The 223,255-nt window shown below is 61.3% G+C and carries 232 protein-coding genes and 4 tRNA genes (2 of these 236 only partly in view); 157 read left to right on the top strand and 79 right to left on the bottom strand.

The features are described from left to right. On the top strand, window positions 1–635 hold the 3' portion of the coding sequence (locus AB8A50_RS10700; RefSeq protein WP_439079955.1) for a hypothetical protein. 304 nt of this gene lie to the left of the window's left edge; only the last 635 of its 939 coding nucleotides appear in the window; its start codon lies beyond the left edge, outside the window; it ends in the stop codon at window positions 633–635. Window positions 636–646: 11 nt separating this feature from the next. Here the strand turns inward: AB8A50_RS10700 and AB8A50_RS10695 are convergent, their stop codons facing one another. Continuing rightward, window positions 647–1,111, bottom strand: coding sequence for an iron-sulfur cluster assembly scaffold protein (locus tag AB8A50_RS10695; protein ID WP_439077631.1), 465 nt, complete (start codon window positions 1,109–1,111; stop codon window positions 647–649). A 255-nt stretch (window positions 1,112–1,366) separates the two neighbouring features. Next, complete coding sequence (locus tag AB8A50_RS10690; protein ID WP_439077630.1) at window positions 1,367–1,897, bottom strand: hypothetical protein; 531 nt, start codon at window positions 1,895–1,897, stop codon at window positions 1,367–1,369. 486 nt (window positions 1,898–2,383) lie between these two features. On the opposite strand from AB8A50_RS10690, the gene folE reads away from it, so the two are divergent. Both folE and hisI read left to right on the top strand, forming a co-directional pair. Continuing rightward, complete coding sequence (gene folE / locus AB8A50_RS10685) at window positions 2,384–3,106, top strand: GTP cyclohydrolase I FolE (protein WP_089264896.1); 723 nt, start codon at window positions 2,384–2,386, stop codon at window positions 3,104–3,106. A 103-nt stretch (window positions 3,107–3,209) separates the two neighbouring features. Further along, on the top strand, window positions 3,210–3,650 hold the full coding sequence (gene hisI / locus AB8A50_RS10680) for a phosphoribosyl-AMP cyclohydrolase (protein WP_231080212.1): 441 nt from the start codon (window positions 3,210–3,212) through the stop codon (window positions 3,648–3,650). A gap of 18 nt (window positions 3,651–3,668) precedes the next feature. On the opposite strand, the gene AB8A50_RS10675 is transcribed toward hisI, so the two are convergent. Continuing rightward, window positions 3,669–4,364 carry a hypothetical protein gene (locus AB8A50_RS10675; RefSeq protein WP_439077629.1) on the bottom strand — a complete coding sequence of 232 codons (696 nt, stop codon included), beginning with the start codon at window positions 4,362–4,364 and terminating at the stop codon, window positions 3,669–3,671. 227 nt (window positions 4,365–4,591) lie between these two features. On the opposite strand from AB8A50_RS10675, the gene AB8A50_RS10670 reads away from it, so the two are divergent. Together AB8A50_RS10670 and AB8A50_RS10665 are read left to right on the top strand one after the other, a co-directional pair. Continuing rightward, on the top strand, window positions 4,592–5,581 hold the full coding sequence (locus tag AB8A50_RS10670) for a transglycosylase SLT domain-containing protein (RefSeq protein ID WP_439077628.1): 990 nt from the start codon (window positions 4,592–4,594) through the stop codon (window positions 5,579–5,581). A gap of 296 nt (window positions 5,582–5,877) precedes the next feature. After that, window positions 5,878–7,050, top strand: a complete 1,173-nt coding sequence (locus AB8A50_RS10665; RefSeq protein WP_439077627.1) for a DUF2336 domain-containing protein — start codon at window positions 5,878–5,880, stop codon at window positions 7,048–7,050. 148 nt (window positions 7,051–7,198) lie between these two features. Here AB8A50_RS10665 and AB8A50_RS10660 read toward each other — a convergent pair whose 3' ends face one another. From AB8A50_RS10660 to AB8A50_RS10640, 5 genes are all read right to left on the bottom strand, one after another. Further along, window positions 7,199–7,780, bottom strand: a complete 582-nt coding sequence (locus tag AB8A50_RS10660) for an Hpt domain-containing protein (protein WP_439077626.1) — start codon at window positions 7,778–7,780, stop codon at window positions 7,199–7,201. A 22-nt stretch (window positions 7,781–7,802) separates the two neighbouring features. Then, window positions 7,803–8,348: a response regulator gene (locus AB8A50_RS10655; protein WP_068731951.1), complete on the bottom strand. Its 546-nt coding sequence runs from the start codon at window positions 8,346–8,348 to the stop codon at window positions 7,803–7,805. Between the two features lie 837 nt (window positions 8,349–9,185). Beyond that, window positions 9,186–9,965 carry an NAD kinase gene (locus AB8A50_RS10650; RefSeq protein ID WP_093762060.1) on the bottom strand — a complete coding sequence of 260 codons (780 nt, stop codon included), beginning with the start codon at window positions 9,963–9,965 and terminating at the stop codon, window positions 9,186–9,188. A 122-nt stretch (window positions 9,966–10,087) separates the two neighbouring features. Next, on the bottom strand, window positions 10,088–11,476 hold the full coding sequence (locus AB8A50_RS10645) for a serine hydrolase domain-containing protein (protein ID WP_439077625.1): 1,389 nt from the start codon (window positions 11,474–11,476) through the stop codon (window positions 10,088–10,090). 115 nt (window positions 11,477–11,591) lie between these two features. Beyond that, a complete protein-coding gene (locus AB8A50_RS10640) occupies window positions 11,592–12,152 on the bottom strand; it encodes a tetratricopeptide repeat protein (protein ID WP_439077624.1) in 561 nt (186 codons plus the stop codon). Window positions 12,153–12,444: 292 nt separating this feature from the next. Between AB8A50_RS10640 and AB8A50_RS10635 the strand changes: the two genes are divergently transcribed. From AB8A50_RS10635 to rhuM, 5 genes are all read left to right on the top strand, one after another. Beyond that, complete coding sequence (locus AB8A50_RS10635; RefSeq protein WP_439077623.1) at window positions 12,445–12,729, top strand: His-rich protein BRANT; 285 nt, start codon at window positions 12,445–12,447, stop codon at window positions 12,727–12,729. Window positions 12,730–12,944: 215 nt separating this feature from the next. Continuing rightward, window positions 12,945–13,376, top strand: coding sequence for a hypothetical protein (locus tag AB8A50_RS10630; RefSeq protein WP_244528494.1), 432 nt, complete (start codon window positions 12,945–12,947; stop codon window positions 13,374–13,376). Between the two features lie 321 nt (window positions 13,377–13,697). Beyond that, a complete protein-coding gene (locus AB8A50_RS10625) occupies window positions 13,698–14,417 on the top strand; it encodes an outer membrane protein (protein WP_089264886.1) in 720 nt (239 codons plus the stop codon). Between the two features lie 1,401 nt (window positions 14,418–15,818). Beyond that, window positions 15,819–15,893 (top strand) — tRNA-Thr (locus AB8A50_RS10620). Window positions 15,894–16,202: 309 nt separating this feature from the next. Further along, entirely contained in the window at window positions 16,203–17,246 is a 1,044-nt protein-coding gene (rhuM, locus tag AB8A50_RS10615) for a RhuM family protein (protein WP_439077622.1), read from the top strand. 334 nt (window positions 17,247–17,580) lie between these two features. On the opposite strand, the gene AB8A50_RS10610 is transcribed toward rhuM, so the two are convergent. Next, entirely contained in the window at window positions 17,581–18,060 is a 480-nt protein-coding gene (locus AB8A50_RS10610; RefSeq protein WP_439077621.1) for a tyrosine-type recombinase/integrase, read from the bottom strand. Window positions 18,061–18,216: 156 nt separating this feature from the next. Continuing rightward, a complete protein-coding gene (locus AB8A50_RS10605; protein ID WP_439077620.1) occupies window positions 18,217–19,374 on the bottom strand; it encodes a sensor histidine kinase in 1,158 nt (385 codons plus the stop codon). A 955-nt stretch (window positions 19,375–20,329) separates the two neighbouring features. Between AB8A50_RS10605 and AB8A50_RS10600 the strand changes: the two genes are divergently transcribed. Next, a complete protein-coding gene (locus AB8A50_RS10600) occupies window positions 20,330–20,722 on the top strand; it encodes a hypothetical protein (protein WP_439077619.1) in 393 nt (130 codons plus the stop codon). Between the two features lie 921 nt (window positions 20,723–21,643). On the opposite strand, the gene AB8A50_RS10595 is transcribed toward AB8A50_RS10600, so the two are convergent. After that, window positions 21,644–22,006, bottom strand: coding sequence for a hypothetical protein (locus AB8A50_RS10595; RefSeq protein WP_439077618.1), 363 nt, complete (start codon window positions 22,004–22,006; stop codon window positions 21,644–21,646). Between the two features lie 475 nt (window positions 22,007–22,481). Here AB8A50_RS10595 and AB8A50_RS10590 point away from each other — a divergent pair, with 475 nt between their 5' ends. Then, the gene (locus tag AB8A50_RS10590) at window positions 22,482–22,703 is read left to right on the top strand and encodes a hypothetical protein (RefSeq protein ID WP_141137104.1); all 222 of its coding nucleotides are present in this window, start codon (window positions 22,482–22,484) and stop codon (window positions 22,701–22,703) included. A 9-nt stretch (window positions 22,704–22,712) separates the two neighbouring features. Here AB8A50_RS10590 and AB8A50_RS10585 read toward each other — a convergent pair whose 3' ends face one another. Together AB8A50_RS10585 and AB8A50_RS10580 are read right to left on the bottom strand one after the other, a co-directional pair. Continuing rightward, window positions 22,713–22,916: a hypothetical protein gene (locus AB8A50_RS10585; RefSeq protein WP_439064267.1), complete on the bottom strand. Its 204-nt coding sequence runs from the start codon at window positions 22,914–22,916 to the stop codon at window positions 22,713–22,715. A gap of 93 nt (window positions 22,917–23,009) precedes the next feature. Continuing rightward, window positions 23,010–23,273, bottom strand: a complete 264-nt coding sequence (locus AB8A50_RS10580; RefSeq protein ID WP_093762074.1) for a hypothetical protein — start codon at window positions 23,271–23,273, stop codon at window positions 23,010–23,012. Between the two features lie 290 nt (window positions 23,274–23,563). Here AB8A50_RS10580 and AB8A50_RS10575 point away from each other — a divergent pair, with 290 nt between their 5' ends. Together AB8A50_RS10575 and AB8A50_RS10570 are read left to right on the top strand one after the other, a co-directional pair. Further along, complete coding sequence (locus AB8A50_RS10575) at window positions 23,564–23,989, top strand: hypothetical protein (protein ID WP_184518042.1); 426 nt, start codon at window positions 23,564–23,566, stop codon at window positions 23,987–23,989. A 50-nt stretch (window positions 23,990–24,039) separates the two neighbouring features. Beyond that, window positions 24,040–24,702: a hypothetical protein gene (locus AB8A50_RS10570; RefSeq protein WP_439064266.1), complete on the top strand. Its 663-nt coding sequence runs from the start codon at window positions 24,040–24,042 to the stop codon at window positions 24,700–24,702. Window positions 24,703–24,826: 124 nt separating this feature from the next. Here the strand turns inward: AB8A50_RS10570 and rlmB are convergent, their stop codons facing one another. After that, a complete protein-coding gene (rlmB, locus tag AB8A50_RS10565; protein ID WP_439077617.1) occupies window positions 24,827–25,678 on the bottom strand; it encodes a 23S rRNA (guanosine(2251)-2'-O)-methyltransferase RlmB in 852 nt (283 codons plus the stop codon). Between the two features lie 245 nt (window positions 25,679–25,923). Between rlmB and AB8A50_RS10560 the strand changes: the two genes are divergently transcribed. Next, window positions 25,924–26,009: transfer RNA gene (locus AB8A50_RS10560), tRNA-Tyr, on the top strand. A gap of 124 nt (window positions 26,010–26,133) precedes the next feature. Here the strand turns inward: AB8A50_RS10560 and AB8A50_RS10555 are convergent. Further along, window positions 26,134–26,328: a hypothetical protein gene (locus tag AB8A50_RS10555; protein WP_439077616.1), complete on the bottom strand. Its 195-nt coding sequence runs from the start codon at window positions 26,326–26,328 to the stop codon at window positions 26,134–26,136. Between the two features lie 166 nt (window positions 26,329–26,494). Then, window positions 26,495–26,860 (bottom strand): hypothetical protein, encoded by a 366-nt coding sequence (locus AB8A50_RS10550; RefSeq protein WP_439077615.1) that lies wholly within the window; start codon window positions 26,858–26,860, stop codon window positions 26,495–26,497. A gap of 1,100 nt (window positions 26,861–27,960) precedes the next feature. On the opposite strand from AB8A50_RS10550, the gene AB8A50_RS10545 reads away from it, so the two are divergent. The 3 genes from AB8A50_RS10545 (at window position 27,961) to AB8A50_RS10535 (ending at window position 30,053) form a co-directional block, all read left to right on the top strand. Beyond that, window positions 27,961–29,010: a YeeE/YedE family protein gene (locus AB8A50_RS10545; RefSeq protein WP_439077614.1), complete on the top strand. Its 1,050-nt coding sequence runs from the start codon at window positions 27,961–27,963 to the stop codon at window positions 29,008–29,010. 86 nt (window positions 29,011–29,096) lie between these two features. After that, window positions 29,097–29,570, top strand: a complete 474-nt coding sequence (locus AB8A50_RS10540) for a DsrE family protein (RefSeq protein WP_439077613.1) — start codon at window positions 29,097–29,099, stop codon at window positions 29,568–29,570. Window positions 29,571–29,600: 30 nt separating this feature from the next. Then, on the top strand, window positions 29,601–30,053 hold the full coding sequence (locus AB8A50_RS10535; RefSeq protein WP_439077612.1) for a DsrE family protein: 453 nt from the start codon (window positions 29,601–29,603) through the stop codon (window positions 30,051–30,053). 67 nt (window positions 30,054–30,120) lie between these two features. Here AB8A50_RS10535 and AB8A50_RS10530 read toward each other — a convergent pair whose 3' ends face one another. From AB8A50_RS10530 to AB8A50_RS10520, 3 genes are all read right to left on the bottom strand, one after another. Then, window positions 30,121–31,230 (bottom strand): YeeE/YedE family protein, encoded by a 1,110-nt coding sequence (locus AB8A50_RS10530; protein WP_439077611.1) that lies wholly within the window; start codon window positions 31,228–31,230, stop codon window positions 30,121–30,123. Between the two features lie 69 nt (window positions 31,231–31,299). Beyond that, on the bottom strand, window positions 31,300–31,677 hold the full coding sequence (locus AB8A50_RS10525; RefSeq protein ID WP_068731992.1) for an ArsR/SmtB family transcription factor: 378 nt from the start codon (window positions 31,675–31,677) through the stop codon (window positions 31,300–31,302). A gap of 35 nt (window positions 31,678–31,712) precedes the next feature. After that, window positions 31,713–32,114 carry a thioredoxin fold domain-containing protein gene (locus tag AB8A50_RS10520; RefSeq protein WP_439077610.1) on the bottom strand — a complete coding sequence of 134 codons (402 nt, stop codon included), beginning with the start codon at window positions 32,112–32,114 and terminating at the stop codon, window positions 31,713–31,715. Window positions 32,115–32,163: 49 nt separating this feature from the next. Between AB8A50_RS10520 and AB8A50_RS10515 the strand changes: the two genes are divergently transcribed. After that, on the top strand, window positions 32,164–32,907 hold the full coding sequence (locus tag AB8A50_RS10515) for a cytochrome c biogenesis CcdA family protein (protein WP_439077609.1): 744 nt from the start codon (window positions 32,164–32,166) through the stop codon (window positions 32,905–32,907). 21 nt (window positions 32,908–32,928) lie between these two features. After that, a complete protein-coding gene (locus AB8A50_RS10510; RefSeq protein ID WP_093762088.1) occupies window positions 32,929–33,516 on the top strand; it encodes a SoxW family protein in 588 nt (195 codons plus the stop codon). A gap of 13 nt (window positions 33,517–33,529) precedes the next feature. Here the strand turns inward: AB8A50_RS10510 and AB8A50_RS10505 are convergent, their stop codons facing one another. Genes AB8A50_RS10505 through soxA form a run of 3 tightly spaced genes read right to left on the bottom strand, consistent with a single transcriptional unit; the run spans window position 33,530 to window position 35,514 of the window. Continuing rightward, window positions 33,530–34,030, bottom strand: coding sequence for a GlcG/HbpS family heme-binding protein (locus AB8A50_RS10505; RefSeq protein ID WP_093762090.1), 501 nt, complete (start codon window positions 34,028–34,030; stop codon window positions 33,530–33,532). Between the two features lie 22 nt (window positions 34,031–34,052). Further along, window positions 34,053–34,679, bottom strand: coding sequence for a sulfur oxidation c-type cytochrome SoxX (gene soxX / locus AB8A50_RS10500; RefSeq protein ID WP_439077608.1), 627 nt, complete (start codon window positions 34,677–34,679; stop codon window positions 34,053–34,055). Between the two features lie 10 nt (window positions 34,680–34,689). Then, on the bottom strand, window positions 34,690–35,514 hold the full coding sequence (soxA, locus tag AB8A50_RS10495; protein WP_439077607.1) for a sulfur oxidation c-type cytochrome SoxA: 825 nt from the start codon (window positions 35,512–35,514) through the stop codon (window positions 34,690–34,692). A 165-nt stretch (window positions 35,515–35,679) separates the two neighbouring features. Here soxA and soxY point away from each other — a divergent pair, with 165 nt between their 5' ends. From soxY to AB8A50_RS10460, 7 genes are all read left to right on the top strand, one after another. Then, complete coding sequence (gene soxY, locus AB8A50_RS10490) at window positions 35,680–36,144, top strand: thiosulfate oxidation carrier protein SoxY (protein WP_068732003.1); 465 nt, start codon at window positions 35,680–35,682, stop codon at window positions 36,142–36,144. A gap of 48 nt (window positions 36,145–36,192) precedes the next feature. Then, window positions 36,193–36,522, top strand: coding sequence for a thiosulfate oxidation carrier complex protein SoxZ (soxZ, locus tag AB8A50_RS10485; RefSeq protein ID WP_439077606.1), 330 nt, complete (start codon window positions 36,193–36,195; stop codon window positions 36,520–36,522). 103 nt (window positions 36,523–36,625) lie between these two features. Further along, window positions 36,626–38,323 (top strand): thiosulfohydrolase SoxB, encoded by a 1,698-nt coding sequence (soxB, locus tag AB8A50_RS10480; protein ID WP_439077605.1) that lies wholly within the window; start codon window positions 36,626–36,628, stop codon window positions 38,321–38,323. Between the two features lie 41 nt (window positions 38,324–38,364). Next, the gene (gene soxC / locus AB8A50_RS10475) at window positions 38,365–39,645 is read left to right on the top strand and encodes a sulfite dehydrogenase (RefSeq protein WP_439077604.1); all 1,281 of its coding nucleotides are present in this window, start codon (window positions 38,365–38,367) and stop codon (window positions 39,643–39,645) included. Beyond that, a complete protein-coding gene (locus AB8A50_RS10470) occupies window positions 39,629–40,330 on the top strand; it encodes a c-type cytochrome (RefSeq protein ID WP_439077603.1) in 702 nt (233 codons plus the stop codon). Before soxC ends, AB8A50_RS10470 begins: the two co-directional genes overlap by 17 nt. 70 nt (window positions 40,331–40,400) lie before the next feature. Beyond that, window positions 40,401–40,790 carry a c-type cytochrome gene (locus tag AB8A50_RS10465; protein ID WP_439077602.1) on the top strand — a complete coding sequence of 130 codons (390 nt, stop codon included), beginning with the start codon at window positions 40,401–40,403 and terminating at the stop codon, window positions 40,788–40,790. A 775-nt stretch (window positions 40,791–41,565) separates the two neighbouring features. Next, on the top strand, window positions 41,566–42,021 hold the full coding sequence (locus AB8A50_RS10460; protein ID WP_439077601.1) for a type II 3-dehydroquinate dehydratase: 456 nt from the start codon (window positions 41,566–41,568) through the stop codon (window positions 42,019–42,021). 2 nt (window positions 42,022–42,023) lie between these two features. Here the strand turns inward: AB8A50_RS10460 and AB8A50_RS10455 are convergent, their stop codons facing one another. After that, window positions 42,024–42,338: a hypothetical protein gene (locus AB8A50_RS10455; RefSeq protein ID WP_439077600.1), complete on the bottom strand. Its 315-nt coding sequence runs from the start codon at window positions 42,336–42,338 to the stop codon at window positions 42,024–42,026. Here AB8A50_RS10455 and AB8A50_RS10450 point away from each other — a divergent pair. Then, the gene (locus tag AB8A50_RS10450; protein ID WP_439077599.1) at window positions 42,337–42,933 is read left to right on the top strand and encodes an NAD(P)-dependent oxidoreductase; all 597 of its coding nucleotides are present in this window, start codon (window positions 42,337–42,339) and stop codon (window positions 42,931–42,933) included. The two genes, AB8A50_RS10455 and AB8A50_RS10450, sit on opposite strands and share 2 nt — an antisense overlap. On the opposite strand, the gene AB8A50_RS10445 is transcribed toward AB8A50_RS10450, so the two are convergent. Further along, on the bottom strand, window positions 42,901–43,848 hold the full coding sequence (locus AB8A50_RS10445) for a LysR family transcriptional regulator (RefSeq protein WP_068732018.1): 948 nt from the start codon (window positions 43,846–43,848) through the stop codon (window positions 42,901–42,903). The genes AB8A50_RS10450 and AB8A50_RS10445 overlap by 33 nt on opposite strands. A 91-nt stretch (window positions 43,849–43,939) precedes the next feature. Between AB8A50_RS10445 and AB8A50_RS10440 the strand changes: the two genes are divergently transcribed. The 7 genes from AB8A50_RS10440 to AB8A50_RS10410 all read left to right on the top strand — a co-directional run bounded on the left by AB8A50_RS10440 (window position 43,940) and on the right by AB8A50_RS10410 (window position 50,412). Then, window positions 43,940–45,400 (top strand): 4-hydroxyphenylacetate 3-hydroxylase family protein, encoded by a 1,461-nt coding sequence (locus AB8A50_RS10440; RefSeq protein WP_089264772.1) that lies wholly within the window; start codon window positions 43,940–43,942, stop codon window positions 45,398–45,400. Then, entirely contained in the window at window positions 45,397–45,900 is a 504-nt protein-coding gene (locus AB8A50_RS10435; RefSeq protein ID WP_093762112.1) for a flavin reductase family protein, read from the top strand. Before AB8A50_RS10440 ends, AB8A50_RS10435 begins: the two co-directional genes overlap by 4 nt. An 11-nt stretch (window positions 45,901–45,911) precedes the next feature. Continuing rightward, complete coding sequence (locus tag AB8A50_RS10430) at window positions 45,912–46,322, top strand: RidA family protein (RefSeq protein ID WP_089264770.1); 411 nt, start codon at window positions 45,912–45,914, stop codon at window positions 46,320–46,322. Between the two features lie 175 nt (window positions 46,323–46,497). After that, window positions 46,498–47,535: an ABC transporter substrate-binding protein gene (locus AB8A50_RS10425; protein WP_116661736.1), complete on the top strand. Its 1,038-nt coding sequence runs from the start codon at window positions 46,498–46,500 to the stop codon at window positions 47,533–47,535. Between the two features lie 78 nt (window positions 47,536–47,613). Beyond that, window positions 47,614–48,468, top strand: coding sequence for an ABC transporter permease (locus tag AB8A50_RS10420; RefSeq protein WP_093762116.1), 855 nt, complete (start codon window positions 47,614–47,616; stop codon window positions 48,466–48,468). Further along, window positions 48,465–49,280: an ABC transporter permease gene (locus tag AB8A50_RS10415; RefSeq protein ID WP_089264767.1), complete on the top strand. Its 816-nt coding sequence runs from the start codon at window positions 48,465–48,467 to the stop codon at window positions 49,278–49,280. Before AB8A50_RS10420 ends, AB8A50_RS10415 begins: the two co-directional genes overlap by 4 nt. Further along, a complete protein-coding gene (locus AB8A50_RS10410) occupies window positions 49,264–50,412 on the top strand; it encodes an ABC transporter ATP-binding protein (protein ID WP_439077598.1) in 1,149 nt (382 codons plus the stop codon). Before AB8A50_RS10415 ends, AB8A50_RS10410 begins: the two co-directional genes overlap by 17 nt. An 11-nt stretch (window positions 50,413–50,423) precedes the next feature. Here the strand turns inward: AB8A50_RS10410 and AB8A50_RS10405 are convergent, their stop codons facing one another. Next, the gene (locus AB8A50_RS10405) at window positions 50,424–51,077 is read right to left on the bottom strand and encodes a DUF1028 domain-containing protein (protein WP_439077597.1); all 654 of its coding nucleotides are present in this window, start codon (window positions 51,075–51,077) and stop codon (window positions 50,424–50,426) included. 39 nt (window positions 51,078–51,116) lie between these two features. Here AB8A50_RS10405 and argE point away from each other — a divergent pair, with 39 nt between their 5' ends. From argE to AB8A50_RS10385, 4 genes are read left to right on the top strand one after another with little or no spacing between them, the layout of a single operon-like run. Next, a complete protein-coding gene (argE, locus tag AB8A50_RS10400; RefSeq protein ID WP_439077596.1) occupies window positions 51,117–52,295 on the top strand; it encodes an acetylornithine deacetylase in 1,179 nt (392 codons plus the stop codon). Next, complete coding sequence (locus AB8A50_RS10395; protein ID WP_439077595.1) at window positions 52,292–53,302, top strand: NAD(P)H-quinone oxidoreductase; 1,011 nt, start codon at window positions 52,292–52,294, stop codon at window positions 53,300–53,302. Before argE ends, AB8A50_RS10395 begins: the two co-directional genes overlap by 4 nt. A gap of 48 nt (window positions 53,303–53,350) precedes the next feature. Next, window positions 53,351–53,776 carry a GlcG/HbpS family heme-binding protein gene (locus AB8A50_RS10390; RefSeq protein ID WP_439077594.1) on the top strand — a complete coding sequence of 142 codons (426 nt, stop codon included), beginning with the start codon at window positions 53,351–53,353 and terminating at the stop codon, window positions 53,774–53,776. Between the two features lie 8 nt (window positions 53,777–53,784). Continuing rightward, window positions 53,785–54,393, top strand: coding sequence for a glutathione S-transferase (locus tag AB8A50_RS10385; RefSeq protein WP_439079954.1), 609 nt, complete (start codon window positions 53,785–53,787; stop codon window positions 54,391–54,393). Between the two features lie 8 nt (window positions 54,394–54,401). On the opposite strand, the gene AB8A50_RS10380 is transcribed toward AB8A50_RS10385, so the two are convergent. Both AB8A50_RS10380 and AB8A50_RS10375 read right to left on the bottom strand, forming a co-directional pair. Beyond that, a complete protein-coding gene (locus tag AB8A50_RS10380) occupies window positions 54,402–54,674 on the bottom strand; it encodes a hypothetical protein (protein ID WP_439077593.1) in 273 nt (90 codons plus the stop codon). A 73-nt stretch (window positions 54,675–54,747) separates the two neighbouring features. Continuing rightward, window positions 54,748–55,893, bottom strand: a complete 1,146-nt coding sequence (locus AB8A50_RS10375; protein WP_309945020.1) for a GGDEF domain-containing protein — start codon at window positions 55,891–55,893, stop codon at window positions 54,748–54,750. A 220-nt stretch (window positions 55,894–56,113) separates the two neighbouring features. Here AB8A50_RS10375 and AB8A50_RS10370 point away from each other — a divergent pair, with 220 nt between their 5' ends. After that, window positions 56,114–56,362: a hypothetical protein gene (locus AB8A50_RS10370; RefSeq protein ID WP_184517958.1), complete on the top strand. Its 249-nt coding sequence runs from the start codon at window positions 56,114–56,116 to the stop codon at window positions 56,360–56,362. Window positions 56,363–56,533: 171 nt separating this feature from the next. Further along, a complete protein-coding gene (locus AB8A50_RS10365) occupies window positions 56,534–56,803 on the top strand; it encodes a hypothetical protein (protein WP_439077592.1) in 270 nt (89 codons plus the stop codon). Between the two features lie 9 nt (window positions 56,804–56,812). On the opposite strand, the gene AB8A50_RS10360 is transcribed toward AB8A50_RS10365, so the two are convergent. Beyond that, window positions 56,813–57,226, bottom strand: a complete 414-nt coding sequence (locus tag AB8A50_RS10360; RefSeq protein WP_439077591.1) for a hypothetical protein — start codon at window positions 57,224–57,226, stop codon at window positions 56,813–56,815. A gap of 210 nt (window positions 57,227–57,436) precedes the next feature. Between AB8A50_RS10360 and AB8A50_RS10355 the strand changes: the two genes are divergently transcribed. The 5 genes from AB8A50_RS10355 to AB8A50_RS10335 are packed head-to-tail and all read left to right on the top strand — an operon-like array spanning window position 57,437 to window position 61,995. Then, window positions 57,437–58,444: an ABC transporter substrate-binding protein gene (locus tag AB8A50_RS10355; protein ID WP_439077590.1), complete on the top strand. Its 1,008-nt coding sequence runs from the start codon at window positions 57,437–57,439 to the stop codon at window positions 58,442–58,444. Window positions 58,445–58,486: 42 nt separating this feature from the next. Next, window positions 58,487–59,302, top strand: a complete 816-nt coding sequence (locus tag AB8A50_RS10350) for an ABC transporter permease (protein WP_439077589.1) — start codon at window positions 58,487–58,489, stop codon at window positions 59,300–59,302. 4 nt (window positions 59,303–59,306) lie between these two features. Continuing rightward, window positions 59,307–60,092 carry an ABC transporter permease gene (locus AB8A50_RS10345; RefSeq protein WP_309945025.1) on the top strand — a complete coding sequence of 262 codons (786 nt, stop codon included), beginning with the start codon at window positions 59,307–59,309 and terminating at the stop codon, window positions 60,090–60,092. After that, entirely contained in the window at window positions 60,089–61,150 is a 1,062-nt protein-coding gene (locus AB8A50_RS10340) for an ABC transporter ATP-binding protein (RefSeq protein ID WP_439077588.1), read from the top strand. The genes AB8A50_RS10345 and AB8A50_RS10340 overlap by 4 nt, the downstream gene beginning before the upstream one ends. Continuing rightward, window positions 61,150–61,995, top strand: a complete 846-nt coding sequence (locus AB8A50_RS10335) for a phosphodiesterase (RefSeq protein ID WP_439077587.1) — start codon at window positions 61,150–61,152, stop codon at window positions 61,993–61,995. Before AB8A50_RS10340 ends, AB8A50_RS10335 begins: the two co-directional genes overlap by 1 nt. A 1-nt stretch (window position 61,996) precedes the next feature. Here AB8A50_RS10335 and AB8A50_RS10330 read toward each other — a convergent pair whose 3' ends face one another. After that, a complete protein-coding gene (locus AB8A50_RS10330) occupies window positions 61,997–63,487 on the bottom strand; it encodes a GH1 family beta-glucosidase (RefSeq protein WP_439077586.1) in 1,491 nt (496 codons plus the stop codon). A gap of 31 nt (window positions 63,488–63,518) precedes the next feature. Further along, the gene (locus AB8A50_RS10325; RefSeq protein ID WP_439077585.1) at window positions 63,519–64,355 is read right to left on the bottom strand and encodes a siderophore-interacting protein; all 837 of its coding nucleotides are present in this window, start codon (window positions 64,353–64,355) and stop codon (window positions 63,519–63,521) included. 314 nt (window positions 64,356–64,669) lie between these two features. On the opposite strand from AB8A50_RS10325, the gene AB8A50_RS10320 reads away from it, so the two are divergent. Continuing rightward, the gene (locus AB8A50_RS10320) at window positions 64,670–65,491 is read left to right on the top strand and encodes an aspartate dehydrogenase (RefSeq protein ID WP_439077584.1); all 822 of its coding nucleotides are present in this window, start codon (window positions 64,670–64,672) and stop codon (window positions 65,489–65,491) included. A 3-nt stretch (window positions 65,492–65,494) separates the two neighbouring features. On the opposite strand, the gene AB8A50_RS10315 is transcribed toward AB8A50_RS10320, so the two are convergent. From AB8A50_RS10315 to AB8A50_RS10305, 3 genes are all read right to left on the bottom strand, one after another. Then, window positions 65,495–66,169 (bottom strand): peptidoglycan recognition protein family protein, encoded by a 675-nt coding sequence (locus AB8A50_RS10315; RefSeq protein WP_439077583.1) that lies wholly within the window; start codon window positions 66,167–66,169, stop codon window positions 65,495–65,497. Between the two features lie 122 nt (window positions 66,170–66,291). Next, complete coding sequence (locus AB8A50_RS10310; protein ID WP_439077582.1) at window positions 66,292–67,107, bottom strand: MetQ/NlpA family ABC transporter substrate-binding protein; 816 nt, start codon at window positions 67,105–67,107, stop codon at window positions 66,292–66,294. Between the two features lie 33 nt (window positions 67,108–67,140). Beyond that, window positions 67,141–68,049 carry an aliphatic sulfonate ABC transporter substrate-binding protein gene (locus AB8A50_RS10305; RefSeq protein WP_089265635.1) on the bottom strand — a complete coding sequence of 303 codons (909 nt, stop codon included), beginning with the start codon at window positions 68,047–68,049 and terminating at the stop codon, window positions 67,141–67,143. Between the two features lie 423 nt (window positions 68,050–68,472). On the opposite strand from AB8A50_RS10305, the gene AB8A50_RS10300 reads away from it, so the two are divergent. The 6 genes from AB8A50_RS10300 (at window position 68,473) to AB8A50_RS10275 (ending at window position 74,602) form a co-directional block, all read left to right on the top strand. After that, window positions 68,473–69,435 carry an aliphatic sulfonate ABC transporter substrate-binding protein gene (locus tag AB8A50_RS10300; protein ID WP_439077581.1) on the top strand — a complete coding sequence of 321 codons (963 nt, stop codon included), beginning with the start codon at window positions 68,473–68,475 and terminating at the stop codon, window positions 69,433–69,435. 207 nt (window positions 69,436–69,642) lie between these two features. After that, the gene (locus tag AB8A50_RS10295) at window positions 69,643–70,764 is read left to right on the top strand and encodes a methionine ABC transporter ATP-binding protein (protein ID WP_439077580.1); all 1,122 of its coding nucleotides are present in this window, start codon (window positions 69,643–69,645) and stop codon (window positions 70,762–70,764) included. Further along, a complete protein-coding gene (locus AB8A50_RS10290; protein WP_068732062.1) occupies window positions 70,754–71,419 on the top strand; it encodes a methionine ABC transporter permease in 666 nt (221 codons plus the stop codon). The genes AB8A50_RS10295 and AB8A50_RS10290 overlap by 11 nt, the downstream gene beginning before the upstream one ends. A 45-nt stretch (window positions 71,420–71,464) precedes the next feature. Then, entirely contained in the window at window positions 71,465–72,259 is a 795-nt protein-coding gene (locus tag AB8A50_RS10285) for a MetQ/NlpA family ABC transporter substrate-binding protein (RefSeq protein WP_439077579.1), read from the top strand. A gap of 1,107 nt (window positions 72,260–73,366) precedes the next feature. Continuing rightward, window positions 73,367–73,440, top strand: a tRNA-Gly gene (locus AB8A50_RS10280). Window positions 73,441–73,780: 340 nt separating this feature from the next. Then, a complete protein-coding gene (locus tag AB8A50_RS10275; protein ID WP_439077578.1) occupies window positions 73,781–74,602 on the top strand; it encodes a three-Cys-motif partner protein TcmP in 822 nt (273 codons plus the stop codon). Here the strand turns inward: AB8A50_RS10275 and AB8A50_RS10270 are convergent. Together AB8A50_RS10270 and AB8A50_RS10265 are read right to left on the bottom strand one after the other, a co-directional pair. Further along, window positions 74,599–75,351: a DUF5131 family protein gene (locus AB8A50_RS10270; RefSeq protein ID WP_439077577.1), complete on the bottom strand. Its 753-nt coding sequence runs from the start codon at window positions 75,349–75,351 to the stop codon at window positions 74,599–74,601. The genes AB8A50_RS10275 and AB8A50_RS10270 overlap by 4 nt on opposite strands. 26 nt (window positions 75,352–75,377) lie before the next feature. Then, the gene (locus AB8A50_RS10265; RefSeq protein ID WP_439077576.1) at window positions 75,378–75,884 is read right to left on the bottom strand and encodes a hypothetical protein; all 507 of its coding nucleotides are present in this window, start codon (window positions 75,882–75,884) and stop codon (window positions 75,378–75,380) included. Between AB8A50_RS10265 and AB8A50_RS10260 the strand changes: the two genes are divergently transcribed. Further along, the gene (locus tag AB8A50_RS10260; protein ID WP_439077575.1) at window positions 75,883–76,047 is read left to right on the top strand and encodes a hypothetical protein; all 165 of its coding nucleotides are present in this window, start codon (window positions 75,883–75,885) and stop codon (window positions 76,045–76,047) included. The genes AB8A50_RS10265 and AB8A50_RS10260 overlap by 2 nt on opposite strands. A 542-nt stretch (window positions 76,048–76,589) precedes the next feature. Here AB8A50_RS10260 and AB8A50_RS10255 read toward each other — a convergent pair. The 4 genes from AB8A50_RS10255 to AB8A50_RS10240 form a co-directional block, all read right to left on the bottom strand. After that, complete coding sequence (locus AB8A50_RS10255; protein WP_439077574.1) at window positions 76,590–77,006, bottom strand: ester cyclase; 417 nt, start codon at window positions 77,004–77,006, stop codon at window positions 76,590–76,592. Between the two features lie 71 nt (window positions 77,007–77,077). Further along, the gene (locus AB8A50_RS10250) at window positions 77,078–77,914 is read right to left on the bottom strand and encodes an SDR family oxidoreductase (protein WP_439077573.1); all 837 of its coding nucleotides are present in this window, start codon (window positions 77,912–77,914) and stop codon (window positions 77,078–77,080) included. Between the two features lies 1 nt (window position 77,915). Next, complete coding sequence (locus tag AB8A50_RS10245; protein WP_439077572.1) at window positions 77,916–80,165, bottom strand: molybdopterin cofactor-binding domain-containing protein; 2,250 nt, start codon at window positions 80,163–80,165, stop codon at window positions 77,916–77,918. Window positions 80,166–80,175: 10 nt separating this feature from the next. Then, entirely contained in the window at window positions 80,176–80,646 is a 471-nt protein-coding gene (locus tag AB8A50_RS10240; RefSeq protein WP_231080266.1) for a (2Fe-2S)-binding protein, read from the bottom strand. Window positions 80,647–80,856: 210 nt separating this feature from the next. Here AB8A50_RS10240 and AB8A50_RS10235 point away from each other — a divergent pair, with 210 nt between their 5' ends. The 3 genes from AB8A50_RS10235 to AB8A50_RS10225 all read left to right on the top strand — a co-directional run bounded on the left by AB8A50_RS10235 (window position 80,857) and on the right by AB8A50_RS10225 (window position 83,824). After that, window positions 80,857–81,759 (top strand): LysR substrate-binding domain-containing protein, encoded by a 903-nt coding sequence (locus AB8A50_RS10235; protein WP_439077571.1) that lies wholly within the window; start codon window positions 80,857–80,859, stop codon window positions 81,757–81,759. A 263-nt stretch (window positions 81,760–82,022) separates the two neighbouring features. Then, window positions 82,023–83,150 (top strand): serine hydrolase domain-containing protein, encoded by a 1,128-nt coding sequence (locus AB8A50_RS10230; RefSeq protein ID WP_439077570.1) that lies wholly within the window; start codon window positions 82,023–82,025, stop codon window positions 83,148–83,150. A gap of 506 nt (window positions 83,151–83,656) precedes the next feature. Then, on the top strand, window positions 83,657–83,824 hold the full coding sequence (locus tag AB8A50_RS10225; protein WP_170849847.1) for a hypothetical protein: 168 nt from the start codon (window positions 83,657–83,659) through the stop codon (window positions 83,822–83,824). 28 nt (window positions 83,825–83,852) lie between these two features. Here the strand turns inward: AB8A50_RS10225 and AB8A50_RS10220 are convergent, their stop codons facing one another. Next, complete coding sequence (locus tag AB8A50_RS10220; RefSeq protein WP_439079953.1) at window positions 83,853–84,467, bottom strand: hypothetical protein; 615 nt, start codon at window positions 84,465–84,467, stop codon at window positions 83,853–83,855. A gap of 196 nt (window positions 84,468–84,663) precedes the next feature. Between AB8A50_RS10220 and AB8A50_RS10215 the strand changes: the two genes are divergently transcribed. Further along, a complete protein-coding gene (locus AB8A50_RS10215) occupies window positions 84,664–84,897 on the top strand; it encodes a hypothetical protein (RefSeq protein WP_439077569.1) in 234 nt (77 codons plus the stop codon). A gap of 68 nt (window positions 84,898–84,965) precedes the next feature. Here the strand turns inward: AB8A50_RS10215 and AB8A50_RS10210 are convergent, their stop codons facing one another. Beyond that, window positions 84,966–85,742, bottom strand: coding sequence for a YkgJ family cysteine cluster protein (locus tag AB8A50_RS10210; protein ID WP_439077568.1), 777 nt, complete (start codon window positions 85,740–85,742; stop codon window positions 84,966–84,968). Between the two features lie 85 nt (window positions 85,743–85,827). Continuing rightward, window positions 85,828–86,499, bottom strand: coding sequence for a TetR/AcrR family transcriptional regulator (locus AB8A50_RS10205; RefSeq protein ID WP_439077567.1), 672 nt, complete (start codon window positions 86,497–86,499; stop codon window positions 85,828–85,830). Window positions 86,500–86,768: 269 nt separating this feature from the next. Here AB8A50_RS10205 and AB8A50_RS10200 point away from each other — a divergent pair, with 269 nt between their 5' ends. The 5 genes from AB8A50_RS10200 to AB8A50_RS10180 all read left to right on the top strand — a co-directional run bounded on the left by AB8A50_RS10200 (window position 86,769) and on the right by AB8A50_RS10180 (window position 92,554). Beyond that, window positions 86,769–88,004, top strand: coding sequence for an acyl-CoA dehydrogenase family protein (locus tag AB8A50_RS10200; RefSeq protein ID WP_439077566.1), 1,236 nt, complete (start codon window positions 86,769–86,771; stop codon window positions 88,002–88,004). A 22-nt stretch (window positions 88,005–88,026) separates the two neighbouring features. Further along, window positions 88,027–89,088, top strand: a complete 1,062-nt coding sequence (locus AB8A50_RS10195) for a phosphotransferase family protein (protein ID WP_439077565.1) — start codon at window positions 88,027–88,029, stop codon at window positions 89,086–89,088. 119 nt (window positions 89,089–89,207) lie between these two features. Continuing rightward, window positions 89,208–90,119 (top strand): DMT family transporter, encoded by a 912-nt coding sequence (locus AB8A50_RS10190; RefSeq protein ID WP_439077564.1) that lies wholly within the window; start codon window positions 89,208–89,210, stop codon window positions 90,117–90,119. Window positions 90,120–90,230: 111 nt separating this feature from the next. Next, entirely contained in the window at window positions 90,231–91,193 is a 963-nt protein-coding gene (locus AB8A50_RS10185) for a DMT family transporter (RefSeq protein WP_439077563.1), read from the top strand. A 104-nt stretch (window positions 91,194–91,297) separates the two neighbouring features. Beyond that, a complete protein-coding gene (locus AB8A50_RS10180; RefSeq protein ID WP_439077562.1) occupies window positions 91,298–92,554 on the top strand; it encodes an MFS transporter in 1,257 nt (418 codons plus the stop codon). Window positions 92,555–92,583: 29 nt separating this feature from the next. Here the strand turns inward: AB8A50_RS10180 and AB8A50_RS10175 are convergent, their stop codons facing one another. Next, complete coding sequence (locus tag AB8A50_RS10175) at window positions 92,584–93,369, bottom strand: SDR family NAD(P)-dependent oxidoreductase (RefSeq protein ID WP_093762160.1); 786 nt, start codon at window positions 93,367–93,369, stop codon at window positions 92,584–92,586. A 135-nt stretch (window positions 93,370–93,504) separates the two neighbouring features. Between AB8A50_RS10175 and AB8A50_RS10170 the strand changes: the two genes are divergently transcribed. Further along, on the top strand, window positions 93,505–94,242 hold the full coding sequence (locus tag AB8A50_RS10170; RefSeq protein ID WP_120293136.1) for a histidine phosphatase family protein: 738 nt from the start codon (window positions 93,505–93,507) through the stop codon (window positions 94,240–94,242). A gap of 143 nt (window positions 94,243–94,385) precedes the next feature. Continuing rightward, window positions 94,386–95,153, top strand: a complete 768-nt coding sequence (locus tag AB8A50_RS10165) for an SDR family NAD(P)-dependent oxidoreductase (protein ID WP_439077561.1) — start codon at window positions 94,386–94,388, stop codon at window positions 95,151–95,153. A 157-nt stretch (window positions 95,154–95,310) separates the two neighbouring features. Here AB8A50_RS10165 and AB8A50_RS10160 read toward each other — a convergent pair whose 3' ends face one another. Beyond that, entirely contained in the window at window positions 95,311–96,534 is a 1,224-nt protein-coding gene (locus AB8A50_RS10160) for a serine hydrolase domain-containing protein (RefSeq protein ID WP_439077560.1), read from the bottom strand. A 175-nt stretch (window positions 96,535–96,709) separates the two neighbouring features. On the opposite strand from AB8A50_RS10160, the gene tuf (AB8A50_RS10155) reads away from it, so the two are divergent. Beyond that, on the top strand, window positions 96,710–97,900 hold the full coding sequence (gene tuf / locus AB8A50_RS10155) for an elongation factor Tu (protein ID WP_184517871.1): 1,191 nt from the start codon (window positions 96,710–96,712) through the stop codon (window positions 97,898–97,900). 254 nt (window positions 97,901–98,154) lie between these two features. Continuing rightward, window positions 98,155–98,230: transfer RNA gene (locus AB8A50_RS10150), tRNA-Trp, on the top strand. Window positions 98,231–98,300: 70 nt separating this feature from the next. Here AB8A50_RS10150 and AB8A50_RS10145 read toward each other — a convergent pair. After that, window positions 98,301–99,452, bottom strand: a complete 1,152-nt coding sequence (locus AB8A50_RS10145; protein ID WP_439077559.1) for a GGDEF domain-containing protein — start codon at window positions 99,450–99,452, stop codon at window positions 98,301–98,303. Window positions 99,453–99,776: 324 nt separating this feature from the next. Here AB8A50_RS10145 and AB8A50_RS10140 point away from each other — a divergent pair, with 324 nt between their 5' ends. The 6 genes from AB8A50_RS10140 (at window position 99,777) to AB8A50_RS10115 (ending at window position 105,219) form a co-directional block, all read left to right on the top strand. After that, complete coding sequence (locus tag AB8A50_RS10140) at window positions 99,777–101,933, top strand: hypothetical protein (protein ID WP_439077558.1); 2,157 nt, start codon at window positions 99,777–99,779, stop codon at window positions 101,931–101,933. 247 nt (window positions 101,934–102,180) lie between these two features. After that, a complete protein-coding gene (gene secE, locus AB8A50_RS10135; RefSeq protein ID WP_068731532.1) occupies window positions 102,181–102,372 on the top strand; it encodes a preprotein translocase subunit SecE in 192 nt (63 codons plus the stop codon). 12 nt (window positions 102,373–102,384) lie between these two features. Beyond that, window positions 102,385–102,915 (top strand): transcription termination/antitermination protein NusG, encoded by a 531-nt coding sequence (gene nusG, locus AB8A50_RS10130; RefSeq protein ID WP_068731530.1) that lies wholly within the window; start codon window positions 102,385–102,387, stop codon window positions 102,913–102,915. 129 nt (window positions 102,916–103,044) lie between these two features. Further along, complete coding sequence (rplK, locus tag AB8A50_RS10125) at window positions 103,045–103,473, top strand: 50S ribosomal protein L11 (protein WP_068731528.1); 429 nt, start codon at window positions 103,045–103,047, stop codon at window positions 103,471–103,473. A gap of 6 nt (window positions 103,474–103,479) precedes the next feature. Continuing rightward, the gene (rplA, locus tag AB8A50_RS10120; RefSeq protein ID WP_089268281.1) at window positions 103,480–104,172 is read left to right on the top strand and encodes a 50S ribosomal protein L1; all 693 of its coding nucleotides are present in this window, start codon (window positions 103,480–103,482) and stop codon (window positions 104,170–104,172) included. Window positions 104,173–104,268: 96 nt separating this feature from the next. Then, window positions 104,269–105,219: a 2-hydroxyacid dehydrogenase gene (locus AB8A50_RS10115; RefSeq protein ID WP_309945085.1), complete on the top strand. Its 951-nt coding sequence runs from the start codon at window positions 104,269–104,271 to the stop codon at window positions 105,217–105,219. Window positions 105,220–105,224: 5 nt separating this feature from the next. On the opposite strand, the gene AB8A50_RS10110 is transcribed toward AB8A50_RS10115, so the two are convergent. Then, on the bottom strand, window positions 105,225–106,361 hold the full coding sequence (locus tag AB8A50_RS10110) for an FAD-dependent oxidoreductase (protein WP_439077557.1): 1,137 nt from the start codon (window positions 106,359–106,361) through the stop codon (window positions 105,225–105,227). A gap of 108 nt (window positions 106,362–106,469) precedes the next feature. Between AB8A50_RS10110 and AB8A50_RS10105 the strand changes: the two genes are divergently transcribed. The 11 genes from AB8A50_RS10105 to AB8A50_RS10055 all read left to right on the top strand — a co-directional run bounded on the left by AB8A50_RS10105 (window position 106,470) and on the right by AB8A50_RS10055 (window position 126,097). Continuing rightward, window positions 106,470–107,150, top strand: a complete 681-nt coding sequence (locus AB8A50_RS10105; protein WP_439077556.1) for a TetR/AcrR family transcriptional regulator — start codon at window positions 106,470–106,472, stop codon at window positions 107,148–107,150. Window positions 107,151–107,311: 161 nt separating this feature from the next. Further along, a complete protein-coding gene (locus AB8A50_RS10100; RefSeq protein WP_068731522.1) occupies window positions 107,312–107,776 on the top strand; it encodes a (2Fe-2S)-binding protein in 465 nt (154 codons plus the stop codon). Between the two features lie 3 nt (window positions 107,777–107,779). After that, window positions 107,780–109,945: a xanthine dehydrogenase family protein molybdopterin-binding subunit gene (locus AB8A50_RS10095; protein ID WP_089268277.1), complete on the top strand. Its 2,166-nt coding sequence runs from the start codon at window positions 107,780–107,782 to the stop codon at window positions 109,943–109,945. Next, on the top strand, window positions 109,942–110,583 hold the full coding sequence (locus tag AB8A50_RS10090; RefSeq protein ID WP_068731517.1) for an Isoquinoline 1-oxidoreductase subunit: 642 nt from the start codon (window positions 109,942–109,944) through the stop codon (window positions 110,581–110,583). The genes AB8A50_RS10095 and AB8A50_RS10090 overlap by 4 nt, the downstream gene beginning before the upstream one ends. Before the next feature lie 656 nt (window positions 110,584–111,239). After that, window positions 111,240–111,758, top strand: a complete 519-nt coding sequence (rplJ, locus tag AB8A50_RS10085) for a 50S ribosomal protein L10 (RefSeq protein ID WP_089268275.1) — start codon at window positions 111,240–111,242, stop codon at window positions 111,756–111,758. A gap of 54 nt (window positions 111,759–111,812) precedes the next feature. Then, complete coding sequence (gene rplL, locus AB8A50_RS10080; RefSeq protein ID WP_089268274.1) at window positions 111,813–112,190, top strand: 50S ribosomal protein L7/L12; 378 nt, start codon at window positions 111,813–111,815, stop codon at window positions 112,188–112,190. Between the two features lie 431 nt (window positions 112,191–112,621). After that, window positions 112,622–116,737 (top strand): DNA-directed RNA polymerase subunit beta, encoded by a 4,116-nt coding sequence (gene rpoB, locus AB8A50_RS10075; RefSeq protein WP_120286934.1) that lies wholly within the window; start codon window positions 112,622–112,624, stop codon window positions 116,735–116,737. A 125-nt stretch (window positions 116,738–116,862) separates the two neighbouring features. Then, a complete protein-coding gene (gene rpoC, locus AB8A50_RS10070; RefSeq protein WP_093762211.1) occupies window positions 116,863–121,062 on the top strand; it encodes a DNA-directed RNA polymerase subunit beta' in 4,200 nt (1,399 codons plus the stop codon). Between the two features lie 95 nt (window positions 121,063–121,157). Continuing rightward, the gene (locus tag AB8A50_RS10065) at window positions 121,158–121,619 is read left to right on the top strand and encodes a GNAT family N-acetyltransferase (RefSeq protein WP_439077555.1); all 462 of its coding nucleotides are present in this window, start codon (window positions 121,158–121,160) and stop codon (window positions 121,617–121,619) included. 267 nt (window positions 121,620–121,886) lie between these two features. Then, window positions 121,887–123,941 carry an FAD-dependent oxidoreductase gene (locus AB8A50_RS10060; protein WP_439077554.1) on the top strand — a complete coding sequence of 685 codons (2,055 nt, stop codon included), beginning with the start codon at window positions 121,887–121,889 and terminating at the stop codon, window positions 123,939–123,941. Between the two features lie 125 nt (window positions 123,942–124,066). Continuing rightward, a complete protein-coding gene (locus tag AB8A50_RS10055) occupies window positions 124,067–126,097 on the top strand; it encodes an ABC transporter ATP-binding protein (RefSeq protein WP_184517876.1) in 2,031 nt (676 codons plus the stop codon). A gap of 25 nt (window positions 126,098–126,122) precedes the next feature. Here the strand turns inward: AB8A50_RS10055 and AB8A50_RS10050 are convergent, their stop codons facing one another. Next, window positions 126,123–126,695: a TetR/AcrR family transcriptional regulator gene (locus AB8A50_RS10050; protein ID WP_081421804.1), complete on the bottom strand. Its 573-nt coding sequence runs from the start codon at window positions 126,693–126,695 to the stop codon at window positions 126,123–126,125. A 134-nt stretch (window positions 126,696–126,829) separates the two neighbouring features. Between AB8A50_RS10050 and AB8A50_RS10045 the strand changes: the two genes are divergently transcribed. The 34 genes from AB8A50_RS10045 to AB8A50_RS09880 all read left to right on the top strand — a co-directional run bounded on the left by AB8A50_RS10045 (window position 126,830) and on the right by AB8A50_RS09880 (window position 149,201). Beyond that, window positions 126,830–127,228 (top strand): RidA family protein, encoded by a 399-nt coding sequence (locus AB8A50_RS10045; RefSeq protein ID WP_175365590.1) that lies wholly within the window; start codon window positions 126,830–126,832, stop codon window positions 127,226–127,228. A 737-nt stretch (window positions 127,229–127,965) separates the two neighbouring features. Beyond that, a complete protein-coding gene (rpsL, locus tag AB8A50_RS10040; protein ID WP_068731626.1) occupies window positions 127,966–128,337 on the top strand; it encodes a 30S ribosomal protein S12 in 372 nt (123 codons plus the stop codon). A gap of 15 nt (window positions 128,338–128,352) precedes the next feature. Then, a complete protein-coding gene (rpsG, locus tag AB8A50_RS10035) occupies window positions 128,353–128,823 on the top strand; it encodes a 30S ribosomal protein S7 (protein ID WP_068731502.1) in 471 nt (156 codons plus the stop codon). Window positions 128,824–128,854: 31 nt separating this feature from the next. Next, a complete protein-coding gene (fusA, locus tag AB8A50_RS10030) occupies window positions 128,855–130,927 on the top strand; it encodes an elongation factor G (RefSeq protein ID WP_089268268.1) in 2,073 nt (690 codons plus the stop codon). Between the two features lie 39 nt (window positions 130,928–130,966). Next, complete coding sequence (gene tuf, locus AB8A50_RS10025) at window positions 130,967–132,157, top strand: elongation factor Tu (protein ID WP_184517871.1); 1,191 nt, start codon at window positions 130,967–130,969, stop codon at window positions 132,155–132,157. Between the two features lie 83 nt (window positions 132,158–132,240). After that, window positions 132,241–132,549 carry a 30S ribosomal protein S10 gene (gene rpsJ / locus AB8A50_RS10020; RefSeq protein WP_013166261.1) on the top strand — a complete coding sequence of 103 codons (309 nt, stop codon included), beginning with the start codon at window positions 132,241–132,243 and terminating at the stop codon, window positions 132,547–132,549. Window positions 132,550–132,600: 51 nt separating this feature from the next. After that, window positions 132,601–133,326, top strand: coding sequence for a 50S ribosomal protein L3 (gene rplC, locus AB8A50_RS10015; protein WP_068731496.1), 726 nt, complete (start codon window positions 132,601–132,603; stop codon window positions 133,324–133,326). 1 nt (window position 133,327) lies between these two features. Beyond that, window positions 133,328–133,948: a 50S ribosomal protein L4 gene (rplD, locus tag AB8A50_RS10010; protein WP_089268169.1), complete on the top strand. Its 621-nt coding sequence runs from the start codon at window positions 133,328–133,330 to the stop codon at window positions 133,946–133,948. After that, window positions 133,945–134,244: a 50S ribosomal protein L23 gene (locus tag AB8A50_RS10005; RefSeq protein WP_068731492.1), complete on the top strand. Its 300-nt coding sequence runs from the start codon at window positions 133,945–133,947 to the stop codon at window positions 134,242–134,244. The genes rplD and AB8A50_RS10005 overlap by 4 nt, the downstream gene beginning before the upstream one ends. A gap of 12 nt (window positions 134,245–134,256) precedes the next feature. Next, window positions 134,257–135,090 carry a 50S ribosomal protein L2 gene (rplB, locus tag AB8A50_RS10000; protein ID WP_068731490.1) on the top strand — a complete coding sequence of 278 codons (834 nt, stop codon included), beginning with the start codon at window positions 134,257–134,259 and terminating at the stop codon, window positions 135,088–135,090. A gap of 12 nt (window positions 135,091–135,102) precedes the next feature. Next, window positions 135,103–135,381 (top strand): 30S ribosomal protein S19, encoded by a 279-nt coding sequence (gene rpsS, locus AB8A50_RS09995; RefSeq protein ID WP_089268170.1) that lies wholly within the window; start codon window positions 135,103–135,105, stop codon window positions 135,379–135,381. A 10-nt stretch (window positions 135,382–135,391) separates the two neighbouring features. Then, on the top strand, window positions 135,392–135,778 hold the full coding sequence (gene rplV, locus AB8A50_RS09990) for a 50S ribosomal protein L22 (RefSeq protein WP_068731486.1): 387 nt from the start codon (window positions 135,392–135,394) through the stop codon (window positions 135,776–135,778). A gap of 19 nt (window positions 135,779–135,797) precedes the next feature. Then, the gene (rpsC, locus tag AB8A50_RS09985) at window positions 135,798–136,496 is read left to right on the top strand and encodes a 30S ribosomal protein S3 (protein ID WP_068731624.1); all 699 of its coding nucleotides are present in this window, start codon (window positions 135,798–135,800) and stop codon (window positions 136,494–136,496) included. A gap of 32 nt (window positions 136,497–136,528) precedes the next feature. Continuing rightward, complete coding sequence (rplP, locus tag AB8A50_RS09980; protein WP_089268171.1) at window positions 136,529–136,942, top strand: 50S ribosomal protein L16; 414 nt, start codon at window positions 136,529–136,531, stop codon at window positions 136,940–136,942. Between the two features lie 4 nt (window positions 136,943–136,946). Then, window positions 136,947–137,156, top strand: a complete 210-nt coding sequence (gene rpmC, locus AB8A50_RS09975) for a 50S ribosomal protein L29 (protein WP_089268172.1) — start codon at window positions 136,947–136,949, stop codon at window positions 137,154–137,156. A 10-nt stretch (window positions 137,157–137,166) separates the two neighbouring features. Beyond that, complete coding sequence (gene rpsQ / locus AB8A50_RS09970) at window positions 137,167–137,415, top strand: 30S ribosomal protein S17 (RefSeq protein ID WP_089268173.1); 249 nt, start codon at window positions 137,167–137,169, stop codon at window positions 137,413–137,415. A 41-nt stretch (window positions 137,416–137,456) separates the two neighbouring features. Continuing rightward, window positions 137,457–137,825, top strand: a complete 369-nt coding sequence (gene rplN, locus AB8A50_RS09965) for a 50S ribosomal protein L14 (protein WP_068731479.1) — start codon at window positions 137,457–137,459, stop codon at window positions 137,823–137,825. Beyond that, the gene (gene rplX / locus AB8A50_RS09960; protein ID WP_068731477.1) at window positions 137,825–138,139 is read left to right on the top strand and encodes a 50S ribosomal protein L24; all 315 of its coding nucleotides are present in this window, start codon (window positions 137,825–137,827) and stop codon (window positions 138,137–138,139) included. The genes rplN and rplX overlap by 1 nt, the downstream gene beginning before the upstream one ends. Continuing rightward, a complete protein-coding gene (gene rplE / locus AB8A50_RS09955; protein WP_120291946.1) occupies window positions 138,132–138,692 on the top strand; it encodes a 50S ribosomal protein L5 in 561 nt (186 codons plus the stop codon). Before rplX ends, rplE begins: the two co-directional genes overlap by 8 nt. 43 nt (window positions 138,693–138,735) lie before the next feature. After that, the gene (rpsN, locus tag AB8A50_RS09950; RefSeq protein WP_089268175.1) at window positions 138,736–139,041 is read left to right on the top strand and encodes a 30S ribosomal protein S14; all 306 of its coding nucleotides are present in this window, start codon (window positions 138,736–138,738) and stop codon (window positions 139,039–139,041) included. Window positions 139,042–139,053: 12 nt separating this feature from the next. Beyond that, the gene (rpsH, locus tag AB8A50_RS09945; RefSeq protein WP_089268176.1) at window positions 139,054–139,452 is read left to right on the top strand and encodes a 30S ribosomal protein S8; all 399 of its coding nucleotides are present in this window, start codon (window positions 139,054–139,056) and stop codon (window positions 139,450–139,452) included. A gap of 13 nt (window positions 139,453–139,465) precedes the next feature. Continuing rightward, window positions 139,466–139,999 carry a 50S ribosomal protein L6 gene (gene rplF / locus AB8A50_RS09940; protein WP_089268177.1) on the top strand — a complete coding sequence of 178 codons (534 nt, stop codon included), beginning with the start codon at window positions 139,466–139,468 and terminating at the stop codon, window positions 139,997–139,999. 11 nt (window positions 140,000–140,010) lie between these two features. Next, window positions 140,011–140,373 carry a 50S ribosomal protein L18 gene (gene rplR, locus AB8A50_RS09935; protein WP_068731467.1) on the top strand — a complete coding sequence of 121 codons (363 nt, stop codon included), beginning with the start codon at window positions 140,011–140,013 and terminating at the stop codon, window positions 140,371–140,373. An 87-nt stretch (window positions 140,374–140,460) separates the two neighbouring features. After that, the gene (rpsE, locus tag AB8A50_RS09930; protein WP_068731465.1) at window positions 140,461–141,033 is read left to right on the top strand and encodes a 30S ribosomal protein S5; all 573 of its coding nucleotides are present in this window, start codon (window positions 140,461–140,463) and stop codon (window positions 141,031–141,033) included. An 80-nt stretch (window positions 141,034–141,113) separates the two neighbouring features. Continuing rightward, window positions 141,114–141,308 carry a 50S ribosomal protein L30 gene (rpmD, locus tag AB8A50_RS09925; protein ID WP_068731463.1) on the top strand — a complete coding sequence of 65 codons (195 nt, stop codon included), beginning with the start codon at window positions 141,114–141,116 and terminating at the stop codon, window positions 141,306–141,308. A 115-nt stretch (window positions 141,309–141,423) separates the two neighbouring features. Beyond that, a complete protein-coding gene (rplO, locus tag AB8A50_RS09920; protein WP_068731461.1) occupies window positions 141,424–141,909 on the top strand; it encodes a 50S ribosomal protein L15 in 486 nt (161 codons plus the stop codon). Window positions 141,910–142,059: 150 nt separating this feature from the next. Then, window positions 142,060–143,391: a preprotein translocase subunit SecY gene (gene secY / locus AB8A50_RS09915; RefSeq protein WP_089268179.1), complete on the top strand. Its 1,332-nt coding sequence runs from the start codon at window positions 142,060–142,062 to the stop codon at window positions 143,389–143,391. Next, the gene (locus tag AB8A50_RS09910) at window positions 143,388–144,317 is read left to right on the top strand and encodes an adenylate kinase (RefSeq protein WP_439077553.1); all 930 of its coding nucleotides are present in this window, start codon (window positions 143,388–143,390) and stop codon (window positions 144,315–144,317) included. The genes secY and AB8A50_RS09910 overlap by 4 nt, the downstream gene beginning before the upstream one ends. A 179-nt stretch (window positions 144,318–144,496) precedes the next feature. Continuing rightward, entirely contained in the window at window positions 144,497–144,865 is a 369-nt protein-coding gene (rpsM, locus tag AB8A50_RS09905) for a 30S ribosomal protein S13 (RefSeq protein WP_068731455.1), read from the top strand. 108 nt (window positions 144,866–144,973) lie between these two features. Beyond that, a complete protein-coding gene (gene rpsK / locus AB8A50_RS09900) occupies window positions 144,974–145,363 on the top strand; it encodes a 30S ribosomal protein S11 (protein ID WP_068731453.1) in 390 nt (129 codons plus the stop codon). Between the two features lie 99 nt (window positions 145,364–145,462). Continuing rightward, a complete protein-coding gene (locus AB8A50_RS09895) occupies window positions 145,463–146,494 on the top strand; it encodes a DNA-directed RNA polymerase subunit alpha (protein WP_089268181.1) in 1,032 nt (343 codons plus the stop codon). Between the two features lie 124 nt (window positions 146,495–146,618). Then, on the top strand, window positions 146,619–147,032 hold the full coding sequence (gene rplQ, locus AB8A50_RS09890) for a 50S ribosomal protein L17 (protein ID WP_089268182.1): 414 nt from the start codon (window positions 146,619–146,621) through the stop codon (window positions 147,030–147,032). Window positions 147,033–147,593: 561 nt separating this feature from the next. After that, entirely contained in the window at window positions 147,594–148,052 is a 459-nt protein-coding gene (locus AB8A50_RS09885; protein ID WP_439077552.1) for a toll/interleukin-1 receptor domain-containing protein, read from the top strand. Between the two features lie 354 nt (window positions 148,053–148,406). Beyond that, window positions 148,407–149,201, top strand: a complete 795-nt coding sequence (locus AB8A50_RS09880; RefSeq protein WP_439077551.1) for an SDR family NAD(P)-dependent oxidoreductase — start codon at window positions 148,407–148,409, stop codon at window positions 149,199–149,201. 109 nt (window positions 149,202–149,310) lie between these two features. Here AB8A50_RS09880 and AB8A50_RS09875 read toward each other — a convergent pair whose 3' ends face one another. Next, complete coding sequence (locus tag AB8A50_RS09875) at window positions 149,311–150,756, bottom strand: porin (RefSeq protein ID WP_439077550.1); 1,446 nt, start codon at window positions 150,754–150,756, stop codon at window positions 149,311–149,313. A 365-nt stretch (window positions 150,757–151,121) separates the two neighbouring features. Next, window positions 151,122–152,135 carry a zinc-binding alcohol dehydrogenase family protein gene (locus AB8A50_RS09870; protein ID WP_439064212.1) on the bottom strand — a complete coding sequence of 338 codons (1,014 nt, stop codon included), beginning with the start codon at window positions 152,133–152,135 and terminating at the stop codon, window positions 151,122–151,124. A gap of 119 nt (window positions 152,136–152,254) precedes the next feature. Here AB8A50_RS09870 and AB8A50_RS09865 point away from each other — a divergent pair, with 119 nt between their 5' ends. From AB8A50_RS09865 to AB8A50_RS09810, 12 genes are all read left to right on the top strand, one after another. Further along, window positions 152,255–152,662 carry a winged helix-turn-helix transcriptional regulator gene (locus tag AB8A50_RS09865; RefSeq protein WP_175368423.1) on the top strand — a complete coding sequence of 136 codons (408 nt, stop codon included), beginning with the start codon at window positions 152,255–152,257 and terminating at the stop codon, window positions 152,660–152,662. A gap of 65 nt (window positions 152,663–152,727) precedes the next feature. Continuing rightward, window positions 152,728–154,140 (top strand): DegQ family serine endoprotease, encoded by a 1,413-nt coding sequence (locus tag AB8A50_RS09860; RefSeq protein ID WP_175368424.1) that lies wholly within the window; start codon window positions 152,728–152,730, stop codon window positions 154,138–154,140. Then, on the top strand, window positions 154,137–155,468 hold the full coding sequence (locus AB8A50_RS09855) for a replication-associated recombination protein A (protein WP_175368425.1): 1,332 nt from the start codon (window positions 154,137–154,139) through the stop codon (window positions 155,466–155,468). Before AB8A50_RS09860 ends, AB8A50_RS09855 begins: the two co-directional genes overlap by 4 nt. Next, window positions 155,465–156,925: an RluA family pseudouridine synthase gene (locus tag AB8A50_RS09850; RefSeq protein ID WP_093761230.1), complete on the top strand. Its 1,461-nt coding sequence runs from the start codon at window positions 155,465–155,467 to the stop codon at window positions 156,923–156,925. Before AB8A50_RS09855 ends, AB8A50_RS09850 begins: the two co-directional genes overlap by 4 nt. 52 nt (window positions 156,926–156,977) lie before the next feature. Then, window positions 156,978–157,610: a 5,6-dimethylbenzimidazole synthase gene (gene bluB, locus AB8A50_RS09845; protein ID WP_439079952.1), complete on the top strand. Its 633-nt coding sequence runs from the start codon at window positions 156,978–156,980 to the stop codon at window positions 157,608–157,610. Between the two features lie 29 nt (window positions 157,611–157,639). Further along, entirely contained in the window at window positions 157,640–157,960 is a 321-nt protein-coding gene (locus AB8A50_RS09840) for a hypothetical protein (protein WP_439077549.1), read from the top strand. A gap of 76 nt (window positions 157,961–158,036) precedes the next feature. Next, window positions 158,037–158,828 (top strand): ATP12 family chaperone protein, encoded by a 792-nt coding sequence (locus AB8A50_RS09835; protein ID WP_439058833.1) that lies wholly within the window; start codon window positions 158,037–158,039, stop codon window positions 158,826–158,828. A gap of 57 nt (window positions 158,829–158,885) precedes the next feature. After that, entirely contained in the window at window positions 158,886–160,610 is a 1,725-nt protein-coding gene (gene fliK / locus AB8A50_RS09830; protein ID WP_439077548.1) for a flagellar hook-length control protein FliK, read from the top strand. Beyond that, window positions 160,607–160,873 (top strand): EscU/YscU/HrcU family type III secretion system export apparatus switch protein, encoded by a 267-nt coding sequence (locus AB8A50_RS09825; RefSeq protein WP_093761235.1) that lies wholly within the window; start codon window positions 160,607–160,609, stop codon window positions 160,871–160,873. The genes fliK and AB8A50_RS09825 overlap by 4 nt, the downstream gene beginning before the upstream one ends. A 238-nt stretch (window positions 160,874–161,111) precedes the next feature. Further along, on the top strand, window positions 161,112–161,561 hold the full coding sequence (locus AB8A50_RS09820; RefSeq protein WP_309945188.1) for a hypothetical protein: 450 nt from the start codon (window positions 161,112–161,114) through the stop codon (window positions 161,559–161,561). Continuing rightward, entirely contained in the window at window positions 161,554–162,783 is a 1,230-nt protein-coding gene (locus tag AB8A50_RS09815) for an HlyD family secretion protein (RefSeq protein WP_439077547.1), read from the top strand. The genes AB8A50_RS09820 and AB8A50_RS09815 overlap by 8 nt, the downstream gene beginning before the upstream one ends. A gap of 112 nt (window positions 162,784–162,895) precedes the next feature. After that, window positions 162,896–163,567 (top strand): carboxymuconolactone decarboxylase family protein, encoded by a 672-nt coding sequence (locus tag AB8A50_RS09810; protein WP_439077546.1) that lies wholly within the window; start codon window positions 162,896–162,898, stop codon window positions 163,565–163,567. A 9-nt stretch (window positions 163,568–163,576) separates the two neighbouring features. Here the strand turns inward: AB8A50_RS09810 and AB8A50_RS09805 are convergent, their stop codons facing one another. After that, complete coding sequence (locus tag AB8A50_RS09805) at window positions 163,577–164,035, bottom strand: DUF4260 domain-containing protein (RefSeq protein WP_175368431.1); 459 nt, start codon at window positions 164,033–164,035, stop codon at window positions 163,577–163,579. A 179-nt stretch (window positions 164,036–164,214) separates the two neighbouring features. Here AB8A50_RS09805 and AB8A50_RS09800 point away from each other — a divergent pair, with 179 nt between their 5' ends. Then, entirely contained in the window at window positions 164,215–165,747 is a 1,533-nt protein-coding gene (locus AB8A50_RS09800) for an acyl-CoA carboxylase subunit beta (protein WP_089268193.1), read from the top strand. Window positions 165,748–165,756: 9 nt separating this feature from the next. On the opposite strand, the gene AB8A50_RS09795 is transcribed toward AB8A50_RS09800, so the two are convergent. Beyond that, on the bottom strand, window positions 165,757–167,166 hold the full coding sequence (locus AB8A50_RS09795) for an SIR2 family protein (RefSeq protein WP_439077545.1): 1,410 nt from the start codon (window positions 167,164–167,166) through the stop codon (window positions 165,757–165,759). Window positions 167,167–167,307: 141 nt separating this feature from the next. Here AB8A50_RS09795 and AB8A50_RS09790 point away from each other — a divergent pair, with 141 nt between their 5' ends. Together AB8A50_RS09790 and AB8A50_RS09785 are read left to right on the top strand one after the other, a co-directional pair. Further along, entirely contained in the window at window positions 167,308–168,021 is a 714-nt protein-coding gene (locus tag AB8A50_RS09790) for an alpha/beta hydrolase (protein WP_439077544.1), read from the top strand. 99 nt (window positions 168,022–168,120) lie between these two features. Next, the gene (locus AB8A50_RS09785; RefSeq protein WP_439077543.1) at window positions 168,121–168,435 is read left to right on the top strand and encodes a hypothetical protein; all 315 of its coding nucleotides are present in this window, start codon (window positions 168,121–168,123) and stop codon (window positions 168,433–168,435) included. Window positions 168,436–168,458: 23 nt separating this feature from the next. Here the strand turns inward: AB8A50_RS09785 and AB8A50_RS09780 are convergent, their stop codons facing one another. After that, entirely contained in the window at window positions 168,459–168,728 is a 270-nt protein-coding gene (locus AB8A50_RS09780; protein WP_139212566.1) for a hypothetical protein, read from the bottom strand. 122 nt (window positions 168,729–168,850) lie between these two features. Here AB8A50_RS09780 and AB8A50_RS09775 point away from each other — a divergent pair, with 122 nt between their 5' ends. Beyond that, window positions 168,851–169,483: a trimeric intracellular cation channel family protein gene (locus AB8A50_RS09775; RefSeq protein ID WP_439077542.1), complete on the top strand. Its 633-nt coding sequence runs from the start codon at window positions 168,851–168,853 to the stop codon at window positions 169,481–169,483. 9 nt (window positions 169,484–169,492) lie between these two features. Here the strand turns inward: AB8A50_RS09775 and AB8A50_RS09770 are convergent, their stop codons facing one another. The 4 genes from AB8A50_RS09770 to AB8A50_RS09755 form a co-directional block, all read right to left on the bottom strand. After that, window positions 169,493–170,737, bottom strand: a complete 1,245-nt coding sequence (locus AB8A50_RS09770) for a glycerophosphodiester phosphodiesterase family protein (RefSeq protein ID WP_439077541.1) — start codon at window positions 170,735–170,737, stop codon at window positions 169,493–169,495. Between the two features lie 120 nt (window positions 170,738–170,857). Then, window positions 170,858–171,118: a GCG_CRPN prefix-to-repeats domain-containing protein gene (locus AB8A50_RS09765; protein ID WP_089268198.1), complete on the bottom strand. Its 261-nt coding sequence runs from the start codon at window positions 171,116–171,118 to the stop codon at window positions 170,858–170,860. Between the two features lie 187 nt (window positions 171,119–171,305). Beyond that, complete coding sequence (locus AB8A50_RS09760) at window positions 171,306–172,313, bottom strand: alpha/beta fold hydrolase (RefSeq protein ID WP_439077540.1); 1,008 nt, start codon at window positions 172,311–172,313, stop codon at window positions 171,306–171,308. A gap of 72 nt (window positions 172,314–172,385) precedes the next feature. Continuing rightward, a complete protein-coding gene (locus AB8A50_RS09755) occupies window positions 172,386–173,099 on the bottom strand; it encodes an ArsR/SmtB family transcription factor (RefSeq protein WP_439077539.1) in 714 nt (237 codons plus the stop codon). Window positions 173,100–173,169: 70 nt separating this feature from the next. Here AB8A50_RS09755 and AB8A50_RS09750 point away from each other — a divergent pair, with 70 nt between their 5' ends. Then, a complete protein-coding gene (locus tag AB8A50_RS09750) occupies window positions 173,170–173,478 on the top strand; it encodes an NIPSNAP family protein (RefSeq protein WP_184517814.1) in 309 nt (102 codons plus the stop codon). A gap of 59 nt (window positions 173,479–173,537) precedes the next feature. Here AB8A50_RS09750 and AB8A50_RS09745 read toward each other — a convergent pair whose 3' ends face one another. Then, window positions 173,538–173,999, bottom strand: a complete 462-nt coding sequence (locus AB8A50_RS09745) for a hypothetical protein (protein WP_439077538.1) — start codon at window positions 173,997–173,999, stop codon at window positions 173,538–173,540. Window positions 174,000–174,179: 180 nt separating this feature from the next. Between AB8A50_RS09745 and AB8A50_RS09740 the strand changes: the two genes are divergently transcribed. Next, window positions 174,180–174,884, top strand: a complete 705-nt coding sequence (locus AB8A50_RS09740; protein ID WP_439077537.1) for a formyltransferase family protein — start codon at window positions 174,180–174,182, stop codon at window positions 174,882–174,884. On the opposite strand, the gene AB8A50_RS09735 is transcribed toward AB8A50_RS09740, so the two are convergent. Further along, window positions 174,881–175,132 (bottom strand): hypothetical protein, encoded by a 252-nt coding sequence (locus AB8A50_RS09735; RefSeq protein ID WP_068731407.1) that lies wholly within the window; start codon window positions 175,130–175,132, stop codon window positions 174,881–174,883. The two genes, AB8A50_RS09740 and AB8A50_RS09735, sit on opposite strands and share 4 nt — an antisense overlap. Before the next feature lie 210 nt (window positions 175,133–175,342). Here AB8A50_RS09735 and AB8A50_RS09730 point away from each other — a divergent pair, with 210 nt between their 5' ends. The 3 genes from AB8A50_RS09730 to AB8A50_RS09720 all read left to right on the top strand — a co-directional run bounded on the left by AB8A50_RS09730 (window position 175,343) and on the right by AB8A50_RS09720 (window position 180,959). Further along, on the top strand, window positions 175,343–176,830 hold the full coding sequence (locus tag AB8A50_RS09730) for an RAD55 family ATPase (RefSeq protein WP_439077536.1): 1,488 nt from the start codon (window positions 175,343–175,345) through the stop codon (window positions 176,828–176,830). A 2-nt stretch (window positions 176,831–176,832) separates the two neighbouring features. Continuing rightward, entirely contained in the window at window positions 176,833–177,198 is a 366-nt protein-coding gene (locus AB8A50_RS09725; protein ID WP_068731403.1) for a response regulator, read from the top strand. Window positions 177,199–177,470: 272 nt separating this feature from the next. Continuing rightward, entirely contained in the window at window positions 177,471–180,959 is a 3,489-nt protein-coding gene (locus AB8A50_RS09720; RefSeq protein ID WP_439077535.1) for an indolepyruvate ferredoxin oxidoreductase family protein, read from the top strand. A gap of 1,074 nt (window positions 180,960–182,033) precedes the next feature. Here AB8A50_RS09720 and panC read toward each other — a convergent pair. Next, window positions 182,034–182,885, bottom strand: coding sequence for a pantoate--beta-alanine ligase (gene panC, locus AB8A50_RS09715; RefSeq protein ID WP_439077534.1), 852 nt, complete (start codon window positions 182,883–182,885; stop codon window positions 182,034–182,036). Between the two features lie 234 nt (window positions 182,886–183,119). Here panC and AB8A50_RS09710 point away from each other — a divergent pair, with 234 nt between their 5' ends. From AB8A50_RS09710 to AB8A50_RS09695, 4 genes are all read left to right on the top strand, one after another. Next, the gene (locus AB8A50_RS09710; RefSeq protein ID WP_439077533.1) at window positions 183,120–184,043 is read left to right on the top strand and encodes a division plane positioning ATPase MipZ; all 924 of its coding nucleotides are present in this window, start codon (window positions 183,120–183,122) and stop codon (window positions 184,041–184,043) included. Between the two features lie 396 nt (window positions 184,044–184,439). Further along, window positions 184,440–185,315 carry an alpha/beta fold hydrolase gene (locus tag AB8A50_RS09705; protein WP_093761275.1) on the top strand — a complete coding sequence of 292 codons (876 nt, stop codon included), beginning with the start codon at window positions 184,440–184,442 and terminating at the stop codon, window positions 185,313–185,315. A 70-nt stretch (window positions 185,316–185,385) separates the two neighbouring features. Beyond that, window positions 185,386–186,108, top strand: a complete 723-nt coding sequence (locus tag AB8A50_RS09700; protein ID WP_439077532.1) for a VWA domain-containing protein — start codon at window positions 185,386–185,388, stop codon at window positions 186,106–186,108. A 51-nt stretch (window positions 186,109–186,159) separates the two neighbouring features. Further along, window positions 186,160–186,885, top strand: coding sequence for a DnaJ domain-containing protein (locus AB8A50_RS09695; protein WP_439077531.1), 726 nt, complete (start codon window positions 186,160–186,162; stop codon window positions 186,883–186,885). A 217-nt stretch (window positions 186,886–187,102) separates the two neighbouring features. Here the strand turns inward: AB8A50_RS09695 and AB8A50_RS09690 are convergent, their stop codons facing one another. Next, window positions 187,103–188,926, bottom strand: coding sequence for a serine hydrolase (locus AB8A50_RS09690; RefSeq protein ID WP_439077530.1), 1,824 nt, complete (start codon window positions 188,924–188,926; stop codon window positions 187,103–187,105). A gap of 398 nt (window positions 188,927–189,324) precedes the next feature. Between AB8A50_RS09690 and AB8A50_RS09685 the strand changes: the two genes are divergently transcribed. Beyond that, complete coding sequence (locus tag AB8A50_RS09685) at window positions 189,325–189,660, top strand: phasin family protein (protein WP_068734393.1); 336 nt, start codon at window positions 189,325–189,327, stop codon at window positions 189,658–189,660. A 72-nt stretch (window positions 189,661–189,732) separates the two neighbouring features. Here the strand turns inward: AB8A50_RS09685 and AB8A50_RS09680 are convergent, their stop codons facing one another. Further along, window positions 189,733–191,100: a TadE/TadG family type IV pilus assembly protein gene (locus AB8A50_RS09680; protein WP_439077529.1), complete on the bottom strand. Its 1,368-nt coding sequence runs from the start codon at window positions 191,098–191,100 to the stop codon at window positions 189,733–189,735. Window positions 191,101–191,621: 521 nt separating this feature from the next. Here AB8A50_RS09680 and clpS point away from each other — a divergent pair. Beyond that, window positions 191,622–191,954: an ATP-dependent Clp protease adapter ClpS gene (clpS, locus tag AB8A50_RS09675; RefSeq protein WP_068734422.1), complete on the top strand. Its 333-nt coding sequence runs from the start codon at window positions 191,622–191,624 to the stop codon at window positions 191,952–191,954. A 252-nt stretch (window positions 191,955–192,206) separates the two neighbouring features. Further along, window positions 192,207–194,606 carry an ATP-dependent Clp protease ATP-binding subunit ClpA gene (gene clpA / locus AB8A50_RS09670; RefSeq protein WP_089263729.1) on the top strand — a complete coding sequence of 800 codons (2,400 nt, stop codon included), beginning with the start codon at window positions 192,207–192,209 and terminating at the stop codon, window positions 194,604–194,606. A gap of 213 nt (window positions 194,607–194,819) precedes the next feature. On the opposite strand, the gene AB8A50_RS09665 is transcribed toward clpA, so the two are convergent. Both AB8A50_RS09665 and AB8A50_RS09660 read right to left on the bottom strand, forming a co-directional pair. Continuing rightward, on the bottom strand, window positions 194,820–195,170 hold the full coding sequence (locus AB8A50_RS09665) for a PilZ domain-containing protein (RefSeq protein ID WP_068734400.1): 351 nt from the start codon (window positions 195,168–195,170) through the stop codon (window positions 194,820–194,822). A 145-nt stretch (window positions 195,171–195,315) separates the two neighbouring features. Then, on the bottom strand, window positions 195,316–196,251 hold the full coding sequence (locus tag AB8A50_RS09660) for a glycine/sarcosine/betaine reductase selenoprotein B family protein (protein ID WP_439077528.1): 936 nt from the start codon (window positions 196,249–196,251) through the stop codon (window positions 195,316–195,318). Between the two features lie 90 nt (window positions 196,252–196,341). Here AB8A50_RS09660 and AB8A50_RS09655 point away from each other — a divergent pair, with 90 nt between their 5' ends. The 5 genes from AB8A50_RS09655 to tsaA all read left to right on the top strand — a co-directional run bounded on the left by AB8A50_RS09655 (window position 196,342) and on the right by tsaA (window position 200,075). After that, complete coding sequence (locus tag AB8A50_RS09655) at window positions 196,342–197,313, top strand: transglycosylase SLT domain-containing protein (protein ID WP_439077527.1); 972 nt, start codon at window positions 196,342–196,344, stop codon at window positions 197,311–197,313. Between the two features lie 91 nt (window positions 197,314–197,404). Then, entirely contained in the window at window positions 197,405–198,139 is a 735-nt protein-coding gene (locus tag AB8A50_RS09650) for an AzlC family ABC transporter permease (RefSeq protein ID WP_439077526.1), read from the top strand. Beyond that, window positions 198,136–198,480: an AzlD domain-containing protein gene (locus tag AB8A50_RS09645; RefSeq protein ID WP_439077525.1), complete on the top strand. Its 345-nt coding sequence runs from the start codon at window positions 198,136–198,138 to the stop codon at window positions 198,478–198,480. Before AB8A50_RS09650 ends, AB8A50_RS09645 begins: the two co-directional genes overlap by 4 nt. Window positions 198,481–198,570: 90 nt before the next feature. After that, a complete protein-coding gene (locus AB8A50_RS09640) occupies window positions 198,571–199,557 on the top strand; it encodes a Bug family tripartite tricarboxylate transporter substrate binding protein (RefSeq protein ID WP_439077524.1) in 987 nt (328 codons plus the stop codon). A gap of 26 nt (window positions 199,558–199,583) precedes the next feature. Next, window positions 199,584–200,075, top strand: a complete 492-nt coding sequence (gene tsaA, locus AB8A50_RS09635; protein ID WP_439077523.1) for a tRNA (N6-threonylcarbamoyladenosine(37)-N6)-methyltransferase TrmO — start codon at window positions 199,584–199,586, stop codon at window positions 200,073–200,075. Between the two features lie 122 nt (window positions 200,076–200,197). Here the strand turns inward: tsaA and AB8A50_RS09630 are convergent, their stop codons facing one another. The 4 genes from AB8A50_RS09630 to AB8A50_RS09615 form a co-directional block, all read right to left on the bottom strand. Then, complete coding sequence (locus AB8A50_RS09630; protein ID WP_184517779.1) at window positions 200,198–200,629, bottom strand: HIT family protein; 432 nt, start codon at window positions 200,627–200,629, stop codon at window positions 200,198–200,200. A gap of 71 nt (window positions 200,630–200,700) precedes the next feature. Then, window positions 200,701–201,936: a GNAT family N-acetyltransferase gene (locus AB8A50_RS09625; RefSeq protein WP_176454523.1), complete on the bottom strand. Its 1,236-nt coding sequence runs from the start codon at window positions 201,934–201,936 to the stop codon at window positions 200,701–200,703. A gap of 200 nt (window positions 201,937–202,136) precedes the next feature. Continuing rightward, window positions 202,137–202,883 carry a glycerophosphodiester phosphodiesterase gene (locus AB8A50_RS09620; RefSeq protein WP_439077522.1) on the bottom strand — a complete coding sequence of 249 codons (747 nt, stop codon included), beginning with the start codon at window positions 202,881–202,883 and terminating at the stop codon, window positions 202,137–202,139. A 78-nt stretch (window positions 202,884–202,961) separates the two neighbouring features. Next, window positions 202,962–203,429 (bottom strand): RidA family protein, encoded by a 468-nt coding sequence (locus tag AB8A50_RS09615; protein WP_089263740.1) that lies wholly within the window; start codon window positions 203,427–203,429, stop codon window positions 202,962–202,964. A gap of 252 nt (window positions 203,430–203,681) precedes the next feature. Here AB8A50_RS09615 and AB8A50_RS09610 point away from each other — a divergent pair, with 252 nt between their 5' ends. Then, on the top strand, window positions 203,682–204,557 hold the full coding sequence (locus tag AB8A50_RS09610) for a cell envelope integrity EipB family protein (RefSeq protein ID WP_439077521.1): 876 nt from the start codon (window positions 203,682–203,684) through the stop codon (window positions 204,555–204,557). Window positions 204,558–204,745: 188 nt separating this feature from the next. Here AB8A50_RS09610 and AB8A50_RS09605 read toward each other — a convergent pair whose 3' ends face one another. Next, window positions 204,746–206,125, bottom strand: coding sequence for a malonyl-CoA decarboxylase (locus AB8A50_RS09605; RefSeq protein ID WP_439077520.1), 1,380 nt, complete (start codon window positions 206,123–206,125; stop codon window positions 204,746–204,748). 174 nt (window positions 206,126–206,299) lie between these two features. Here AB8A50_RS09605 and AB8A50_RS09600 point away from each other — a divergent pair, with 174 nt between their 5' ends. Beyond that, entirely contained in the window at window positions 206,300–207,286 is a 987-nt protein-coding gene (locus tag AB8A50_RS09600) for an ABC transporter substrate-binding protein (protein ID WP_120292027.1), read from the top strand. 199 nt (window positions 207,287–207,485) lie between these two features. On the opposite strand, the gene AB8A50_RS09595 is transcribed toward AB8A50_RS09600, so the two are convergent. Further along, a complete protein-coding gene (locus AB8A50_RS09595; RefSeq protein WP_439077519.1) occupies window positions 207,486–208,487 on the bottom strand; it encodes a flavin reductase in 1,002 nt (333 codons plus the stop codon). A gap of 140 nt (window positions 208,488–208,627) precedes the next feature. Here AB8A50_RS09595 and AB8A50_RS09590 point away from each other — a divergent pair, with 140 nt between their 5' ends. Next, window positions 208,628–209,674 (top strand): peptidase M29, encoded by a 1,047-nt coding sequence (locus AB8A50_RS09590; protein ID WP_439077518.1) that lies wholly within the window; start codon window positions 208,628–208,630, stop codon window positions 209,672–209,674. A 28-nt stretch (window positions 209,675–209,702) separates the two neighbouring features. Here AB8A50_RS09590 and AB8A50_RS09585 read toward each other — a convergent pair whose 3' ends face one another. From AB8A50_RS09585 to AB8A50_RS09560, 6 genes are all read right to left on the bottom strand, one after another. Further along, a complete protein-coding gene (locus AB8A50_RS09585; RefSeq protein ID WP_439077517.1) occupies window positions 209,703–212,858 on the bottom strand; it encodes an efflux RND transporter permease subunit in 3,156 nt (1,051 codons plus the stop codon). Next, window positions 212,855–214,261 carry an efflux RND transporter periplasmic adaptor subunit gene (locus AB8A50_RS09580; protein ID WP_439077516.1) on the bottom strand — a complete coding sequence of 469 codons (1,407 nt, stop codon included), beginning with the start codon at window positions 214,259–214,261 and terminating at the stop codon, window positions 212,855–212,857. Before AB8A50_RS09580 ends, AB8A50_RS09585 begins: the two co-directional genes overlap by 4 nt. Continuing rightward, on the bottom strand, window positions 214,258–214,665 hold the full coding sequence (locus AB8A50_RS09575; protein ID WP_089263747.1) for a FixH family protein: 408 nt from the start codon (window positions 214,663–214,665) through the stop codon (window positions 214,258–214,260). The genes AB8A50_RS09580 and AB8A50_RS09575 overlap by 4 nt, the downstream gene beginning before the upstream one ends. A 94-nt stretch (window positions 214,666–214,759) precedes the next feature. Further along, on the bottom strand, window positions 214,760–215,113 hold the full coding sequence (locus tag AB8A50_RS09570) for a hypothetical protein (RefSeq protein ID WP_439077515.1): 354 nt from the start codon (window positions 215,111–215,113) through the stop codon (window positions 214,760–214,762). A 71-nt stretch (window positions 215,114–215,184) separates the two neighbouring features. Beyond that, a complete protein-coding gene (locus tag AB8A50_RS09565; protein WP_439077514.1) occupies window positions 215,185–216,480 on the bottom strand; it encodes a DNA polymerase IV in 1,296 nt (431 codons plus the stop codon). Further along, a complete protein-coding gene (locus tag AB8A50_RS09560; RefSeq protein WP_439077513.1) occupies window positions 216,477–216,770 on the bottom strand; it encodes a DUF3572 domain-containing protein in 294 nt (97 codons plus the stop codon). The genes AB8A50_RS09565 and AB8A50_RS09560 overlap by 4 nt, the downstream gene beginning before the upstream one ends. A gap of 221 nt (window positions 216,771–216,991) precedes the next feature. Between AB8A50_RS09560 and AB8A50_RS09555 the strand changes: the two genes are divergently transcribed. Beyond that, a complete protein-coding gene (locus AB8A50_RS09555) occupies window positions 216,992–217,357 on the top strand; it encodes a response regulator (protein ID WP_068732379.1) in 366 nt (121 codons plus the stop codon). A gap of 10 nt (window positions 217,358–217,367) precedes the next feature. After that, entirely contained in the window at window positions 217,368–218,741 is a 1,374-nt protein-coding gene (locus AB8A50_RS09550) for a PleD family two-component system response regulator (RefSeq protein ID WP_089263751.1), read from the top strand. Window positions 218,742–218,748: 7 nt separating this feature from the next. Here the strand turns inward: AB8A50_RS09550 and AB8A50_RS09545 are convergent, their stop codons facing one another. The 4 genes from AB8A50_RS09545 to AB8A50_RS09530 form a co-directional block, all read right to left on the bottom strand. Then, the gene (locus AB8A50_RS09545; RefSeq protein WP_439064175.1) at window positions 218,749–219,522 is read right to left on the bottom strand and encodes a hypothetical protein; all 774 of its coding nucleotides are present in this window, start codon (window positions 219,520–219,522) and stop codon (window positions 218,749–218,751) included. A gap of 262 nt (window positions 219,523–219,784) precedes the next feature. Then, window positions 219,785–219,952 (bottom strand): 50S ribosomal protein L33, encoded by a 168-nt coding sequence (gene rpmG / locus AB8A50_RS09540; RefSeq protein WP_068732385.1) that lies wholly within the window; start codon window positions 219,950–219,952, stop codon window positions 219,785–219,787. Window positions 219,953–220,078: 126 nt separating this feature from the next. Then, window positions 220,079–221,404: an LLM class flavin-dependent oxidoreductase gene (locus AB8A50_RS09535; protein WP_439079951.1), complete on the bottom strand. Its 1,326-nt coding sequence runs from the start codon at window positions 221,402–221,404 to the stop codon at window positions 220,079–220,081. A gap of 211 nt (window positions 221,405–221,615) precedes the next feature. Beyond that, window positions 221,616–222,530: a LysR substrate-binding domain-containing protein gene (locus AB8A50_RS09530; RefSeq protein ID WP_439077512.1), complete on the bottom strand. Its 915-nt coding sequence runs from the start codon at window positions 222,528–222,530 to the stop codon at window positions 221,616–221,618. A gap of 115 nt (window positions 222,531–222,645) precedes the next feature. Here AB8A50_RS09530 and AB8A50_RS09525 point away from each other — a divergent pair, with 115 nt between their 5' ends. Then, window positions 222,646–223,255, top strand: partial view of an SDR family oxidoreductase gene (locus AB8A50_RS09525; protein WP_439077511.1) — the 5' portion only. Its footprint extends 128 nt past the window's final position; 610 of the gene's 738 nt are visible here — the first part of the coding sequence; its start codon is at window positions 222,646–222,648; its stop codon lies off the right edge, out of view.

The following is a 223,255-nucleotide window of genomic DNA, read 5'->3' as shown; positions in this document are numbered from 1 at the left end:
ATGACGCCATCACCATGGGCCGGCGCTGGCGCAAGCTTGGTCTGCGCACCACAGTCGGTATCACGGTCGACCTGCAATCAACCTCGGGCGTCATGAAGCCGGCGGTCGTGCCGCAGGCCTATTGCGAATCCATGTGCGTGTTCCTGCTGCTGGCGGGCAAGACCCGCTATGTGGCCGAAGAATCCCTTGTGCGCGTCCATCAAATCTGGATGGGCGACCGCGCCGACGACCCGAAGGCTGCGAGCTATACGGCAAACGATCTGATGATCGTCGAGCGGGATATCGGCCGTCTCGCCAAATACACCTTCGACATGGGAGGCACGGGTGATCTCTTGTCATTGTCGCTCAGCGTGCCGCCGTGGGACGATCTACATCGGCTTACGGAAGCCGAATTGAAGCTGACCAATCTGGTCACCAGCCATAGTGTCGGTGATGTGTTGCCCGAGCCTCGCGAGCAGGAGGCGCCGGTCGCATCACTGGTGCCGAAGTCGGTACAGGATCGTTTCGTGAGCGGGCCGGAGAATGAAAACACCCCGGTCGCTTCGGCGCCGGTCGTGTCTTCGACGAAGTCGACCAAGACGGCCGAGGCCTCGGTGCCGACTGGCGGCGTCGCATCGGCACCGTCAGGGAAATAGCCGCACTGGCGTTACGCAGGCGTCGGCTGACTGGCTCCGGCGTTTGACTTGGCTTCAATCTGCCCGATGGCGTCCACGACCGCATCGAATGTGAGAAGCGTCGAGGCGTGGCGCGCCTTGTAGTCGCGCACCGGTTCGAGCAGGGCGATATCTGCCCACTTTCCGTCCGATGGCGGTGCGCCGTTTTCCTTCAGCATCTTGCGCACGGTCTCGCGCAGCGCACGCAATTCTTCGGCGGTCGAGCCCACCACATGACGCGCCATGATCGACGACGAGGCTTGGCCAAGCGCGCAGGCCTTCACGTCATGGGCGAAGTCGGTGACCACATCGGCATCCATCATGAGGTCGATCTTGACGGTCGATCCGCAAAGCTTGGAATGGGCGGTGGCTGACGCATCGGGGGCAGGGAGGCGGCCCAGCCGGGGAATGTTACCGGCGAGCTCGATGATGCGCTTGTTATAGATGTCGTTCAGCATCTGGTTCGGACCTTAACTGTGCCATCGGTCACCGGGATCACGTCTTTGGCGCGCGAGGAATTGGACTCTATATAGCGTCCATTCCATGAAATAAAAGATCAGGAGTTTCAATGGTCTGTGAGCAGTTATGTTTTTGGCGGCGCACGGATTTTGCAGGTCGCAGCCGTCTCCCTCATGTAGGGACACTCTAACGGCCGCCCAACATCTTCAGAAAGAAGGCACGCCGATAGAGAATTCCGGATCCCTCTGCGCCGCTCAATCGCTTCCGCGACTGACGTCTCGCCGAGCCTGCGCACGCTTGGTCGCCTGCGACACACTTCCAATCCGCGAAGGAGGGATCTTGATATTCCGGCGCCGGCTCGGGATGGAGCGCATTCCTTCACTGGGACGAAGATCATTCTGCGGTCGAGAGAACTGTTGTGCCCGTCGCTGTGCCAATGCGCGCCTGGCGGCCTCTCCGAGTTCCTTTTTCGCTTCGAAGTTCTGCAGGCGCTTTAGCTCCTTGCTAACGCGTTTTATAGCAGCGACGAAGACTTGCTTGCGCTGAGTTGCATGCTCGGCTGTTCCGGAAAAGCTGCTGCCCCGCGGGTCGGCTTTTCCTCTTGCTTCGCGCTGTCGATGCCGCGCTAGGGTGTGCTCCTTGCCATGAAAATCCCGTAGCCTCGAACGAAGGCTCTCCAGCTTGTCGCGCGTTAATTCGCCGATGGCGGGATGATGAGTAGCAAGAACGATTTCTTGCTCGTCGTGTTTCAGAATGCTGATTTCATACTTGCAGGATGCCGCCATCGCCTTTTCCTCCAACCGATGCCTAGGTTACGGATCGTTCGCGCTGTTTCTCGCACTCCCTCCGAACCAGCGTCCTCCATAAGAGTCGCGCGGGGAGCTGTTTGACGCGATGCACGCTGCCAAGATTGTTCCTCCGTGCCGTTCTGAAGTATCGGGTCATCACCCTAGGCTCACATGGGAACTGCCCGCATTGCCCTTGAATGGCGTGCTGGGAATAATAGGAAAAAGACCAACGATTTAAATGTGATGAGTGGGTAGCCTGATGGCTGGCAACAGTCGTAATGGTCCACTATATAGGGCGGAGCCCGGCCAACAGAGCGCCGGGCGTTCTCCAGATCGCCGGAATTTGAGAATTCAGTTCGGCGGCCTCGGTGTTATTGTCGCAAGACGATGTTTTATTGACGGACTCAGGCGTCCGGCGGCCTTGCCGCCCCGTCTGCCCGGTGACACTCCGGCCTCCCGTGGGGCCGGTCGAACGGAGTAAAGATGGACGCTGTGATCAAGCCGCTTCGCGGCAAATCCCCGGATGGCAAATCTTCTGAAGTCAGATCTGCCGAGAGCAAAGTGCAGGAATTCCGGCCGGCGGAGCTCGATCCCGCCGAATTTCTGGCTGCGGCGGTAAATCCCGACCAGCTGCGGCCCTCGCGCGCCGAGGCAGAGCAGGCCGTGCAGACACTGCTCGCCTATATCGGCGAGAATCCGCAGCGCGAAGGCCTCATGGACACCCCGCGACGCGTGGTCGAGGCCTATGACGAGCTGTTCCAGGGCTATCATCAGTGCCCGGCCGAGGTCCTGAACCGGACCTTCGGCGAGACCGCGGGCTATGACGATTTCGTGCTGATCCGCGACATGGCCTTCGTCTCCCATTGCGAGCATCACATGATGCCGTTCTACGGCAAGGCGCATATTGCCTATACACCGGTGGAGCGCGTCGTCGGTCTCTCCAAGCTAGCGCGTCTCGTGGATATCTTTGGCCATCGGCTGCAGACCCAGGAGCATCTGACCGCGCAGCTTGCTGCCGCGGTCGATGAAGTGCTGAAGCCGCGCGGCGTTGCCGTGATGGTTGAAGCCGAGCACACCTGCATGTCGGCCCGCGGCATCCGCAAGGAAGGCTCGCGCACCTTCACCACGCGTTTCACCGGCAACTTCCGCGACAATCCTGCCGAGCAGGCGCGGTTCATGTCGATGATCCAGTCCATGTCTCGTTAAACGATTGTCGCGCTGATCGCGCGACGATCGAGATTTGTTGCTAGAGTGTCGGGCGCATCAGGCGCCCGATTTTCGTTTGACGACCACAGCGAGAGATTTTCCCGTGTCCAATACATCGCACGCGCACAGCCATGATCTCGAAGAAGGTCTCGTGCTCACGCCGAAATTCGACGCTGCCGGTCTCGTTACCGTCGTGACGACCGACGTGGCGAATGGCGACGTGTTGATGGTGGCGCATATGAATGAAGAGGCGCTGCGCAACACTATCGAAACCGGCGATGCCTGGTATTACAGCCGTTCGCGCAAGGCGCTATGGCGCAAGGGCGAGAGCTCAGGCAAGACCCAGCGCGTGGTCGAGATGCGGATGGATTGCGACCAGGATGCGATCTGGATCAAGGTCGAGCAGATCGGCGGAGCCGCCTGCCACACCGGCCGTCGCTCATGCTTCTATCGCGCGATCACCAAGGGCGAGGGTGGGGCAGCGAAGGTGTCGTTCATCGATGCGGACAAGGTGTTCGATCCGGCGTCGGTCTACGGAAGCTGAACTGGCTCTGATCTCAGGTCACGCCAGCCGGCTGGCGAAATCCTGCCGGGATTTGGCGGCGCTGATGCCGGTTGGATCGGCGATCATGTCCATGTAATCGACGGCCGCCGACCGCAGTTTGCCGTCCTTCATGGTCATGACGCCAGACAGGGTCTGGATGTTCATCGAACGGATATTGTAGTTCTTCCAGGCTTCCGCCTGTTTCGCTTCGCTATTGGTCGATTTTTTCTGCTCGTTATAGAGATCGAGCGAAGCTTGCGCCGCCTTCAGCGCATTCAGGCCCGAGACTTCCTTCATCTCCTTGGCGAGCGCCGGATCGTCGCTGAACATCTTCTCTATCTTGGCCTTCCAGGGGCCTTCGGCAGTCACGTTGCCGAATTTGTCGACCTTCATATGCGTCGCATACTCCGGCGGGATGTTCATTTTCTCGAACGCTTTGGAGAGGCGGTCGGCCAGGGCGTCGGTCCGCTTCGTCAGCATTTCGTCGAATGTATCGGTGAGTCCCTCGGTCGCGGCCTGATCGGCCTTGGCCTTTTCGATAATCGCCTTGGCGCGGTCTGACAGCGATACGAAGGCGGCAGGGGCTGTCGGCGCAGATGCAGGCTTGTCGGATGAGACGGATGGCTTGGCGGGCGCAACGGCGGCAGGGGCCGCTTTGTCCCACGGTTGTGTCGACGTCGAATGCGCGTTTGCGCCATTTGCGACCGCAACCATCGTGATCTCCATTCCCGCTGCCGACGGGAGCGAATCTCCGTCAGACACATACGGAAACACCCTCGCGTTAATGCTCTGTAAAATATGCAACCACGGATGGAGGTGTTGGGCGCCAAAACCGCCTTAGCGTTTCGTTAACCATGAATGTCCCACTGTGTCCGCGGCTTCCGCACGGCTGGCAGGGCACGATTCCCGGTAGTCATGTCGCGGCAGCGGGGCACCTCACTATGGCGGTCGACGCGACCAACCTCGCATCAGCACTCTCGTCAACGCGCAGTCAGGTGACCGGCGCGATCAAGAATGCTGCCGGCACCACGGGTACGAGCTTCGAATATCTGCTCGCCACCGCCAAGATGGAATCCAATTTCAATCCCTCGGCCACGGCGTCGACGTCCTCGGCCAAGGGCCTGTTCCAGTTCATCGAGCAGACCTGGCTCGGCACCGTGAAGGAAGCCGGCACGCAGCTCGGCTACGGCAAATATGCCGACGCCATCACCAAGTCGCCGTCGGGAAGTTATTCGGTGAGCGATCCGGCTGCGAAGGCTGAGATCCTGAAGTTGCGTGACGATCCCGTCGCGAGTTCATCGATGGCCGGCGTGCTGACGCAGTCCAACAGTTTCAAGCTCACTGGCGAGATCGGGCGCCGTCCCAGCGACTCCGAACTATACATGGCGCATTTCATGGGCGTCAGCGGCGCCTCCAAGCTGATCAACAATGCGGCGAACAATCCGAGCGCATCGGGCGCAGCACTGTTTCCGAATGCCGCCGCAGCGAACCGGCCAATCTTCTACGATCAGAGCGGTAGCGCGCGCAGCGTGTCTCAGGTCTATTCGGTGCTGTCGGCGCGCTATGACAGTGCTGCGAATTCCACGGCGACACGGACGGCGATGGCATCCGCGGGTGTGGTGACGGCGCAGGCAGTCTCGCCACTGACGCCGTCCAGCAATGCGACGTTCCTGTCGCGCTTCCCGGATCTGAGCACGGCGCAGGTCGCAAGCTTTGCATCCGATCAGTCATCGGCGGCCGTGCAGGAACAGCCGATTTTCCGGTCGCTGTTCCAGGGCGGCGATCGTGCGCAACCTGTGTCGCCGGCCGTGCAGGAATTGTGGGGCAACCGCACGTCACTGACGTCCACGTCGCTGCCGAAGGCACCTGAAGTCGGCGTGCCCAAGCCGCTCGATCTGTTCAGCGATCGCGCCGGGACTTTTAGTAGTTAGCTCCGTCCCCTCATGGTGAGGAGGCGCGCAGCGCCGTCTCGAACCATGAGCTGTTGGCAGGCATCGCCGCTAGCGGCCATCCTTCGAGACGCGCGCAAGGGCGCGCTCCTCAGGATGAGGGCGGAGTGTGTGATATTCACCGGGAGCCACAGATTTCCCCGCGTGTCCGATCCCTTAATAAAACCTCAACAAACCCATAAGCTTATGGTGAACCGTTTGTTAAGCGGGATGGTTTATTTTCTCTGACAGTGGCATCGCGTTTCGGTGTTGATCTTGTTGCGTAGGCTGGCAGAACCATGATTGTTCGGCAGTTCATCAGTTGGGTACGGACCGCTCCAGCCAGCGAGCGGGCGGAGGCAACGCGCTCTTTGGCGCGGGCCTGGATTTTTTCTGATCTTTCAGACGACGACCGCGCCGCCGCCGAAGGCGCGCTGCTGATGCTGCTCGATGACGCATCGCCGCTGGTGCGCCAGGCCATGGCGCAGGTTTTTGCCCGCGCGCCGTCGGCGCCCCCGGCCATCGTGCAGGCGCTGTCGGTGGATCAGCCCTGTGTGTCGCTTCCAGTGCTCGAACATTCGCCGCTGCTGATCGATGCCGATCTGGTCGACATCGTCGCGACGGGGAACAGCGAACTGCAATGCGCGGTCGCGCGCCGCATCAATCTGCCGATTTCGATCTGCGCCGCCATTGCCGAAGTCGGCTCTGCCGCGGCTGCGCTCGAACTCATTGAAAATCCGTATGCCGAACTGGCGCAATTCTCCTGGGACCGTATCGTCGAGCGTCACGGTCATCTCGCCGCCATCCGCGAAGCGATGCTGGCCCTTGGCGACCTGCCGGCCACGACGCGTCTCGCGCTGGTGGCCAAGCTCTCCGAAACACTGACCCGCTTCGTCGTTGCGCGCAACTGGCTGTCGCCGGATCGTGCCGAGCGCATTGCCGACGAGGCGATGGCGCGCTCCACGGTCAATATTGCGTCGCGTTCGCGCGGCGACGAGATGCGCGATCTCGTCCATCACCTGCGCGAAGCCGGGCAGTTGACCGTTGGCCTGATCCTCCGCGCCCTGCTGTCGGGCAATCTCGACCTGTTCGACCAGGCGCTGGTGGAGCTGTCCGGCCTGCCGCAGAGCCGCGTGGCCGCGCTGGTCTATGACGGCGTCGGTGCCGCGCTGAACGCGTTGCTTGCCCGCGCAGACCTGCCGGAGTCGACATTCCCTGCCTTCCGCGCCGCGCTGGCTGCGCGCAACGAAATCGGTTTCATCGGCTCTGTCGGCGGCGCGGTGCGGCTGCGTCGTCGCATGGTCGAGCGCGTGTTGACGGTGTGCGAGACCGATGAAGCCACGTCCGAGCCGCTGTTGATCCTGCTGCGGCGCTTCGCAACGGAATCGGCCCGCGAGGAAGCGCGGGTGTTCTGCGATGAGCTGGCAGAGCAGGCGAATGCGCGCGACGAGTATCAGCTGATCGCGGCGTAAGCGTCGAATATCTCAGTCGTCATGCCCGGCCTTGAGCCGGGCATCCATCGTTCGACATCAGCGCATTTCAACAGATGGATGGCCGGGTCAAGCCCGGCCATGACGTGGAGAGTGTTTCGATCGCGTCAGACGAAATTGCGGAGCGACGCTATTCTTTCGGTACGATGCTTGGCGCCGAGATCATCTCGAGATGGTCCGGCCGATCGCGATTGACCACCATCAGATAATCATCAGCGACGGCGCGCAGGCGGGCGCTGAGTTCGTTGGCCACGCCGGCCTTCTCGATGGTGTTGTGCTCGCGCACGATGGCCTGGATCGCATCGATATGGTGCTGGATCAGATCCGGCGGCACCGCATCGAGATCGGGGGCGTGTTCGAGAATCCGGCACAGGCTTTCGGCGGCGACGCCAGCGGCAGGAAAGCCGAAGGTCGAGGCGTCGCCCTTGATGTCGTGTGCCGCACGAAACAGCTCGCCGCGGGTGTGCGTATCGAAGCCCTTTTTCAGGATCGCGGCATGTGCTGCGGCAAGGCGGTCGCATTCGCTGCGCATCCAGGTCTTGAACTCGCCGGAGAGATTGGCCAGCGCCTGTTCGGCGCGCGCCACGGGATCGTCGAGCTCGCGATCGATGACACGGCGGATCGCGTGCTTCAGCGTGTTCGGCGGCGTGATGACCTGGTGATCGGCGAAAGCCTGCACCTTCGGCGGCGCCGGCGCTTTGTTCTTGGCCATGGTCGTTTCTCCGAACATTGCGCTAGCCAGTGACACGGGCTTTATCCAGCAGCGACGGCTGCTGCAGAACCTCGGCTTCACCGCCATTGCGGCGTTCCGGTCCGATATAGGCGACGGTGGTGTTGCGGCGGCGGTCGGGCCCGAAATAGTTCTTCGTCTTGATGAAGGGGCGGGGATGCGCGACCACGCTCATGATGCGCAGATAGAGGCCCTTGGCCGAAATCGGCTTGGCCAGAAATTCGGTGACGCCGGCATCGCGCGCCATGGTGATGCGACGCTTCTCGGAGTGGCCGGTCAGCATGATGATCGGCGCGTAGGGATTGCCCTTGGAATCCGGCTGCCGGATCATCTGCGCCAGTTCCAGCCCGTCGAAAATCGGCATCGCCCAGTCGGCGATCACGATGTCCGGCACATAGTGGCTGTACATTTCCAGCGCCGTGGCGCCGTCCTCGGCTTCATAGACTTCGCGGGCGCCGAACGAATGCAGCAGCGTGCGCAGGATGCGCCGCATGTGCGGATTGTCGTCGCAGACCAGAAAACGCAGCTTGTTGAAGTCGATACGGAACATGATGCGGCTCGAACCGGGCTGGGACCGTTACCCGATGTTAACCATACCGCGTCGCGTCTTAACGAATGGTTGAGGCACTGCAGGAGCCCAATCCGCTATGGGGACGTCCCAAGTCGACGCGATATTCCAAGAATCGCGTCCGCGGTCTCTGCGGGGCGGAGCATGGGATGCAAATGCGTGCCATTTAGCCTCGTAACTGGCCAGGCGCGTCGCTGAGCTTCTGCGGCTGCATGATCGTAAATTGTTGAAGTCTGGATGAAGCCGGCAGGCACATGATCCCAGCGCGGGAGTTCGATCGTGTCATCGAACCAATCGACGTGCATTTTGGGAAGTTCACTTTCGAATTGCGCGAAGGCTACGGGATCTCTGGCCAAGATATCAATGCCAACCAGAGATGCGCGACGGGCATCCCCAAAAAACCATTGTGACCAAATCGGAAGCGTCCCGTCGGCACCGGCGAGGTTTTTCACGTGGTCGTGCAAGGCGGGTCTGACGGGTGAGGCTGCGCCATGCGATGGGGGCACATCGCCATCGACAATGATGACACCACGCATGGGCAGCCTGGTCGCCAGATCGACAGCAAGATGACTTGCAGAACTATGTCCCACCACAATCAGTTGGCTGCTCGGCACGATATGATCGAGAAGACTTTGGGTCCATGCGCTCCATGCAGGTGGCGAGGCATGGTAAGCCAATATGTCCGGTACTTGGACATGGCATCCTGCCCCCCGCAGATGTTCGGCCGTCGACTCCCAACTTGATCCTCGGACCAAGGGGCCTGCCACAAGGACGAAATCGAACGGCATAAGTCCCTCGGCGGTATCAGTTGGATGAATTCTAGTATCCGAACTGTTCGCTCAGGATGCGTTCTTCCAGGCTGTGGCCGGGGTCGAACATCATGCGCATCGAGATCGACTTGTCGGAGATGATTTCGACCCGCCGGACGTCGCGGGCTTCCTCGTTGTCGGCGACGGCGGCCACCGGGCGCTTTTCGCCTTCCAGCACCTCGATTGCGACGATCGCCGTATTGGGAAGCAGCGCGCCGCGCCAGCGCCGGGGGCGGAACGCGCTGATCGGTGTCAGCGCCAGCAGCGCGGCATTGATCGGCAGGATCGGACCCTGCGCCGACAGGTTATAGGCGGTCGAGCCGGCCGGCGTCGCCACGAGGATGCCATCGGCGGCAAGTTCGGCCATCCGTTCGCGTTCATCGATGAGGATGCGCAGGCGCGCCAGTTGATGCGTCTGGCGAAACAGCGAGACCTCGTTGATGGCGTGATGGATGTGTACGCCGCCATGGACGTCCGTGGCGCGCATCAGCAGCGGGTTGATCAGCGTCTCGCGCGCCGCGGTGAGGCGCGCATGCAGATCAAGCGTCGAGAACTCGTTCATCAGGAAACCGACGGTGCCGCGATGCATGCCGTAGATCGGTTTGCCCGTGCGCATGAAGTCATGCAGCGTCTTCAGCATCAATCCGTCGCCACCCAGCGCGACGATGATATCGGCGGTTTCCGGATCGGCATTGCCATAGAGCTGCGTCAGCTGGTCGAGCGCTGCCTGCGCTTCACCGCTGGTACTGGCCACGAAGGCGATCCGGTCATAGCGCTTGGACGGGTTCATCAGGGGATCGCCGGCTCATGCTGCGTGATTGCGCGGGGTCGTCTAGCCGACCTCGCTGGGGCTTGTCGAGCGAAAGGATAGCAGGTCTTTGAGACGGCCGGGCTGCAGGGAGCGCCGCATCGTTAACGGGGCGAGCGGGGCCCGGTTGCTCCATATTTGCGGGTCAGCTCCTCCGCGACCGCCTTTTCGGGCCTTAATTTGCTGCCGGCGAGCCAAACCTCGGTCACTTTCCCGGTCTTGCCACGAACTCTCCGGACTGCTTCCCCATAACTGGAATAACCCGCGGCCGCGGCGATCGTGCCCTTGTCCTTGCCGGTCACCTCGATCTCGGCGAGGTCCATGAAGGGATTGATCGCCTGAGGCGTGGCGACCAGCACCCGGTCTCCGATGGGCACCAGATCAAACGCGCTCCCTGAGGTCCACATGCGTCCCGTCCAGTCGCGGACGCGCTTCTGCGGTGCACCGCGCTGGGCGAATGCGCGCAGGATATGCATGGCGCCATCAACCCAGATGGGCGCCCAGCCGTCGGTGGCATTGGTGAAAACCGAGATCGTCAGCTCGCAGGCCGGGATCACGGCGGTGCGCGAGATATAGCCATGAAATCCGCCATTGTGGCCGAACCAGTCCCAGCCGGCGGTGGTGCCGTTCATGGTGCCGAGGCCGTAATAGCTCTCGATAGTTGCGTGCGGATTGCGCCAGTGCCGCCGCGTCATCTCACGCCGGCCCGCCGCAGACAGCACGCTGTGCTTTGCATTGGGTGCAAGCTGCGCGAAAAACCGCGCGACGTCGGCTGCGGTGCTGACGAAGCCCGCAGCAGGCGTGATGGCGTGGCACGGCGTGTCGCCGGGAATGACCAGACGGCGGTCGAGCGGAAGCCGCGGCGTATGACCTTGTGCGAGGGGCGCGCCCTTTGTCAGCGGCATGTCGGGCTGAGTCTCGCGCAGGCCGACCGCATCAATGATCTCGCGCCTGATCCAGTCGCGATAGGGCTCGCCGGTGACAGCTTCGATGACGAGGCCGAGCAGGCCAAAGCCATGGTTGGAATATTTCAGCCGCGTGCCGGGCGCAATCGCGGGCGGTTGCTGCAGCTCGGACAATAGCTCCTTCTTGTCGAGATAGGGGCGGCTGTCGATGAACTGTCCGGCATCGACGCCGTCGCGCGTGAGGCCGGCGCTATGCGACATTAATTGTCCGATAGTCGTTGCAGCGACCTGCGGATGCAGGCCTTTCACATGGTCGCCAACGGGATCGTCGAGGCGCAATTTGCGTTGCTCGCGGAGCTTCATCAGTCCGGCAGATGTGAAGCTTTTCGAATGCGAGGCGATCCGGAAGCGATGCCGCGGCGTCAGCTTCTCGCCGGTCGCGAGATCGGCGTGACCGAAGGCATATTCAGCGACGATCTTGCCGCGATGCGCGATGGCCACGAGGCAGCCGGGTTGCTGCGTCGTTGCCATCTGGAATGAGAGCCAGTCGTGGATGTAGTCGAGCGCGGGCTTCAGCCAGGGATCCATTAGAGGTCTCAATGTGAGGAGAGCGTCGCAGCCGCGAATATGAGCTGATCTCTCAGCCATAACAAAGCCGGCACAATCCGAAGGATTGCACCGGCTGACTGATCCGCGAATGGGATCAGTAGGTGGGACCGGAGCCGGGCGCCTTTTCCAGCGCAGCAGCGAGCGATTTATATTCGGCGGAGTCCTTGCCGCTCAGCGAAGCAATCTTGTTGAGATGATACTGCGCCTGATCGCGGTTGCCCTGTTCGACCTGCCACAATCCGTAATACTGCCAGGTGCGGACATGGGCGGGGTCGGCCTTCAGCGCGCGCTCGTACCAGATCTGCGAGACCTTGTAGTCGCCGAGCTTGCGATAGGAGTAACCGATCAGGTTGGCGACATCGGCGCGGTCGTCCTGGCCGAGCGCCTTGAGCTGCGCGATGGCGGCCGTGTAGTCCTGCTTGTCATAGACCGTGGCATAGGCGGCGCGATAGTCGGCGAGGAACGCGGCATTCTCGGTGTTCGGATTCCTGGTCTCGGTTTTCTTCTTCTTGTCCTTGGTGCCCTTGGTGTCGGACGCCGGCGGTGCGGAAGGCGTATCGCCGCCTGCGGCATAGGCCGAGGTCATGAAGGGCGTGGCGGCAACGGCCACGGAAAACATTGCCAGCGTCGTCAGCCTGATCGCGAGGTGGGTCATGCAGCGCTCCTGTTTGCAACAGCAATAATCTGACACGGAAGTCTCAGGTTGTGAACACCGGGCGTGGGTGTTCATTCCCGCCTTTGCCGGCATGGGAGCAGACTTGTGGCAGCAGACTTGGGGCAGGACGCCTGACCCAGCCGATCATGACGAGGATGTCACCGAGATGAACGAAGCCTGTCCGGCTTCCTCAGAGTGGGTTCAGCGCGGCGTCGCTAGTCTGACTGCATTGATCGACAAGCCCGGCCAACCGACCGGTCAACTTCGTGATCGAGACCGACAGGAGACGACCATGTTGAAGAAAATTTCCACCGCGTTGATCGTAGTTTCCATGCTTGCCGCTCCCGCGATGGCTGCCGGTATCGCCAAGACCGCGCCGGCGCCGATCACCAAGCCGGTGACGTCGGTCGATAACAAGGTGCAGGCCAAGCCCGGCGTGCTGAACGCAAATGCGAAAATGGTCCGCCATCATCACCGCCATGCCCGTCCTCATCATCGCTTCCACAAGAAGATGAGCGTTCACAAAGTTCACAAGCACACCGCCATCCAGACCACAGTCGTGCACAAACGCGGCTGAGGGGGCTCCGCGGTCGCGGTCTCATATTGCCCAGCCGCGATCGCGGAGTTTCAACGGCCGGCCTGCTGTACCTATCCCCTGGGATGCATAACATCCCTGAGGTGCAGCAGGCCGCTTCGTTTGCGCGGGTCCGTCACCGAGATGCGAATTCCAATTCGGGAGCGAACCGTCTAGGAGAGGCATGACGGGGATAAGCCTGCGAGACGGCACGACGGATGAGACGACATTTGGGGATATCGGCGAAACAGGCAGCAGCGGTACTGTTGCCGCTGTGGCTTGCAGCATGCGGAGGAGGCGGCGCCGGTGGCATCAGCTTCACGGATGACCAGGGCGTTGCGGCCCAGCCATTTCCGACCAATTATCGCGTCGATCTGCTGGCCTTCTTCAAAACCTATCTGAACAATCCGGTCGGCGTTCGTGACGCCATGATGGCGGAGCCGGTGCAGCGCACCGTCGGCGGACGGCTGCGCTATGTCAGCTGCGTGCGCTACACGGCGAAGGATTTCGACGGCAAATACACCGCGCCGCAGGAGCGGGCGGTATCCTATGTCGACAAGCGCCTCGATCGCATTGTCGAGAATGTCACCGAAGCCTGCGCCGGCGCCACCTACGCGCCGTTCCCCGAAATGGAAAAGATGACGCGGTAGCGTTGTTGGCAGCTCTTTAGATCTGCTGTCGGTGCTCGATGCGAGCACGCACGATGCCGGCGTTGGCGCCCTCAACTGACCGCAACGTCGCCACAACATTGCCGCAGCCCGACGTGGGTATCTGGACACTGAAAAACCCGATCAAGTTCGCGTGAGCGCTGAACCAAAAGCCATTTCGCACCGCCTGAAAATGAATAAATCCAAAAGTGTTGCTGCTTTGTCGCAGTCGGCAAACATCGATGTGGCAACGCCTGCCGTGAAGCAACCAAACTGCCGCCACGTTGTTTTTCGATGGTCATTACGCAACACAGGGGAACAACCATGAAGAAGCTTTTGCTCAGCGCGTCGGCCATCGTTGCCGTGGCCGCGATCTCGTCTTCAGCCTTCGCTGCCGACCTTCCGGCGCGGACCTATACCAAGGCCCCGGCCTATACGGCGCCGGCTTTGGTCTACAATTGGACCGGTTTCTACATCGGCGGCCATCTCGGCGGCGCCTTCGGTGACGGCAACAGCCTCGTCGGCGATAGCGGCCGGTTCATGGGCGGTGTGCAGGGCGGCTTCGACTATCAGTTCGCCACCAACTGGGTGGTCGGTGTCGAAGCCCAGTACAGCTGGCTGGCGAGCAGCAATACCAGCCTCGTCTTCCCGAATGGCACGACCATCACGGGCGGCGGTAACGATCAGCTCGGCTCGGTCACCGGTCGTCTCGGTTACACCTGGGGTCCGGCACTGCTCTACGCCAAGGGCGGTTACGCCTGGAAGGATAACAACAACCTGACCATCGCCGCTGTGGCTCCCGCGGTTGCTGTAATCGATGGCAACAAGAAGGACGGCTACACGGTCGGTGGCGGTCTCGAATACATGTTCTCGCCGAACTGGTCGGGCAAGGTCGAATATCAGTACTACAACTTCGGCAACACCACGATCACCTCGACGGCCATTCCCGGCGGCTCGACGAGCTTCAACAACGACGAGCACACCATCAAGGCCGGTCTGAACTATCGCTTCGGCTGGGGTGGCCCGGTGGTCGCCAAGTACTGAGCAAGTACGAAACCGCTTCAATCTTCGACGGAAAGGCCGGCATCACGCCGGCCTTTTTGTTTGTGGGGATTCGTCATGTGCCGCTGCGCGTCGCTGATCATCGCATCAATGCGATCGTCCTCCTCTCCACGTCATGGCCGGGCTTGACCCGGCCATCCACCTTGTCTTGTGCGACGGTGTGCGGGCCAAGCTGGATCCCCGGGTCAAGCCCGGGGGTGACACCTGTGGTGCGGCGCCTTCATCGCGCCATCGTAGATTCAACTGTCAAACAGCCACTGCTCTAGACAACACGTGCTCTTCAGACATGCGTCATCGCCCCCATTGTTTGCGGCGCGGGGGCGCCGTCGTCGCTTGCATTCCCACCCTCTTGCGAGAGGGCGTGCGGAACGCCGGGTGCCCGTTGCACCCTTGGGCCTGATGCGAATGCGGTCTTCCGCAATTGTGAGTGTATCAGGACTTTCGGAGGCGCCGAGCAAGTGCCCGACGTTCCGCATACGGTGTTTTTTCGGTTGCCTGCACATCTGCCATGGCGAACGGTCCCATCACCAAAATTAATGTCCCAGGGCGGAGGGACAGGGTAGCCGCAAAGCACTTGGCCGAACGCGTTTCGATTTGGTCGTCCGTCACACTGTCCAGGGGGTTGTCCATCTCAAGGTCGGCCGTCTCCTTGCCAGTGGCAGTGCTGGCGCAGATCCGTCCTGCCCGAAGACAGACGTCCCCCATGAACCGCGTGACGCCGCATCTCCGGCGTCCACCGCATCCTGCCCCGCGAACGTGACGATCGCGATCGCCCCTCTTGGTGGGGCAAGACGAAGGAGAATATAATCCATGTCGGGATATTGTCAACGCTAGATAGGAAAAAATGTTTAGCGCGTCCCTGGCCACAAATTGTCATTCCGGGGCGCGGCCGGCACTTGCCGGACGCGAACCCGGAATCTCAGCGTGGGAGACTACGATCGCGCCAAACACAGCGGGATTCCGGGTTCGCGCTCTGCCGGCTTCGGCGACGCGCGCCCCGGAATGACGAGTGCGGGGCAGTAGACAGTCGAGCTCTCCGCTGCCCCCGCACCAGGAATCGAAAGTAAACGAGTCCTGAATCCCGGGAAAAATAAGGTTCGAGACTCCCTTGCCAGAATCGCTTGATGGTTGTCGGGCGATGAGAATGATCGACAATATCCGCAGCGACGGGGTGCAGGTGGCACTCACGGTCGCCCTGATGGCCGCCTGTGCGGTCAATCTGCTGCTGCTTTACGCGTGGCTGTAAGCGCATGCGCCGGTTTGGCGCGCGCGGGAGTAGCCCTTGCCGGGCAACTCTGATATCTGACTGCGCGACGCGGGCAGGCGACTGGTCCGGACGTCCTGTTTCGATCTCGGGTAATCAATTAACCCATTGATCTTGTTGCCGGTTTAGCTCAGCGGTAGAGCAGCGGTTTTGTAAACCGAAGGTCGGGAGTTCAATCCTCTCAACCGGCACCACCATTTCATTGAAAATGCTGGTGTTTTCGCCGCATATCGGCCTGGCAATCCCGGCACAGACGGCGAACCGATACGGTTTTTCCAGCCCCAAGAACAGGACCATCTGATCTTGGTCCGTTCTCATATCCCGGACCGCGCGAAGTTATGGGGCCGGGTTGAGCTTCAAACGTTGCTCAGCGTTGAGGACGCCACCTGACACGCAGCGTAGTCGCTGGTGCACGTTATTCAGGGCGGGAAAGGCGCGAATGTGCGCGTCAGAAGCAGTAGGACTCATGGTAGGGTTTCGCCGCCATTTGGGACATTTCTGCCATGACGCCGATACCAACCGAACCAGTTCATCTGGTCGAAGATTCCGTGACCGGTGACCGACTGCTGATCTATGGAACCGATAAGGGAATTAAGATCGAGCTTCGGTACGACGGCGATACCCTGTGGATGACTCAGGCTCAGATCGCCGAGCTTTTCGGTCGAGATGTGTCCACAATATCTAGGCATATCAATAACATAATCGACGAAGGGGAACTTACCGAAGAAAGTTCTTTGCAAAAAACGCAAATATCCACAGGCAGGCCCGCAGCTCTTTACAGCTTGGACATGGTTATTTCGGTTGGCTATCGGGTGTCATCTGCCCAAGCGACTTTGTTTCGACGCTGGGCAACCGACAAGCTCGTGCAGTTCGCTACCAAGGGCTTTGTTATCGACGCCGAGCAACTGAAATCGCCAGATGCACGCGACAGGGTGGCCGAACTTAAAGAAATCATCCGTGACATTCGGTCGGACGAAGCCAATGTCTATCGCGAGCTTCGTGCTATTTGTGCGATGTGCAGCGACTACGACGGTAAATCGCCGGTGTGGCATGAGTTCTACGCTCACACCCAAGCGAAACTGATGTATGCGGTCACGACGCACACACCATCAGAAATGGTGATCAGCCGGGCCAACGCAGGTCATGAGAACATGGGCCTACGGGCTTGGAAAGGTGATCACGTTACCCAAGCGGATGTAGACGTATCGAAAAACTATCTCGTTGAAAGCGAACTTCGGGAGTTCAACCGCCTCACGGTGATCCTTCTCGATATTTTCGAAGACCAACTGGATATCGGCAAGCTTCGTACGATGGCTGAGGTAACGGCACTGCTAGACAATCAGTTGCGGTCCCTTAGCCGCGTGGTGTTCCGCGGGGGCGGCTCGGTAAAGACATCTCAGGCCAAAGCACATGCCTTTGAGCAGTATCGAGAGTTCAATGAAAAGCGGAAGGCTATCAGGCACGCCGAAGCGGATGCGGCTATCGCGTTGCTGAAAGAGCAAAACAAACTGCTTCCTAAAACTCCAAGGAAACGCAACACCACCTAGTCTGCTGTCGCCGACTAAGTGGCCATTTTCAGATTGCGAGTGAGTTATTTCGGCGAGTACCTACTTCCGAGATTGCTGCCGATATCGCGCCAGGCGCCGTTCGGCCTCTCGACCTTCATCTCGGGTCTCTGCATCTCGGAGAAGCCGGGATAGCCGCCAGCCCTCCAGGTCGCATTTCGATGTGATGGTGTGTTGGCGAAGCTGATCGCCGATGACAGTAAGTCGCTGCTTGTCAGCAGGTAAAATGCTTTCAGACATATGCATGACTGCCGCTCCGATGTCGGCAGTATGATAATATGGCACCCAAGAAAAAGTTCCTTGGCAACTGCGACACCTACGCCGTCCGCCCCAGCATGACCTTCTGTTGCTCCTCCGGAGTCAGGTATTCAAGGTACATCTCGGTGGTGTTGATGCTGGTGTGACCCATGCGCTTCTGCAGGACATAGATCGACTGGCCGCTTTTCAGCCAATCCACGGCGTGGCGGTGCCTCAGATGGTGGAAGGTGAAAGGTCTGAAATCAACGCCGGCTCGGCCCGCCTGGATCACGACGGATTCGACGATCCGGCCGAAGTTGGTCGAGGCCTGCTTGTAGGGAGACGCGCTCGGGGAGCGGCGGCCGAGCTTTGCTTTGGCCTTGTGCCAGAACATCGCCCGGGTCTCGAGACTGACGGGCAGGCGGGACAGCAGCTGCAACCCGTAATCGTCCCCGGCATCAACCAGGTCGATCACCCGCACTCGATTGCTGCCCGCGCATTGCAAAAGGCAATCGACGAGATGGCCGGCGCTATCACCGGTGACGCGCAATATTTCCACGCAAAGCCTCATAGTCTTTGCGTCGGATGCCGTGAGCCGCGGAAGGATTGAAGTCTTCCGAGCCATACAGCGTCTCGCGTGACTTGGTGCCGATCGGTCAAATGTACGTAATAAACGGGCTACAGCGAAGTAGAGTCCGCCCAGGATTTCCAGGCTCTATTTGTTCATCGAAGCAACGGGCACTTCCAGAGTGTAAGTGAAGCCCGATGGTGGGTAGGCCAGATGAACTGTGCCGCTCAATTGTTGCCCAAGTGACTCCATCATGCGTGTGCCGAAGCTTCGGCGCGTAGGCGAATAGACATGCGGGCCGCCGGTTTCGATCCATTTTAAGGAGAGATGCTGCGATGGATGGTCAACCGTCCATTCTATCTTCACGCGACCCGCGGGGGCTGACAGAGCTCCGAATTTCGTGGCATTTGTGCAAAGTTCGTTGATCGTCATCGCAAGTGCGATCACCGCAGCCGAAGCGATGTCAAGTTCCGGCCCTGATAAGACGAAACGGCCAGCAATCTTCGTGTCAAAAGGCTCTATAGCTTTGTGGAGTGTCATTCCAAGCTCAGCACCGGCCCAGCTCACCTGCATCAGCAGGTCATGCGCTCGACCGAGAGCGAGAAGCCGCCCCTCGATGGCGTGCTGCGCATGCTGCATACTTGTAGCGGTTCGCAGGCTTTGCGACGCGATAGCGCTGACCGTCGCGAGCGTGTTTTTGATCCGATGATGCAATTCCCCAAGGACAAGTTGTTGCAGCTTATCGGCAGCTTCGCGCTCCTTCGCGTCTATGCCCGCTTGGGCGAGCAGTAACTCGGCGTCTATTCCGGCCTGTTCCAACAATAGTCGCAAGCTGTCGTTTTCGGCCGCCAGGGTTTCCTCGACGGCAGAATGTGCGCTCGATGTCGGATTGGCAATCGAAGCCGCCTGTCCCGAGACAACTTCGAGCGCGCCTTTGCCGATCATGTGCTGCAGTTCAGCGATCATCTGCTTACTGTCGATGGGCTTACCGAAGAAGCGGCTATTCTCAGGCTTCTCTTCATCTGATGGATTGATCTGACCGGACACGAGGATAATCTTGATGTTGGGCCATCGTTCGTGAACGGCGTGTGCGAGCTTCAGTCCGTCGATGCTCCCAGGCATCTGGATGTCTGAAAATAGAAGCGAGATGTCGGATCTCGATTCGAGCACACTAATGGCCTGGTCAGCGTTGGTCGCTTCGACGGCCGTAAATCCCGCATCCTCGACAATGTCGACGGCGCGCATGCGCAGGACCATTTCGTCTTCGACGACGAGCACGTTAGTTTGTCCGGATGAAATCACCATAGTCGCTCCTGTTGCGGCGGGAGCATTTACGAGGCCCTCAGTCACCGAGTGCCTGTTGATTTGGAGGTGATGCCTGAATCGTACTCGCTCTACCCTTTGGTGTCGATGTATTTATTCCCACGGATTAGGCGTCAGAGATGGAACTTAATATCATTGAGAGCATTGGCACGAGGTCGCCGCGAAACGCCGGGAGACAAGGTAAATCATAACGATCCAGTATCCCCACGAGCCGCTGAACGAAGTGCAGCGGCTAACGAAGCTCGCGCGCGCAACTGACGACGGGGTCTTGCGGGCCGACTATTACAGGAGGGCGCAGCTGTCCCGAGAGTATCAGGCCAAATCTGCCGACGCTCCAGAACGGTACGGTCCATAAGCGTCCCCACAGCACAGGGAATATGACGTGAAAGACTATGAAGCACGCTGCCGAAAGGTTCTCGCACTACATCGAACGGGGGTTCTTTCGTCCCTGATTGCAGAACGGTTTGGAGTTAAGAGCCCCTGCCGTAAACCGAATGATCAGAGACGCCATCGCCAATGAGAATGAAACGCCCCCCGAGGCTCAGGGTTAAAAGGCGGGGAGGGCGTCATCCTGATTGTCCAGAAGCGAAGCCGGTCGCGTTACTTGACGTTCGTCACTGCTCGGATTTTGGCTTTAATCAGTGATGAGATCACAGCTCCCGCCCGATGGGAGCGCAATATGTGTAGCAAGTGCATCGGGCTGGAAGATCAGATTACTCGATATCTTGGTTTTGCCAGGGGCGTAGACGCTTTAACGAGGGGGCGCATCTACGATCTGGTTTTACATCTCCAGAATCAAAAAGAAGCGATTGTGCACGGCGAGGATACGGTCCGGCCGGCGGCGCTTATGTAGATTGCCACCTGCACTCAGGTGACCCACTCGATTCCGTATGCTACTTATTACGCGGGGAGACCTTACCGGGGCCGGTAAGATGGCATGCCAACCTATCTCGTTCGAATAATCGAGACCCACGACATCGTCGGTGTGTTCTCAGCCGACAACATCCATCAGCTGATCATCATCGTCGACGAATGCACGGAGCCAGACGAGTGCGAATATACGCGCATGGGCCCTGGGGGCATCATGTGGACGAGCCCGGCGATACCGATCCCGATTGCGACCCTTGAGGATGACGATGGCGGGGAGCCAGATCCTATGCCGGGGGGTGACGCCAGCGTTACAGAATCCTGGTGGGACTACTTCTACGGATACGCTGTCTATCGCTGGAAGCGGTTCTTTCCTGACGATCCGCCGAAACCTAAACAGCCAGTACTGCTGCAGCGGCCGGGACCGGGTCATGTGGTGCCGTTTAAGAAGAAGCGCGAATGATATTCACTGAAAGGCCGTGTCGATGACTGGCGACGAATCGAGAAAGCTGAGAGTTGGTGATCGCGTCCATTGGAAGAACGACCGAGCCGACGCCGGCACGGTTACTGAGAACACCTGGAGCGGTGTCATCATCAAGTGGGACAATCGCGGGCCTCAGACGATTATGCATAACGATATGGTAGATGTCTCGCTGGGTTGAGCCCGGACTAGCGAACCAGTCGGCGCCCGCCCGGAAAGCACTTGTAGTTGGGTCCATGTTCGTGCCTGCATGACGTGTACTCATCAGCCACGAAAAAGCCGGCCATCAGTACAATCAAGATCAGACAAGCTACGGCTATTCGAGGATTCATCGTAGGGCTGGACCTAGCTGCGTTTTGCTGAAGATTTTCCGCCAGCTGTTGCTGCGCGCTGCGGTTCAATGGGGTGGGCTCGCGAGGATCCAACCACAACCATCCACATCCTTCCAGGATAGCAGCCAGAACGGCGGTCGCGGCGGCGCCCAGTAGAACAACGCTTAAGCTCAGGCCGACCAGCACGACGCAGATGATCGCCGCCGCGGTTGTAGGGCTACCCCATCGACCTTCTTGCCGGATCAACCATGCAATCATCGAGGTTCCTGAGTGTTGCTGCTACTCCAACTAGGCAGGACGATCTTTAAAAAAAAACCAAATCACTAGGGGTATATCAATCCCTATACCCGCTTTAATTGCATCACGTTCATGCACTCGGGCGGGAGGCGGAAGTCTCAAAACAGGAGCAGGGGCAGGATCAGCTTGCGCGAGGGAAAGTGGTGATAACTCAATAAGTTCGGGTCGGAGCAGAGCCGCCGCCGGAGTCACACCGACGTCCTCACATTGCGTGGGAGAGGGCGCAACAAGGATCAAAAACAGGGGCCCAGCCTTCGGTCAGTATCAGGCTAAGCTATTGTGAATATTTGTTGATTTTAACGTTTGCGGCGCCCGTGTGGACTGATTTTGAACGTTGTTCCAAGGTAGCCCGGACTTTTGCGATGACCTCCTGATAATCGGCCTCCCGCTTGTCCTGCATTTCCTGTTGCCGTGCCTTGAATGATGCAACGCGATTGCGGATGTCTTCCCGGAGATCAGTCAGCTTCATCGGCTGCGCAGGTTCCGGGACGATCTGCTTCGGATTTTCAGCGGCTTTCATCTCGGCGTCTACCGCAACGGTCAACTTCGCGGCCAGCTCGGGCTGGTTGCCCGAGACCTCTTTTACAAACGCCAATGTCTCCGCGATTAAACGATCGCGCTCTTCGACCCAACTCATGGCGTCATCATTTAGATTGAGCGACGTTAGTGCAAGCGCGTCAGCGGGTTAAGCCTAACGGGGCACAGTGCAGAATTGGCTCCGTCGTCGTGTCAGCGCCAATGCGTCTCCAAGCGGCCTGCTGACGCCTTTGGGCGGCTGGCTGTGGGAGGTTCGCCGAAGGCGAACGGGCGTCAAATAATCAAATAAACAGACAGGCTGCGAACGAGGCCGTCAGGCCGAAGAGTAGGGCGCCTGCGCAGAGGGCGCGCTCCAAAACCTCGCGTGCGTGATGTCGCTCGAAGCACTGCCGGCTGAAATACTGGTGAGTGAAGTGGTCTTCCATCTCCGCCTCCCTGAACGGGGATAGAGAATCCTTCATGTGATTCGCCGTCAAGCGGCGTGTGTGCTAAACTGTTAAATAAGCCCCGCGGCGAGTTGAACCAATTTGCCGTTCGCGCGACCAAAGCGCGTCTCAATGAGTAAGGGGAATCGCATGACTTTTCGCGAATCCATCACCCGGCTTTTCGGCAGCACCTCAACGCCCGAATCTGAAGAGCGCGCCAGGCGACTGAACGCGTCCATGGATGAGTTTGTGCGGCTACTGCATACCAATGGCTACGACAGCAAAAGCCCCACCACCCCTGGAGAGGTGGCAGGACTTTCGGAACGTCCATCCTGCGCTCAGGACGCTCAGTCTTCCAACCAAGGATTGTGAGAGTCGTTCCTAGGTCACTGCCGACGGTACCGCGATCGGCTTGCCCGTGTCCTCTTCGGTGCTGCACGGTTGAATAGTGTAGCCGTCCTCCAGCACCGTCTTGCCGTCCACAACATCAACGAGCCCGGCTTCGTCGGCATGTTGCCAGACGTCCTCCTCGGTCGGGAATTCCTGGCTGAGCTTCTGGTCGTCTTCGAATAGCGCGTAGGGCATGTGCCACCTCCGGCGCGGCAATGCGGCAGAGGTTGAGTAGTTCGATCGCAGTGGCCAATCTGCCCACCCGTCAACCGGTCTGTGGAACCTTAATCAGAAGCAGGGATACGCCCGGCCGTCCTGGCCGCGATAGGCCGCGGCCGATTGCTTGCAGCGGGCGGCGAGGGGACCGTCGTAATAGGCGAAGGTGCCCGGCTGCAGACCCGGACCGTAATTGTGCCCGAACTGGATCCGGTAGGGCTGGCCGGGTGCGGCAAAGACGAAGGTTTCGGCGCTGTGATGATGTTTCCAGTGGCGCGCGAAAGCAGGGGTCGCGACCAGCGTCGACAGGATGATGGCTGCACTGAGGAACTTCATCGGGGCTCTCCGGACATGACGACTGCAGATGTCTGCGACAACGACGGCTGAAGGGATCAGACCACGTTGCCAAGGCAACGCGCAAGATGTGTGCGGCGCGCGCTTGACGTCTTTCGACCGGGATCAGATCGCCGTGCGAGCGCGTTGCGTTAACGAATCCACGCTGCGATCCCGCGCATTTGAACTTCGCCTGATGCTTGCGCGTTAGGCTTACCGGCAGTTTAGACCGCGCCCTTAACCCATCCTGCCAGGCGTTCGAATATCGTACCGCCGAGATGCAGGACATGGCCATGCGAACCCTTTCAGCAGTGCTTTTCGTGATCGCGACCACGCTTCCGGCTGCAGCCGCCGATGGTTTCAACATCGTCGTGCCCGGTCGTCCCGGCGTGCCGATCATCATCAACGGCGTCGATGCGTCCTATCGCGTGATCGAAGGCGATTGGGGCTTGCAGCGCGGCATTCATATTCAACCGACAGTCTATGGCGGTCGTTACGTCGATCCGGTGCCGAATGTCGGCCACTACTATCCGAGCCTCGGCCACAAGCCCGGCTACGGGCGTTTGGAAATCGAGCCGCCGGCCAATCGCAAATTGCCGCAGCCGGCCGAGAGCTTCCACGAGCACTGGTCGGCGAAATCCGCGCCGATGGAGCGGCAAAATGAAGTGCCGTTCAATCCACCTGAGGTCATCGTCGCACCGCCGGAATTCCGACGCTGACCGATCAATCACCAACACCAAAAAAAGACACCCGACAGGAGAGAGTATTCATGCGTAACGCGATTTCAAAATGGGTTGCGGCATTCGCCGTTGTCACCGCCACTGCCGGCGCAGCGCCTGCAATGGCCTGCGGCGGCGGCCTGTTCACCTCAAACGGCTGTTCGCCTTGCGGTCAGGCCTATGTCAGCCCCTGCGGACAGGGCTATAGCGCCGGTTACGGTTACGCCGGTGTGGCCGCCTATGAGCGGCTGCCCGATCCGACGCCGGTGACGCGTCAGTATTATTACGCCAACCAGGGCCCGACCTTCAGCGGCCCGGGCATGTTCGCTCCGGTCCCGACCTATCAGGAGACTGCGATCGGCTGGCGCGGCTATGGCCAGGGTTACGGTCAAGGTTACGGTTACGGCTATCGTCGCGGCTATTACGGCGGCCCCTATGCCAATCCGGTGAACTACTCCTATGGTCCGGCCTATCGCGCGCCGGCGATCTACAGCTATCCGTCGCGCAGCCAGTATCGTGCGCGCCCGAGCTATCGCTACGGCTACAGCATGCAGCCGCGCACGCGTTACGGCACTACGCAGCGCAGCTATGTGGCGCGCACCGGTTATCATCAGGCACATCGCTACGGCGCGCCGAAGGTGATGTATGCGCCGCGCGCCGCAGGACCGCAGCGTGGTTATCACCAGTCGCAGCAGCATCGCCGCGCGTACTGATCTGATCGAACGACGAACGCCCGCTCGCAGCAATGCGGGCGGGCGTTTTCGTTTTGGATAGAGGGATTCTTGTTTTGACGCGTTTTCTTGACGCGAACCGGGACCCACTTCGCTCGAAAACGCTCTAGCCCATCAGTCCGAGCTTGCTGGCGCCGACATAGAGCGCGAGCACGGCGGCATTCGACACGTTGAGGCTCTTGATCTCGCCGGGCATGTCGAGCCGCGCGACGACGCTGCAGGTCTCTCGCGTCAGCCGTCGCAAGCCGCTGCCTTCGGCACCGAGCACCAGCGCCAGCGGCTGTTGCAGCTGGATCGCGCTGATGTTCTCGCTGCCCTCGCTGTCGAGACCGACGGTCATGAAACCGAGATCGTTCAATTCATTCAGCGCCCGCGCCAGATTGGGCACCGTGATCATCGGCACCAGTTCCAACGCACCGGAGGCGGATTTCGCCAGCACGCCGGTGGCCTCCGGGCTGTGCCGGGCCGTGGTGATGATCGCCTTGACCGCGAAGGCGGCGGCGGAGCGCAGGATGGCGCCGACATTGTGCGGATCGGTGATCTGGTCGAGCACCAGCACGATGCCGTCCTGGGACAGGCTGTCCAGATCCGGCGATTCCAGCGGTTCGACCTCGGCCAAGAGGCCCTGATGCACGGCATCGGGCCCCAACCGGCGATCGATCTCGTCCGGACGGACCAGGACCGGTGCCACGCGGGTGTCGATCTTCTCCTCGGCGAGGCGCCGGGCGGCGTTCTCGGTCAGAATCAGCTTGCGAATGATCCGCTGCGGATTGGCCAGCGCCATGGTGACGGTATGCCATCCATAGAGGATGGCCGGGCCATCGCCGCCGGATTCCCGGCCCCGCCGGGGCGGCCGCCGGCCCTGATCGCGCGGTTTATCCCGGTTTTGACTGCTTTGGCCGTCGCGTCCCTTGTCAGGTCCACGCTGGAATCGCTGTTTTCGTTCTCGATCGCTCATGGCTGGCTTGTCTCACGCATGCCGAATAATGGCAATTTGGGGCCCCCGGAAAGAGGTCGGGAAGGGCGGATATTCCTGCCAGGGTCGGTTGACTTTGCCCCATGGCTTCCGTCATAAACGCGCCAACCGGGAGCCCGTTTACGGGCGCGCGTTTTAACGTCATCCATGGCCGTCCAGCCACTTATTCGGTGGGACTGCCGTGTTGGGCCAAGGTCTTGTTGGGCTTGGGTCCGATGGCGTCAGGCGGGGGAGTGTCCCGAGTGGCAAAGGGAGCTGACTGTAAATCAGCCGTCTTATGACTTCGAAGGTTCGAGTCCTTCTTCCCCCACCATTTTCAAATCGCTGACGAATTGGCCCTGCGGGGCGGCGGCTTGTCAGCAATCCTGTAAGCAATTCCATTTTCGGTGTTGTTCGCTTCAAGCAGCGCATATTTGCCTGGTTCCGAACGCGCCTGCCTAATTCGATTTGGGGTCCGCCGGCGGCTTCCGCAGGTTGGCGGTCTCGGGATCGAAGCCAATAGCGTAGACGTCCAAGACGCCAGCTTCACGCAGCTTCCGTAGCTCGCTCGCCGTCTGATCGAGGGTCTGTACGGTTCCGTAGCAGACCTTCTCCGGCTGCCCGTGAGGGGTCCCGTAGATACTGTAGGCCACGACTGAAGCACACCCCGTGATTGCTGCGAAAGGTTTGCAAACGCTACCGCAGTCATTGGCGTGTTGTCTATAAAAATAGACAACTTGGCGGTGGACGGCTGCGTCAGCGCTTGTGGCGGCCAAGACTTGCGCAGATGGGTCATGACCGTGGTGGTGCTAAGCTTGCTCACGCATGCACGCTTCTCATTGGTTTATCTGACAGCCACGAACACACCGCGGCTGGAACTGCTCCCGCTATCGCAACGGACACATCGAAATATGGCTGGCCCATGTAGCGTGCGACAAGCTCGGCCAGGACAGCAGCCACCGGCATCGTCGCGATGAGCCGCACGTAAAGCGGCTGGGCAGAAAGCGCCCAGTCCACTCCTGCCGTCAACCAAGCAGGAATGACGGCGAGCACATACGCAATTCCCACCAGCCACGCCAGGAACCCGATGCCGGGGAAACCATCGCGCAACAACTGATCGGCGGCGATGTAGACGAACAGCACGAGTGGCGGAAACAGCAACGTGAAAATGAGTATTCGCTTCATAAACCATCTCCAAGATTCATTGGTCAGATTTGGAGGTGTTTCTGTTCAAACGACCCAGTCGCCAAAATTGGTTTCCCTTTCCCGAAACATTGCGGAATGCGCAGTGATCATGCCTCTCATTGGCGCTCGCATTCCTGGTCAGGAGCGCGGAGGCGGCTTGGCCTCTTTCCGAGTCCAGTAGATGCTCACCAGTGTGGCCAGAAGAATTGGTGGAGCAAACAGCGCAATGTTGCGAGTGTGAATATCTGTCGTCGCGGCCTCCGCTGGAACGACGACCAACGATATTACGTACCCCGAGAGCGCTGCCAAACATGCGGATAGGAGCACTTGCCATCCAAATCCTAAAGGCAGTTTCACGAGCAAGTACCCGAAGATGCTGCTGGGCACGAGCCCAACAATGAAGAATATGACCCAAATGCCTAGAAGCATGTCCATGTTAGAAGCGTTCCTTATTCGTGAGCGGGGAGGGCATCCGCATTGCGAATATTGTGGCAATGCCTATCCTGGCTGCACGCACGCCGCGACAGGACCCCGACGGCCGAATGGATCAAATCGTAGGAATTTTAATCCACATTGTTCTCGACGTCATCGTTAAGGCAACAGGACGAAATATACTTGGGTTCGTTGGTCTGCGTGATCGTTCGGAACGAGCTGAGCGGATTGTCGGGAGCATATTCTGGGCAGTAGCAGCGGTCGCAGCCTTCATTGGCATTCGGCAGTTGACGTAATCTCTCCTATTCCAGGACTGCTGAATCCCGTACGTCCTTACTGCGCGTCAGCCACCACCCAAGAAATGGTTGGCAACAGGAGCGTAAAGCTCGCCCCAGTGATCCAGATCGCTTGCTGCTCGAATGGTCCCGGAGCCGGGCAAGATGGAAAATGTCGTTTCCAGAATTGGGTGCGTAACATCAGTGTGCGATCTCTATCGCTCATAGAGCGATAGTCATTCTGCATCGTATTCCGGGATCTAATGGAATTATGTTTCCTGTTTTTCGGCGCCCGTAGAACTTCCTCCTTAAATCATGCGTCAACTGGACCGCTTCTGAAACTGCCAGTAGTAATCCAGCGTCATCACCTCAAAATCACGTTCGGATCATTCGATGTTTGCGCTCCCGGTTATCGCGGGTTTTGCGATTGGCGCCGTTTTCGGCGTGGTCGGTCTGCTGAGCGGGTTCTGCCTCATGAGCAGCCTGCGCGACTGGTGGACGCATGATGACGGGCGGAAGATCCGCAGCTACGCGCTGGCGGTTGCCGTTGCCGTGTTCGGCACGCAGTTCATCGCCGGCACCGGCGTGGTCGAGATCGCGAAGTCGCTTTATCTGCAACCATCATTCTCGGCGCCGTTGATCTTCGTCGGCGGGCTGTTGTTCGGCTTGGGTATGGTGTTGTCGAATGGCTGCGCGTCGCGTGCGCTGGTGCTGCTGGGCAAAGGCAATCTACGATCGCTGGTCGTGATCGCGATCATTGGCGTTACCGCGCAGATGACATTGAAGGGCCTGCTCGCGCCGATGCGGCTGTCGATCCTGCAATGGACGCAGACGACGCCTGGGGTGAATTCTCTCCCGTCGCTGTTCGGAACGCTCGGCCTGTCTGACGCGACGGCGCGCGTCGTAGCAACTTTGATTGTCAGCGTTGCGCTGTTGGTCTTCGCACTGTCGCATCGTGCGTTCCGACGTTCGCCGGGGCAGCTCGTGGCGGGGTTGGTAATGGGCCTGCTGGTGATCGCCGGCTGGCTGACGACCGGTTGGCTTGGTGCCGATGAGTTCGATCCGATTCCGGTGGCGTCGCTGACATTCGTGTCGCCGGCCGCCGATACGCTGCAATTCATCATGCTGTCGACGGGCATGACGCTGAATTTCGGAATTGCGCTGGTGGCGGGTGTGTTCATCGGCAGCCTGCTGACAGCCCTGCTGACCGGACGCTTTGAGTTCGAGGGCTATACGTCGGCACGCCATACGGGCCGTTCGATGGCAGGTGCCGCGCTGATGGGGATCGGTGGTGCGATGGCTTATGGCTGTTCGATCGGGCAGGGGCTGACGGGTGTGTCAACGCTCGCATTGCCATCCTTCGTTGCGGCTGCGGGTATCTTTGCGGGCGCTGCAGTTGCGATCCGCGGCCTGGCACTGCGTCCTGTGTTTGCGACGCAATAAATCCTCTAGTCTGCTTCGTTAGTTTGATTGCGCTGGCGCAGGGCGATTGCTAATCAATCCCCTGATCGTCAGAGGTTTTGTGCGCAATGAAGAGGCGAGGGCTGTTTTTCTTTTTGTCGGTCCTTGCGCTGGTGTCATTTGCAACGGGCTCGGTCACTGCACAGACGCGGCCCGCCAAACAGGATGCCGCGCCGGACAAGCCCTTCGCCGAGCATTTCATCGCCTTGCAGCTGTCCGACTCCGATCCGAAGAAAGAACGCCTCGTTCTCAGCGTCGCCAGCAATCTCCTGAAAGCCTATGGACCGGACAAGGTGGCGGTTGAAGTCGTCACCTTCGGCCCCGGCATCGATCTGCTGCGCGACACCAACGAACACCGCGCGCTGGTCGATAGTCTGGTGACCCAGGGCGTGCGCTTCAGCGTCTGCGGCAACACGCTGGACACGATCGAACGCGACACCGGCAAGCGCCCGGCGATCAATCCGCATGCGGTGGAAGTGCAGGTCGGCGTCGGCCATCTGCTGGATCTGACTGAGCGCGGTTTCACGATCGTGCGTCCCTGAAATTGTACGTCCCTGAAAAGGAATTTTGAGATGCGATCATTGTTGAGATCGATTGCCGGTGCCGGCCTGTTTGCGCTGATCGTGTCGTCCGCTTATGCAGCGGGCGCGAAGGAGCATCGTGTCGCCATTCAGGTCAATCAGAACGATCCGGCCCTGATGAATCTGGCTTTGAACAACGCGACAAACGTCATGGAGTTCTACAAGGCAAAGGGCGAGGACGTTCAGATCGAGATCGTTACCTATGGGCCAGGTCTGCACATGCTGCGCGACGACACGTCGCCGGTGAAGGACCGCATCAAGCAGATCGTCGATGCGAGCTTCCCGTCCAGCGTCAAATTTATTGCCTGCGGTAATACCAAAGAGGGAATGGAGAAGCGCGAGGGCAAGGCGATCAGTGTCGTATCCGAGGCGACGGTGGTGCCATCGGGCGCCGTCAGGCTGATCGAGCTGCAGGAAGCCGGCTGGAGCTATCTCAAGCCCTGAAGATTCGCTTTTTTTGACGCGTTTTCTTGACGCGAACCGGTCTCCACTTCGCTCGAAAACGCTATGACTACTTGGACGGCGGCGCCTTCCGCGCCAGCAGCATCCAGTTGCGCTGGATGAGGTCGCGCGGCGAGCCGTCGACCAGGATTGCAATGCCGATGCGCGCGCCGAGTATCATGCCGCCAACGGCAATGGGCCAGGACAGTGCCAGCATAGATCCCGCGGTGATGCCCTGACCGATGGTGCAACCACCTGCCAGAATGCCGCCGATACCCATCAGGCAGGCGCCGATGAGATGACGGCGCATTTCGTGATCGTCGTCGAAGGCTTCCCAGCGCAGTTCGGCCGCGAACCATGCTGCAGCCCATGCACCGGCAATGACGCCGAACACGGTGCCGACGCCGAAATCGGCGAAGTTCGCGACATTCAGAACCCCGGCATACAGTGCTTTTCCGATGGTGGACACAAATGTCAGGCTTTGCGGGCGGGGCGGGCCAGCGAAGTCGTCATTGAGTCCGACCGTGACGATCCAGGCGGCAATCGTGAGCAATCCGAGTGCGACACCGGCAGTGAGCAGGCGCGGCGCGCGGCGCAGGCGTTTGTCGCTGAGTGCCAGCCAACAGAGGCCACTGCCGACAATGATGGCGAGCGGCAGGCGCAGATCGCGGCCGGTCGCTTGCGTCAGCAGCGATGCAAAGTCGGAGCGTATGCCGTCCGGCATCCGGATCGCTAGCTGCTCAAGCACGCCAATGCGGAGATCGGCGAACAATCCGCGCAGAGTGGCATAGGCCGTCGCGCCCAGCACGAGGATCACGATCAAGCTCCTGAGATCGCCGGTGCCGAGCCGGACCAGCGAGCCGAAGCCGCACGTGCCGACCATCGCCATGCCGGTGCCGAACATGATGCTGCCGATGACGATCGTAATGAGGGGCAATGCAATGGGAACGTAAGTGGTGTGTTCGGGTGCGAGAAAGCCGGAGAGCACCAAGGCCTGAGTGCCGAGCACGGCGATACCCAGCGCCAGACCGAAAATCTTGAGGCGACGGTTGTCACCGCCCATCAACGCATCTTCAATCGCGCCAAATGTGCAAAGGCGCGCGCGTCGCACGGCAAATCCCGCAGCAGCGCCGATGGCAAAGCCAGCCAGCGCCGATAACCAGGCAGACATGTTCTGCATGGGTTTCCTCCTGATGTGAGGTGCGCTGGCCTTACGGGCCGCGCGCCTCCGCCTGCCAGATCGGCGGCGTTATTTTTTCTTGGTCGGCGCCGGTGTGGCGCAGAAGATATCGTAGATGACCGAGATGACGCTTCGCACGTCGTCATTGGCCAGGCTGTAATAGATCGTCTTGCCGTCGCGGCGGGTCTCCACCATGCCGTCGTAGCGCAGACGCGCGAGTTGCTGGGACACGGCAGACTGCCGCAGCGACAGGATGTTTTCCAGTTCGGACACCGATCGTTCACGTTCCGCAAGCAGGCACAGCAAAAGCAGACGATTTTCGTGCGAGATCGCTTTCAGGAAATTGCTGGCCTTGCGGGCCTTGCGCATCAACTGGTCGAGTTCGGGGGAATATTCCGCACCGTCGCGCAGTTCGTCTTCGAGTTCGGATGGGATGATAGAAGCCATGGCAGCGTGCGTGTCCCGCGAATGTTTGAAGAGGATCAGGAACGATTGGCGTTGGGCTGTGAGTTGGTCAGTCTGGCAGCATACTTCCCGAGCAGGCTCCAGAAAGATTCGTCGTTCATGTAACCGGTGATGCGGCCGATCTCGCGGCCGTTGTTGTCCACGATCAGAAAGGTCGGCGTGAAACGCACCGGCGACGCCAGTGCGACGCCGGGCGACTTGTCGCGATCCATATCGATGCGGCGCAGCGGAAGAAGCTTGGCTTCGTCGGTCCTGTCATAGAGCGGCGCGATCTCGCGATTCCAGCGCGCGCACCAGACGCAGCCATCGCGCTCGAACATCAGTAGTTCGGACGCATCAGCGATGCGCGGCGACAGCGCCGCAGTCATCACCAACAAAGTCGCGATCAACGAGGTTTTCAGAGGCAATTTCCACGTCATGTGTTACACATACACGAATTCGAATATTTATGCCAGAACCGGATCCGCCGTGGTGTCCTCAATCTCGTTCCTTGGTGCGCTGGGCGCAGGGCTGTTGTCGTTCCTGTCGCCATGCGTTCTGCCGCTGGTGCCGCCGTATCTCTGCTTTCTGGCAGGCGTCAGCCTGGACGAACTCGATGATCGCGGTGGTCAGGCCGGCTGGCGCCCGAACGGACGCGTGGTCGCATTGTCCTTCGCGTTCGTATTGGGGTTTGCGACGGTCTTCGTCGCCTTGGGCGCATCGGCGTCGCTGATCGGCAAGGCGATCACGGCGCATTTCGAGACACTGGGCATCATCGCCGGAGTGTTAATCGTCATTCTCGGACTTCACTTTCTCGGCGTCTTCCGGATCGGGCTGTTATTTCGCGAAGCGCGCTTTCAGGCGGTCCGCAAGCCGGCGGGGTTTCTTGGCGCCTATCTTGTCGGGCTTGCCTTCGCTTTCGGATGGACGCCCTGCGTCGGGCCGGTGCTGGCCGCCATTTTGATGGTCGCAGGCGCGGAAGGTGCGCCGGCGCAGGGTGCACTTCTGCTTGCGGCCTATGCGATGGGGATCGGCATTCCCTTCATGCTGGCTTCGCTGTTTTCGGGGCCTTTCATGCGGCTGATGGCGCGGCTGCGTCAGCATATGCTGGCTATCGAGAAGGTGATCGGCGCCGGCCTTGTCCTGACAGGTGTTCTGTTTTTGACTGGTGGCATGCCGCGGATTTCAGGTTGGATGCTGGAGACCTTTCCGGCCTTCGGCACGATCGGATGATGTGTGGCTCGGGAGGATCGAATGTCTGAGGTAACTGGCGTGATCACCAGACGGCATGCGCTCGCGGCCATCGGTTTCGGCGTGGTCGGGTTACGCGCTGCACCGGCGTCGGCAAAGGCGACGCTCGGTGATGACGGGCTCTATCAGATGGACTGGTATCTTGAGAGCTTTCTCGATCTCTCCGAAGATCTGGCGGGCGCGAGTGCCAAGGGCAAGCGCTTCGCCATCATGTGGGGGCTCAAGGGCTGTCCGGCCTGCAAGCGCATGCATGAGAGCTACATGACCGATCCGAAGATCGAGAGCTACATCCGCGACAATTTCGAGATCCTGCATCTCAATCATATCGGTTCACGTGAGGTCACGGATTTCGACGGCCGTAAGCGCGGCGAGAAGGCCTTTGGCGAAGCCTATGGCATTCGCTTCACGCCGACGATCCAGTTCTTTCCGGAGACCGTCGCGGGACTGGCGTCGAAAAGCGGACAGGCGCGGGAAGTCGCGCGCATGCCCGGACTTTTGGAACCGACAGAATTTCTGGCGATGTTCCGCTATGTGCGTCAGAAGGGCTACGAGACGGCGACGTTCCCGGAGTGGCTGAAGAAGCAGGCGTAGGCGCGCGGTCGAATTAGAAATCCAGTTTGTCCTGGATCGCGGCAATGCCCGCCTTGGCACAGGCCTCGTCTGCATCGCCGCCCGGTGCGCCGGAGACGCCGATGGCGCCCAGCATCGCGCCGCCGCCTTCGATCATCATGCCACCGCCGATAATCACGACACCAGGCAGATTGCGCAGCCCGGCCTGCATCATGCCGGGCTGGCTGATCGCATTGAGTTCGGTCGTGCTGTTGCGGAAGGTCGCGGAGGTCCATGCCTTGCCGGTCGCCGTTGGCGGCGTGTGCGGCCCGGCAAAGCGATCGCGCAGCAGGACTTGCGGCGTGCCGAAGCGGTCGACCACGGCAACGGCGACTTGATAGCCGCGCTTCTGGCACTCCTTCAACGCCGCACGCGCGGCGTCGAGCGCCAGCTCAAGTCCGAGGGACTTGTAGCTGACGACGGCTTCTTCCGCCTTTACTGCAGATGACGCGAGCATCGACAGGACGATGGCAATCCATGCGTTTCGCATCGTCATGGCAATCCACTCTCAGCTTCGGTTACTTGTTGATCGGCGATTCCGGATCGAACAGGAAGGCCACGATATCCTTGATCTGCTGCTCGCTCAGCACCTTGTTGACGCCGAAGCGTGGCATGTTGGAGCAGGCGAACATGGCTTGCGAGTCGTAAACCTTGGTGAAGGCGTTCTTGATTTCCTGCGGATCGTATTTGCGGTCCTTGCCGTAATTGGTCAGGCTCGGTCCGAGCGTGCCGTAGCTGACTTCCTTCTGCTCCATCTGGTGACAGGCATAGCAGTTGCCGCCGGCAACGGTGTCAGGCGGATCCGAGAACTGGCCGCCGCGCCCGTTATTGGCGATCTTGGCGCCTTCCTTCCAGTTGCCGAGGAATTTGCCGTCGGCGGGATACACCACCCGCGCCATTTCGCGCGCGGTGATCTTCTCGGCCTCGGCGCTGGGCACCTCGTTGTGATAGGCATTGCAAGTCTTCAGCGTCTCGTCCGGCTCGATGCGCGCCTGCCACTCCGGCGGTGCCTTGCCGAAGGTGGATTTCATATAGGCATCGACGAGCGCTGGATCCGGCGCCTTGGCGGCGGTCTGCGCGTATGTGGTCGTGGTGAGCGAGCCTGCTGCGAGAACGAGCGCGGCGAGTGTCAAAACGCGTTTCATCCCGGGCTCCTTATCGCTTGATCGACGGAACGTTGAGTTCGCCGGCCACCGCTTGTTTCTGCAGGAAAGAGGTGAGGGCGGTTATGACGTCCGAGCCGTATTCCGGCACGGGCCAGCGCTGCTGGCGGAAGCAATCCCACAGACGGTGCTGCATGGTGCGCAGCGCGCCCTGCGAGACGCGGTAGGTCGGCCAGCCGCCCATGGTCTCCTGCGCCGGCTTGCCGGGCTTGGAGAAGTTCGGCAATCCCTGCAGCCGGATGCGCTTGCCTTCGTCGGCGTGGCAGGTGGCGCAGGAGAAATCGTTGACGCCGCCGCGGCGATAAAACAGCGCTTCACCAACCGCCACCATCTCCTGCTCCTTGGGATGGCTCAGCGGAATGTCGATCTTCATGCCGTTCGATTTGTTGGCGATGTAAGCGACGAGATCTTCCATGTCCGACGCGCGGCCGGGGCCGGAAAAGCGCCGCGCGACGACATCCTTGGTGTCGAGACCCTGAATGTTCTGCATGCACCACAACAGACGCTGCTCGAGATCCATGACCTTGTCGGCATCTGCGAAGTAGCGCGGCAATTGCGCGAAGGCGCCTTCGAGCTTGCCGGCGCCGAGACCGAGATTGCAGGTTTCCAGCGAGACGTTCTTGCTGCCGCGGGCTTCGCCCCACAGCGCTTCGCCGCGATCGACGGCGAGATAACCGGGATTGGACATCGGGTCCGAGATCATCTCGCGATAGCGTTCGATCTCCTTCTCGCTGGCGTCTTGCGCATGACTGCCGAAGCTCCCCGCGCAGAGTACCAGAATGGCCGCTGCCGCTGACCGAATGACGGTCTTCCTCATCTGTCCCCTCCCACATCGCCGTCTGTGCGGCACTTGTGCATTTCAGATCTTTACATTCAAGAAAAAGAATATAATGATATGTCCCAGATAAGATAGATCAGACTTGGAATCGTCAAGCGATACTATTGTAAAGGGATTGCTCAAATCCCGCAGGAGGAAGCACTCATGATTTTGAAGTCGGTCGAGAAGACCCGCCGCGAAACGCTGGCCATGGCCGCGATCGCCGGTCTCGCAGCAATCCTTGCTCCCAGACTATCGTTGGCCGATGAACAGGCCGTCGCCGCCGAAATCAAGAAGCTGTATGGCGACAAGAAATTCGAAAGCGGCAAGATCAAGCTCGACGTGCCCGAGATCGCCGAGAACGGCCTCGTGGTCCCGGTCAATGTCGATATCGAAAGCCCGATGACCGATGCCGACTACGTCAAGTCGGTGCATGTGTTCGCCGAAGGCAATCCGTTGCCGGCCGTCGTCAGCTACCGGTTCACGCCTGCCTGTGGCAAGGCCTCGGCCTCGACGCGCATGCGCCTTGCGGAAACCCAGAACATCGTCTGCATCGCCGAAATGTCCAACGGCAAGCTGCACATGGCGAAGGCCAATGTGAAAGTCACGATCGGCGGCTGCGGCGGCTAGTCGCGCGGCTTCGTTCACAGAACAGATTTATCAGGCGAGGACTTTTCCATGGCAACCAAACCAACCCCGCGCGTTCGCGTTCCGACCCAGGCCAAGCCGGGCGAACTGATCGAGATCAAGACGCTGATCTCTCACGAAATGGAATCCGGCCAGCGCAAGGATGCGGCCGGCAAGGTCGTGCCGCGCAAGATCATCAACAAGTTCACCGCCGCCTTCAACGGCAAGACGGTGTTCGAGGCCGACTGGAATCCCGCCATCTCGGCCAATCCCTATCAGTCGTTTTTCTACAAGGCGACGGAGTCCGGCGAGTTCACCTTCACCTGGAAGGATGACGACGGCTCCGACTATGTCACGACCAACAAGCTGACTGTGGCCTGACGGATTGCAGGCTTTGAATCGCAGATCCTGGAATTGCAGACCCTGGATCTGACGTTCTTCTGAACATTCACCCTTCCATAGCGGAAGGGATCATAGGTGGATCATGATATCGAGGCGGGATTTCCTGCAAGCGACGGCGGCTGCGTCTGCGCTGACGATAGGTGGCGGCCTTGGCCCGCTGGGTCGGGCTGCGGCACAGCAGCGCCTGACACAGGCCGATATCCTGCGGTTCGATCCGCTGGGCACGGTGACGATCCTTTATGTCGCCGATACCCATGCGCAACTGATGCCGCTGCACTTCCGCGAACCGTCGGTCAATCTCGGCGTCGGCGAAGTGAAGGGCATGCCGCCGCATCTTACGGATGCCGAGTTTTGCAACTACTTCAAGATCGCCGCTGGCTCGGCCGATGCCTTCGCGCTGACGGCCGATGACTTCGTTGCGCTTGCGAAGAACTATGGCCGCATGGGCGGCATGGATCGCATCGCCACGCTGATCGGCGCCGTGCGCGCCGAGCGCGGCGATGACAAGGTGCTGCTGCTGGACGGCGGCGATAGCTGGCAAGGCAGCTGGACGTCGTTGCAGACCAAGGCGCAGGACATGGTCGATGTGATGTCGGCCCTGAAGCTTGATGCCATGGTCGGCCATTGGGAATTCACCTATGGCGCCGAACGCGTCAAGCAGATCGCCGACTCCGCGCCCTTCGCATTCCTGGCGCAGAATATTCGCGACAACGAATGGCAGGAGCCGGTGTTCGAGGCGCGCAAGATGTTCGAGCGCGGCGGCGCCACCATCGCCGTAATCGGTCAGGCGCTGCCGCGGACGGCCGTCGCCAATCCGCGCTGGATGTTCCCGAACTGGGAGTTCGGCATTCGCGAAGAGGACATCCAGAAGCAGGTGGATGAAGCCCGCGCTGCCGGTGCCTCCATCGTCGTGCTGCTGTCGCATAACGGCTTCGATGTCGACCGCAAGCTGGCCGGCCGCGTGAAGGGGCTCGACGTCATCCTGACGGCGCACACCCATGACGCGATGCCAGGCCTGATCAAGGTCGGCAATACGGTGCTCGTCGCCACCGGCTCGCACGGCAAGTTCGTGTCGCGCCTCGATATCGAGGTGAAGGACAAGAAGGTCTCGGATGTCCGCTTCAAGCTGATGCCGGTCTTCGCCGATGCCATCAACCCCGATCCGGCGATGACCGCGCTGGTGGAGAAGGTGAGAGCGCCTTTCGCGGGGGATCTGGCGCGCGAGATCGGCAAGACGGATTCGCTGCTGTATCGCCGCGGCAATTTCAACGGCACCTTCGACGATCTGATCTGCAATGCGATGATGTCCGAGCGCGATGCGGAGATCGTGCTGTCCCCCGGCTTCCGCTGGGGCGGCACGCTGATCCCAGGCGATGCGATCACCTGGGAGCAGATCACCAACGCCACCGCGATCACCTATCCGAACTGCTATCGCAACCAGATGACCGGCACCCAGATCAAGGAAGTGTTGGAAGACGTCGCCGACAACATCTTCCACCCCGACCCGTATTTTCAGGGCGGCGGCGACATGGTCCGCATGGGCGGCATGGGCTACGCGATCGATATTTCCAAGCCGATGGGTTCGCGCATTTCCGCGATGACCCACCTGAAGTCCGGCAAGCCCATCGAAGCCACCAAGACCTACACGGTCTCGGGCTGGGCCAGCATCAACGAGAACACGCAGGGCCCGCCGATCTGGGACGTGGTGGCGGCGCATGTGGCGAAGGTATCGACCGTCAGGATCGAGCCCAGCACCGCCGTCAAGGTGACCGGTTCCTGATTCAGGCGTCGTCGAATTGCAGAGACAGGAAAGCTTGTCGCATGACTGATCGAACATCAGCGGAAACGCTCAATCGCCGTCGCTTTCTGGGCGCGGCCGGTCTGGCCGGTGCCGGTGCAGCACTTTCGGCGATTCCGGCGCTCGCGGGTGAGACGGCAAAATCCGAAGCGCTCATTACGGATGTGCAGGACTGGCAGCGCTATCTCGGCGATGGCGTCGACAAGCATCCCTACGGCACTCCCTCGAAATTCGAGAAGAATGTGATCCGCCGCGACGTACCCTGGCTGACGGCTTCTGCTGAATCGTCGGTCAACTTCACGCCGCTGCACGAACTCGACGGCATTATCACGCCGTCCGGCCTGTGCTTCGAGCGTCATCACGGCGGCGTCGCCGAGATCAATCCTGCCGATCATCGCCTGATGATCAACGGGCTGGTGGACAAGCCGCTGGTGTTCACCATGGACGACATCAAGCGCATGCCGCGTGTCAACAAGGTGTACTTCCTCGAATGCGCGGCCAATTCCGGCATGGAATGGCGCGGCAGCCAGCTCAATGGCTGCCAGTTCACCCACGGCATGATCCACAACGTGATGTATACTGGCGTGCCGCTGAAAGTGTTGCTGGATGAGGCCGGGCTGAAGCCGAATGCCAAGTGGCTGATGCTGGAAGGCGCCGACTCCGCCGGCATGAACCGCTCGCTGCCGATCGAGAAGGCGCTGAGCGATGTCATGATCGCTTTCGCGATGAACGGCGAGGCGCTGCGTCCGGAACAGGGCTATCCGCTACGCGCGGTCATTCCCGGCTGGGAAGGCAATCTGTGGGTCAAGTGGTTGCGTCGTATCGAGGCCGGCGACCAGCCGTGGCAGACTCGCGAGGAGACGTCGAAATATACGGATCTGCTGGCCGATGGAAATTCCCGCAAGCATACATTCGTGATGGACGCAAAGTCGGTAGTGACCAATCCGTCGCCGCAGGCGCCATTGAAGCACAAGGGCCGCAACGTGCTGAGCGGGCTCGCGTGGTCCGGGCGCGGCACCGTGAAGCGCGTTGATGTTTCGATGGATGGCGGCCGCAACTGGCAGACCGCGCGCATCGATGGCCCGGTCTTCGACAAGTCCGTGGCGCGCTTCTATGTGGATTTCGACTGGAACGGACAGGAGCTGATGATCCAGTCCCGCGCCATCGACTCCACCGGCTACGTGCAGCCGTCGAAGGACGATCTGCGCAAGGTGCGCGGCGTCAATTCGATCTACCACAATAACGGCATTCAGACCTGGCTAGTGCGTTCGGGCGGGGAGACTGAAAATGTTGAAATCGGCTAACGCCCTGACACTGGTGCTGGCGGCATGTCTGCTCGGCGGCACGAGTGCGCCAAGCGCTGCCCAGCAGATGGCGGGCCGCGACGTGGTCAAGCCCTCTGCGAAGCTCGGGCTGGGCCGGGCGGCCACCGCTGAGGAAATCGCGGCCTGGGACACCGACGTGCGGCCGGACGGGCGAGGTCTTCCGGTCGGCAAGGGCACCGTGAAGCAGGGCGACGATCTGTTTCAGGAGAAGTGCGCGTCCTGTCACGGCGAATTCGGACAGGGTGTCGGTCGATGGCCGGTGCTTGCCGGCGGTGCGGGGACATTGAAGGCGGACCGGCCGGACAAGACCGTCGGTTCGTTCTGGCCTGATCTGTCCACCGTGTTCGACTACATCAAGCGCGCGATGCCTTACGGCAATGCGCAGTCGCTGACCAATGACGAGGTCTATGCGCTGACGGCCTACATTCTCAGCATGAACGATATCGTCAAGGACGAGACATTCGAACTCAACGAGAAGAATTTTACGTCGATCAAGATGCCTAATGCAGCGGCGTTCTTTGAGGACGATCGCGAGACGTCCGAGAAACATTTCTGGAACAAGACCCCATGCATGAAGGATTGCCGGCCGGCGCCGAAGGTCACCGGGCGGGCTATGGCCATCGACGTCACGCCTGACGGCAAGTCCGGCCCCAAGGTCGAATAGTGCGACGGCGACGCGCGTTGTTGCCACGCTTGCCCGCCACGACAATCACCATAATCGAGGTTTGACCAGGATGACGTTCCGCTTTTCGCTGCTCGCTCTGTCGCTCGCACTGATGACAACCGATGCCATGGCGCAGGATGTTGCAGCCGGGGAGAAGTCCTTCAACAAGTGCCGCGCCTGCCATCAGGTCGGTGAGACCGCGAAGAACACCGTGGGGCCGATCCTGAACGGTCTATTCGGGCGCAAGTCCGGCACTGTCGCGGGCTATAATTATTCCGACGCCAACAAGAATTCCGGCCTGACCTGGGATGATCAGGTATTCACCGACTATATCAAGGACCCGAAGGGCAAGATCCCCGGCACCAAGATGAGCTTTGCCGGCATCAAGAACGAGCAGGAGATCAAGGATCTCACCGCGTTCCTGAAGCAGTTCGCGGCGGACGGCAAGAAGGGCGGCTAAAGCGCTGTCGTTTTTTTAAGAGAGCAGCTCGCCTGATATGATCCGGACAAAATCGTTGCAGTTTTCGCCAGATGCCGCTGATCGGCAGACTGGAGATTGCATCGAAGGTGGTGTCCTGGTCACCCGATAACCATGCTCAGAATGTTGGATGATTGGCCCACGGTACGCCGGCATCCGATGAGTGGATGATCCAGCATTTCAATTGTTGGCACGACTCTTGCTGATCGTAGAAGGAGATAGGGCGTCAGCGAGAGTGAATCTTGAGAAACGTGTTGACCCAAAGAGCGAGAAATTGGTGTGTGAACATCTGGCGCGAAATCAGGGATTCCTTGAAACACGCGCCAATGCACTAGAGCCTTTTCGGTTCTGATCGAAGCAGAACCGAGTTCGCTCGAAAACGCTCTAGCATGCCGACCGTGCACCGCATGTCGTCCGGGCCGACTTTTTCGGCCGGTTTCGATTGGTCGCCTCGCACATTTTTACCCAGCAACGGACGACGCCGCCTTCGGGCTTTTCACCTACGGCAAGAGCAACCTCTGAACCATACTGAAATCCGTCGAACCGCATAGGTTCTTTCGATTTCTGCAACGAAGCGGCTCTCTCTAAGGTTCAAATTGCGAATGCGCTGCGTCGATGCGTAGCTGCAGGCGTCCTGTTGGCGGCGGGATGAGCATCTGGGATCATCCGACGTCACTCGTTCGTTGGTATTTTCTCACGGTTCGGTCTTGCCTCTCAAGAATACCCGATTGCCCTCCAGACAGATGAAAGCGCGGCCATGACGTCTCCAGTTATCTATTTCCTCAATGGTCCCAATGCCAATCTTTATGGGCTGGACAAAAGCGGTACCTATGGCCGTGAAAGTTTCGTCTCGATCAAGAAGCGCTGTGAAGATCACGCGGCGTCACTCGGCCTGACGATCGACTTCCGTCAGTCTAATCATGAAGGCATTTTGGTCGACTGGATCCAGGAGGCGAGGGAGAAGGCCGAGGGGATCGTCATCAATGCCGCCGGTCTCACCTACTCGTCGGTCCCCATTCTCGATGCGTTGCTCGCTTTCGAGGGACCGATCATCGAGGCGCATATGAGCAATATCTGGAAGCGCGAGCCGTTTCGCCATCACTCCTATGTGTCGCGTGCTGCAACGGGCGTCATCGCCGGGCTCGGCGCACTCGGCTATGAGTTGGCGCTGACAGCGGTGTCGCGTCTGATCGCCGAAAAGGCCGCGCAATGACGTCAGAGGTGATGGCATTCTACAGCGTCCTCGATGACTTCAAAACGTGGCGTGCGGTGCTGGCCGCGGAGGGGATCGATCTTCGTCAGGCTGACGATATCGCTGACCCCGCCAGCGTGCGGCAGGCACTTGTCTGGAAGCCGCCACATGGCTTCTTTGCGCGCTATCCCAATCTCGGGCTCGTGGTCAATCTCGGCGCCGGCGTCGACGCGCTGGTCGGGCGTGACGACCTGCCGGAGGTTCCGATCACGCGCCTGTCGGATCCGAAGATGGCGCGGATGATGGCTGGCTATGTGTTGTTCGCGGTGATGCGTCATGCGCGCGATATTCCAACCTTCGAGCGCGCCCAGCGCCAGCATCGCTGGCACTATATTCATCCACATCACTGTCGGCGTACTCGGCCTCGGCGAACTCGGCTTGACCGCGGCGCTGGAATGCGTGCGACAGGGCTATCGCGTGCGCGGCTGGTCCAACACCTTGAAGTCGGTGGAGGGCATCGAGACATCGGCCGGCCTGTCCGCGTTGCCGGATATCCTGGGCGATAGCGACATTCTCGTCTGCATGCTGCCGCAGACGCCACAGACGCGCGGGCTGCTGAATGCCGAGCGCCTGGCACAGATGAAGCGTGGCGCGGTCTTCATCAATGTCTCGCGCGGTAGCATCGTCGATGAGCCGGCGCTGATCGAAGCGCTCCGTTCGGGCCATATCGCGGAGGCCACGCTGGATGTGTTTGCTTCCGAGCCACTGTCGCCGGACAGCGCGCTCTGGGCGATGGACAATGTGCTGATCACGCCGCATCTCGCATCGGTGGCGCTGCCGGGTTCCGCGGCACAGCAGATCGGCGAGAATGTACGCCGGCTGCGGTCCGGGCAGGAGCTGCTAAGCCGCGTCGATCCGCGCCGGGGCTATTGAGCCCGGCGCGAACTGGCCGCCAACGGCAAAGGCGTCGCGCGCGTAGTCGGCGAAGGTCTGCACCGCCGGTCGCAGCGCGTGGCGTTTCAGACGCAGCGCCATCACATGCGTGGCCGGAAGCTTTTCGGTGATGGGCACCACGGCAACGCGGCTGCCGTCATAGCCGATGGTGGTGCGCGGCACGGCATTGTGGATCGAATATCCCTGGCCATTCCCGATCAGTCCGCGGATCAGCTCGAATGACCGGGTCCGGAAGGAAATACGCGGCTCGATACCGGATGCCGTAAACAGGCTGGCGAAGTAATCGCGCGAATGCGGCAGGTCCAGCAGGATGAACGGCTCGTCGCGCATTTCGGTCAGGCTGATCGACGACCGGTTCGCCAGAGGGTGATCCGCCGACAGCACGATATAGGGTGGCAGCTCGCAGAATTTCTCACCGACGATCTCGTCGGGGACGGCAAAGGAATAAGACAGCGCGAGTTCGGTCCGTCCAGAGACCAGCCCGTCGATGATCTCCTGCTGGTCGCCTTCCTCAAGTTTTACCGAGATGCCCGGCTGCCGTTCGCGAAAGCCGGACAGCAGCCCCGGCATGAAGCGTGTGGCGAGGGTCGAGAAGCTGCCGACCACGATTTCGCCGTGCAGCGTGCTGCCAAGCGACTGGGCGCTCTGGGCAAAATCGCGCGCATGCGCGAGCAGCAATCTCGCGTCGTTGACCAGCCGCTGGCCGGCGGGGGAGAGGGTCACGCCCTTGGCGAGATGGCGAATGAAGATCTGGACGCCGAGTTCAGCCTCCAGCTGGCTGAGTGCGGCCGAGATCGAGGGCTGCGACACGTTCAGGCGCTTGGCGGCTTCCGTCACGCTGCCCGCATCGGCCGTCTCAACCACATAACGCAGGGCCCGGAGCGAAAACCTCATCGCGTTTTCCTATGCAACTCCAAAGATAAAAATATTTTCCTTATGATAGGCCCTTCGGCACCCTGTCGTCCAGTCGAACAGGAGCCGATCAATGATCCGCACGGGTGAAGAATATAAGCAGGGCATTCGCGATGGCCGCGAGGTCTGGATCGATGGCGAGCGCGTCAAGGACGTAACCACGCACCCGGCGCTGAAGCCGATCATCGACGTCAAGGCCCGCATGTATGACATGGCGCGTGAAGAGCGTTACGCCGCCGACCTCACTTACGTTGAAGACAACGAGACACATTCGGTCTTCTACAAGCCGCCGACGGAGCAGAAGGACTGGCACGACAAGATCAAGGCCGTCGATCACGTCATGAAGGACATCGGCGGCGTCGTGACCCGCGTCGGCGACGAGACCATCGGCGAGATGTGGTCGCTGACCGATGGGCGCGATGTGCTGGCCGAGATTGATCCGCGCTTCGCCGCCAATATCGATCATCACATCCGTGCCGTGATCGAGAAGGACATCTTCCACGTCTCGGCCAACACCGATCCGAAGGGCGACCGTTCGCTGCCGCCGCAGCAGCAGGATCCGGACCTGATGGTTCACGTCACCCGTGAAACCGATGCCGGCATCATCATTCGCGGCGCGAAATACGAGACCGCGGCGGCTTATGCCGATCAGGCCTATCTGAAGCCGACCGTCGGCGCCTGGGCCAATGAGAAGCTGTCCGACTATGCGGTGGGCTGCATCGTCAAGATGGGTGCGCCGGGCGTAAAACATATCTGCCGCGGCGGCTTCGCCAATCGCAGCAGCGCTAATGCCAAGGACTATCCGCTTGCAAATCGCTTCGATGAGGTCGAGGCGCTGGTGGTGTTCGACGACGTGCTGATCCCGTGGGAAGACGTGTTCTTCTACCGCCATACCCGCGCTGCGCAGTTCGTGCGTTCGACGCTGCATCGCTACTCGGCATTCCCTTATGTACTGCGTCTGCTCTACACCGCCGACATGATGATCGGCGCAGCGATGTGGAACGCCAAGCAGACCGGTCTCGACAAGCTGCAGTCGGTGCGCGAGAAGCTCGCCGATCTGGTCTGCTATCGCGAAGGCATCAACGCGCATCTCACCGCCTCGATCGCCATGGCGGAGAAGAGCCCGGGCGGCCTTCTGATGCCGCAGCAGTCGATGCTCTATGCCGGCCGCGTGTTTGCTTGTTCGCAGCTTCCGGCGATGATGCATATCGCCCGCGAGCTGTGCGGCGGCCAGATCTGCATCACCCCGAATGCCGATGCGTTCGAGGCCGAGGGATCAGGCAAGTGGCTCAACAAGTTCTATTCCCTGAACGACCAGTGGCAGGCCGACGATCGCCGCAAGCTGCTCGCCTTCGCGCGCGATCTCTTGAACTCCGACTATGCCGGTCATCGCCTGACCTTCGTGCAATTCGCACAGGCGCCGCACTTCAATCATCTGGCGGCGGTCTATAACAGCTTCGACTTTGCCGGGCCGCTGGATTTCGTGAAGAAGTCGGCCGGGCTGTCCGACCGTATCGACGGGGTGAAATCATGAGCGCTGCGGCGCATCCGCTGGTCGAGGTCGATATCTTCCGCGACGCCATGCGGATGACGGCCTCGGGCGTGGCGGTGGTGACAACGGATGGCGAAGCGGGCCGCGCGGGCGTCACGGTGTCGTCGCTGTGTTCACTGTCAATGGAGCCGCCATCGGTTGTATTCAGCGTTCACCGCGACAATCGCCATCTCGAAAAGTTGCTGGCCAATGGCGTGTTCGTCGCCAACATTCTGTCTGATACGCAGGAGCGTGTTGCCAACAGCTTCGCCGGGTTGATCCCTGAACTGCGCGACAACCGTTTTCTTGCCGGTGACTGGTCGGAACTGCTGACCGGCGCGCCTGCGCTCGATGGCGCGTTGTGCAATTTCGATTGCCGCGTCGCCAGCGTGTTCGATTTCGGCTCGCATCGCATCGTCGCGGGCGAGGTGCTGAACGTTCGCAACCAAGCTGCGCTGCCCCTGATCTTCTCCGATCGCACATTCCGTCGTCTCGCCGCCTGAGGATCTGCTCCATGACCACCCATCAGCGTTTTCGCAAGTTCAACACCAAGGAAGCCTATCCCGAGCAGTCGCTCGACAACGATGTCTGCATGGTCGTGCGCGCCAACAACACCGTTTATGTGCGCGGCCAGACGGCCATGGATCTCGACGGCAAGATCGTCGGTATCGGCGATGCCGCTGCGCAGACCGAGAATGCCATGACATGCGCCAAGGTGCTGCTTGAAGAGGCAGGCTCCAAGCTCGAGGACGTGGTGAAGATCGTCATCTACATCACCGATCGCGCCTATCGCGAGCCGGTCTATCGCGTCGTCGGCAAATGGCTGAAGGGCGTCTATCCGGTTTCGACGGGGATTATCGTTCAGGGCCTCGCCAAGCCTGAATACCTGATGGAAATCGACATCATCGCGGAAATTCCGGCGTAACGACCCGTTTTTCGCCGGCACTACAGAGATCAATCGGACGTTTGCGGCTTCATCCTTCGCATGATCGATGAGTGCGGATGCGCGCGCCCGTCCGGCGGAAATTCTTGAGGTAAATCAATCGTCTGGCACGATGCTTGCTTTTCTTTCTGGGTCATAATCCTTGTGAGGTTTCGAGATGAAGCGCGCCTTGAAGTTTACTGCATTGATGTTGCTGTCGACGCTCGCGATCGGCGGGCAGGCATCCGCCCAGGAGAAGCTGGTGGTCAGCACCTGGGGTGGAAGTTTCCGCGATCTGATCGATGAAGCGATCGCCAAGAAATTCACCGCCGACACCGGCGTGAAGGTCGAATACATCACCGGCGGCACCATCGACCGCCTCAATCAGGCCAAGCTCGCTGCTGCCAAGCCCGAGAGCGACGTTACCTTCACGACGGCCCATGTCGGCTGGCTCTATGCCAACGACAATCTGTTCGAGAAGCTCGACATGGCGAAGATCCCGAACGCCAGCCATCTGGTCGAGCAGGCCAAGATCAGCCCGTATCACATCGGTTCCTGGGCCTATGTCTACACGATCGGCTATCTGCCCGATCAGTTGCCCAAGGGTGTCAGCTTCGAAAGCTGGGAAGGTCTGTGGAATCCAGCGCTCAAGGGCATGATCTCGTCGCCTGATTTCGATCCGAGCCATGTGATGGTGGTTGCGGCCAAGCTCTCTGGCGGCGACGCATCGAATTGGGAAGTCGGCGAAGCCAAGATGAAAGCGCTGAAGCCGAACTACAAGGCATTCTACACCAATGACGCCAACAGCCAGCAACTGTTCGCGACGGGTGAAACTCCGGTGCAGGTCGTGCTGTCGATGAACGCCTATTACATGCAGGCCCAGGGCGTGCCGATCAAGCTGGCAATTCCGAAGGAAGGCGCAGTTCTCGGCGTCGATACGATGGGCATCACCAAGGGCTCGACCAAGGCGGAGCTGGCCTACAAGTTCATCAACACTGCGCTCGATCCAGAAGTGCAGGCGAAGATCGCCGAACTGAAGAAGGGCAGTCCGGTGGTGGACAACGCCAAGGTCAAGCCCGAGATCGCAGCACTGCCGGGCGTGTTCACGACCGCGGATCAGTGGGCGAAGCAGACGCTGGTGATCGACGCCAAGCTGCGTGCCGAGAAGACCGGCACCTGGCGCAAGTGGTTCACCGAGAACATCATGGCTCCGTAAAAGAGTTCTAGTCGCGATCCGGCTGCTACCGCCGGATCGCGGTCCATGACGTCACGTTCGCCCACTTCGAGTTTGTCCATGAACACACGTCCATTTCTGGGATGGTTTGTCTCGCCGGCCGGCCTCGTTGCTGTGGGGCTGATCGCGGCGATGCTGGCTGTGTTTCAGTACAGCGTGCGGGCCTATATTCCAGGCACGCTCGAAGTCGGTGGCTTCACCTGGGCCAATTTCGAAGCCATGCTGCGGCCGCTTTACGCACTGGCATTCTGGAATACGGTGCTGATCTGTTTCGAGACGGCGGTGTTCACGCTGCTGCTTGCCTATCCGCTAGCCTATGCGTTGACGCGCACCAACAGCTCCGCGCTGCGCTCCTTCATCCTGATCGTGTCGGTCACGCCGCTGTTTCTCGGCGAGGTGGTGCGGACCTATTCCTGGATGATCGTGCTCGGCAATAACGGATTTCTGAACACGCTGCTGCTCAAGCTCGGCCTGGTGGATCGCCCGTTGCGGATGATGTTTACCTCGGGCGGCGTGATTGCGGCCTTGGTGCATGTGACCATGCCGATCATGGTCATCATGCTGGCCGCGGCGCTGTCGCATATCGATCGCAATTACGAGAAGGCGGCCGAAAGTCTCGGCGCGGGTCCGATCCGCATCTTCATGACCATCACGCTGCCGCTGTCGATGCCCGGCATCGTTGCCGGATTCTCAACCGCCTTTGCCTGGACCTTCAGCGCCTTTGCAACGCCGCAACTGATCGGCGGCGGTCGTGTCGCCACCGTATCGACGCTGATCTATCAGCTCGGCTTCTCGTCGTTCAATTTCCCTTTCGCCGCCAGCCTGTCCATCATTGGCCTCGCGCTGTCGCTGGCTGTGATCGCGCTGCTGAAGAAGGCTGCGAGCCCGCTCGAACGCATGGCGGGCACCACATGAAACGTTCACCTGCAACCCTTGCGCTGCGCTGGTCGGGCCGCGTCCTCGTCGCCGCCATTCTCCTATTCGTGCTGTTGCCCGGCGTTGTCGTAGCGATCTCGGCATTCAACGATCGTGCGATCCTGCAATTTCCGCCGCAGTCATGGTCGCTGCGCTGGTTCTATCGTGCGTTTTCCTATGCCGATTTCGCGAAGGGGTTCTGGAATGGCCTGACGGTGACGGTCTGGGCATCCAGCATCGCGGTGGTCGTGGGATCGGCCTTTGCCTTTGCCATTCATCGCTACAAATTCGCGCTCAGGGATTTTCTCGAAGGCATTCTGCTGTCGCCGCTGATCATCCCGCATTACACCGTCGGTCTTGGCATTCTCATCCTCGCCTCGCAGACGGGGATCGGCCGCGGCTTTCCGCTCGTCATCTTCGCCCATGTGGTGATGGTGCTGCCTTTCGTGATGCGCAGCACTTACATCTCGCTGGAAAATCTTGATACGCGCCTGGAGCTGGCGGCGTCCAGTCTCGGTGCCACGCCGCTGCGGATCCTGTTCACGGTGACGATCCCCCTGTTGATTCCGGGCTTGCTCAGCGGCTGGCTGTTCGCGGCGATCCTGTCCTTCAACGAATTCACGGCTACTTTGTTCGTCAGCAGCCAGGCCACGCAGACGCTACCGGTCGCCATGTACAATTATGTCCGCGAATTCGCGGACCCCACGCTGGCCGCGCTGTCGGTCATCTACATCGTCGTGACCGCAACCTTGCTCACGATCGCCAATTCCTTCCTGGGCCTCGGGAAAATCCTGAATGTTGATGCGCACTGATCCAATGACGGCACACACGCCAGCCGCGGCGAGCGACAAGATTCGTCCGGCGGTGCAGCTCGACGGCGTCACCAAGCGCTTCGGCGATTCCATGGCGCTGCATGAGGCCTGGCTGAAGATCCGGCCGAGCGAGTTCATGACTCTGCTGGGCCCATCCGGCTGCGGAAAGACGACGCTGCTCAATCTGGTTGCCGGCTTCCTCGAAGCCGATAATGGCGAGATCTTCATCGACGGCGATCTGGTCACGGAGACGCCCGCGCATATGCGTGAGATCGGCATCGTGTTCCAGAACTATGCGCTGTTCCCGCATATGAGCGTCGCCAAGAACGTGGCTTACGGATTGAAGACCCGCGGCGTCGAGAAGAGGGAGATCGCGCGCCGCGTCGACGAGGCGCTGGCGCTGGTCAAGCTGTCGGGCTTCGCCGACCGCAAGCCCAAACAGCTGTCAGGCGGTCAGCAGCAGCGCGTCGCGCTTGCGCGGGCCCTGGTGATCAAGCCGAAGGTGCTGTTGCTCGACGAGCCGTTCTCGGCGCTCGACAAGAATCTGCGCGGCTCGATGCAGGTCGAGCTCAAGCAGATCCAGCGCGAGCTCGGCGTCACCACGATCTTCGTGACGCATGATCAGGGTGAGGCGCTGTCGATGTCGGATCGTATCGCGGTGATGTCGGCCGGGCGCATCCGCCAGATCGCGGCACCCGACGATATCTATCGCCGTCCGGCCGATCGCTTCGTCGCGTCCTTTGTCGGCGATGCCAATATCCTCAACGGGCGCCTTGTCGAGAAGCGCGGCGATGTCGCGGTCGTTTCGGTCGGCGACATCAGCGCCGACGTTCCTGCGGCGCCGATTGCCGCGCTTTCGATCGGCGATGCCGTGGATGTCTTCGTGCGGCCGGAGCATCTCGCCGTCACGTCGCGCGGCGCTTCGGGATCGCTGCCCGGCACCGTGACGACGCAGGTGTTTCAAGGCGGTCATGTCGATCTCTATATCGACGCGCCCGGCAGTGCGGGCGAGCGCATCCTGCTGCGTTCGCCGGGCATTGCGGCGCTGTCGTCCTGTCCGGTCGGAGCCGAGATCGGATTGACCATCGGCTCCGACGATATCGTGGCGTTTCCGCCAGGCGAGGCGGCGTGAGGCGGTCGCGTCTAGAACGACGGCGCGGCGCCGGGATTCATCGCGCGTGCGACATAGTCCTTCTGCTGCGGTCGATAGCGCTCCCACAGTGCGCGGAGTTCACCAATCGGAGCGTCGTGCCAGTCGACACGCAGGTCGACCACCGGCCAGTCAAACATGTGGGCGACATGCAGGCCCGCCGCATGTTCGTCGTCGGTCTCGCCGCCGGCATCGAGGCCGGCTTCCAGCGCCGACAGCAATCGCTCCGCCAGCGGCTGTCCGGCCGTAGCTTCGAACTTTGCGATCATCACGCTCGGGACTTTTTCATCGACCAGCAGATTGCCCATCGCGAGACAACCATTGCCCTGCGCAATGCCAACGATCGGCAGCGCCTGCGCGCCGGAATGCCACGCCACCTGGCCGTAGCGATCGATCACACCGACCTGCCGCCATGCGGGCTGCGGCGTGCCGAGCGTGAGATTGTTAAGGACGGCACCCGCGCCGAGGCCCTGACGCAGCAGTGCAAGGCCGGTCGGGCCGAGCGACGGATCAGTGACATTCTGCGACACCACGAGGCCGAGCGGTCCCACCCAGGCGCAGCGCGCCGGCACGGCAATGCTCGACGACGTAATGGCAATGCCGAACGCGCCGGTCTCCGGACAGCGTGCCGAGATGGAATAGGTCATCGTGATGCTCCTGCAATCGTAAAAGTATTGGTAGTATAGATGATCGAGAAGATAGCTCAAATACTTTGCGAACTAATCAGTATCGAAAGTATAAGTGCGAATTCGAATCTCGATATCATCGCGTATATCGAGCGGATACTTGCGTCGTCGGGCGTGTCTTCGCGCCGCGTGCCGTCGCCTGATGGCTGCAAGGCGTCGTTGCTCGCGACTATCGGTCCCGTGGATCGTCCCGGTGTGGTCCTGTCGGCGCATACGGATGTGGTGCCGGTGGAGGGGCAGGCCTGGACCGTGCCGCCATTCGCCGGCGTAATCCGCGATGAGCGCGTCTATGGTCGCGGCGCGACCGACATGAAGGGCTTTCTCGCCGTCGTTCTCGCAAGCGTGCCGCGGTTGAAGGACGCGGCAACTGCCGCGCCCGTGCATCTTGCGTTTTCCTATGACGAGGAAGTCGGATGCCGCGGTGCCCCCGATCTCGTGCGTGCGCTGATGCAGTCCCTCGTGCCACCGGCGCTCGCCATCGTGGGTGAGCCAACCACGATGCGCGTCGTGCGCGCGCACAAGGGCAAGGTCGCGCGTCGCCTGACAGTAACAGGCCGTACCGGTCATTCGGCGATGCCGCATCGTGCGGCCAATGCGGTCGATGCGGGCGTTGCGATCGCGCATACGCTGCGTGCCTTCGCTGATGAGGAAGTCGCGCGCGGCGGCGATGCGGCGTTCGATCCGCCATACACGACCATTCACGTTGGCTCGCTGCATGGCGGCAGCATGGTCAATCTGGTGCCGGAACGGGCCGCGCTGGAATACGAGATCCGCACGATGCCCGGCCGTGACGCGGGCGAAATTCTCGCACGGATCGATGAGGTGGTTGCACGCGAGCGCGATCGGCTCCGCGCCAATGCGCCGGAAGCTGACATCGTCTCCGAGGAACTGTCGGCCTATCCCGGGCTCGATACTGCCGCCGACGCAGCTGTGACGCGTCTGGTCGCAAGAATGGCAGGCGATACGCAACCCGCAACCACAGTCGCCTTCGGTACCGAGGCCGGCCTCTACGCAGAGGCGGGGATTCCGACGCTGGTCTGCGGACCCGGCGATATGGCGCGGGGGCACAAAGCCGACGAGTGGATCGGCTTCGACGAACTCGCAGCCGCAAACGCGATGATGGACAGGCTGGCGGATTTGCTGCGTCGGCCGAGTGAAGAGTGGATACGCGTATCATGAAGAACGAAGTGTCGACGATCATGTCGACCATGCAGGCGATCATCGCAACGCAAGCAGGCGGTCCTGACGTTCTGGCGCAAGTCGAACGACCGGTGCCGGTGCCCGGTCCTGGCGAAGTGCTGATCGAAGTCGCCGCAGCCGGCGTCAATCGTCCGGACCTGATGCAGCGAAGCGGTGCCGTGCCGCTGCCGCCGGGTGTCACTGACGTGCTCGGTCTCGAAGTCGCCGGCCGCGTGATCGGTGGCGACGCTGCTTTGCAGGGGCAGGTGGTGATGGCGCTGGTCAAGGGTGGCGGCTATGCGCGCTATTGCATCGCCAAGGCGTCGCATTGTCTTGCGGTGCCCGAGGGGCTGACGATGGAGCAGGCGGCGGCATTGCCCGAAGCGCTGTTCACTGTCTGGCACAATCTGTTCGAACGCGGCCGGTTGTCGAAGGGCGAGACCGTGTTGGTGCATGGCGGTGCCAGTGGCGTCGGCACCATCGCGATCCGCATGGCCATCGCTCGCGGTGCGACGGCGATCGCGACCGTGGGCAGCGATGCCAAGAAGAAGGCGGTGGAAGCGCTCGGCGCCGTCGCCATCAACTATCGTACCGACGACTTCGTTGTCGCAGCGCGCGACGCCACAAGCGGGCGCGGCGTCGATGTCGTGCTCGACATCGTCGGTGGCTCCTATGTGGCGCGCAATCTCGATGTGCTGGCATCCGGCGGACGGCACGTCAGCCTGTCCTTCATGGAAGGCGGCGTGGTGCCGATCGATCTCGGACTGGTGATGCGGAAGGGATTGTATCTGACGTCGTCGACGCTGCGGCCGAAGTCCGACGAGGAGAAGACCGCAATCGCTGCCGCGCTCCGCGCCGAGGTGCTGCCGCTGGTGGCATCCGGCGTAGTGAGGCCGCTGATCTGGCGCCAGTTGCCTCTCGGAGATGCAGCGCAAGCTCACCGCATTCTGGAAGCCAATGAAAACATCGGCAAAGTGCTGCTGCTGCCGGCCGGCGCTGCCTCATGAGCGGCGCTGTCGAACGCAAATGCTACATGTCGATACTGGAGCTATCTAATGGCGACGACTAAGCCCTCTCTCAAGCTGACACATGAAGGCGCGCTCAAAGCTTTGGCGGGTGCCGTTGCCAAGGCGGACGAGCTCGGTGTCGCGCAGAACATCACCATCGTCGACGACGGCGGCAATCTTCTGGCGTTTGTTCGGATGGACGGCGCCAAATTGCTGTCGCGGGAAACATCGATGTCCAAGGCCATTACGGCCGCATCGCATCGGCAGCCGACATCGCGGCTCAATCCCGCCGACGAGATCAAGCTGGCCATCGCAGGCGGCGGCCGCCTGACCAATCTCGAAGGCGGGCTGCCCATCGTGATTGCTGGCCAATGTGTCGGGGCGGTCGGCGTCGGGTCGGGCACCGGCGCGCAGGATGTCGAAGTCGCGCGTGCCGCGCTGGCGGCCATCGACGCGGAGGATCAGAAGCCATGAGCGACAGGATCGAACTGTTCTACGCGCCGACATCGCCCTATGTGCGCAAGGTGATGGCTTGCGCGATCGAACTGGGATTGGCCGGTCGCGTCACGCGGCTGCCGAGTGCAGCGCATCCGTTGAAGCGCGACGCGCGGATCGCAAGTTTCAACCCGCTCGCCAAGGTGCCGGCGGCGAAGCTGGCGGATGGTACGCTGCTGTTCGACAGCCGGGTGATTTGCGAATATCTCGATGACCTCGGACACGGTTCGCTGTTTCCGCGCGGGCCTGAGCGTTGGAAGGTGCTCACCGAGCAAGCGCTCGGTGATGGCCTGCTCGATGCGGCGCTACTCACGCGCTACGAGAATACCTGCCGGAGCGACGAGATCAGATCAGCGGAGTGGATCGATGGTCAGATGGTCAAGATCGCTGCGGCGCTCGATGAGATGGAAAACTCTGTCGCATCGTTCGGCGCCCGCGTCAGCATCGGCAGCCTCACCATCGCCTGCGCGCTCGGCTATCTGGATTTTCGTTTCGCATCATTCGACTGGCGCAGCTCGCGGCCGGCCCTGACCGACTGGTTCGCAGCCGTGTCGGAGCGGCCGTCATTGCAAGATACGGTTCCGGCCGAGGGATAATTTTGTCGTCAGCTTTCAGCCTCGACCCAGTTCAGCGTCATCCGCATCGCATGGGTGTGCCGGGCTTCGATCAACCACTGTTCTTCGCGATAGCAGATCGAGCGCAGTAGGCTCTCGATGGCGAAGGAGGCGAAGAACCGTGGCGTGATTTGCTCGACCTCGATGGGGCCGAGCGGAAAAGCGACGATCGACGCCGCCTTGAGGTGGCTGTCGTTCGGGAGCGGTTCTGAGGCGCGCAGCAGATTGAGCGTCTCTATGGCAATGGTTTTCTGACCGGGCATCGGGGCATTCTGCCGAAAAACCTTACGCTGCCAGCCAGTGCTTAATTTTTCGTGGAACCGGGCGTCGCGCGACTCAGGCGGCCAGATGAAAATCAGAAATCTGCACGCGATTTCGGCCCGCCGCCTTGGCTTGGTAGAGCGCCGCATCGGCCCGGCTAAGCAATGCCTGCAGTGTTTCAGGCTCGGCTGACCGGATCGCGATTCCCACGCTGACCGTGGCGTGGATAACACCGGCGGAAGTCGGGAACGTCTTTGTCTCCAGCGTTGATCGGATGCGCTCGGCGACAGCGGCCGCTGCTTTTGGGCTCGACGCGGATAGGACAATGCAGAATTCCTCGCCGCCCAGACGCGCGGCAACGTCTTCGGCGCGAATGTTCGAGAAGATCACTTCAGCAAAGGCCCGCAGCACGCGGTCGCCGGCGGCGTGGCCGAACCGATCGTTGATCGTTTTGAAGTGATCGAGATCCATCACCAGAATTGCGGTGTTGGATGCTGTCTCCGTTACCTTTTCGCCAAACAGCGCGCGCCGATTGAGCAGGCCGGTCAAAGGATCGGTCATGGCATCGGATTTATGCCGGTTCGACGTCCGGATCTGGTTGATCGTCAGTGACAGCGCACCGATCCCGGTCAGACCGACGATCACCATCAGTGAATTGAACTGTTCTGCCCAATTCATCGGTCGATCGGTCAGCACGAATTGCCCGGTACGCAAGAGTTCGGCACCGCAAGCCACGAACGATGCGGCCGTGACGAGATAAAGCAACGCATTTGCGACCATCAGCAGCGGTGCTTCGGCGCGCGCGTGCCAATATTGCGCAGCCGAGAGCGCAACGAGAAGGCCCGTGCCAAAATTCGCGGCCATCGTGCCGGTGCCGGTGTAACCAAGCGCAAAGCCTATGATCATCGGAACGAGCCCTGCAGTGGTGACGAGGGCGGCGCGGATCCAATGGGCCTGGTTCGAGCAAAATTGCGTGGTGCCCGCATAGATCACCCCGAAGCCGACAAGCAGCAATATGAATGCAGCGAGCTGTAGCCTCGAATCATATTGTTCGAAGCCTGCATAGATGATGACGGCAACGACCGTGGTCGCGAGACCGATCGACCAAGTCAGCAGATAGGTCTCGGATCGCGCGACGAGCCAGGTGGCGAGCAATGTGAGCGCGAGCGCCGCGCTCGAGAGTCCGATCGCTGCGAAGATGGAGGACTGATCTAGCAACATGATGTCCGAACGCGGTGTAATTTATTTGATGCGCAATAAGCAGCACCCACTTACCACCGATCGCGGTCGGGGCCACCCATTTTGTATGGTGAGCAAAGCGTTACCAGGCCTGTGGACGGGATGTCCGGAGATCGTCGTAAGCCGTTTTTTTGCGACGATTTGTGCCGGAACGAGACGCAGCCGTCGGCGTTTTCTTGCAGGGTGTCACAGAGGGTTGAACATGAAAAAGATTCTGGCGACGGCGGCAGCTGCACTGATGATCGCGAGTTTCACGGCGACGGCGGCGTCTGCGAAGAAAGTCCATCGTGGCTACAAGGCGCACCACGGATATTACGGGACCTATGGCCAGATGCGAGGGCCGGCGATCTTTCGTGGCAATGCCGCGATGAGCGGCAATCACGGCAATTCTGCCTATGGCAGCAACTCGCTCGGCCATATCAAGGGCGGCAATATCGGAGGCGGCAAGTAGCGCGGCATTACATTGGGGAAGGCGAGGTCGATCGTTTCAATGCGACCGATCTGGTTAACGTCTTTCTGATGGGTTGGTGGTAATTGGCTATACCGCAACTTACAGTTCAGGTTTGTCATGCTCCCGGATGGTCGTTATTCGGCGTGGTTTCGTATTCCCGAGAAGGAAGGCATGGGGATTATCACACTCGCTGATGGTCGATTGTCGGGCGGCGATACCGTGATCGCCTATAGCGGTTCCTATATCCAGAACGGCGATGCTTTCACGGCGACGATTGCGACCCGCCGGCATGCGGACGGCCAGCCCGCGATCTTCGGCATTGACGAGGTTGAGATTGATCTGGTCGGGACATCCAAGACCACGACGGCGTCCTGCAGAGGTGTCGTCAAGCAACGCCCCGACGTGCCGTTTCAGGTCGTGCTGGTGCGCATGGAAGGCTAGGCCTCCGGTCTATTCGCGCAACTCGTATTGATGTCGCAACAGCTGAACCATGTCCTGGACCCGCTGGCGCCAGGCACGCGCGTCAGACACCGCGCCGGCGGCCGGCGTGATGCGCAACATGGCGTTCCATGGGCGCGTGCCATAGACGACCACCTCGAAGCCGACTGTCGGACAGCCATCGATACCCTTTAGCGCGCGCAGGATCACATCCGCGATTTCCGAGCGGTCAAGCGTGCGGGTGCTCTCGACCGCAAGTTGCGGCTCCAGCGATGCCGCTGGATTCTCCTCTGCGACGACCGGATCGAAACCGTCTCTGGTGTCCGCGTCTGGCTCAGGCCTGATCGGTTCGGGATCGCCTGGCCTCCTCATGAGTCGTTCGACCAGACCGAGCAGGCCTCGATCGCGTTCGGGCGTCTCTTTCACATCAACGGTCCAATATCAGCGGCGACAGGTGATTTCACATCCTCCGCGGGGTGTTGTCGATGGGCTTCGCGGTCATTGCGGTGCACAAATGCGCTGCGGGTTGGCTTTGTCGCAAAAGTTTCATCCGCGGCCTATAGTGGGGCGTCACGCATTCCCCTCAGACTTCTATGCGCCGGCCTTAAAGCCTGCGTCAGGATGGAGACGATCGCCGTGAAACCGTTCCGCTTGGTATTTGCTCTGTCCGCGCTGGCGCTCGCCGCCCTATCGCAGCCCGCTCGTGCTGCGGATGTCATCTGCTACAACTGTCCGCCGGAATGGGCCGACTGGGCGTCGATGATCAAGGCGGTGAAGACCGACCTCAGCATCGAGATGCCGCATGACAACAAGAACTCCGGTCAGGCACTGGCGCAGATCCTCGCCGAGAAGGCCAATCCGGTTGGCGACATCGGCTATTTCGGCGTCACCTTCGGCATGAAGGCCAAGGCGCAGGATGCGCTCGAGCCTTACAAGCCCGCTGGCTGGGATCAGGTGGATGCCGGCCTGAAGGATTCCGAAGGCTACTGGACCACGATCCATTCCGGCACGCTCGGCTTCTTCGTCAACAAGGATGCCCTCGCTGGCAAGCCGGTGCCGAAGTGCTGGAAGGATCTCGCCAAGCCCGACTACAAGGGCATGGTCGGCTATCTCGATCCGACGTCGGCCGCCGTCGGCTATGTCGGCGCGGTTGCCGTCAATCTCGCGCTCGGCGGCACGGACCAGAATTTCGATCCGGCCATCGCCTTCTTCAAGGAGCTGAAGAAGAACGACGCGATCGTGCCGAAGCAGACGTCCTATGCCCGCGTCGTCTCCGGCGAGATGCCAATCCTGTTGGACTATGATTTCAATGCCTATCGCGCCAAGTATTCCGAGAAGGGCAATTTCGAATTCGTCATTCCCTGCGAAGGCTCGGTCGTGTTTCCCTATGTGGTTGGTCTTGTGAAGAACGCGCCGCATAAGGACAAGGCCAAGAAGGTCATGGACTATCTGCTGTCCGACAAGGGCCAGGCGATCTGGACCAATGCTTACCTGCGTCCAGCCCGCAAGATCGAACTACCGGAAGCCGTGAAGGCCAAGTTCCTGCCGGACAGCGAATATGCCCGCGCCAAGAGCGTGGACTGGGGCAAGATGGAGCTGGCGCAGAAAGGCTTCAGCGACCGCTATCTCGCCGAAGTCCGTTGATGCACAATGGTGCCCCGGCGGGGGCAGGGGCACCATAGTTTCATGTCGCATCGTAATTTCATCTGGATCTGCCTGCTGCCGCTCGTGGTGGTGACAGCAGCCTTCTTCCTCTTGCCGATGGCGCAATTGCTCGCCGTCGGTGCCGGTGGATCGCGCGGCGCGTCCGCCTATCTGGCGATCATTACAGAACCGCGCTATCGCGCCACGCTGATTAATACGGTCGTACTCGCTGCGGCGACGACCGTCGCCACGTTGGTGATTGCCACCATCGCCGGCCTGTTCCTGCAGCGTCATCGCTTCCCCGGCCGCGCCGTGCTGATCGCGATGCTGACGTTCCCGCTGGCATTTCCCGGAGTCGTGGTCGGCTTTCTGATCATTCTGCTGGCAGGACGTCAGGGTCTGATCGGCGCCATCACCGCTGCGGTGACGGGCGAGAAAGTCGTGTTCGCCTATTCGATCTTCGGTCTGTTTCTCGGCTATCTCTATTTCTCGATTCCGCGCGTGATCCTCACGGTGATGGCCGCGGTGCAGAAGCTCGATATCGGACTGGAGGAGGCAGCGCGTTCGCTCGGTGCAAGCCCGTGGGCTGTCCAGCGCGATGTGGTGCTGCCGGCCCTCGGGCCGGCTTTCGTCGCCTCGGGCGCGATTGCGTTTGCGACGGCGATGGGGGCTTTCGGCACAGCCTTCACGCTCGCGACCAACATCGATGTGCTGCCGATGCTGATCTACACAGAGTTCACGCTGGCCGCGAATTTTGCGATCTCGGCGGCGCTGTCGATCGGACTTGGTGCGATCGCCTGGGCAATCCTCGCGCTGGCCCGCTCAATGAGCGGCGGCGCTGTTGCGGCGGCAGGGTGAGCCGATGCGTGACCGCCTGATCTTCGCTGGCCAGCTCGGATTCACACTGCTCGTCGCGGCGTTTCTCGTCGTGCCGGTGGTGCTGTCGATTTCCGCCGGCGTCACCGTCAATTACTTCCGCGGCATCCAGTCGGGCGTCACACTGCAATGGGTGGTGCAGGTCTGGAACCTCTATGCCGGCGAAATCGGGTTGTCGTTTCTGATCGCCTTCGCGACCCTGGCGGTGACGCTGGTTGTCGGCGTGCCCGCAGCTTATGGGTTACACGTGAAGGGCGGGAGGTTGTCGCGCGTGATCGAGGAGATCATCACGCTGCCGCTGGCGATTCCCGGCCTCGCCATCGCGCTGGCGCTGCTGCTGACTTATGGCGGCTTCGGTGGTTTCAGACAGTCGTGGCTGTTCATCCTCACGGGCCATGTGGTCTTCACCATGCCCTTCATGGTGCGCTCGGTGATGGCGGTGTTCGCTTCGGTGGATATCAAGACGCTGGACGAGGGGGCTGCCTCGCTCGGCGCCTCGCCATGGAGGCGGTTTTGCAACGTCATCGTTCCGAACGCCATGCCCGGCATTCTCGCCGGATCGCTGATGGTGGTGACGCTGTCGCTCGGCGAGTTCAATCTGACCTGGATGCTGCACACACCGCTGACCAAGACGCTGCCGGTCGGCCTCGCCGATAGTTACGCGTCGATGCGGCTCGAAGTGGCATCGGCCTACACACTGATCTTTTTCATCATGATTGTGCCTCTTCTGGTGGCGATGCAGATGTTTGCCGAGAAGGGCGAAAAGAAATGAGCGGGATCGCAGGCCACGGTGCGGCCGTCCATATCGAGAACTGCGGCAAGACCTTTCCGGACGGCACCCAGGCGTTGGCGCCGGCCTCGCTGGATATCGTGTCAGGCGAGACGCTGGTTCTGCTCGGCCCCTCTGGCTGCGGCAAGACCACCATGCTGCGGATCATCGCCGGGCTGGAGACGCCCGATGCGGGCGGCCGTGTGTTGTTCGACAAGACCGACATGACCGCGGTGCCAATCGAGCAGCGCCATGTCGGCATGGTGTTCCAGTCCTATGCACTGTTTCCCAACATGACGGTGGCCGAGAACATCAGCTACGGGCTGAAGATCCGCGGCGTCGACAAGGCGGCGCGGGCGGCGCGTGTCGCCGAAATGGTGGCGCTGACCAATATCGGCGGGCTCGAGAACCGCCGGATCGATCAATTGTCTGGCGGCCAGCGTCAGCGCGTCGCGCTGGCGCGCGCGGTGGCCGTGCGCCCACGGGTGCTGCTGCTGGATGAGCCGTTGACCGCGCTCGATGCGTCGCTGCGCGACCGGCTGCGCAGTGAACTCAACAGCCTGCTACGCTCGCTCGGGATCACCGCGATCTATGTGACTCACGACCAAGCCGAAGCGATGGAACTCGGCGATCGCATCGTGGTCATGCGCAAGGGCGCCATCGCGCAGATCGGCACGCCGCGCGAGATCTACTTTGCTCCCCAGAACCGTTTTGTCGCCGAATTCGTCGGCGCGGCCAATATCGTCGAAGGGCCGGTGAGCGGCGGTCGGCTGACGCTGCCCGGCGGCTGGCTGGCGCTCAATGATGCCGCCGACAACGCTGCGGCAGCGGCGATGATCCGGCCGGAGACCATCGGAATTGTCGCCGAGGCGGACGCCTTCCTGCGCGGCACAGTCGAAAGCGTCGCCTTTATCGGCGATCGCCAGCGTCTCGTGGTGACGGGTGCGGCGAACAAGCCGTTGACGGTGGACGCGCCGAACACCATCAATGTGCGTGCAGGGGAGCACGTCGGCCTGTCGGTCACGCCTCAAGCGGTTCGCGTGTTGCCGAAAGAAGGTTGATGTCGAAGCCCAAGCCCACCATCATCGCGCAGATCTCCGATCTGCATATCAAGGTGCCGGGCGAGCTGGCCTATGGCAAGGTCGACACGGCCAAGGCGCTGGAGCGCTGTGTGGCCGAGCTGAACGCACTCGATCCGCGGCCCGATCTCGTTGTCATCTCCGGCGATCTCGTTGATACGCCGACGCCCGGCGAATACGAGCATCTGTGGCGGCTGCTCGCTCCGCTCAAGATCCCGTTCATCGGCGTACCCGGCAATCACGACGCCCGCGACATGATGCGCGCGGCATTCCCTGATTGGGCTTATGCGAAGTCGTCGGGCCCGCTCGATCAGGCGCGGACGGTTGGTCCGCTCGATATCATCCTGCTGGACTCGCATGTTCCGGGAAAGCCGCACGGCACGCTGGAAGCGGCAACGCTGGAGTGGCTGGATGCCACGCTGGCATCGTCGCGTGGGCGGCCGGCATTGTTATTCCTGCATCATCCGCCGTTCCGCACCGGCATCACGCACATGGACGTGCAGGACCTGTTCAACGCGGATGACCTCGCAACCATCGTCCGCAAGCATCCGCGTGTGCGGATCGTCGCTGCCGGCCACGTGCATCGTGCGACGCTGACGACATTCGGCGGGACGGTTGCGACCATTTGCCCGGCGCCGAACCATGCGGTCGATCTCGACATCGCCGAATTGCGTCCGCCGTCCTTCCGTGTCGAGCCGCCGGCTTTCCACCTGCATGTCTGGTTTCCGGATGGCGAGGAGGGCGGCCATCTGGTCACGCATCAGGTGCCGATCGGCGACTTCGACGGCCCGCATCCGTTCTTCGGCGCGGATGGGAAGTTGCTCTGAGCTAGACCAGCGCGTTGGCCGCGATCAGGCTGCGATAGAATTCGGCTGACAGCTTCGGCGTTCGTTTCTGCGTCGCGAAGTCGACGTGATACAGCCCGAAGCGTTTTTCATAGCCATCCGACCACTCGAAATTATCCATCAGGCTCCAGTGGAAATACCCCCTTACGGGGATGCCTTCCGACGTCGCGCGCTGCAGATGCGTGAGATAGTTCCTGAGATACATGACGCGGTCGAGGTCGTGGATCTTGCCGTCACCGGCCGGCCGGTCGGCGGCCGATGTACCGTTCTCGCTGATATAGATCTGCTTGACGTTCCAGACCTTGGCGACATTGCGGGGCGCCCAATACAGCGCCTCCGGCCCGATCCGCAGCCAGTCCGAATCCATGCGCGGGAACGAGGTCGGGAACGGCACCAGCGCGAAGCCGTGCTGATCGCCACTCGCTACCACATAATATTGCGGCATGTAGACGTTGAGACCGACGAAATCGACGGGGGAAGAAATGATCTTCAGTTCTTCGGCGGTGAAGCTCGGCGCATTCTTGCCGGCATAGGCCAGGAATGCATCGGTGTATCTGCCTTCGAGGATGACGGTCATGTAGCCACCATTCATCTCGCGCGTTGCGATTTCGGCTGCGCGGATATTGGCAGGCGTCTCGATGGCCGGAACGCAGGATGCGACATTCTCGGCAACGCCGACCTTCGTGTCGGCGCGTCCATTGGCGCGGATCGCCTGCACAGCCATGCCGTGGCCCAGTGCGACGTGATGGCGAACCTGGTTGAGCTGCGGCTGTGGCAGCTTCAGGCCGGGCGCGAGCTCGACCGGGCCGTGACCATAGCCGAAATCCACGAAGGTCCCGCATTCATTGATGGTGAAGATGTTTTTGACGCGGTCGGTGATGCGCTGTGCGACATGGCCAGCATAGTCGCCGAACGCCTTCGGCGTATCTGATGACGCCCAGCCGCCAACGCGATCCTGCAGCGCCTGTGGCAGATCCCAGTGATACAGAGTGGCGAATGGCTCGATGCCATTGGCCAATAACTCGTCGATGAGGCGGTTGTAGAAATCGAGCCCTTGCGGATTGGGCGTGCCCACGCCGGTCGGAAATACGCGCGACCATGAGATGGAGAAGCGATAGGCCTTCGCGCCCAGCGCCTTCATCAGTTGGACGTCTTCCTTGTAGCGTTGGAAATGATCCACCGCGTGGTCGCCGTTGCCGCCGCCGCGAATCTTGTTCGGCGTGTGCGAATAGCTGTCCCAGATCGAGGGGCCGCGGCCTTTGGCCGAGACGGCGCCCTCGATCTGATAGGCCGACGTTGCGGTGCCCCAGACGAAATCCGCCGGAAAACGCCGGTCGTTGGCAAGCGCCGCCGGTGTGGCCGAGGGTGTGGCCGAGACTGTTTGTGCCTCAGCCTGCGCAGTCGGGACGGCGAGGCCGGCGGCGAGCGCGCCGGCCGCTCCGGCAAAATCGCGGCGCGTGAAACGATGGGACACCGGTACTTCCTGCTATCTGCAGATGTGACGATCAATCGTCATGCGGTTCATGATAGTTCTCTGCGCCGCCTTTCCAATAGCCTGACGCCTTGACCCACGCTTTGGGATGCTGGCGCTCGTCGACGAGAATCCTGCGGAGGCGCTTGGCAGCCTCGGATTCTCCGGCGATGAAGGCATAGCCGTCTCCAAGGGGAAGTTTGAGGCTGCGCAGAGCATCCTCCATCAGGGTGGTCGATCCGGCGCTCTGCTGGCCACGATGCAGCCAGTTGATGGTGACGGACGCCTTGGATGCGAAGATCTGCTCCTCGGCGGCGTCGGCGACTTCTGCGATCACGATGGCCCGTGTGGCAGGGCGTAGTTCTTCAAGTCGGCGGCCGATGGCGGGCAGGGCAGTCTCGTCGCCGATCAGCAGGTACCAGTCGAAGTCGTCCGGCACGACGAACGAGCCGCGCGGGCCACCGATGCCGAGCTTGTCGCCTGGCTTCGCATTCGCAGCCCATGTCGTGGCCGGCCCGGCATCATGAATGGCGAAATCGATGTCGAGCTCTTGCGCGGCTGCGTCATAGCGCCGGGGCGTGTAGTCCCGCGCGATTGGCCGCGCGCTCTCATCGACCAGCACGCGGCCTTCGCTGAAGACGGGCATCAGTGGCTCGGCTTCGCCGGGGCGCGGGAAGAACACCTTGACGTGGTTGTCATAGGACGCGCTGACGAAGCCATCGAGGTCGTCACCGGTGAGGGTGATGCGCTTCATATGCGGCGTCACGGACGTCACGCGTTTGACGGTCAGCAGACGGCGCTTCAGCTCGTGACGAACGCGCGTGATGTGATGAAGATCATTTGAAATGGTGTCTGAAGATGTGTCGGTCATGTGGATTCCCGGGGAATCCAGATCGGCCTGTTTGACGCGATGTCGCGCAGGTCGAGCCTGGATCAGGTTCGATCGGCGCGTTGGTTCACGTTAACGCTTACGTGCGGCCTCGCCGAGACAGCAATCACGGCAGAGGTAGCGAAACGTCCTTTTACGTGCAAGCCCGGGATTGTCGCACGTGCTGCACGATGGCGTGAGGCCGGAAGCCTTCTAAACTGGCTGACGTCACCGCATGGACATTGCGGCCTTTCCGGGGGAGAACCGTTTCCGGATATGGCGGCGTGCCCCCGAAATCGTTGGACGAGATAGACCTGATGAGCACTGAAGCAAAGTCTGCCACGCGCGTGGCCATTGTTGGCCTCGGCCCGATCGGCCGCAAGGTGGCCGAAGCACTGGACCGCGGCATCGACGGCCTGGTTCTGGCGGCAGTCGCCGTGCAGAATCCGGAGAAGCATCAGGCGTTCCTGTCAGGTCTCGGCAAGGCGCCGCCGGTGCTGCCGATCGCGGATCTCGTGGATGTCGCCGATATCGTGATCGAATGTGCGCCGGCCAAGCTGCTGCCCGAGATCGTCAAGCCGTTCGTCAGCAAGGGCAAGACCGCGATTGTGCTGAGCGCTGGAGCGCTGTTGTTCAATGAGGATCTCGTCGCGCTGGCCAAGCAGAACGGCGGTCAGATCGTGGTGCCAACCGGGGCGCTGATCGGCCTCGACGCGGTGACGGCTGCAGCCGAGGGCAAGATCAACTCGGTCCGCATGGTAACGCGCAAGCCGGTGAAGGGTCTCGCCGGCGCGCCCTATATCGTCGAGAACAAGATCGACATCGAGAGCATCACCGAACCCCTGAAGATTTTCGAGGGCACGGCGCGCGAGGCCGCCAAGGGCTTTCCCGCCAATCTCAATGTCGCCGTCGCGCTGTCGCTTGCGGGCGCGGGCCCTGATGCCACAACGCTGGAAATCTGGGCCGATCCGGCGTTGACGCGCAACGTTCACCGCGTCGAGGTGGATTCGGATTCCGCGCGGTTCTCGATGCAGATCGAGAATATCCCGTCGGAGAATCCGAAGACCGGCCGCATCACGGCGCTGTCGGTGATTGCCTATCTGCGCAAGCAGCGGGCGGCACTGCGCGTCGGGACGTAAGGTCTATTTGCCGCTTTCGGCTTGATGCGCAGGGCCTGTCTGCTGCGCAGTCTCGATTCCCTGGGTCCGGGCGATCCTGGCAAGCTCGCAGCCCTCGCAATAGCGGCGATCCTTGTACTCGATCCAGTTGTGCGCGAACACGCGCTCATTCGGGATGTCGTAGCGGGCCTGCAGCACGCGGACCAGCACGCGCCATGCCGCGATCTGCGCGTCAGTCGGCGGCTTGCGAACATTGGGGTAGTTGCCGACGAACTCGACCCCGATCGATGAGTCATCGTCGATCTGCTGATAGGTCCCGCTGTTGTCGATATATTTGTTGTCGTTGCGGTTGCCGCGGTTGAGATGTTTCGGTACCGCCCATTCCGGCGTCGACCAGTAAACCGTGCCGTCGGTTTCGATCCAGATGGCGACGCCGCGACGATCGGGTTTCTGCATCTGCGCGACCGCGTTACGCCAAGCGGAGCCGACCGCGCCTTCCGACTGATGCACGACGATGTTGCGCCATTCACGGGCGTGGCGGAGATCGGTCCATGGCCTTAGCCAGACCATGTTGAGGCCGGGAATGTCGGGGGTGCCGCGGGAGCGGGCGGCGATCTCGAAGTTTGACAGCGTCTGGGCGGTCGCCGGTGTGGCGATCGCGCACAAAGCCAGCAATACCCCGACGATCCGATCTCTCATGTCCCTCGTTTCCGAAGGCGTCTCATAACGCCTCCGGAAAGCGTAACCGAGCCGCGCTGGGAGTCAAATCCGCGGCTCGGTATGATCGTCGCGCTAGGGCAGCCTGCGCGCGTAGGTTGCGCTCAGTTGAAGTATTCGGGCAGGGTGAAGCCGGCGTAGAACTTGTCGTTGCGGATCGCGGTCTTGAACGTGTCCGATTGATAGGCCGCAACGATGTCCTTCGCGCACGGCGCCTCGGCATTGCCCCGCCGGACGGCCACGACATTGGTGTAGGGCTTGGTCATCTTTTCCAGCGCGAAGGCCTCGGTCAGCTTCAGCCCGCTATAGATCGCGAAATTGCCCTGCACGGCGGCGAAGTCGGCATCGCCAAGGGCGCGCGGCGCCTGCGCATTCTCCAGCGGCACGATCTTGATGCCCTTTGGATTCTTGATCACGTCGAGCTCGGTGACATCGACGGGGTTGTTGTCCTTGATCTCGATCCAGCCGAGGTCGCGCAGGATCCACAATGCGCGCTGCAGGTTCACGGGATCATTGGGCACCACCACGGTCGCGCCGGCCTTCACGGCATCGGACGTCTTGTGCTTGGTCGAATAGAGACCCATCGGCGGCGTCGGCACCGTGATGATGCCGGTGAGGTCGGTCTTCTGGCGCTGGTTATAGCTGTCGAGGAACACCGTGTGCTGCATCACATTGGCGTCGATGTCGTTCTTGAACACCGCGGTGTTGGCTTCCAGGCCGGTCGAGAACTCGTAATATTTGACAGTATAGCCCTTCTTTTTCAGCTCGGGCTCGACGCCCTTCTTGAAGCCGTCGATATAGGGGCCGGGCACGAAACCGACCTTCAGTTCAGGCTTGGTGGCGGACTGCGCGTCGGCATGGTCGCCAAAGGAGACGAGTGCGAGCATCGCTGCAGCGACGACGGAGAGGGCGGTCTTCATTGTCGTTGTCTTTCAGGGAATGTCAGAATGGGATTACTTCGGCGCCCAGATCTTCACGTCGCTGGCATCGACCTTCACGGGGATCAGCTTTTCGTTGAAGAAGGCGTCGGCGATGATCTGCTGCTCGGACAGGCCGGCCTTGGTGACGGCGCCGACCTTGTAGGAGCGGTGGCTGTTGGCTTCCTCGACGGTGGCGGCGTCGATGCCCCACAGGCTTGAGAGGAGCTTGGCGGCTTCCTTCGGCTCGGCCTTGGCCCATTTGCCGGTCTCGTCCAGCTTTTTGAAGATCACGTTCAGCACGTCGCCGCGCTTGTCGGCATAGGCGGCCGATGAGAGATAGTAGCGCTTGTAGCTGGCGAGGCCGTTGCTGCCGTCCGCAAGCACGCGCGCGTTGGACTGACGCTGCGCGCTGGTGAGGAACGGGTCCCACGCCACCCAGGCATCGACATTGCCGCCGACAAAGGCGATGCGGCCATCGGCCGGCGGTAGATAGGCCGGCTGGATGTCCTTGAAGGTGAGGCCGGCCTTGCTCAGCGCAGCGAGCAGCAGGAAGTGGCTGCCGGCACCCTTGGTCACCGCGACCTTCTTGCCCTTGAGATCGGCGACCGTCTTGAGCGGCGACTCCGCAGGAACCACGATAGCCTGCGCGGCAGGCGAGGCGGCTTCCTCGGCGATGTAAGCGAGCTTGGCGCCGGCCGCCTGCGCGAATAACGGCACGGTGTCGGCGACATCGGCGCCGAAGTCGACATTATTGGTGTTGATGGCCTCGAGCAGCGGCAGGCCGCTGGTGAATTCATGCCAGCTGATCTTCACGCCGAGCGGCGCGAGCGCCTTCTCCAATTCGCCATTGGTCTTCAGCACGGCGATCAGTGTCGACGACTTCTGATAGCCGATGCGCACCGTGTCCGGCGTCTGCGCACAAGCGAAGGAGACCGACAGCATGGAGGCTACGGCGGCCAGTTGCAGCGCCCGGGTGCGCCGGAACACGAAGCGTTCGATGAAGCGGGCGATGTGGATCGGAAGCATGTTGGCACTGCTTTGCTGATGATGTTTCGTGAGCAGCAAAGGTGCGAGAGCGGCTCGTTTCCGTCAATGAAATGGCCAACTGTAGTTCCGGGCGCGGCGATGCAGGCATGCTGCGATGGCCTTGTTGTGCAGCGGAAACGTTCTCTGCATGCCTTCCGGGTGGCTCCGGAAGAGCAGGTTATTTCCCCGCGGCGGAGATGAAGCTGCTCCGGGAGCCGACGTCAGGATTGCAAAACTTGCAGACTGCCCGCGACCTTTGAAAGCACAATCTTCGCAATCGCGCGTAGCGTTTGACCATCACGCCCTTGCATCCCCCGGGCGCAAATGGAGCAACAGCGCATGTCCTATTCCCGACGATCCGTGGTCGCAGGTCTCTCCGCAGCACTGTTGCTGTCAGCGGGGCTGATCGCATCGCCAGCCGCGGCGCAGGAGTTGAAGGAAATCCGCATCGGCTTCCAGAAGGCCGGCATCTTCCCGGCCGTGAAGCAGCGCGCGACGCTGGAGAAGGTGTTCAAGGAAAAGGGCATCAGCGTGCGCTGGGTCGAGTTCCAGTTCGGGCCGCCGATCCTCGAAGCGATCAATACCGGCAATGTCGACTTCGGCTATGCCGGCGACGCGCCGCCGATCTTCGCGCAGGCTGCGCGTGCCAATCTCGTCTATATCGCCGCCATCCCGTCGCGCGGCTACAATCAGGGCATCGTCGTTCCCGACAATTCGCCGATCAAGACGCTCGCCGATCTCAAGGGCAAGAAGGTCGGCTTCGGCAAGGGATCGAGCGCGCATAACACCATCATCGCCGCGCTGGAGAAGGCCGGATTGACCTATGCGGATATCACGCCGGTCTATCTCGGCCCCGCCGACGCGGTGGCGGCATTCGCCGGTGGCAATATCGACGCGTGGTCGATCTGGGATCCGTATCTGGCGCTCGCCGAGGGCAAACAGGCGCGGGTGATTGCCTTCTCCAAGGATGTGCAGGATTCCATTTCGTTCTTTCTCGCCAACAAGGATTTCACCACCAGACACCCGGACATCGTCGCGCTGTTCAACAAGACCTTTGCCGATGAAGGAAAGTGGGCCGAGGCCAATCGGCCGGAGGTCGCAACGAAGCTTCAGGAGGCGACCGGTGTCGAGAAGACCGCCACCACGCGCGCCGTCGAGCGGTCGAACTATACGGTGGTGCCGATCAATGACCGGATCATTGCCACCCAGCAGGAGACGGCGGATCGCTTCCACAAGCTCGGCCTGATCCCCAAGGCGATCAATGTGAAGGACATCGTCTGGACCTGGACCCCGGGCTCCTGAGCTCCCGAAAACTCGCCGGGAGACGATTAGCGCTGTCACCAGCTGTCTCCCGGCACTCTTTTACTCCCGCAGGCCATTGAAACCGCTGGATTTTCCTCATTTGTGCAGTGCGGTTGAAATAATGCCCAAAATCAGTAGGTTGCCGCCACGGCGCCCGCGACACGCAGGCCGGCCCCGTGCTTCACAACTGCGCAGAAACGTCATTCAATGAACGCTCCCCTGTCCAAGCCGACCGGAGCGCCCCTGCCAGTTCTCGATCCGCAAGATCCTGGCCAACAAGGGCGTGCCATCATCTCCTTCGATGGCGTCAGCAAGATCTTCCCGTCGCGGAAGGATTCCGCCGAGGTGAAGGCGGTCGACGACATCGACCTCGTGGTGCCCGAAGGCGCCATTGTCGGCGTGATCGGCAAGAGCGGCGCCGGCAAGTCGACGCTCATCCGCCTGATCAACGGGCTCGAGCAGCCGACCCACGGCAAGGTCACCGTCGACGGCCTCGACATCGGATCGCTGGACGAGAAGGCGCTGCGCCAGGCGCGCCGCTCCATCGGCATGATCTTCCAGCATTTCAACCTGCTGTCGTCACGCACCGCCTTCGACAACATCGCGCTGCCGCTGGAAATCGCCGGCACGCCCCGCAGGGACATCAAGGGCATCGTCGAGCCGCTGCTCGACATGGTCGGTCTTGCCGACAAGCGCGACCGTTATCCGGCCGAACTCTCCGGCGGACAGAAGCAGCGCGTCGGCATCGCTCGTGCGCTGGCCACCAAACCGAAAGTGCTACTGTCGGACGAGGCGACCTCGGCGCTCGATCCGGAGACCACGGCGCAGATCATCGCGCTGCTCAAGCAGATCAATGCCGATCTCAACCTGACCATCCTCTTCATCACCCATGAAATGTCCGTGGTGAAGAAGCTCGCGCAGCGCGTCGCCGTGATGGAAGGCGGCCAGATCATCGAGCAGGGCACCACCTACGAGATCTTCTCGAAGCCGACCCACGCGACGACCAAGCGCTTCGTCGGCGAAGTCACCGGCGGCAATGTGCCGGAATGGCTGCAAAGCAAGCTGCTGGCCGACTACGTGCCCGGCCGTCAGGCCGTGATCCGCATCGCCTTCACCGGCGCCGACGCCGATGAGCCCGTGTTGTCGCGGCTCACCCGCGCTTACGGCGTCGACTTCAACATCATGCATGGGCAGATCGAATATGTCGCCGACCATCCGTTCGGCACGCTGATCGCATCCGTCGCCGCAGACCCGGAGCTGCAGGCGAAGCTGATCGCCGATCTCACCGCGACCCGCAACACCGTGGAGCATCTCGGCTATGTCGCCTGAACTGATCAACATGATCCTGTGGTCGACGCTGGACACGCTCACCATGGTGGCGCTGGCTGGCATTTTCGGCACGCTGGCCGGCCTGCCGCTCGGCATCTTCCTGGCGACCAGCCGTGCCGGTGAGCTGTTCCCGGCGCCGAACGTCAATCGGCTGCTTGGCCTCGTCGTCAATGCCACGCGCTCGACGCCGTTCATCATTCTCGTCGTCGCCATCGTGCCGCTGACGCGCCTGATCGCCGGCACCTCCATCGGCACCAGCGCCGCCGTGGTGCCGCTGACCATTGCCGCGACGCCGTTCATCGCGCGCGTGATCGAAGGCGCCATCCGCGAAGTCGATCAGGGCCTCGTCGAAGCCGCGCGTGCCTTTGGCGCCAGCCCGTTGCAGATCGTCTGGAAGGTGCTGCTGCCGGAAGCGATGCCGGCGGTGACGCTGGCGCTGACACTCGCGACCGTCAGCCTTATTGGTTATTCGGCCATGGTCGGCGCCGTCGGCGGCGGCGGGCTCGGCGATCTCGGCATCCGCTACGGCTATCAGCGCTTCATGCCGGAAGTCATGGCGACGGTCGTCGCCGTGCTGATCTGCCTCGTGCAGGGCGTGCAGAGCCTTGGCGACTTCATCTCGCGCCGCCTCGACAAGCGCACGCGACATTCCTGAGTGGTCACCCGCTGCAGCGGGCCCGCTCACACTCGTTTACTCACAATGGAAAACACAATGTCTCTTCGTCGTTACTTTCTCTCCATCCTCGCCTTCGCCGCGCTCACCGGTGCTGCGTCAGCCGAGACCATCAAGGTCGGCGTGACACCCGGTCCGCATGCGCAGGTGCTGGAAGCTGCCAAGGCCGTCGCCGCCAAGAAGGGCCTCGACATCCAGATCATCGAATTCTCCGACTATGTGGTGCCGAATGCGGCGCTGGAAGCCGGCGACCTGCAGGCCAATTCGTTCCAGCATCAGCCTTATCTCGACAACCAGGTGGCCGATCGCAAATACAAGATCGTTGCGGTGGGCAACACCATCAACTTCCCGATGGGCATCTATTCGAAGAAGGTGAAGACCTGGGACGAGGTCAAGTCAGGCGCCACGCTGGCGATCCCCAACGATCCGACCAATGGCGGCCGCGTGCTGATCCTGCTGCGCGACAAGGGCATCATCAAGTTGAAGGACGGCGTCGGCTTCAAGCCGACCTTGCTCGACATCACCGACAATCCGAAGAAGCTGAAGATCACCGAAGTCGACGCCGCGCAGCTCCCGCGCACGCTGCCTGACGTCGACGTCGCCGGCATCAACACCAATTACGCGACCCAGGCCGGCCTCGATCCGGTCAAGGACGCGATCCTGCGCGAGGACCCGAAGGGTCCTTACGCCAACATCATCGCCGTGCGTGCCGTGGACAAGGACAAGCCCTGGGTGAAGACGCTGGTGGAAAGCTATCAGTCGCCCGAGGTGAAGGCGTTCATCGACGAGAAGTTCAAGGGCTCGGTGCTCGCTACCTGGTAAGGTCCTTCTTTTCCCTCCCCCTTGCGGGGAGGGTGGCCGGCCGCTTGGCCGGTCGGGTGGGGGTGCCACAAGCGGCGCCCTCACGTGGGGCAACCCCCACCCCGGCCTCCGCTTCGCTCGGCCGACCCTTCCCGCCTAGCGAAGCTTCGCTTCGCGCGGGGGGAGGGATATTTCTGGCGCCGTCGCGCCATCGCATCTCCAAAATTTCAAAGAGCCACGCGCTCGCATTCTCGCGGCGCCAATGGCGTCCGAGTTTTGCGCATTCCTTCCCACCCTCAATCGAGAGGGCGTGCGGAACGCCGGGTGCCCGTTGCACCCTTGGGCCTGATGCGATGCGGTCTTCCGCAATCTATAGAGTGCATCAGGACTTTCGGACGCGCTGGGCGAGGTGCCCGGCGTTCCGCCTGCGGTGTTTTTTCGGTTGCCTGCACATCTGCCTTGGCGAACGGCCCCATCACCAAAATTAGTGTCCCAGGGCGGAGGGACAGGGTAGCCTCAAGCACTTAAGCCGGACGCGTTTCGATTTGGTCGTCCGTCACACTGTCCAGGGGTCTTTCCATCTCAAGGTCGGCCGTGTCCTTGCCAGTGGCAGTGCTGGCGCATATCCGTCCTGCCCGAAGACAGACGTCACCCATGAACCGCGTAACGCCGCATCTCCGGCGTCCACCGCATCCAGCCCCGCGAACGTGACGATCGCGCTCGCCCCTCTCATCGAGGCTGGACGGAGGGGAATATAATCAACGTAGGGATATTGTCAACGGAAGATAGGAAAAAATGTTTGAGCGCCGTCTCGCCACCCCACACTGTCATTCCGGGGCGCGGGCGCGCCTTCGCGCGCGCGAACCCGGAATCTCAGCATGGGAATCTCCAGACAGCGCAAAACACTCTGAGATTCCGGGTTCGCATTTCAGCGGCTTCGCCGCTTCCATGCGCCCCGGAATGACGAGCGAGGCGGCCCGGCATCTACGGTCGGCCTTCAGCCGTAAATCGCATGTCCACACGCCATCCCCTTGAAATCCAAACGCAATCTGCCGGTCGCAGCGGGCAGGGGATGTGACCTCACATGAGGTTGAGACCCGCCGCGTGACGTGTTACCTGATGCCGCGCGCGGGTATAGCTCAATGGTAGAGCAGCAGCCTTCCAAGCTGAATACCCGGGTTCGATTCCCGGTACCCGCTCCAACCAATCTCCCCCATCGCACCTCAAAAATCACTTACGATTCAATGAGTTGCATGGGGTGGAACTCTGGTCAAGACCCCCTAATCAGACTGTCCACGATATTGTTGGGGCGCTCCTCGGGCGCAGGCTAAATCGGCCACAAAATCAATAGCTTGCCTACCTCAACTATCAAAGAACTCCGGAATGCCCTTTTTTGGAGGTGATTCCGTGAACTTGGGTGATTTCCAGTGCGCTAGGTAATCAGACTACGTGGCTGTGGCCGGGCTGTTTTTTAAAGTGGCAAATCAGCGGGAACAAATGCACTCATACTACCGAAGGTAATTCAGTGGCAGGCGGGCATTTATGGGTGAACTTCTTGAGGGAGACGATGGGCTGCCTGCCGAGGATGTTGGCCAATGGGCAAAGGAGAAGCAGGAGCTTCTCTGTCGTTACGTTGACATCTCGCGAGGCGTCCGCGCTCGGTTCATCGGACCATTGAAAGCTGGTGCAACCTATATCGACCTATTCTGCGGCCCCGGCAGGTCGAAGGTTCGGAACGGACCATTTATCGATGGAAGCTGCGTGGCGGCGTGGCGCAAGAGCGTAGAGGTAGGTTCGCCATTTACCCACGTGTACATCGCTGACATCGATGAGGTCCGTCTTGGTGCTGCCACTGAAAGGCTGCGGAAGCTTGGTGCTCCAGTAGTCCCAATGTTAGGGCCAGCGTCGGAAACCGTTCAGCAAATTGTCCGAAGGCTAGAGCCAGCTGGGCTGCACTTTGCGTTTATTGATCCATTCAGCCTTGGCGCTCTCGATTTCAACATTTTCAAAACGTTGGCGCTGCGCAAGCGAATGGATGTTTTGGTCCATCTCAGCAAGATGGATCTTCAGAGAAACTTAGATGAGAATTTGTCGTCGAAGGCATCGGCGTTTGATGCGTTCGCGCCAGGTTGGAAATCGGCAATCGACGTTGAGCAAGCTCAACGCGGAATTAGGACCGAGATCGTCAATCACTGGCGCGATCTCGTCTCTCAACTTGGTATCGACGCCTCGGCCGAAATGAAACTTCTAAAGGGGAGTCAGAACCAGCATCTTTATTGGCTGCTCCTGTTGGCTAATCACCAGCTAGCACACAAATTCTGGAAATATGCCGCTAACCCAGAGCGCCAGGGCGAGTTCTTCTAAAGTGGCGCAGCCGGCATTTCATCATAGGTGCGACCATTAAGCGTTCGACCGGCAGCCTTTTTATTCTTGCCGCCCCACTGCTTGAAGAAGAATGCAGTACCTGAACGTCGGCACATTGCTTCGATCTCATCGACCCACCTTGGATCCATTGGACGCGCGCGCGGTCCGCTTTCGCCGCCTACTATGGCCCAGTGTATCCCCGTCAAATCGCCAGCGGCGACCGATCCGATCAATGGCTCTAACGAAACGAAGCGAATAGCAGCAGGAACAGCACGGATTGCATCGAGTCGATGAAGCACACGGCCATCCTCGATGCTCGTCCCGAGCCAAACGTTAGGAAGCACAGCGAAGTCGGGATTGTGCAGGACCGATGCCATTCGCTCAGGGCGCTTCGTCAAAATCTGGTAAGTGTGGCGCGGAGTCTCCTCCATCACATCCCAAACGCGACGGATGAAGTCTACTGGCACATCCTCGTGGAACAGGTCTGACATTGAATTAACAAAGACCTTGCGCGGCTTTGCCCACGACTTCGGCGCCGATAGCGATTTTTCGTCTAAACCAATTTTCCCAGTCCAGACGGCGCGCTTTCCGCTCTTGCGAGTTAAGCCGGCGTATTTGTCGACGCCCATTGCTTCAAGGCGAGCAGCCATCCTCATCGCGTAGCAGTTGGTGCATCCAGCCGTCAGCACCGTGCATCCGGCGACCGGATTCCAAGTAGCGTCGGTCCATTCAATCGATGTTTCGGCCATGATTCGATATGATCGCAAAAAAGTGGTTAGATTTGGTTACTAGCAGCGAAAGGCAGTTGGCTGGACGCGAGCGCGCCGATGTATTCCGGGAAGTCTAAAGACACCGGTGCATTCAGTGTCCAGACGTCGCACGGTACGGCTTGCAGGGTGGCTGCGATCCGTCGGCGGATGTGATCGTGCAATTCTCCCACGACGATCAGATCGTTTTCGCTATCGTTCGCCCGCTTCAACCATTCGAGTCCCGTGAGTACTTCAACGCCAGGCAAAAGACGCGACCACTGTTCTTTCATCTCGGCAACGGCAACGATGATCGTCAGTTTGCCGCCTCGATCCGATGCCTCTCTGAGGGCGTGAGGGGCGACGAATTTCGACAGACCAGAGCCTGTTGGTGCAGCGAAATTTTTGGTGACGGTCATGTTATCTCTCCAGTTATTGATCAAATTCGATAAATAATTATACCACTTAAGGCGTTGATTAGGAATTTGATCCATCGTGGAGGTGATGTCGTTGTCGTGATGCGACAATCCAGCCATGATCATCTTCCTCAAATCCACCTCTAACGACGGCGACAACAAGATGCCGCTGCACGACAAGCTGGTCTTGATTTTCAAGGACAGGGTGGAGGAGGCAGAGGACGACCAGGACCGGGCGAGGGCGAAGCGGGATCTGGCGAAGCTTCAGGCCGGGGCGGAGTAGAATCGAAACTGCTGATATATTGAGAGGCGCCGGTTGACACGGCGCCTTTTTTATTGGCCGGCGCGCGTCAGCGCCCCAAAATCTAGGGCGCTCATCGGGCGCAGCAGGGGGTGATCTGAGGGTATTTCGAGGTATTTGGCGTGAACTTGCGAGTTCGGGAAAGTGCTTGTTTTACAGTGTTTGGTGAATGTTGGTGATGGTCAGTGAAGTCGCGGGAGGGATTTGGGAACGACTTCCAAGCTGAATACGAGGGTTCGATTCCCTCTACCCGCTCCAAAAATGATCTAAAGGACTTAGCCAGGAGTTCTGAACTCCTATTCTGACGCCCTTCCGACATTTCAAGGCGTCACGGCTGCAGACTGTTCCTATTTGTGATGATCGTTTCCAATAAGCTCGGCTCGTGCCAGGCGTGGCGTTGCATTGTCATGCGCTGATGCGCCGGCGGATTTGCCCCCGGCACTCTCCGAAATTCCGCCCCCGCTTCGATCATGCCTCGGGAACCGTACCCCTCGTACGCGATTGAAACGCATGCCGGCGGATGCCTATGTCGGCACTGCGCCGATCTGTTGCAGTAGCCCAAGGAGGTCCGGCTGCCCGTGCTCTTCGAGGATTTTGCCATTGGAAAAGCGATAGATGTTCATTGCCTTCACCTCGATTTTCTTTCCAGTGGCTGGAACGCCGTAGAAGGTACCTTTATGCGTGCCGCGCATAGTGAATCGTGCAGCGACCTTGTCGTCTTCTGCTATCGTTTCCTCTAGCGTCCACTGGATGTCCGGGAAGCCTCCCCGCATCATCCCGATAATTGCGAGATAGCCGGTGGGGCCGCGCATCCGATCGGCCCGTCCGGGAACATAGAATATTGCGTCCGGGGAAATCAGCTCTCCAGCCAACTCCTCGCTCGCGGTGTTGATGAATTGCGTGAAGCGCTGCATGAGCGCTTTATTCGATGCCGTCGTCATGGGTCGCCTTTCCAGGTTGCAATGATCTATGAGCTGAAAACGTCGTAGCCTATTCGACTCTTCTCGTGACTTCAGAACGTTCCGTCCGTCGATTTCGACAGGTCCTCGTATGCACGCAGTTCCTCGAGGCGTGCTTCGAGTGCCGGCTTGACCACTGCAAGGGCGTCGCTGCCGGCGACGAATTGCTTTGGCGGATTGTCCATGCCGGCGATTTTCACTAGGACGTCGCCGAGCTTGGCGGGGTCACCTTGCTGCGTGCCGTGATAGCCCGACCACATGGCTTCGGCTTTGCCCTCCGCTGCGTAGTCCTCGATGGAGTTGCTGGCATATTTGGCGTGGTGAGCATCGAGGAGGTCCGTCCGGACGAAGCCGGGTTCGACCGCCACGATCTTGATGCCGAACGGCTCGAGCTCGTGGGCCACCGATGCCGACAGGCCTTCGATCGCGAATTTTGCAGCGCTATAGGCCCCGCAGTGCTTGAATCCGACGATGCCTGCGAGGGAGCTGATGTTGATGATCCGGCCCGACCTCTGTTTGCGCATGACCGGAAGGACCGCGTGCATCACGTGCATCACGCCATAGAAATTGGTCGCCATCAGTTTTTCGATCTCGACGGTGCTCAGCTCCTCGAAATTTCCGAGCAGACTGTAGCCGGCATTGTTGACGAGAACGTCGATGCGTCCGAACGCCTCGATCGCCGCATCAACGGCAGGTTTCGCCTGTGCCTCATTGGCAACATCCAGGTGGACGAACGCGAGGCTGTCGCCCGCGACGTCGCCCAGCGCATTGCGGACCTTGTCGAGATTGCGGCTACTCGCGACGACGCGGTCTCCAGCCTTCAATGCCGTCCTGGCAGTGGCAGCGCCAATGCCGCTGCCTGCACCCGTGATGAACCAGACCTTGCTCATGTTAACTCTTGCTTTCGATGTTGAAGGGCAACTGACGCTGCGGCTTGCCGGTCAGCCGTGCGATGGCGTTGGCGAACGCGGGCGCCAGCGGTGGCAGACCGGGTTCGCCCATGCCGGTGGGCGGATCGGCGCTGGGCACGATGTGGACATCGAACTCAGGCACGTCGGAGATGCGCGTCACAGTGAAGTCGCTGAAATTGCCTTGCTCGACGACGCCGTCCTTGAGCGTGATAGCCGAACCCGGCAGGCACATCGACAGGCCCATGACCGCCGCACCCTGCAACTGCGCTTCCACGGTACGTGGATTGATGGCCAGATTGCAGTGAACGCCTGCGGTTACGCGATGCAGCACCGCGCGGCCGTCCCGCACCGAGGCTTCCACCACATAGGCCACGACAGTTTGGAAGGACTCGTGCACCGCCACACCAAAGGCACGACCGGCGGGCAAGCGCGTCTTGCCGTAGCCGCTCTTGTCGACTGCCAACTGCAGCGCGGCGCGGTGGCGCGGGTGCTTGTCGCCAAACAAATCCATTCGGTGGGCCACGGGGTCCTGGTCCGTGATGCGCGCGATCTCGTCGATCAAGGTCTCCATGACGAAGGCGGTGTGGGTGGAGCCCACGCTGCGCCACCACAGCACCGGCACGTTGAGCTTTGGGTGCTGCACGGTGAGGCGCATCGGCACCGGGTAAGGATCTCGCATACCCTCGGTCGCGGTGGCGTCTATGCCGTCCTTCACCTGGAAGCCGCCGAACACGGTGCCCGTGGTGATGGACTGGCCAACAATGACGTGGTCCCACGCCAGAACCTTGCCGCGTTCGTCGAAGCCGATGCGTGCGCGGTGCAAATGCATCGGGCGGTAGTAGCCGCCGCGCATGTCGTCTTCGCGGCTCCACAGCGTGCGCATTGGTGCGTTCAGGCCGGCCGCACGCGCGGCCTTCGCGATCTCGCAGGCCTCGACCACGAAGTCGCTGCTGCTCGCAAAACGCCGGCCGAAGCCGCCACCCGCCATCTGCACATGCACCGCCACCTGCTCGGGCTTGAGACCCAGTACGCGCGCGACCGCGGCGCCGTCGAGACCAGGACACTGGCTGCCGGTCCACACCTCGGCTCTGCCCTCGGAAAGCTGAACGGTGCAGTTCAGCGGCTCCATGGCCGCATGGGCGAGATACGGAAATACGAACTCCGCTTCCAGTTGCCGTGGCGCTGTATCAAGGGGCGCCATGTCGGCATCGAACTTGCGCGGACCCGGGCGCGTCGCCAGCTCGCGGTACTGGGCCAGTTGCCGTTCGCTATCTACCTTCTCGACGGCAGAAGTATCCCATTGCAGCTTGAGCACCTCGCGGCCCTGCGTGGCCTGCCAATATCCGTCGGCTACGACGGCAATGCCTTCGGCGCCACCATCCAGCGGCACGCGCAGTATGGCCTTCACACCCGTGACGGCGCGCGCCGCGCGCTCGTCCACTGAAGCCAGCCGCGCGCCGAACACTGGCGGGCGCGCGACCACGGCGGTCAACTGACCGGGCAGGCGAACGTCGATACCAAAATTCTGTTGCCCGCTGCTCTTGGCGCGCGCGTCGAGACGCGACGTCGGGCGGCCGATGATGCGGAATTCCTTCGGGTCTTTCAGCGTGATCTTCTCGGGTACCGGCTGAGCCATGGCGGCCTCGGCCAATTCACCGTAACCCAGCTTGCGGCCGTTCGGGCCCAGCACCGTGCCGGCCTGCGTGCGCAGCGTGGCGACGTCCACCTTCCAGCGCGCCGCTGCGGCACCGAGCAACATCGCGCGTGCGCGCGCGCCGAGTTCGCGATACTGCGTAAAACTGTTCTTGATCGAATTGGAACCGCCGGTGATGTGAATGCCGAAGCGCGGGTCGATATAGGCACCGTCATTCGAGCCATGCCGGCTGCGCACCAGACTCCAGTCGGCGTCGAGTTCTTCCGCCAGGATCATCGGCAATGCGGTCTGCACGCCCTGTCCGAACTCCAGCCGGTTGATCGTCACCGTCACTTCACCATTGGAAGCGATCTGCACGAAGGCCGACGGCTGTTCGGTCGGCTTGAGCGCGCTTGTCCCTTGGCTAGCCGCCTGAGCCATTACCAGGTGCGGAAAGGCGCCGAGCGCGAGCCCGCCGACGCCGGCCAGCTTCAGGAAACTGCGGCGCGGCAGCGTGACGGCTTCGTCGGTTTGACCGCGCGCTATCAGGCGCTGCGCGGCACGCGGCAGATCGGGATAGTCGATGTTGGGCAACATGGCGGCTCCTTCAGGCAATCGTGCGGGCGGCGTCGGCCACGGCGGTGCGGATGCGGGTATAGGTTCCGCAGCGGCAGATGTTGCCGTCCATGGCCGCGTCGATTTCGGCCGTCGTCGGCGGCTTGCCGCGGGGCTGCGATTTGAGGAAGGCGATCGCGCTCATGATCTGGCCACTTTGGCAGTAGCCGCACTGCGCCACGTCGTGCTTGACCCATGCTGCATGCACGGCGGCACCGACGCGGTCGGTGCCATTGGTCGCGGCTTCGATGGTGGTGAGCTTCTTGCCCTCGGCTTCGGAAATCGGCGTGATGCAGGCGCGGACGGCCTGGTCGTCCAGATGCACCGTGCAGGCACCGCACTGGGCAGCGCCGCAGCCGAACTTTGTGCCTGTCAACCCGATCATGTCGCGCAACGCCCAAAGCAGGGGCATCGCGGGATCGGCATCGATCGCGAACTCGCGGTTGTTCACAACAAGCTTCATACGTCTGCTCCTTGCGGGCTGTTTGTCTCGAGGGGTGTTGAACAGGGGCGATTTCTTGAGCCCGAAATGCCGACGTTCCGGACCTTCGGATGGTCCGCATCGGCCTTCGTCCGGACCGGTCCATTCGGGCGCGCTGATGACCAGATAGCACTGGCCGCCGATATCGATTAGCCGCTATAATCCGCTAGGGCTTATGTATCTGGTGCATAAATGAAACGAGACGATCTGTACGACCTGGCCGCCTTCGCGGTCGTCGCGGAGCAGGGCAGCTTTACCCGCGCGGCGGCCGAACTCGGCATGTCCCAGTCGGCGTTGAGCCACGCCATGAAGTCGCTGGAGGCGCGGCTCGGGGTGCGGCTGCTGTCGCGGACCACGCGCTCGGTGTCGACGACCGAAGCGGGCGAGACCATGCTTCGCTCGTTGCAGCCGGCACTGGAGGACATCGCCTCCGGGGTGGATGCGGTCGGCGCTTTGCGCGGGAAACCATCCGGCACTGTCCGCCTCACGGCGACCAAACATGCGGTCTCGACGGTCGTGATGCCCGTGCTGCCACGCTTCCTTGCGGCGCATCCCGACATAAGGGTGGACATGCTCGTCGAAGACAGTCTGACCGACATCGTCGCGGAACGCATCGACGCCGGCATTCGCTTCGGCGACATCGTCGAAAAGGATATGGTCGCGGTTCGGATCGGTCCGGACATCCGGATGGCCGTCGTCGGCGCGCCGTCGTATTTCGCGGACCATAAGGTGCCCCGAACGCCGCGCGAACTCGCGGGCCATCGTTGCATCAACTACCGCCGCATCAGGGCGGGTGGGCTTTACGCCTGGGACTTTGAGGACAAGGGGCGGCCATTCCAGGTTCGCGTTGAAGGTCCCCTCGCATTCAACAACGGCGACCTGATCCGCGAGGCAGCCCTGGCGGGTCATGGCATCGCCTACGCCTACGATGATGAGGTGGCGGCTGATATCAAGGCCGGGCGGCTCAAGCGGATTCTGGAGAAGTGGTGCCCGACCTTCCCGGGCTACTATCTCTATCACCCCAGTCGGCGACAGACGCCGCCCGCACTTTCTGCACTCATCGCAGCGCTTCGCTACAACCCTCGATCCGGATGAGCCGCGTTTTGCGGGGGGCGCACCACGCGTACACGGTAAAGTACTTTGTTGTTTAGGCCGTTATTCCATTCGTCATTTGAAGAGCTGAGCGAGCGTAGCCTGCATGCGACATGCTGGCGGGTTCGTCGGCAAAAACCCGGATGTCGCTGCGTTCATCCGCACTACGCATGCTCCCCAAGATCACTCGCGCCGCCGTCGCTTGCCGCCGCCTCCCTTCCGGTCAATAACCGTCGCCTGTAGTCCAAAGCGAGCTTGATATCCCCATGACAGAGACACGTTATTTCCCGGCCGGCGGAAGCGCTTGGGACAAGGTCGATCCGCAACAGGCCGGCTACGCGCCGGACAAGCTCGCCGCAGCCGTGGCCTTCGCGCAGGCCAATGAAACGCCGTGGCCGCGTGGCTTCTATTACGACGACGGCCGCTACGCGCCGAATGTGGACTGGAATGAGACCGGGCCATGGAGTGCCGTGCTGGGGCCGGTGCGCGAGCGCGGCGGGTCGGCGGGTATGGTGCTGCAGAGCGGGCGGGTGCTGGCGTCGTGGGGCGAGATCGCGCGGGCGGATATGACCTTCTCCATCGCCAAGAGCTATCTCGCCGTGCTGGCGGGCCTGGCGGTCGATGACGGGCTGATCGGGGATATTGACGAGCAGGTTGCCAAGCGCGTGCCCGGGCCGCTGTTTGCGGATGCGCATAACGCCAGGGTTACCTGGCGGCATCTCTTAGAGCAGACCAGCGAATGGCGCGGCGAGCTGTTCGGCAAGCCGGACCAGATCGATCACAACCGTCTGGTCGCGCCGAATGCCGACAACAGCCGCAAGGGCGAGCTGCGCGAGTGGCAAACGCCGGGCAGCTTCTACGAATATAACGATGTGCGCGTGAACCTGCTGTCGCTCTGCCTGCTGAATCTGTTCAAGCACCCGCTGCCGGATGTGCTGCGTGCGCGCATCATGGATCCGATCGGCGCGTCCAAAGACTGGGAGTGGGTCGGCTATGACAATTCCTTCGTCGAGATCGACGGCCAGCGGATGCAGTCGGTGCCGGGCGGCGGCCATTGGGGCGGCGGCATGTTCATCGGCGCCGAGGACCATGCGCGCTTCGGCCTGTTGATGGAGCGCGGCGGCGAGTGGAATGGAAAGCGGCTGCTGTCGCAGGCCTGGGTCGACGCGATGTGGACGCAGTCGTCACAGCAGCCGAATTACGGCTTCCTGTGGTGGCTGAACCGCGGGCCGCATGCCAACAAGAATGCGCCGGACACGGCGGTCTATGCGCTTGGTGCCGGCGGCAACATGATCTGGATCGATCGCGACGCGGAGATGATCGCGGTGACGCGGTGGCTGCCCAGCGCGAAGGCGCCGGAGTTCATCCGGCAACTGATCGCGGCGCGGAGCTAGGACGCTTCCGTTCGGACGTGGAGCTTTCAAGCTCGCATCTTGGCGGTGCCGCTCAAGGGAGCGCAGGCGGGCTTTGCGGAATAGCGTATTCTTCCGCTTCCGGATGAGCCGCTGCTTGGCTTCCGCGTCGCTTTATCTCAAGCCGATTCCGGTCGTGAGATAAACGGCAATCAGGAAGGCGCAACCTGCCAGTGGCAGGGCAATCAAACGTAAAATTTGTGCTTCCGAAATCATCTGAGGCACCTATGTCCGGCAGCTTTGATGGGAAGATGGCAGTTTATGCTTAATGCGCGGTAAATAGCTCTCCGGCCAGTCGTTGCGTCCGGCATCGAGCAGGGCCCGTATCAACCCGTCATCTCGTCCAGCAGTGCCAGCGCCAGTCCCTTCTGCGCATCCGGCAACTGATCGCGGCGCGGATCTAGGACGCTCCCATTCAGGACGCAGACGTCGCCTCCCATGCAACGGATTGCACGGGGCCGCGTTGGCTTGCACAGGGAGGTACCAGTATGAATGTTCGCAAGCCAGCGGAGCGGGCCCCAGAAGGTCCGGGCGAAAAGCCGGACCCGCTCACGATTCCCGGAGATCACCCCGCTCCGGAGGATCAGTTCGGCGGCGGCGACATCTGCTCGCCGGAGGCAGAGCCTCCGACCGATGACGACAAACCGCTCGACTGATCCCTCGGCGCAATGCGCTTCGCGCGGACTACATCGGCGGCACGACGCCATTGGTGCCGGCGACCACGTTGCCGGTGGTGAGCGTTCCGTCGTCCGCCTTCTGCGACGGCACGAACACCGTCATGCCGGGCTTCAGGTCGCCCTGCGCGGCAGCCGCAAAGGTTACGACTGTCGTGTCATCCGCGACCGAGATGGTCTTTTCCTTGCCGTGGAAGGTCACCGTGATGTTGCGGCCGTCGACGTCCTTGACGGCGTTGGTGACGGTGGCGTTGGTCATCGTGCTGTTCGGCTTCAGATCCCAGGGATAGCTGCCTTCGCCGGTGCCTTTCATGCCCGCCGGGAAGATCAGGACCTCGAGGGCGCCGTCGCCGCCGCGGGACTTGGGCAGCGAGGCGATGCCGACGAAGTCGCCGGGCTTGATGTCGTTGAGCGACGCCTTGGCCACGCCGGTGACTTTCCAGTTGTCATTCAGCTTGATCGCGGTCGAATTGCCCTCGCGGGTTTTGACCGTCAGCTTCGCGCCGTCGACACTCTCGACCGTGCCGCGCACGCGCACCGTCTCGGCTGCGCTTGCGGCGGAAATGGTGGCTGCACTCAGCAGGGCAATGCCCAGCCCGGTGATTACAGCAGAAAACGCTCTCATATTTCGTCCTTTCACGTAACGCTTTGGCGTGGTGCCGTGAGAGTTACGTTCGGGGATCGCGATGATTACGTGGGCGAGGATCACGGTGCGGTGATCGGGAACACTGGTGCGCTCTCGCAGCCTCGTTCCATGTGCCATGTGATTATCGGAACGATTTTGCCTTGCGCTGCTTGCTCAGGTCGGAGAGGTTCGAACTATGACCATCATGTCAAAGAAAGCTGCGCTGCTCATCCTGGCTGCCGTTGCTGAACTCGCGCTCGCTGACGCGGCATCTGCCCGAGGCGGTGGCAGCAGCTTCATGAACTCGCCGGGCTATCAGCGCCGGCTGCAGGAATCGCGCGGCTACGTCACAAACCAATCGGGCTCACTCGTGTCGCAGCCGCCTGCGCCTGCGCCAGTCCAGCAATCACGCAAATCGCGGCGCCGATAGCCGGTGGCGGGGAGGGCGTCAGCCCCTGGATATGAATGTAGAGTCGCGCGACGAAGGGACGGAAATACTCATCGATCATGTCGGCTGTTGGTCGTGAGCGGGGTCGCGCATTCGCCATCACGAACCGGCATGGCGCTTAGCTTCCGGTGCAGGCCCAGTGATGGTCCCATCTCGTCCAGCAGCGCCTGGGCCAGTCCCTTCTGCGTATCGGGCAGGCCGCGATTGCGCGCTGACTGCTCCAGCGCGAAGGTCGCTTCCATGTGAATGCGGAAATGCGCGGCGTTCTGTTCGACGCCGGTGCCCTCAGGCAGGTCGCCGAACACCACGTCGTGGCAGCGCGCCACGGAGCGCGAGGTGAAGGCGCGGCAGGTCAGCGGGCGGACCTCATAGACCGTGCAGCGATTGTCCGATCCGAGCAGCGCGCAGCGCATGCGAAGTTTCATGACGTCGGGGGCATCGCGCGCGGCAGCCGCGGCAACTTCGAGGCGGGTGCGGAGTGCCGCCTGTTCGGCGGGCGTGAAATGCGCCGCGATATGCTGCGCCATCACCGTCGCGGTGCCGGGCGGCACCTGGACATAGAGATGACAGCAGGCGGCGCAGCCGCTGGTGCAGGCATTGCCCGGCTGGTTCGGGATGTTGTCGCGAATGGCTGCGGTGGCGGCGTCCGCAATGGCGGTCGCGTCGCGCGCGGCATCTGCGATGCTGTCCGCCTGTTCGAAGGCGACGCCATAGGCCGCGCGCAGATTGCCGAAGATGCCTTCATAGCGGCCGGACAGCGAGCGCATCAGCGTGCCCACTTCCGCGATATTGTCCGACACGAAGTCGATGGCGTCCTGTGCGCTCATGCTGGGGTCCCGATCCGCTCCCGTCCTACGCCGCGAATCGGCGGGACGTCACCAGCAATCTGAAGCGGGAACCGGGCTTTACCGTTCAGGCGCGCGCTTTCGCTTTGGCCGGTTCCTTCTGCACGGCCTTGGCAGGTTTCCCCGTCAGCGCCATGACAGCGACCGCAACCACCCGGTCGGTGATCGCCTGCACATCGTTGAGGTCGCACAGCCCGTCGGACATGCGCGTCAGGCGTTCGCTGTCGCGGATGGTCTGATGGGCCATGGCCAGCGCAAAATGCAGCGCCCAGAAGATATCGGCGGGGTCCTGATCGGGCAGGGACCGGCGCATCGCGGCGGCGAAGCGCTTGAGGTGATCGACCTCGCGGTTCTTGATCTTGCGGATCGGCGGCACGGATTCGATCGAGGCGCGGATCATGAAGCGCGCGGCGTCCGAGCGTTGCTTCTCGGGGCCGAGACAGCCGCGCAGCGTCGGGCCGACCAGCGCGGCAAAGATCGCATTGATGTCGGCGCGGCCGTCACCGGCTTCCTCCGCCGCCTTCAATTCGCGCAGGCGCTCGCGATTGGTGGCGAGGCTGCGCGTCACGAACAGTTCGGCGATCAGCTCGTCCTTGCTGCCGAAATGATAATTCACCGCCGCGAGATTGACGTCGGCCGCAGCCACGATGTCGCGCATGGTCACATCCGCGAAGCCGCGTTCGGCATAGAGCCGTTCGGCTGCGGTGATGATCGCCGTCCGTGTGTGGTCTGCTGCCATGCGATCGTCCTGATCAAAACGGTCCTTTTGCAACATGGCCCCATGCAAGCGGCGCGGATCGGGGTCATTGCATTTCAAACGCGTGTATGAAACTATCGTTTGAGCGTCGGGAAATGTCAATGTGCGCCTGATGGCATATTGCATCTGCTCAACGCCATCGCCCCCGCGCGGATCTGTGCCGCATCAGCAGAGACAAATTTGCTCTTGCGGTGATCCAGCGACGGGACAACAGTGCCGCCAACAATTCTAAAAAACGCGAGGATCGCCCCATGGATTTCAATATGTCGGACCGCCAGCGCGAATGGCTCGAGCGCGTGTCCTCCTTCATGACCAAGCATGTCCGCCCTGCCGTGCCGATCTATCGTCAGCAGGACGAAGCGGGCGAGCGCTGGAAGGTGATCCCGATCGTCGAGGAATTGAAGAAGAAGGCAAAGGCCGAAGGCCTGTGGAACATGTTCATGCCGCCGTCGTCGCATGAAGACGACGAATTCCACGGCGCGGGACTGAGCAATCTGGAATATGCGCTGCTCGCCGAACAGATGGGCCATATCGGTTGGGCCTCGGAAGTGTTCAACTGCTCCGCGCCGGACACCGGCAATATGGAAGTGTTCATGCGCTATGGCTCGAAAGAGCATAAGCAGAAGTGGCTGAAGCCGCTGATGAACGGCGAGATCCGCTCCGCCTTCCTGATGACCGAGCCGGATGTCGCGTCGTCGGACGCGACCAATATCGAGACCTCGATCAAGCGCGACGGCGACGAATACGTCATCAACGGCACCAAGTGGTGGTCGTCGGGCATGGGCGATCCGCGCTGCGCCGTGATGATCGTGATGGGCAAGACCGATCCGAGCGCGGCGAAGCATCAGCAGCAGTCGCAGATCCTGGTGCCGCGCGATGCCAAGGGTGTGACGATCGAGAAGATGCTGCCGGTGTTCGGCTTCGACGATGCACCGCACGGCCATGCGCGGGTGAAGCTGGACAATGTCCGCGTTCCTGCCAGCAATATCCTGCTCGGCGAAGGCCGCGGCTTCGAGATCGCGCAGGGCCGTCTCGGTCCGGGCCGCATCCATCATTGCATGCGCACCATCGGCAAGGCCGAAGAGGCGCTGGAGAAGATGGTGCGCCGGCTGTCGTCGCGCACCGCCTTCGGCAAGAAGATCATCGAATATTCGATCTGGGAGCAGCGCATTGCCGAAGCCCGCACCGATATCGAGATGAACCGTCTGCTCTGCCTCAAGGCCGCCGACATGATGGACAAGGTCGGCAACAAGACCGCCCAGCTCGAAATCGCGATGATCAAGGTCTCCGGCCCCAACATGGCGCTGAAGATCATCGACAACGCGATCCAGGCTTACGGCGCCGCCGGCGTGTCCGACGATGCGGGTCTCGCCCGTGACTATGCGTCGATGCGCACCATGCGTCTCGCCGACGGTCCGGACGAGGTGCACAACCGTGCCATTGCGCGGCTCGAACTGCGCAAGTATGCCAATGAGGCAAAGCACTAAGAAACGCTAAGCGGAGACTGACGTGACCGATGGTGTGAAGCGCGACGACGAGTATAACGGCACGAGGCCAGTGGAGGAGCGGCATCGCTTCGACGAGATGAGCCTCGAGGCCTGGATGCGCGAGCATGTGGAAAGCTATGAGGGGCCGCTGACCGTCCTGCAGTTCAAGGGCGGACAAAGCAACCCGACCTATCGGCTGAATACGCCGAAGCAATCCTACGTGATGCGGCGCAAGCCGTTCGGCAAGCTTCTGCCATCGGCGCACGCCGTCGATCGCGAATACAAGGTGATCGCGGCGCTCGGCAAGCAGGGCTTCCCGGTCGCCAAGGCCTACGCACTCTGCACCGATGACAATGTCATCGGTTCGGCGTTCTACATCATGTCGATGGAAGACGGCCGGATCTTCTGGGATCCGGCGCTGCCAATGGTGCCGAAGGAAGATCGCCGCGCGATCTTCACGGCGAAGATCGAGACGCTGGCGCAACTGCACAGCTACGATCCCGAGAAAATCGGGCTCGGCGATTTCGGCCGTCCCGGCAATTACTTTTCGCGTCAGGTCGATCGCTGGACCAAGCAGTACCGCGCTTCGGAGACGCAGCTGATTCCGGAAATGGAACGGCTGATCGAATGGTTGCCGACCTCCGTGCCGGAGCAGGAGCGGGTGTCGGTGGTGCATGGCGACTATCGCATCGACAACATGGTGTTCCATACGACGCAGCCGAAGGTGCAGGCGGTGCTCGACTGGGAGTTGTCGACATTGGGCGATCCGATGGCCGACTTCACTTATCTTTTGATGCAGTGGATCATGCCGGGCCTCGACGGGCTCGATTTCAAGGCGCTCAACATCCCGACTATGGATGAAGCCGCGAAAATCTATTGCGAGAAGGCCGGCCGCAAGACCGTGCCGGATCTGAACTGGTACTATTGCTACAACCTGTTCCGGCTCACCGGCATTCTGCAGGGCATTGCCGGCCGCGTGCGCGACGGCACCGCATCCTCCGCCAAGGCGATGGAATCCGCCAAGCGCACCGTGCCGCTGGCGCAAGCGTCGTGGAAATACGCACAGCTCGCGGGCGCGAAATAAACGATTGAAGAGGCGCGACCGATTGGGGATCGCGCCTCTTTCATGATCGCTTCAGAGATGCCCCGCCAAGAGGGCCGGCCGCAGCAAGTGCTGCTGCGTCGATCGACCTGGAAACGCACTTGTCTCTCTCTCCCAGTCTTCGCGGCAGCGTGCTGATGGCCATAGCCATGGCCGGCTTCAGCCTCAACGACGCGCTCACGAAATTCCTGACGCTGCACATGAACTTCGGCCAGGTGATGCTGGTGCGCGGTCTGTTCGCCGTCGTGCTGATCGGCGCGCTCGCCACCCAGCGGAAGGCCCTGCGTCCGCTGCGCATCCTGTTCGTGCCGTCTGTGGCGCTGCGCGTATTCGGCGAGATCGGCGGCACCGTGACTTTTCTGGCGTCGCTCGCACATCTGCCCCTTGCAAACGTATCGTCGATCTTTCAATCGCTGCCACTCGCGATCACGCTCGGTGCGGCACTCATCTTCGGTGAGCAGGTGGGCTGGCGGCGCTGGCTGGCGATCGCTGCGGGCTTCGTCGGCGTTCTCATTGTGGTCCGGCCCGGCATGGAGGGCTTCAACCAGTTTTCGCTGCTGGCGCTGTTGTCGGTCGCGTTCTGTACCGTGCGCGATCTCGCGACCAAGCGCATTCCGGCCGAAATCCCTTCACTGTTCGTCACGTTTTTGACGACGATCGTCGTGACGATCGTTGGCGCCATCCTGCTTGTTCCGCTGGGCGGCTGGACGCCGCCCTCGAACCGGTCGCTTGGCCTGCTGGCGCTCGCCGCTGTGCTGGTGCTGATTGGATATCAGTGTGTGATCCTGGCACTGCGCGCCGGCGATATCTCCGCTGTTGCGCCGTTCCGGTATTCGCAACTGCTGTGGGCCATGTTGCTTGGCTACCTCGTGTTCGGCGATGTGCCGGACGGCCCGATGGTTCTCGGCGCGTCGGTGATCGTGCTGTCCGGTCTTTATGCATTTCATCGCGAGCGTGTTCGCAACCGGTTGCCGGCGGCCAGTGCGCCGAGCATGCCGCCGGATGGGTTGTAGGCTTGGCGCCGGGCCATCAGTCCGGCGCGCAGTGAATGGCAGGGACGCGTGAACCATCTGGCTCGCGCGTCCGTCTTCGTGCACATGAAGCGCAATCATTTGGCCTGAGTCTTGCTCTGTTCGGAGCCTGTCTGCTCTGACCGTAACTCACCCAGGATTGTCTTGCCTCTCTCTCCCAATCTGCGCGGCAGCTTGCTGATGGCTGTCTCCATGGCAACCTTCAGCGTCAACGACGCGATCGCCAAATTTCTGACCGTGCAGATGCATTTCAGCCAGGTGATGATGCTGCGCGGGCTGTTTGCCAGCGTCATGATCGGTGCGCTGGCGGTGCATCAGGGCGTGCTACGGCCGCTGCAGCTGCTGTTCGTGCCGTCGGTGGCGCTGCGCATCTCCGGGGAGATCGGCGGCTCGGCGCTGTTCCTGGTCGCGGTCAGCGCGCTGCCGCTCGCCAATGTGACCGCCATCGTTCAATCGCTGCCGCTGGTGATGACCTGCGGCGCCGTGCTGATCCTGGGCGAGCCGGTGGGGTGGCGCCGATGGCTGGCGATTGCCGCGGGCTTCGCCGGCGTGCTGATCATCGTGCGGCCGGGCGCCGAGGGGTTCAGCCAGTTCACGTTGGTGGCGCTGCTGTCGGTATTGTTCTACGCCACGCGCGATCTCGTCACCAAACGCATTCCGGCCGAAATTCCCACGCTGTTCGTCACCTTTCTCACCGCCGTTGCGGTGACTCTGGCAGGGGCAGTGTTCACCCTGCTGCACGGGGACTGGACTGCGCTATCGTTTCATTCGCTCGCTTTGCTGGCGCTGGCGGCGGTGATGACGCTGATCGGATTCCAGTGCGTCATCCTCGCGCTGCGCGTCGGCGACGTCTCGTCGGTCGCGCCGATGCGTTATTCGCAGATGCTCTACGCGATGCTGCTGGGCTATCTGGTCTTCGGTGATGTGCCCGACGCCATGATGGTGCTCGGCGCGAGCGTGATCGTGCTGTCCGGCATCTACACATTCCACCGCGAGCGCGTGCGCGACCACTTGCTGGCGACGAATTCGTCGAACGCTCCGCCTGACGGATTGTAACTGTCTGCGTTATTTCTTGACCGCCATCCGATACGCAGCGATGGCATGGCGCCGCAATCATAGGTAGCGTTCTATGGGGACGCATTGAGCGCGGCGGTGGGGAAATGCAAACGCATGCGATGGCCGAGACCGATCCGGCTGACGAGACGTCGTTGCGCTATATGGGCTGGCGGATTGTTGCCGCCCTGTTTCTGGTCCAGATCTCGATCTTCGGTTTCGGCCTGTACGGGCAGGGCATCTATGTCGCCGAACTCCGCCGCCTCAACGATTGGCCGACCAGGCTAATCGCAACGGGAAGTACGCTCTGTCTCGTACTGGGCTCCCTGCTATCGATGTTCGTCAGCGATCTGTTGCGCTGGATCGGGCCGCGCAGCCTGGTCCTTGCGGGCGTCGCCGCGCTTGCGACAGGTCTTGTATTGCTGGCATCGGCGGACTCCCTGCTGCATCTCTATACGGGCTTTGTCGTGCTCGCGCTGGCCTGGGTCGGCCTCGGGACGATCACCGCTGCGGCGATCGTCGGTGCGTGGTTCGACCGCAAGCGCGGCCTGGCGATCAGTCTCACCTTCACCGGGGCGACGTTCAGTGGCATCTTGTTGATGCCCGGTCTGGTCCTGCTGGTCGAAGCGACCGGATTTCGTCACGCGCTGGATATCGCTGCCGCCGTGTTGGCCATCGTGCTCGTGCCGGTCGTGGCAATCATGGTTCGATTCCCGCGCGCAGGGGAACGGCGGATTGCCGAAGCTGTACATGCGGCTCCGCCATTGTCACGTGCAGACCTCCTGCGCGATCCCGGCTTCTGGAGCTTGACCGCACCATTCGCGTTCGCAATCCTGGTGCAGGTTGCGTTCATCGTGCATCAGATATCGATCCTGACGCCGGTAATCGGATTTCAGTCGGCGGGCGGCGCGGTCTCGCTCACAACGGCCATGTCGCTGGTCGGGCGCATTACGCTTGGTCTCGTTGCCGACCGCGTCGACCCACGCCGCGCTGCCGCGGTATCGATCCTCAGCCAGGCTGCGGCACTGAGCGTATTGGGATTATCGACCAGCACGACCGGGCTATTCCTTGCCTGTGCGGTGTTCGGCTTTTCGATGGGCAATCTGATCACGCTGCCGGCGCTAATCGTTCAGCGCGAATTCCCGTCGAACGCGTTCAGCGTGGTGCTCGGGCTGTCCATCGGAATTGCCGGCGTGATCAATGCGTGTGGGCCGGCAACCATGGGGCTTCTGCGAGACCTTACGGGCGGCTACGCGACACCGATTTTCATCGGCGTCGCCATTCAGGTGGCCTCGGCGCTTGCTGTGCTGGCCGCCCCGCGGGCGACGCGTGCAGCAGTTGTTCTGGATCGCAGGACGAGTTGAGCGAAGCCAAACCCATCCCGCATTCCGTCTTAGATTGGTTTGCCCGCGTAAGGCATCGACGCCGTGAGGCCGCCGTCCACCGGGATCGCCTGGCCATTCACATAGGACGCGTCGTCGCTCGCCAGAAACAGTCCCATCGCCGCAAGTTCATGCGGCTGGCCGGCGCGCTTCAGCGGATTGAGCTGGCCGATCTTGCCCTGGGTGCCCCGTTCTTTCGCATTGTCGAAGATCGGCTTGGTCATGCCGGTCTCGATCAGGCCGGGACATACCGCATTGATGCGCACGCCGGTGCCGGAGAGCGAATAGGCGGTGGTTTGCACCAGACTGATGACGCCGGCCTTGCTCGACGCATAGGGATGGCCGGACGCGCCGGATTTCAGGCCTGCGACAGAGGCGGTGAGGACGATGGAGCCGTGGCCCTGTTTCACCATATGCGGCATGGAATGCTTGATTGCGAGGAACGGCCCGATCAGATTGATGCGCAGGATTTCCTGCCATTGCTCGACGGTCTGTTCGAGCAGCGGCACGAGGCCGCCCGACACGCCGGCGTTGGCCCAGATCGCATCGAGCTTGCCGTATTTGGACACGGCCTTGTCGATGAAGGCTTTCACATCGCTCTCGGAACCGGCATCCGCCGTGATCGCTTCAATGGTGCCGCCGGCATCGCTCACGAGTTTGGCTGTCTCATGCACGCTCTCGCTGCGGTCGACGATGATGAGCTTGGCGCCTTCCAGCGAGAACAATTGCGCTGCGGCGCGGCCGATGCCGCTGCCTGCGCCGGTGATGATGACGGATTTGCCTGCGAGGCGGCCCATAACTCTCTCCCTGTATGTTTTTTGTGCGGCGTGCCGCCATATGGAATTCAATGATGCGTGCCAAGCTGCGAAGATGCTTGAGGCGCTTCGCGCTCTGACGTAGGACGGATGAAACAGTATTGAAGGGTGGTCACGATGTCCAACGCCGAGAAACCGTTCGTGGCGCAGCATACAGTCCCTCAAGGTGTGACGGCGACGCGGTGGTGGTGGGTGCGACACGCCCCGGTGCGGAGTGACGGCGGCAACATCTACGGCCAGAAGGACATGGACTGCGACTGCAGCGACCGCGTGGTGTTCGATGCGGTCGGCAAGATCCTGCCACGCAATGCCGTCTGGGTCGCCAGCAATCTCAAGCGCACGCATCAGACGGCGAGTGCGATCTGGGCCGCAGGATTTCCGAAGCCCGACGCGATGCCGCATGAAGCGGATTTCGCCGAGCAGCATCTCGGCGACTGGCAGGGCATGAACCGCGCGGCGTTCTTCGCCAGCCGTCCCATCAATGTCGGCAGCTACTGGTTCGCGCCCATCGATGAGCCATCGCCGAATGGCGAAAGTTTCATGGATCTCTACAACCGCGTCCGCCGTGGCATCGAGCGGATCAATGTCGAGCACGCCGGCAAGGATATCATTGCGGTCGCGCATGGCGGCACGATCAAGGCCGCCATCGGCCTTGCGCTCAACGATCAGCCGGATCGCGGCCTCGCTTTCACCATCGACAACTGTTCGGTGACGCGGCTCGATCATCTCGCCAGCGACGGCCACAGCGGCTGGCGCATCCCGATGGTCAACCAGCAGCCATGGATCGCCGATCCGTCGCATGCAGCGATGCATCAGCCGGCGGGGCCGGAAGTGACGCCGACGAAACTGGCTTAGTCATAGCCGTCATTGCGAGGAGCCTCTTGGCGACGAAGCAATCCAGTTCTTTTCGTCAACAAGAAGGACTGGATTGCTTCGTCGCTTCGCTCCTCGCAATGACGGAGGAAAACTCAAACAGAAAAAACTAGGGAGAAACACACATGAACCTGTTCGACATGACCGGAAAAGTTGCCGTCATCACCGGCTCGACGCGCGGCATCGGCCGCGCCATTGCCGAGCGCATGGCGGAGCACGGCGCCAAGGTGGTGATCTCGTCGCGCAAGCAGGACGTCTGTGACGAGGTGGCGACGGAGGTCAACGCGCAGTTCGGCGCGGGGACGGCGGTGGCGATCGCCGCGAATATCTCCAGCAAGGAAAACCTGCAGAACCTCGTCGACGAAAGCAAGAAGGCTTTCGGCAAGATCGACGTGCTGGTGTGTAACGCTGCGTCGAATCCGTATTACGGGCCGCTGGCCGGCATTTCCGACGATCAGTTCCGCAAGATTCTCGACAACAACATTGTCGCCAACAACTGGCTGACCAGCATGGTCGTGCCGGATATGATCGAACGCAAGGACGGCTCGGTGATCATCGTGTCGTCGATCGGCGGGTTGAAGGGCTCGACGATCCTGGGCGCCTATGCGATCTCGAAAGCCGCCGACATGCAGCTCGCGCGCAATCTCGCCTGCGAATACGGCAAGTTCAATGTCCGCGTGAACTGCATCGCGCCGGGCCTCATCAAGACCGACTTTGCCAAAGCGCTGTGGGATAATCCGGAGAACCTCAAGGCCTCCACCGCACGCTCGCCGCTGCTGCGCATCGGCATCCCCGATGAAATCGCAGGCGCTGCAGTGTTCCTGGGATCTGCAGCCGGGAATTTCATGACCGGCCAGACGATGGTGATCGACGGCGGCGCGACGATTAGCTGAGATCAATCTCGTCATTCCGGGGCGAGGATGTCGCCGAAGGCGGCGGCCGCGAACCCGGAACCTCGACGTGGGAGTCTCCGACAGCGCCAGGCCATGTCGGGATTCCGGGTTCGTGTCCGGCAATTGCCGGCCACGCCCCGGAATGACGACTTCGTCGTCACTCCACCGCCGCGTAGACCAGGCTCCGGATCAGCGTCCTGAAATACTCCCGCTGGCCGGGGCCCTGCGACATGAACACCGCGAACAGTTCTTCCTGCGGATCGATCCAGAAGAACGTGCCGGCGACGCCGCTCCAGAAGAACTGACCCTTCGATCCCGCATAGGGCGCATGACCATCGTCGGTGCGTACGGCGAAGCCGAGGCCGAAGCTGTGGCCGGGCGGTACGAGATGTGTCTCCAGCTTCACGTTAGGGCTGAGGTGATTGGACGCCATCAGGTGCAGCGTGCGGCTGCCGATCACGCGGGTACCGTCCAGCGTGCCGCCGTTGAGCAGCATCTGGCAGAAGCGCGCATAGTCCATGGTCTTCGATACCAGTCCGCCGCCGCCGGATTCCATCTTCGGAATTTCGAGCGGATCGAACAGCGCGACTTTCTCGCCGGTCCAGGGATCGGTGGGGAAGGGCTGCGCGATACGGTCCTTGTTCGTGCTTGCTGTGTGGAAGCCGGTCTCGGCCATCTGCAGCGGCGCCAGAATGTTGTCGGTGAGATAGTTGCCCAGCGACTTGCCGGCCACGACCTCGATGACGCGGCCGAGAATGTCGGTGGAGCGGCTGTAATTCCACTCAGAGCCGGGCTGACAGATCAGCGGCAGGCCGGCGACGATTGTCGCGTGTTCTTCATTGGTGATGTTGCGATTGCGCAGGTTCGACTTCTGGTACATCCGCTGCACCATGCCTTTGCCGGTGATCTCATAGGAGATGCCCGAGGTGTGGCGCAGCAGGTCCTGGATCGTGATCGGTCGAACAGGCAGCGCCAGTTCGAGCGCGCCGTTGCGCTCGACGCCGACCTTGGTGTCGGCGAATGCGGGGATGTATTTGGCGAGGGGATCGTTGAGCAGGATGTGGCCGTTCTCGACCAGCTGCATGATGCCCAGCGAGACAATCGGCTTGGTCATCGAGAAGATGCGGAACAGACTATCGCGCGACATGGCGGTCCCGCCGTCCGGGGTCTGCTTGCCGAAGGCCTCGAAATAGCCGATCTGGCTGCGGCGGGAGACCAGCATGGTGACGCCCGGCGTGGTGCCCTTGTCGATCTCGCGCTTGAACGCGTCCGACATGATTTGAAGACGGTTTGATGACAATCCCAGCGTTTCCGGCCGGGCCTGCGGCAGCTCGGGGGTCTCGAGGGAAATGGCGTGTTTTGCGGCAGTTTGGGCGTTCATGGGGGCTCCCGATAGTGCTTTGATTGATCTTGTCATTTGCCGGCTTACATAGGGGGGCTCGCCGGCATGGTTGGACGAGCTTGGCCCAGAAGTTCGGGCTTGAACAGGGCCGTTTTCCCTTGTAACCAGCCGCCGGTTTGGTGCTGCGCACGGGCGTGGCTTAACAGGTGGATCTATGGCCAAAGCAAAATTTGAACGTAACAAGCCGCACTGCAATATTGGTACGATCGGTCACGTCGACCACGGCAAGACGTCGCTGACGGCGGCGATCACGAAGGTGCTGGCAGAGACGGGCGGTGCCACGTTCACCGCTTACGACCAGATCGACAAGGCGCCCGAGGAAAAGGCCCGCGGCATCACCATTTCGACGGCACACGTCGAATACGAGACCGCCAACCGCCACTATGCGCACGTCGATTGCCCCGGCCACGCCGACTATGTGAAGAACATGATCACCGGCGCCGCGCAGATGGACGGTGGCATCCTGGTCGTGTCGGCTGCCGACGGCCCGATGCCGCAGACCCGCGAGCACATCCTGCTGGCGCGCCAGGTCGGCGTTCCCGCGCTGGTCGTGTTCCTGAACAAGTGCGACATGGTCGACGATCCGGAACTGCTCGAGCTCGTGGAAATGGAAGTCCGCGAATTGCTCTCGAAGTACGACTTCCCGGGCGATGACATTCCGATCATCAAGGGTTCGGCGCTGGCCGCTCTCGAAAACTCGGACCAGAAGCTCGGTCACGACGCCATTCTCGAACTGATGAAGAATGTCGACAGCTACATCCCGCAGCCGGAGCGTCCGGTTGACCAGCCGTTCCTGATGCCGGTGGAAGACGTGTTCTCGATCTCGGGCCGTGGTACGGTCGTGACCGGCCGCGTCGAGCGCGGCATCGTCAAGGTCGGCGAGGAAATCGAAATCGTCGGCATCCGCGCCACGCAGAAGACGATCTGCACCGGCGTTGAAATGTTCCGCAAGCTGCTCGATCAGGGCCAGGCCGGCGACAACATCGGCGCGCTGCTGCGCGGCACCAAGCGTGAAGACGTCGAGCGCGGCCAGGTGCTGTGCAAGCCGGGTTCGGTGAAGCCGCACACCAAGTTCAAGGCCGAGGCTTACATTCTGACCAAGGAAGAGGGTGGCCGTCACACGCCGTTCTTCACCAACTACCGTCCGCAGTTCTACTTCCGCACCACCGACGTGACCGGTGTTGTGCACCTGCCGGAAGGCACCGAAATGGTGATGCCGGGCGACAACATCGCCATGGAAGTGCACCTGATCGTGCCGATCGCGATGGAAGAAAAGCTGCGCTTCGCCATCCGTGAAGGCGGCCGCACGGTTGGAGCCGGAGTGGTTGCATCGATCATTGAATGATCGACGCAACAACGCCGAAAGGTCCAACCTAAAGAAAATGAGCCCAAGTGCGGTATACCGCACTTGGCTGCGGTGCAGGCGTCGTCGCTAGCATCATCGAGTAATCGATACAGGCGGCGGGCAGGGGACAGTTCCCTTGCCCGCCGTTTTGATTCCGGCGGGATTTGATTTCGGAGGGGGCGCTTCGCCTCTTGCAAATCAGGCGTCGCATATGCTTCAAACGGCGCGGAAATGACGGTGCGCCGTTTTCCTGTAGGGGTGTAGCTCAGTTGGTAGAGTACCGGTCTCCAAAACCGGTTGTCGTAGGTTCGAGCCCTACCGCCCCTGCCATTTTAAGCCTTTGAAATATCGATATATTTTAACCTGAGCGTGCTTTTCAGGCGGGGTTTCTGCTGCCCAGTCAGCTGAACTGCCGCTTTTGCGGCGCTGCCACCACGCGATCACGGCCGGTATCCTTGGCTCTGTAGAGCGCAAGGTCGGCGCGCGCCAAAATGTCTTCCGGCGTATCATTGGGCCTGATGGCGCTGATCCCGGCGGATATCGTCAGAGTCAGATTCTGCGCAATCGCTGACCAGTTCAGTTCCGTGATCAGGCCGCGCAATCGATCAAGCGTCTGGATCGCAAGATCAATGTCGGTGTCCGGCAGGATCAGCAGAAACTCCTCGCCGCCCTGACGGCCGAACCTGTCGATGGTGCGGATATTGGCGAAGACCGAGATGGCAAAGGCGCGCAGCACTTCGTCGCCGACGGGATGACCGAAGCAGTCGTTGATCTTCTTGAAGTGATCGAGGTCGATGATCGCGATGCAGCAGGTTGTGGCGTTGCGCTGGGCCTTGGCGATCTCGTCGTTCAGGCACTTCATGATGTAGCGCCGGTTCAACGCGCCGGTGAGTTCGTCCAGTTGGGCGAGTTCCTCGATCCGCGCATTGGCGGCCGCGAGGTCGTTGCTGCGACGATACAGCAGTTCGCGCATCGAGCTGCCGTAGAGGCCGGCGCTGGCACAGCGGCCAAGTGCGCTGACGAAACAGGCCAGCGCCAGAGCGCGTTCTGTCGCGGTGGCCATGGGAATGCCGATCGGCTTGTCGGTCATCAGGAAAAGCAGTGCGAGGCCCAGCGTTGCGGTGGACCAGACAATGCCGGTCTGGCGCGCACTCATGCGCAGTGCGGCGAAGCCGAGCACGACGAAAATGATGGAGATGAAGTAGAAGCCGATCTGCGGCACGAGATAGATCGCGCCGATCTGGACGATGATGCTGACGATGGAGAGAGGGACCGTGAGGTACGGGTCCTTGAAACGGTCGTTGACCTGGATCTCCGAGAGATAGGCAGCAATGCCGACCACAGCGAGCCTGATGGCCAGATACACGACCCCCGTCGCCACGGTGGTCACGCCGATCATGGCGTAAAGCAGCAGGATCGCGGCATCGATCAGATAGCTCGACGCCTGCGCGATATAGGCGGTCCGGCGCCGCGCGATCCGCAATGCCGAATCCTTGCGGAGGTTTCTCGTGGAGGCGTCGGTTCCCTCGAACAGGGTGGTGATGCTGGTCATTCGCTGATGCCCGTTGCATTGCCGATCAAACAAGCAATCTGCCGATCAAAACATTTAGGTCTGCTAATACATCCACTTACTGGAGTACCTGGGTAGCTTCTCGCGTTTTAGTCTGGCCGCGGGGTTAATGGAATCTGACGATCCGCGGGGCAATTTGCTCAATAGGCTGATGGCCATGTCCGACATCGGCTTTGCCAATCATGCGCGATCGTGCTGCTCCCCGCGTTTCCGTTGCGCTGCGTCCCTGCGGCGTGCGGTCGCGGCGATGAACCTGGCTTGCCGCGCGTGCGACACACCCGTTGGGAATTCAGCCGGAAGTCGAGAATGAAATTACTTGTGACGTTCGTCGTGGGGGCCACGACGTTACTGTTGTCGTCCTTTGGACATTTGTCATTGAGTCATGGCGCTCATGCCGCCGATCTGCTCTGGCAGGTGGAAAGTCCATTTCGCTTCTTCAAGAATGCCGCATCCTTCGCGATGTATGAGCGCGGCTATCCCGCTGCGCGCAACGAGATGGTGCTGCCGCCCGCCGATGTGGTGTGGCGCACCGAGCGGCGGCTGAACGATCCCGATTGCCGCGACATGACCAGCCCGACCAGTTGCGCTGACACCGCGCGGGCGCGCTACGATCGCTCGCGTCTCGGCTGGGCGTCGCAGACCATCGACGCCGTCTGTTACGACAGCCGGCAGGGCCGCTATCTCGCGAGTTGCGACCGGCGTTATTCGTGGGGCACGGCCAAGGAAGATTACGTACTGCCGGATGCGCATACTGTGCTGATCCGGCTGTCGCCCGAGCGCATTGCCGAAGCTGGCGCATATGATTGCGTCTGGAGCTGGACGCCGCGGCGGCCGGGCAGCAGGACCGAGACCACAACGCAATCCTGCGCGACACCGCTCAAGATCACGCGCCTGCCTTATGCCGTCGATCGCAGCCTGTCCGGTGCATCGGTCCAGGTCAAATTGCCCGACGGTCGTACGTTGAACGACCCGCAGGTCGTCGTCGAGGATCTGTTCATCGTCGCGCTCGGCGATTCTTTTGCCTCGGGCGAAAGCAATCCGGACGTTCCGGTGACATTCAGCGCCGTCCGCGAGATGGTCTACGATCCCACCCTGATGCGTGAGGAGATGGCGACACGCAGCACCGCCAAGTCGCTGCAGAAATTGACCCCCGCTGCACCGGTGGGAAGTTTCGACTACAAAAACCTGCCGCGGCGCAAGCTCGCCGACGAGGAGCAGGAGCTTTATTTCCCGCTCGCATCGGCGCAGTTCGACAAGGCGTTCAATGCCGCCAATCCGCGCTGGCTCAGCCCCGATTGCCACCGCTCGCAATACGGCTATCCGTTTCGCGTCGGGCTGCAACTCAGTTTGGAAAATCCGCACCGGTCGATCACGCTGGTCAGCCTGGCCTGTACCGGCTCCGAGGTGACCGAAGGTCTGTTCCTCGAGAAGAAGGCGCGTGAGGGCGCGGGCAACGCGATGGTGCGTTCGCAGCTCGATCAACTCGCCGATCTCATCTGCAAAAGCCCCGCGGGCCGCACGCAGCGTGCGACCTACAATCTGCCGACCTATGCCAGCGGCAGCGTGCAGGTCGCCAATATGCCGGTGACAAAATCCTGGTGTGCGCCGAATGAGCGCAAGCGTCCGATCGACACACTGCTGCTGTCGATCGGCGGCAACGATGTCGGCTTCTCGCCACTGATGGTCTATGCGATGACCGAATCCGCCGGCGATCTCGCACCGATCGCGAACCTGCTCGGCAAGCAGATCCGGTTCTCGCCGCAAGTTTCGCGCGCTTACATGGAGCAGCTCGACGAGCGCATGGTGGCGCTCCGCGATGCCTTGCGCGACGGCTTTGGCGTGGCGCCCGCGAAGGTCCTGCAGACGGCTTACGAGCCGATCCAGTTCGACGAGACAGGGGCCTTGTGCGGCGCGCAGCCGACGCTCGGCCTCGACGTCCACAAGAAGCTGGTGCTGTCGCGCGAACGGCTGGCCGAGACGGTCAGCTTTCTGAACGATTTCTTCGCCCGGACCGCCTGCATCACCAACGGACGGGGCGGGGGCTGCCCGGCCCTGGCCACCGGTGCCGGAACCGGCTTCCAGCTCATCACCGATCACCAGAGCGAATTCGCTAAACGCGGGCTCTGTGCGCGCGATCCAAAGCGGCCGCAGGCGGACGGCGAGGCGATGGCGATGCCGCGGCGCTGGATCGGCAAGGAGGAGTTTACGCCGTATTCCCCGGCGGCCTATCTGCCCTATGCGTCCCGCTGGCGCCTGTTCCGGACCCCGAATGATGCGTTTCTGACCGCAAACGTGCATGCAACGGGCTTTACCCAGTTCGACATCCTGCAGCCGGTCTATGCGGCCATGTATAGCGGGGCGGTGCACCCGACCGCGGAGGGCCACGCCATCGTCGCCGATCACGTCGTCCGGCACGTCCGTGCGGCGGTCGGCAAACCGTCGCCGGGGGTGGGCGGGCGCTGATCCAGCTGGTATCCGGTGGCGGGAAGGGTTCCCGCCGGTCCGGCCCGGATACCTTGACCTTTGGTCCGGTCCGAAGTAGGAAGCTGCACTCGCTGTCGGCCCGGTGACCGGATATCCGACGCGGCAAATCCCCGAACGAACGAGCCCGCTTGGCGGCTCATCCTTGAATAAAGGGTTGGGCGCAAGAGGGCTGTTCGGATTCTGAAACCAATTCAATCGTCTCACGACGGATGCGGATCACATAACGATGGCGTTCAGCCCGTTCAAATTCCTGCAGGAAGTGCGCACCGAGACCAACAAGGTCACGTGGCCCTCGCGACGCGAGACGACCATCACGACCATCATGGTTTTCGTCATGGTGGCGTTGTCGTCGATCTTCTTTTTTGCGGCGGATCAGGTCATCCGCTACCTCGTCGCCTTTTTGCTCACGATGCACTGACGGAACAGAATTATGAGCATGCGCTGGTACATCGTTCACGCCTATTCGAATTTCGAAAAGAAGGTGATGGAGTCGATCAAGGAACAGGCCAAGCAGCGTGGCCTGGAAGACCTGTTCGAACAGATTCTGGTTCCGGTCGAGAAGGTCACTGAAATACGTCGCGGTCGCAAGATGGACGCCGAGCGCAAGTTCTTCCCGGGCTACGTGCTGGTGAAGATGCAGCTCACCGACGAAGCGTTTCATCTGATCAAGAATACCCCGAAGGTCACGGGCTTCCTCGGCGCGGAAAACAAGCCGATGCCGATTTCGGAAGCCGAAGCCATGCGCATTCTGCACCAGGTGCAGGAAGGTGTGGAGCGCCCGAAGGCGTCGGTGTCGTTCGAGATCGGCGAGAACGTGAAGGTGGCCGATGGTCCGTTCGCGTCGTTCTCCGGCGTCGTCGAGGAAATCGACGAAGCACGCTCGCGCGTGAAGGTCGCAGTGTCGATCTTCGGCCGCGCCACGCCGGTCGAACTGGAATTCGGTCAGGTCGAAAAGGTCTGATCGCAATAGCGTGAGGTTCGCCTCGCGTTTCTAAGGCCGTGGGAGGAAGAGGGCGGTTGCCAACCGCTTGTCGACCGAACCACGAAACCTGAAACAGCCGGTCGATGACCGGCACAACAGGAGTGACACATGGCAAAGAAAGTGACCGGATACCTGAAGCTTCAGGTGCCGGCCGGTGCGGCGAACCCTTCGCCCCCGATCGGTCCCGCGCTTGGTCAGCGCGGTTTGAACATCATGGAATTCTGCAAAGCGTTTAACGCGCAGACGCAGAAGGAAGAAAAGAACACCCCAATCCCGGTGGTGATCACGATCTACGCCGATCGTTCGTTCACCTTCGCCCTCAAGACCCCCCCGATGTCCTTCTTCATCAAGAAGGCCGCCAAGCTCACCTCCGGCTCCAAGCTGCCGGGTCGTGACAAGGCCGGCGCGGTGACCAAAGCGCAGGTGCGCGAGATCGCCGAAGCGAAGATGAAGGATCTGAATTGCGACACCATTGAATCGGCCATGAAGATGGTTGAGGGCTCTGCCCGTTCGATGGGTGTCGAGGTCGCGGGGTAAACGGTCATGGCAATTGGAAAACGTTTGAAGAAGGCCCGTGAGGGCATCGACCGCGAGAAGCTCTATCCGGTCGCCGAGGCCATCAAGATGGTCAAGGAACGCGCCAAGTCGAAGTTCGATGAGACCATCGAAATTTCGCTGAACCTCGGCGTCGATCCGCGTCACGCCGACCAGATGGTCCGTGGCGTCGTCACCCTGCCGAACGGCACCGGCCGCACGCTGCGCGTCGGCGTGTTCGCCCGTGGCCCGAAGGCTGAAGAAGCCAAGGCTGCCGGTGCAGACGTCGTCGGTGCAGAAGACCTGTTCGAGAAGGTCCAGGCCGGTCAGATCGATTTCGATCGCTGTATCGCAACCCCCGACATGATGCCGCTGGTCGGTCGCCTTGGTAAGGTGCTCGGTCCGCGCGGCATGATGCCGAACCCGAAGATCGGCACCGTGACCATGGACGTCACCGGCGCAGTCAAGGGTGCCAAGGGCGGTTCGGTCGAGTTCCGCGTCGAGAAGGCCGGCATCGTGCAGGCTGGTATCGGCAAGGCATCTTTCTCGGAAGAGAAGCTCGTCGAAAACATCAAGGCTCTGGTCGATGCCGTCTCCAAGGCGAAGCCGGCTGGCGCGAAGGGCACCTATCTGCAGCGCGTTGCTGTGTCTTCGACCATGGGCCCCGGCGTCAAGGTTGAGACGGGCACCGTGCTCGGCTAAGCCGGAACAAGGCTTGCAAGAAACCAGGGCGGAATCGGGCAACCGGTTCCGCCCTTTCTTTTGTCTTCCGCTCTTTGACCCAGCAGGAATGTCACGATGGCCGAGAAGGTTCTGATCTATTCGCGTTTCCCGAAGTCCCAAATGGTGCGCATCGGCGAGCACTTCGACCTACTAGACGCTGCAGGCAAGCCACCGCTGCAGACCTTTTCCGCTGACCAACTGAAAGACGTGCGCGCGCTGATCACCGCGGGCGGTCAGGTGCTCAAGGCAGACGTGATGGACATGATGCCGGCGCTCGGCGCCATCATCTGCTACGGCACCGGCTATGACGGCGTCGATTTCAAGGCCGCGGCCGAGCGCAAGATCGTGGTCGGCAACAGCCCCGGCGCAAATGCGGCTTCGGTGGCCGACCTCGCGCTGACCCTCATGCTTGCGGTGACGCGGCGTCTGCTGCCGGCGGATCAGTATCTGCGCGAAGGCGGCTGGTCCTCCGCAAAGCCGTCGCCGCTGATGTCGCCGCAGCCCGGCAATCCCGGTCGCAAGGTCGGCGTCTATGGCATGGGCGAGATCGGCCGCAAGATCGCATCGCGCGTCGCGGCCTTCGAATGCGACGTCGCCTATCACAGCCGCAGCAAGCATGATGTGCCGTATCGCTATGAGCCCAGCCTCGAAGCGCTGGTCGAATGGTGCGACGTGCTGATGATCGCCGTGCGGGCAGGGGGCGATACCAACCGCATCATCGATGCCGCGATGCTGAAGAAGCTCGGCGCGAATGGCGTCGTCGTGAATATCTCGCGCGGCTCGGTGATCGATCAGGCTGCACTGACAGCGGCGCTGACGGACAAGACCATCGCCGGCGCCGGCCTCGACGTGTTCGAGAAGGAGCCGCATGCACCCGATGCGCTGACCGTGCTGCCGAATGTTGTACTGACGCCGCATATCGGTGGTCACACACTCGACTCGCACACGGCGATGCAGGACTGCGTCATTGCCAATCTCGACGCGTTTTACGCAGGCAAGGGGCTGCCATACGCGGTGGCGGTCTAGGGCAGCTATTCGGTGATCTGGAAACTGGTGAACAGGTCAACCACGCTCCGAGGCGCGTTGTCGTTGAAGAACAGCTTCAGATTCCGGTCGGTCTCCGCAGCAACAGACGCGCTGCGGGGAAAGAGTTCCGTTTCATAAGCGACAAGCGCGGCTTCAACATTTTCCGGATTGGCGGCAAGTGCCCGTCCGAGCTCGGCGCCGTCATACATTGCGAGATTGGCGCCTTCGCCGGCGAATGGTGACATCAGGTGCGCCGCATCGCCGAGCAGCGTCACGCCGGCTACGCGATCCCATCGGTGTTCGATCGGCAGCGCATAGATAGGGCGAAGCATAGGGGCGCCCTCGCTGTTGGTGATGAGCGCTGTCAGCTCCGGAGCCCAGTCGTCGAATTCTGCAGCGATGCGGGCGAGGGCATTCGTCCGGTCCGAGAAGTCGATACGGGCAATCCAGTCCTCCGGCCTGTTCAGGGCCACGTAGCCCTGCAGTGTTCCATCGGCGTGTCGGTGCGCAAAGATTCCCTGGCCCGGTGCAATCGCCATCAGTGTGCCCCCGCCAACCGCTTCCGCGCTGGCCTTGTGACGGGTGTCGGCGTCGAAAAGAAACGTCTCGATGAATGACGTGCCGACATAGGCCGGTTTCGCTGTTGAAAGAAGCGGACGAACGCGTGACCACGCGCCATCGGCGCCTATGAGGAGATCGGTCGTGACTGTTGAGCCATGGGAGAAAGTCAGTGCGTGCCGCCCGCCGCCGAGTGGAGACGCCGCTGCAAGTTTGTGTCCCCAGCGGATCGTGTCGGCAGGAAGGGAATCGAGCAGAATCTGGCGAAGCTCTCCTCGATCCACCTCAGGTCGACCGCCGTTGCCCATGTCGGGCCTGTCAAACAGCAGCTTGCCGTCCTTGTCGCGTATCCGCTTGGCGTCGGCACCGACGATGATGATGTCGCGGAAAGCTTCGAACAATCCCGCAGCCTTGAGCGCGAGCTGCCCGTTATATTCGTGAATATCGAGCAGGCCTCCTTGTGCCCGCGAGTCGGCCGCGGCTTCAGCTTCATAGATCGTCGCAGCGATACCGTGAACATGGAGCACGCGGGCAAGCGTCAGCCCGCCGAGCCCCGCGCCGACAATCGCCACATGAGTATTCATCTCGCCACCTTCGCAGTCGCAGGCTGTCCCGGGACATTCCCCAAGACCTAGAATGGAACATCATTCCATTCTATTGGAACGTCGTTCCATTTATGTCAAGGTGGGGACATGGCCAAGAAAACTCGCAGCAGCCCACGACGCGAAGACTCGCTCTCCCGGGATCGCATCATCGAAGCGTCGATCGCGATCCTGGACGGCAGCGGGGAAGATGGTCTGACATTCCGTGCCCTGTCGGAGCGGCTCGCCACTGGTCCCGGGGCTATTTATTGGCACGTGCCCAACAAGGGCGATCTGCTGACTGCCGCCTGCGACGCCATCATCGCCCGCGCGATGAACGCGCCCCTGGTCGGCGCGACGCCTCAGGCCATCATTCGCACCCTCGCGCTGGGCATGTTCGACGCGATCGACGCGCATCCGTGGGTTGGGTCGGCGCTCACACGGGCTCCCGGGCAGTTGCCCATGGTGCGAATACTCGAACGCATCGGCCGGCAGGTGAGCGCCCTTGGCGTGCCTGACGAGGAACAGTGGGCGACGGTGGGTGCGTTGCTGAACTACATCCTCGGCGTCGGTGCGCAGAACGCAGCCAATGGGCAGCTCGGCCGGATGCGAGGAATCGACAGGTCTGACTTTCTGGACGCGGTCGCAACCACCTGGTCTCAACTCGATCCGGACGCGTATGCATTCACCCGCAGCATGGCTGCACATTTGCGGGGGCACGACGACCGCAGGGACTTTCTCGCCGGAATCGATCTCATCCTGAGCGGCATCGAAGCGTCGCGGCGACTCTGACCAGCTGGCGACTGGTCTGCAGGGCCGTTTCGCAAGAGCGAGTTTCGTTCCCGCGCGGTACAAAAATAATTGAATGGGTTATTCCGCAATGCGGATGTAGATGTCGGCTGTTTAGAACAACTCGAATGTAGGCGTACATTCGACGACATAGGACATCAGCGATGGCTGCGTTCACTCTCAAGATCAACGGTCAGGCCCGTCAGGTCGACGTCGATCCCAACACACCTCTGCTCTGGGCAATTCGAGATGGGGCCGGTCTCACCGGCACCAAATATGGCTGCGGGGTCGCGCAATGCGGTGCTTGCACGGTCTATGTGGACGGCCAGACCGTCCGCTCGTGTTCAATGCCCGTCTCGGCCATCGGCACCAGCGAAATCACCACCATCGAAGGGCTCGACTCCAAGGAAGCCAAGGCGGTGCAGGCGGCCTGGGTCGCGCTCGACGTGCCGCAATGTGGCTACTGTCAATCCGGGCAGGTGATGAGCGCCACCGCGCTGCTCAGCGTCAATCCGACCCCCACCGACAACGATATCGATCTGGCGATGAACGGCAACATCTGCCGCTGCGCCACCTACGTCCGCATCCGCGCCGCCATTCATGGCGCCGCCAAATCTCTGGAGGGTTGAGCCATGACCGTTCATGACACCAAACTCTCCCGTCGCACGCTGCTCAAGGGCAGCGCTGGCCTCGTGCTCGGCGCTTACGTTGCCCGTGCCGACAAGTTGTTCGCGCAGGCGGCGGCAAAGCCGTCGGTCAATATCGCGCCGAACACCTTCCTGATCATCAAGCCCGACAGCACCGTCACGGTGCTGTGCAAGGGCATCGAATTCGGGCAGGGGCCGTTCACCGGCATGGCGACTTTGGTCGCCGAAGAACTCGACGCAGACTGGGCGCAGATGCGTGCCGATCACGCGCCGTCAAATCCGCAGCTCTACAAGAATCTGGCGTTCGGCATGCAGGGCACCGGTGGCTCGACCGCCATCGCCAATTCCTACATCCAGATGCGACAGGTCGGCGCCGCGGCGCGCCAGATGCTGGTCGCGGCTGCTGCCGATGCGTGGCAGGTGCCGGCGGGCGAGATCACTGTCGATAACGGTGTGATCAAGCATGCGTCAGGCCATGAAGGTCGCTTCGGCGAATTCGCCGACAAGGCGATGGCCATGCCGGTGCCGGCTGATCCGAAACTGAAGGATCCGTCGCAGTTCAGGTTGATCGGCAAGGAAGGCGTCGTGAAACGCCTCGACAGCGCCGACAAGACCAATGGCAAGGCCTTCTACACGCTCGATATCAACGAACCGGACATGCTCACGGTGGTCGTGGCGCGTTCGCCGAAATTCGGCGGCAAGGTCGCGTCCTTCGATGCGACGGCTGCGAAAGCCGTGGCTGGTGTCGTCGACGTCAAGCAGGTGTCGAATGGCGTCGCTGTCTACGCCAAGGGTTTCTGGCCCGCGAAGATGGGCCGTGACGCGCTGAAGATCACGTGGGATGACAGCAAGGCGGAGAAGCGTGGCAGTGCGGAACTGCTGCAGCAATTCCGCGGGCTGTCGAAGACGGCCGGCAAACTCGTGAAGGCCGAGGGCAAGTTCGAAGAGTCGATGGCCAAAGGTGGCCGCGTGATCGAGGTTGAATACGTCTTCCCGTATCTGGCCCATGCCGCGATGGAGCCGCTCAACGCCTATCTGAAATGGGACGGCGACACCGCCTATGCGCGCTACGGCTGCCAGTTTCCGACGCCTGACCATATGGCGATCTCCAAGGTGCTCGGGCTGCCGATCGAGAAGGTGAAGATCGACGTTCTTCTGGCCGGCGGCAGCTTCGGCCGCCGCGCGCAGCAGAGCACGCATCAGGCCATCGAGCTCGCCGAAGTCGCGAAGGCGATCGGACCGGGCAAGCCGGTCAAGCTGGTGTGGACGCGCGAGGACGACATGCGCGGTGGCTACTATCGGCCGTATTGCATCCACCGCATGCGCGGTACGGTGCGCGACGGCAAGATCGAAGCCTGGAGCGACACCATCGTCAGCCAGTCGATCATGAAGGGCTCCTTCTTCGAGTCCATGATGTTCAAGGACGGCCTCGATCCGACGTCCTATGAAGGCTCGAACGAAATCCCGTACGACGTCGAGAACTTCCGCTGCGACATGCATCAGGTCGATGTCGGTGTGCCCGTGTTGTGGTGGCGCTCGGTGGGCCACACCCACACCGGTTATGTCGTCGAAGCCTTTGTCGATGAACTGCTCGAGGCCGCCGGCAAGGATCCGATCGAAGGTCGGCTTGAACTCCTGAGCAAGAAACCGCGCCATGCGGGCGCGCTGAAGGCCGTCGCCGAACTCGCCGACTGGAAGAACTACAAGGTGCCCGCAGGCCGCGCGCGCGGCGTTGCGGTGGTCGAGAGCTTCAACACCTTCGTCGCGCAGGTAGTCGAACTGTCCATGACCGACGATGGTCCGAAGGTGCACAAGGTGTGGTGCGCGGTGGATTGCGGCGTCGCCGTGAACCCCGACATCATCCGCGCGCAGATGGAAGGTGGCATCGGCTTCGGCCTCGGTCACATCCTCTATGCGGAACAGACGCTGGATGCCGGCGCGCCGGTGTCCGGCAATTTCGACACCTATCGTTCGCTGCGCATCAACGAGATGCCGGAGATTGAAGTAGTCATCGTGAAATCGACCGAGAAGCCATCAGGCGTCGGCGAACCCGGCGTGCCTCCGCTCGGGCCTGCCGTTGCCAACGCGCTGGCGAAACTCGGAGTGGGAAGACCGCGGCAGTTGCCGATCGTACCAGGAGCCTCAGCATGAGCTTGTTTAAGAACTCGATGTTGGCGCTGGTCGCCGGCGGCCTCGCGGCGGGTCTCCTCGCATTCGCGGAGCCGAGCTTCCAGGAGGCCGATGCAGCGGTCAGCAATCCGACCAAGCTGCAGTCGGTCTCGGCCTTCGCCAAGATCAAGAACAAGAACGAGCGTGCCGTGGCGCTGTTTACGGAAGCCGGCAAGGTCATCCAGTCGCCGCGCTGCATGAACTGCCATCCGGCCACCGAACGCCCGACCCAGACCGACCGCATGCGGCCGCATATCCCGCTGGTCGTGCGTGGCGAGGGCGGTGTCGGCGCAGCCGGTGGTCTCGCTTGCGCCACCTGCCACCACGAGAACAACTTCGATGCCGCCAACGTCCCCGGCAATCCGAAGTGGGCGCTGGCGCCTATCGAGATGGCCTGGCAGGGCAAGACGCTTGGCCAGATCTGCACCCAGATCAAGGACAAGGAGCGCAATGGCGGCAAGGACATGGCCGCGCTTGTGAAGCACATGGCCGAAGACGAACTGGTCGGCTGGGGCTGGCATCCCGGTGGCAACCGGACCCCGGCGCCGGGCACCCAGAAGCAGTTCGGTGAACTGATCAAGGCCTGGGCCGATGCGGGAGCGGCCTGCCCTAAGGGGTGATGCAATCAAAAGTGGAGTCGGTTCAGTCGGTTCCACTTTTGCGCTCTGAGCGCCTAAACGGCTCCCTTGCAGAAAAGATGCCACATCGGCATTTCGCGCTTGGCAACACGAAAAAGACTCGTTAAACAACCGTTTCCGGGCGTGCTGGCTGGTAGCTGGCGCGTCTGTGTTCGCACTCCGACAACCCACATCGCAGGAGACTTTTCCTTTCAGGCTGTCCATACGGATCGCTCGACGGGGATGGGACGCGCGACGCGGATTTGAGGAAGGCGGGCAGGGGTCACCAATAGGCCTGATGATGGCTTATCGATGATCCTGAATCCTGTCCGAGACTGCTGGCGCCTTAGATAAACGCAAGTTTCATCCACGGCTTAATCGTAAAACTTGATGCAGCCAGCATAGACGGGTGAAGACTGGATTTCGCCAATGTCGTTTTGTGCGACATGACGCGTATTTGGTTCGAACCTCGACACCCCGCGCCAATGCTGGTTCGCCAGGACGGTTCGGGAGGGCAGGCTATCATATCGTCTCGCCCGACGTGTCTTTAGACCATGTGTTTTAACGAGCATGGGTCTTGAGGTCAGGTTCAGGTGGGACGGTGGGTGTAACCCGGCGGTCCTATCTCGATAGAGGCCGCCAACCGGAGAGAGCTTGCTGTGGAAAGAGCGGCTAAAAAGGACGCGGTCGACGCGCTGAACGGGGTCTTCAAGACCACCAGCGTTGCGGTCGTCGCCCATTATTCCGGCCTCACCGTTGCCCAGATGCAGAACCTGCGTTCGCAGATGAAGCTGGCTGGCGCCTCGGTGAAGGTCTCGAAGAACCGTCTCGCCAAAATTGCTCTTGAAGGCACGGATGTTGCTGCCATCGGTTCCCTGTTGAAGGGCCCGACTGTGATCGCCACTTCGGACGATCCGGTAGCTGCACCGAAGGTTGCCGTCGAATTTGCCAAGGCGAACGAGAAGTTCGTCATCCTTGGCGGCTCGATGGGTAAAACCGTCCTGAACGTCGACAGCGTCAAGGCCTTGGCCGCGCTGCCCTCGCTCGACGAACTGCGCGCGAAGATCCTCGGCCTCCTTGTGGCGCCGGCGACCAAGATCGCTCAGCTCTCGACAGCTCCCGCGGCGAAGCTCGCGCGTGTTGTTCAGGCCTATGCCTCAAAGAGCGAAGCGGCCTGACGCCCTTCGCATTCAAACCCTGGTTCGAACCAAATACGCTTAAGGAAATAGACAATGGCTGACCTACAGAAAATCGTTGACGATCTCTCGAGCCTGACCGTGCTCGAAGCTGCCGACCTCGCCAAGATGCTCGAAGAAAAGTGGGGCGTTTCGGCTGCTGCTGCTGTTGCAGTTGCTGGTCCGGCTGCTGGCGGCGGCGGTGCTGCTGCTGCTGAAGAAAAGACCGAGTTCACTGTCGTCCTGGCTTCGGCCGGCGACAAGAAGATCGAAGTCATCAAGGAAGTCCGTGCGATCACGGGTCTTGGCCTCAAGGAAGCCAAGGACCTGGTCGAAGGCGCTCCGAAGCCCGTCAAGGAAGGCGTTGCCAAGGATGAAGCCGAGAAGATCAAGGGTCAGCTCGAGAAGGCTGGCGCGAAGGTCGAACTCAAGTAAGACCCTTTATGGGTTCCATCTGGAGGGCGGCCATTTGGTCGCCCTCTGGGCCGGAACTCGATGGACTACACAGGAATGTGTGGGGATGCGCTGGGAACCACCCTCGAATCTCCATGATTGCCATCCCATATCGGGACGGCAGCACGAAAAACACGGTCTGACAGCGGAAACGGCGACGTTTCCGGTTAAGCCGTTGGGAGATGGGCAATTTTCGGGCTTTTCGGTCCGTAGCTAGACGGTTTGGACGGGCGAGATGCAGTCGGGCATCGCGCACGTCGTTTTGCGTTCTGCGATTCAAATGCTCGGGAGAGGGATTTTGTTCCTCATATTGGGCGCCGAATTCGGAACGTTCTTGGAAATTCAACCCGGAGGCGATGGCAGTCGCGCTCTGGAAGGTTCGCCCCTTTCGGGCGACGCAATGAGAGGCCACGATGGGTCAGCAGACGTTCACAGGTCGCAAGCGCGTTCGCAAGTTCTTCGGTCATATTAAAGAAGTCGCAGAGATGCCGAACCTCATCGAGGTTCAGAAGGCGTCCTACGACCAGTTCCTGATGGTCGATGAGCCGACCGGCGGTCGCCTCGACGAAGGTCTGCAGGCTGTTTTCCGTTCGGTGTTTCCGATCTCGGATTTCTCGGGCACCTCGATGCTGGAATTCGTGCGCTACGAATTCGAGCCGCCGAAATATGACGTCGATGAGTGCCGCCAGCGCGGCATGACCTATGCTGCGCCGCTGAAGGTGACGCTGCGCCTGATCGTGTTCGATATCGACGAAGAAACCGGCGCCAAGTCCGTCAAGGACATCAAGGAGCAGGACGTCTACATGGGCGATATCCCGCTCATGACCATGAACGGCACCTTCGTCGTCAACGGCACCGAGCGCGTCATCGTCTCGCAGATGCATCGTTCGCCGGGCGTGTTCTTCGACCACGACAAGGGCAAGACCCATTCGTCGGGCAAGCTGCTGTTCGCTGCCCGCGTGATCCCGTATCGCGGTTCCTGGCTGGACATCGAGTTCGACGCCAAGGACATCGTGTTCGCGCGTATCGACCGTCGCCGCAAGATTCCGGTGACGTCGCTGATGTTCGCGCTGGGTCTGGATGGCGAAGAGATTCTCTCGACGTTCTACAAGAAGATCCAGTTCAAGAAGATCAAGGAAGGCTGGCGCGTTCCGTTCGACGCCACCCGTTTCCGTGGCTATTCCACCGTCAACGACCTGATCGATGCCGACACCGGCAAGGTCGTGCTCGAAGCCGGCAAGAAGCTCACCGTGCGCGCTGCCCGTCAGCTCGCCGAGAAGGGCCTCAAGGCGCTGCGTCTGACCGATGAAGAGTTGGTCGGCAACTATCTCGCCGAGGACCTCGTCAACGTGAAGACCGGTGAAATCTACGCCGAAGCCGGCGAGGAAATCACCGAGAAGTCGCTGAAGGCGCTGAACGAGGAGGGCTACAAGGAACTCCCGCTGCTCGACATCGACCACGTCAATATCGGTGCCTATATCCGCAACACGCTTTCGGCAGACAAGAACCTGACGCGTGAAGACGCGCTGTTCGATATCTATCGCGTGATGCGTCCGGGCGAGCCGCCGACGCTCGAATCCGCGCAGAACATGTTCCAGTCGCTGTTCTTCGACAGTGAGCGTTACGATCTCTCGGCCGTGGGCCGCGTGAAGATGAACATGCGCCTCGAACTCGACGCGCCGGACACTCATCGCACGCTGCGCAAGGAAGACATCCTGGCCGTCATCAAGACGCTGGTGGATCTGCGCGACGGCAAGGGCGAAATCGACGACATCGACCATCTCGGCAACCGCCGTGTGCGTTCGGTCGGCGAGCTGATGGAAAATCAGTATCGCGTCGGCCTGCTGCGCATGGAGCGCGCCATCAAGGAACGTATGTCGTCCGTCGACATCGACACCGTGATGCCGCAGGACCTGATCAACGCGAAGCCCGCGGCTGCCGCTGTGCGCGAGTTCTTCGGTTCGTCGCAGCTGTCGCAGTTCATGGACCAGACCAACCCGCTCTCGGAAATCACCCACAAGCGTCGCCTTTCGGCGCTTGGCCCGGGCGGTCTGACCCGTGAGCGCGCCGGCTTCGAAGTCCGCGACGTGCATCCGACCCATTACGGCCGTATCTGCCCGATTGAGACGCCGGAAGGCCCGAACATCGGTCTGATCAACTCGCTCGCCACCTTCGCGCGCGTCAACAAGTACGGCTTCGTCGAGACCCCTTACCGCAAGGTCAAGGACGGTCGCGTCACCGATGAGGTCGTGTACCTCAGCGCGATGGAAGAGGGCCGCTACTCGGTCGCGCAGGCGAACGTGTCGCTCGACGCCAAGGGCAAGTTCACCGAAGACATGATCATCTGCCGTCATGCAGGCGACGTGTTGCCGCTGCCGGCCGACAAGGTCGACTACATGGACGTGTCGCCGAAGCAGCTCGTTTCGGTCGCTGCGGCGCTGATCCCGTTCCTCGAGAACGACGACGCCAACCGCGCGCTGATGGGCTCGAACATGCAGCGTCAGGCCGTGCCTCTGGTGCGCGCCGAAGCGCCGTTCGTCGGTACCGGCATGGAAGCCGTCGTGGCCCGCGACTCCGGTGCTGCGATCGCTGCCCGCCGTTCGGGTGTCATCGACCAGATCGACGCAACCCGCGTGGTTATCCGCGCGACCGAAGATCTCGATCCGACCAAGTCGGGCGTCGATATCTATCGCCTGATGAAGTACCAGCGTTCGAACCAGTCGACCTGTATCAACCAGCGTCCGCTGGTGAAGGTTGGCGACGTCATTCGCAAGGGCGACATCATTGCCGACGGTCCGTCGACCGATCTCGGTGAACTCGCGCTCGGCCGTAACGTGCTCGTCGCGTTCATGCCGTGGAATGGCTACAACTTCGAAGACTCGATCCTCCTCTCGGAGCGGATCGTGAAGGAAGACGTCTTCACCTCGATCCACATCGAGGAATTCGAAGTCATGGCCCGCGACACCAAGCTCGGCCCTGAGGAAATCACCCGCGACATTCCGAACGTGTCGGAAGAAGCGCTGAAGAACCTCGACGAAGCCGGCATCGTCTATATCGGCGCTGAAGTCCGCGCCGGCGACATCCTGGTCGGCAAGATCACGCCGAAGGGCGAAAGCCCGATGACGCCGGAAGAAAAGCTTCTGCGCGCCATCTTCGGTGAAAAGGCGTCGGACGTTCGCGACACCTCGCTCCGCGTGCCTCCGGGCGTGCAGGGCACGATCGTCGAAGTCCGCGTGTTCAACCGGCACGGCGTCGACAAGGACGAACGTGCTCTGGCGATCGAGCGGGAAGAAATCGAACGTCTCGCCAAGGACCGTGACGACGAGCAGGCCATCCTGGATCGTAACGTCTACGGCCGTCTGGCTGATCTCCTGGAGAACAAGGTCGGCATCGCCGGTCCGAAGGGCTTCAAGAAGGACGGCAAGATCACGCGCGCCGTGCTCGACGAAAATCCGCGGTCGCAGTGGTGGATGTTCGCCACCGCGAACGACAAGCTGATGACCGAAATCGAAGCGATGCGGAAGCAGTACGACGAGTCGAAGAAGGGCCTTGAACAGCGCTTCCTCGACAAGGTCGAGAAGCTGCAGCGTGGCGACGAATTGCCGCCAGGCGTGATGAAGATGGTCAAGGTCTTCGTCGCGGTGAAGCGCAAGATTCAGCCCGGCGACAAGATGGCCGGACGTCACGGCAACAAGGGCGTGGTGTCGAAGATCGTTCCGATCGAAGACATGCCGTTCCTTGAAGACGGTACGCATGCGGACATCGTGCTGAACCCGCTCGGCGTGCCGTCGCGCATGAATGTCGGTCAGATCTTGGAGACGCATCTTGGCTGGGCCTGCGCAGGCATGGGCAAGAAGATCGGTCAGACCATCGACGCCTACTACCAGAAGCAGGATCTGAAGCCGCTGCGCGACACCCTGAAGAAGGTTTACGGCGAAGACGAAGTCATCAAGTCACTGAACGACACCGAGCTGCTTGAACTGGCGCGTAACCTGAAGCCTGGCGTGCCGATTGCGACGCCGGTGTTCGACGGTGCGAAGGAAGCCGACATCGAAGAGATGTTGAAGATGGCTGGCTTCGACGCGTCCGGTCAGTCCACCGTCTATGACGGCCGGACCGGCGACCAGTTCGATCGCAAGGTGACTGTGGGCTACATCTACATGCTCAAGCTTCACCATCTCGTGGACGACAAGATCCACGCGCGTTCGATCGGTCCGTACTCGCTCGTCACGCAGCAGCCGCTGGGTGGTAAGGCGCAGTTCGGCGGTCAGCGCTTCGGTGAAATGGAAGTGTGGGCGCTCGAGGCTTACGGCGCGGCGTACACGCTCCAGGAAATGCTGACGGTGAAGTCGGACGACGTCGCGGGCCGTACCAAGGTCTACGAGGCGATCGTGCGCGGCGACGACACGTTCGAGGCCGGTATTCCGGAATCGTTCAACGTGCTGGTCAAGGAAATGCGCTCGCTCGGCCTCAACGTCGACCTGCACAATTCCAAGCTGCCGGGGCCGACCTCCGAAGCTGCCGAGTAAGAACAAGCGTTACGCCCGGCCTGATGGCCGGGCGTCCGCACCCAGCCGGGACGTGGGGCAGGGTGTGTGGCTCTAAAGAATTTCGAATTTGCTGCTGATGGCGATCGGCACGCGAGGAGAAGACGATGAACCAAGAAATTATGAATCTCTTCAATCCGACGACTCCGGCTCAGGTCTTCGACCAGATCCGGATCTCGATTGCGTCCCCGGAGAAGATTCTGTCGTGGTCCTACGGCGAGATCAAGAAGCCGGAAACCATCAATTACCGTACCTTCAAGCCCGAGCGCGACGGCCTGTTCTGTGCCCGCATCTTCGGGCCCATCAAGGATTACGAGTGCTTGTGCGGCAAGTACAAGCGCATGAAGTACAAGGGCATCATCTGCGAGAAGTGCTCGGTCGAAGTGACCCTGTCGCGCGTCAGACGCGAGCGCATGGGCCACATCGAACTGGCTGCTCCGGTCGCGCACATCTGGTTCCTGAAGTCGTTGCCGTCGCGCATCGGCCAGTTGCTGGACATGACGCTCAAGGATCTCGAGCGCATCCTGTATTTCGAATACTACGTCGTTCTCGAGCCGGGTCTCACCGCGCTCAAGGACCGTCAGCTGCTGTCTGAAGAAGAATATCTGAAGGCGCAGGACGAATACGGCCAGGACTCGTTCACCGCGATGATCGGTGCCGAGGCGATCCGTGAACTGTTGAAGGGGCTGGAGCTCGAGAAGCTCGACGAGCAGCTGCGCGTCGAGATGAAGGAGACCGAATCCGACATCAAGCACAAGAAGCTCGCCAAGCGCCTGAAGATCGTCGAGGCTTTCCGCTATTCCGGCAACAAGCCGGAATGGATGATCCTCACGGTGGTGCCGGTGATCCCGCCGGATCTGCGTCCGCTGGTGCCGCTCGATGGCGGCCGCTTCGCGACGTCGGATCTGAACGATCTGTATCGCCGCGTCATCAACCGTAACAACCGCTTGAAGCGTCTGATGGAGCTCCGCGCGCCGGACATCATCATCCGCAACGAAAAGCGCATGCTGCAGGAGGCCGTCGACGCACTGTTCGACAACGGCCGCCGTGGCCGTGTCATCACCGGCGCCAACAAGCGTCCGCTGAAGTCGCTGGCCGACATGCTGAAGGGCAAGCAGGGTCGTTTCCGTCAGAACCTGCTCGGCAAGCGCGTCGACTATTCGGGCCGTTCGGTCATCGTCGTCGGTCCGGAACTGCGTCTGCATCAGTGCGGCCTGCCGAAGAAGATGGCGCTCGAACTGTTCAAGCCGTTCATCTATTCGCGTCTCGACGCCAAGGGTCTGTCCACCACGGTGAAGCAGGCGAAGAAGCTCGTTGAAAAAGAACGTCCCGAGGTCTGGGACATCCTTGACGAGGTCATTCGCGAGCATCCCGTGCTGCTGAACCGCGCGCCGACGCTGCATCGTCTGGGCATCCAGGCGTTCGAGCCGGTGCTGATCGAAGGCAAGGCGATCCAGCTGCATCCGCTGGTCTGCTCGGCCTTCAACGCCGACTTCGACGGCGACCAGATGGCCGTGCACGTTCCGCTGTCGCTCGAAGCGCAGCTGGAAGCGCGCGTCCTGATGATGTCGACCAACAACATCCTGCATCCGGCGAACGGTCAGCCGATCATCGTGCCGTCGCAGGACATCGTGCTGGGTCTGTACTACCTGTCGACCATGCGTGCGGGTCTCCCGGGCGAAAACAAGCTGTATCGTGAGATGGCGGAGATCGAGCATGCGCTGCATGCGAAGGTCATCCACCTCCACACCAAGATCAAATACAGCTGGTCCGGTCTCGATGCGGACGGCAAGCCGGTCACGCGCATGGTGGAAACCACTGCCGGTCGTGCGATGCTCGGTCAGGTTCTGCCGAAGTCGCCGAAGATGCCTTTCGACGTCATCAACAAGCTGATGACCAAGAAGGAAATCTCGGGCGTCATCGATCAGGTCTACCGTCACTGCGGTCAGAAAGAGACCGTGATCTTCTGCGATCGCATCATGGCGCTCGGCTTCTACAACGCGTTCAAGGCCGGCATCTCGTTCGGCAAGGACGACATGGTCGTGCCGGGTTCGAAGTGGAAGATCGTCGACGCCACCCGTGCGTTCGCGAAGGACTTCGAACAGCAGTACAATGACGGTCTGATCACCCACGGTGAGAAGTACAACAAGGTCGTCGACGCCTGGTCGAAGGCGGGTGAAGAAGTCGCCAAGGAGATGATGAAAGAAATCTCCTCGGTGAAGAGGAATGCGGCGGGTGAAGAAGCCCAGATCAACTCGATCTACATGATGGCGCATTCCGGTGCCCGTGGTTCGCCGGCCCAGATGCGTCAGCTCGGTGGTATGCGCGGCCTGATGGCCAAGCCGTCGGGCGAGATCATCGAAACGCCGATCATCTCGAACTTCAAGGAAGGTCTGTCGGTTCTCGAATACTTCAACTCGACCCACGGCGCTCGTAAGGGCCTCGCGGACACCGCGTTGAAGACCGCGAACTCAGGCTATCTGACCCGCCGTCTCGTCGACGTGGCGCAGGACTGCATCATCACGCAGACCGATTGCGGCACCAATCTCGGCATCAAGATGCGCGCCATCATCGACTCCGGTTCGGTGGTCGCATCGCTGGCGTCGCGTATCCTCGGACGTTCGGCTTGCGAAGACATTCGCGATCCCGCGACCAACAAGGTGCTGATCAAGCGCAACACGCTGATGGAAGAGAAGGACGTCGATCTGCTCCAGCAGGCCGGCATCCAGGAAGTGAAGATCCGTTCGGCTCTCACTTGCGAACTGGTCAACGGCATCTGCGGCACCTGCTACGGCCGCGATCTGGCCCGCGGCACGCCCGTCAACCACGGTGAGGCCGTCGGCGTCATCGCGGCGCAGTCGATCGGCGAGCCCGGCACGCAGCTGACGATGCGTACGTTCCACATCGGCGGCGCGGCGCAGCTCAACGAGCAGTCAGTGATCGAGTCGAACTTCGACGGCAAGATCACGATCAAGAACGAGAACATCGCCAAGAACGGCGAAGGCCACATGGTTGCAATGGTGCGCAACATGGTCATCGCCATCTCTGACGCCGATGGCACCGAGCGTGCGACGTACCGTATCCAGTACGGTGCTCGCGTTCACGTCGCCAACGGCGACATGATCAAGCGTGGCCAGCGTATTGCGGAATGGGATCCGTATTCCCGTCCGCTGCTGACCGAAGTCGACGGCACGATCGGGTTTGAGGACCTGATCGACGGCCAGTCGATTACGGAAACGCTCGACGAGTCGACCGGTATCGCCAAGCGCGTCGTTACCGACTGGCGTTCGTCGCGTGGCGGTGCGGACTTGCGTCCGGCTATCGTCATCAAGGGCAAGGACGGCAAGGTCCTCAAGCTCGCACGTGGCGGCGACGCCCGTTACATGCTGTCGCCCGACGCTATTCTGTCGGTCGACGTCGATGCCAAGGTGACCTCGGGCGACATTCTTGCCCGTGTCTCGATGGAAAGCGCGAAGACGCGTGACATCACCGGCGGTCTGCCGCGGGTGGCCGAACTGTTCGAGGCGCGCAAGCCGAAGGACGCGGCGATCATCGCGGAAATCGGCGGCACCATCCGCTTTGGACGCGACTACAAGAACAAGCGTCGCATCTCGATCGAGCCGCTCGACAAGAATGAGGAGACCCGCGAGTACCTCATTCCGAAGGGCAAGCAGATCCATCTGCAGGACGGCGACATCGTCGAAAAGGGCGATTACATCGTCGAAGGCAATCCGGCGCCGCACGACATTCTGGCGATCAAGGGCATCGAGGAACTCGCTGCCTATCTGGTCAACGAAATCCAGGAAGTTTACCGGTTGCAGGGCGTGCTCATCAACGACAAGCACATCGAAGTGATTGTCCGTCAGATGCTGCAGAAGGTCGAGATTACCGATCAGGGCGAGACCGACATGATCTCGGGCGAGCAGATCGACAAGATCGAGTTCGACGCGCTGAACCTGAAGGCGAAGGAAGAAGGCAAGAAGATCGCGACCGGAAACCCTGTGCTGCTGGGCATCACCAAGGCCAGCTTGCAGACCCGTTCGTTCTTCTCGGCAGCGTCGTTCCAGGAGACCACGCGCGTGCTCACCGAAGCTGCCGTCAACGGCAAGGTGGACCCGCTCGAAGGCCTCAAGGAAAACGTCATTGTCGGCCGCCTGATCCCGGCCGGTACTGGCGCCTCGATGGCGAAGATCCGCGAAGTCGCAATGAAGCGCGACAAGATGATCCTCGACGAGCGCGAGAAGCAGGCAGCGATCGTGCCGTCGGCTCCGGCAGAAGAACCGCTGATGCTGCCGTCGGCCGAGTAATCGGGCCGGGCAGACTTAAGAAACGAAAGGGCCGGCGCAAGCTGGCCCTTTCTCGTTTTGATCTGTTCATTCGGTTGGTAACGGAGAGCGGTCAGATGACATGCGATATTCGGCCGGCTCAAGCCGGCGATGCAGCAGGTATCAGCCGCGTCATCATCCGCGCGCTGCGCGAAACCAATGCGAAGGATTACACGCCCGATATCATCGCGCGGGTTGAACTCAGTTTCAGCCCCGCGGCTGTCGAACGATTGATCGACCAGCGCGATGTGTTCGTTGCCGAGATGGACAATCGTGTTGTCGGCACGGCGAGCCTGGATGGGCAGGCCCTGCGGACCATGTTCGTCTTGTCGGACGTGCAAGGGCGCGGCATCGGCCGTTTGCTGGTGCAGCGGATCGAGAGGGTCGCCCGCGAACGACAGCTTGCGATTTTGACGGTTCCGGCGACGGTCACCGCAGAGGCTTTTTACGCGAGACTGGGCTTCACGGCCGTTCGTGAGGCCTATCACGGTGAGGAGCGGACCATCGTCATGGAGCGTGTCTTGTCGCCGACCAACTGACCTGCCACTACAGATCACATCAATGCCATGGAAAAGGCCGGCGAAAGCCAGCCTTTTTCGCGTCTGGCGTGTATTGCGGCGCACTACATGCTTTTGTTCATCTTTCCTTCAGCTGAAAAATGTTTTCACTTGGAGGGGGTTAGCGCGAGTCGACGGGGTCGACGGGCCAGCCTTGCAGCGTCAGCGGATTCCGCTTTGGCTGGGAATACGTTACATCGACCGTTGCCGGATATTGCCGCCGGCAAACACGACGCGTGAAAGAAACCTATGCTTGATCTTGCAATTGTTGGTGGTGGTCCAGGCGGCCTGATGAGCGCCTGGTATCTCAAGAAGAAGCTCGGCGATCTATGTCGTGTCACCATCTACGAGGCGTCCGACCGCGTCGGCGGCAAGATTCTCACGCGCAAATTCGATACCGCGCCAGCCATGTACGAAGCTGGCGTTGCGGAAATCTACGATTACTCGATGACAGGGCCGGATCCGCTGCGCGAGCTGATCCAGCATTTCGGCCTGCAGACCATTCCGATGGATGCCGAGCAGGTGCAACTGGACGGCGAGCTGCTCAACGACGTGCCGGGCATGCGCAAGAAATACGGCGCCAAGACCGCAGCCGCCATTGAAGCCTTCCGTAAGAAGTGCGCGAGCATGGTGTCGCCGATCGAATATTACGAAGGCGTCGGTTCGCACGACAACGAACACCCCTGGGCATGGATAAATGCCGAGGAACTGCTTGATAAGGAAGTCAGCGATCCCATTGCCAAGCGCTTCCTGAAGGTGATGGCGCGCTCCGACATCGCGACCGAGACGCACAACACCAACGGCCTCAATGCGCTGAAGAACTTCGTGATGGATGTCGATGGCTATATCGGCCTCTATTCGATCCAGAACGGCAACGAGCAGCTGATCTCCTGCCTGCAGTCGGAAGTCGATGCCGACATCCGGCTGAATCACCGTGTGCTCAAGGTCGGCAAGACCGAGCAGGGCCGCTATCAGCTCGACATGATGAACGGCAAGGGGCCGGACACCCGCGATTTCGATCTCGTGGTGATGTGCCTGCCGCATTCATGGCTGGCGACCATGCGCTGGGACGGCGAGCAGCTGCGCAAGTCGATGGTCAAACACGTCGCTTACTTCGACCGCCCGGCGCATTATCTGCGGATCTCGCTGCTGTTCGACACCCCGTTCTGGGGCGATCAGATTCCCGGTGCTTGGTTCATGTCGGAAGCCTTCGGCGGCTGCTGTGTCTATAACGAGGGCGCGCGCCACGATGTCGGCAAGCACGGCGTGCTGAACTGGCTGGTGCCAGGCTCCGACGCGCTGGCCTTTGCCAACCTCACAGACGATGAGTTGATCGATGCCGCGCTGAAGTCGTTGCCGGTCTCGTTTGGCGATGCGCGTGAGCATCTGCTGGAAGGCAAGATCCATCGCTGGCTGTCGTCGGTCAACGCGATCCCCGGCGGCATGCCGGTGCGCGACGTCATGACCAATCACCGGCCGGAGCCGAAGGATCATCCGGGCCTCGTCGTGGTCGGCGACTATCTGTTCGACTCCACGCTGAACGGTCTGCTCGACTCCTCCGATGCCGCCACCGACATCATCCTCACCGAGATGATGCGCCTGCGCCGTGCGCAGGGTCAGAATGGCACGACGATCTCCGACAAGATTGATCGCGACTATTTCCAGAACTATCGCGGTGTCGGTCCTTATAGCGAGGTCTGGAGCCAGTTTACCGACCCGGCCTATCTGACAAATCTCATCAAGATCGTCTGGGGCCGCGCCAAGGGCTACAAGCTGCTGGTCGCCGGCTCGGCATCAGGCGAACTGGTCGGCGCGTTGCGTGCCAGGGGGATCGACGCCTGGGGTGTCGAGAACAACAAGGCGATCCACGCCAGGACGCCAAAGGCGCTGCAGAAGTTCAACAAGCTCGGCTCGATCACCGATCTGCCCTTCAAGGCCGGGCAGTTCGATTTCGTGTTCGAGACCAGCCTGTGTCACGTGAGCGACAAACAGGTGGTTACGGCCGTGCAGGAGCTCAACCGCGTCGTGAAGACCGGCCTTGTGTTCGGCTCGGTCACGTCTGACATGGCGCCAGCGGTGATCGATCGCTACGACCTGCTGCGCGGCGTCAAGAAGCTCGGCACCTGGTGGGAGTGGTCGGAACTGTTCTTCGGCAATGGCTTCGACCTGTCGATGCATCGCCGCGACTGCACCGAGGCGGTGTGGGAAGCGACACTGGCCGCCGGCAAGGGCCCGGGCCACTGGTATGCCGACGCGGACAGCCTGCGTTACTCGTTCTTCGACAAGGTCGATGCCGAGGATTGATCTTTGGCATCCGCCTTCGGTTGCTTTGCCGAGGACATTCTGATCGCATAGGATCATTGCCGTGGCTGTCCGGGCCGCTTCATTGATTCTTGCGGTCGAAGGACCGTGCAGCAACGGTTCGTTCCATGGCGTCGAAGCCACCTCCAAAGCCTCCATCTGACGACAAGAACGCGGCCGAGCCGGCCACGCCGCTCGATGACAAGTTCGCGCTCCCGGTTGGCGCTGCCGCCGCTTCGGTTCCCAGCACGAAACCGCCGGCCGTCGAGAAGACGGCAAAAGCCAAGCCTGCCGTCGATGATGACGACGAGGATGAAGACGACGAGCTCGATGACGATGATGACGAGGAACTGGTCGTCTTCACCGCGCGCGAGGCCGCCGGCGCATTCGGAACGGTCTATCGTTTCACGCGACCGTTGCTCGGCAAGTACCGCAAGCTGCTTGGCTTCGTTGGCTTCGGCGTTCTGGTCGAGACGCTGTTCAACGTCATCATGCCGCTCAGCCTCAAATATCTGATCGACGACGCGCTCGGCGAGGAAGACTTCGACGCGCTGTTCAAGATCCTGTCGGTGCTGGCCGTGGCCGGCATTGTCACGTCGATCGTTGCGATCTGGTACGAGCGCTGGGACGCCAAACTGGCAGCCTCGATCATCACGGACGTCCGCTCGCGCCTGTTCGATCACGTGCAGGATCTGCCGTCGGCCTATTTCGCCCGCACCAAGCGCGGCGAGATTCTGTCGCGCTTCTCGATCGATCTGTCGTCTTTCGAGACGGCCATCAAGAGTTTCGCCAACAGCGCATTGCTGCCGTTCCTCGAACTCATCGCCGGCATCGGGCTGATGCTGTATCTGAACTGGCAGCTGGCCGCCGTCGCGCTATTGATTTTCCCGATCACGCTGATTGGCCCGCGCATCCTGACGCCGAAGGCCGTGCAGGCCAATTACGACCAGAAGCTCAGCGAAGCTTCAGTGCTCGGCATGGTGCAGGAAAACATCGCGGCACAGGCGGTGATCAAGGCCTTCAGCCTGCAGCGCCGTACCATGGGCTGGTTCCGGCTGCGCAACAACGAAACGCGCGACAGGATCGCGGCGGCGACCTTCCTGTCGACCATGGTCGAGCGCTCGGTCACCGTCTCGGTATTGCTGCTGCATTTGGTGGTTCTGGCGATCGGCGCCTATCTCGCCACCAAGGGTCAGATCACTGTCGGCACCTTCGTCACCTTCGAAAGCGCGTTCTGGGAGGTGTCTTACAATATCGCCCATGTCATGCATTTCATCCCGGTGTCGATCCAGGCAGCGGCCGCGGTGCGGCACATGGAGGAAATGCTCGACGAGCCGACACGCGGCGCCGACAAGCCCGGCTCACCGGAGCTGCCGCGCATCGTCAACGACATCACGTTCGATCGCGTCTCGTTCAAGTATGAGAACAGCCAGCAGCCGGTGCTCGACAATCTCAGCCTCAAGATCAATGTCGGCAAGACCGTCGCTATTGTCGGCCCGTCCGGTTCCGGCAAGAGCACGTTGCTGAACCTGATCCTGCGGCTCTATATGCCGGACGAGGGCAGGGTGACCATTGACGGCGTCGATATCCGCAAGATCACGCGCGAGTCCCTGCGCGGCCACATGGCGGTGGTGTTCCAGGAGAACATGCTGTTCAACATGTCGATCCGCGAGAACATCCGGCTCGGCAAGGAAGGCGCCACCGACGAGGAAGTCGAGCAGGCGGCGCGCAAGGCCGAGATCCATCGCTACATCATGAGCCTTCCGGACAAATACGACACCCAGGTCGGCGAGCGCGGCGATACGCTCTCCGGCGGCCAACGCCAGCGGATTGCGATCGCGCGGGCCGTCGTCCGCAATCCGTCGGTACTCCTGCTGGATGAGGCGACATCCGCCCTCGACCAGACAACCGAGGCGGCGCTCAACAAGACGCTGTTCAAACTCGCCAAGGGCCGCACCCTGATTTCGTCGACGCACCGGCTGGCCGCCGTGGTGGATATGGACGAAATCATCGTCATCAATGGCGGCAAGGCGATCGAGCGCGGCTCGCACAAGGAGCTGCTGGCGCTGAACGGTACCTATCGCCAGCTCTGGGACGACCAGCGGCACAGGTCATCTGCCAACGACGATGATGATGACGAGGATGACGACGACGAGTGAGCGCATCTGAAGATGTGTGAGGCGGTCATCCCGCCGTTCGCAGTAATCCCGCCGCGAGCTGGCGGAAAGCCTCGACAGCTTTCGTAAGGACCGCGTGGGGATCGTCGGCGGCAGCGATCCAGAGGGCGGCGTTGAGCGCCGCGCCATTGATCAGACGGGCCGCCGCTTCGGCATCGACAGGCTTGACCGTTCCATCGTCGATCAGCCGTTGAATCGCCTGTGTTGTCGTGCGCAGACACGCCGTCTGGTTCGGCCATTGCGAGGGATCGCCGAGTACGGCGGGGCCGTCCAGCAGCATGATGCGCTGGATCTCCGGCTCGAGGGACATTTCGATATAGGCGACGCCTTCGTTGAGAAACCCGTCCCATGCGGTGTCCGCCTGACCGCGGGCAGCGCGCATGCGCGCCAACATTTCCGCGTCGATCTGATCGATGACGGCCTGCAGCAAACCCTTTTTGTCGCCGAAGTTGTGATAGAGCGCGCCGCGCGTCAGGCCGGCTTCCGCGGTTAGATCGTCCATCGACGCGGCCGCATAGCCTTTGGCGGCGAAAGCCGTTCGGGCCGCCCGGATGAGCTTGGCCCGGGTTTCCTCCACCATTTCCGCTCGTCGTCTCGCGACCACTGTCATCTCCGCAAAGTAACATACGCGCTGTATGCGTATTGACATACGAGGCGTATGCCTGAATATTCTGACATACGGGGCGTACATAATCGTTGAACAGGACTGACACCATGACCAAACGCGACGCGATTTTCCCGGCCGGCCGGCAGGCGCTTTACGAGATCAACCGGTATTCGGCGGCGATACGATCGGGCGACCTCCTGTTTGTCTCCGGCCAGGTCGGCAGCCGGGAAGACGGCTCGCCGGAGCCGGTCTTCGAAAAGCAGGTCCAGCTGGCATTCGATAACCTCGCGGCCGTGCTGAAGGCTGCAGGTTGCACATTCGACGACGTGGTCGACGTGACCACTTTCCACACCGACCCGGCCACCCAGTTCGCGGCGGTCAATGCCGTCCGATTGGCCGTAATCGGTGAACCGCCTTACCCGAACTGGACCGCCGTCGGGGTCAACTGGCTGGCGGGCTTCGATTTCGAGATCAAGGTCATCGCACGCCTCCCTGCATCCGCCTGATTGGCTGACCGTGAGTGTCGGGTGGGGTGGGCTGTGTCCCTCTCCATTCGGCCCCCCGGTAATATTTGCTGCTGATCGAGCTGGCCCGGTGTGCCGATTCGGGACGCGATACGGTTTGCATCGGATGTGAGCCGGCGGAGCAGGTCGCAAGAATTCCGCAACCCAGGCGATTCTCTTTCATCAAACTGCAACGAATCCGAGTCGCAGATTCTTTCGTGGATGACATGGCAGGCGCCGAAATCGCGTATGTTCTGTCATGATCCACATGCTAGAAGATGCAGTGCGAGAAGCGTTTCTTTCATCGCGCTTTATTGTTGACTTGGGTATCCCCTGCGGATACAACCCGGCCATTCAACGACAGGCGGTGAGCTTCGCCAGTGTCGGAACGGATCACCCAATCGGCTTTTCGGAGCTAATCGGGCACCAACCTCGACCAAGAAGCTCAAACGCTGTCGCTATATCAAGGCAATGCCAAAACGACGTTTGTCTCCTGAGAGACTTCTCTCTTGAGATTAAATTCGAATGCATGACCTCGGTGCAGACCTAAAGACGCAAGTCTGGCGGTCATGATCGCGGTCCTCTGTGGCGTTAAGCGCTTTCCGTTCAGCAATGAATGGTTGGCGTGATTTCGTTTTGCGTGAAGCTTTTCACGTGATGCGAACCGTGGGGCAGGTTGCTCCGATGTGATTTTGAGGAAGCCGTTACGGCTTCGAGCGAACTAAAGGGTGAAGGCTGACATGCCGACGATCAACCAGCTGATCGCTACTCCGCGCGCAATTCAGAAGTCGCGCAAGAAGGTTCCTGCGCTGCAGCAGTCGCCGCAGAAGCGCGGCGTTTGCACGCGTGTCTACACGACGACTCCGAAGAAGCCGAACTCGGCGCTTCGTAAGGTTGCCAAGGTGCGTCTGACCAATGGCTTCGAAGTCATCGGTTACATTCCGGGTGAAGGTCATAACCTTCAGGAGCACTCCGTGGTCATGATCCGCGGCGGTCGCGTCAAGGATTTGCCCGGCGTGCGTTACCACATCCTCCGCGGCGTGCTGGATACCCAGGGCGTCAAGAACCGTAAGCAGCGTCGTTCGAAGTACGGCGCGAAGCGTCCGAAGTAAGCCGGGGTCTGATCGATGTCTCGTCGCCATTCAGCTGAAAAGCGTGAAGTTAACCCGGATCCGAAGTTCGGGAACGTCATCGTCACCAAGTTCATGAATTCGATCATGTATGACGGCAAGAAGTCTGCCGCCGAAACCATCGTTTACGGTGCTTTCGAAATGATCGAAGCGAAGACCAAGCAGGGTCCGCTCGGCGTGTTCGAGCAGGCTCTGGAAAATGTGATGCCGACGATCGAAGTTCGTTCGCGTCGCGTTGGTGGCGCCACCTATCAGGTGCCGGTTGAAGTCCGCAGCATTCGGCGCCAGGCGCTGGGCATTCGCTGGCTGATCACCGCTGCGCGCGCTCGCAACGAGAAGACCATGACCGAGCGTCTTTCGGCTGAGCTGCTCGATGCGTCAAACAACCGTGGTAACGCCGTGAAGAAGCGGGAAGACGTGCACAAGATGGCGGAAGCCAATCGCGCATTCTCGCACTATCGCTGGTAACGGCGAAACTCCGGAATTTAAGGAACATCCCATGCCTCGCGTACATGCCATTGAGGACTACCGTAACTTCGGTATCATGGCGCATATCGATGCCGGTAAGACGACAACGACCGAGCGCATCCTCTATTACACCGGCAAGAGCCACAAAATCGGCGAAGTGCACGAAGGTGCCGCGACGATGGATTGGATGGAGCAGGAGCAGGAGCGTGGCATCACCATCACGTCCGCTGCCACCACTGCATTCTGGAACGGCCATCGCCTGAACATCATCGACACCCCCGGCCACGTCGACTTCACGATTGAAGTCGAGCGTTCGCTGCGCGTGCTCGACGGCGCCGTGTGCGTTCTCGACTCCAACCAGGGCGTCGAGCCGCAGACCGAAACCGTTTGGCGTCAGGGCGACAAGTACAAGGTTCCGCGGATCGTTTTCGCGAACAAGATGGATAAGACCGGCGCTGACTTCTATAAGTGCCTGCAGGACATCATCGATCGTCTCGGCGCGAAGCCCGTTGCAATCCAGCTGCCGATCGGCGCGGAGAACGACTTCGTCGGCATGGTCGATCTCGTGATCATGAAGGCCTATATCTGGAACAACGAGGCCCTCGGCGCGAAGTACGAGACCGTCGACATTCCGGCTGACCTGGTCGAGAAGGCCAAGGAATATCGCGAGAAGCTGCTCGAAGCCGCCGTCGAACTCGACGATGAGGCGATGACTGCTTACCTCGACGGCACCGAGCCGGACGAGGCGACCCTCAAGCGTCTGATCCGTAAGGCCGTGCTGACTGGCGCGTTCTACCCGGTTCTCTGCGGCTCGGCTTTCAAGAACAAGGGCGTGCAGCCTTTGCTCGACGCGGTTGTCGATTATCTGCCGTCGCCGGTTGACGTTCCTGCCATCAAGGGCACGGACGAAGACGGCAACGAGATCCTCCGCAAGGCGGACGACAAGGAGCCGCTGGCTCTGCTCGCATTCAAGATCATGGACGATCCGTTCGTCGGCACCATCACCTTCTGTCGCATCTATTCGGGTGTTCTGCAGAGCGGCACCGGTGTCGTGAACTCGACCCGTGAGAAGAAAGAACGTATCGGCCGCATGCTGCTGATGCATGCGAACAACCGTGAAGACATCAAGGAAGCCTTTGCCGGCGACATCGTCGCTCTGGCTGGCCTCAAGGAAGCCCGCACCGGTGACACGCTTTGCGATCCGGACAAGCAGGTCATTCTCGAGCGCATGGAATTCCCGGAGCCGGTGATCGAAATCGCGATTGAGCCGAAGTCCAAGGCCGACCAGGAAAAGCTGGGCGTCGCTCTGGCGAAGCTCGCTGCGGAAGATCCGTCGTTCCGCGTGTCGACCGACCACGAGTCCGGCCAGACCATTCTGAAGGGCATGGGCGAACTCCATCTCGACATCAAGGTCGACATTCTGCGCCGTACCTACAAGGTCGATGCGAATATCGGCGCGCCGCAGGTGGCGTTCCGTGAGAAGATCACGAAGCGCGCTGAAGTCGACTACACCCACAAGAAGCAGACCGGTGGTACCGGCCAGTTCGCCCGCGTCAAGTTCGTGGTCGAGCCGGGCGAGCCGGGTTCGGGCTTCGTGTTCGAATCCAAGGTCGTCGGTGGTTCGGTTCCGAAGGAATACATCCCCGGCGTCGAAAAGGGTCTCAACAGCGTCATGACTTCGGGCGTGGTCGCGGGCTTCCCCGTGGTCGACGTTCATGTCCAGCTGGTTGACGGCGCTTATCACGACGTCGACTCGTCGGCACTGGCCTTCGAAATTGCTTCGCGCGCGGCACTCCGCGACGCGCTGCAGAAGGGCAAGTCCGTTCTGCTCGAGCCGATCATGAAGGTCGAATGCGTGACCCCGGAAGACTACACCGGTTCTGTCATCGGCGACTTGAACTCGCGGCGCGGTCAGATCCAGGGTCAGGACATGCGCGGCAACGCCAACGTCATCAACGCGATGGTGCCGCTCATGAACATGTTCGGTTACGTGAACACGCTGCGCTCGATGAGCCAGGGTCGTGCAACGTTCTCGATGTCATTCGATCACTACGCGGAAGCGCCGGCCAATGTGTCGGCAGAAGTCCAGAAGAAGTTTGCCTGATTGTCGTTAGCGACAGTTGACGACTAAACGGAGAGAGTCATGGCCAAAGCAAAATTTGAACGTAACAAGCCGCACTGCAATATTGGTACGATCGGTCACGTTGACCACGGCAAGACGTCGCTGACGGCGGCGATCACGAAGGTGCTGGCAGAGACGGGCGGTGCCACGTTCACCGCTTACGACCAGATCGACAAGGCGCCCGAGGAAAAGGCCCGCGGCATCACCATTTCGACGGCACACGTCGAATACGAGACCGCCAACCGCCACTATGCGCACGTCGATTGCCCCGGCCACGCCGACTATGTGAAGAACATGATCACCGGCGCCGCGCAGATGGACGGTGGCATCCTGGTCGTGTCGGCTGCCGACGGCCCGATGCCGCAGACCCGCGAGCACATCCTGCTGGCGCGCCAGGTCGGCGTTCCCGCGCTGGTCGTGTTCCTGAACAAGTGCGACATGGTCGACGATCCGGAACTGCTCGAGCTCGTGGAAATGGAAGTCCGCGAATTGCTCTCGAAGTACGACTTCCCGGGCGATGACATTCCGATCATCAAGGGTTCGGCGCTGGCCGCTCTCGAAAACTCGGACCAGAAGCTCGGTCACGACGCCATTCTCGAACTGATGAAGAATGTCGACAGCTACATCCCGCAGCCGGAGCGTCCGGTTGACCAGCCGTTCCTGATGCCGGTGGAAGACGTGTTCTCGATCTCGGGCCGTGGTACGGTCGTGACCGGCCGCGTCGAGCGCGGCATCGTCAAGGTCGGCGAGGAAATCGAAATCGTCGGCATCCGCGCCACGCAGAAGACGATCTGCACCGGCGTTGAAATGTTCCGCAAGCTGCTCGATCAGGGCCAGGCCGGCGACAACATCGGCGCGCTGCTGCGCGGCACCAAGCGTGAAGACGTCGAGCGCGGCCAGGTGCTGTGCAAGCCGGGTTCGGTGAAGCCGCACACCAAGTTCAAGGCCGAGGCTTACATTCTGACCAAGGAAGAGGGTGGCCGTCACACGCCGTTCTTCACCAACTACCGTCCGCAGTTCTACTTCCGCACCACCGACGTGACCGGTGTGGTGCATCTGCCGGAAGGCACCGAAATGGTGATGCCGGGCGACAACATCGCCATGGAAGTGCACCTGATCGTGCCGATCGCGATGGAAGAAAAGCTGCGCTTCGCCATCCGTGAAGGCGGCCGCACCGTCGGTGCAGGCGTCGTCGCTAGCATCATCGAGTAAGGACGCGAACAGGAAGTCGTGAGTAGCGGGTCTCGCTACTCGCTACTCGCAACAACCATTCGCTTTCAAAGAAAGACACGGCAATGAACGGCCAGAATATCCGCATTCGTCTCAAGGCGTTCGATCATCGTATCCTCGATGCATCGACCCGTGAGATCGTGAGCACCGCGAAGCGCACGGGTGCACAGGTCCGTGGACCCATCCCGCTGCCGACGCGCATCGAGAAGTTCACGGTCAACCGTTCGCCGCACGTCGACAAGAAGAGCCGCGAGCAGTTCGAGATGCGCACCCATAAGCGTCTTCTCGATATCGTCGATCCGACCCCGCAGACAGTCGATGCTTTGATGAAGCTCGACCTGGCCGCCGGTGTCGACGTCGAGATCAAGCTCTAAGTATTTAGGTCCCGTCCGGTCAAACGGACAGAAAGAACAGGAAGCACGCCGATGCGCTCCGGAGTGATCGCACAAAAGGTCGGGATGACCCGGGTCTTCACAGACGCCGGTGAACATATCCCTGTGACCGTGCTCAAGCTGGGTAACTGCCAGGTGGTTGGCCACCTCACCAGCGAGAAGAACGGTTACGTCGCGCTGCAGCTCGGATCGGGCTCGCGCAAGACCGTGTATTTGCCCAAGGCTGAACGCGGCCAGTTCGCGGTCGCCAAGGTTGAACCCAAGCGGAAGGTCGCGGAATTCCGCGTGTCGGAAGACGCGCTGATCCCGGTCGGCGCCGAGATCCAGGCAGACCACTTCGTGGTTGGCCAGTTCGTCGATGTCACCGGCACCTCGGTCGGTAAGGGCTTCGCCGGTGGTATGAAGCGCTGGAATTTCGGCGGTCTTCGCGCCACGCACGGTGTGTCGGTTTCGCATCGTTCGATCGGTTCGACCGGTGGTCGTCAGGATCCCGGCAAGACCTTCAAGAACAAGAAGATGCCCGGTCACATGGGTGTCGATCGTATCACCACGCTCAACCTGCGCGTCGTGCAGCTTGATGTCGAGCGCGGCCTGATCCTCGTCGAAGGTGCCGTTCCCGGCTCCAAGGGCGGTTGGATTTCGGTTCGCGATGCGGTGAAGAAGGCTTTGCCGAAGGACGCGCCGAAGCCCGGCAAGTTCAAGCTGGCAGGAGAGGGTGCGACCGTTGAAGCACCTGCGGCCGAGCAGGAAGGAGCGTGAGATGAAACTGAACGTCACCACGCTTGAGGGCAAGGACGCCGGCTCGATCGAGCTGTCGGATGCCATCTTCGGTCTCGATCCGCGCGCCGATATCATCCAGCGTTGCGTCAACTGGCAGCTCGCAAAGCGCCAGTCGGGCAACCACAAGGCCAAGGGCCGCGCCGAAATCTGGCGCACCGGCAAGAAGATGTACAAGCAGAAGGGCACCGGCGGTGCTCGTCACGGTTCGGCTCGCGTTCCGCAGTTCCGCGGCGGTGGTCGTGCCTTCGGTCCGGTCGTTCGCTCCCATGCGTTCGATCTGCCGAAGAAGGTCCGTGCACTCGCGCTGAAGCATGCTCTGTCGGCGAAGGCCAAGGACGGCGGCTTGATCGTGATCGAGAACGCCAACCTGGAAGCCGCCAAGACCAAGGCTCTGCTCGGTCACTTCACGGGTCTCGGCCTGACCAACGCGCTGATCATCGATGGCGCCGAGGTTCATGTCGGTTTCGCTCAGGCGGCCCGTAACATTCCGAACATCGACGTGCTGCCGATCCAGGGCATCAACGTCTATGACATTCTGCGTCGTCAGAAGCTGGTTCTGACCAAGGCGGCGCTTGATGCGTTGGAGGCGCGCTTCAAATGAAGAATATCGACCCGCGCCATTACGATGTGATCGTCGCCCCTGTGGTGACGGAAAAGGCCACTGTCGCTTCTGAATTCAACAAGGTTGTTTTCAAGGTCGACGGCAAGGCCACCAAGCCGCAGATCAAGGAAGCCGTCGAAAAGCTGTTCGACGTCAAGGTAAAGAGCGTGAACACGCTGGTTCGCAAGGGCAAGACGAAGATCTTCCGTGGCAACCTCGGTTCACAGTCGAACGTCAAGCGTGCGATCGTGACCCTCGAAGAGGGCCACCGCATCGACGTTACGACCGGACTGTAAGGGCGATCAACGATGGCACTTAAGACATTCAACCCAACGACACCCGGCCAGCGTCAGCTGGTCATGGTGGATCGTTCCGCGCTGTACAAGGGCAAGCCTGTCAAGGCTCTGACCGAAGGCAAGCACTCGGCTGGCGGTCGTAACAACACCGGTCGCATCACGGTGCGCTTCCGTGGCGGTGGCCACAAGAAGTCCTATCGTATCGTCGACTTCAAGCGTTCCAAGGTCGACGTTCCGGCCGTGGTCGAGCGTCTGGAATACGATCCGAACCGCACCGCGTTTATCGCGCTGATTAAGTACACCGATGGCGAGCAGGCTTATATCCTGGCGCCGCAGCGTCTGGCCGTTGGCGATACCGTCATCGCCGGCAGCTATGTCGACGTGAAGCCGGGCAATGTCATGCCGCTCGGCAACATGCCGATCGGTACGATCATCCACAACGTCGAGATGAAGATCGGGAAGGGCGGCCAGATCGCTCGTTCCGCTGGCACCTATGCCCAGCTCGTCGGTCGTGACCATGATTACGTGATCATCCGTCTGAACTCGGGCGAACAGCGCCTGGTTCATGGTCGTTGCACCGCCACCATCGGCGCTGTGTCGAACCCGGATCACATGAACATCTCGATCGGCAAGGCCGGTCGTACCCGCTGGCTCGGCTGGCGTCCGCATAACCGCGGCGTCGTCATGAACCCGATCGACCATCCGCACGGTGGTGGTGAAGGTCGTACCTCGGGTGGTCGTCACCCGGTTACGCCCTGGGGCAAGCCGACCAAGGGCAAGAAGACCCGGTCGAACAAGTCGACCAACAAGTTCATTCTCATCAGCCGCCACAAGCGGAAGAAGTAAGGATCGCCGGACATGGTTCGTTCAGTCTGGAAAGGCCCGTTCGTCGAGGGTTCGCTGCTCAAGAAGGCAGATGCCGCTCGTTCGTCTGGTCGTCATGATGTGATCAAGATCTGGAGCCGTCGCTCCACGATCCTGCCGCAGTTCGTGGGTCTCACCTTCGGCGTTTACAACGGCCAGAAGCATGTACCTGTCGCTGTGAACGAGGAAATGGTTGGTCACAAGTTCGGCGAGTTCTCGCCGACCCGTACCTTCCATGGCCACGCCGGCGACAAGAAAGCCAAGAAGGGCTGAGGACTAAGTCATGAGCAAGCCAAAGCGCGAACGGAGCCTCCCGGATAACGAGGCCAAGGCGATCGCCCGCATGTTGCGCGTGAGCCCGCAGAAGCTGAACCTGGTTGCGCAGATGATCCGCGGCCGCAAGGCTTCGGCTGCACTCGCCGACCTGCAGTTCTCGCGCAAGCGGATCGCGGTCGACGTGAAGAAGTGCCTGGAATCGGCGATCGCCAATGCCGAGAACAACCATGACCTCGACGTTGACGCACTGATCGTCTCCGAGGCGCATGTCGGCAAGGGCATCGTGATGAAGCGTTTCAGTCCGCGCGGCCGTGGCCGTTCGGGCCGTATCTTTAAACCGTTTGCGCAGCTGACGATTGTCGTTCGTCAGGTCGAAGCAGAAGCAGCAGCGTAAGCAGGCGCAGGAGAATAAGATGGGTCAGAAGATCAATCCAATCGGTCTGCGTCTTGGCATCAACCGTACGTGGGATTCACGTTGGTATGCCGGCAAGAACGAATACGGCAAGTTGTTGCACGAAGACGTCAAGATCCGCGAGATCCTGCATAAGGAGCTCAAGCAGGCTGCCGTCGCCAAGATCATCATCGAGCGCCCGCACAAGAAGTGCCGCGTGACCATTCAGTCGGCTCGTCCGGGTGTTGTCATCGGCAAGAAGGGCGCTGACATCGACAAGCTTCGCAAGAAGGTTGCCGACATCACATCGTCGGACGTGGTGATCAACATCGTCGAAATCCGCAAGCCGGAGCTCGATGCGACCCTGGTCGCCGAGTCGATCGCGCAGCAGCTCGAGCGCCGCGTTGCGTTCCGCCGTGCGATGAAGCGGGCAGTGCAGTCGGCAATGCGTCTCGGCGCCGAAGGCATTCGTATCAACTGCTCGGGTCGTCTGGGCGGTGCGGAAATCGCGCGTATGGAATGGTATCGCGAAGGTCGCGTGCCGCTGCATACGCTGCGTGCGGATATCGATTACGGCGTAGCCACCGCGTTCACGACGTTCGGCACCTGCGGCGTCAAGGTCTGGATCTTCAAGGGCGAAATCCTCGAGCACGATCCGATGGCTCAGGACAAGCGCATGGCCGAGGGTGACAATTCCCGGCCGCGTCGCGACGCCGCTTGAGCGTTTAATTAGAAGGTTTGAGGGCGTAAGCCATGATGCAACCAAAGAAGACCAAGTTCCGGAAGGCGCATAAGGGCCGGATCCACGGCGTTGCGACTTCGGGCGCCACGCTGGCTTTCGGTCAGTTCGGCCTGAAGGCAATGGCGCCGGAACGTCTGACCGCGCGTCAGATCGAAGCTGCCCGTCGCGCGCTGACCCGTCACATGAAGCGTGCCGGCCGCGTCTGGATCCGGGTGTTCCCGGATCTTCCGGTTTCGAAGAAGCCCGCTGAAGTCCGAATGGGCTCCGGCAAGGGTACCCCGGAACTGTGGGTTGCGCGCGTCAAGCCAGGCCGAGTGATCTTCGAGATCGACGGTGTCACCACGCAGATTGCCAAGGAAGCGATGACCCTCGCTGCCGCCAAGCTGCCGATCAAGACGCGTTTCGTTACGCGCATTGCGGAGTAGAGCCATGGCCGAAATGAAAACCAGCGATATCCGCGCAATGAGCCCCGATCAGATGGACGACGCCGTCCTCAATCTGAAGAAGGAGCGTTTCAACCTGCGCTTCCAGCGCGCCACCGGGCAGCTGGAAAACACCTCTCGCCTTCGTGAGGCGCGTCGTGATATTGCACGAATCAAGACCATCGCCGCGCAGAAGCGCGACGGTAAGTCGAAGTAAGGGGCCGAACATGCCGAAACGTACTCTGCAGGGCGTGGTCGTCAGCGACAAGCAAGCCAAGACGGTTGTTGTTCGCGTTGACCGTCGCTTTACGCACCCGATCTACAAGAAGACCATTCGCCGTTCGAAAAACTACCATGCCCACGACGAGAACAACGAGTTCAAGCCGGGCGACATGGTGTGGATCGAAGAGAGCAAGCCGATGTCGAAGCTGAAGCACTGGACGGTTGTCCGGGGCGAACAGAAGAAGACTGCCTAAAAATCGCGCATTAGCGCATAAACAGAGGACGAGGTGCATCAATGATTCAGATGCAGACCAACCTCGACGTGGCCGATAATTCAGGCGCACGCCGTGTCATGTGCATTAAGGTGATTGGTGGATCCAAGCGCCGTTATGCATCCGTTGGCGACGTAATTGTCGTATCGATCAAGGAAGCCATCCCACGCGGGAAGGTGAAGAAGGGCGACGTCATGAAGGCGGTCGTCGTGCGCGTCCGCAAGGACATTCGCCGCCCGGATGGCTCTGTCATCCGCTTCGATCGCAACGCTGCCGTGCTGATCAACAATCAGTCCGAGCCGATCGGTACCCGTATCTTCGGGCCCGTGCCGCGTGAGCTGCGCGCCAAGAACCACATGAAGATCATCTCGCTTGCGCCGGAGGTGCTGTAATGGCTGCCAAAATTCGCAAGGGTGACAAGGTCATCGTGCTGAACGGTCGCGACAAGGGCCGTACCGGCGAAGTGTTTGAAGTGCGCCCGACCGAGGGCAAGGCGCTGGTTCGCGGCGTCAACCTGGTCAAGCGTCACCAGAAGCAGACCCAGGCACAGGAAGGCGGCATCATCTCGAAAGAGGCGCCGATCCAACTGTCCAACATCGCGATCGTCGGCAAGGACGGCAAGCCGACTCGCGTTGGTTTCAAGATCCAGGCTGATGGCACCAAGGTGCGCATCGCCAAGCGTTCGGGAGCAGAGATCGATGTCTGAGACCGTCTACATTCCGCGCCTGCGCGTCGAATACGACAAGTCCATTCGTGCCAAGCTGACTGAACAGTTCGGCTACGAAAACGTCATGCAGGTTCCGCGCCTCGACAAGATCGTCCTGAACATGGGCGTTGGCGAAGCTGTGAACGACCGCAAGAAGGCCGAAACCGCTGCCAGCGACCTGTCGCTGATCGCCGGTCAGAAGGCCATCGTGACCTATTCGCGCGTTGCTATCGCGACCTTCAAGCTGCGTGAAAACCAGCCGATCGGTGCCAAGGTGACTCTCCGCAAGACGAAGATGTACGAATTCATCGATCGTCTGGTGAACGTCGCTCTGCCGCGCGTGCGAGATTTCCGTGGCCTGAACGCCAAGAGCTTCGACGGCCGTGGCAACTACTCGCTCGGTCTCAAAGAGCACATCATTTTCCCGGAAATCGATTTCGACAAGGCCGGGGATACGCCGCTGGGCATGGACATCACGGTGTGCACCACTGCGCGCACCGACGACGAGGCCCGCGCTTTGTTGACCGCTTTCAATTTCCCGTTCCGGCAGTGAGTAGCTGAAAAGCTTCTCAAACGCGGTAACCCAGGAGCCAAGCATGGCAAAGAAGAGTTCGATCGAGAAGAACAACCGTCGGAAGAAGATGTCCGCGAACGCTGCGCCGAAGCGCGCGCGTCTCAAGGCCATCATCGCCGACAAGACCAAGCCGATGGAAGAGCGGTTCGCCGCAACGTTGAAGCTCGCCGAGCTTCCGCGCAATTCATCGCCCGTTCGGATCATGAACCGTTGCGAAATCACCGGTCGTCCGCATTCGGTCTATCGTATCAACAAGCTCAGCCGTATCGCGCTGCGTGAACTCGGCTCGAAGGGCCTGGTTCCCGGGCTCGTGAAGTCCAGCTGGTAAGGGGGGCGGAACATGTCGACCCACGATCCAATCAGCGATCTCATCACCCGTATCCGCAATGCGCAGATGCGTACCAAGTCCAAGGTTTCGACCCCGGGCTCCAAGATGCGCGCCAACGTGCTCGAAGTGCTGAAGAACGAAGGCTACATCCGTGGCTTCGCCAGCGTCGAGCATTCGTCGGGCCGCTCCGAGCTCGAGATCGAACTCAAGTATTTCGATGGCGAACCGGTCATCCGCGAAATCGAGCGTGTTTCGAAGCCAGGACGTCGCGTTTACGTCTCGGTGAAGAACCTGCCGCGCGTGAAGAACGGCCTCGGTATCTCCGTTTTGTCGACGCCCAAGGGAATTATGGCCGACCACGACGCGCGCGACGCGAATGTGGGCGGTGAAGTTCTCTTCACGGTGTTCTGAGGAAGGATCAGTCATGTCACGAGTTGGCAAGAAGCCAGTGGCGGTGACCGCGGGAGTTACCGCGTCCGTCGAAGGCCAGACCGTCAAGATGAAGGGCCCCAAGGGCGCTCTTCAGTTCGTCGTGCACGACGACGTGGTGGTGAAGATGGAAGAGGGCGCAATCAAGGTTGCTCCTCGCGTCGAAACCAATCGCGCCCGTGCACTGTACGGTACTGCTCGCGCGCAGATCGCGAATCTGCTCGAAGGCGTTACCAAGGGTTTCGAGAAGAAGCTCGAGATCACCGGCGTCGGTTATCGTGCGGCCCTGCAGGGCAAGAACCTGCAGCTGGCGCTCGGTTACAGCCACGATGTCGTCTACGCGATCCCGGAAGGCATCACCATCACGGTGCCGAAGCCGACCGAGATCAACGTCGCCGGCAACGACTCGCAGCGCGTCGGTCAGGTAGCAGCGGAGATCCGCAGCTATCGTCCGCCGGAGCCCTATAAGGGCAAGGGCGTACGTTATTCCGACGAGTTTATCTTCCGCAAGGAAGGCAAGAAGAAGTAACGGAGCCGGTCATGTCGAAACTCAAGATTACGAATGCCCGGCGCAAGCAACGCGTGCGGCTCTCGCTCCGCCGGACTGCCAATGGCCGTCCGCGCCTGTCGATCTTCCGCTCGTCGAAGCACATCTACGCGCAGGTCATCGACGACCTGAAGGGCGAGACGCTCGCTTCCGCGTCGTCGCTGGAGAAGGCGATGCGCGAAACCGGCAAGACCGGTGCGGACGTCGATGCGGCGCAGGCTGTAGGCAAGCTGCTGGCAGAGCGCGCGGTCAAGAATGGCGTCAAGGAAGTGGTGTTCGACCGTGGTCAGTATCTGTACCACGGCCGCGTCAAGGCGCTGGCAGATGCGGCTCGCGAAGGCGGGCTCAGCTTCTAAGCGATTTCACTTTCGTTGATTTGCAAGTTGCAGATTTGAACGGACACAGGGTTAGAAGCGAAAGCTTCGCAAGGATTGGAAAACACCATGGCAGGTGAACGCGAACGCGGCGGACGCGACCGGGGCCCCCGGGAAGAGCGTGATAGTGAGTTCGTCGACAAGCTCGTCCACATCAATCGTGTGGCGAAGGTCGTCAAGGGCGGTAAGCGCTTCGGCTTTGCAGCTCTGGTCGTCATTGGCGATCAGAAGGGCAGGGTCGGGTTCGGTCACGGTAAGGCCCGTGAAGTTCCGGAAGCAATCCGCAAGGCAACCGAGTCGGCCAAGCGCAACCTGACGCGCGTCGCTCTGCGCGAAGGTCGCACGCTGCATCACGACATCGCTGGCCGTCATGGCGCGGGTCGCGTGTATCTGCGTGCCGCTCCGGCTGGTACCGGCATCATCGCCGGCGGTCCGATGCGCGCTGTGTTCGAAACGCTGGGTATCCAGGACGTGGTGGCCAAGTCGATCGGTTCGTCGAATCCCTACAACATGGTTCGCGCCACTTTCGACGCGCTGAAGCATCAGGATTCGCCGCGTTCGGTTGCTGCTCGCCGCAACATCAAGGTGTCCACCCTGCAGTCGCGCCGCGTTGGCGGTGACGCCGAGCTGGTTGCCGAATAACAGGCATGATTCGGAAAAGTGGATCTCCGCTTTTCTGATAAGGATCATGCCCTCTAAAAAGACTTTTTGGAGTTATCACGATGGCCAAGGCCGCAAAGATGATCAAGGTCGAGCAGGTCGCCAGCGCAATTCGCCGGCACCACTCGCAGCGTTCTACGCTGATCGGCCTCAAGCTCAACAAGATCGGTCGCGTCAGCGAATTGCAGGACACCCCTGAAGTTCGCGGCATGATCACCAAAGTGCAGCACCTCGTCCGCGTGGTCGAGGATAAGTAAGTTCACGTCGTCTCACTGCGGCCGCCAGGTTGCCGCAGGGATGACACTGTTGACCTTCGAGGTCCGGATCTGCCGGTAAGCCTCGGGAAGACAGGGCGAAACAGGGAAAAGAACGATGAAGCTCAGCGATATCGCCGATAACGCCGGCTCCCGTAAGAAGCGTATGCGCGTCGGCCGTGGCATCGGCTCCGGCAAGGGCAAGACCGCGGGTCGCGGCGGCAAGGGCCAGACCGCACGTTCGGGCGTCCGCATCAAGGGCTTCGAGGGCGGCCAGATGCCGTTGCATCGTCGTCTGCCGAAGCGCGGCTTCAACAACATCTTCCGTCTCGATTACGCCGAGATCAACCTGGACCGCCTCCAGGACGCGATCGATGCGAAGACCATCGACATCAAGGCCGTGATCAATGCTGAATCGCTGGTGAAGGCTGGCGTTCTGCGCCGCTCGAAGGCTGGTGTGCGTGTTCTCGGTCGTGGCGAGATCAAGGCCAAGATCAACATCGAAGTGCACGGCGCCACCAAGACGGCGATCGAAGCCATCGAGAAGGCTGGCGGTTCGGTGAAGATCATCGCGCCGAAGAAGGCCGACGGCGAAGCTGCGTAACATCTGCGGCATCGCCTGCGTCTGTGGGCGGCCTTGCGTGACGTGGCAGTAGATTTTATCAATGCCGAGCACCAAATAATGTCCGGCCTCCGCTGCATGCCCCGCTCTTTCGGGGCATGATGGCGAAAGGGGCGCGGGAGAAAGCCAAACATGGTCTCTGCAGCAGAGCAATTAGCAGCAAACCTCAACTTTTCGGCCCTCGGCAAGGCCGATGAACTGAAGAAGCGCATCTGGTTTACACTGGGTGCGCTGCTTGTTTATCGGCTCGGCACCTATATTCCGCTGCCCGGCATCGATCCGGCCGCGTGGGAGCAGGTGTTCAAGCAGCAGGCCGGCGGCATCCTCGGCATGTTCAACATGTTCGCGGGCGGCGGCATCAACCGCATGGCGATTTTTGCGCTGAACATCATGCCGTATATTTCGGCATCGATTATCATTCAGCTGCTGACCACGGTGTCGCCCCAGCTCGAAGCTCTCAAGAAAGAGGGCGAGGCGGGCCGCAAGACGCTGAACCAGTACACCCGTTACCTGACTGTCATCCTCGCTGCATTCCAGTCCTATGCCATTGCGGCGGGTCTGCAGGGCGCCGGCAATGTCGTCAGCGAACCCGGCATGTTCTTCCTGATCTCGACCTCGGTCACGCTGACCGGCGGCACGATGTTCTTGATGTGGCTGGGTGAGCAGATTACCTCGCGCGGCATCGGCAACGGCATCTCGCTGATCATTCTGGCCGGCATCGTGGCCGAGCTTCCGTCGGCGATCGCCAATATGCTCGAACTGGGTCGTCAGGGCGCACTGTCGACCGGTCTGATCCTGGTCGTCATCGTGATGGCCGTGGTCGTGATCGCCTTCATCGTGTTTATGGAGCGCGCCCAGCGCCGCCTGCTGATCCAGTATCCGAAGCGCCAGGTCGGCAACAAGATGTTCGAGGGCCAGTCCTCGCATCTGCCGCTGAAGCTCAACACTTCGGGTGTGATCCCGCCGATCTTCGCGTCATCGCTGCTGTTGCTGCCAGCGACCATCGCGAGCTTCAACGCAGGGAAGGGGCCGGAATGGTTCCAGTGGCTGACCACGCAGCTAAGCCATGGTCGTCCGCTGTTCCTGATCATGTATGTGTCGCTGATCGTGTTCTTCGCGTTCTTCTATACGGCGATCGTGTTCAACCCGACCGAGACTGCCGACAATCTGAAGAAGCATGGTGGCTTCATCCCAGGCATTCGCCCGGGTGAGCGGACCGCGGAATACATCGACTATGTGCTCTCGCGCATCACTGTACTCGGCGCTGCCTATCTCGCCGTGGTCTGCTTGATCCCCGAGATCCTGATTTCCTACGCCTCGGTGCCTTTCTACTTCGGCGGCACGTCGCTGCTGATCGTGGTCAGTGTCACTATGGATACTGTGGCGCAGGTGCAGGGCTATCTGCTGGCGCACCAGTATGAAGGTTTGATCCGCAAGTCGAAGCTGAGGGGCCGGCGCAAATGAGGTTGATTCTTCTCGGGCCGCCGGGGGCGGGCAAGGGAACTCAGGCACATCGTCTTGTCGAACGTCACAACATCGTTCAGCTGTCCACCGGTGACATGCTGCGTGCTGCCGTGGCTGCCGAGACCGAAGTTGGCCTCAAGGCCAAGGACATCATGGCCGCTGGCGGCCTGGTGCCCGATGATATTGTGATCGGGATCATCTCGGATCGCATCGAGCTGCCGGATGCCGCCAATGGCTTCATCCTCGACGGCTTCCCGCGCACCGTGCCGCAGGCTGAAGCGCTGGATGCACTGCTGAAGTCCAAGGGGCTTCATCTCGATGCTGCCGTTGAGCTCCGCGTCAACGAAAGCGCGCTGTTGCAGCGTGTCGAAGCCCGTGTCGCGCAGATGATGGAGCGCGGCGAGACCGTGCGCATCGATGATACGCCGGAAGTGCTGTCGAAGCGCCTGGCGAGCTACCGCACCTCGACCGAGCCGCTGGTGCATTATTATTCGGAGAAGCGGAAGCTGGTGACCATCGATGGCATGATGACCATCGAAGAGGTGACGGCTGAAATCAACCGCGTGCTGGCAGCGATTCTCGCCGCCGATGAGTCGGCGAAGAAGCCGGCCCGCAAGCCCGCCAAGAAGGCTGCTGCCGCCAAGCGCGGATCTGCTCCGGCCAAGAAGGCAGCCAAATCGGCCAAAAAAGCCGCGAAGGCAGTCAAGAAGGCCAAGAAGGCGCCGGTAAAGGTCGCCAAGAAGGCAAAGGCGGCCAAGAAAGCCGTAAAGAAGACTGTCAAGAAAACGGTCAAAAAGGCGGTAAAAGCAGCCAAAAAGGCTGTAAAATCGGCTTCGAAGGCCAAAACCAGCAAGTCGGCCAAAAAGCCAGCCAAGAAGGCCGGTAAAGTGGCCAAGAAAGCCGGCAAAAAGCGCGTCAAACGCTAGAGCAGGTTGACGAAACGAAGTCGAATACTTTAATAAGGCCCTCATCCAGTCGGAAGATTCCAACGATGCCGGGCCCCACTGAAATCCAGGGGACGGGCGTCGTGTTCGCGTTTGTGAATACCCGCCCGACAATTGATGATAATGCCGGTTCGTGATGGACTGGTGACAGGAGAGAAGTTGTGGCCCGTATCGCCGGTGTAAACATCCCGACCAACAAGCGCGTGCTGATCGCGCTGCAGTACATTCATGGCATCGGCCAGAAGAACGCCGCCGATATCATCGAGAAGGTGAAGATCACTCCGGAACGCCGCGTCAATCAGCTCAGCGACGCGGAAGTTCTGCAGATCCGTGAAGTCATCGACCGCGACTATCTGGTCGAGGGCGATCTTCGTCGCGAGACGGGCATGAACATCAAGCGTCTGATGGACCTCGGCTGCTATCGCGGTCTGCGTCATCGTCGCGGTCTGCCGGTTCGTGGCCAGCGCACGCATACCAATGCGCGCACCCGCAAGGGTCCGGCCAAGTCGATCGCCGGCAAGAAGAAGTAAGCTTTCGAATACGAGTTTGCGGAAGCGGATGATCATCCGCTTCTGCAATTATTTTTTGGTGTAGCCGCTGGCATTACGGCGGCGTTGAGATCCTCAGAAAGGTTAGAGATGGCAAAGGAAGCCGGACGTATTCGTCGCCGCGAGCGCAAGAACATTGCATCGGGCATCGCGCACGTGAATTCGTCGTTCAACAACACGACCATCACCATCACCGACGCGCAGGGCAACACGATTGCCTGGTCGTCGGCTGGCACGATGGGCTTCAAGGGTTCGCGCAAGTCGACCCCGTACGCAGCGCAGGTTGCTGCTGAAGACGTGTCGAAGAAGGCGCAGGAACACGGCATGCGCACGCTGGAAGTCGAAGTCGGCGGTCCGGGCTCGGGTCGTGAATCGGCTCTCCGCGCTCTGCAGGCCGCGGGCTTCACGGTCACCTCGATCCGCGACGTGACCTCGATCCCGCACAACGGTTGCCGCCCGCGCAAGCGTCGGCGCGTTTGATACTTTTTGATCGCGGGTGGCTCGGCTGCCCGCGATCGCTTTTGCGATGCGACTTACGCGGACTGATCCGCGATCTCCAACGCCAGTGAGTTTGATGGCATGGGTGACACAGTGACGATCCAGAAAAATTGGCAAGAACTTATCCGGCCGAACAAGCTGCAGGTAACCCCTGGCAGCGATCCAACCCGTTTTGCGACCCTGGTCGCCGAACCGCTCGAGCGCGGTTTCGGCCAGACCCTCGGTAACGCACTCCGCCGCATCCTGCTGTCCTCGCTGCAGGGCGCTGCCGTGCAGTCGGTGCACATCGACGGCGTGCTGCATGAATTCTCCTCGATTGCCGGCGTGCGTGAAGACGTCACCGACATCGTGCTGAACGTGAAGGACATCTCGATCAAGATGCTGGGCGAAGGCCCGAAGCGCATGGTCGTGAAGAAGCAGGGCCCGGGCGTCGTGACCGCCGGCGACATTCAGACTGTCGGCGATGTGACCGTTCTCAATCCCGACCTGCAGATCTGCACCCTCGACGAGGGCGCCGAGATCCGCATGGAATTCACCGTTGCCGGCGGCAAGGGCTACGTCGCTGCCGAGCATAACCGTCCGGAAGACGCGCCGATCGGCCTGATCCCGATCGACAGCCTGTACTCGCCGGTTCGCAAGGTGTCGTACAAGGTCGAGAACACCCGTGAGGGCCAGATCCTCGATTACGACAAGCTGACGATGACCATCGAGACCAACGGCGCGCTCACGCCGGATGACGCGGTCGCTTATGCCGCGCGCATCCTGCAGGACCAGCTCAACGTGTTCGTGAACTTCGAAGAGCCCCGCAAGGAAGTTGCTCAGGAAGTCATTCCGGATCTCGCTTTCAACCCCGCTTTCCTCAAGAAGGTCGACGAGCTCGAGCTCTCGGTGCGTTCGGCAAACTGCCTGAAGAACGACAACATCGTTTACATCGGCGACCTCGTTCAGAAGTCGGAAGCAGAAATGCTCCGCACTCCGAACTTCGGCCGCAAGTCGCTGAACGAAATCAAGGAAGTGCTCGCCCAGATGGGTCTGCACCTCGGCATGGAAGTGCCCGGTTGGCCGCCGGAAAATATCGACGAGTTGGCCAAGCGCTTCGAAGATCACTACTGAGCATCACGAGCGGCGTGGCCGGGGTCTAACCCGGCCATGGCGTTATGGGCGAACGCAGGCAGCCCACCTGCAACATGATGTCCGACGAACCGTCGCGGCAAACTGAAATATAAGGAATATTCCAATGCGTCACGGCAAGGTTCATCGCAAGCTCAACCGCACCGCAGAACATCGCAAGGCGATGTTCGCCAACATGTGCGCGTCGTTGATCAAGCACGAGCAGATCATCACCACGCTTCCGAAGGCCAAGGAGCTCCGCCCGATCGTGGAGAAGCTCGTCACCCTCGGCAAGAAGGGCGGCCTCCACATGCGTCGCCAGGCCATCAGCGAGATGAAGGATCAGGATCAGGTCCGCAAGCTGTTCGACGTGCTGGCCAAGCGCTACGCTGATCGCCAGGGCGGTTACACCCGCATCATCAAGGCCGGCTTCCGCTACGGCGACAACGCCCCGATGGCTCTGATCGAATTCGTCGATCGCGACGAAGACGCCAAGGGCAAGGATTCGGGTCCGGTGCAGGGCGCTTCCGAAGCGGCGTAAGCCACTTCACATCAGAATTTCGGAAAAGCGGCGCCTCGTGCGCCGCTTTTTTTGTTGGGTACGGTGCGTCACTCACGATCTGCCGTCACCCGGCCAAGCGCGCGCTGGCGCGCCTGGCCGGGTGACCCAGAATGACGAGGATAGACCATAACAGGCAAAGCCGGGCGCCGGTGCCGCGAGCGGACATGCCGGTCTGTTCGGGGTGGACGGCAGACGTTGCATCCCCCCTGGCGCGACAATCATAGATTGGGCTCAGCATACCCTTGCCCGCCCAGCGGGCGGCGCTATATCATTACCTTAACTATAAGAGGATCGCGCTCAACGATGGCTAGATGCACTGCACCCGTAAGAGGCCACACACGGGGTGGCGGGGCTGACTGCCCTGTATGCGGACCTCGCTACGCCCGGAGCCGGAGCTATGGCTACGGATCCCGGTCATACTCCCCCCCGCCGTCCTATTCCTCGTCAAGCGGGGGCAGCGGTCGCTCCAGCGGTACCTCTCGCAAGACCATGAAACCGCAGTGGGCTCCTAGATCCACCGTATTGTATACGCCTAGCGAGGTGCAGGAACTTGCACCGGTCCGCGCGAACGTCGAGAAACAAACATCCCCTGATCTTCGGGACTACTTCCTTTGCCATGCGTGGGATGACCGCCAAGGGCCTGCGAAGGAACTACATGACCTGCTTGAAGACCGAGGGGTCAAGGTCTGGTTCAGCGAGAAGGACATTGCCCTCGGCGTGCCTTTCGTTCGCGAAATCGACAAAGGTCTGGCGAAATCACGGGTCGGCCTCGTGTTGGTGACGCCCAACTTCGTGAAGCGCATCCAAGGCGAAGGCATCGCGGAAAAAGAACTCTCTGTGCTTCTGCAGGAAGGCCAACTTATTCCCATCATGCACGGAACAACTTACGCCGCGCTTCGCGAGGTCAGTCCTATGCTCGCGTCTCGCAATGGTCTGAGCACCGCAGAGGACACGATGGCCGAGGTGGCAACGAAGCTCAAGGACCTAGTCACCCTCTAAGTGACACCAGGGTCCGGGGCTTTCCGTTGTCCGTGTAACCGTGGTGTGTTGATTAGCTACGAGCCGGGTGAGCGTCATGCTGAAGCCGACACCCAGAACCCAACGTCCGCAACGGGTCGCGTGTAGCCATCAGCACAGGCACCGAATTCAGACATTCAGATCGCGACTGCGAGCAATTGTCGGTCCCGGTGAACACCCGGCGGAGTGTACCGGATCGCCCGGTCCCAGCGCGCAAGGCTGGGCGATGACAGTTGTACTTGCAGCGGGCTATGACCTCATCAACCGCCCGTGACGGCGGTTGCGCATGCGCTTCTGAGTTCCAATATCAGTTCCACCATCCAACGGAGCGCCTCCATGAAAATCGATCTCACCGGCAAGACCGCCCTCGTCACCGGCTCCACGGCCGGCATCGGCCATGCCATCGCCAAGGGCCTCGCGGCGACGGGGGCCGAGGTCGTCGTCAACGGCCGCAGCCAGGGCAAGGTGGATGCTGCGATTGCTGCGATTACCAAGGCCGTGCCAGGCGCGAAAGTGAAGGGCGTCGCGGCGGACGTCTCGACGGCAGAGGGGTGTAAGGCATTGGCCTCCGCGCTGCCAGACGTCGATATCCTCATCAACAATGCGGGCATCTTCGAGCCCAAGGGTTTCTTCGATATTCCCGATGAGGACTGGACGCGCTTCTTCGAGGTCAATGTGATGTCGGGCATCCGTCTGTCGCGCGCCTACATGCAGGGCATGCTGAAGCGCAACTGGGGCCGCATCGTTTTCATCTCATCGGAGTCCGGACTGAACATTCCCGGCGAGATGATCCACTATGGGATGACGAAGACAGCGCAGCTCGCGATCTCGCGTGGCCTCGCGGAGCTCACCAAGGGCACGGCTGTGACGGTCAATTCCGTGCTGCCCGGACCGACCATGTCGGAAGGCGTGGAGACCTTCGTCAAGGATCTCGCCAAACAGAACAGGCAATCGGTCGAGGAGGCGGCCTCCAACTTCGTCAAGCAGCACCGCTCGACATCGCTGATCCAGCGCTTCGCCACCGTCGAGGAGATCGCGAACATGGTGGTCTATGTCTCGTCGAAGGAGGCGGCCGTGACCAACGGTGCAGCGCTGCGTGCAGAGGGCGGGATCGTCCAGACCATCGCATAAGCGTACGCCCCGCAAAGATAAAAAGGCGGCGCCGAAGCGCCGCCTTTGTTCGTTGTGGGACCGTGGGCATGCAGCCCCGAACCTGGAGGATTACAGAAGCGTTTTGCGCTTAGAAGGCTACCTGGGTGCGCATCGCGAACACGTCGTAGTCAGCACCGGTGTTCACGTTGCTGTTGACGGCGAACTTGTCGACGGTGCCGTGGATCCAGTTGAACATGAAGCGCATGTTCTGGTTCACATACCAGTTCACGCCGACCGTGGTGTTCTTCAGCTCACCGCCGCGAATGACACCGTCATTCAGGCTGGCATAGCTGTAGCGCACCGCGAGTTCCCACGCACCGAGATCGCCGGTCGCGAAGTTGACCGGGCGAGCCGGGTTGATGCCGCCGAAGGCACCGGCCGACGTGTTGTACTTGTGCTGTTCGCCGGTGATGACGTAGCTGGCCTGGCCGTAACCGCCGTTGAAGCTCAGGTCGGACAGACCGTTGCTGCGCTGGATGTTGTAGTCGAAGTATTCGCCCGATGCCATGAAGCTGCCGAACTTGACGGCGGCTTCACCGCTCAGCACACGGGCATTGTTCACGAAGTTCATGGTGCCGGTGTTGAGCAATGCGTTAGTTGCCGGATCGACGCGAACTTCGATGCGATCCGACATGCCGAGCGTGTTGTTGGTCACACCGCCGGTCTGGGCGAGATACAGCGCGTCGAAGCCGACCAGCACGGTGCCAACTTCGTTGTTGATCGGCAGGCCGACCGCACGGAAAGTTGCGCCGAGCGGCTGCGGCTGACTGTGATTGACGTTGAGGCCGGTCGTCGGACCGGTCACGTAGGCGCCGACCCAGTATTGATCGCCGAATACCTGACCACCGAACGCGGCGCGGTTGTCGCCTGCCGCGAGGCTGGTCGCGAGAACCTGCGAAGCTGCGCGTTCCATGAACATGATGTTGTTCGAGCTGGTCGCTTCGTCCAGCGTATAGGGGACGTCGATGTAACCGCCTTGGATCAACAGGCCTTTGACGCCCTTATAGGCGACATAGGCGTTGTTGAGCGTGACGTCGCCATCGGTGGTACCGCCGGCATCGACAATCACGCCGTATTCCCAATCCTTGTTGAAGGTGCCGATCAGGCCGAGACGTGCGCGACGGGCATTGATGCCGTCATTCACGCTCTGCGGGCTGGTGCCGGCGGACTTCGGCGAGAACGAATAGGCGGCAGTGTCGAGGTGCAGACGGCCGGTGATGGCGATGCAGTTCAGACCGTCGTCGGTGCAGAAGGTCGGACGGTTGCCGGGCATCGTCAGGTTCGCGTTGATGAAGGGCACAGCCTTCTTGTGCATGGCAGCGTTGGCATTCGCGAAGTTCTGCTTGACCGTTTCCGTCTGCTTTTGCGTCGTGTTGGCCTGCTTCTGAACGTTATCGAGCTTCTTTTCCAGCGCGCGGAGCTGCGCTTTCAATACGGCGATCTCATCATTCGATGACTGCGCATGCGCCGGGCCTGCGGCCAGCGCGCCGATCACGCCGAGCGTGCCCAGGATTTTGTGTGTCGTGAAAGACATGGAGTACCCCTGTAGAAGACAAAATCCGACACGCCCCGCGAATTGCTCCGCAGGTGATGGACGCGTATGGATCTGTGTTTGTGATCTTGCGAAAGAGAATGTCCGGAGGCTCTCGCCAGGGGCCGTTCTCATTTAACAAGCGAGCTACCGTTGAGCTCGCGGGCAACCTAGGCAAGCTTTGCGACAGTTCTGTAAAACCCGCATCGCATTGTGGTGAACGACACCGCTGTGTCGCTTTTCGATCACAAGCGATTTAGATAATTAGCTATCTTAATTAGCTATTATGCGAGAAGAGCGCATCCATGGATGCGCTCTGTTATCGTAGGTGTCTCCAGGCGGGAATTTTGTAGGTAGCAGTTTCGTGATCACCAGCCTTCAAGCACGATCTTGCCGTGCGACTTGCCGGATTCGAGCAGCGCATGCGCGCGCTTGAGATTCGCGGCGTTGATGGTGCCGAAGGTCTTGTCGAGCGTCGTGCGCAGCACGCCCTTGTCGATGAGGTCCGCGACGTCGTTGAGGAGGTAATGCTGCGCGATCATGTCGGGCGTCTGGAATGACGATCGCGTGAACATGGATTCCCAGTGCACCGAGACGGCCTTGCCTTTGAACGCGGACATGTTGAACTCAACGGGATCGTCGATCAGCCCCAACTTGCCCTGCGGTGCGATCAGGTCGGCAAGCGCCTTGTAGTGCTGTTCCGTCCCCGTGAGGCTGGCGACGAGTGAGACCGGCGGCAGTTTCAATGCGTCGATCTGCTCCTTCAGCGGCTTACTGTGATCGATCACCGCATGTGCGCCGAGATCCTGGCACCACTTGATCGTCTCGGGTCGCGATGCCGTTGCCACTACCGTGAGGCCGGTGAGGCGGCGTGCGAGCTGGATGAGGATCGAGCCGACGCCGCCGGCACCGCCCATGATCAGCAGCGTGCGCGGATCGAGGCTCTTGCCGGGTGCAACGCCGAGTCGATCGAAAAGCAGTTCCCAGGCGGTGATCGCGGTAAGCGGCAACGCCGCAGACTGTGCGAAGGAGAGCGAGGAGGGCTTGCGGCCGACAATGCGCTCATCGACCAGATGGAACTCTGCATTGGTGCCCTGGCGCTGGATCGAGCCGGCATAGAACACCTCGTCGCCCGGCTTGAACATCGTCACATCGGGGCCGACAGCATCGACGACGCCGGCAGCGTCATAGCCGAGGATCTTGGTTTCGCCGGTCGGCGGCGCCGCGCGCTTGCGCACCTTGAAATCGACGGGATTGGCCGAGATCGCCTTCACCGATACGCGGATGTCGCGACCGGTCGGTTCGGGCTTCGGAGCCTCGAAATCGACCAGCGCGTCAGCGGCGTCGATCGGGAGGGATTTGGTGTAGCCGACTGCCTTCATTGGGTGCGCTCCATGCTCCTGGCGGGAATGTCCCGAAGAGGTGTCCCGAGGCGACAATAATTGCAAGTACTGTCATTTCAGGGATATAGTCACCGAATGGATACTATTGGGTATTTGCGATGAAACGGCGTGATTTCGGCAATGGGCCGGGCTGTCCGGTCGAGGTGACGCTCGATCTGATCGACGGCAAATGGAAGGGCGTGATCCTGTACCATCTGCAGCAGGGCAGGCTGCGTTTCGGCGAACTGCGCAAGCTGATGCCGCGGATCACCCAGCGCATGCTGACCAAACAGCTGCGCGCGCTCGAAGAGGATGGGCTGATCGTTCGGACGGTCTATGCCGAGGTCCCGCCGCGGGTCGAATATGCACTGTCGGAAACCGGGCTCGGATTGCGCCCGGTCATCGATGCCCTCAAGGCGTGGGGTGACGCGCACAAGATGCGCCAGAAGTCGGTCGCTGCCGCATCGCCCCAGCCGCGCAAAAAAGCGCCGGCGGAGAACAAGGATGTGCCGGCGGACGCAAGCTAGTTCCCGCCCTTCTATTGCCCCGCTCAGCAGCCTATATTCGCCGCGATTTCCTCAAAGAGGCCCCGATGATCCCATTTTTCCGCAACGCGGCGACCGCTTCCGCTCTGTGCGCTATTGTCCTGTCGTCCGCACTCGCGCCGGCTCTTGCACAAGATCGCCGGGTCCCGACTTCGCCCACGGAAATGAAGCTGTCCTACGCGCCGATCGTGCAGCGGGTGCAGCCGGCCGTGGTGAATGTCTATGCGGCCAAGACGGTGCAGAATCGCAATCCGTTGCTGGACGATCCGGTGTTCCGCCGCTTCTTCGGCGGCCAGGGCATGCAGCCGGAGCAGATGCAGCGTTCGCTCGGTTCGGGTGTGATGGTCGACGCATCGGGCCTCGTCGTTACGAACAACCACGTCATCGAAGGCGCCGACCAGGTGAAGGTGTCACTGGCGGACAAGCGCGAGTTCGAGGCTGAGATCGTATTGAAGGACAGCCGTACCGATCTGGCGGTGCTGCGCATCAAGGACAGCAAGGAGAAATTCCCGACGCTGGATTTCTCCAACTCCGACGATCTGCTGGTTGGTGACGTCGTGCTCGCCATCGGCAATCCGTTTGGCGTTGGCCAGACCGTGACCCACGGTATCGTGTCGGCACTTGCGCGCACGCAGGTCGGCATCACCGACTATCAGTTCTTCATCCAGACCGATGCTGCGATCAATCCCGGCAATTCCGGTGGCGCGCTGGTCGATATGACCGGCAAGCTGGTCGGCGTGAACACCGCGATTTTCTCGCGCTCCGGCGGTTCGCAGGGTATCGGCTTTGCGATCCCGGCGAATATGGTGCGCGTCGTCGTGGCCTCCGCCAAATCAGGCGGCAAGGCCGTGAAGCGTCCGTGGCTCGGCGCGCGGCTGCAGAACATCACGCCCGAGATCGCCGAGACGCTCGGTCTTAAGACGCCATCCGGCGCGCTGGTCGTCAATGTCACGGCGAACAGTCCGGCGGCGAAAGCAGGCCTCAAGGTCTCCGATCTCGTGACCGCCATCGATGGCCAGACCATCGAGGATCCGAACGCGTTCGAATATCGCTTCGCGACGCGCCCGCTCGGCGGCACTGCGCAGCTCGATGCGCAACGCAGTGGCAAGCCGGTGAAGTTGACCGTTGCGCTCGAGGCTGCGCCTGACACGGGCCGCGATGAGATCACGCTGACGGCGCGTTCGCCATTCCAGGGCGCCAAGGTCGCCAATATCTCGCCGGCTGTTGCCGACGAGTTGCGGCTGGATTCCAGCACCGAAGGCGTCGTCATTACGGAGCTGACCGACTCGGCCACTGCGGCTGGCGTCGGCTTCCAGAAGGGCGATCTCATCATCGCGGTCAACGGCACCAAGATCGGCAAGACCAGCGATCTCGACAAGGTGACGCGCGACGGCGCGCGGCTGTGGCGCATCGTGGTGGTGCGCGGCGGTCAGCAGATCAACGTTACACTCGGCGGATGAGCCCGAAACAACCCACTCTGTCCGCAAACCTGTTTGCCGCAGCCGGGCTGGAGCAGGACGCGCCGCGTCCGCTGCCGGAGCGGCTGCGGCCGCGTGTGCTGTCCGACGTGGTCGGGCAGGATCACATCCTCGGTCCTGATGGTGCGCTGACGCGCATGCTGGAAACGCGTACGCTGGGTTCGTTGGTGTTCTGGGGACCGCCAGGCACCGGAAAGACCACCGTCGCGCGGCTGCTTGCGGACGCAACGGAGCTTCAATTCGAGCAGATATCTGCGGTGTTCTCCGGTGTTGCCGATCTGAAGAAAGTGTTCGAAGCCGCGCGTGCCCGCCGCGAGATGGGCAAGGGTACGCTGCTGTTCGTCGACGAGGTGCATCGCTTCAACAAAGCACAGCAGGATTCATTCTTGCCTGTGATGGAGGACGGCACCGTGGTGCTCGTCGGTGCCACTACCGAGAACCCATCCTTCGAGCTCAACGCCGCTCTGTTGTCGCGCGCGCGTGTGCTGGTGTTCCAGTCGCTGGATGCGGCCGCCATCGAGAAACTGTTCGCGCATGCGGAGAAGGTCGAAGGCCGCGCGCTGCCGCTCGACGCCGAGGCACGTGCGGTGCTGGTACGCATGGCCGATGGCGATGGCCGCGCCGCGCTGACTTTGGTGGAAGAAGTCTGGCGCGCCGCGCGGACCAATGAAGTGTTCAACGCCGCGCAGTTGCAGGACATCCTGCAACGCCGTGCGCCGATCTACGACAAGTCGGCCGATGGTCACTACAATCTGATCTCGGCGCTCCATAAGTCGGTGCGCGGCAGCGATCCCGACGCGGCGCTGTATTACCTGTGCCGGATGTTAGACGCCGGCGAGGATCCGCTGTTCCTGGCGCGCCGCGTGGTGCGGATGGCCGTGGAGGACATCGGTCTTGCCGATCCGCAGGCGCTGGTGATCTGCAATGCCGCCAAGGATGCCTATGATTTCCTCGGCCATCCCGAAGGCGAACTCGCCATCGCGCAGGCGGTGATCTACATCGCCACCGCGCCGAAATCGAATGCTGCCTATATGGCCTACAAGGCCGCGATGCGGACCGCGAAAGAGGGCGGCTCGCTGCTGCCGCCGAAGCACATCCTGAACTCGCCGACCAAGCTGATGAAGTCCGAAGGCTATGGCGACGGGTACCAATACGACCACGACGCGCCCGAAGCTTTCTCCGGCCAAGACTATTTCCCGGAAGCCTTGGGGCGTCAGACCTTCTATGATCCGCCTGAGCGCGGGTTCGAACGCGAGATTCGCAAGCGGCTGGATTACTGGACCAGACTGAGGAACGAGAGACAATCATGAGCCGTCGCGACAAGAAGCCTCTCGCCAAGCGTGGTCCCGGTGGTGAGCGCAGCAAGGCGCCGCGTGGCAAGGGCGCCGCGCCGAAGGGCGCTACCTCCAAAGCCGCCCCGTCGAAGGGCGAGCGGCCGTCATTTGGCAAGGCTGGCCGCGTGAGCAGCGATCGCCCGATGAGTGCGCGTCCGCCGCGTGCGCGTGCCGGTGAACGCTCAGAGTGGGCCGAGCGGCCGGAACGTGCCGAGCGATCCGAACGCCCTCAGCGTGCCGAGCGAAGCGAGCGCTTCGATGCGCCGCAGCGCTCCGAGCGTCCGGCCGGCAAGCGTCCACCAAGCTCGCGTCCTTCCGGTTCGCGTCCGGGCGGCAAGGCCGCGCCGCGTTATGGCAACGCGCCGCTGCGTGAGCCGCGACCACCTGTGCCTTATCTCGACGAAGAACCGGCGAAGCCGGAAGTTGCGCCAGCGCCGCTGCCCACCGCCGTGCAGAACGTCATCGTCACGCCTGATGAGAACGGCATGCGCGTCGATCGCTTTCTCGAAGCGCATTTTCCCGGCCTGTCATTCTCCCATATCCAGCGCATCGTCCGTAAAGGCGAACTACGTGTGAACGGTAAGCGTGCCGACAGCAAGGATCGGCTGGAAGAAGGACAGACCGTCCGCATTCCGCCGCTGAAGCTCGATGCGCCGAAGGTCGTCGGTGAACTCTCCGAGGCTGCCAACAAAACTCTGCAGGCGCTCAAGGAGATGACGATCTACGAGGACGCCGACGTCATGGTGCTGAACAAGCCGGCTGGTCTCGCGGTGCAGGGCGGCTCGGGCATGACGCGTCACGTCGACATGATGCTGGAGGTGATGCGCGACGCCAAGGGGCAGAAGCCGCGTCTGGTGCACCGTCTCGACCGGGAGACGTCGGGCTGCCTGCTGATTGCCAAGACGCGGTTTGCGGCGACCAAGCTCACCGGTGCGTTCCGCGAACGTTCAGCACGAAAGATCTATTGGGCGCTGGTTGCCGGCGTGCCGAAGCCGAAGCAGGGCCGCATCTCGACCTACCTGGCGAAGGAAGAGAACGAGGAAGACACCATCATGCGCGTCGCCAAGCATGGCGACGAGGGCGCAAGCCATGCGGTGACCTATTACGCCGTGGTGGAGACGTCAGCGCAAAAACTCGCCTGGGTGTCGCTGAAGCCGGTGACCGGGCGTACGCATCAGTTGCGCGCGCATATGGCGCATATCGGCCACGCCATTGTCGGCGACCCGAAATATTTCAATATCGAGAACTGGCAGTTGCCGGGCGGCATCCAGAAGCGCCTGCATCTGCTGGCGCGCCGCATCGTGATCCCGCATCCGCGTGGCGGCGTGATCGACGCCACGGCGCCGCTGCCGCCGCATATGCTGCAATCGTGGAACTTGCTCGGTCTCGAACACGACCGGTTCGATCCGATCGAGAACGCACCGGAAGAGTAGGGCGTTGTCGGGCTCCGACAACATCCCGTCCGCGACGTCGGCAACCGCCGACGTGCCCGATTTCGACGCCGCGTTTCGCGCGCGTCTGCATGATCTGTTTGTGTGGCGCCGCGATATCAGGCGCTTCAAGTCCGATCCACTGCCTGCGGGCTTTCTCGATCGCCTGCTCGATACCGCGTGCCTCGCGCCTTCGGTGGGCCTGAGCCAGCCATGGCGCTTTGTCATCGTCGACGATGCGTCACGTCGTCAGGCGGTGCTGGAGAATTTCAGCGCCTGCAATGCCGAGGCGTTGAGCGCCTATACCGGCGAACTCGCGCAGAGCTATGCGACGCTCAAGCTCGCCGGTCTGCGCGAAGCGCCATGCCACCTCGCGGTATTTGCAGACCACGCGACGGATGTCGGCCACGGCCTTGGCCGCCGCACCATGCCGGAGATGGCGGACTATTCGGTGGTGACGGCGATCGCAACCATGTGGCTCGCCGCGCGCGCTGAAGGCATCGGCATGGGCTGGGTCTCGATCCTCGATCCTGCTGCGATTGCCGCGACACTCGATATACCTCGTGACTGGCGGTTGATTGGCTATTTCTGCATCGGTTATCCGGAGATCGACGACGATCGGCCGGAACTCGAGCGCGCCGGATGGGAACGCCGTCATTCGGCAGCGGATCACATTGTCCGGCGCTGACACTTGATGTGATGCGGGATCGTGACAACATGAGACGAATGAGACATCGCTCCATCCCATTCGCTCTGTTGGTCGCCGTTGCGGCGGCGCTCTCTGCTGCGCCTGCGGTCACGCAGGTTATCGGAGTGCCCGGCAACCCGGCTTTGATCACGCCACTGCCGCCCGCACCGCCACCGCCGCGGATAGAAGTACCTGTCGTGCCGCAACTCGGCGATCTGCCACGACAGAATGTGCCGCAGGCGCGGCGCTCCTTCAGTGATCGCATCACCGACTGCCTTCAGGACGGGGCCGCTGCGGGTCTCGGCCCGAATGATCGTGCGACCTATTCGCGGGCCTGTGCCAATCGCTGACACGAGCGATTTGGTCTCGCGTGGCGCCCGTCTGTCGCGTAAATTGACGGCTGGCGAATAGGAATTGAGACCATCGATGCGTGAATTGTTTGACGAAGTGTACGGCCAGTCGCAGCTCGATCCGCAAGAGGCGGTGCGACGGTCGACGCGTGGTCCGCAGCGCAAGCGCTTCTACAAGACCGTTGGGATGAGCGAGACGCCGGATGGCTTTGCCATCATGCTCGACGACAAGACCGTACGCACGCCGTCGCGCCATCCGCTGGTCGTTCCTACATCAGCCATTGCCGAAGTCATGGTCGCGGAATGGGATGCGCAGCAGGATGTCATCGACCCCACGAGCATGCCGGTGACGCGCCTTGCCAATAGCGTGATCGATGCGATCCGCGATGAGGCGCAGACCCAGGCAGTGGCTGACGATATCGCAAAATACTTCAGCACGGATCTGCTGTTCTATCGCGCCGGCTATCCCGAGGCGCTTATCGCGCGCGAGGCTGCGGCATGGGACCCTGTCTTGTTCTGGGCTGCCGATGATCTCGGCGCGCATTTCATCCTGGCTGAGGGCATCGTGCATGTCAGCCAGCCCGAACAGGCCGTCGCATCTGCCCGGGCGGCGCTGCCGAGCGATCCATGGGCGATCGCCGCGCTGCATCTGGTGACGACGATCACCGGCTCGGCGCTGCTCGCGCTGGCGCTGCTCCATGGCCATCTGAATGCCGATCAGGTCTGGACCGCCGCCTTTGTCGACGAGGACTGGAATATCGAGAAGTGGGGCCTCGACGAGGAGGTCGCTGCGCGGCGTGCGGCGCGGCAGGTGGATTTCAAGGCTGCCGTGCTGGTGCTGAAGGCGGTCACGCCGTCAGCGGGTTAATCGGAAGTTAACGACCGTTAACTAGCGTAGCTGCACCATTGTCCGGTGCCGCTCACCATGCCGACTCCCGTCAATTCGATCTTACCGGTTGTCTCCGCGCAGGGCGTGGCGAGTGAAGTCGCGTTTCAGCCCGGCAGCGTGATTGCCGGCCGCGTGCTGTCGGTCTCGCCAGACAATCAGGTCCGTATCGCCATCGGGCACAGCACGATCGACGTGCAATCGCAGGTGCCGTTGCAGGCCGGGCAGGTGCTGCAATTCGCAGTGTCGAAGACGGACAACGGCAACGTCCAGCTTGCCATCGTGACGCCGCAGACTGCGGGTGCAGGGCAGGCGGGCGGCGTGTCCTCCGGCAACGTGACCCTCGCGCCGGATTTGCCAATCAATTTCGCCAATGCCATCGCGACCTCCAAGATCCAGCTGACATCGCTGGAAGCACAGGCGGTCTCCACCGCCACGCAAAGTGCCGTGACGCAGCAGGCGAGCCTTGCGACGCTGTTTGCCAATCTCGGTGTCGCCACTTCGTTGAAGGGGCTGCCGCAGCAGTTGCAGCAGGCGGTTACGCAGGTACTGGCGCAACGTCCGCCGCTCGGCGCCCAGCTCACCGGCGAGGAAGTCAAATCGGCGTTCCAGAATTCCGGCCTGTTTCTGGAGTCATCGCTGGCCAAGGGATCGCTGCCGCAAGGCGGGCTGCCCGACATGAAAGCGGCATTGATCGTGTTGCGCCAGGCGTTGGCGACGACGCTCGCCACAGCGAGTCCGACTCAGAGCACAACGCCAGCGACGGCGAATGCAGCGACACCGGAGCAGCCAGTATTGGCTCCGGCAAACGCGCTCCCCAATGCAGCGGCGCAGATCACGACACAGCAGGCGCAGGCCGCTGCAGCGACAATGGTCATGCTGCCCAAGACGGGCATCAAGAACGATCCGCTGCAGCAGGCTGGACTTCTCGCCGCAGACGAGCCCGTGCTCGATGTTGTGGCTCAGACCGCACCGGCCGTGGCAAAAGCTCCCGAAGCGGCTGCACGCTTGGCTATCAATGGCGCAGCGCTCAACCTGCTTCGGGAAGCGCTGCAGACGGCTCCGAAGGGCATGGGAAGCGCAGCATCGCTGGTGTTCGACGACAGCATGATGATGGATCTGCTGCCCGCTACGAAGGCGCCAGCGGGCCAGCCGGGTGTCGAAACGAACATCGCGCGCAACACCCTGCCGCCGCCGCCGTTGCGCGGCGGGTTGCCGACGGCACAGCCGATGGCTTTGCCGACACTCCCGGCAAATGCGCCGCTGGGCACCACCGTGCATCATCTGCTCGCGGATACCGATGCGGCGCTGGCGCGCCAGACCCTGCTGCAGGTGGCATCCTTGCCGGATCGTGCGGACGGTCTTGCAGCGCCGCGGCTCGATCAGGCATCGCCGCGCTGGAGTTTTGAAATTCCGTTTGCTGTACCGAACGGCACCGCCATGGCGCAGTTCGAGATTTCGCGTGATGGCGGCAATGGCAGCGAGGCTGAAGCGGCCAAGCAAGTCTGGCGTGCGCGCTTTTCACTCGATGTCGAGCCCGCCGGCCCGGTTCATGCGCTGGTCTCGCTGACCGGCGACAAGACGTCGGTGCGGATGTGGGCCGAGCGTCCGGCGACAGCGCTGCAATTGCAGGCCGGTACGGCGCAGCTCAATCAGGCGCTGATCCGCGCCAATCTGCAGCCGGGCGACATCGTGGTCCGCGAGGGTGCACCGATGCAGCCCGCGCCGGCATCGGCGGGGCATTTTCTGGATCGCGCGCTATGATCGTGCAGCCCAAAAGATCGCTCGCCGTCGCGCTGCATTACGACAAGACCGGCGCGCCTGTTGTCACCGCGAAAGGCAAGGGCGCGATCGGTGAGAAGATCATCGAGGTCGCCAAGGCCCACGATATTCCCATCGAGGAAAATGAAGTACTCGCCGGCGCACTCTCGAATGTCGAAATCGGTGATGAGATTCCAGCCGAGCTCTACAAGGCTGTCGCGGAAGTGCTGGTCTTCGTGCTCAGGCTGTCGGGCCGCGCACACTAGCCTCGTCATTCGGCCGCGATACATGTCAGATCGTTGAACTGTTCTGCGCTGACCTTTCGAGGCAGGTGATCTCGCATCCGCGAGCTATCAACCCTCAGTCCGCCCGGCATGAACGTAGATTTGTTGCAGCGCATTTCCTATCGCGCACAAGCTGATGCTTGCCAAGTTCCAGCTTTGTGCAACTATGAAACCCGGGAGAGGCTAGTGCTCGCCTGACGCTGTTGGAATGGGGGATCACGTGAGTGAGACGCTGCATCCGAACGCTCCGCATCATCTGCCTGGCTTCATTACTGCTCCCGGCGAGACTGACACGCTCATGGTTGTGGTCGGAATCGTTCTGATCGGCTCCATCATGATGGTCGGCAATCTGTATCTGCGCCTGCACAGCATGCCGGAGCGCATGGCGCACAAATCGCAGAAGCTGCAGTTTGAAATCGTGGCCGTGTTGGGCCTGATCGCATTGTTCACCCATAACCATCTGTTCTGGATAGTCGGGCTGTTGCTGGCGATGATCGATTTGCCGGATTTCAGCACGCCATTGCGCAGTATCGCAGGATCGGTGCGGAAGATTGCCAACGGCGATGCTACCAGCGACACCGTTGAGCCGACCGGTGAAGTGCCGTCGCTCCCTGTCACGGCAGAAACATCGAGCCGTCCCGGCGAAGCCGGAGGGCACGGTCATGCTTGAACTTCTCCTCTGCTCGCTGCTGACGGTTTTTCCGGACTATCTCTATCGCCGCTACGCACAAGGCAAGCGCCTGGGCCGGGAGATCACGTTCTATTCGGTGTGGTTCGAACTCAGATGGGGAATCACGGCCTGCGTCATGCTGACCGTCGCTCTGATCACCGTCATCTTCTATTTTCATCCGTCGACGACAAGCGCGACCTTGTTCTATCGGACCGTGCCGATCCTGCCCGAGGTCAATGGCCGGGTGGCGGAGGTGCACGTTCAGTTCAGCGCGCCGGTCAGGAAAGGCGACGTGATCTTCCGGCTCGATAACGCCAAGCAGGAAGCGTCGATGGAGACCGCGCGGCGCAAGATTGCCGAGGTCGATGCCGCCATGCTGGCGGCGCAGGCCGATATTCTGAAGGCCGAAGGGCAGGCGCAGGAGGCCAAAGGTTCCTATCAGCAGACCTCGGACGAACTCGAAACCAAGCGTGAGTTGCAGAAGCGCAATCCCGGCATGGTGCCGCAACGCGACATCGAAAAACTCGAGGTGTTGCTGACCGGCCGCCAGGGGGCGCTTGATGCGGCCTTGGCCGCGCGACAATCCGCGATGACGCGTATCTCCGCGCTGCTGCCGGCGGAGAAGGCCAGCGCGCAGGCTGCACTCGCGGAGGCGCAAGTCGATCTCGACAAGACGTTCATTCGCGCAGGCGTGGACGGGCGCGTCGAGCAGTTCACGCTACGTGTTGGCGATGTCGTCAATCCCGTCATGCGATCGGCAGGCATTCTCATTCCCGAGAATGCGGGCCGCGTGCTCTCGGCAGGATTCGGGCAGATTGAAGCGCAGGTGATGAAAGTGGGCATGGTTGCCGAGGCGACCTGTATTTCGAAGCCGTGGACCGTCATCCCGATGGTGGTGACCGGCGTCCAGAATTATATCGCGGCTGGCCAGTTTCGCGGCGGCGAGCAGTTGGTGGAAGCGCAGCAAGTCCGCGCGCCGGGCACCATCCTCACATTCCTGGAGCCAATCTATCAGAGCGGTCTCGACGGCGTGACGCCCGGCAGTAGCTGTATCGTCAATGCCTATACCAGCAATCATGACGCCATCGCCGCGAAGGGGATCGGTTCTTTCAAGTGGCTGGCGCTTCATGCCGTCGATGCCGTTGGGGTCGTCCACGCGATGTTGCTGCGGATCCAGGCGTTGTTGCTTCCTGTCAAGACGCTGGTGATGAGCGGTCACTGAGCTCCGCGCGGTCTGCGGGGCGAGGCGATCGTTCTGGGACGCTCCGGAACTGGCGCTGTCATGCCCGTTGAACTAGCCTTCGTGAACAAGAAAAAAGCTCACGGAGGAAATCATGAAGTCCCCATCGCTCTGGATGTCGTCCATCGGACTGTCGTCGCTCGCGCTTGCAGCGGCCAGCGGCTGGTTTGCCGCCACCATGTTTGCCCAGCCTGCCACCAGCAAGGAGCCGCGCTTTCCGCAGCTCACCATGGATCAGCTCGACGCCAGGCAGAAGCCGCTCGGCGAGCAGGTGATGAAGGTCTCGAGCGTGGGTCTCGCCGGTCCCTATAATCCGATGATGCGCAGCCCGGTGCTCGGACAAAAGCTGTTCGATCTGTTCGCCTATCTGCGCTGGGACACGTCCGTTCCCGTCAAGCTCAACGAATTCGCGATCATCATCATCGGCCGGCAATGGCGATCGCAGGTCGAATGGTTCGCCCATGCGCCGCTCGCGCAGAAGGCGGGGCTGTCGCCCGATATCATCGCCGATCTCAAGGCCAACAAGCGGCCCGCCAACATGGCTGAAGACGAGGCGACGGTGTACGACTTCGTCACAGAGCTGACGAGCACGCACAAGGTCTCTGATGCGACCTATGCGCGCGCTAAGAAGATCTTCAACGATCAGCAGATCGTCGATCTCACGGCCGTGGCCGGCAACTACGTGATGGTGGCGATGTTACTGGCGATGGCCGAGGAGAGCACACCGCCCGGCAAGGAGGCGCCGTTCAAGCCCGGCGAGCCGTGAGGCCGCGCGTCAGGCAGCCTTGATCGGATTGCCGGTTGTCGGGTTTTCCGCCGTGGCCGGTGCGGTCGCATCCTTGCCGATGCGGCCGAGATGGGTGAAGCGGAAACCGGCGTCGTATTTGAGGCCGTAGCCAAGCGCGCGGTCGAAGCCGATATGGGCGAACCAGACCAGTGCGATTGAACCGGCGATAGGCTCGGCGGTGGCGATACCGGCGAGCGCGAGCAGCAGCGGCGCGATGGTCGCATGCACCAGATTATAGACCCCTGCGCCGATCCGCGGGCCGGCCAGATAGGCCAGCATGCTGAGGTCCGGGACGAAGAAAAACAGGGCGTAGATCTGCCAAGGCCCACCCGAGATCCAGTAGAACAGCGTCATTCCGACAAACAGCGCCACGCCTTCCCAGCGCAGCAGGTCACGCACGCCGCCCGTGGCTGCGCCACTATTTTCATTGATCACGATATTGGTCATCCGGCGCTCTCCCTTGTCTGATCCGGATATAGGCAGGATCGCCGCCGGCGCCATGCGATTTTGGGGGATTCAACCCTTCCTGATGGGCGTTTCCACCGCCGAAAACCCCATGCTAGAACCTCGCCCAAACCCTGCGGCTGCCGCGGGCGATAACACGTGACATTGACGGGCTGGAGCACATGAAAGACATCCTGGACACCCTCGAAGCGCGTCGTGCAGGCGCCAAACTGGGCGGCGGCGAGACGCGCATCGAGTCGCAGCACAGCAAGGGCAAGCTGACCGCCCGCGAGCGCATCGAGCTTTTGCTCGACAAGGGGTCCTTCGAGGAATTCGACATGTTCGTCGAACACCGCTCCGTGGAATTTGGCATGGAAAAGTCCAAGATTCCCGGTGACGGCGTCGTCACCGGCTGGGGCACCGTCAACGGTCGCAAGACCTTCGTCTTCGCCAAGGATTTCACCGTGTTCGGCGGTTCGCTGTCCGAGACCCATGCGCTTAAGATCACCAAGCTGCAGGACATGGCGATGAAGGCGCGGGCGCCGATCATCGGGCTTTATGACGCCGGTGGCGCGCGCATCCAGGAAGGCGTCGCGGCCCTCGCGGGTTACTCCTACGTGTTCCGCCGCAACGTCCAGGCCTCCGGCGTGATCCCGCAGATCTCCGTCATCATGGGACCCTGCGCCGGCGGCGACGTCTATTCGCCGGCCATGACCGACTTCATCTTCATGGTGAAGAACACCAGCTACATGTTCGTCACCGGTCCCGACGTTGTGAAGACCGTGACCAACGAGGTCGTCACCGCCGAAGAACTCGGCGGCGCCAGCGTGCACGCCACGAAATCTTCGATCGCCGACGGCGCCTTCGAGAACGACGTCGAGACGCTGCTGCAGATGCGCCGGCTGATCGACTTCCTGCCGGCCAACAACACCGAAGGCGTGCCGGAATGGCCGAGCTTCGACGACATCGAGCGCCAGGACCTGTCGCTCGACACGCTGATCCCCGACAATCCGAACAAGCCCTACGACATGAAGGAGCTGATCCTCAAGGTCGTGGACGAGGGCGATTTCTTCGAGATCGCCGAGACCTTCGCCAAGAACATCGTCACAGGTTTTGGCCGCATCGCCGGCAAGACCGTGGGCTTCGTCGCCAACCAGCCGATGGTGCTGGCCGGCGTGCTCGACAGTGACGCCTCGCGCAAGGCCGCGCGCTTTGTGCGTTTCTGCGACGCCTTCAACATTCCGATCGTCACTTTCGTCGACGTGCCGGGCTTCCTGCCGGGCACCGCGCAGGAATATGGCGGCCTCATCAAGCACGGCGCCAAGCTGCTGTTCGCCTACAGCCAGTGCACCGTGCCATTGGTGACCGTGATCACCCGCAAGGCCTATGGCGGCGCGTTCGACGTGATGGCCTCGAAGGAAATCGGCGCCGACATGAACTATGCGTGGCCAACGGCGCAGATCGCCGTCATGGGCGCCAAGGGCGCGGTGGAGATCATCTTCCGCCAGGACATCGGCGACGCCGACAAGATCGCCGCGCGCACCAAGGAATATGAAGACCGCTTCCTGTCGCCCTTCGTCGCCGCCGAGCGCGGCTATATCGACGACGTGATCATGCCGCACTCCACCCGCAAGCGCATCGCCCGCGCGCTGGCGATGCTGAAGGACAAGCATCTGGAAGTGCCGATGAAGAAGCACGACAACATGCCGTTGTAGTTTAGCAGATCATTTTTGGACCAAGCTTAGGTCAAGCTGGTCCTTGTGATGCAAGACGTGACTGGACAGATAGGGGTGCCGTTTAACGACGCCTTCGGCGTACTTGAACGCTGTCTTGTGCAGGTCGGGAAGATGCTTCAGGGCTTTCCGGTATTGAGATGAATTTTGTAGTTCTGCGTCGAAATAGAAGAATAGGGGAGCATCCATACTGGCTCTCTCTTCAGCGGTAAGGCCCGCGTAAAGGTATGCGTTTGCATATCCGTAGCAATAAGAGGCGTCATCAAAGCGTCTTATTTTTCGATAGCGTTCGGCATAGCCGTGATACGCTCTGAATGAATGTGAAATCTGATGGAGATCTGAGTATCTGCCTGTGGCTCTCAGTCTCAATATTCGTTCAAGCGCATGCTTCAAGCCATCTTGGTACCATGAGCAGAAAAGTATCTGTGGGTACTTTTGCGCGTTGTAATGGTCGTGAAGCCACGAATGCGCCTCTTCAACTGAAACGAGCAGCTTGATGACGTCGTCATACATGTCGTCGGGGGCGATGCATCTGTGCTTCGTTGAGTGCCCTTTTAACTGAGATAGAAAGAAAGTGCCGTCTGTCTCGATAAGGAAAAGGTTCATCGCCGTCAGTCGCGAGCGGTCATCTGCACTAATGTCAGGTGATATGAAATAGGCCTGTCGATGGAAGTCGCTCAGTGATTCTCTGACGGAATCGTATACTTGTAAGAAATCGTCGTCTTTTAAGGAGTACCCTACAAAAACGGTCGAGCGCGTTGCTAGTAGCGATTTTAGGTGCGCTCCCAATAGTCCTTTCTTGAGCCTCTCATTACAGGCTTCATAATCTGTAGTGGTTGCGACGATGGAGCCAAAGTTTGAGATTGATCCGTGAATCTTAAGAACTTTGCGGTCAGCTACTTCCCAAAGGGCGATGTCCCGATCCTCGATAAATGGCGTTGCTGCGCAGATATCTTCGAAGTATGAATCCCAATTGGTAGTTACTATCGTGTCTATCGGAAAGAAGGTTGCAAGCTCCCGATGGAAGCGCGTGGCGTCCTTATAGATTGATAAATGCGCATAGGCGTAGTCGAAATGATCCTTTATCCTTTGTATCAATCCGACTTTGCCTGAGGGCGAAGAGCAAAATTGCTGCATTACCTCTGGAAACGTCGCGTTTTCGTCGGATACTCCGACTATGTGCTTTATCTCGTTATAGAAGCTGTTCGGCATTACGCCTTTTGCTTCGGTGCTTATGCCCGCGCCTGCAAATAGGACGACGTTTCCGTCCATAAACAGATCTATCAATTCGGAAGGTGCCTCAAAGCTCTTGTTTCTTTTGCAGAACTCGCACTGGCAGTTCTGCGAAGTTATCTCGGCCGAGAATGCTACATTCTTTCTGGGCTGCGCGTTCGTCTTCATAAAGCCTCTCTATGCGCGTGCGACTGAAGATGTTCAGTAATAGCTATAAATAGGTGATGCCGTCTCGCGAGAGGCGAGGAGAGTTACCGATACATCTTTTAGTAGGATTCTCAACATTCGGCTCGAACTGATAACTTTTCCATGGAGAAGCATGTGATCAATGTCCATACGATCTCAATCGTCGGTGCTCTGTCGCTGCTCTGCTTCGCAAGCAGCGCCGCCCGCGCCGACGAAACCGTCACTGTCGGCGGCTCCCGCGCCGTGCTCATCAAACCCGCATCGCCGCGCGCCAGCGTGATCCTGATGCCGGGCGGCAGCGGCGCCATCAGCCCGGGAGAGCATGGCGAGATCAACGGGCTGAAGGGCAATCAGCTGGTGCGGACCCGCGGCGCCTATGCGGCGCGGGGGCTAGCGGTGCTGGTGGTGGATGCTGGGACCGATCTGTCGAGCGCGGTGCAATACATGGCCGCGATCAAGCGTCCGGTGACGGTGGTGGCGACCAGTCGCGGCACCCAGCGTGCCGCCGAGGGGATCGCGCGGGGCGCGCGGCCGGATGCGCTGGTGCTGACCTCGGGCTTTCTCAGTGCGGAATCGGGTAGTGGCAGCAATGTGATGTCGATTATCGGCTCGCCCTCGGCATTGCCGCGCACGCTGGTCATCCATCATCGCAATGACGGCTGCAAGTTTACCGCGCCGGCCGGCGTCGATCCGTTCGTGAAATGGTCGGCCGGGCGCGCTCGCGTGGCGTGGCTGAGCGGCGGACGCAATGACGGTGATCCGTGCGAGGCGCGGGGATATCACGGCTTCAGCGGCCTCGACGGTCAGGTCGTCGGATTGGCCGTCGGCTTTCGATAACGGCGAGATGCCGAATGTGTGAGTTCCCACGCACATTCAGTTTCCATTCATGCCGCGGGTCCGATCCTGATCTCCTCACGGATATCAGGAGGGATCGCGATGGAACGCCGTCATTTTCTGAAGATCGCCTTCGGCTTTGCCGCGGGCGTCGGCTTGGCCGCTCAGGCCATCACTCAGGCTCAGGCCGCGCCGCTGCTGCCGACCAATCCACTCGATAACCACAAACCGGACACAGAACCTCAAGCCGCAGTGGCGTCGCAGGACGACGTCGATCGTCTCCAGCCTGAGCAAGTCCAGTGGCGTCGCCGCGGCTGGCGTCGGCGTCGTTTTTGGGGTTATCGCCGCCGGCATTGGGGCTGGCGTCGCCGCTATCGGGTCCGTCGTCGGTACTGGCGCCGCCGCCGCTACTGGTAGGTAAAGCCCGTTTGTGCTGACGCTCAGTCTCTCCAGGGCGTCAGCGGTTTGGTCTGACCGGGTTCAATGCCGCTCAGGTGACGACGCACGTTGTCATAGCTGCGATCGCCGGGGGCAAAGGTCTGCGAGCCGTCAGCCGGCTTGCCGTCCACCGTGCGGGTGAAATGCAGCACCAGGCTGTCATCGGCATTCATGGTGGCGCTGCCGTAATAGGGCATCGACAGCCGCGCGTCCTCCGCCATGGCCGCGCCAGCCATGAGCAGAATGGGGAGGGTGAGAAACAGACGGGTCATGACACCTCCTGCTGTGAGGTTGTGATGGAGGCTCAGGAAGATGGCGGGGATTTGTCCGCCGCCGGTCACTGCATGCACGGATTTGTGTTACAGGTCGCCGTCATCCGCTGCCGACGAGTCCCATGCCCCATACCGAAGCCCTGCTGTTTCCGCTCGCCATGATCGCACTCATTGCCGAGGCGATGACGGCTGCGCTGGCGGCCGGGCGGCGCAAGATGGACTGGCTTGGCGTTGCCATGCTCGGCTGCATCACGGCACTCGGCGGTGGTTCGGTGCGCGACATGCTGCTCGGGCACTATCCGCTGTGGTGGGTGAAGAGCCCGTATCTGCTGCTGCTGACCGGCGGTGCGGCGCTGCTGACCATCGGGCTTGCGCGCGTGGTGCATCGCTTTCACGCGCTGTTTCTGGTGCTCGATGCCATCGGTCTTGTGGTTTTCACCATCATGGGCTGCAACATCGCCCTCGCCATGGATCAACCGCTGCTGATTGTGGTCGTGGCCGGGATGATCACCGGCTGCGTCGGCGGCGTGCTCCGCGACGTGCTGTGCAACGACGTGCCGCTGCTGTTTCGCGCCGAACTCTATGCGAGCGTCTCGATCGTCACGGGGCTTCTGTATATCGGCGGCATCAAATACGGATTCAGTCCCGATCTGGTGACGCTCGTCGCCGCCGTGACCGGACTGGCGTTCCGCTTGCTGGCGATCCGGCTGAAGCTGGAAATGCCCAAATTCATCTATGACAGCGACACCAAATAGCGTGCGGCGTCAGCGAAGCCCCATGCAGCTCGTATAAAACGTTGTCGTGGCTGGCCAGTCGGAAAACACGCCGCGCACGCCGACGTCTTTCGCCAGGACATCGAGCACCGTTAGCGTGTCGCCGTCGCGGTCGATGGCGGGTTTGACCGAGCGATGGAAAAAACCGCCGCCGTTTGCGAGCGGCCCGTCGCGCTCCAGCGACCAGGTGATCAGATCGAGCCCGGCGTCGCGCGCCGCTTTGGCATATGGGGAGGGGACGATCTGACCGCTGCCATCGAGCGTCAGCAGCATGTAGATCGGAGGCGCGAGGATTTTCACGCCGGTGGCTTTCAGCTCCGGCATCGACGGCTTCCACGTTTCCGCGCGCATGTGATCGAAACCCGGTGTTTCATAGCGGCCGTCGAGATAGACCGCCTGCGCGCCGAATTCCGGCGCGGTGCGGATCCAGAACGTGATGTCGTTGAGATCGAAGCTCTGGGCAAATACGTCGCCAGGCGGAATGCCGGCGGCACGATATTCGTCGAGCATCTGGGTCGCGTATTTCTCCTGGCTGTAATCGCGGTCGAATGGCATCGGCACTTCCGGCGCCTTCAGCTCGGGCGTGAATTTGGCGCCGAGGCTCTTGATCAGCGCGATGCTCTCCGCATGGGTCATCAGCGTGCCCGAGCTCGCATAAAGGTCGGTGCGCCAGCGCGGCGTGCCGTTCTGATATTCCGCAACGGTGGTCGCGGTCGTGTTGGCGGCATCCATCTTCGCCGTGAGCGTCCTGAACTCCGCCAGCGTGATGTCGCTGGTACAGCATTTCGCCGATGCCTTCTTGCCGGTGGCGGGATCGGCAGGGCTGAAGGGTTGCGTGCACTTCGCTGCAAGCGATGGCACCGACAGGATGTTCGTTGTTGTATGCAGGTCGCATTGCGAATGCCGGCAGACCAACTGGCGGTCCTTCGTAAAGGTCACGTCGCATTCGATCACGCCGGCGCCCATGCGCGCCGCAGCGAGATAGGACTCCCGTGTATGCTCGGGAAATTGCAGCGGCGCGCCGCGATGGGCGATGGAGAAATCGCTCTTGCGAAACGGCCCGGTGCAGGTGCTCAGCTTTGCCTTTAGCGGGCCGTCTTTCATCTTGTCGACGAGATAGAACGGCCGCGGACCCAGCTGCGGCTCGGGCAGTGCGATGGTGTCGGCGCGGCCGGTCGTCAGCGATGAGAGGCCGAGCAGCCCGGCCAGTATGAGACGACGCAAAGCGCGCGACATGACGATCTCCAGAATAGCGAAGTGCCATTCTGTCATCTCTATGTGACGGCTGTAACCGGCGCGTGGGCAACAAAAAACCCCGCCAGTGGCGGGGTCTTCGTCGTCAGGATTATGCAGCGATCACCAGCGGCGGATGCAGCGGCCGTAGGGATTGCGGAAGAAGCCGGGGGGGCAGTAACCCGGGCCGCGCGGCGGCGGACCACGGAACATCGGGCGGCAACCGCCATAGGGACCGCGGGCATAGCCGGGGCCGCAGCCCTGAGCGACCTGGATCACGCCTGCCGTGTCTGCAGCGCTCAGCGGAGCCAGAGGCATTGCGCTGGCGGCACCGATGCCCCCGACGCTAACGGCAAACAAGGCTGCCGCAAAGATCGTCTTCATTCCTGTTCTCCCTCGATGGTGCCGCGATGCGGCGCAGAGAATAATGATGGCATCGCATCACCCGCTGCAGGACTCTTACGGGCAAGAAAATTGCTGGGGATCAACGCTGCACAGCACGATTAAGCCGATTCGATCTGAATACAGCATGAATGTTTCGGGATATCCGCGTAGCAGGGCGAGGCAGTTGCTACTTCGCCGCGAGAAATCCCAGCATCAATTCGTTGAATTTGGCCGGTGCATCGAGAAACACGATATGGCCCGCGTCCGGCAGCACCTCGGCCTTCGCGTTCGGCATCTTCGCTGCCAGCGCTTTCGCGAGATCGGCGTTCTGCCCCATCTTCGGCCGCAATGCTTCCGGCGCATTCGGCTTGCCCGGTGCGTTATGATCGTCGGCGCCCATGATGAACAGGGTCGGCAGGGCGATCAGCGGAATTTCGTGGACCACAGGTTCGCGATAGATCATCTGCGCCGAACTGACGAAGGCGCGCAGCCAGCGCGGATATTCCGGCGACCCCTTGATGTTGAAACGCGCGTCGATGAAGGGCGTTACCTGGTCGGGCTGCATCTTCAGCGAATAGTTCACCTCGAGCTGTTTGCGGTAACCTTCCGCCGTCAGCTTGTCTTCGTTCTCCAGAATCTTTTCGGTCGGCGTCGGTGGCACATAGAGCCGATAGTCTTCCAGTCCGATCGGCGCCGCGAGCAGCAGGTGATCGATGCGATCGGGATAAGCGCGGGCAATGCGCACGCTCAACATGCCGCCGAGGGAATGCGCAACGATGTCGAATTTGGAAATTCCAAGGTGATCCATCAGCGCAACGGTGTTACGGGCGAGGGTGTCGAAATGCAGATCGCCTGATGGCTTCGATGATTTGCCGAAGCCGATCTGGTCGGGGACCACGACGCGGTAGCCGGCTTCGTTCAACGTGCCGATCACCGGCGCCCAGTAGCTCGAAGGGAAGTTACGGCCGTGTAGTAGCACCACGGTGCGCCCGTTCGGTTTGCTCGATGGCACGTCCATATAGGCCATGCGCAGCTGCTCGCCGTCATTGACCAGCGGCAGCATATTGACGGGGTAGGGATAGGGGAAACCTTCGAGGCCAATACCATAGGGCTCGCGCACCGTAGGAGGCTCGGCCGCTTGCGATGAGGTGAACGGCAGGGTTGCAATCAGCGCAGCGAGCAGCAGGCGGTTCATTGAGAAAACTCCGGGAGAAGAAAGGTCCGGCGCGGTTTCGGGCTGCATTGCGGCGAAGGTAAGCCGGCGTCTTCACGTTTTCCGGATGGCGTCGTCGGTGGTGCCGAACAATGCCTCGAAGCGCTTCTCGCCGCTCCGGGTGAAATGCACCACACGGCTGCCGGGCGAGGGATCTCTGGCCGCCCATTTCATGGCAGTAAATGAGGTCATGATGGCGGCGCCGAGTGTGCCGGCCAGATGATGGCGCCGCTCGCTCCAGTCGAGGCAGGCCTTGCAGACCGGCCGGCGCGGATGCGTCAGCGTCGCCGGATCGATCCTCAATTCTTCAGTAACGAACCGGCTGCCCTGGGTCGTGAGTTCGATGACCCGCTCGGTCTGCCGGATCAGCTTCTGTGCCCGCATACTGTCGAGCATCTGCACGCCGAGATCGCCGGCGAGATGGTCGTAGCAAATCCGCGCGCGGCGCAATGCGGGTTCTTTCGGCCCGGTGCGAACGCGGAGATGGCCCGCGCGGGCTGCCAAGCCGGCCAGACCTTCCAGCACACCGGCGACATCGGGGCCAGTGAGGCGATAATAGCGATGGCGCCCTTGTTTTTCCGGCTCGATCAAGCCGCCTGCTTCGAGTTTGGAAAGGTGTGAACTCGCGGTTGGTGCCGTAATCCCGGCTTCCTGGGCGAGTTCGCTCGCGGTCAGCGCACGGCCTGTCATCAGCGCCGTGAGCATATTGGCGCGCGCAGGATCGCCCACAAGTGCGGCGACCATGGCGATGTCCGGACCTGCTTTCATACTTCGACCCTAATCAAAGTATTGCGGTCGAGCAAGCGGCTATATCCAGGCATCTGCAGAGGGAGCCGCCATGACGATCACTGTCTTCATTCGCTATCAGATCGATCCGTTCAAACGCACATTGTTCGAGGCCTATGCCAAGCGCTGGCTGACGATTATTCCCAAATGCGGTGGTGATCTGCAGGGCTATTGGATGCCCCATGAAGGAACGAACAACATCGCATTCGGCCTGATCTCGTTCCCGAGTCTCGCAGCCTATGAGGCGTATCGCGCCAGACTGCGGAGCGACGCGGACGGCGTTGCGAATTTTGCTTCGGCCGAGGAGCACCAGTTCATCCTCGCTGAGGAACGCACGTTCCTGCGCCAGGTGACCGCATAGTCCGCGCGCGACAAAGCCGCGGACATTGCTATCCGCAGCTTTGTCTGCCCGTCGCGCCGTTACTTCGGCGCGCCGCCCTTCGAGCTGTCGATCTCGGTGCCGGTCGGAGCCGATTGCGGGGCCTGCGGTCGCGCAGGTGCCGCACCGGTGGTGACGCCGGGCTGATTGTTGGTCGGCGTCACGTCGCGTACGCCGGGAGCTACTGGCGGCTTCGAATAGGAATCCGCGATATTGTTGGTTGGCGCCGGCGCCTTTGGCGTGCTGTCCTGCGTCGCCGGGGCGGATTGGGATGCGGTCTTCGTCGCGTCGCCCGGATTCATCGATGTATTGTTCAGGCCGTAGAATACGGCGCCGAGCAAGACAACAATGCCAAGTGCATAAATAGCCATGCGGCTACCACTGGCTGGCCCTTCCGCGAGTTCGGGATCGGCCTGCAGCTCATTGTCGAGCCGCGCAGGATTGCGGATGTCATCAGCGGGATTTGGACGATACGGATCATTGGGATTGGGAATGTTCGGCATGTCGTGTCCTCCTGTGCGGAAGAACAACCGTCAGACGAGGTGCATGTTCCAGAGACTGTGCCATTCTAGAGCCGCGTCCTATGCGGCAATGCAGCGTGATCGGGCCTGCTCATCAGATGTTAAGGCCTGGCTGCGACGCTGCGGGCGATTATTGATTCGCAGAAGCGCGTGGCAGCCCGAATGTTCGATACGATTATCCTCCTGACGGGTCCTGCTGAGCACTCGGTCTTCACAACCTTGCTCCGTGGTCACAATCCGGCCCTCACGGTCCTTCCTGTTTTCACTGCTGAAGATCTGGCGGCGATCGAGCCCGACTGGCTTGGCCGGGCGCGGATGATTTCGTTCACCACTGGCGTGATAGTCCCCGGCGCGGTGCTCGATCAACTTGGCTTTGGCGCCTACAATTTCCATCCCGGCCCGCCGCAATATCCCGGCTGGGCCCCGGCACATTTTGCGCTCTACGATCACGCGACCGACTTCGGCTGCACGGTCCATCGCATGATTGCACGTGTCGATGCCGGACCGATCGTGGATGTCGAGGCGTTCCCAATTCCGGCGGACATCAGTGTCGCGGGTCTGGAAGAGATTGCCTATACGAAGCTGGTGCAGACTTTCTGGCGGATGGCACGCGTCCTGGCCACACAGCCGGAGCCGCTGATCGAGCGGGCGCTGCGCTGGGGCAGCACGCGTCACACGCGTAAGGCCTATGAGCAGATCTGCGATATCCCGGTAAGCATCGAGAAAGACGAATTGCAGCATCGGGTCAAAGTCTTCGGCACCGACCATTTCGGCATCGTGCCGACGATCGGTCTGCACGGCTTCCAGTTTCGGGTCGTCGTCCCCGAGACTGAAAGCGCTATTGCGGACGAAGCTGCCGAAGCCTAGCGGTTAGCCGCGAAGCTCTGGTGCTGCGCGGGCGGGGTCGCTGACGTGTGCGTCTTGGACACCTTGCCGTTGAATTCATAGAGCAGGAAACTCAGCACCACGAGTAGTCCCACGCCGATGATGGCCTTGGTCGGCTTGTGATCATGCTCTTCGCCGCAATCCGGATGATAAGAACCGTCATTCGTCGACGCCATATCGTTGCCGGCGAGTTCAGGCTGCGACGTCCAGGTATTCAGCTTCTGATCCATTTCCGTCCTCCATGCCTGATGTTGTCAGGGTGACCGGACAGCAATGGCCCGTAAAGGCCGATGTTCCGTTTCGGGGGCGCTATTAGCGGGATGCTGCCTTGCTGAGAGGCAGCGTTTCGAAATATTTCTGAAAAAGCTTTGGAACCCATCGCTCCCCGACACGTTTCAACATCTCACCGGTATAGGTGACACGTTAGGGGCAGTTTCGGAATGAGTGGCGATAACGGCCGGTTTGCAACCGGCGTACCGGGTCTCGATGCGATCCTGGGCGGGGGCGTTTTCGACGGCGCCATCTACATCATTCAGGGCGCCCCGGGCGCCGGAAAGACGATTCTGGGCAACCAGATCTGTTTCGCGCAGGCCGCGCAGGGGCGGAACGCGCTTTACATCACGCTGCTTGCCGAAAGCCACGCCCGCATGATCGGACACATGCGGCGGATGACCTTCTTTGATGAAGCAGCAATTCCCGACCGCATGTCCTATGTTGGCGCCTTCAAGACGCTGGAAGACGACGGGCTGCGCGGACTGCTGGACGTGGTCCGACGCGAGGTCCGTACCCGTAAGGCCAGCATCCTCGTGCTCGATGGTCTCATCACCGTGCACGAAAAGGCGCGCTCCGAACTCGAGCTGAAAAAATTCATCCACGAATTGCAGACCCAGGCTGCCTTCAGCAACTGCACCATGTTCCTGCTGACCAGCGCCTTCGACGCCGATGCGCATCCGCCTGAGCATACGATGGTGGACGGTCTCATCGAGCTGCAGTCGGCACTGCATGGCCGCCGCGCCGAGCGGTCGCTTCAGGTCCACAAGCTGCGTGGCACCTGGTTCATGGGCGGCAAGCACTCCTATCGCATCACCGAGAATGGACACGCCATCTATCCGCGTATCGAGGCGCTGCTGGAGACACCGAGCGTTTGGGACAGCGCCGATGGTCCGATGGTCTCGGTCGGTATCGGCGGCGTCGACAAGATGCTCGGCGGCGGCGTCGATACGCATTCGGTGACGGTGGTGCTCGGGCCTTCCGGGTCGGGCAAAACCACGGCCGGTCTTCAGTTCCTGACCGGCGGTCCCGCCAATGAACCGGCGATGCTGTTCGGGTTTCACGAGAATCCGATGGCACTGCGGATCAAGGCCGATAGCCTCAAGCTGCCGCTGAAATCGCGGGGCGACAAGGTCACGCTGATGTGGCGCCCGCAGACAGAAGCGGTGCTCGACGAGGTCGCAACCGAGCTGCTCTCGACCATCAGGCAGAACCGCGTGCGCCGTCTGGTGATCGATGGCATCGAAGGCTTCTCGAAGCTCACCGACGAAAAGGAGCGCATCGGCTCTTTTTTGTCGGCGCTGTGCAACGAGTTGCGCGCACTCGGTGTTACCACGCTGGCGACGGCAGAAACCGATCACGCTGGCATGACACCCGGGCAGCCGCTCAAGGGTGTCAACCAAACGGGTCTCTCCGCGGTTGCCGAGAACATCATCGCGCTGCATCTCGCAGCCTTGCGCTCGGAAAACCATCGTCTGATGACCATTCTGAAATCGCGTGACCGCCGGACCGATATGCGCATGCGCCGCTTTGAAATTCTCGACGGCGGCATCGTTCTTGATGCCGATTTCCAAAGCGCGGAGCGCATCCTCAGGGACATTTCTAGTCAGGGACCTGCACCAACTCCATCGACGGATCTTAAGTTGACTGGAGAATAGCGGTGCGAACTGTCCTGATTGTCGAGGACGAATGGGCGATCGCCGACTGGCTCGAAGTCCTGTTGAGCGAATATGCCTTCAATGTCCTCGTGGCCGGCAATGGCCGTGAGGCTCTCGACATTCTGCATCGGGACACGCCCGATCTCGTGCTAACCGATTTCATGATGCCGTTCCTCGACGGCGCCGGCCTGATCGCAGCGATGGGGCAGGACGAGCGGCTGAGCGGAATTCCGGTGGTCGTCATGACCTCGTTGCTGGAGCATGTTGTGCGCGACCGAGCAGGGCGTTTTCGCGCCTATCTGCGCAAGCCGTTTCGCGAGGCCGATCTGATGAAGATCATCAGCGAGATATTCCCGGGCGAGGCCTGAGCCTCCTTTTGCAGTTTGTGCTGCATCGCACTGCAGCGTGAAGCCGTCACGTCCTTGCGCCAAAGGCCTTTGCGGCGACACAACGTGACAAGTCTACCGGCCGCATTCATCACGAAATTGCGTTCTTTGGACGCGGGGCTCCATTGCCCAGAATTGTGGTGCGCCCCGTTCAAAATCCAACATAGACTGTTTCTAAGGGAGTCGAACGACCCCAGATAATAGGCGCGAGCAGGCCGGGCGACAGCTCAGAGGCCGCAGTGACGAGGGTGGGAATGGGAATTAATCAAGGCGCGATCAGTCTCGATCAGAAATACACCCAGGGCTCCGGCCACATCTTCCTGACCGGCATTCAGGCGCTGGTGCGCCTGCCGATGGCGCAGGTCCGCAGGGACCGCGCGGCGGGTCTGAACACGGCAGCCTTCGTTACCGGCTATCGCGGCTCGCCGCTCGGCGGCTACGACCAGCAGCTCGTGGCGGCGCGCAAACATCTCGATCAGTACGGCGTCAAATTCCAGCCCGGCGTCAACGAAGATCTCGCAGCCACCGCGATCTGGGGCACCCAGCAGCTCAATCTCTCGCCCGGCGCCGAATATGATGGCGTGGTCGGCATCTGGTACGGCAAGGGCCCTGGCGTCGATCGCTGCGGTGACGTCTTCCGTCACGGCAATGCTGCCGGCTCCGCGAAATTCGGTGGCGTGCTCTGTCTCGCCGGCGACGATCACGGCGCCAAGTCCTCGACCGTTCCGCATCAGTCCGACCATGCGTTCATATCGGCGCTGATGCCTTATCTTTATCCTTCGAGCATCCACGAGATGATCGAGATGGGTCTGCTCGGTATCGCGATGTCGCGTTATTCCGGCTGCTGGGTCGGCATGAAGGTGATCACCGAAACCGTGGAGACCACGGCGGAGATCAACCTCAATGACGAGATGACGCCGTTCAATATTCCGACCGATTTCGAACTACCGCCGGATGGTCTGAACCTGCGCTGGCCGGACGACCGCTATGTGCAGGATCGCCGCTTGCAGGACTACAAGGGCTTCGCGGCGATTGCCTTTGCCCGCGCCAACAACATCAACCGTGTCACCATGGACTCGCCAAATGCGCGCTTCGGCATCATGGCGTCCGGCAAGAGCTATGAGGACGTGCGCCAGGCACTGCGCGAGCTCGGCATTACCGAAGAGGTGGCCGCGAAGATTGGTCTGCGGCTGTACAAGATCGGCATGCCGTGGCCGCTGGAGCCGGAAGGCGTGCGCAAGTTCGCGGTGGGTCTCGATGAGATCTTTATCGTCGAAGAGCGCCGCGAGATCGTCGAGAACCAGGTCAAGCAGGAGCTGTTCAACTGGCGCGACGATGTGCGGCCACGCATCGTCGGCAAGATGGATTCCCACGATCATCGCTTCCTGCCATTCGCCGAAGAACTGAGCGTCGCCAAGGTTGCGACCTCGCTGGTGGATCGCCTGCTGGCGATGGAGATCGATCCGGAGATCGCGGCACTGCTGCGCGCCAAGGCCGACTGGTTTCACGGCCGCGAGGCCTCGCAGGTCCAGAACGTCGTGCCGATCACGCGCACACCGTATTTCTGCTCGGGCTGCCCGCACAATACTTCGACCAAGGTCCCGGAGGGCTCGCGTGCGCTGGCCGGCATTGGCTGCCACTTCATGTCGCTGTGGATGGATCGCTCCACGGAGACCTTCACCCATATGGGCGGTGAGGGCGTGCCATGGACCGGCATTGCGCCGTTCACCAAGGAGAAGCATATCTTCGCCAATCTCGGCGATGGCACATACTTCCATTCCGGTTCGCTCGCGATCCGTCAGTCGATCGCCTCCAAGGCCAACATCACCTACAAGATCCTCTACAACGATGCGGTGGCGATGACCGGTGGTCAGCACCATGACGGTGACCTGTCGCCGCAGAAGATCACGTTCCAGCTCCACAGCGAGGGCATCCGCGAGATCTATCTCGTGTCCGAGAATCCCGATGCCTATCCCGCCAACACCATTGCGCCGGGCGTGAAGCTGGCGCATCGCGACGAACTCGACAACGTGATGAAGACGCTACGCGACGTGCCGGGCTGCTCGGCCATCGTGTTCGTGCAGACCTGCGCTGCCGAGAAGCGTCGCCGCCGCAAGAAGGGCATTCTGGAAGACCCGCAGCGCCGCGTGCTCATCAACCCGGCAGTCTGCGAAGGCTGCGGCGATTGCTCGGTGCAGTCGAACTGCATTTCGGTGGAGCCGCTGGAGACCCCATTGGGTCGCAAGCGCACCATCAATCAGTCGTCCTGCAACAAGGACTATTCGTGCCTCAAGGGCTTTTGCCCGTCCTTCGTCACGGTCGATGGCGGCAAGCTGAAGCGCAAGGCGCCCGTTGAACTCGGCACCATCGGTGTATTACCGGAGCCGGCCACGCGGCCAACGCTCGACAAGCCCTATAATGTCGCCGTCGGTGGCGTCGGTGGCACCGGCGTGCTGACCATTGGTGCACTACTCGGCATGGCCGCGCATATCGAGGGCAAGGCCTCGATGATCCTCGACATGTCCGGCCTTGCGCAGAAGGGCGGTGCGGTGCTCAGCCATGTGCGTCTCGCCAACGACACCGGCGACGTCACCTGCTCGCGCATCGTCACCGGCACGGCGGATGTCCTGATCGCGGCCGATGAAGTGGTGGCCATTGCCAAGGATACGATCTCGCTCTGCGAGAGCTCGCGCACCACTGGCATCGTCAACACCCATCTCATTCCGATCGCGGATTTCGTGCGCAACCGCGACTTCAATTTCCAGTCCCGCAAGGTCAACAACGTGCTGGAAATGTCGCTGCGCAAGGAATCGACATTCCTCGACTTCACCAAGGCGGCCGAAGCGCTGCTTGGCGATTCCATCGCCACCAACATGATGATGATGGGCTTTGCCTATCAGCAGGGGCTGCTGCCGCTGCAGGCAGCGTCCATCGAACAGGCCATCGAGCTCAATGGCGTCTCGATCAAGATGAACATGCTGGCGTTCCAGCTTGGCCGTCTTGCCGCCGCCGATCCGGCACGGCTCGCCGATATGCTCAAGGGCGCCGATGAGACCATCGCGCCAAAGACGCTGGATGAGATGAGCCTCGATGAGATCGTTGCCCATCGTAGCGGACTGCTCACCGACTATCAGAGTGCCAAGCTCGCCGAGCGCTATCAGGCGATGGTCGATCTGGTGCGCGAAGCCGCCATGCGCGGCGGCTATGACGATGAACTGCCGCGTGCGGTGGCGATCAACTATGCCAAGCTGCTCGCCTACAAGGACGAATACGAGGTCGCGCGGCTCTATACCGACGGCAAGTTCGAAAAGCAGTTGCGCGATCAGTTCGAGGGCGACGTCAAGATCAGCTTCAATCTCGCGCCGCCGATGTTGCCGGGTACCGATGCATCGGGGCGCCCGAAGAAGCGCGCCTTCGGCGCCTGGATGCTGCCGCTGTTTCGCATTCTGGCGAAGCTGCGCACCTTGCGCGGCACGCCATTTGACGTGTTCGGCTACAGCGCCGACCGCAGACTGGAGCGCGACCTGATCGCCGGCTACGAGAAGGACGTCGCGACGGTCCTGAACCTGCTGTCGCCGCTCACGGTGGATACTGCCGTGCAGCTCCTCTCGCTGCCCGACAGCATTCGTGGCTACGGCCCGGTGAAGGAAGCCTCGGTCGTGGCGGCGAAGGCGCGCTATGCCGAACTCGCCAAGGACCTCGCCAATCCGCCGCCTGTGCCGCGCCAGATCGCGGCGGAGTAGGGCTTTCTTTTCCCTCCCCCGCGCTTGCGTGGGGAGGGAGGCCGGCCTCTTGGCCGGTCGGGTGGGGGGTGCCTCCCCAAGCTCGGAGTTCGTGGAGAGACCCCACCCCGGCCTCCGCTTCGCTCGGCCGACCCTTCCCGCCTAGCGAAGCTTCGCTTCGCGCGGGGGGAGGGATATTTCTGGCGCCGTCGCGCCATCGCATCTCCAAAATTTCAAAGAGCCACGCGCTCGCATTCTCGCGGCGCCAATGGCGTCCGAGTTTTGCGCATTCCTTCCCACCCTCTTGTGAGAGGGCGTGCGGAACGCCGGGTGCCCGTTGCACCCTTGGGCCTGATGCGATGCGGTCTTCCGCAATTGAGAGTGCATCAGGACTTTCGGAGGCGCCGAGCAACTGCCCGACGTTCCGCCTGCGGTGTTTTTTCGGTTGCTTGCACATCTGCCATGGCGAACGGTCCCATCACCAAAATTAATGTCCCAGGGCGGAGGGACAGGGTAGCCGCAAAGCACTTGGCCGAACGCGTTTCGATTTGGTCGTCCGTCACACTGTCCAGGGGTCTGTCCATCCGAAGGTCGGCCGTCTCCTTGCCAGTGGCAGTGCTGGCGCAGATCCGTCCTGCCCGAAGACAGACGTCCCCCATGAACCGCGTAACGCCGCATCTCCGGCGTCCACCGCATCCTGCCCCGCGAACGTGACGATCGCGATCGCCCCTCTCGGTGGGGCAGGACGGGTCGGAATATAAACCTGATGGGGATATTGTCAACGGAAGATAGGAAAAAATGTTTGCGCCACTGTGTGCCCCAACACGCGTCATTCCCCGGCAAACCAATTGGTTTGCCTGAGGGCGTGGCCGGCACTTGCCGGACGCGAACCTCAGCCACTCCGCTTGGAGTGGCGGGGAATCTCGGCATGTTCAGCAAAACACTTCGAGATTCCAGGCTCAGTCCGGTCCGCTTCGCGGTCCGTCCTGCCCCGGAATGACGAGCGTGGGTCGGGATTCCACTCCAAGTGGAGTGGCGGAGGTTCGCTCTCTGCCGGCTTCGCCGGCGACGCACGCCCCGGAATGACGAGGTGGACTACACCCCGATATTGTCGATCAGCCGCGTCTTGCCGATCCTTGCGGCCACCAGCAGTCGCACCGGGCCGTCTTTCATCGAGGTCATTGGCGCCAGTGACTCTGCATGGCGCGCCTCGAAGTAGTCGAGTGCGAAGCCCGCCGCGGTGATCATCGCGGCGCCACCGGCCATGGCGGCTTCAAGGTCGTCGCCAGCCTTCAGGCGCTTGGCGGTTTCCTTCATCGCGCGATACAGCACCGGCGCCGTGGCGCGGTCTTCCGGCGAGAGATAGACGTTGCGCGACGACATCGCGAGACCGTCGCGTTCGCGCACCGTGGTTGCACGGGTCACCTTGACGCCGAGATCGAGGTCCCGTGCCATGCGCGTCACGACCTTGAGCTGCTGGTAGTCCTTCTCACCGAAGAACGCCATGTCCGGCCGCACCTGCGTGAACAGCTTGCCGACGACTGTCGCGACGCCGCCGAAGAAATGCGGGCGGAAGCGATCTTCGAGGTCGGCGGTGGCCGGGCCTCCGGTCGTGATCTTCGTTGCGAAGCCTTCCGGATACATGACCTTGGCGTCGGGATTCCAGATCAGGTCGACGCCGGCTTCGGTGAGTTTGGCGACGTCGCTCTTCCAGGTCCGCGGATAGGAGCCGAAGTCCTCGGTCGGGGCGAACTGCGTTGGATTGACGAAAATCGATACCACGACCTTGCTGGTGCGGCGCTGGGCGAGGCGCACCAGGGAGACGTGGCCGTCATGCAGCGCTCCCATGGTCGGCACCAGGCCGATGGTCGCCTTGCGCGCGCGCAGGCCGTCGAGCGCCTTGCGGAGGGCGGGCAGGGTGCGGGCGACGATCGGGGTGCGGGGCATTGCGGCTCGTTCTTGTTGTTGGCTGCGGCGGGTGAGGGCGTGCGCGCCCTGCTTATCAAAGCTCGCGGGATCACCCAAGCCTCACGATACCGGGCTGGCGGGTGTCCTGATGCCGCAACCGGCCGCCGGGATTCATGATTAAGCGCGGCTGATCGCCCGCACAGCAGGATACCCCTGTATTTAGCTTGACCCTTGCCACGCCTCGCGATTTGAAGATGATCGAAGGATCGCGCGATGTTGATGCAAACCACCCAGGGCCAGTCCGGCACGGCGTATGTGATCGTGCTCGGCAATGAGAAGGGCGGGTCGGGCAAATCGACCACTGCGCTTCATATTGCCGTGGCGCTGCTGAAGGCCGGTCAGCGCGTCGCCACCATCGATCTCGACAGTCGCCAGCAGAGCTTCACGCGCTATATTGCCAACCGCGCAGCCTGGGCACAGAGCGCCGGACTTGCGCTGGAAGTGCCGACCCATAGCTGCGTCAAGCTCGGCGAGACGATGCAGATCGCCGACAACGAAGCCTTCGAACTCGATCAGTTCATGACCGCGGTGAGCGCGGTGGAACGTACCCACCATTTCATCGTCATCGACACGCCTGGCAGCGATACCTATCTGATGCGTCTGGCGCATTCGATGGCCGATACGCTGGTGACGCCGATCAATGACAGCTTCCTCGATTTCGACGTGCTCGGCGCCGTCGATGCTACAAGCTACAAGGTGACCGGCGAGAGCCACTATTCGAAGATGGCACGCGAAGCCCGGCGCAAGCGCCGCCAGCACGATGGCTCGACCACCGACTGGATCGTGGTGCGCAACCGGCTCTCGATGCTCGGCTCACACAACAAGATGCTGGTCGCCGGCGTCCTCGATCAACTTTCGCTGCAGCTCGGTTTCCGCGCCATCGACGGTCTCGCCGAGCGCGTGATGTATCGCGAGTTCTTTCCGCGTGGCCTGACGGCGCTCGACGATCTCAACGAAGCCACGCTCGGGCGACGCCCGAGCATGGGCCATGTCACGGCGCGCGAGGAAGTCATCGAACTGCTGCGCAAGTTGAAGTTGCCGCTCGATGAGCGTGGCCGTCGCCGCGCCGCCAACCGCGCCGAGTGGTTTGCCCAGGTCGACAAGCCGCTCGACGTTCACGACATCCTTGGCAACTGAGTCGCGTTCACGGTGCAAAGCCAGCGCTGCGCGTTCGGCAGGCTATGAACGATCCCGCACTCAACTTCACGCTGATACCACAGGTATCATTTTCTTTTACCGGGGAACGAGTCACCCGTTCGACAGTTGATTTGTCGTTGAAATCAGGGCGTTTTTGAAATTCCGATCCCTTGCGAAACTTGTTCAAAATCGCTCAATTCGACCGTGGCTTTCTTTAGCAACTGCACAAGAAACGGGTGCGGCGCACAATAACATGGCTCGGAATTCACAATATTTAGCCTTTCTGTCACCGGGCTGTGACATATATGCTGTTGAAGCAGCCGCTTGAGGCCATTCCGGCCCATAAGTGCTGTAGCCGGCTGAGACCTCTCTCTAGCTGGCCGATCAGGGACGAACATGAAACGCGGACTTCTCATTCTGCTTTCGGTTTGCGTGCTGACCACCGCCGCGTATTTCACCGCGTCGAAGTGGGCTATTCGGCATGAGACGCTGACGTTCTTCGACGCGTCGCGTAATCGTCCTGTGCAGGTCGACATCGCCGTTCGGCGCGACAAGGAAATGCAGGCCAATGCCGGCATGATCACTCTGCCGGTCGCGGTCCTCAATCACGGTAACACCGTCAAGTTCACCGAATACTCGTTCCTCGCGAACGTGTTTGCGGCGCGCGGCTATATGGCCGTCAGCATCCAACACGATCTCGATACCGACGCTCCGCTCGTGACCAAGGTCGGCGAGCTCTATGTCGGCCGTCTGCCGGTCTATGAGCGCGGCGTTCAGAACATCAAATACGCGGTGAAGGAGCTGAAGAAGATTCAGCCGAACTCCGACTACGATCATCTCACGCTGGTCGGTCATTCCAACGGCGGCGACATCTCGATGTTCTACGCCAAGGAATTCCCGGATGACGTCAAGAAGGTCGTGACGCTGGATAATCTGCGCGTGCCGTTCATGACCGATGGCAAATTCAAGATCCTGTCGTTCCGTTCGCACGATACGGTGTTCAAGCCGGATCCCGGTGTCGTGCCGGATGACGAGATCTGCGAAAAGGCCGGTATCACGGTCGTCAACACCGGCGCGCAGCACACCGACATGAGCGATCGCGGTCCGGAAACCCTGAAGACCAAGATTCAGGGGCTGCTCGACAAGTTCCTCGACGACGACAGCAAGCTGTCGCCGGTCACGGGCAAGCCGAAGATCATCGAGCAGCCTGCGCAGCAGAGCAATGCGGCTGACCCGAACAAGATCGCGCAGTATACGCCGAGCGTGAATTGAGTCCTTTGCTGCGCGGTTGACCGCGCGGCCTATGCTCGCCACATGAAGCTTGCAGCAAACGCGAGTTGTCATGTCCCGAGACCCCACCATTCCCACGTCCAAGACCGATACGCTGACCCAACCGTCGGCATCGGCCGACATCGCAGCATTTGTAGCGAAGGCGAAAGCCATGGCGCCGCATGCAGCGGGCGGGCGCGGGCGGCTGGTGTTTGCACTCGATGCCACCATGAGCCGGCAGCCGACCTGGGATATGGCCTGCACGCTGCAGGCCGACATGTTTCGCGAGGCGGCGTCGATCGGCAGTCTCGATATCCGTCTTGTCTATTTCCGTGGTCTCAGCGAGTGCCGCGCGACCGGCTGGATTTCGGACACCGCACAACTGGCGCGGCTGATGGGCAAGATCGCTTGCCAGGGCGGTCAGACCCAGATCGGCAAGGTGCTGTCGGAGACGCGGCGCGAGGCGGTGGCCTCCGGCGTACGCGCATTGGTGTTCGTGGGCGACGCCATGGAGGAGTCCGTTGACGAGCTCTGTGCGCGAGCCGGCGAGCTCGGCCTGCTGAAAGTGCCGGTCTTCATGTTCCAGGAAGGGCATGACCCGGCGGCCGAACAGGCCTTTCGCGAGATTGCCCGGCTGACCGGGGGCGCCTGGTGCCGGTTCGATCCGGGAGCCGCTGCGCAGCTCCGCGAATTGCTGCGCGCGGTAGCCGCCTATGCCGCGGGCGGACGGGAGGCACTGACACGGCTGGCGTCGTCGGCGCCGGGTGCGGCAAAGCTGCTCGGCCAGATGCGATAAACGGTCCGCAAAACCGTTTCGCGGAACGCGGCAACCGACTATCTATCCCTCATGCCTACTTTGATCGCTGGCGCGCTCGCCGTCTTCGTACTCTACATTCTGCTGCAGATGTTCCGCTCGGCCAACCCGGCGCTGCTGGCGCGCGGCATCAAGCTGGCTGGCGGCGTGCTGGCGCTGGCCGTTGCGGCCTTTACCGGCATCAAGGGTGAACTGGCGGTGGCGATCCCGCTGGGAATCTTCGGGGCGGGCCTGTTGGGCTGGGCGCCGTTCGGCACTGCGGGCTTCAGCAATATCGGCGGCATGTTCGGGGGCGGGACCAAATCGTCCGGCCAGACCTCGCAGGTCCGCTCGGCGTTTCTCGACATGACCCTCGATCATGACAGTGGCCAGCTCAGCGGACGGATCGTGGCCGGCCCTTATGCCGGTCAGTCGCTCGATGCTTTCGACCTGCCGCAACTGGCAGCGATGATGGCCGGCTTCGATGCGGAGAGCGTGGCGCTACTTGAAAGTTATCTTGACCGCCGGTTTCCCGCCTGGCGTCAGAACGCGCAGGGCGATACGGCAGGGCGGCACGACCGCGCGCCGTCTGGCAGTAAAATGACGGAAGAGGAGGCTTATCAGATCCTTGGCGTGAAGCCGGGTGCGACCCGCGACGAAATCAGCCGCGCGCACCGATCCCTCATGAAGAAACTGCATCCCGACCAGGGGGGCTCGACGTACCTGGCGGCCCGAGTCAACGAGGCCAAGGACACTCTGCTTCGCACGCATCGTAGCTAACTCCAGCACGCTTTTACGCTACAACTGCGAGCAGCTTCCGTTTCTCTGAGAACGCCCCATCGCCCGCCGTTGTCCGGCATGGTCGATCAATCCCCGTCTGTATTTTGTACTGGCTAAGTCTTGACGAGAAGTTGTCACCACGGGGATTTATGGTGACCAAAAGCAAAATGGCCGGGACAATGTCCCGGCCATTTGCGTATCCGACGGTATCAATCGATCAGTTCTTGATGGTGATGCAGGAGATCTCGGAACGCTTCAGCGTCTTGCAGACGGCTTCGGCTTTTTCGCGGTCGAGGCCGGCGAAGCGGGCGCGGTAGAGTTTCCTGTCGCCCTTGCCGACGACGGCTTCAGTGAACGGGTCGGCCTTGCCGAGCAGGCCGCGGGCCTGTTCACGCGCGGCGTCGAGGCGGATCCGTGCCTCGCTCTCGCTCTCCAGTGCACCGACCTGGATGATCCAGCCGGTGTGGATCGCGGCGGGTTTGATGGCGCCGCCCTGTTGTACCGTCTGCGGAGCGGGAGCCTGAGGGGCAGGCACGTTACGCGGGGCAGGGTCGGCATAGGCCATCTGGGTGCCGCCCTGAGCGCTTCCCTGGGCCGGCAAGACGCCTAGAAGCCCATTGCCGGTCCCGAAGCCTGCCGGCTGGCGCGGCATCTCCGAGCGGGCATAGAGCGAATTGGTGGTCTCGGGCGAGCGGGCCGTGGGCTCGGAGCGCGCCGTGATGGCATTGGCGGCGGCGGGAGGGGCGGGCTGCTCGCCGCCGGCGGAGGCCAGCTTGTACTGACCGGACTTGACCTGAACGGTACGGACCCGAACCGGCTTCATCGGCTCTGACGAGCCCGGAATGGTCGAGATGGGCTCGGATTGGATGACACCTGAATTCAGCGGGCCGGGCTCGGGCTTGCGGGGCTGCGGCATCGGCGCTGCCGGGGGCAGCGCTGCGGTAGCGGCGGCGAAGACGGACGGGCGCGCCGCGGGCGCAGCAGGACGAGCCGGGGGCTCGGAGACGGGTTCAGCGACGACCGGGGTTGCAGCAGCCACCTGAATGGCGCCGTTGACCTGTTTGGTTTCGGTCGGACGCGCCTGGGCCTCGGCTTCGGCGACCTCGGTCGCGGCTTCGGACGGATTGCGCTCGGTGATCGCGGCCACGGTGCGGCGGGTGGCGCCCTTGTCCAGGTTCTCGGCAAGCAGGTTACGCATCGCTGCGTCACGGGCGCCGCCGCTGCGGCCGCCAAGCACGACGCCGACCAGATGGCGGTTGCCGCGCTTCATCGACGAGACGAGGTTGAAGCCGGAGGCGCGGGTGTAGCCGGTCTTGATGCCGTCGACGCCTTCGACTGACCCGATCAGGCGGTTGTGGTTGCGGATGTTGCGGCCGCGATAATTGAACGAGGCGGTGGCAAAGTAGCGGTAGTAACGCGGGAAGCGATCCTGGATGGCGCGGCCAAGCACCGACTGGTCGCGCGCGGTGGTCACCTGCGCATCATCAGGGAGACCGGAGGCATTGCGATACACCGTGCGGCTCATGCCGAGCGCGCGGGCCTTCTTGGTCATCAGCTTGGCGAAATCGTCTTCGTCGCCGGCAATGGCTTCGGCGATGACAACGGCGGCGTCGTTGGCGGAGCGGGTCACCAGGGCCTTGATCGCGTCCTCGACGCGCAGCGTCTGACCAGGGCGCAGGCCTAGTTTGGTCGGAGCCTGCACGGAGGCGTGCTGCGAGACGTCCATTTCGCTGTCCAGCGTGAGCTTGCCGGATTCCAGCTTCTCGAACAGCATGTACAGCGTCATGATCTTGGTCAGCGACGCCGGATGGCGCGAACCGTCGGGATTGTTGGACGAGAGAACCGCACCGGAATTGCCATCGACGATGATCGACGAGAAAGCGGGATTGTAGCTCGAGACGCGCGCGACGTGGCTTCGCGATTTATGTCGGCGGCGGGCATCCGCACTGTCAGTCGTAAAGATGACTGCGATGCTGAGAGTTGCCAGCCCAAGAGCGCACACCCGCAAGGTGCGCGACGAAGCAAACGTTGTGCGAAGCATGGACTTCCCCGTCAGATCAGTCTCATTCCCCGGATCGTGAGGCTAAATTATGCCCAACAACCGGGGATGTGTCTCAGTTTTAAGCGTCAGCCTGAGCGGTTCTCTCGGCGGGATGGCAGAAGCATACGCGGCCATTCTGGCTAAGAGTATGTACTCATGCAGTTTTTGGGCTTTTTGGCCCCAACGCACCAATGCAAGAAATCAGGGTAGGTCCGGCGAGTTTCCAAAAGGTTAAGCAACCCTTGCCAGTTACCCGTGCATTTATTGCCAATGGTAAAAATTGTGCATCGCACAGGATTCTTGACGTCATTGTGCACCGCACGATAGATGGGCAGGTCAGATCAGACCGGGGTCCACCCGGCCGCGGCTGACCCGTCCAATCCGGGAAAGGATTTGCAGTGATCAAGGTCGAAGACATCCAGCAGTACGGCAAGGAGCAGTTCGAGAGTGCAGTCGCATCGGCGGCCACGCTTCAGAACGGTGCACAGGCTATCGCTGTCGCGGTTGGCGACTACACCAAGAAGTCGTTCGAGGACGGCAATGCCTTCGTGACCAAACTGTCCGGCGTGCAGTCGCTCGACAAGGTGCTCGAAGTGCAGACCGAATACGCCAAGTCGGCCTATGAATCCTTCGTCGCTGAATCGCACAAGATCAGCGAACTCTATGTCGATCTCGCCAAGCAGGCCTACAAGCCGTTCGAAGGCTTCGTCGCCAAGATGACCCCGGCGCGCTAAGCGATACGGTTTTGAAACCAAAACGCCCGGCCTGATGGCCGGGCGTTTTTGTTTGAAGGTGTCGCCGCCGCTTTACTTTGACACGCGCAATGCGTTGAGCGAGTTGCCGATTGCCTTGAAGGCGTCGGCGATGCCGGCGTTGGTGCTTGTAGGAAAGAAATTGCCGGGATCGGCGCAGGATTTCAGAACTGCGGACTCCGGATCGCCGCCCGTGTTGACCTGGATCGTATAGATCACGGTGTCCTGCTTGTTGGTCACCGGGTTCAGCTTTTTGATATTGGCACACAGTAACTTCTGTCGATCGTCAACCAGTGTCGACCAATTGGCGCCGTCACCGTACCATCGGTCCTTGGTATTCATGCCGTCCGACAAGATGATCAGTGCATCTGTGTATTTGTAGTTCGAATCCTTGGCCGGTGCCGGGAATGGATCGCTACCGATCTGCAAGGTGCGCCAGGCCCAGGCCATGCCGATCGGCTGGTTGGTGCCGCCATTCGCCGACAGGGCATCGATCTTGTCTGTCAGCGTCTTAACGTTGGCAGGACCATAAGCCGATGTCATCCCAAGAATGGCTGAGGGGCATGCATTGTACTGGTAGGCCGGATAACGTGCTGTGCCCGACGGGGCTTCGTTGGTGGTGTCGTAAGGCTGATCACGGTCAGTGACGCAGCCATTCCAGGCGTTCTTGTTGGAGCTCGCGTTCCAGGTTTGGCCAGCCGCTTGGCACTCGGCTTTGGTGTCGTAGTACGGATAGCTGCAGGATCCATATTCGTCCCATTTGAGCCAGGTCGCGTTCTTGTTCGACGCGCCGACATTGACCATCTGCGCAAACGGAATGATCGAGATATAGGTGTCCTCGGTCATGCGCGAGTTGGCGCTCAGCGTCTTGATGAGACCCGTTGCTGCGTCCTGCATCGCCTTCAATTTGCCGGTCCCCATACCCATCGAGCCGGTGACGTCGAGCGCCATGGCGACGCGCATGCGCGTCGAGCCCCAGGTCGTGGTCGAGCCGCTGCCGATCCCTAGTTGCGGGAGGCCGACCATCTTCATGAAATCGGTTGCGACGGCACCGGAGCCGTTGACCGTGACCGTGGAGCCGTCCTTGGTGTTGGTCGTGTAGCTCGCCGTCACCGTGATCTGGCCGGCATTCGTGTTGGTGTACAGCGCGTTGAAATAGGCCTTCGCCTTGTCGGTGACATCGGTCGCCGACATGGTCGGATTGGCGGACAGGTCCTTCGAAACCATCAAGGCTGCAGAGTCGAGCGCCGCTTGCATCGCCGAGCGGGCAGCGTTGGCCCGGGAGTAGTCGACGGCGGCGCCCACGAAGCCGAGCAGGGGCACCAGAGCGACGGCGAAGGTCATCGCGATATTGCCGCCGTCGTGGCGTGTAAATCGGGATGCGATGCGCTTCGCCTGGCTTGAAATCGATTGAATAAACATCGTGACCGCCAATGGTGAGTTTCTGGAGGTCATTTCGGGGGCGGCGGCTGAACAGGTGGTAAAGGCGTCCTCAGAAAATCGGTAAAAGGCCAACTATTGGCGTGCCGCTGCGTCAGCGCCCGGTATTATCGTGAACGACGGTTAAATGGCTCGTTTGCTTATCCGGTCAAATCGAGCACGATCGGTTAACCCTGACCGGACCGGGGGCCATCAGGCGGGGCGCGGCGAGCCATTCCAGGTGCTTGCAGTGTGCTTGCGAGAACGGCCACAGGAACCCATATTGGCTCCATCGGTCCTGAAACGGACAGCGTCGCACCCATGCGGCGACCCGGGGCGCCTCTGTGCCCGAGGCGTCCGGCAGCACGTCGTGGCTGGGGACGCTGTCAATTCGGGGCTGGCCAATATCGGCTAGGGACTTTTATACAGGCGCTATGTTCCAGAAACCTTCGAAATTCATGCCTGACGGCATCCTGATGCCTGTGGCCGGCGCCCTCGACGATCGCCGCCGGCGGCCGCGTGGCATGGCAGAGGACGACAACCGGTCCAATGCGCCCGGTGGGCCGGCCACCTCGGTCATCACCAAGGTCAAACCCAAGACCAAGCGTCCCAACCTGTATCGCGTGCTGATCCTCAACGACGATTACACGCCGATGGAATTCGTCGTCCACGTGCTAGAAAAGTTCTTCCAGAAGGACGCCGAGGCGGCGACGCAGATCATGCTCCACGTTCATCATCACGGGATCGGGGAATGCGGCGTTTTCACCTATGAGATCGCCGAAACCAAAGTGACGCAGGTGATGGATTTTGCGCGCAAGCACCAGCACCCTTTGCAATGCGTGATGGAAAAGAAGTAGCCTCGCGTGAATTCCCGGAAACTGGGAACGGGTCTTGCATTGAACTGATGTGAGTCGAACGCGGTCGTTCGGCTGCGTCAACAGCGCATGTGACAATGCGCTGGAATGAACAGACGTGCTCTGCGGACGCGTCACAACAAGCAGCGGGAACCAGCCTTTCACCACGATCAGACATCACTATATGTGAGAAAGGTTCTTGTTGCCTGACCCGGCAACGACGATCATGATGGTGGGGGCCAACGAGGACGCGGAATGCCAACTTTTTCTCAAAGCCTTGAACAATCGCTGCATCGGGCGCTCTCGATTGCGAACGAGCGGCACCACCAATATGCGACGCTGGAGCATCTCCTGCTGTCGCTGGTGGATGACAGCGACGCCGCGGCGGTGATGCGGGCGTGCAGCGTCGATCTCGACAAGCTGCGCGGCAGTCTGGTCAATTATCTCGAAACCGAATTCGAAAACCTGGTGACGGATGGCGCAGATGACGCCAAGCCGACCGCCGGTTTCCAGCGCGTGATCCAGCGCGCCGTCATTCATGTGCAGTCGTCGGGTCGCGAAGAAGTGACCGGCGCCAATGTGCTGATCGCGATCTTCGCCGAGCGCGAAAGCCATGCCGCGTATTTCCTGCAGGAGCAGGACATGACGCGCTATGATGCAGTGAATTACATCAGCCACGGCATTGCCAAACGGCCGGGCGTTTCCGAGGCGCGGCCGGTGCGCGGCGTTGACGAGGAGACCGAGACCAAGAACGGCGACGACGCCAAGAAGAAGGGCGAGGCGCTCGACACCTATTGCGTCAACCTCAACAAGAAGGCGCGTGACGGCAAGATCGATCCGGTGATCGGGCGTACGGCCGAGATCAACCGTGCGATCCAGGTTCTGTGCCGCCGTCAGAAGAACAATCCGCTGTTCGTCGGCGAAGCCGGCGTCGGCAAGACGGCGATCGCCGAAGGTCTGGCCAAGCGCATCGTGGACAGCGACGTGCCGGAAGTGTTGTCGGCGGCCACCGTGTTCTCGCTGGACATGGGCACGCTGCTGGCCGGGACGCGCTATCGCGGTGACTTCGAAGAACGCCTGAAGCAGGTGCTCAAGGAACTCGAAGCGCATCCGAATGCGATCCTGTTCATCGACGAAATCCACACGGTGATCGGCGCCGGCGCCACCTCGGGCGGCGCGATGGATGCTTCGAATCTGCTCAAGCCCGCGCTGGCTTCGGGTGCGATCCGTTGCATGGGCTCGACCACCTACAAGGAATATCGCCAGCACTTCGAGAAGGATCGCGCATTGGTGCGCCGGTTCCAGAAGATCGACGTCAACGAACCTACCGTTGAAGATGCGATCTCGATCCTGAAGGGCCTCAAGCCGTATTTCGAGGATTACCACAAGCTCAAATACACCAACGAGGCCATCGAGGCTGCGGTGCAGCTCTCGTCGCGCTACATCCACGACCGCAAGCTGCCGGACAAGGCGATCGATGTGATCGACGAGTCGGGTGCGGCGCAGATGCTGGTGGCCGAGAGCAAGCGCAAGAAGACCATTGGCATCAAGGAAATCGAGACCACGATCGCGACCATGGCGCGGATCCCGCCCAAGAGCGTGTCGAAGGACGATGCCGAGGTGCTGCGGCATCTTGAGTCGACTTTGAAGCGGGTGGTGTTCGGACAGGACAAGGCGATCGAGGCCTTGGCGGCATCGATCAAGCTGGCGCGTGCCGGCTTGCGCGAGCCGGAGAAGCCGATTGGCAGCTACCTGTTCTCGGGCCCCACCGGCGTCGGCAAGACCGAAGTGGCGAAGCAGCTGGCGTCGTCGCTGGGTGTCGAGCTTATTCGGTTCGACATGTCCGAATATATGGAGCGGCACACCGTGTCGCGCCTGATCGGCGCGCCTCCCGGCTATGTCGGCTTCGATCAGGGTGGTCTGCTCACCGATGGCGTGGACCAGCATCCGCATTGCGTGGTGCTGCTCGACGAAATCGAGAAGGCGCATCCGGATCTGTACAATGTGCTGCTGCAGGTGATGGATCACGGCCGGCTGACCGACCATAACGGCAAGCAGGTCTCGTTCCGCAACGTGATCCTGATCATGACGACCAATGCCGGCGCTGCCGACATGGCGCGTGCGGCCTTCGGCTTTACCCGCGGCAAGCGGGAAGGCGAGGATCAGGAGGCGATCAACCGGCAGTTCGCGCCGGAATTCCGCAATCGCCTCGATGCGGTGGTGTCCTTCGCACATCTGAATTCGGATGTGATCGGCATGGTGGTGGAGAAGTTCGTGCTGCAGCTGGAAGCCCAGCTCGCAGATCGCGACGTCACCATCGAACTGTCCGATCCCGCCAAGGCCTGGCTGATCCAGCACGGCTATGACGAGCAGATGGGTGCGCGCCCGATGGGCCGCGTGATCCAGGAGCACATCAAGAAGCCGCTGGCCGACGAACTGCTGTTCGGCAAGCTCAAGAATGGCGGCCATGTCCGCGTCATCCTGAAGAAGGACGAGGCGGTGCTCGGTGTCGAGCAGGAAAGCATCGGCTTCGAATTCGTCGACGGTCCCGTGACGCCGAAGCCGGAGAAGCTGCCGGCGAAGCGCGGCGCCGCCAAGAAGCCGAAGTCGGGTAAGGGCTCGGGTTCGGCCAAGGGACCGCTGGAGAAGGCGTAAGCCATCGGGCGATTGAACAAATGAAAACGGCCGGTGAGAAATCACCGGCCGTTTTTGTTTTGGGGGATACGCTCTCTGTCCTCATGGTGAGGAGGCGCCTCTTCGGCGCCGTCTCGAACCATGAATGCATATGCACCCATCCTTCGAGACGCGCGCAAGCGCGCTCCTCAGGATGAGGGCTGAGTTTGCGGTTTTGTTATTTGGCCAAACGCCTTACTGCCCCAGCAGTTTCTGAATCTGCTTTTGCAATTCGCGCTTTTTCTTCTCGCTCTTGCGCAGGCGCTCTTCGATGTCGGAGCTTTCCTTGCTCTCCACCGGCGGATCGGTGAAGGCGACGCCGACGATGTTGTCGCGCCACCAGACGATCCTGGCGAGGAACGAACGGCCCTTTCGCGCGATGTTGAGCGTCAGCTCATCCTTTGGCAGTCGCGCGCCGCTTCCAAATTCGATGCGGGCGCCGTCTTCGGAAATGTCGCGCACGACACATTCCTTGGCCTTCTGGTCCTTGGACGCGACGGCACCGTAGATCACCTTGTCCCTGACGTTCTTGCGCCGCTCGTCCATGTCCTGATGCCCCCTGAGGTTACAGGCGGGGACTGTACGCAGTTCCATCCGGCGGGGAAGGCTCTCGCGCGGATTGAGCGGATTTAACGTAAACCAAAGTTAAGGGCGATCGCCGAAAGACGGGGTGATCGGCCTCAGGACGGGCTCAGGCCGCCGTCTCGCGCAATCCCCGGGCGATGTCCTTCTGCTTGTCGAACTCGGCCCGGCGGCGCGCCAGTTCCTCGGCGCTGAGCAGGGCGACATTGTTGTAGTCGCGCTTCCAGACCGCGTCCCTGGCCCAGCGCTGCGGCGACTGCAGGGTGGTCTGCGGACCCACGGCGGATTCCAGCAGGCGCAGCGCCAATTCCAGGGTTTGCGCCTGCGAGGCCTTGTCATGCGGCTTGCCGGCGGAATTGCCGAGCGGGAAGTCGCTGAACAGGAAACGGGGCACGGCAGCGTGTTCGACGATGTCCTTGGCGCAGCCCGCTACCACAGTGGAGATGCCGTTGGCCTCCAGTTCGCGGGCGACGAGACTGATGGTCTGGTGGCAGACTGGGCAATTCGGCACCAGGACGGCGACATCAACACCATCGGCTTTGGCGCGCTTGACGATCTCCGGCGCGTCGGTCTCAAGGGTCACGCGGTGGCTGCGATTGGTCGGCGCGCCATAGAAGCGCGGCGCGACACTGCCGATGCGGCCCGACGCCGCGAGTGCGCGTAGCGCTGGCAGGGGAAACCAGGTGCCGCTGTCGTCCGCCGTCGTGTGCACGCGATCATAGGCAATGTGCGAGATGCGCAGGTCATGATCGACCGACGTATCGCCGTCATAGACCTGATAGAACTTGGCGCCGCCGTTATAGAGCGCGCCCGGACCCTGATCGCCCTTGGCGGGATCGAAGGGGGCTGCGGTGGTGACGATGGCGACGCGCGACTGCGCCAGCGGCTTCTTCAGCGGCTGGAACGGCGCGTCGACGTGATGGGCCCAGCGATAGGGAACGTCATAGCCGATCGCCTGATAATAGGCGCGGGTGCGGGCCATATACTGGATCGGAACATCGTCGTCGCTGGCAAAGCCGGATGTGTCGTCGCGCGCGTCGGCCATTGTTTGCACTCCCGCTTTTGCCGTCTTTCATTCATAGCTAGCTGCTGGGGTTCCGCTGTCAAGGCGCGGGGAATCCGCGCGGGATCAGGCATGGCGTTCGGAAGCATCATCGGCCGGATAATTTGCCTCGCGGCGCTGTTGCTTGCGCCGGTCGCGGGCGCTCGCGCCGAAGAGCTCCCGGTCAGCGAATTGGCGAAGCCCGGCGCGGACCGGATGTTGCCGATGGCGGCGCCGTCGAAGCCAAATCTGACACGTGACAGTGACGCACGCGAGTCGATGTGTCTGATGATCGAGTCTGCAGCGCGCGCCAATGACTTGCCGCTGGAGTTCTTCGCCCGTGTGATCTGGCAGGAAAGCCGGTTTCAGCCCGATGCCGTGGGTCCCGTGACGCGCAATGGCCAGCGCGCGCAGGGCATCGCGCAATTCATGCCGGGCACGGCCAATGAGCGGCGTCTGCTCGATCCGTTCGATCCGGTGCAGGCGCTGCCGAAATCGGCGGAGTTTCTCAGTGATCTGCGCAACCAGTTCGGCAATCTCGGCCTTGCAGCTGCGGCCTATAATGCAGGACCGCGCCGTGTGCAGGACTGGCTCGACGGCAAGGGATACATGCCCGGCGAGACCCGCAACTACGTCTCCGCGATCACCGGGGCGACGGTCGAGGACTGGCAGGCTGCGGGCCGCAACGGCAAGACGCCGCCGCGTGCCGCGACGTCGAGCTGCCGTGAATTGATGGCACTCCTGCAGCGCGCGCCCAATCCCTTCGTCACGCAACTGGAAGCGCGCGTGAAGCTCGGCGAAGCACGGCCATGGGGTGTGCAACTGGCGGCAGGCTTCAATCGTGACCGTGCTCTGATGTCCTATGCGCGTGTGATGTTGCGCTTGCGCACGGTGGTCGGCGAACGCGATCCCAACCTGCTGAGTTCGCTGTTCCGAAGCCGCGGCACGCGAACCTTCTATCAGGTGAGGATCGGGACCGACACGCGTGACGAGGCCAACGATCTCTGCGGCAAGATCCGCCGGGCCGGGCAAGGCTGTCTGGTGCTGCGCAATGGCAGAGCGTGACTGCTGGCACCCCATGCATTGGCGCCTCTTGACGCCGGCGGCTTTCGGCAGCCTATGACAGGCCGGATCAACCAAGAAGAAACAAACCCACGTGTCGCTTCCTGCACTGGATTCACCGAGATGGCAGGGCAGTGCGGCGGCCTTCCTTTACGGCATGCGGTCGATCACTACGACCATCCTGACGCTGGTACTGTTCGCGACCTATATCGGCATCGGCGCGCTGGCTCATGACACGCATTTCAGCCTGTTCTGGGCGCTGGCCAGCACATTGTTCGTCTGGGCCGGTCCCGCACAGATTATTCTTCTCGTCGCGCTCGGCTCCGGCGCCACGGTGATCCAGGCGGCGCTCGCGGTCACCGTGAGTGCGATCCGTTTGTTTCCCATGGTGGTGTCGGTGCTGCCGATGCTGTGCATGCCGGACACGAAGAAGCGGCAACTGATCCTGCCATCGCATTTCATCGCAGTGACGCTGTGGGTCGAGTGTTTCCGGTTGATGCCGCTGGTCCCGCGCGAGCGGCGCATCGCCTTCGTCAACGGGCTCGGCCTCGGACTTGTGTTGTCTTCGCTGACCGCGACCTTCATCGGCTATCACCTCGCGGCCAACCTGCCGCCGCTGTTCGGCGCAGCGATCCTTTTGCTGACGCCGCTGGCATTTCTGCTGTCGACGGCGCGCAACTGCAAGCAGCTCGCCGATATCGTGGCGCTCGTGCTCGGTCTCGCGCTGTTTCCTGTCGTGTCGCTCTTCAACACCGGTGTCGACATTCTGATATCAGGCGTCTCGGCCGGGACGATCGCCTATGGCGTACATCGCTGGAGGCGGCGATGAGCGACTTCATCGGCGACTGGCACGCGCTCCTTGTGCTGCTGCTGGCGGGTTTCCTGCCCAATGAAGTCTGGCGCATGCTCGGCCTGTGGCTCGGCGGCGGCGTCGACGAAGAGTCCGAAATATTGGTCTGGGTGAGGGCGGTGGCCACCGCGATCCTCGCCGGCGTCATCGCGCAAATCCTGGTCGTGCCGCCCGGTGCACTCGCGAGCGTTCCGCCGCCGTTGCGTTATGGCGCGGTCGCTGTCGGCCTCGTCGTCTTCGTCGCTTTCCGGCGCTCGATCTTTCTCGGCGTCGCATGCGGGGAGCTTGTAATGGTCACCGGCAAATACATCCTCGGTTGATAGACGACAGCGTCAGGCTGTAGCGGCCTTGTACGACCGCGTGAACGCGATAGTCTCCGCTCAACTTAAAAATAGGGGTTGGGAGCCGATATGAGATTGCGCGCAAGTTCTGCCTTGATAACCGGCATCGTTATCGCTGCGCTGGGTTTTGCCGCGCCGCTCGCCCGTGCGGCGGAATATCCGACGCGTACGATCAAGCTCGTGGTGCCTTATGCAGCCGGCGGGCCGACCGACGTGCTCGCGCGTCTCGTGGCGGATTATCTTGGCCGCGACCTCAAGCAAGCGACGATCGTCGAGAACAAGCCGGGCGCGCAGGGCGCCATCGCCGCCGAAATGGTGACGCGTGCAGAGCCCGATGGCTACACGCTGTTTGTCACGGCCGCGTCCATCATGGTGCTCAATCCGCTGCTCTACAAAAAGCTGTCCTACGATCCGCAGAAAGATCTGCGGATGCTGACGGTGGTGACCGATCTGCCCGTCGTGATGGAAGTGCATCTGTCCGTGCCGGCCAAGACGGTGAAGGAATTCGTGGCCTACGCGAAGGCCAATCCGGGCAAGCTGAATTTCGGCTCGGCCGGCACCGGCGGCACGATTCACCTGGCTGGCGAGATGTTCAAGCAGATCGCCGGCGTCGAGATGACCCATGTGCCGTACAAGGGTGCGGGACCGGCACTGACCGATCTCCTCTCCGGCAATATCCAGGTGATGTTCGATACGCTCTCCACCGCGCTGCCGCCGGTGAAGGCCGGGTTGCTGCGGCCGCTCGGCGTCAGTTCGAAAGAACGCAGTCCCGATCTGCCTGACGTGCCGACCGTCATCGAGAGCGGATATCCGGATTATCAGGTCGGCGTCTGGTTCGGTCTGGCGGGATCGTCGAAATTGTCGGATGATGTCGTGAAGACCGTGATGGCCAGCATGGATCGGGCCCTGAACGACAATACATTCCGCGCATCGCTGGAAAAGATCGGCTTCCCGGTGCTGCGACCGAAGACGGTCAAGGAGATCAACGAATTCGTTGACGAAGACCGGGCACGGTGGTCGAAGGTGATCAAGGCGCAGAACATCTCGCTGGATTGATCGGCAGGATGCAAGAACGGTGACCAATGGTTGGTGAAAGTGAAATCCGCGCCGGCGAACTCGCCGTCGATGCACCGAAGCCGAACCATGCGGGTCTCGTCTATATCGGGCGCATCCGCACGCCCTGGACGTCGCGGCTGGAAACGCCGCGGCAGGGCCGCCATGACGGCCCGGTGTGCCGGCTCGAGATCTTCGAGCCATGGGTGCCGGGGCTGAAGGACCTCGATCTCTACAAGCATCTCGAAGTGATCTACTGGTTGCACCTGTCGCGCCGCGACCTGGTGCTGCAGAGCCCCAAGAACGACGGCAATGCGCGTGGCATTTTCTCGCTGCGGACGCCGGTGCGACCGAACCCGCTCGGCACGTCCATGGTCAAGCTGGTGGGGATCGAAGGAGCGACCGTGCTGGTGCGCGGGCTCGACTGTCTCGACGAGACGCCGCTGCTGGACGTGAAGCCTGATCGCTGCGAGTTCACACCGCTGGCGCCGCCGCAGCCGGGGGACTTTCAGACGGAGTAGTTTCCCTCGCCCCGCTTGCGGGGAGAGGGTGGATCGAACGCACGGAGTGCGTTCGAAGCCTTCGCTATCGCTCAGGCTTCGACCTCTCCCCGCAAGCGGGGCGAGGTAAGACAGGCGACGATCTACCCAACCGCCGCCAATGCCGCGATCAGTTTCGTCGCGTTGTCCTCCAGCACTTTCGGGTCTTCCTTGCGCGATGCCGGCGGCAGCAGGCCGACATTGTCGTGGCGCGGCATCACATGCATGTGCAGGTGAAACACCACCTGGCCGCCGGCCGCTTCCGAATATTGCGCGACGGTCATGCCGTCGGCCTTGAAGGCCTGTTTGCAGGCAGCGGCGATCTTGTGGGCGGCGCGGATCACATGGGCGTAGTCGTCAGGCGTGATGTCGAAGATGTTGCGCGCGGGCGCCTTGGGGATCACCAGCGTATGGCCGGGGGAGCGCGGCATGATGTCCAGGAACGCCAGCACGTGGTCGTTCTCATAGACCTTGTAGCAGGGGAATTCGCCGCGCAGGATCTTGGCGAAGATGTTGTTGGGGTCATACGCGGTCATGGAATCCTCCGGAGAATTTCGGCGCAAATTTGGGCGACTGTCGCCGCCAGAGGGGAGCCGGTCAAGACGGCTTAATCCTGCTCGTCGCCCTTCCTGAACGGGCCGGCTTCGGTCAATTCGCGGACAGCCTCCGCGACATATTCGCGCTCGCGCTGAAGATATTCGCCGACGGCCTGACGCAGTCCGCGATCGGCGATGTAATGCGCCGAATAGGTGGTCTGTGGCAGATAGCCCCGTGCGATCTTGTGTTCGCCCTGGGCGCCGGCCTCAACGGTCTTCAACCCGCGGCGAATGGCGAAGTCGATGGCCTGATAGTAGCAGACCTCGAAATGCAGGAACGGGTGATGCTCGATGGCGCCCCAGTGGCGGCCGAACAGTGTGTCCGAACCAATGAAGTTGATGGCGCCGGCGATCCACTTGCCGTCGCGCCTGGCCATGATCAGCGCGACGTCATTGCTCATGCTCTCGGCGATCAGCGCATAAAACTCGCGTGTCAGATAGGGGCGTCCCCATTTGCGCGAACCGGTCTCCATGTAGAAGGCGAAGAACGCGTCCCAGGCATCCTCGGTGATCTCGCTGCCGGTGAGGGGATGGATGGTGATGCCATTGGCCAGCGCATCGCGGCGCTCGCGCTTGATCGCCTTGCGATGGCGCGAATTCAGCGTTGCCAGGAAATCGTCGAAGGTGCTGTAGCCATCATTGCGGAAATGAAACTGCTGGTCTGTCCGCTGCAGGAAGCCGCGTGCGGCGAGAAATTGCCATTCGCTCTCGCGCGCGAAAGTGACATGGACGGACGATGCATCGGTGGCCTCGCAGAGACCGACGAGGCCGCCGGCCAGCGCCGCGCCGACGCGTTCCACATCGACGCCGTCGCGGATCAGCAGGCGGGGACCGGTGGCGGGCGTGAACGGAACCGAGGCCTGCAGCTTCGGGTAATATTGCCCGCCGGCGCGCTCATAGGCATCGGCCCAGCCGCGGTCAAACACGTATTCGCCCTGCGAGTGCGATTTCAGATAGCAGGGCACGACACCGACGATGCGGCCATCACTCTTGGCGATCAGATGGCGCGGTCCCCAGCCGGTGCGGGCGCAGGCCGAATTCGACTTCTCGACGGCCGTGAAAAAGGCATGGGACACGAACGGGTTGTAATTGGCTTTCGAGGCGCAACCATTGGCCGCTGGGGCCAGCGTATCGAGGCTCTCAATGCCACCGAGATCGGCATGGCCGGTGGCACAGGCGTCCCAATCCGTGGCCGGGATCTGGCTGATGGACGCCACTGCTTCGAGCGTAATTTCCGATGACGTCATCAATCACTTGAACCGGTCATATGCGATCAACCGTCGCGGTGACCGCTCCTAAGATTGTGCATCGCGCGGGACAGTTCAAGGGTAACGTCCGGGCGCGTAGGATGGGTAGAGCGGAGGCGCATCGCGCCGGAGCGAAACCCATCACTCGCGGGGGAAAGCGATGGGTTTCGCTGCGCTCTACCCATCCTACGCGCTTGTGGCTACGGCACAAAGCCTTCGAACGTCATCTGGTCGGCATAGCGGGCGGTGATGGCGCGCTGTTCCGGCGTGCGCACGGTCCAGGTCAGGAGCGCGCAGCCGAACAGGTTGCGGGCGATCCAGGGCGCCGGGGCCGGCAGTTCCTTGACCCAGTAGGAGACGAAATGCGGCCGGGTGCGGAAGGCATGGCGGAGATGGCGCATGCCGTCGCGCTGGGCCTGCGTCAGTGTCAGCCATTCGCCGTCGTCATAGGTGCGCTGGGCGGTGATGCCGCGCGGGATCCCGGGGGCGATCTCGCGCATCGCGAGAACCTGATCGGGATCGAACGACATCCAGGCAACCGGCCCGCGATAGGTTTTCAGAATCTCGGCGACGCGGGCGACCAGTTTGCGATCACCATCGAAGTGGCTCTTGATCTCGATCACGAGCCCGACGCGGCCGTCGATCAGTGCAAGCAGATCGCCGAGCGACATCATGCGCTCGGGTGTGTCCTTGAAGGCAATTTGCTTGAGTTCGGTGGAGGTCTTCGCGAGCAGGGGGCCGGAGCCCTCGGTCAGGCGGCCGAGTTCATCGTCATGATGCACCATCGCCTCGCCATCGGCGGTGAGTTGCACATCGGTCTCGATGCTGAAATTGCCTGATATGGCGGCGTGCATGGCGCCGGGCATGTTCTCGATAATGCCGCGGGTGCGATCATGCAGGCCACGATGCGCGACCGGCCGGGCGATAAGCCAGTCAGGTGCGCGCATCGGGATTGTCCTGCATCAGAGCGTTTTCAAGCGAAGTGGATACCGGTTCGCGTGAAGAAAACGCGTCAAAACGAAAAGCTAGATGACTTCGAACACGGCGTCGATCTCGACCGCGCAATCGGCGGGCAGCGAGGCGACGCCGACAGCGGCGCGGGAATGCCGGCCCTTGTCGCCGAAGGCCGCGACCATCAGGTCTGATGCGCCATTGATGATCTTCGGCGCGTCGATGAAATCCGGCGTCGAATTGACGAAGCCGCCGAGACGGACGACGCGGGCCACCTTGTCGAGATCGCCGAGCGCAGCCTTGACCTGGGCCAGGATGTTGATGGCGCAGCCGCGCGCCGCATTGACGCCCTGTTCGAGCGTGACGCCGGCGCCGAGCTTGCCCTTGGCGATCAGCTGGCCGTCGGCGCCCATGCAGATCTGACCGGAGACGAACAGCAGATTGCCCGTGCGGACGAAGCCGACATAGTTCGCTACGGGGCTCACCGGCTCGTGAAGCTTGACCCCCAGATCCGCAAGTTTCTGCTCGACCGTTCCTGCCATCGTGATTCCCCAAACAATTGATGATGTGCCTGAACAAAAGTCCCCAAAGGGTTCAGGCACCGTCTGTTTCACCCATACCGCGTCGCCGCGCAAGTGACGATCCGGCGACACCGGGTCGCCGCCGCAACTGTGCGGATTTGGCAAGATTCGCTGCAGAATATGGCATTTCCGCAGTGCGAATCCGGCGTGGCCGTAGTTGCGACGCAATAGGACGCTCTCTATTGTTGTAGTTCCAGAATCCAGGGAAAACCCATGCGCCGCATTTCCTCCGTTTCGCGCCTCCAGGCCGCTTCGCTGGCACTGACCATTGCGACCTTCGTAGCGCCGGTGTCGGCATTCGCGGCTCCGCCTGCTGCGGGCACGCCGTTCGTGGCGCACCAGGCGCTGTATGAGCTGAAGCTGTTGAAGTCGCGGGGCAATGCCAGCGTCAACAGCGCCAGCGGCCGCATCCTCTATAATTTTACCGGCAGTGCCTGCGAAGGCTACACGTCGGACTTCCGTCAGGTCTCGGAGCTGAACAGCGGCGAGGACAAGACCACGCTGAGCGACCTGCGCTCCACCAGCTGGGAAGCCGGCGACGGCAAGAGTTATCGGTTCAAGATCGACACCCGCATGAATGATGGCGATGCCAGCGCCGTCGACGGCATGGCGGAGCGCGAGGGCGACCACGTCACCGTCAAGCTCAAGCAGCCGGTGGCGAAGACCTTCACGCTGGAGGGCTCCACGGTGTTTCCGACCGAGCAGATCCATCGCATCATTGCCGCCGCACGCGACGGCAAGTCGGTGCTGGAACTGAATGTCTACGACGGTTCGGATACCGGCGAGAAGGTCTACAGCACGCTCACGGTGATCGGGCAGGCGATCCCCGGCGACCGCAAGGTGAGCGAACCCGATCCTTCGACGGGCGATGACGGGATGAAGAAGCTGACGCGCTGGCCGGTCACCGTCAGCTATTACGACAAGTCGGCCAAATCCTCCGACGGCGGCGAGCAGACGCCGGTCTATGCGATGTCGTTTGAACTCTATGAGAACGGTGTCTCGCGGTCGCTGATGCTGGACTACAATGACTTCGTCATCGGCGGCGCCATGAGCAAGTTCAATGTGAAGGACAGCAAGCCTTGTAAGTGAGGGATGCCCCTCGCCCCGGGCGAAGCTTTGCTTTGCAAGGCGGGGAGAGGGTGGCGCGGACGAAGTCCGCGACGGGTGAGGGGGACTCTCCGAGAGCTGAGCAGGTGGAGAGTCCCCCTCACCCGACTTCCACGCGCTTCGCGCGTTTCAGTCGACCTCTCCCCGCAAGCGGGGAGAGGTGAAGTTCGTCACTCCGCTCTCGACAGCCGCATGCTGTCCAGCAAACGCAGCCCGCCGCCGCTTTCACTCTTCAGCAGCTTCTTCACCGCGCTCGATGCCGCGATCTCGTAATGGTCGGCATAGGCTTCGTGGTTCTTCTCGATATCGTCGAGACGATACAGATAGTTCACCATCAGACTGGCGGATTCGCGCAGGCCCTTCGCCGACGTATCGCCGAGCCAGTCGATGCGCTCGAGCCGTGCGCCGTTGCCGAGATGGAAGCGGGCAACGGAATCGATCGGACCGCCGCGCGGGCTCTTGGCTCTCAGGAAGTAATGCGCGGCGAGCTGCTCCATCACCGGTTTGAGCTGCGCCGTCAGCGCTGTGTCGTTGACCCATAGCGGATCGGCGAGCATATCGACCAGCGCCTTATCCTCGTTGGACAGGTTGAGGTCATCGGCCTTCTTGAGCCACTTCATGAAACCCGGCACCGGTGACAGCGTCACGAACGTATCGAGCTTCGGCAATTCGCGGCGCAGTTCCTCGACCACCTGCTTGATCAGGAAATTGCCGAAGGAAATGCCGCCGAGACCGCGCTGGCAGTTGGAGATCGAATAGAACACGGCGGTGCGTGCGCGCTCGATCGGCACCGGCTGGCGATCGACCGCGAGCAGCGGCGCGATGGCGCCCGGAATGGTTTCGGTGAGCGCAACCTCGACGAAGATCAGCGGTTCATCGACAAGGGCAGGGTGGAAGAACGCATAGCAGCGGCGATCCACGGGATCGATGCGGCGGCGCAGATCGTCCCAGTCGTGGATCTCATGCACCGCTTCATATTTGATGACTTTTTCGAGCACATTGGCGGGCGTGGACCAGTCGATCTTGCGCAGCACCAGAAATCCCCTGTTGAACCAGGATGCCAAGAGATGAACGACGTCGCGATCGACGGCGTTGAGGTCTTTGTTACCATTCTTCAGATCGAGAAGATCTTCACGCATCTTCACGAGTTCGCTGGTCGCGTTCGGCGCGCGGTTCAGCCGGCGAAACAGTTCCTGCCGCTGCGGCTCGGATGCGAAATGCAATTCGCCGGAGACGTCGCCGGTCGGCTTGGCACGCCATGCTTCGATGGCCTTTTCAAGCTTGTCACGATCGGGACCGTAATTCTGTGCGAGGTTTTCGAAGAAGGTGAGGCGGCCGGCCTCGTCGAGACTCTTGTAGCGATCGAGCACGCCGCGCGCGAGGACCGTGCCGGACGCTTCGCCGCGTCCTGACAACAGCTCCGCACAGAGTTCGATCAAATCCGATGCGTTCTGTTTGGGATCGACAGATGCGGGACCGAGCCGCAGCAGAGTGCGTCCGCGTTCCGAGATGGATGCGAGGAGGTCGGAGAAGAAGGAGTCATTGCTCATGGTGAATCAATTCCCGGGCTGGCAGTTCAACCAGTCTGCTTCAATATAGCCCATAGCGAGGCATATTGCGCGATCATTTGAAGCATGAAACAATTGTGAGTGGGGAGCGCTTCGGCAAGAGAATTGCATTCGTTTCTGACTGCGGCCGGATCGCTGAAAACAGAGGAATTCAGGATGAAGCGGATCGCATCGAAGCGTGGCGTTGTGGCGGCTCTAGCACTCGGAGCGTTGCTGAGCAGTGGCTCGGCATTTGCCCAACAAACCATCAAGGTTGGCTGGACCATCCCGGCCGAAGAATCCAAATACTGGATGATGAAGCGTCCGCAGGAATTTGCGGATCTCGGCAAGAAATACAATATCGAGTGGGTGCAGTTTCAGGGCACCGCGCCGATGACGCAGGCACTCGCGGCCGGCGCGCTGGATTGCGCGACGCAATCGGTGCTGGCACTGGCGCAGGGCGTGCAGAGCGGCAACCTCAAGGCTTCGATCGTTGCGCAGCACGTGTTCGAAAAACCGGGCAGCTTCTCGGTCTATTGGGCGGTAAAGGACGACTCGCCGATCAAGACCATCGCCGACCTCAAGGGGAAGACGATGTCGATCAACACGCTCGGCTCCGGCATCTATGGCCCGATGGCGATCTTGCTGAAGCAGGCCGGTCTCGATCCGGCCAAGGACGTCAAGCTGGTTGAAGTCGGCTTCGCGCTCTCGGAAGAGGCGTTGCGTTCGGGCCGCGTCGACTCCGCCGTGATGAACCAGCCTTTCGCCGCGCGCATGGAAGCGAAGGGCGGCACCCGCAAGCTGTTCTCGCTGTCGCAGCAGCAGGACGGCATCGTGCACATCCTCGAAGCCTGCCGTGCCGACTTCATCGAGAAGAATCCGGAACTGGCCAAAATGTATGTGCGCGATCTGACGCTGGGCATGCAGAAGGCGTTGGCCAACCGCGACGAAACGCTGAAGGTTGTCAACGAAGTGATGAAGGCGCCGATCCCGGTGCTGGAAACCTACCTGTTGAAGGATAACGACTTCGCACGCGACCCCGGCGCCGCGCCGAACTTCGACGCGATCCAGAAGATGCTCGACACCTATGTCGAATCCGGAATGCTGCCGAAGAAGCTCGACGTCTCCGAGCTGAAGGGCAAGGTCGTCGCGCCGATCAAGTAACGGCGTCGCTCACCTACAAACAATGACACTCTCCGTCATGCCCGGCCTTGTGCCGGGCATTTTCGTTTGCTTGAGCCTTTCCGCCGTCATTGCGAGGAGCGAAGCGACGCGGCAATCCAGTTCTTTATTTGAAGAGAGACTGGATTGCTTCGTCGAAAGGGCTCCTCGCAATGACGGAGGAGACGAGCAGTGATTGTTGCTACTCGCTCGTCGCGTCCGACATGCCGCTGTCGATCAGGAGATCCAGCGTGTATTTGATGGTCGCGCGTTCGTCGTCGCTGAAGCGCTTCAGCAGTTCCGCCTCATGTTCGAGCGCCGCCTTCTGCACGGGCTTGACGCGCGCGCGGCCTTTCGCGGTCAGGTAGAGCGTGACGCGGCGCCGATCGTTCGAGGTGCTCTTGCGCTTGAGCAGATCGTCGCGCTCCATGCGGTCGAGCACTTTCGTCAGGCCGGGCTGTTTCATCAAAGCCATTGCGGCGAGTTCACCCACCGACAGGCCTTCGACGTCGGCAAGACAGGCCAGCACGCGCCATTCCGGCACCGTGAGGTCCCATTCCTTCAGCCGCGCGTGGAACGAACTGGACACGTTGAAGCTGGCGCGCGCCAGCAGATAGGACAGGTAGCTGCGTGCAAAACTGTTGCTGGCCAGGGCCGGCGCACGTGGCTGTGCCTTGTCGATGCGGCGGAGTTGTCCGGAGTGGAAGACGAGGGGGTCGTGATTGCGCTCGACGAAGTGCACGACTTCACCGACCAGGATCGTGTGGTCGCCGCCGGGATAGCGCGCCCAGGTCTTGCATTCGAAGATCGGTGCGAGGCCCTCGATCAGCGGTGCACCGCTGATGCCCGGCGCATGGGCGATATCAGCAAACTTGTCGGAGCCGCGACGGCCGAAGCGCATCGCGAGCTCGCCATGATCGGCACCGAGAAAATGAATGGCGAAAGCATCGGCTTCGACGAAGGGATCGTGGCTCGGCGAAGATTTCGCGACGCTCCACAGCACCAGCGGCGGATCGAGCGACACCGACGAGAACGAATTGGCGGTCATGCCGACAGGATGATCGCCTGTCGTTGCGGTGACCACGGTGACGCCAGTCGGGAACTGACCCAGTGCCTGACGGAAGGTCGCGGGGTTGACCGCCTGCGCCTTGTCCGGGAGCTTGTTATCCGCGACCTTGTCCTGCGCCGTCTTGTCAACCGCCATGGAATTCGCCGCTCCGCGACACCCGCGACTGCCCAAAATACAGCGCCGGATTGTCCTTCAAGATTAAAAATATTCCTTTTCATATAACATGACCACGCCTATCATCCAACCATAATCGCTTTAAAACACGGAGAAACGGCATGCTGGCGGATCGCATCGAGGCGAAATGGATCGACGCATTCTGCGAGATCTTCGAACGCTGCGCGGTCAAGCCCGGCGACACTGCCGCCATCCTCTCCGAGACGCAATCGCGCGCGCTGAATGTGCACATTGCCGAATTGGCATTGCTCCGCATGGGCGCGCGGCCGTTCCACGTCGTGGTGCCGACGCCGCGCAACAAGCAGGTCGTTCCGATCCGCTCCACCGGCGCGTCCGAAGCGATCCAGCAGCTCGGGCCAGTGGTGTCAGCATTGCAGCAGGCGGGTTTCGTGGTCGACTGCACCATCGAAGGCCTGATGCATGCCAAGGAAACACCGGAGATCCTGAAGGCCGGCGCGCGCATTCTGGTGATTTCCAACGAGCATCCGGAAGCGCTCGAGCGCATGGTGCCGGACTCGGCGCTCGAGAAGCGCGTGCGCGCGGCGGCGAAGATGCTGCGCGGCACGAAGCACATGAAGGTGACCTCGAAGGCGGGCACCGATCTGGACGTCAACATGGAAAGCGCAGCCACCGTCGGCGTCTGGGGCTGGACCGACAAGCCGGGCACGCTGGCACATTGGCCGGGCGGCATCGTGGTGAGCTTTCCGAAGAGCAAGACCATCAACGGCACGGTGGTGATGGATGCAGGCGATATCAACCTGACCTTCAAGCGCTATCTGACGTCGCCGGTGAAGATGTTGTTCAAGGACGACTATCTCACCGAGCTCACGGGCGAGGGCGCCGATGCCGAGATGATGAAGCGCTATCTCGCGGCGTGGGGCGACCGCGAAGCCTATGCCGTGTCGCATGTGGGCTGGGGCATGAATCCCAATGCGCGTTACGAGGCGCTGCAGATGTATGACCAGCGCGATACCAACGGCACGGAAATCCGCGCGGTGGCCGGCAATTTCCTGTTCTCGACCGGTGCCAATGAATTCGCGGGCCGTTACACCGCGGGGCATTTCGATCTGCCGATCTTCAAGACCACGATCACGCTCGACGGCGTGGATGTGATCAAGGACGGCGTCGTGCAGGACGTGTTCGGCTGAGTCCGAACACGTCCCTCCAGGCTCCGGGCTATCTGGTCACGGGCACGATCTCTTCTGCCGAGATCAAGCCGGCCTGAGGCAGCCGATAGCCCTTAACAATTGCATAGATCGCGGGGATCACAATCAACGTCAGCAGCGTCGACGAGATCATGCCGCCGATCATCGGCACCGCAATGCGCTGCATGATCTCCGAGCCCGTGCCGGTGCTCCACATGATCGGCAGCAGGCCCGCCATGATGGCGACCACCGTCATCATCTTGGGACGCACGCGTTCGACCGCTCCCTCCATGATGGCATCGTACAGGTCGTTGCGCGTCAGCGGCCGTCCTTCAATGTCCCGTCGCGCCTGGATCGCGGTCAATGCCTGATTCAAATAGATCAGCATCACCACGCCGGTCTCGGCGGCAACGCCGGCCAGCGCAATGAAACCGACTACGACTGCAACCGACAGGTTGAAGCCGAGCCACCACATCAGCCAAAGGCCGCCGACCAGCGCGAACGGCAGCGACAGCATGACGATCATCGTTTCGCTGATCGACCGGAAGTTCAGGTACAGCAGCAGAAAGATGATCAACAGCGTTACCGGCACGACGATCTTCAGGCGCGCCGTCGCACGTTCGAGATATTCGTACTGGCCGCTCCACATCACGTAATAGCCAGGCGTAAATTGAATGGTTGCCTGGACCGCGTGCTGCGCGTCGGCCACGTAGCCGCCGAGGTCGCGGTCGCGGATGTCGACATAGATGTAGGTGGCCAACTGTCCGTTCTCTGTCCGGATCGACGTCGGCCCTCTCGCCAGCGCAATCCTGGCCACTTCGCCGAGCGGGACCGCGCCACCTCCGGGCATCGGCACCAGCACGTCACTGGCGATAGCCTGCGGACTGTCTCTGAGGTCGCGGGGGTACCGCATGTTGACGGTGAAGCGTTGCCGGCCTTCCACGGTCGTCGTCACCGTCTGGCCGCCGAGCGCGGTTCCGATCACGTCCTGAACGTCCTGGATCATGATGCCGTAGCGCGCCAATGCCTCTCGATCCGGTGTCACATCGAGGTAGTAGCCGCGGATGCTGCGCTCGGCATAGGCGGACGACGTCCCCGGAACGGTTTTCAGGACCTGCTCGATCTGCCTGGCAAGCCGGTCGATCTCGACAAGGTCGGTGCCGATCACCTTCACGCCGATGGGCGTGCGGATGCCGGTCGACAGCATGTCGATGCGGGCCTTGATCGGCATGGTCCATGCATTCGACACGCCCGGAAACTGCAGCGCCTTGTCCATCTCGGCGATCAGTCCATCAACCGTGAGACCGGATCGCCACTCTTCCTTCGGTTTGAGGTTGATGATTGTCTCGAACATTTCGGAGGGGGCCGGATCAGTCGCTGTGGCAGCGCGCCCTGCCTTGCCATAGACCGAAGCCACCTCCGGAAACGACCGAATGATCCTGTCCTGTGTCTGCAGCAGTTCTCCGGCCTTCGTAACGGAGATGCCCGGCAGCGTCGTCGGCATATACATGAGCGTGCCCTCATTGAGACTGGGCATGAACTCGGTCCCGAGCTGACGTGCCGGCCAGACACTCGCCACGAGAACGGCGACTGCGAGCAGGACGACCAGCGTCTTTGCGCGCATCACAACGGTGATGACAGGCCGGTAGACCCAGATCAGAAAGCGGTTGATCGGATTCTTGTGTTCCGGAACGATCCGGCCGCGAACGAAGATGATCATCAGGGCCGGGACCAGCGTCACCGACAGGATGGCGGCGGCGGCCATCGCAAACGTCTTGGTGAATGCCAGAGGGCTGAACAGACGTCCTTCCTGGGATTCCAGCGTGAAGATCGGCATGAACGACACGGTGATGATCAACAGGCTGAAGAATAGCGCCGGGCCGACTTCGGAGGCTGCCTCGATCAGGACCTCGACACGCGACTTGCCGGGGGCCGCGCGTTCGAGATGTTTGTGGGCGTTCTCGATCATGACGATGGCGGCATCGACCATGGCGCCGATGGCGATCGCGATGCCGCCGAGACTCATGATGTTGGAGCCAAGACCGAGCAGTTTCATGGCGCCGAACGCCATCAGCACGCCGACCGGCAGCATCAGGATCGCAACCAGGGCACTGCGGACATGCAGCAAGAATAAGATGCAGACGAGCGCGACGACAACGCTTTCCTCCAGCAATGTGTGCTTGAGCGTGGCGATGGCGGCGTTGATCAGGTTCGAGCGGTCGTAAACCGGAACGATTTCGACGGACTTCGGCAGACTGCTGGCGATCTCCTTGAAGCGCTTCTTGACGTTCTCGATGACGTCGAGCGCATTGACGCCGAAACGCTGCAGCACGATGCCGCTGGCGACTTCGCCTTCACCATTGAGTTCGGTGATGCCGCGCCGCTCGTCGGGGCCGAGTTCGACGCGCGCGACGTCGCGGAGCAGGACCGGCGTGCCGTTGTTGGTCTTGAGCACGACATTGCCGAGATCGTTGATTGACTTCAGATAGCCTCTGCCACGGATGACATACTCGAATTCGGACAGCTCCACCGTGCGACCGCCGACATCGGCGTTGCTAGCGCGGATGGCATCCCGCATCTTCTGCATGGTGATGCCGAGGTCGCGCATCCGAAGTGGATCGAGCACGACGTTATATTGCTTGACGAAGCCACCGACGCTGGCGACTTCGGCGACGCCTTCGGCTTTAGCGAGCGCGAACTTCAAATTCCAGTCCTGGATCGCCCGTGTGTCGGCAAGGTTCAATTCCTTGGACATGATCGCGTACTGGTAGACCCAGCCGACGCCGGTGGCGTCGGGGCCCATCGTCGGCGTGACGCCGGCGGGCAGGCGGGACGTGGCTCCGTTCAGGAATTCGAGAACGCGCGACCGGGCCCAGTAGATGTCGGTCCCGTCTTCGAAGATGACATAGACGAACGACACGCCAAAGAACGAGAACCCGCGCACCACTTTCGACTTCGGCACCGTGAGCATTGCCGTCGTCAACGGATAGGTGACCTGATCCTCGATCACCTGCGGCGCCTGGCCGGGGTACTCGGTATAGACGATGACCTGCGTGTCGGAGAGATCCGGGATGGCGTCGAGCGGCAGATGCGCCAGTGCGTAGATGCCAGCGGCTGCGGCGAACCCTGTGCCGAACAACACCAGCAGCAGATTGCGCGCCGACCATGCGATGATGCGGGCGATCATTGTGGGCTCCTCGCGTCGGAAAAGCCCTTCAGTGCGGCCTTCAGATTGCTTTCAGCATCGATCAGGAAATTGGCCGAAATGACGACTGGTTCGCCGTCTGCGACTCCCTCGCGGATTTCGGCATAGCCGCCGCCGCGACGGCCGAGTTCGACGCCGCGCGGTTCGAAGCGACCCTGTCCTTTGTCGATGAGCACCGATTGCCGGGTGCCGGTGTCGATCACAGCGCTCTCCGGGACGGACACGACCGGATCCGCACTTCCGGTCTCGATCGAAGCGTCGATATACATGTCCGGTAGCAGAGCGAGATCGGCGTTTGTGAGTTCGATACGGACGCGTGTCGTCCGGGTCTCGCGATTGACCTGCGGATAGATCACGTTGACCTTGCCTGCAAACTGCCTGCCGGAGAGGCTACGCGTCCGGACGGTCACCGGCTGTCCGACGGCGATGGCGCCAAGATCGCGCTCCGCGACATCGACCATCGCCCAGACGAGCGACGTGTCGGCGATACGAAAGAGGATGTCGCCGGGTTGCGCCCGCATTCCTTCGACGGCGTTGCGCTCAAGAACGATGCCGTCCCGCGGGGCGGCCCACGCGATGGAGATCGGGACGATGCGACTCTTCTCGATTTCGGCAATCACCGTGTCCGGAACGTCGAGATTCATGATCCGTTGACGGGACCCGCGCCCATACAGTCCGTCGCCGCCGGTTGTCTTCGACGTGATCGTCGCGACGTATTCCGCCGCAGCGGACGAGATCGCCGGGCTGTAGATATCCATCAAGGGCTGCCCGCTGCGGACCTTCGTGCCGGTGGTGACATCGGCAACCTTCTGCACCCAGCTTTCCGCGCGCATCGAGATCACGGAGATGCGCCGTTCGTCGAGCTGGATCGTGCCGGGTGCACGGATCGTCGTCAGGATCACGCGCTTGGCGGCTGGCTCGGACTTCACGCCCGTGCGCTGTATCTTGCCCGGAGAGAGCTTGACTGATCCATTGTCGGAATCGTCACCGTCGAACACCGGGATGTAATCCATCCCCATGGAGTCCTTCTTCGGCGTTGGCGACGTGTCCGGCAGTCCCATCGGATTGCGGTAATACTTGATCCTACGCTCTGTACTCACCGAGTTCGGACCCGGCACCGGCTCGGTTATGATATCCTCGAAGCTGATGTCAGCGTTCGCCGGAACGGCGCGGTAGTTGCGGCCGTCCAGCGTTTTCTTCGGCGTCGACGAGTATGCGGGCTTCCCGTCTGGATCTTGATAGTAGATCGGCGCTCGGGCTTCCTGCGCATCGGCGGGGGTGGCTACGGCGAGGGCGTGCGTCAACGGTCGCTGCGCGATGATGAATCCGCCTCCGGCCGCCGCGATGAACGCGGCGGCGGTGCCAGCTAAAACGGCGCGGTTCATTTCTGCGCCGTGATGACGAGCTTGTTCTCGACGGAGCCGGTTTCTCCCTGCACCTTGGCGCCCAGAGAAAGCTGCCAGCGACCGGCCATTCCGAAAGTGGCCTTGAACTTGTAGGTGCCGGGCTCGGCCCCCGATACTGGCGTGACCTTGGTGGCCATCTCCTGCATGCCGTCAGGAGCCATGTCGAGACGGGTTGCAAAAATAACGGCATCCGGCACGGGCTTGCCGGTCTTGGTATTCATCAGGCGAACGGTGATGATCTTGTCGGGGCCGGCCTGAACGGACTGATCGACGAGCTCGAACGTGTAGTCCTTGATGTCAGCCAGTGCAGCCGTGCTTGCGCCGCCCAAAGCGACAGCGAGCAACGCGGCCCGGAAGGCGCGCGGGGAGTTAGACGTCTTCATGGTTTGGTATCCTCGATTGAATCTGATGTGCCGCGAACGGCATGCGTCATCCGCGCGCCTGGAGGCACGCGGCAGCGACGGCGCTCAGCGCCGCTCAGATCGAAGTGCGAGGAGGGTGGTCTGGAGGGGGACGGTTGACGCCATCGGTCAGCGCGTCATTCAGCATCGAGTGGTAGGTTCGGACGGCGTGGCGAACCGTCATGGGTGGCGCCAAAGAGGGCCCCGCCTGGACGGTCTTCAACACGCAAATCGCGAGAAGTGGACAGTCCTGGCAATCCTTACTCTTCTGTTCGGATGGGCAGCAGGGCATGTCACCGGACATCGCCGACATGTCGGTCATCGTGGCCGACGGGCTTTTGGCGGCCGCCGGAGTCACCATTGGCGCCACCGAGAGGCCGATGGTCACGAAGATCGCTAGAAAGAGTTTCAGGAGCCGACGAAGATCCATATTCGACCATCTCACGGCCACCACAGCGTGGGAAGCCCGGGCACATCACAAGTTCGCAATCCCTATGGGGATTATGTCCTTGGCTTCTCCGGTCCGTCATAGGCAATGCCGCGGATCACCGCGGCACTGCCGAACTTCTTCCTGAGATCGTCCATCGCCCGCTCGGCATGCGACGAGCGGCGGTCGAGCATGTTGTCGTCGCCGGCCTCGTTGCCGGGCTTCAGCGCGCTGACACCGGTGCCGATCAGGCGGAAGGCGGTGCCGTCGATTTCCTTTGCCAGCATCTCGCGGCTGATATCGAAGATGCGCGCCGCCATCTGCGTGGGCGACTGGATCGATTGCGAGCGGGTGCGCTGGCGGAAATCCGCGGTTTTGAGTTTCAGCGTGACCGTGGTGCCGGATAATTCGCTGCTCTTCAGCCGTGACGAGACCTTTTCTGACAGGCGCCACAGAATCTTTTCCAGCGTGGCGTAGTCGCGGATGTCCTCGTTGAACGTCGTCTCGTTGGAAATCGTTTTGGCGCCGCGATCGGCGACGACGAGGCGATCGTCGATGCCGCGGGCGAGGCGCCACAGCCTGCGGCCTTCGCCGCCGAACTGTTTCATCAGGTCGGTCTCATCGGCGCGCTGTAGATCGCTGATCTTGCGAAAGCCGCGCTGCGAGAGTTTCTCCGCGGTCGCCGGGCCGACGCCGAAGATGAAGCTGACGGGCCGATCCGCGAGCATGGCCACAGCGTCTTCCTGATCAAGCGTGGCGAAGCCGCGGGGCTTGTCGAGATCGCTGGCGATCTTGGCGAGAAACTTGTTCACCGACAGGCCGACCGAAACCGTGATGCCAACAGTGCGCTCGATGTCGGCGGCGAATTTCGCCAGCACCTTGGCGGGGATCATGCCGTGGACGCGCTGCGTGCCTGAGAGATCGAGAAAGGCTTCGTCGATCGACAATGGTTCGACCAGCGGCGTCAGCGCCTGCATGGCATGGCGGACCTCACGGCCGACGCGGACATATTTCGCCATGTCGGGCCGCACCACGACGGCGTCGGGGCAGAGATCGAGCGCCTTGAACATGGGCATCGCCGAGCGCACGCCATAGGTGCGCGCGATGTAGCAGGCGGCGGACACCACGCCGCGCTTGCCGCCGCCGATGATAACAGGCCGATCGACGATGTCGGGATTGTCGCGCTTCTCGACGGTGGCGTAGAACGCATCGCAGTCGATATGCGCCAGCGTCAGCGACGGCAGCGCGTGGTGTCGCACCAGGCGCGGCGACCCGCATGACGTGCAGCGCTTGACGCGTGCATCCAGATCGACAAGGCAATCCCGGCAGAAGCAGCGCGGTCCGCTCAGCTCTGCCGGAGAGGGGCTCACGTAAAGTCCTGCCCGCGGGGATCGAGCGCGTGCCGCGCGGCGGCGATGGTGGTGGGATCCAGTTGCGACGACGCCGAAAACGCCTTCACGGTCTCGTCGTCGCGCAGCACGAAATCGAGCACGCTGACGAGGAACTGTGGATCCTTGGCAGCCGAGCGGAGAGTCTCCGGACCGATTCCACTCTCGGACAGGAACAGGCCCAGCCGCTCAGGTTCCCCGGCAACGAAGGACAGCGCCTGAATCGCAACGATTTCAGCAACTTCGCTGGGGTGGCGCTGGGGTTTTTTCATCACGCGTGTTTGCCTTTCCGTAACTTATCGTCTCTATTTTAAGTCATCATGCCCGAGTCACCGGGGCGATTCCAGTTGCAGGGATACGCGCGGTACACGGGCACTTCGGCGGGTGGCCGAAGTGAATTTGGAAGTTCGCTTCGAACATCACATTGGCCGGTGACGCAGGGCAATCATGCTCCGCGAAACAAGAACGCTCGGGTTCTGGATTGGAGGGCGGGATGGCAAAAACCGTCCTGATCGTGGAGGACAACGAGCTCAACATGAAGCTCTTCCGTGACCTGCTGGAAGCCCATGGCTATCAGACAGTCGGCACGAGCAATGGCTATGAAGCGCTCGATCTTGTCCGCTCGCTCCGCCCCGATCTCATCCTCATGGATATTCAGCTACCGCAGGTCTCCGGTCTCGAAGTGACCGGCTGGATCAAGAAGGATCCTGCGATCAGCATGATCCCCGTCGTCGCCGTCACAGCCTTCGCCATGAAGGGCGACGAAGAACGTATCCGCGAAGGCGGCTGCGAAGCCTATTTATCAAAGCCCATTTCGGTCGGAAAATTTATCGAAACCGTGCGTCGGTTCATCGGTTAGGGAGTTCCCTATGTCAGCGCGTATTCTTGTCGTCGATGACATCCCCGCCAACGTGAAACTTCTGGAAGCCCGTCTCTCGGCGGAGTATTTCGACGTCATCACCGCCTCCAACGGCGCACAGGCGCTGGAAGTCTGCGCGCGTTCCGAATGCGATCTGATCCTGCTCGACGTCATGATGCCCGACATGGACGGCTTCGAAGTCTGCCGTCGCCTGAAAGCCAATCCGAAGACGCATTTCATTCCGGTGGTCATGGTCACCGCGCTGGATTCGCCGTCGGATCGCGTGCGCGGCCTCGAAGCCGGCGCCGATGACTTCCTCACCAAGCCCGTCGCCGATGCCGTGCTGGTGGCGCGCGTACGCTCGCTGACGCGTTTGAAGATGATGACCGATGAGTTGCGCATGCGCGCCATCACCTCGCTGGAAATCGGCGTACAGGCGCCCGAGCGCAGCGCCGTGTCTGATCTGGGTGTGGGCGGACGCATCCTGCTGGTCGACGACCGTCCGTCATCCTATGAGCGGCTGGCGCCGGTCCTGTCGGCCGAACACACCGTCGATGTCGAACCCAATCCGACCGAGGCGCTGTTTCATGCCGCCGAGGGCAATTACGACCTGCTCATTGTCTCGCTGAGCCTCGAGAATTACGACGGATTGCGGCTGTGCAGCCAGGCGCGTTCGCTGGAGCGCACGCGGCAGATTCCGATTCTCGCGATTGCTGATGCCGATAACAATCCGCGGCTGCTGCGCGGTCTCGAGATCGGCGTCAACGACTACCTGATGCGTCCGGTGGACAAGAACGAGCTGCTGGCGCGTGCGCGGACGCAGGTCCGTCGCCGCCGTTACACCGATCATCTGCGCGACAATGTGCAGCACTCCATCGAAGCCGCGATCACAGACGGTCTGACCGGACTGCACAACCGCCGCTACATGGAAAGCCATCTGGAAACGCTGGCAGAGCAGGCGGCCACCCGCGGCAAGCCGCTGGCGCTGATGATGCTCGACATCGACTTCTTCAAGTCGATCAATGACAATCATGGCCATGATTGCGGTGACGACGTGCTGCGCGAATTCGCCGTGCGCATTCGCAAGTCAATCCGCGGCATCGATCTGGCCTGTCGCTACGGCGGCGAGGAATTCGTCATCGTCATGCCGGAAACCGACATGCATGTGGCCAGCATGGTCGCCGAACGTCTGCGTCGTTCGATCGCCGGCGAACCGTTCTCCATCGACAAGGGCAACAAGCGTATCGAGGTCACGATCTCGATCGGGTTGTCGACGCTGGAGAAGAAGGGCGAGCCCGTCGCCGACGTGCTCAAGCGTGCCGACGTGGCGCTGTACCGCGCCAAGCACGACGGCCGCAACCGCGTGGTTGCTGCGGCCGCCTGAGTTACTATCAGAGCCGCGTTCGCGCTGACGGCTGCGACCATCGGGACGGCGGCGAGATCGGGCGCGATCCCGTATCGAAGGTCTGTGAGACCTGCCGGGACGAACAGAACGCCGGCCGTGTCATGCGTTCCCGCAGATAGGCGTCGGCTTCCTTGGTCGGCAATTCCTTGTCGATCACCAGCTTGTCGAGTGCGCAGGCAAGGGCATCGGCGCCGGGCTTGGTGCCCGTCGCATCGCAGGTCCAGCCGGCGACAAATACCACGTTCGTGTCGAAGCGTGAGCTGAAGGCTAGGCACTGTTTCCAGCGACCATCGGCCTCGATGCGCATTTCAACGGCATGGTAGGGACCGTAGCGCGTCTCGAGATCGAAATGCCCGGCGAGCGTCCGGAAATTGAGATCAGTGAGCAAGCCGTTGCTCAGCACACCCATGCCCGGCGACGTCATTCCGCTGCCACGGCTCGGGAATGTGATCGCCAGCGCCAAGTCCGTCGTGCGATTTTGCAGCGTACCATAGCGCAGGATGTCGATCCGCGCCTTCGATGCGCGCGAAACGATGTCGGTGCTCACGGGAAGTCTGGCGATACTCCCGTCTGCAATCCTGAAAGCGGGCTTGTCATCGATGATCCGGGTTCGGTTGTGCCACTGCCAGATCAAGGCGAGGGCGATGATCCCGAAAACGATCATTCCGAAGAAATAGAATGCGTAGCGGACGGCGATGCCTGCCATGGACACGGCGGAGGTGAGCTGGCCAGCCGTCGTGTCTGTGTCGCGAAAAGACAAGGGTCGCTCCCGATGCAAATCAATTGCGTCGAATGATACCGACTTGTCGCACGAAATGACGTGAATACCGTTTCAATCGCAGGCTTCATGCCCGCCATAGTTGTGGCAGGGTAAACACGATACTGCACGCATCGCTAAAATTGAAACGATTGAGCTCGGCTTCTTACTTAACCTTGCCCCGCGCGTTGCGCGGGAGAGGTCAAAAGAAAACGGGGCCCGATAAGGGCCCCGTTCAAAATCCGTCAGCAGCTGTAATCAGCGCTTACTTGATCTTGGCTTCCTTGAATTCGACGTGCTTGCGCGCGACCGGATCGTACTTCTTCTTGACCATCTTGTCGGTCATGGTGCGCGAATTCTTCTTGGCGGTGTAGTAGAAGCCGGTGTCCGCGGTGGAAACGAGCTTGACCTTGATGGTGACCGCTTTGGCCATGGCAGAACCTCTGAATGTCGGGAATCGGGTGACAGCCAGAGAACTGGCCGTGTTGGGGCGCAACCTAGCCCCGAACGCCCCAAAGTCAAGGTTTTCTGGGGCGGTAAATCCGGGGATTTGCGGGTCTTAACCCGGAAAGAAGCGGTTTTTGGGCCGCGGTAGCCCCAAATTCTCGCGGAGCGTCCGGCCTTCATACTCCGTGCGGAAAATCCCGCGCTTCTGGAGTTCCGGGATCACCCGGTCGACGAAGTCGTTCAGCCCCTCCGGCAGATAGGGGAACATGATGTTGAAGCCATCTGAGGCCTCGGTTTCCAGCCATTCCTGCATCTCGTCGGCGATGGTCTGGGGCGTGCCCACGAAGGCGGAGCCGCCATAGCCGCCGAGGCGCTGGGCAAGCTGGCGCACGGTCAGGTTCTCGCGCCGGGCGAGGGCGATGACGCGCTCGCGGCCGCTCTTGCTGGCATTGGTCTCCGGGATCTCGGGCAGTGGGCCATCGGGATCGAAGACGGAGGCATCGGTGCCGAGATTGATCGAGAGCGAGGCGATAGCGTTGGCGTAATGCACCTTGCTGTCGAGCAGCGCGCGTTTCTCCTTGGCTTCATCCACGCTGTCGCCGACCACCACGAAGGCGCCGGGCAGGATCTTGAGATGGTCGCGGTCGCGGCCGAGCGCGGCCATGCGGCCCTTGATATCGGCATAGAGCTTTTGCGCTTCGCCGATCGCGCCGCCGCCGGTGAACACTGCTTCTGCGGTTTCGGCGGCAAGCTGCTTGCCGTCTTCGGATGCGCCGGCCTGCACGATCACCGGCCACCCCTGCACGGGCCGGGCGATATTCAGCGGGCCGCGGACCGAGAGATACGGGCCCTTGTGATCGAGCACATGCATCTTCTCGGGATCCATGAAGATGCCGGTCTCGACATTGCGGACGAAGGCATCATCGGCGAAGGAATCCCACAGGCCGGTGACCACGTCATAGAATTCACGCGCGCGCTTGTAGCGCTCGGCATGCTCCATGTGATCATCAAGGCCGAAGTTCAGCGCTGCGTCGGGATTGGATGTGGTGACGATATTCCAGCCGGCGCGGCCGCCCGAGATATGGTCCAGCGAGGCGAAGCGGCGGGCGACGTGATAGGGCGCGTCAAAGGTGGTGGAGCCGGTGGCGACGAGGCCGATATTGTCGGTGACGGCGGCCAGCGCTGACAGCAGCGTGAAGGGCTCGAACGATGTCACCGTGTGGCTGCGCTTCAGCGCCTCGACGGGCATATTCAGCACGGCAAGATGATCGGCCATGAAGAAGGCGTCGAACTTGCCGGCCTCGAGCTTGCGGATCATCTGTTTGAGGAAGGGAAAGTTGAAGTTGGCGTCAGGCTGAGCGCCGGGATAGCGCCATGCGCCGGTGTGGATGCTGATCGGGCGCATGAAGGCCCCGAGCTTCAACTGACGCTTCGCCATCTGGAATTCCCCGTGATGCTGGTCGGGAACAGATAGGGACGCCAGCGCGCGCAGGTAGATGCTGCTCACGAGAAGATTATTGCGATTTCGAGATTATCCGCAGAACCTCATCCTGAGGAGCGGCGTCTTCGCCGCGTCTCGAAGGATGGAGACGGGAGCTCATGGTTCGAGATGGCGCTAAAGTAGCGCCTCCTCACCATGAGGACGGAGCTCACCCCTTCTTCGGATTCAGCGTTGGGTCCATCGCGAATTGCGTTTCCAGGTAGTCGATCATGGCGCGGGTCTTCTGCGGCACGAAGCGGCGCGAGGGATAGACCGCGCTGATCGGCACCGGTTTCGGTTCGAAGGCTTCAAGCAACACAATGAGACGACCGGTCTCGATCTCATCCCTGAAATGCCAGATCGGCACAAACCCGATACCGAGGCCGGACATCACGGCTTCGCGAATGCCTTCCGAACTCTGGGTGCGCACCGGCCCCGTGGCTTCGATAGCGATCGGGCCGTCCGGACTTTCGAAGCGCCAGGTCACGCCGCCGGTGAAGCGCGTATAGGGGATGCAATCATGCCCGATGAGATCGTTCGGATGCGCAGGCTGCGTCTTGCCGCGCAGATAGGACGGCGACGCCACGAGGATGCGGCGTGTCACGCCGATCTTTCTGGCGATCAGGTTCGGGTCGGTCACGACGCCGGAGCGGATCGCGAGATCGATGCCGTCCTCGACCAGATCGCTGAAGCCGTCACTCATCACGAGGTCGACACTGACATCGGGGTAGCGCGCCAGAAAGCCCTTGAGATGCGGGATCACCCGCAGCCGTCCGAACACCACCGGGAGGGCCAGTTGCAACGTGCCTGATGGTCTGGCCCGGCGGCGTCCCACGGCGCCCTCGGCCTCGGCAACGGCTTCCAGCGCCAGTTTGGCGCGTTCGTAGAAGCTGCGGCCGTCATCGGTGAGCGTCAGCTTGCGCGTGGTGCGGGTGAACAATCGGGTGCCGAGATGGTCTTCCAGCGTTGCCACCTGGCGGCTGACGGTCGGCTGGCTGGAATTCTGCTCCTCAGCCACACGGGTGAATGAGCCCGCTTCGACGACGCGGATGAAAGCCTGGAAAAGGGCGACTGTATCGGTCATTCATCCAGAATACGGATAAATAATATCCGAACAAGCCCATAACCGCTAACGAGCGAATGGACGATGTTCTCCGTGTCGGACGGCGATGGCGCCGCCCCAAAAGATGGAGAGCATCATGACCCGCAAACTCGAAGGCAAAATCGCAGTCGTCACCGGTGGCAGCGCCGGCATCGGTCTGGCCGCCGCGCAGCGCTTTATCGACGAAGGCGCCACCGTGTTCATCACCGGCCGCCGCCAGGCCGAGCTCGATGCCGCCGTGAAGCAGCTCGGTCCGAAGGCCGTCGGCGTGCGGGCGGACGCGGCCAAGCTCGCCGATCTCGCGCATCTGTTCGATACGGTGAAGGCTGCCAAGGGCAAGATCGACGTGCTGTTCGCCAATGCCGGCGGCTATGAATTGAGCGCGTTCGGCCAGATCACCGAAGACGTCTATGACAAGATGTTCGACATCAATGTGAAAGGCGTTTTGTTCACGGTGCAGCAGGCACTGCCGCTGCTCTCTGACGGTGCCTCGGTGGTTCTCACCGGCTCGGTGTCGGGATCGAAGGGCATGGAGTCCTTCAGCGTCTACAACGCGACCAAAGCTGCGATCCGTTCCTTTGCGCGCAGCTGGACCGCCGATCTCAAGGCACGCCGAATCCGCGTCAATGTCGTCAGCCCCGGGCCGATCCAGACGCCTGGCCTGGACGTCTTCGCCAATGATGACGTGAAGGGATTCCTCAAGACGC

The sequence above is a fragment of the Tardiphaga sp. 841_E9_N1_2 genome, assembly GCF_051811065.1.
GTDB classification, from domain to species: Bacteria; Pseudomonadota; Alphaproteobacteria; order Rhizobiales; family Xanthobacteraceae; genus Tardiphaga; species Tardiphaga robiniae.
Note: the sequence above shows the minus strand (reverse complement) of the source record. Positions and strands in the feature narration are given on the sequence as shown.

Coding starts and splice junctions, on each gene's coding strand:
- AB8A50_RS10590 (WP_141137104.1), top strand. CDS start 22,482: ATGACTTTTCGCGAATCCATCACCCGGCTTTTCGGCAGCACCTCAACG.
- AB8A50_RS09860 (WP_175368424.1), top strand. CDS start 152,728: ATGATCCCATTTTTCCGCAACGCGGCGACCGCTTCCGCTCTGTGCGCT.
- AB8A50_RS09730 (WP_439077536.1), top strand. CDS start 175,343: ATGAGTGGCGATAACGGCCGGTTTGCAACCGGCGTACCGGGTCTCGAT.
- rpsL (WP_068731626.1), top strand. CDS start 127,966: ATGCCGACGATCAACCAGCTGATCGCTACTCCGCGCGCAATTCAGAAG.
- AB8A50_RS09895 (WP_089268181.1), top strand. CDS start 145,463: ATGGGTGACACAGTGACGATCCAGAAAAATTGGCAAGAACTTATCCGG.
- AB8A50_RS10375 (WP_309945020.1), bottom strand. CDS start 55,893: ATGTTGCTAGATCAGTCCTCCATCTTCGCAGCGATCGGACTCTCGAGC.
- AB8A50_RS10365 (WP_439077592.1), top strand. CDS start 56,534: ATGGGGATTATCACACTCGCTGATGGTCGATTGTCGGGCGGCGATACC.
- AB8A50_RS10635 (WP_439077623.1), top strand. CDS start 12,445: ATGTTGAAGAAAATTTCCACCGCGTTGATCGTAGTTTCCATGCTTGCC.
- rpsC (WP_068731624.1), top strand. CDS start 135,798: ATGGGTCAGAAGATCAATCCAATCGGTCTGCGTCTTGGCATCAACCGT.
- rpsH (WP_089268176.1), top strand. CDS start 139,054: ATGTCGACCCACGATCCAATCAGCGATCTCATCACCCGTATCCGCAAT.
- AB8A50_RS10380 (WP_439077593.1), bottom strand. CDS start 54,674: ATGCCCGGTCAGAAAACCATTGCCATAGAGACGCTCAATCTGCTGCGC.
- AB8A50_RS10005 (WP_068731492.1), top strand. CDS start 133,945: ATGAAGAATATCGACCCGCGCCATTACGATGTGATCGTCGCCCCTGTG.
- AB8A50_RS10180 (WP_439077562.1), top strand. CDS start 91,298: ATGCAAACGCATGCGATGGCCGAGACCGATCCGGCTGACGAGACGTCG.
- AB8A50_RS10540 (WP_439077613.1), top strand. CDS start 29,097: ATGAAGAGGCGAGGGCTGTTTTTCTTTTTGTCGGTCCTTGCGCTGGTG.
- rplK (WP_068731528.1), top strand. CDS start 103,045: ATGGCAAAGAAAGTGACCGGATACCTGAAGCTTCAGGTGCCGGCCGGT.
- AB8A50_RS10640 (WP_439077624.1), bottom strand. CDS start 12,152: ATGACCCACCTCGCGATCAGGCTGACGACGCTGGCAATGTTTTCCGTG.
- AB8A50_RS10440 (WP_089264772.1), top strand. CDS start 43,940: ATGATCCGCACGGGTGAAGAATATAAGCAGGGCATTCGCGATGGCCGC.
- AB8A50_RS10175 (WP_093762160.1), bottom strand. CDS start 93,369: ATGGGCCGCCTCGCAGGCAAATCCGTCATCATCACCGGCGCAGGCAGC.
- AB8A50_RS09610 (WP_439077521.1), top strand. CDS start 203,682: ATGCGCCGCATTTCCTCCGTTTCGCGCCTCCAGGCCGCTTCGCTGGCA.
- AB8A50_RS10270 (WP_439077577.1), bottom strand. CDS start 75,351: ATGGCCGAAACATCGATTGAATGGACCGACGCTACTTGGAATCCGGTC.
- AB8A50_RS09630 (WP_184517779.1), bottom strand. CDS start 200,629: ATGACCGCGTATGACCCCAACAACATCTTCGCCAAGATCCTGCGCGGC.
- AB8A50_RS10110 (WP_439077557.1), bottom strand. CDS start 106,361: ATGAATACTCATGTGGCGATTGTCGGCGCGGGGCTCGGCGGGCTGACG.
- AB8A50_RS10520 (WP_439077610.1), bottom strand. CDS start 32,114: ATGACGTGGAAATTGCCTCTGAAAACCTCGTTGATCGCGACTTTGTTG.
- AB8A50_RS09815 (WP_439077547.1), top strand. CDS start 161,554: ATGCTTGAACTTCTCCTCTGCTCGCTGCTGACGGTTTTTCCGGACTAT.
- rplV (WP_068731486.1), top strand. CDS start 135,392: ATGAGCAAGCCAAAGCGCGAACGGAGCCTCCCGGATAACGAGGCCAAG.
- AB8A50_RS10645 (WP_439077625.1), bottom strand. CDS start 11,476: ATGGATCCCTGGCTGAAGCCCGCGCTCGACTACATCCACGACTGGCTC.
- AB8A50_RS09615 (WP_089263740.1), bottom strand. CDS start 203,429: ATGGCAGGAACGGTCGAGCAGAAACTTGCGGATCTGGGGGTCAAGCTT.
- AB8A50_RS10580 (WP_093762074.1), bottom strand. CDS start 23,273: ATGAAGTTCCTCAGTGCAGCCATCATCCTGTCGACGCTGGTCGCGACC.
- AB8A50_RS10220 (WP_439079953.1), bottom strand. CDS start 84,467: ATGAGAGCGTTTTCTGCTGTAATCACCGGGCTGGGCATTGCCCTGCTG.
- tuf (WP_184517871.1), top strand. CDS start 130,967: ATGGCCAAAGCAAAATTTGAACGTAACAAGCCGCACTGCAATATTGGT.
- rpmG (WP_068732385.1), bottom strand. CDS start 219,952: ATGGCCAAAGCGGTCACCATCAAGGTCAAGCTCGTTTCCACCGCGGAC.
- AB8A50_RS10425 (WP_116661736.1), top strand. CDS start 46,498: ATGAAGCGCGCCTTGAAGTTTACTGCATTGATGTTGCTGTCGACGCTC.
- AB8A50_RS10405 (WP_439077597.1), bottom strand. CDS start 51,077: ATGACCTATTCCATCTCGGCACGCTGTCCGGAGACCGGCGCGTTCGGC.
- secY (WP_089268179.1), top strand. CDS start 142,060: ATGGTCTCTGCAGCAGAGCAATTAGCAGCAAACCTCAACTTTTCGGCC.
- AB8A50_RS10595 (WP_439077618.1), bottom strand. CDS start 22,006: ATGAGTTGGGTCGAAGAGCGCGATCGTTTAATCGCGGAGACATTGGCG.
- AB8A50_RS10470 (WP_439077603.1), top strand. CDS start 39,629: ATGTTGAAATCGGCTAACGCCCTGACACTGGTGCTGGCGGCATGTCTG.
- AB8A50_RS09780 (WP_139212566.1), bottom strand. CDS start 168,728: ATGACCCGTCTGTTTCTCACCCTCCCCATTCTGCTCATGGCTGGCGCG.
- rplE (WP_120291946.1), top strand. CDS start 138,132: ATGTCTGAGACCGTCTACATTCCGCGCCTGCGCGTCGAATACGACAAG.
- AB8A50_RS10200 (WP_439077566.1), top strand. CDS start 86,769: ATGGATTTCAATATGTCGGACCGCCAGCGCGAATGGCTCGAGCGCGTG.
- AB8A50_RS10300 (WP_439077581.1), top strand. CDS start 68,473: ATGTCCTATTCCCGACGATCCGTGGTCGCAGGTCTCTCCGCAGCACTG.
- AB8A50_RS09535 (WP_439079951.1), bottom strand. CDS start 221,404: ATGGCGAAGCGTCAGTTGAAGCTCGGGGCCTTCATGCGCCCGATCAGC.
- AB8A50_RS09655 (WP_439077527.1), top strand. CDS start 196,342: ATGGCGTTCGGAAGCATCATCGGCCGGATAATTTGCCTCGCGGCGCTG.
- AB8A50_RS10665 (WP_439077627.1), top strand. CDS start 5,878: ATGATTGTTCGGCAGTTCATCAGTTGGGTACGGACCGCTCCAGCCAGC.
- AB8A50_RS09660 (WP_439077528.1), bottom strand. CDS start 196,251: ATGGCCGACGCGCGCGACGACACATCCGGCTTTGCCAGCGACGACGAT.
- AB8A50_RS09645 (WP_439077525.1), top strand. CDS start 198,136: ATGAGCGACTTCATCGGCGACTGGCACGCGCTCCTTGTGCTGCTGCTG.
- AB8A50_RS09795 (WP_439077545.1), bottom strand. CDS start 167,166: ATGAAGACGAACGCGCAGCCCAGAAAGAATGTAGCATTCTCGGCCGAG.
- rplD (WP_089268169.1), top strand. CDS start 133,328: ATGAAACTGAACGTCACCACGCTTGAGGGCAAGGACGCCGGCTCGATC.
- AB8A50_RS10055 (WP_184517876.1), top strand. CDS start 124,067: ATGGCGTCGAAGCCACCTCCAAAGCCTCCATCTGACGACAAGAACGCG.
- AB8A50_RS09705 (WP_093761275.1), top strand. CDS start 184,440: ATGAAACGCGGACTTCTCATTCTGCTTTCGGTTTGCGTGCTGACCACC.
- AB8A50_RS10310 (WP_439077582.1), bottom strand. CDS start 67,107: ATGAAGACCGCCCTCTCCGTCGTCGCTGCAGCGATGCTCGCACTCGTC.
- AB8A50_RS10335 (WP_439077587.1), top strand. CDS start 61,150: ATGTCGAAGCCCAAGCCCACCATCATCGCGCAGATCTCCGATCTGCAT.
- AB8A50_RS09550 (WP_089263751.1), top strand. CDS start 217,368: ATGTCAGCGCGTATTCTTGTCGTCGATGACATCCCCGCCAACGTGAAA.
- rpsJ (WP_013166261.1), top strand. CDS start 132,241: ATGAACGGCCAGAATATCCGCATTCGTCTCAAGGCGTTCGATCATCGT.
- AB8A50_RS09575 (WP_089263747.1), bottom strand. CDS start 214,665: ATGAAGACGTCTAACTCCCCGCGCGCCTTCCGGGCCGCGTTGCTCGCT.
- AB8A50_RS09855 (WP_175368425.1), top strand. CDS start 154,137: ATGAGCCCGAAACAACCCACTCTGTCCGCAAACCTGTTTGCCGCAGCC.
- AB8A50_RS10050 (WP_081421804.1), bottom strand. CDS start 126,695: ATGGTGGAGGAAACCCGGGCCAAGCTCATCCGGGCGGCCCGAACGGCT.
- AB8A50_RS10230 (WP_439077570.1), top strand. CDS start 82,023: ATGACAGAGACACGTTATTTCCCGGCCGGCGGAAGCGCTTGGGACAAG.
- rplC (WP_068731496.1), top strand. CDS start 132,601: ATGCGCTCCGGAGTGATCGCACAAAAGGTCGGGATGACCCGGGTCTTC.
- panC (WP_439077534.1), bottom strand. CDS start 182,885: ATGCCCCGCACCCCGATCGTCGCCCGCACCCTGCCCGCCCTCCGCAAG.
- rplO (WP_068731461.1), top strand. CDS start 141,424: ATGAAGCTCAGCGATATCGCCGATAACGCCGGCTCCCGTAAGAAGCGT.
- AB8A50_RS10370 (WP_184517958.1), top strand. CDS start 56,114: ATGAAAAAGATTCTGGCGACGGCGGCAGCTGCACTGATGATCGCGAGT.
- AB8A50_RS10265 (WP_439077576.1), bottom strand. CDS start 75,884: ATGGCTGGATTGTCGCATCACGACAACGACATCACCTCCACGATGGAT.
- AB8A50_RS10060 (WP_439077554.1), top strand. CDS start 121,887: ATGCTTGATCTTGCAATTGTTGGTGGTGGTCCAGGCGGCCTGATGAGC.
- AB8A50_RS10305 (WP_089265635.1), bottom strand. CDS start 68,049: ATGCTGTCGGTCTCCTTCGCTTGTGCGCAGACGCCGGACACGGTGCGC.
- AB8A50_RS10455 (WP_439077600.1), bottom strand. CDS start 42,338: ATGACGCATCACCGCGAACAACACATAGCCAGCCATCATCCGCGCCAT.
- fusA (WP_089268268.1), top strand. CDS start 128,855: ATGCCTCGCGTACATGCCATTGAGGACTACCGTAACTTCGGTATCATG.
- AB8A50_RS10325 (WP_439077585.1), bottom strand. CDS start 64,355: ATGACCGACACATCTTCAGACACCATTTCAAATGATCTTCATCACATC.
- AB8A50_RS09690 (WP_439077530.1), bottom strand. CDS start 188,926: ATGCTTCGCACAACGTTTGCTTCGTCGCGCACCTTGCGGGTGTGCGCT.
- AB8A50_RS09530 (WP_439077512.1), bottom strand. CDS start 222,530: ATGACCGATACAGTCGCCCTTTTCCAGGCTTTCATCCGCGTCGTCGAA.
- AB8A50_RS09620 (WP_439077522.1), bottom strand. CDS start 202,883: ATGCGCGCACCTGACTGGCTTATCGCCCGGCCGGTCGCGCATCGTGGC.
- AB8A50_RS09700 (WP_439077532.1), top strand. CDS start 185,386: ATGTCCCGAGACCCCACCATTCCCACGTCCAAGACCGATACGCTGACC.
- secE (WP_068731532.1), top strand. CDS start 102,181: ATGGCGTTCAGCCCGTTCAAATTCCTGCAGGAAGTGCGCACCGAGACC.
- AB8A50_RS10670 (WP_439077628.1), top strand. CDS start 4,592: ATGGCGGTCGACGCGACCAACCTCGCATCAGCACTCTCGTCAACGCGC.
- soxY (WP_068732003.1), top strand. CDS start 35,680: ATGATTTTGAAGTCGGTCGAGAAGACCCGCCGCGAAACGCTGGCCATG.
- AB8A50_RS10655 (WP_068731951.1), bottom strand. CDS start 8,348: ATGTTCCGTATCGACTTCAACAAGCTGCGTTTTCTGGTCTGCGACGAC.
- AB8A50_RS09870 (WP_439064212.1), bottom strand. CDS start 152,135: ATGAAGGCAGTCGGCTACACCAAATCCCTCCCGATCGACGCCGCTGAC.
- AB8A50_RS10095 (WP_089268277.1), top strand. CDS start 107,780: ATGACCGTTCATGACACCAAACTCTCCCGTCGCACGCTGCTCAAGGGC.
- AB8A50_RS10065 (WP_439077555.1), top strand. CDS start 121,158: ATGACATGCGATATTCGGCCGGCTCAAGCCGGCGATGCAGCAGGTATC.
- rpmC (WP_089268172.1), top strand. CDS start 136,947: ATGGCCGAAATGAAAACCAGCGATATCCGCGCAATGAGCCCCGATCAG.
- AB8A50_RS10675 (WP_439077629.1), bottom strand. CDS start 4,364: ATGGTTGCGGTCGCAAATGGCGCAAACGCGCATTCGACGTCGACACAA.
- AB8A50_RS10630 (WP_244528494.1), top strand. CDS start 12,945: ATGAGACGACATTTGGGGATATCGGCGAAACAGGCAGCAGCGGTACTG.
- AB8A50_RS10290 (WP_068732062.1), top strand. CDS start 70,754: ATGTCGCCTGAACTGATCAACATGATCCTGTGGTCGACGCTGGACACG.
- AB8A50_RS09840 (WP_439077549.1), top strand. CDS start 157,640: ATGAGACGAATGAGACATCGCTCCATCCCATTCGCTCTGTTGGTCGCC.
- AB8A50_RS10160 (WP_439077560.1), bottom strand. CDS start 96,534: ATGAACGCCCAAACTGCCGCAAAACACGCCATTTCCCTCGAGACCCCC.
- rplQ (WP_089268182.1), top strand. CDS start 146,619: ATGCGTCACGGCAAGGTTCATCGCAAGCTCAACCGCACCGCAGAACAT.
- rplB (WP_068731490.1), top strand. CDS start 134,257: ATGGCACTTAAGACATTCAACCCAACGACACCCGGCCAGCGTCAGCTG.
- AB8A50_RS09695 (WP_439077531.1), top strand. CDS start 186,160: ATGCCTACTTTGATCGCTGGCGCGCTCGCCGTCTTCGTACTCTACATT.
- AB8A50_RS10450 (WP_439077599.1), top strand. CDS start 42,337: ATGCGCGCGATATTCCAACCTTCGAGCGCGCCCAGCGCCAGCATCGCT.
- rplL (WP_089268274.1), top strand. CDS start 111,813: ATGGCTGACCTACAGAAAATCGTTGACGATCTCTCGAGCCTGACCGTG.
- AB8A50_RS09810 (WP_439077546.1), top strand. CDS start 162,896: ATGAAGTCCCCATCGCTCTGGATGTCGTCCATCGGACTGTCGTCGCTC.
- AB8A50_RS10165 (WP_439077561.1), top strand. CDS start 94,386: ATGAACCTGTTCGACATGACCGGAAAAGTTGCCGTCATCACCGGCTCG.
- rpsN (WP_089268175.1), top strand. CDS start 138,736: ATGGCAAAGAAGAGTTCGATCGAGAAGAACAACCGTCGGAAGAAGATG.
- AB8A50_RS09585 (WP_439077517.1), bottom strand. CDS start 212,858: ATGATCGCCCGCATCATCGCATGGTCGGCGCGCAATCTGCTGCTGGTG.
- rplR (WP_068731467.1), top strand. CDS start 140,011: ATGTCGAAACTCAAGATTACGAATGCCCGGCGCAAGCAACGCGTGCGG.
- soxX (WP_439077608.1), bottom strand. CDS start 34,679: ATGAAACGCGTTTTGACACTCGCCGCGCTCGTTCTCGCAGCAGGCTCG.
- AB8A50_RS10660 (WP_439077626.1), bottom strand. CDS start 7,780: ATGGCCAAGAACAAAGCGCCGGCGCCGCCGAAGGTGCAGGCTTTCGCC.
- rpsS (WP_089268170.1), top strand. CDS start 135,103: ATGGTTCGTTCAGTCTGGAAAGGCCCGTTCGTCGAGGGTTCGCTGCTC.
- AB8A50_RS10625 (WP_089264886.1), top strand. CDS start 13,698: ATGAAGAAGCTTTTGCTCAGCGCGTCGGCCATCGTTGCCGTGGCCGCG.
- AB8A50_RS09850 (WP_093761230.1), top strand. CDS start 155,465: ATGAGCCGTCGCGACAAGAAGCCTCTCGCCAAGCGTGGTCCCGGTGGT.
- AB8A50_RS09910 (WP_439077553.1), top strand. CDS start 143,388: ATGAGGTTGATTCTTCTCGGGCCGCCGGGGGCGGGCAAGGGAACTCAG.
- AB8A50_RS10430 (WP_089264770.1), top strand. CDS start 45,912: ATGACCACCCATCAGCGTTTTCGCAAGTTCAACACCAAGGAAGCCTAT.
- rplN (WP_068731479.1), top strand. CDS start 137,457: ATGATTCAGATGCAGACCAACCTCGACGTGGCCGATAATTCAGGCGCA.
- AB8A50_RS10570 (WP_439064266.1), top strand. CDS start 24,040: ATGCGTAACGCGATTTCAAAATGGGTTGCGGCATTCGCCGTTGTCACC.
- AB8A50_RS09800 (WP_089268193.1), top strand. CDS start 164,215: ATGAAAGACATCCTGGACACCCTCGAAGCGCGTCGTGCAGGCGCCAAA.
- AB8A50_RS09600 (WP_120292027.1), top strand. CDS start 206,300: ATGAAGCGGATCGCATCGAAGCGTGGCGTTGTGGCGGCTCTAGCACTC.
- AB8A50_RS09625 (WP_176454523.1), bottom strand. CDS start 201,936: ATGACGTCATCGGAAATTACGCTCGAAGCAGTGGCGTCCATCAGCCAG.
- AB8A50_RS09825 (WP_093761235.1), top strand. CDS start 160,607: ATGATCGTGCAGCCCAAAAGATCGCTCGCCGTCGCGCTGCATTACGAC.
- AB8A50_RS10445 (WP_068732018.1), bottom strand. CDS start 43,848: ATGAGGTTTTCGCTCCGGGCCCTGCGTTATGTGGTTGAGACGGCCGAT.
- AB8A50_RS10695 (WP_439077631.1), bottom strand. CDS start 1,111: ATGCTGAACGACATCTATAACAAGCGCATCATCGAGCTCGCCGGTAAC.
- AB8A50_RS09875 (WP_439077550.1), bottom strand. CDS start 150,756: ATGTCTTTCACGACACACAAAATCCTGGGCACGCTCGGCGTGATCGGC.
- AB8A50_RS10460 (WP_439077601.1), top strand. CDS start 41,566: ATGACGTCTCCAGTTATCTATTTCCTCAATGGTCCCAATGCCAATCTT.
- rpmD (WP_068731463.1), top strand. CDS start 141,114: ATGGCCAAGGCCGCAAAGATGATCAAGGTCGAGCAGGTCGCCAGCGCA.
- AB8A50_RS09760 (WP_439077540.1), bottom strand. CDS start 172,313: ATGAACCGCCTGCTGCTCGCTGCGCTGATTGCAACCCTGCCGTTCACC.
- folE (WP_089264896.1), top strand. CDS start 2,384: ATGGACGCTGTGATCAAGCCGCTTCGCGGCAAATCCCCGGATGGCAAA.
- soxZ (WP_439077606.1), top strand. CDS start 36,193: ATGGCAACCAAACCAACCCCGCGCGTTCGCGTTCCGACCCAGGCCAAG.
- AB8A50_RS10465 (WP_439077602.1), top strand. CDS start 40,401: ATGACGTTCCGCTTTTCGCTGCTCGCTCTGTCGCTCGCACTGATGACA.
- rpoB (WP_120286934.1), top strand. CDS start 112,622: ATGGGTCAGCAGACGTTCACAGGTCGCAAGCGCGTTCGCAAGTTCTTC.
- AB8A50_RS10535 (WP_439077612.1), top strand. CDS start 29,601: ATGCGATCATTGTTGAGATCGATTGCCGGTGCCGGCCTGTTTGCGCTG.
- AB8A50_RS10550 (WP_439077615.1), bottom strand. CDS start 26,860: ATGAAGCGAATACTCATTTTCACGTTGCTGTTTCCGCCACTCGTGCTG.
- AB8A50_RS10215 (WP_439077569.1), top strand. CDS start 84,664: ATGACCATCATGTCAAAGAAAGCTGCGCTGCTCATCCTGGCTGCCGTT.
- rpsK (WP_068731453.1), top strand. CDS start 144,974: ATGGCAAAGGAAGCCGGACGTATTCGTCGCCGCGAGCGCAAGAACATT.
- AB8A50_RS09640 (WP_439077524.1), top strand. CDS start 198,571: ATGAGATTGCGCGCAAGTTCTGCCTTGATAACCGGCATCGTTATCGCT.
- rpoC (WP_093762211.1), top strand. CDS start 116,863: ATGAACCAAGAAATTATGAATCTCTTCAATCCGACGACTCCGGCTCAG.
- AB8A50_RS09750 (WP_184517814.1), top strand. CDS start 173,170: ATGACGATCACTGTCTTCATTCGCTATCAGATCGATCCGTTCAAACGC.
- AB8A50_RS10650 (WP_093762060.1), bottom strand. CDS start 9,965: ATGAACCCGTCCAAGCGCTATGACCGGATCGCCTTCGTGGCCAGTACC.
- AB8A50_RS10235 (WP_439077571.1), top strand. CDS start 80,857: ATGAAACGAGACGATCTGTACGACCTGGCCGCCTTCGCGGTCGTCGCG.
- AB8A50_RS09595 (WP_439077519.1), bottom strand. CDS start 208,487: ATGGCGGTTGACAAGACGGCGCAGGACAAGGTCGCGGATAACAAGCTC.
- rpsG (WP_068731502.1), top strand. CDS start 128,353: ATGTCTCGTCGCCATTCAGCTGAAAAGCGTGAAGTTAACCCGGATCCG.
- soxB (WP_439077605.1), top strand. CDS start 36,626: ATGATATCGAGGCGGGATTTCCTGCAAGCGACGGCGGCTGCGTCTGCG.
- rpsQ (WP_089268173.1), top strand. CDS start 137,167: ATGCCGAAACGTACTCTGCAGGGCGTGGTCGTCAGCGACAAGCAAGCC.
- nusG (WP_068731530.1), top strand. CDS start 102,385: ATGAGCATGCGCTGGTACATCGTTCACGCCTATTCGAATTTCGAAAAG.
- AB8A50_RS10240 (WP_231080266.1), bottom strand. CDS start 80,646: ATGAAGCTTGTTGTGAACAACCGCGAGTTCGCGATCGATGCCGATCCC.
- rplP (WP_089268171.1), top strand. CDS start 136,529: ATGATGCAACCAAAGAAGACCAAGTTCCGGAAGGCGCATAAGGGCCGG.
- AB8A50_RS10600 (WP_439077619.1), top strand. CDS start 20,330: ATGCCAACCTATCTCGTTCGAATAATCGAGACCCACGACATCGTCGGT.
- AB8A50_RS10690 (WP_439077630.1), bottom strand. CDS start 1,897: ATGGCGGCATCCTGCAAGTATGAAATCAGCATTCTGAAACACGACGAG.
- AB8A50_RS10100 (WP_068731522.1), top strand. CDS start 107,312: ATGGCTGCGTTCACTCTCAAGATCAACGGTCAGGCCCGTCAGGTCGAC.
- soxC (WP_439077604.1), top strand. CDS start 38,365: ATGACTGATCGAACATCAGCGGAAACGCTCAATCGCCGTCGCTTTCTG.
- clpS (WP_068734422.1), top strand. CDS start 191,622: ATGGCAGAGGACGACAACCGGTCCAATGCGCCCGGTGGGCCGGCCACC.
- AB8A50_RS10140 (WP_439077558.1), top strand. CDS start 99,777: ATGAAATTACTTGTGACGTTCGTCGTGGGGGCCACGACGTTACTGTTG.
- AB8A50_RS09735 (WP_068731407.1), bottom strand. CDS start 175,132: ATGGATCAGAAGCTGAATACCTGGACGTCGCAGCCTGAACTCGCCGGC.
- AB8A50_RS10350 (WP_439077589.1), top strand. CDS start 58,487: ATGTCGCATCGTAATTTCATCTGGATCTGCCTGCTGCCGCTCGTGGTG.
- AB8A50_RS10170 (WP_120293136.1), top strand. CDS start 93,505: ATGTCCAACGCCGAGAAACCGTTCGTGGCGCAGCATACAGTCCCTCAA.
- rlmB (WP_439077617.1), bottom strand. CDS start 25,678: ATGAGCGATCGAGAACGAAAACAGCGATTCCAGCGTGGACCTGACAAG.
- AB8A50_RS09745 (WP_439077538.1), bottom strand. CDS start 173,999: ATGCCGAACATTCCCAATCCCAATGATCCGTATCGTCCAAATCCCGCT.
- AB8A50_RS10340 (WP_439077588.1), top strand. CDS start 60,089: ATGAGCGGGATCGCAGGCCACGGTGCGGCCGTCCATATCGAGAACTGC.
- AB8A50_RS10410 (WP_439077598.1), top strand. CDS start 49,264: ATGTTGATGCGCACTGATCCAATGACGGCACACACGCCAGCCGCGGCG.
- AB8A50_RS10510 (WP_093762088.1), top strand. CDS start 32,929: ATGTCTGAGGTAACTGGCGTGATCACCAGACGGCATGCGCTCGCGGCC.
- AB8A50_RS09740 (WP_439077537.1), top strand. CDS start 174,180: ATGTTCGATACGATTATCCTCCTGACGGGTCCTGCTGAGCACTCGGTC.
- AB8A50_RS09605 (WP_439077520.1), bottom strand. CDS start 206,125: ATGAGCAATGACTCCTTCTTCTCCGACCTCCTCGCATCCATCTCGGAA.
- AB8A50_RS10435 (WP_093762112.1), top strand. CDS start 45,397: ATGAGCGCTGCGGCGCATCCGCTGGTCGAGGTCGATATCTTCCGCGAC.
- AB8A50_RS09790 (WP_439077544.1), top strand. CDS start 167,308: ATGGAGAAGCATGTGATCAATGTCCATACGATCTCAATCGTCGGTGCT.
- AB8A50_RS10250 (WP_439077573.1), bottom strand. CDS start 77,914: ATGAGCAAGGTCTGGTTCATCACGGGTGCAGGCAGCGGCATTGGCGCT.
- AB8A50_RS10505 (WP_093762090.1), bottom strand. CDS start 34,030: ATGACGATGCGAAACGCATGGATTGCCATCGTCCTGTCGATGCTCGCG.
- AB8A50_RS09755 (WP_439077539.1), bottom strand. CDS start 173,099: ATGAAAGCAGGTCCGGACATCGCCATGGTCGCCGCACTTGTGGGCGAT.
- AB8A50_RS10255 (WP_439077574.1), bottom strand. CDS start 77,006: ATGACGACGGCATCGAATAAAGCGCTCATGCAGCGCTTCACGCAATTC.
- argE (WP_439077596.1), top strand. CDS start 51,117: ATGATCGAGAAGATAGCTCAAATACTTTGCGAACTAATCAGTATCGAA.
- tsaA (WP_439077523.1), top strand. CDS start 199,584: ATGGTTGGTGAAAGTGAAATCCGCGCCGGCGAACTCGCCGTCGATGCA.
- AB8A50_RS10530 (WP_439077611.1), bottom strand. CDS start 31,230: ATGCAGAACATGTCTGCCTGGTTATCGGCGCTGGCTGGCTTTGCCATC.
- AB8A50_RS10105 (WP_439077556.1), top strand. CDS start 106,470: ATGGCCAAGAAAACTCGCAGCAGCCCACGACGCGAAGACTCGCTCTCC.
- rplF (WP_089268177.1), top strand. CDS start 139,466: ATGTCACGAGTTGGCAAGAAGCCAGTGGCGGTGACCGCGGGAGTTACC.
- AB8A50_RS09765 (WP_089268198.1), bottom strand. CDS start 171,118: ATGAAGACGATCTTTGCGGCAGCCTTGTTTGCCGTTAGCGTCGGGGGC.
- AB8A50_RS09770 (WP_439077541.1), bottom strand. CDS start 170,737: ATGTCGCGCGCTTTGCGTCGTCTCATACTGGCCGGGCTGCTCGGCCTC.
- AB8A50_RS10525 (WP_068731992.1), bottom strand. CDS start 31,677: ATGGCTTCTATCATCCCATCCGAACTCGAAGACGAACTGCGCGACGGT.
- AB8A50_RS10315 (WP_439077583.1), bottom strand. CDS start 66,169: ATGAGAGATCGGATCGTCGGGGTATTGCTGGCTTTGTGCGCGATCGCC.
- AB8A50_RS10345 (WP_309945025.1), top strand. CDS start 59,307: ATGCGTGACCGCCTGATCTTCGCTGGCCAGCTCGGATTCACACTGCTC.
- AB8A50_RS09880 (WP_439077551.1), top strand. CDS start 148,407: ATGAAAATCGATCTCACCGGCAAGACCGCCCTCGTCACCGGCTCCACG.
- AB8A50_RS09805 (WP_175368431.1), bottom strand. CDS start 164,035: ATGACCAATATCGTGATCAATGAAAATAGTGGCGCAGCCACGGGCGGC.
- AB8A50_RS10245 (WP_439077572.1), bottom strand. CDS start 80,165: ATGTTGCCCAACATCGACTATCCCGATCTGCCGCGTGCCGCGCAGCGC.
- AB8A50_RS10090 (WP_068731517.1), top strand. CDS start 109,942: ATGAGCTTGTTTAAGAACTCGATGTTGGCGCTGGTCGCCGGCGGCCTC.
- AB8A50_RS10210 (WP_439077568.1), bottom strand. CDS start 85,742: ATGAGCGCACAGGACGCCATCGACTTCGTGTCGGACAATATCGCGGAA.
- AB8A50_RS10275 (WP_439077578.1), top strand. CDS start 73,781: ATGGGTGAACTTCTTGAGGGAGACGATGGGCTGCCTGCCGAGGATGTT.
- AB8A50_RS10225 (WP_170849847.1), top strand. CDS start 83,657: ATGAATGTTCGCAAGCCAGCGGAGCGGGCCCCAGAAGGTCCGGGCGAA.
- AB8A50_RS10575 (WP_184518042.1), top strand. CDS start 23,564: ATGCGAACCCTTTCAGCAGTGCTTTTCGTGATCGCGACCACGCTTCCG.
- AB8A50_RS09835 (WP_439058833.1), top strand. CDS start 158,037: ATGCGTGAATTGTTTGACGAAGTGTACGGCCAGTCGCAGCTCGATCCG.
- AB8A50_RS10420 (WP_093762116.1), top strand. CDS start 47,614: ATGAACACACGTCCATTTCTGGGATGGTTTGTCTCGCCGGCCGGCCTC.
- AB8A50_RS09710 (WP_439077533.1), top strand. CDS start 183,120: ATGTTGATGCAAACCACCCAGGGCCAGTCCGGCACGGCGTATGTGATC.
- AB8A50_RS10260 (WP_439077575.1), top strand. CDS start 75,883: ATGATCATCTTCCTCAAATCCACCTCTAACGACGGCGACAACAAGATG.
- rpsE (WP_068731465.1), top strand. CDS start 140,461: ATGGCAGGTGAACGCGAACGCGGCGGACGCGACCGGGGCCCCCGGGAA.
- AB8A50_RS10285 (WP_439077579.1), top strand. CDS start 71,465: ATGGAAAACACAATGTCTCTTCGTCGTTACTTTCTCTCCATCCTCGCC.
- AB8A50_RS10390 (WP_439077594.1), top strand. CDS start 53,351: ATGGCGACGACTAAGCCCTCTCTCAAGCTGACACATGAAGGCGCGCTC.
- AB8A50_RS10605 (WP_439077620.1), bottom strand. CDS start 19,374: ATGGTGATTTCATCCGGACAAACTAACGTGCTCGTCGTCGAAGACGAA.
- fliK (WP_439077548.1), top strand. CDS start 158,886: ATGCCGACTCCCGTCAATTCGATCTTACCGGTTGTCTCCGCGCAGGGC.
- AB8A50_RS10545 (WP_439077614.1), top strand. CDS start 27,961: ATGTTTGCGCTCCCGGTTATCGCGGGTTTTGCGATTGGCGCCGTTTTC.
- AB8A50_RS10395 (WP_439077595.1), top strand. CDS start 52,292: ATGAAGAACGAAGTGTCGACGATCATGTCGACCATGCAGGCGATCATC.
- AB8A50_RS10320 (WP_439077584.1), top strand. CDS start 64,670: ATGAGCACTGAAGCAAAGTCTGCCACGCGCGTGGCCATTGTTGGCCTC.
- AB8A50_RS10585 (WP_439064267.1), bottom strand. CDS start 22,916: ATGCCCTACGCGCTATTCGAAGACGACCAGAAGCTCAGCCAGGAATTC.
- AB8A50_RS09580 (WP_439077516.1), bottom strand. CDS start 214,261: ATGAACCGCGCCGTTTTAGCTGGCACCGCCGCCGCGTTCATCGCGGCG.
- AB8A50_RS10295 (WP_439077580.1), top strand. CDS start 69,643: ATGAACGCTCCCCTGTCCAAGCCGACCGGAGCGCCCCTGCCAGTTCTC.
- AB8A50_RS10115 (WP_309945085.1), top strand. CDS start 104,269: ATGGCCGAGAAGGTTCTGATCTATTCGCGTTTCCCGAAGTCCCAAATG.
- soxA (WP_439077607.1), bottom strand. CDS start 35,514: ATGAGGAAGACCGTCATTCGGTCAGCGGCAGCGGCCATTCTGGTACTC.
- AB8A50_RS09785 (WP_439077543.1), top strand. CDS start 168,121: ATGGAACGCCGTCATTTTCTGAAGATCGCCTTCGGCTTTGCCGCGGGC.
- AB8A50_RS09680 (WP_439077529.1), bottom strand. CDS start 191,100: ATGTTTATTCAATCGATTTCAAGCCAGGCGAAGCGCATCGCATCCCGA.
- AB8A50_RS10045 (WP_175365590.1), top strand. CDS start 126,830: ATGACCAAACGCGACGCGATTTTCCCGGCCGGCCGGCAGGCGCTTTAC.
- clpA (WP_089263729.1), top strand. CDS start 192,207: ATGCCAACTTTTTCTCAAAGCCTTGAACAATCGCTGCATCGGGCGCTC.
- AB8A50_RS09590 (WP_439077518.1), top strand. CDS start 208,628: ATGCTGGCGGATCGCATCGAGGCGAAATGGATCGACGCATTCTGCGAG.
- AB8A50_RS09665 (WP_068734400.1), bottom strand. CDS start 195,170: ATGGACGAGCGGCGCAAGAACGTCAGGGACAAGGTGATCTACGGTGCC.
- AB8A50_RS09560 (WP_439077513.1), bottom strand. CDS start 216,770: ATGAAAAAACCCCAGCGCCACCCCAGCGAAGTTGCTGAAATCGTTGCG.
- rhuM (WP_439077622.1), top strand. CDS start 16,203: ATGACGCCGATACCAACCGAACCAGTTCATCTGGTCGAAGATTCCGTG.
- AB8A50_RS09865 (WP_175368423.1), top strand. CDS start 152,255: ATGAAACGGCGTGATTTCGGCAATGGGCCGGGCTGTCCGGTCGAGGTG.
- AB8A50_RS09555 (WP_068732379.1), top strand. CDS start 216,992: ATGGCAAAAACCGTCCTGATCGTGGAGGACAACGAGCTCAACATGAAG.
- rplA (WP_089268281.1), top strand. CDS start 103,480: ATGGCAATTGGAAAACGTTTGAAGAAGGCCCGTGAGGGCATCGACCGC.
- AB8A50_RS09570 (WP_439077515.1), bottom strand. CDS start 215,113: ATGGATCTTCGTCGGCTCCTGAAACTCTTTCTAGCGATCTTCGTGACC.
- AB8A50_RS10415 (WP_089264767.1), top strand. CDS start 48,465: ATGAAACGTTCACCTGCAACCCTTGCGCTGCGCTGGTCGGGCCGCGTC.
- AB8A50_RS10205 (WP_439077567.1), bottom strand. CDS start 86,499: ATGGCAGCAGACCACACACGGACGGCGATCATCACCGCAGCCGAACGG.
- AB8A50_RS09775 (WP_439077542.1), top strand. CDS start 168,851: ATGCCCCATACCGAAGCCCTGCTGTTTCCGCTCGCCATGATCGCACTC.
- AB8A50_RS09720 (WP_439077535.1), top strand. CDS start 177,471: ATGGGAATTAATCAAGGCGCGATCAGTCTCGATCAGAAATACACCCAG.
- tuf (WP_184517871.1), top strand. CDS start 96,710: ATGGCCAAAGCAAAATTTGAACGTAACAAGCCGCACTGCAATATTGGT.
- rplX (WP_068731477.1), top strand. CDS start 137,825: ATGGCTGCCAAAATTCGCAAGGGTGACAAGGTCATCGTGCTGAACGGT.
- AB8A50_RS10145 (WP_439077559.1), bottom strand. CDS start 99,452: ATGACCAGCATCACCACCCTGTTCGAGGGAACCGACGCCTCCACGAGA.